211 protein-coding genes and 7 pseudogenes are annotated in these 219622 nt (G+C 67.7%); 127 read left to right on the forward strand and 91 right to left on the reverse strand.

Translation table 11 applies throughout. The features are described 5' to 3' along the window. Positions 1-153: 153 nt before the first annotated feature. Positions 154-447, forward strand: coding sequence for a DUF1330 domain-containing protein (locus ON33_RS35445; RefSeq protein WP_040863692.1), 294 nt, complete (start codon positions 154-156; stop codon positions 445-447). A 63-nt stretch (positions 448-510) separates the two neighbouring features. On the opposite strand, the gene ON33_RS42110 is transcribed toward ON33_RS35445, so the two are convergent. Next, positions 511-654 (reverse strand): hypothetical protein, encoded by a 144-nt coding sequence (locus tag ON33_RS42110; protein WP_157184912.1) that lies wholly within the window; start codon positions 652-654, stop codon positions 511-513. A gap of 217 nt (positions 655-871) precedes the next feature. Between ON33_RS42110 and ON33_RS35450 the strand changes: the two genes are divergently transcribed. Further along, positions 872-1231 (forward strand): recombinase family protein, encoded by a 360-nt coding sequence (locus tag ON33_RS35450; RefSeq protein ID WP_505792646.1) that lies wholly within the window; start codon positions 872-874, stop codon positions 1229-1231. A 308-nt stretch (positions 1232-1539) separates the two neighbouring features. On the opposite strand, the gene ON33_RS35455 is transcribed toward ON33_RS35450, so the two are convergent. Further along, positions 1540-1875, reverse strand: coding sequence for a hypothetical protein (locus tag ON33_RS35455; RefSeq protein ID WP_040863552.1), 336 nt, complete (start codon positions 1873-1875; stop codon positions 1540-1542). A gap of 339 nt (positions 1876-2214) precedes the next feature. Next, a pseudogene (locus ON33_RS35460) lies at positions 2215-3168 on the reverse strand (SDR family NAD(P)-dependent oxidoreductase). 63 nt (positions 3169-3231) lie between these two features. On the opposite strand from ON33_RS35460, the gene ON33_RS35465 reads away from it, so the two are divergent. Together ON33_RS35465 and ON33_RS35470 are read left to right on the forward strand one after the other, a co-directional pair. Beyond that, positions 3232-3720: a TY-Chap domain-containing protein gene (locus tag ON33_RS35465; protein ID WP_040863553.1), complete on the forward strand. Its 489-nt coding sequence runs from the start codon at positions 3232-3234 to the stop codon at positions 3718-3720. 234 nt (positions 3721-3954) lie between these two features. Further along, positions 3955-5136: pseudogene (locus tag ON33_RS35470) on the forward strand (IS256 family transposase). Positions 5137-5441: 305 nt separating this feature from the next. On the opposite strand, the gene ON33_RS35475 reads toward ON33_RS35470, so the two are convergent. Further along, the gene (locus ON33_RS35475) at positions 5442-6977 is read right to left on the reverse strand and encodes an acyl-CoA synthetase (RefSeq protein WP_051153375.1); all 1536 of its coding nucleotides are present in this window, start codon (positions 6975-6977) and stop codon (positions 5442-5444) included. 183 nt (positions 6978-7160) lie between these two features. On the opposite strand from ON33_RS35475, the gene ON33_RS35480 reads away from it, so the two are divergent. Both ON33_RS35480 and ON33_RS35485 read left to right on the forward strand, forming a co-directional pair. Beyond that, the gene (locus tag ON33_RS35480) at positions 7161-8135 is read left to right on the forward strand and encodes a PDR/VanB family oxidoreductase (protein WP_040863554.1); all 975 of its coding nucleotides are present in this window, start codon (positions 7161-7163) and stop codon (positions 8133-8135) included. A gap of 37 nt (positions 8136-8172) precedes the next feature. After that, on the forward strand, positions 8173-9585 hold the full coding sequence (locus ON33_RS35485; RefSeq protein WP_040863555.1) for an aldehyde dehydrogenase family protein: 1413 nt from the start codon (positions 8173-8175) through the stop codon (positions 9583-9585). Here the strand turns inward: ON33_RS35485 and ON33_RS35490 are convergent. After that, a complete protein-coding gene (locus ON33_RS35490; protein ID WP_063711158.1) occupies positions 9543-10160 on the reverse strand; it encodes a TetR/AcrR family transcriptional regulator in 618 nt (205 codons plus the stop codon). The genes ON33_RS35485 and ON33_RS35490 overlap by 43 nt on opposite strands. A gap of 168 nt (positions 10161-10328) precedes the next feature. Here ON33_RS35490 and ON33_RS35495 point away from each other — a divergent pair, with 168 nt between their 5' ends. Both ON33_RS35495 and ON33_RS35500 read left to right on the forward strand, forming a co-directional pair. After that, positions 10329-11162 (forward strand): SDR family oxidoreductase, encoded by an 834-nt coding sequence (locus ON33_RS35495; protein WP_040863556.1) that lies wholly within the window; start codon positions 10329-10331, stop codon positions 11160-11162. Next, positions 11162-12205, forward strand: coding sequence for an LLM class F420-dependent oxidoreductase (locus ON33_RS35500; protein ID WP_040863557.1), 1044 nt, complete (start codon positions 11162-11164; stop codon positions 12203-12205). The genes ON33_RS35495 and ON33_RS35500 overlap by 1 nt, the downstream gene beginning before the upstream one ends. A 96-nt stretch (positions 12206-12301) precedes the next feature. On the opposite strand, the gene ON33_RS35505 is transcribed toward ON33_RS35500, so the two are convergent. The 7 genes from ON33_RS35505 to ON33_RS35535 form a co-directional block, all read right to left on the reverse strand. Beyond that, complete coding sequence (locus ON33_RS35505) at positions 12302-13573, reverse strand: cytochrome P450 (RefSeq protein WP_040863558.1); 1272 nt, start codon at positions 13571-13573, stop codon at positions 12302-12304. A 5-nt stretch (positions 13574-13578) separates the two neighbouring features. Continuing rightward, complete coding sequence (locus tag ON33_RS35510) at positions 13579-15570, reverse strand: DUF7064 domain-containing protein (RefSeq protein ID WP_040863559.1); 1992 nt, start codon at positions 15568-15570, stop codon at positions 13579-13581. A gap of 238 nt (positions 15571-15808) precedes the next feature. Continuing rightward, positions 15809-15994, reverse strand: a complete 186-nt coding sequence (locus tag ON33_RS39190; RefSeq protein ID WP_245551162.1) for a ferredoxin — start codon at positions 15992-15994, stop codon at positions 15809-15811. A gap of 21 nt (positions 15995-16015) precedes the next feature. After that, positions 16016-16417, reverse strand: a complete 402-nt coding sequence (locus tag ON33_RS35520) for an SCP2 sterol-binding domain-containing protein (RefSeq protein WP_040863561.1) — start codon at positions 16415-16417, stop codon at positions 16016-16018. Between the two features lie 202 nt (positions 16418-16619). Beyond that, a complete protein-coding gene (locus ON33_RS35525) occupies positions 16620-17246 on the reverse strand; it encodes a hypothetical protein (protein ID WP_157184914.1) in 627 nt (208 codons plus the stop codon). A 112-nt stretch (positions 17247-17358) separates the two neighbouring features. Further along, positions 17359-17589, reverse strand: coding sequence for a hypothetical protein (locus tag ON33_RS35530; RefSeq protein ID WP_040863563.1), 231 nt, complete (start codon positions 17587-17589; stop codon positions 17359-17361). A 488-nt stretch (positions 17590-18077) separates the two neighbouring features. Beyond that, a complete protein-coding gene (locus ON33_RS35535) occupies positions 18078-18311 on the reverse strand; it encodes a hypothetical protein (RefSeq protein ID WP_040863564.1) in 234 nt (77 codons plus the stop codon). Positions 18312-18520: 209 nt separating this feature from the next. On the opposite strand from ON33_RS35535, the gene ON33_RS35540 reads away from it, so the two are divergent. Beyond that, entirely contained in the window at positions 18521-19207 is a 687-nt protein-coding gene (locus ON33_RS35540; protein WP_245551129.1) for a lysophospholipid acyltransferase family protein, read from the forward strand. A 155-nt stretch (positions 19208-19362) separates the two neighbouring features. Here ON33_RS35540 and ON33_RS35545 read toward each other — a convergent pair whose 3' ends face one another. Beyond that, positions 19363-19752, reverse strand: a complete 390-nt coding sequence (locus ON33_RS35545) for a RidA family protein (RefSeq protein ID WP_040863566.1) — start codon at positions 19750-19752, stop codon at positions 19363-19365. 303 nt (positions 19753-20055) lie between these two features. Between ON33_RS35545 and ON33_RS35550 the strand changes: the two genes are divergently transcribed. Then, positions 20056-20514: an SRPBCC family protein gene (locus ON33_RS35550; protein WP_040863567.1), complete on the forward strand. Its 459-nt coding sequence runs from the start codon at positions 20056-20058 to the stop codon at positions 20512-20514. A 13-nt stretch (positions 20515-20527) separates the two neighbouring features. Here ON33_RS35550 and ON33_RS35555 read toward each other — a convergent pair whose 3' ends face one another. From ON33_RS35555 to ON33_RS35575, 5 genes are all read right to left on the reverse strand, one after another. Beyond that, positions 20528-20713, reverse strand: coding sequence for a hypothetical protein (locus ON33_RS35555; protein WP_040863568.1), 186 nt, complete (start codon positions 20711-20713; stop codon positions 20528-20530). 192 nt (positions 20714-20905) lie between these two features. Beyond that, entirely contained in the window at positions 20906-22750 is a 1845-nt protein-coding gene (locus ON33_RS35560) for an AMP-binding protein (protein WP_218001562.1), read from the reverse strand. Between the two features lie 119 nt (positions 22751-22869). Next, the gene (locus tag ON33_RS35565; RefSeq protein ID WP_245551131.1) at positions 22870-24321 is read right to left on the reverse strand and encodes an ABC1 kinase family protein; all 1452 of its coding nucleotides are present in this window, start codon (positions 24319-24321) and stop codon (positions 22870-22872) included. A 146-nt stretch (positions 24322-24467) separates the two neighbouring features. Further along, entirely contained in the window at positions 24468-25274 is an 807-nt protein-coding gene (locus ON33_RS35570; protein ID WP_085996895.1) for an amino acid-binding protein, read from the reverse strand. 153 nt (positions 25275-25427) lie between these two features. After that, positions 25428-25763: a TfoX/Sxy family protein gene (locus ON33_RS35575; RefSeq protein WP_040863569.1), complete on the reverse strand. Its 336-nt coding sequence runs from the start codon at positions 25761-25763 to the stop codon at positions 25428-25430. A gap of 115 nt (positions 25764-25878) precedes the next feature. On the opposite strand from ON33_RS35575, the gene ON33_RS35580 reads away from it, so the two are divergent. Further along, a complete protein-coding gene (locus ON33_RS35580; protein WP_040863570.1) occupies positions 25879-26967 on the forward strand; it encodes a glutamate--cysteine ligase in 1089 nt (362 codons plus the stop codon). Between the two features lie 35 nt (positions 26968-27002). Here the strand turns inward: ON33_RS35580 and ON33_RS35585 are convergent, their stop codons facing one another. The 4 genes from ON33_RS35585 to ON33_RS35600 all read right to left on the reverse strand — a co-directional run bounded on the left by ON33_RS35585 (position 27003) and on the right by ON33_RS35600 (position 30415). Further along, positions 27003-27539 (reverse strand): DUF4333 domain-containing protein, encoded by a 537-nt coding sequence (locus tag ON33_RS35585; RefSeq protein ID WP_083869555.1) that lies wholly within the window; start codon positions 27537-27539, stop codon positions 27003-27005. A gap of 163 nt (positions 27540-27702) precedes the next feature. Then, positions 27703-28329, reverse strand: coding sequence for an MBL fold metallo-hydrolase (locus tag ON33_RS35590; protein WP_373281087.1), 627 nt, complete (start codon positions 28327-28329; stop codon positions 27703-27705). Continuing rightward, entirely contained in the window at positions 28329-29414 is a 1086-nt protein-coding gene (locus tag ON33_RS35595; protein WP_040863573.1) for an S-(hydroxymethyl)mycothiol dehydrogenase, read from the reverse strand. Before ON33_RS35595 ends, ON33_RS35590 begins: the two co-directional genes overlap by 1 nt. Positions 29415-29536: 122 nt before the next feature. After that, positions 29537-30415, reverse strand: coding sequence for a LysR family transcriptional regulator ArgP (locus tag ON33_RS35600; RefSeq protein WP_040863574.1), 879 nt, complete (start codon positions 30413-30415; stop codon positions 29537-29539). A 73-nt stretch (positions 30416-30488) separates the two neighbouring features. Here ON33_RS35600 and ON33_RS35605 point away from each other — a divergent pair, with 73 nt between their 5' ends. Next, positions 30489-31106: a LysE/ArgO family amino acid transporter gene (locus ON33_RS35605; protein WP_245551132.1), complete on the forward strand. Its 618-nt coding sequence runs from the start codon at positions 30489-30491 to the stop codon at positions 31104-31106. A 74-nt stretch (positions 31107-31180) separates the two neighbouring features. Beyond that, a complete protein-coding gene (locus ON33_RS35610; RefSeq protein WP_245551133.1) occupies positions 31181-31606 on the forward strand; it encodes an ester cyclase in 426 nt (141 codons plus the stop codon). A 10-nt stretch (positions 31607-31616) separates the two neighbouring features. Here the strand turns inward: ON33_RS35610 and ON33_RS42645 are convergent, their stop codons facing one another. The 3 genes from ON33_RS42645 to ON33_RS35625 form a co-directional block, all read right to left on the reverse strand. After that, a complete protein-coding gene (locus ON33_RS42645) occupies positions 31617-32417 on the reverse strand; it encodes a hypothetical protein (RefSeq protein WP_051153377.1) in 801 nt (266 codons plus the stop codon). Between the two features lie 83 nt (positions 32418-32500). Then, positions 32501-33511, reverse strand: a complete 1011-nt coding sequence (locus ON33_RS35620; protein WP_040863576.1) for a Gfo/Idh/MocA family protein — start codon at positions 33509-33511, stop codon at positions 32501-32503. A 14-nt stretch (positions 33512-33525) separates the two neighbouring features. Continuing rightward, complete coding sequence (locus ON33_RS35625; protein ID WP_040863577.1) at positions 33526-34530, reverse strand: LacI family DNA-binding transcriptional regulator; 1005 nt, start codon at positions 34528-34530, stop codon at positions 33526-33528. 252 nt (positions 34531-34782) lie between these two features. On the opposite strand from ON33_RS35625, the gene ON33_RS35630 reads away from it, so the two are divergent. The 17 genes and pseudogenes from ON33_RS35630 to ON33_RS35710 all read left to right on the forward strand — a co-directional run bounded on the left by ON33_RS35630 (position 34783) and on the right by ON33_RS35710 (position 55397). Then, positions 34783-35688, forward strand: coding sequence for a TIM barrel protein (locus tag ON33_RS35630; protein ID WP_040863578.1), 906 nt, complete (start codon positions 34783-34785; stop codon positions 35686-35688). Between the two features lie 16 nt (positions 35689-35704). Beyond that, positions 35705-36718, forward strand: coding sequence for a sugar ABC transporter substrate-binding protein (locus tag ON33_RS35635; protein ID WP_051153378.1), 1014 nt, complete (start codon positions 35705-35707; stop codon positions 36716-36718). 20 nt (positions 36719-36738) lie between these two features. Next, the gene (locus tag ON33_RS35640) at positions 36739-37791 is read left to right on the forward strand and encodes an ABC transporter permease (RefSeq protein ID WP_040863702.1); all 1053 of its coding nucleotides are present in this window, start codon (positions 36739-36741) and stop codon (positions 37789-37791) included. Further along, positions 37788-38591 carry an ATP-binding cassette domain-containing protein gene (locus ON33_RS35645; protein WP_174391599.1) on the forward strand — a complete coding sequence of 268 codons (804 nt, stop codon included), beginning with the start codon at positions 37788-37790 and terminating at the stop codon, positions 38589-38591. Before ON33_RS35640 ends, ON33_RS35645 begins: the two co-directional genes overlap by 4 nt. Further along, the gene (gene iolC, locus ON33_RS35650; RefSeq protein WP_040863579.1) at positions 38588-39526 is read left to right on the forward strand and encodes a 5-dehydro-2-deoxygluconokinase; all 939 of its coding nucleotides are present in this window, start codon (positions 38588-38590) and stop codon (positions 39524-39526) included. Before ON33_RS35645 ends, iolC begins: the two co-directional genes overlap by 4 nt. Next, on the forward strand, positions 39517-40410 hold the full coding sequence (locus ON33_RS35655; RefSeq protein ID WP_040863580.1) for a Cgl0159 family (beta/alpha)8-fold protein: 894 nt from the start codon (positions 39517-39519) through the stop codon (positions 40408-40410). Before iolC ends, ON33_RS35655 begins: the two co-directional genes overlap by 10 nt. Then, positions 40407-41297 carry a 5-deoxy-glucuronate isomerase gene (gene iolB / locus ON33_RS35660; RefSeq protein ID WP_040863581.1) on the forward strand — a complete coding sequence of 297 codons (891 nt, stop codon included), beginning with the start codon at positions 40407-40409 and terminating at the stop codon, positions 41295-41297. The genes ON33_RS35655 and iolB overlap by 4 nt, the downstream gene beginning before the upstream one ends. Further along, positions 41294-43159 (forward strand): 3D-(3,5/4)-trihydroxycyclohexane-1,2-dione acylhydrolase (decyclizing), encoded by a 1866-nt coding sequence (gene iolD / locus ON33_RS35665; RefSeq protein WP_174391600.1) that lies wholly within the window; start codon positions 41294-41296, stop codon positions 43157-43159. Before iolB ends, iolD begins: the two co-directional genes overlap by 4 nt. 172 nt (positions 43160-43331) lie before the next feature. Further along, positions 43332-44834, forward strand: a complete 1503-nt coding sequence (locus ON33_RS35670) for a hypothetical protein (protein ID WP_040863705.1) — start codon at positions 43332-43334, stop codon at positions 44832-44834. A gap of 284 nt (positions 44835-45118) precedes the next feature. Further along, a pseudogene (locus tag ON33_RS44195) lies at positions 45119-45337 on the forward strand (ParB-like protein); the annotation flags it as partial. Between the two features lie 222 nt (positions 45338-45559). After that, complete coding sequence (locus ON33_RS35675) at positions 45560-47518, forward strand: MFS transporter (RefSeq protein WP_040863706.1); 1959 nt, start codon at positions 45560-45562, stop codon at positions 47516-47518. Positions 47519-47533: 15 nt separating this feature from the next. Continuing rightward, positions 47534-48454, forward strand: a complete 921-nt coding sequence (locus ON33_RS35680) for a winged helix-turn-helix transcriptional regulator (RefSeq protein WP_245551135.1) — start codon at positions 47534-47536, stop codon at positions 48452-48454. Between the two features lie 69 nt (positions 48455-48523). Next, positions 48524-49984 (forward strand): carotenoid oxygenase family protein, encoded by a 1461-nt coding sequence (locus tag ON33_RS35685; RefSeq protein ID WP_040863583.1) that lies wholly within the window; start codon positions 48524-48526, stop codon positions 49982-49984. Positions 49985-49998: 14 nt separating this feature from the next. Beyond that, complete coding sequence (locus tag ON33_RS40355; RefSeq protein ID WP_157184915.1) at positions 49999-51198, forward strand: LLM class flavin-dependent oxidoreductase; 1200 nt, start codon at positions 49999-50001, stop codon at positions 51196-51198. Next, positions 51191-52375 (forward strand): thiolase family protein, encoded by a 1185-nt coding sequence (locus tag ON33_RS35700; RefSeq protein ID WP_040863584.1) that lies wholly within the window; start codon positions 51191-51193, stop codon positions 52373-52375. Before ON33_RS40355 ends, ON33_RS35700 begins: the two co-directional genes overlap by 8 nt. A gap of 48 nt (positions 52376-52423) precedes the next feature. Next, the gene (locus ON33_RS35705; protein ID WP_083869556.1) at positions 52424-54148 is read left to right on the forward strand and encodes a class I adenylate-forming enzyme family protein; all 1725 of its coding nucleotides are present in this window, start codon (positions 52424-52426) and stop codon (positions 54146-54148) included. A gap of 25 nt (positions 54149-54173) precedes the next feature. Next, positions 54174-55397 (forward strand): acetyl-CoA acetyltransferase, encoded by a 1224-nt coding sequence (locus ON33_RS35710; RefSeq protein ID WP_083869557.1) that lies wholly within the window; start codon positions 54174-54176, stop codon positions 55395-55397. 7 nt (positions 55398-55404) lie between these two features. Here the strand turns inward: ON33_RS35710 and ilvD are convergent, their stop codons facing one another. Next, the gene (ilvD, locus tag ON33_RS35715) at positions 55405-57258 is read right to left on the reverse strand and encodes a dihydroxy-acid dehydratase (protein ID WP_174391601.1); all 1854 of its coding nucleotides are present in this window, start codon (positions 57256-57258) and stop codon (positions 55405-55407) included. 113 nt (positions 57259-57371) lie between these two features. On the opposite strand from ilvD, the gene ON33_RS44200 reads away from it, so the two are divergent. Next, entirely contained in the window at positions 57372-57959 is a 588-nt protein-coding gene (locus ON33_RS44200) for a TetR/AcrR family transcriptional regulator (protein WP_040863586.1), read from the forward strand. A 27-nt stretch (positions 57960-57986) separates the two neighbouring features. Here ON33_RS44200 and ON33_RS35725 read toward each other — a convergent pair whose 3' ends face one another. Together ON33_RS35725 and ON33_RS35730 are read right to left on the reverse strand one after the other, a co-directional pair. Further along, positions 57987-58334 (reverse strand): hypothetical protein, encoded by a 348-nt coding sequence (locus tag ON33_RS35725; RefSeq protein WP_040863587.1) that lies wholly within the window; start codon positions 58332-58334, stop codon positions 57987-57989. A gap of 135 nt (positions 58335-58469) precedes the next feature. Then, a pseudogene (locus ON33_RS35730) lies at positions 58470-59225 on the reverse strand (Sir2 family NAD-dependent protein deacetylase); the annotation flags it as partial. 72 nt (positions 59226-59297) lie between these two features. Here ON33_RS35730 and ON33_RS35735 point away from each other — a divergent pair. From ON33_RS35735 to ON33_RS35765, 10 genes are all read left to right on the forward strand, one after another. Further along, the gene (locus tag ON33_RS35735; RefSeq protein WP_051153380.1) at positions 59298-60815 is read left to right on the forward strand and encodes a recombinase family protein; all 1518 of its coding nucleotides are present in this window, start codon (positions 59298-59300) and stop codon (positions 60813-60815) included. A gap of 646 nt (positions 60816-61461) precedes the next feature. Next, positions 61462-61638 (forward strand): hypothetical protein, encoded by a 177-nt coding sequence (locus ON33_RS42115; protein ID WP_157184916.1) that lies wholly within the window; start codon positions 61462-61464, stop codon positions 61636-61638. Positions 61639-61640: 2 nt separating this feature from the next. Continuing rightward, positions 61641-62735, forward strand: a complete 1095-nt coding sequence (locus ON33_RS35740) for a hypothetical protein (RefSeq protein ID WP_040863588.1) — start codon at positions 61641-61643, stop codon at positions 62733-62735. 352 nt (positions 62736-63087) lie between these two features. Beyond that, on the forward strand, positions 63088-63270 hold the full coding sequence (locus tag ON33_RS42120) for a hypothetical protein (RefSeq protein WP_157184917.1): 183 nt from the start codon (positions 63088-63090) through the stop codon (positions 63268-63270). Further along, complete coding sequence (locus ON33_RS35745; RefSeq protein ID WP_040863589.1) at positions 63257-63553, forward strand: hypothetical protein; 297 nt, start codon at positions 63257-63259, stop codon at positions 63551-63553. The genes ON33_RS42120 and ON33_RS35745 overlap by 14 nt, the downstream gene beginning before the upstream one ends. A gap of 106 nt (positions 63554-63659) precedes the next feature. Continuing rightward, a complete protein-coding gene (locus tag ON33_RS35750; protein ID WP_051153381.1) occupies positions 63660-64382 on the forward strand; it encodes an HK97 family phage prohead protease in 723 nt (240 codons plus the stop codon). 30 nt (positions 64383-64412) lie between these two features. Continuing rightward, positions 64413-65807 carry a phage major capsid protein gene (locus ON33_RS35755; protein WP_051153382.1) on the forward strand — a complete coding sequence of 465 codons (1395 nt, stop codon included), beginning with the start codon at positions 64413-64415 and terminating at the stop codon, positions 65805-65807. 179 nt (positions 65808-65986) lie between these two features. Continuing rightward, positions 65987-66127 carry a hypothetical protein gene (locus ON33_RS42125; protein WP_157184918.1) on the forward strand — a complete coding sequence of 47 codons (141 nt, stop codon included), beginning with the start codon at positions 65987-65989 and terminating at the stop codon, positions 66125-66127. Between the two features lie 1412 nt (positions 66128-67539). After that, positions 67540-68415, forward strand: a complete 876-nt coding sequence (locus ON33_RS35760; RefSeq protein ID WP_040863590.1) for a helix-turn-helix domain-containing protein — start codon at positions 67540-67542, stop codon at positions 68413-68415. Further along, positions 68412-68618 (forward strand): DUF397 domain-containing protein, encoded by a 207-nt coding sequence (locus tag ON33_RS35765; RefSeq protein ID WP_040863591.1) that lies wholly within the window; start codon positions 68412-68414, stop codon positions 68616-68618. The genes ON33_RS35760 and ON33_RS35765 overlap by 4 nt, the downstream gene beginning before the upstream one ends. A gap of 83 nt (positions 68619-68701) precedes the next feature. Here the strand turns inward: ON33_RS35765 and ON33_RS35770 are convergent, their stop codons facing one another. Further along, positions 68702-68908 carry a hypothetical protein gene (locus ON33_RS35770; protein WP_040863592.1) on the reverse strand — a complete coding sequence of 69 codons (207 nt, stop codon included), beginning with the start codon at positions 68906-68908 and terminating at the stop codon, positions 68702-68704. A 297-nt stretch (positions 68909-69205) separates the two neighbouring features. Here ON33_RS35770 and ON33_RS35775 point away from each other — a divergent pair, with 297 nt between their 5' ends. Then, positions 69206-69997, forward strand: a complete 792-nt coding sequence (locus ON33_RS35775; RefSeq protein ID WP_040863715.1) for an SDR family oxidoreductase — start codon at positions 69206-69208, stop codon at positions 69995-69997. A 24-nt stretch (positions 69998-70021) separates the two neighbouring features. Here the strand turns inward: ON33_RS35775 and ON33_RS35780 are convergent, their stop codons facing one another. After that, on the reverse strand, positions 70022-71023 hold the full coding sequence (locus tag ON33_RS35780) for a 1-aminocyclopropane-1-carboxylate deaminase/D-cysteine desulfhydrase (protein WP_040863593.1): 1002 nt from the start codon (positions 71021-71023) through the stop codon (positions 70022-70024). Positions 71024-71133: 110 nt separating this feature from the next. Between ON33_RS35780 and ON33_RS35785 the strand changes: the two genes are divergently transcribed. Together ON33_RS35785 and ON33_RS35790 are read left to right on the forward strand one after the other, a co-directional pair. Next, positions 71134-71997 carry an SDR family oxidoreductase gene (locus ON33_RS35785; RefSeq protein ID WP_040863594.1) on the forward strand — a complete coding sequence of 288 codons (864 nt, stop codon included), beginning with the start codon at positions 71134-71136 and terminating at the stop codon, positions 71995-71997. A 21-nt stretch (positions 71998-72018) separates the two neighbouring features. Then, positions 72019-73323, forward strand: a complete 1305-nt coding sequence (locus tag ON33_RS35790; protein WP_040863595.1) for a phytoene desaturase family protein — start codon at positions 72019-72021, stop codon at positions 73321-73323. A 95-nt stretch (positions 73324-73418) separates the two neighbouring features. Here the strand turns inward: ON33_RS35790 and ON33_RS35795 are convergent, their stop codons facing one another. After that, positions 73419-74084, reverse strand: a complete 666-nt coding sequence (locus ON33_RS35795) for a TetR/AcrR family transcriptional regulator (RefSeq protein ID WP_040863596.1) — start codon at positions 74082-74084, stop codon at positions 73419-73421. 70 nt (positions 74085-74154) lie between these two features. Between ON33_RS35795 and ON33_RS35800 the strand changes: the two genes are divergently transcribed. Beyond that, positions 74155-75573 (forward strand): cytochrome P450, encoded by a 1419-nt coding sequence (locus ON33_RS35800; RefSeq protein ID WP_040863597.1) that lies wholly within the window; start codon positions 74155-74157, stop codon positions 75571-75573. Positions 75574-75593: 20 nt separating this feature from the next. Here the strand turns inward: ON33_RS35800 and ON33_RS35805 are convergent, their stop codons facing one another. Then, a complete protein-coding gene (locus tag ON33_RS35805; RefSeq protein WP_157184919.1) occupies positions 75594-76598 on the reverse strand; it encodes a TY-Chap domain-containing protein in 1005 nt (334 codons plus the stop codon). Positions 76599-76722: 124 nt separating this feature from the next. On the opposite strand from ON33_RS35805, the gene ON33_RS35810 reads away from it, so the two are divergent. Further along, positions 76723-77514, forward strand: coding sequence for a phosphatidylethanolamine N-methyltransferase family domain-containing protein (locus tag ON33_RS35810; RefSeq protein WP_040863599.1), 792 nt, complete (start codon positions 76723-76725; stop codon positions 77512-77514). On the opposite strand, the gene ON33_RS35815 is transcribed toward ON33_RS35810, so the two are convergent. From ON33_RS35815 to ON33_RS35830, 4 genes are all read right to left on the reverse strand, one after another. After that, complete coding sequence (locus ON33_RS35815) at positions 77507-78793, reverse strand: sensor domain-containing diguanylate cyclase (protein WP_040863600.1); 1287 nt, start codon at positions 78791-78793, stop codon at positions 77507-77509. The genes ON33_RS35810 and ON33_RS35815 overlap by 8 nt on opposite strands. Positions 78794-78827: 34 nt before the next feature. Then, positions 78828-79637: an SAM-dependent methyltransferase gene (locus ON33_RS35820; protein ID WP_040863601.1), complete on the reverse strand. Its 810-nt coding sequence runs from the start codon at positions 79635-79637 to the stop codon at positions 78828-78830. 170 nt (positions 79638-79807) lie between these two features. Further along, a complete protein-coding gene (locus ON33_RS35825) occupies positions 79808-80587 on the reverse strand; it encodes a M50 family metallopeptidase (RefSeq protein ID WP_040863602.1) in 780 nt (259 codons plus the stop codon). Between the two features lie 323 nt (positions 80588-80910). After that, positions 80911-81372 (reverse strand): response regulator transcription factor, encoded by a 462-nt coding sequence (locus tag ON33_RS35830; protein WP_040863603.1) that lies wholly within the window; start codon positions 81370-81372, stop codon positions 80911-80913. Positions 81373-81885: 513 nt separating this feature from the next. Between ON33_RS35830 and ON33_RS35835 the strand changes: the two genes are divergently transcribed. Next, positions 81886-82077 carry a LysR family transcriptional regulator gene (locus ON33_RS35835; protein ID WP_040863604.1) on the forward strand — a complete coding sequence of 64 codons (192 nt, stop codon included), beginning with the start codon at positions 81886-81888 and terminating at the stop codon, positions 82075-82077. A gap of 140 nt (positions 82078-82217) precedes the next feature. On the opposite strand, the gene ON33_RS35840 is transcribed toward ON33_RS35835, so the two are convergent. From ON33_RS35840 to ON33_RS40360, 6 genes are all read right to left on the reverse strand, one after another. Next, positions 82218-82826, reverse strand: a complete 609-nt coding sequence (locus ON33_RS35840; protein WP_040863605.1) for an NUDIX hydrolase — start codon at positions 82824-82826, stop codon at positions 82218-82220. A gap of 72 nt (positions 82827-82898) precedes the next feature. After that, on the reverse strand, positions 82899-84071 hold the full coding sequence (locus tag ON33_RS35845) for a thiolase family protein (protein WP_040863606.1): 1173 nt from the start codon (positions 84069-84071) through the stop codon (positions 82899-82901). After that, on the reverse strand, positions 84071-85135 hold the full coding sequence (locus tag ON33_RS35850; protein WP_157184921.1) for an isochorismate synthase: 1065 nt from the start codon (positions 85133-85135) through the stop codon (positions 84071-84073). Before ON33_RS35850 ends, ON33_RS35845 begins: the two co-directional genes overlap by 1 nt. Positions 85136-85160: 25 nt before the next feature. Beyond that, positions 85161-85385, reverse strand: a complete 225-nt coding sequence (locus ON33_RS35855) for a hypothetical protein (RefSeq protein WP_040863608.1) — start codon at positions 85383-85385, stop codon at positions 85161-85163. A 405-nt stretch (positions 85386-85790) separates the two neighbouring features. Beyond that, positions 85791-86399 (reverse strand): Rv1733c family protein, encoded by a 609-nt coding sequence (locus ON33_RS35860; protein WP_040863609.1) that lies wholly within the window; start codon positions 86397-86399, stop codon positions 85791-85793. Positions 86400-86425: 26 nt separating this feature from the next. Then, the gene (locus ON33_RS40360) at positions 86426-86569 is read right to left on the reverse strand and encodes a hypothetical protein (protein WP_218001564.1); all 144 of its coding nucleotides are present in this window, start codon (positions 86567-86569) and stop codon (positions 86426-86428) included. Positions 86570-86789: 220 nt separating this feature from the next. On the opposite strand from ON33_RS40360, the gene ON33_RS44205 reads away from it, so the two are divergent. The 5 genes from ON33_RS44205 (at position 86790) to ON33_RS35890 (ending at position 92738) form a co-directional block, all read left to right on the forward strand. Beyond that, complete coding sequence (locus ON33_RS44205) at positions 86790-87191, forward strand: STAS domain-containing protein (RefSeq protein ID WP_083869563.1); 402 nt, start codon at positions 86790-86792, stop codon at positions 87189-87191. Positions 87192-87260: 69 nt separating this feature from the next. Continuing rightward, positions 87261-87944 (forward strand): PAS and ANTAR domain-containing protein, encoded by a 684-nt coding sequence (locus tag ON33_RS35875; protein ID WP_040863610.1) that lies wholly within the window; start codon positions 87261-87263, stop codon positions 87942-87944. Positions 87945-88023: 79 nt separating this feature from the next. After that, the gene (locus ON33_RS35880) at positions 88024-88539 is read left to right on the forward strand and encodes an ATP-binding protein (RefSeq protein WP_051153384.1); all 516 of its coding nucleotides are present in this window, start codon (positions 88024-88026) and stop codon (positions 88537-88539) included. An 86-nt stretch (positions 88540-88625) separates the two neighbouring features. Then, on the forward strand, positions 88626-90518 hold the full coding sequence (locus tag ON33_RS35885; protein WP_040863719.1) for a potassium transporter Kup: 1893 nt from the start codon (positions 88626-88628) through the stop codon (positions 90516-90518). A gap of 114 nt (positions 90519-90632) precedes the next feature. Beyond that, complete coding sequence (locus ON33_RS35890; RefSeq protein ID WP_040863611.1) at positions 90633-92738, forward strand: catalase; 2106 nt, start codon at positions 90633-90635, stop codon at positions 92736-92738. A gap of 156 nt (positions 92739-92894) precedes the next feature. Here ON33_RS35890 and ON33_RS44210 read toward each other — a convergent pair whose 3' ends face one another. Together ON33_RS44210 and ON33_RS35895 are read right to left on the reverse strand one after the other, a co-directional pair. Further along, positions 92895-93017 (reverse strand): hypothetical protein, encoded by a 123-nt coding sequence (locus ON33_RS44210; protein WP_281033271.1) that lies wholly within the window; start codon positions 93015-93017, stop codon positions 92895-92897. A 438-nt stretch (positions 93018-93455) separates the two neighbouring features. Further along, positions 93456-94973: an FAD-dependent oxidoreductase gene (locus ON33_RS35895; RefSeq protein ID WP_040863612.1), complete on the reverse strand. Its 1518-nt coding sequence runs from the start codon at positions 94971-94973 to the stop codon at positions 93456-93458. Between the two features lie 101 nt (positions 94974-95074). On the opposite strand from ON33_RS35895, the gene ON33_RS35900 reads away from it, so the two are divergent. After that, positions 95075-96055: an SDR family oxidoreductase gene (locus tag ON33_RS35900; protein ID WP_051153415.1), complete on the forward strand. Its 981-nt coding sequence runs from the start codon at positions 95075-95077 to the stop codon at positions 96053-96055. Here ON33_RS35900 and ON33_RS35905 read toward each other — a convergent pair. Together ON33_RS35905 and ON33_RS35910 are read right to left on the reverse strand one after the other, a co-directional pair. Beyond that, positions 96029-97138: an enolase C-terminal domain-like protein gene (locus ON33_RS35905; protein WP_040863613.1), complete on the reverse strand. Its 1110-nt coding sequence runs from the start codon at positions 97136-97138 to the stop codon at positions 96029-96031. The genes ON33_RS35900 and ON33_RS35905 overlap by 27 nt on opposite strands. Continuing rightward, positions 97135-100029, reverse strand: a complete 2895-nt coding sequence (locus ON33_RS35910) for an FAD-binding and (Fe-S)-binding domain-containing protein (protein ID WP_051153385.1) — start codon at positions 100027-100029, stop codon at positions 97135-97137. Before ON33_RS35910 ends, ON33_RS35905 begins: the two co-directional genes overlap by 4 nt. Before the next feature lie 157 nt (positions 100030-100186). Between ON33_RS35910 and ON33_RS35915 the strand changes: the two genes are divergently transcribed. Then, the gene (locus tag ON33_RS35915) at positions 100187-101980 is read left to right on the forward strand and encodes a thiamine pyrophosphate-requiring protein (RefSeq protein ID WP_040863614.1); all 1794 of its coding nucleotides are present in this window, start codon (positions 100187-100189) and stop codon (positions 101978-101980) included. Positions 101981-102087: 107 nt separating this feature from the next. Then, complete coding sequence (gene mbp1, locus ON33_RS35920; RefSeq protein WP_040863615.1) at positions 102088-102333, forward strand: microaggregate-binding protein 1; 246 nt, start codon at positions 102088-102090, stop codon at positions 102331-102333. Between the two features lie 41 nt (positions 102334-102374). Here the strand turns inward: mbp1 and ON33_RS35925 are convergent, their stop codons facing one another. Next, entirely contained in the window at positions 102375-103607 is a 1233-nt protein-coding gene (locus ON33_RS35925) for a glutamate--cysteine ligase 2 (RefSeq protein WP_063711162.1), read from the reverse strand. Positions 103608-103798: 191 nt separating this feature from the next. Here ON33_RS35925 and ON33_RS35930 point away from each other — a divergent pair, with 191 nt between their 5' ends. Continuing rightward, on the forward strand, positions 103799-103984 hold the full coding sequence (locus ON33_RS35930) for a hypothetical protein (RefSeq protein WP_174391602.1): 186 nt from the start codon (positions 103799-103801) through the stop codon (positions 103982-103984). A gap of 121 nt (positions 103985-104105) precedes the next feature. Here ON33_RS35930 and ON33_RS42460 read toward each other — a convergent pair whose 3' ends face one another. After that, positions 104106-104261: a hypothetical protein gene (locus ON33_RS42460; protein WP_085996898.1), complete on the reverse strand. Its 156-nt coding sequence runs from the start codon at positions 104259-104261 to the stop codon at positions 104106-104108. A 145-nt stretch (positions 104262-104406) separates the two neighbouring features. On the opposite strand from ON33_RS42460, the gene ON33_RS35935 reads away from it, so the two are divergent. Both ON33_RS35935 and ON33_RS35940 read left to right on the forward strand, forming a co-directional pair. Beyond that, complete coding sequence (locus tag ON33_RS35935; protein ID WP_040863616.1) at positions 104407-104874, forward strand: DUF6328 family protein; 468 nt, start codon at positions 104407-104409, stop codon at positions 104872-104874. 97 nt (positions 104875-104971) lie between these two features. Further along, positions 104972-105742 carry an RNA polymerase sigma factor SigF gene (locus ON33_RS35940; RefSeq protein WP_040863617.1) on the forward strand — a complete coding sequence of 257 codons (771 nt, stop codon included), beginning with the start codon at positions 104972-104974 and terminating at the stop codon, positions 105740-105742. A gap of 21 nt (positions 105743-105763) precedes the next feature. On the opposite strand, the gene ON33_RS42610 is transcribed toward ON33_RS35940, so the two are convergent. From ON33_RS42610 to ON33_RS35965, 6 genes and pseudogenes are all read right to left on the reverse strand, one after another. Beyond that, the gene (locus ON33_RS42610) at positions 105764-106189 is read right to left on the reverse strand and encodes a hypothetical protein (protein ID WP_040863618.1); all 426 of its coding nucleotides are present in this window, start codon (positions 106187-106189) and stop codon (positions 105764-105766) included. 13 nt (positions 106190-106202) lie between these two features. Next, the gene (locus ON33_RS35950; RefSeq protein ID WP_040863619.1) at positions 106203-107228 is read right to left on the reverse strand and encodes a DoxX family membrane protein; all 1026 of its coding nucleotides are present in this window, start codon (positions 107226-107228) and stop codon (positions 106203-106205) included. A 187-nt stretch (positions 107229-107415) separates the two neighbouring features. Next, a pseudogene (locus ON33_RS44605) lies at positions 107416-107751 on the reverse strand (hypothetical protein); the annotation flags it as partial. After that, entirely contained in the window at positions 107699-108436 is a 738-nt protein-coding gene (locus tag ON33_RS43795) for a heavy-metal-associated domain-containing protein (RefSeq protein WP_040863620.1), read from the reverse strand. The pseudogene ON33_RS44605 and the gene ON33_RS43795, both read right to left, overlap by 53 nt. A gap of 23 nt (positions 108437-108459) precedes the next feature. Continuing rightward, positions 108460-110409 (reverse strand): aconitate hydratase, encoded by a 1950-nt coding sequence (locus ON33_RS35960; RefSeq protein ID WP_040863621.1) that lies wholly within the window; start codon positions 110407-110409, stop codon positions 108460-108462. A 14-nt stretch (positions 110410-110423) separates the two neighbouring features. After that, positions 110424-110708, reverse strand: a complete 285-nt coding sequence (locus ON33_RS35965; RefSeq protein ID WP_245551141.1) for an iron-sulfur cluster assembly accessory protein — start codon at positions 110706-110708, stop codon at positions 110424-110426. A gap of 140 nt (positions 110709-110848) precedes the next feature. Here ON33_RS35965 and ON33_RS35970 point away from each other — a divergent pair, with 140 nt between their 5' ends. After that, the gene (locus ON33_RS35970; protein WP_040863623.1) at positions 110849-111082 is read left to right on the forward strand and encodes an HAD family hydrolase; all 234 of its coding nucleotides are present in this window, start codon (positions 110849-110851) and stop codon (positions 111080-111082) included. 278 nt (positions 111083-111360) lie between these two features. Beyond that, positions 111361-111615: a hypothetical protein gene (locus ON33_RS35975; protein WP_040863624.1), complete on the forward strand. Its 255-nt coding sequence runs from the start codon at positions 111361-111363 to the stop codon at positions 111613-111615. 395 nt (positions 111616-112010) lie between these two features. Here ON33_RS35975 and ON33_RS35980 read toward each other — a convergent pair whose 3' ends face one another. From ON33_RS35980 to ON33_RS35990, 3 genes are all read right to left on the reverse strand, one after another. After that, complete coding sequence (locus ON33_RS35980) at positions 112011-112517, reverse strand: flavin reductase family protein (RefSeq protein ID WP_040863625.1); 507 nt, start codon at positions 112515-112517, stop codon at positions 112011-112013. A gap of 104 nt (positions 112518-112621) precedes the next feature. Further along, on the reverse strand, positions 112622-113218 hold the full coding sequence (locus ON33_RS35985) for a transglutaminase-like domain-containing protein (RefSeq protein ID WP_040863626.1): 597 nt from the start codon (positions 113216-113218) through the stop codon (positions 112622-112624). 69 nt (positions 113219-113287) lie between these two features. Further along, positions 113288-113572 (reverse strand): hypothetical protein, encoded by a 285-nt coding sequence (locus ON33_RS35990; RefSeq protein WP_040863627.1) that lies wholly within the window; start codon positions 113570-113572, stop codon positions 113288-113290. A 326-nt stretch (positions 113573-113898) separates the two neighbouring features. On the opposite strand from ON33_RS35990, the gene ON33_RS35995 reads away from it, so the two are divergent. The 7 genes from ON33_RS35995 to ON33_RS36025 all read left to right on the forward strand — a co-directional run bounded on the left by ON33_RS35995 (position 113899) and on the right by ON33_RS36025 (position 121053). Further along, a complete protein-coding gene (locus ON33_RS35995; protein WP_040863628.1) occupies positions 113899-114465 on the forward strand; it encodes a type 1 glutamine amidotransferase domain-containing protein in 567 nt (188 codons plus the stop codon). A gap of 74 nt (positions 114466-114539) precedes the next feature. Beyond that, a complete protein-coding gene (locus tag ON33_RS36000; RefSeq protein ID WP_063711164.1) occupies positions 114540-116345 on the forward strand; it encodes a glycoside hydrolase family 15 protein in 1806 nt (601 codons plus the stop codon). Between the two features lie 193 nt (positions 116346-116538). Next, complete coding sequence (locus tag ON33_RS36005; RefSeq protein ID WP_169336881.1) at positions 116539-116958, forward strand: hypothetical protein; 420 nt, start codon at positions 116539-116541, stop codon at positions 116956-116958. 47 nt (positions 116959-117005) lie between these two features. Then, a complete protein-coding gene (locus ON33_RS36010) occupies positions 117006-117509 on the forward strand; it encodes a nitroreductase family protein (RefSeq protein WP_040863630.1) in 504 nt (167 codons plus the stop codon). Between the two features lie 198 nt (positions 117510-117707). Then, the gene (locus ON33_RS36015) at positions 117708-118748 is read left to right on the forward strand and encodes an alpha/beta hydrolase (RefSeq protein WP_051153386.1); all 1041 of its coding nucleotides are present in this window, start codon (positions 117708-117710) and stop codon (positions 118746-118748) included. A 241-nt stretch (positions 118749-118989) separates the two neighbouring features. Beyond that, on the forward strand, positions 118990-119400 hold the full coding sequence (locus ON33_RS36020) for a DUF6153 family protein (RefSeq protein WP_245551143.1): 411 nt from the start codon (positions 118990-118992) through the stop codon (positions 119398-119400). Positions 119401-119496: 96 nt separating this feature from the next. Next, positions 119497-121053 (forward strand): multicopper oxidase family protein, encoded by a 1557-nt coding sequence (locus ON33_RS36025; protein WP_040863632.1) that lies wholly within the window; start codon positions 119497-119499, stop codon positions 121051-121053. An 81-nt stretch (positions 121054-121134) separates the two neighbouring features. On the opposite strand, the gene ON33_RS36030 is transcribed toward ON33_RS36025, so the two are convergent. Continuing rightward, a complete protein-coding gene (locus ON33_RS36030; RefSeq protein ID WP_040863633.1) occupies positions 121135-121560 on the reverse strand; it encodes an SRPBCC family protein in 426 nt (141 codons plus the stop codon). 698 nt (positions 121561-122258) lie between these two features. Between ON33_RS36030 and ON33_RS36040 the strand changes: the two genes are divergently transcribed. The 7 genes from ON33_RS36040 to ON33_RS36070 are packed head-to-tail and all read left to right on the forward strand — an operon-like array spanning position 122259 to position 129154. Further along, positions 122259-123149: an alpha/beta fold hydrolase gene (locus ON33_RS36040; RefSeq protein ID WP_051153387.1), complete on the forward strand. Its 891-nt coding sequence runs from the start codon at positions 122259-122261 to the stop codon at positions 123147-123149. A 9-nt stretch (positions 123150-123158) separates the two neighbouring features. Then, positions 123159-124571: a class I adenylate-forming enzyme family protein gene (locus tag ON33_RS36045; protein ID WP_040863635.1), complete on the forward strand. Its 1413-nt coding sequence runs from the start codon at positions 123159-123161 to the stop codon at positions 124569-124571. Further along, the gene (locus ON33_RS36050; RefSeq protein WP_040863636.1) at positions 124561-124815 is read left to right on the forward strand and encodes an acyl carrier protein; all 255 of its coding nucleotides are present in this window, start codon (positions 124561-124563) and stop codon (positions 124813-124815) included. The genes ON33_RS36045 and ON33_RS36050 overlap by 11 nt, the downstream gene beginning before the upstream one ends. Then, positions 124808-125572 carry a class II aldolase/adducin family protein gene (locus tag ON33_RS36055; RefSeq protein WP_051153388.1) on the forward strand — a complete coding sequence of 255 codons (765 nt, stop codon included), beginning with the start codon at positions 124808-124810 and terminating at the stop codon, positions 125570-125572. Before ON33_RS36050 ends, ON33_RS36055 begins: the two co-directional genes overlap by 8 nt. Then, positions 125569-126894, forward strand: coding sequence for a nitroreductase family protein (locus tag ON33_RS36060; RefSeq protein ID WP_040863637.1), 1326 nt, complete (start codon positions 125569-125571; stop codon positions 126892-126894). The genes ON33_RS36055 and ON33_RS36060 overlap by 4 nt, the downstream gene beginning before the upstream one ends. Positions 126895-126898: 4 nt before the next feature. Further along, positions 126899-128008: an acyl-CoA dehydrogenase family protein gene (locus ON33_RS36065; RefSeq protein ID WP_051153389.1), complete on the forward strand. Its 1110-nt coding sequence runs from the start codon at positions 126899-126901 to the stop codon at positions 128006-128008. Positions 128009-128020: 12 nt separating this feature from the next. Next, positions 128021-129154, forward strand: a complete 1134-nt coding sequence (locus ON33_RS36070) for an LLM class flavin-dependent oxidoreductase (protein WP_051153390.1) — start codon at positions 128021-128023, stop codon at positions 129152-129154. Positions 129155-129290: 136 nt separating this feature from the next. Here the strand turns inward: ON33_RS36070 and ON33_RS36075 are convergent, their stop codons facing one another. Continuing rightward, positions 129291-130877, reverse strand: a complete 1587-nt coding sequence (locus tag ON33_RS36075) for an aldehyde dehydrogenase family protein (RefSeq protein ID WP_083869566.1) — start codon at positions 130875-130877, stop codon at positions 129291-129293. A gap of 256 nt (positions 130878-131133) precedes the next feature. On the opposite strand from ON33_RS36075, the gene ON33_RS38910 reads away from it, so the two are divergent. Beyond that, positions 131134-132366 carry a PucR family transcriptional regulator gene (locus ON33_RS38910; RefSeq protein ID WP_157184922.1) on the forward strand — a complete coding sequence of 411 codons (1233 nt, stop codon included), beginning with the start codon at positions 131134-131136 and terminating at the stop codon, positions 132364-132366. A gap of 4 nt (positions 132367-132370) precedes the next feature. On the opposite strand, the gene ON33_RS36085 is transcribed toward ON33_RS38910, so the two are convergent. Beyond that, a complete protein-coding gene (locus ON33_RS36085; protein ID WP_040863732.1) occupies positions 132371-134326 on the reverse strand; it encodes a GMC family oxidoreductase N-terminal domain-containing protein in 1956 nt (651 codons plus the stop codon). A 296-nt stretch (positions 134327-134622) separates the two neighbouring features. Here ON33_RS36085 and ON33_RS36090 point away from each other — a divergent pair, with 296 nt between their 5' ends. The 7 genes from ON33_RS36090 (at position 134623) to ON33_RS38915 (ending at position 141947) form a co-directional block, all read left to right on the forward strand. Further along, positions 134623-135750, forward strand: coding sequence for an acyl-CoA dehydrogenase family protein (locus ON33_RS36090; protein ID WP_218001566.1), 1128 nt, complete (start codon positions 134623-134625; stop codon positions 135748-135750). A gap of 35 nt (positions 135751-135785) precedes the next feature. Beyond that, on the forward strand, positions 135786-136874 hold the full coding sequence (locus tag ON33_RS36095) for an acyl-CoA dehydrogenase family protein (protein WP_157184923.1): 1089 nt from the start codon (positions 135786-135788) through the stop codon (positions 136872-136874). 22 nt (positions 136875-136896) lie between these two features. Next, positions 136897-137973 (forward strand): CaiB/BaiF CoA transferase family protein, encoded by a 1077-nt coding sequence (locus tag ON33_RS36100; protein ID WP_040863638.1) that lies wholly within the window; start codon positions 136897-136899, stop codon positions 137971-137973. Positions 137974-138014: 41 nt separating this feature from the next. Beyond that, positions 138015-138992, forward strand: coding sequence for an NADPH:quinone oxidoreductase family protein (locus ON33_RS36105; RefSeq protein ID WP_040863639.1), 978 nt, complete (start codon positions 138015-138017; stop codon positions 138990-138992). A gap of 18 nt (positions 138993-139010) precedes the next feature. Continuing rightward, positions 139011-140486 carry an MFS transporter gene (locus tag ON33_RS36110; protein WP_051153394.1) on the forward strand — a complete coding sequence of 492 codons (1476 nt, stop codon included), beginning with the start codon at positions 139011-139013 and terminating at the stop codon, positions 140484-140486. Next, positions 140483-141181 carry a dihydrodipicolinate reductase C-terminal domain-containing protein gene (locus tag ON33_RS36115; RefSeq protein ID WP_040863640.1) on the forward strand — a complete coding sequence of 233 codons (699 nt, stop codon included), beginning with the start codon at positions 140483-140485 and terminating at the stop codon, positions 141179-141181. The genes ON33_RS36110 and ON33_RS36115 overlap by 4 nt, the downstream gene beginning before the upstream one ends. Positions 141182-141353: 172 nt before the next feature. Continuing rightward, positions 141354-141947 (forward strand): Rv1733c family protein, encoded by a 594-nt coding sequence (locus ON33_RS38915; protein ID WP_444543770.1) that lies wholly within the window; start codon positions 141354-141356, stop codon positions 141945-141947. Positions 141948-141970: 23 nt separating this feature from the next. Here ON33_RS38915 and ON33_RS36125 read toward each other — a convergent pair whose 3' ends face one another. From ON33_RS36125 to ON33_RS36130, 3 genes are all read right to left on the reverse strand, one after another. Then, positions 141971-142888 carry a 2-hydroxyacid dehydrogenase gene (locus ON33_RS36125; RefSeq protein WP_040863641.1) on the reverse strand — a complete coding sequence of 306 codons (918 nt, stop codon included), beginning with the start codon at positions 142886-142888 and terminating at the stop codon, positions 141971-141973. A gap of 43 nt (positions 142889-142931) precedes the next feature. Next, positions 142932-143084, reverse strand: a complete 153-nt coding sequence (locus ON33_RS42470; RefSeq protein WP_085996899.1) for a hypothetical protein — start codon at positions 143082-143084, stop codon at positions 142932-142934. A gap of 101 nt (positions 143085-143185) precedes the next feature. Continuing rightward, entirely contained in the window at positions 143186-144331 is a 1146-nt protein-coding gene (locus tag ON33_RS36130) for an acyl-CoA dehydrogenase family protein (RefSeq protein WP_040863642.1), read from the reverse strand. Positions 144332-144354: 23 nt separating this feature from the next. Between ON33_RS36130 and ON33_RS36135 the strand changes: the two genes are divergently transcribed. Next, entirely contained in the window at positions 144355-145119 is a 765-nt protein-coding gene (locus ON33_RS36135; protein ID WP_245551146.1) for a TetR/AcrR family transcriptional regulator, read from the forward strand. 16 nt (positions 145120-145135) lie between these two features. On the opposite strand, the gene ON33_RS38920 is transcribed toward ON33_RS36135, so the two are convergent. Both ON33_RS38920 and ON33_RS43800 read right to left on the reverse strand, forming a co-directional pair. Then, positions 145136-145705: a LapA family protein gene (locus ON33_RS38920; RefSeq protein WP_157184925.1), complete on the reverse strand. Its 570-nt coding sequence runs from the start codon at positions 145703-145705 to the stop codon at positions 145136-145138. A 692-nt stretch (positions 145706-146397) separates the two neighbouring features. Continuing rightward, positions 146398-146636 (reverse strand): annotated as a pseudogene (locus ON33_RS43800) (SDR family NAD(P)-dependent oxidoreductase); the annotation flags it as partial. On the opposite strand from ON33_RS43800, the pseudogene ON33_RS44610 reads away from it, so the two are divergent. Continuing rightward, positions 146520-147063, forward strand: a pseudogene (locus tag ON33_RS44610) (hypothetical protein). The pseudogenes ON33_RS43800 and ON33_RS44610 sit on opposite strands and share 117 nt — an antisense overlap. Before the next feature lie 11 nt (positions 147064-147074). On the opposite strand, the gene ON33_RS36150 reads toward ON33_RS44610, so the two are convergent. After that, the gene (locus ON33_RS36150; RefSeq protein WP_157184926.1) at positions 147075-148262 is read right to left on the reverse strand and encodes a PucR family transcriptional regulator; all 1188 of its coding nucleotides are present in this window, start codon (positions 148260-148262) and stop codon (positions 147075-147077) included. 127 nt (positions 148263-148389) lie between these two features. Between ON33_RS36150 and ON33_RS36155 the strand changes: the two genes are divergently transcribed. The 3 genes from ON33_RS36155 (at position 148390) to ON33_RS36165 (ending at position 152331) form a co-directional block, all read left to right on the forward strand. Further along, entirely contained in the window at positions 148390-149616 is a 1227-nt protein-coding gene (locus tag ON33_RS36155; RefSeq protein WP_083869569.1) for a phosphotransferase family protein, read from the forward strand. Between the two features lie 300 nt (positions 149617-149916). Continuing rightward, positions 149917-150888 (forward strand): non-homologous end-joining DNA ligase, encoded by a 972-nt coding sequence (gene ligD, locus ON33_RS36160; RefSeq protein ID WP_040863645.1) that lies wholly within the window; start codon positions 149917-149919, stop codon positions 150886-150888. Positions 150889-150984: 96 nt separating this feature from the next. Further along, entirely contained in the window at positions 150985-152331 is a 1347-nt protein-coding gene (locus tag ON33_RS36165; RefSeq protein ID WP_040863646.1) for a hypothetical protein, read from the forward strand. A 2-nt stretch (positions 152332-152333) separates the two neighbouring features. Here ON33_RS36165 and ON33_RS36170 read toward each other — a convergent pair whose 3' ends face one another. Then, positions 152334-153179 carry a hypothetical protein gene (locus ON33_RS36170; protein WP_040863647.1) on the reverse strand — a complete coding sequence of 282 codons (846 nt, stop codon included), beginning with the start codon at positions 153177-153179 and terminating at the stop codon, positions 152334-152336. Positions 153180-153389: 210 nt separating this feature from the next. On the opposite strand from ON33_RS36170, the gene ON33_RS36175 reads away from it, so the two are divergent. The 4 genes from ON33_RS36175 (at position 153390) to ON33_RS36190 (ending at position 158570) form a co-directional block, all read left to right on the forward strand. After that, positions 153390-153803, forward strand: coding sequence for a pyridoxamine 5'-phosphate oxidase family protein (locus ON33_RS36175; protein ID WP_040863648.1), 414 nt, complete (start codon positions 153390-153392; stop codon positions 153801-153803). A gap of 174 nt (positions 153804-153977) precedes the next feature. After that, positions 153978-155390, forward strand: a complete 1413-nt coding sequence (locus tag ON33_RS36180) for an amino acid permease (protein ID WP_083869571.1) — start codon at positions 153978-153980, stop codon at positions 155388-155390. A 182-nt stretch (positions 155391-155572) separates the two neighbouring features. After that, entirely contained in the window at positions 155573-157108 is a 1536-nt protein-coding gene (locus tag ON33_RS36185) for an LCP family protein (RefSeq protein ID WP_040863649.1), read from the forward strand. Positions 157109-157178: 70 nt separating this feature from the next. After that, complete coding sequence (locus ON33_RS36190; protein WP_040863650.1) at positions 157179-158570, forward strand: hydroxysqualene dehydroxylase; 1392 nt, start codon at positions 157179-157181, stop codon at positions 158568-158570. 49 nt (positions 158571-158619) lie between these two features. Here the strand turns inward: ON33_RS36190 and ON33_RS36195 are convergent, their stop codons facing one another. Next, positions 158620-158970: a hypothetical protein gene (locus ON33_RS36195; RefSeq protein WP_040863651.1), complete on the reverse strand. Its 351-nt coding sequence runs from the start codon at positions 158968-158970 to the stop codon at positions 158620-158622. A gap of 360 nt (positions 158971-159330) precedes the next feature. On the opposite strand from ON33_RS36195, the gene ON33_RS36200 reads away from it, so the two are divergent. Continuing rightward, complete coding sequence (locus ON33_RS36200) at positions 159331-159513, forward strand: hypothetical protein (RefSeq protein WP_040863652.1); 183 nt, start codon at positions 159331-159333, stop codon at positions 159511-159513. Positions 159514-160065: 552 nt separating this feature from the next. Here the strand turns inward: ON33_RS36200 and ON33_RS36205 are convergent. From ON33_RS36205 to ON33_RS36215, 3 genes are all read right to left on the reverse strand, one after another. Beyond that, the gene (locus ON33_RS36205; RefSeq protein WP_218001567.1) at positions 160066-160269 is read right to left on the reverse strand and encodes a DUF5988 family protein; all 204 of its coding nucleotides are present in this window, start codon (positions 160267-160269) and stop codon (positions 160066-160068) included. Positions 160270-160426: 157 nt separating this feature from the next. After that, positions 160427-161068 (reverse strand): LysE family translocator, encoded by a 642-nt coding sequence (locus ON33_RS36210; RefSeq protein ID WP_040863653.1) that lies wholly within the window; start codon positions 161066-161068, stop codon positions 160427-160429. A 137-nt stretch (positions 161069-161205) separates the two neighbouring features. Beyond that, positions 161206-161961, reverse strand: coding sequence for an SDR family oxidoreductase (locus ON33_RS36215; RefSeq protein ID WP_040863654.1), 756 nt, complete (start codon positions 161959-161961; stop codon positions 161206-161208). A gap of 59 nt (positions 161962-162020) precedes the next feature. Here ON33_RS36215 and ON33_RS36220 point away from each other — a divergent pair, with 59 nt between their 5' ends. Both ON33_RS36220 and ON33_RS36225 read left to right on the forward strand, forming a co-directional pair. Continuing rightward, positions 162021-162389: a winged helix-turn-helix transcriptional regulator gene (locus ON33_RS36220; protein WP_051153398.1), complete on the forward strand. Its 369-nt coding sequence runs from the start codon at positions 162021-162023 to the stop codon at positions 162387-162389. Beyond that, positions 162386-163090: a polysaccharide deacetylase family protein gene (locus ON33_RS36225; protein ID WP_040863656.1), complete on the forward strand. Its 705-nt coding sequence runs from the start codon at positions 162386-162388 to the stop codon at positions 163088-163090. Before ON33_RS36220 ends, ON33_RS36225 begins: the two co-directional genes overlap by 4 nt. A gap of 3 nt (positions 163091-163093) precedes the next feature. Here the strand turns inward: ON33_RS36225 and ON33_RS36230 are convergent, their stop codons facing one another. Then, positions 163094-165100, reverse strand: coding sequence for an APC family permease (locus ON33_RS36230; protein ID WP_040863657.1), 2007 nt, complete (start codon positions 165098-165100; stop codon positions 163094-163096). Between the two features lie 174 nt (positions 165101-165274). Here ON33_RS36230 and ON33_RS36235 point away from each other — a divergent pair, with 174 nt between their 5' ends. Beyond that, entirely contained in the window at positions 165275-166051 is a 777-nt protein-coding gene (locus tag ON33_RS36235; protein WP_040863658.1) for a GntR family transcriptional regulator, read from the forward strand. A gap of 79 nt (positions 166052-166130) precedes the next feature. On the opposite strand, the gene ON33_RS36240 is transcribed toward ON33_RS36235, so the two are convergent. Together ON33_RS36240 and ON33_RS36245 are read right to left on the reverse strand one after the other, a co-directional pair. After that, positions 166131-166424 (reverse strand): hypothetical protein, encoded by a 294-nt coding sequence (locus tag ON33_RS36240; RefSeq protein WP_051153399.1) that lies wholly within the window; start codon positions 166422-166424, stop codon positions 166131-166133. A 135-nt stretch (positions 166425-166559) separates the two neighbouring features. Next, positions 166560-166742 carry a hypothetical protein gene (locus ON33_RS36245; protein WP_040863743.1) on the reverse strand — a complete coding sequence of 61 codons (183 nt, stop codon included), beginning with the start codon at positions 166740-166742 and terminating at the stop codon, positions 166560-166562. Between the two features lie 438 nt (positions 166743-167180). Here ON33_RS36245 and ON33_RS36250 point away from each other — a divergent pair, with 438 nt between their 5' ends. Together ON33_RS36250 and ON33_RS36255 are read left to right on the forward strand one after the other, a co-directional pair. Continuing rightward, a complete protein-coding gene (locus tag ON33_RS36250; RefSeq protein WP_040863659.1) occupies positions 167181-167411 on the forward strand; it encodes a DUF397 domain-containing protein in 231 nt (76 codons plus the stop codon). Positions 167412-167497: 86 nt separating this feature from the next. After that, positions 167498-168385: a Sco1979 family transcriptional regulator gene (locus tag ON33_RS36255; RefSeq protein WP_040863660.1), complete on the forward strand. Its 888-nt coding sequence runs from the start codon at positions 167498-167500 to the stop codon at positions 168383-168385. Positions 168386-168479: 94 nt separating this feature from the next. Here the strand turns inward: ON33_RS36255 and ON33_RS36260 are convergent, their stop codons facing one another. The 3 genes from ON33_RS36260 to ON33_RS36270 form a co-directional block, all read right to left on the reverse strand. After that, positions 168480-168728 (reverse strand): hypothetical protein, encoded by a 249-nt coding sequence (locus tag ON33_RS36260; protein ID WP_033089065.1) that lies wholly within the window; start codon positions 168726-168728, stop codon positions 168480-168482. A 354-nt stretch (positions 168729-169082) separates the two neighbouring features. After that, the gene (locus ON33_RS36265; RefSeq protein ID WP_051153400.1) at positions 169083-169328 is read right to left on the reverse strand and encodes a hypothetical protein; all 246 of its coding nucleotides are present in this window, start codon (positions 169326-169328) and stop codon (positions 169083-169085) included. A 69-nt stretch (positions 169329-169397) separates the two neighbouring features. Further along, positions 169398-169985 carry a hypothetical protein gene (locus ON33_RS36270; RefSeq protein ID WP_040863661.1) on the reverse strand — a complete coding sequence of 196 codons (588 nt, stop codon included), beginning with the start codon at positions 169983-169985 and terminating at the stop codon, positions 169398-169400. Between the two features lie 143 nt (positions 169986-170128). Here ON33_RS36270 and ON33_RS36275 point away from each other — a divergent pair, with 143 nt between their 5' ends. Together ON33_RS36275 and ON33_RS36280 are read left to right on the forward strand one after the other, a co-directional pair. Next, positions 170129-170962 carry an acyl-CoA thioesterase domain-containing protein gene (locus tag ON33_RS36275; RefSeq protein ID WP_051153419.1) on the forward strand — a complete coding sequence of 278 codons (834 nt, stop codon included), beginning with the start codon at positions 170129-170131 and terminating at the stop codon, positions 170960-170962. A gap of 185 nt (positions 170963-171147) precedes the next feature. After that, positions 171148-172518 (forward strand): lipase family protein, encoded by a 1371-nt coding sequence (locus ON33_RS36280; protein ID WP_083869573.1) that lies wholly within the window; start codon positions 171148-171150, stop codon positions 172516-172518. 58 nt (positions 172519-172576) lie between these two features. On the opposite strand, the gene ON33_RS36285 is transcribed toward ON33_RS36280, so the two are convergent. Continuing rightward, positions 172577-174127: an acyl-CoA carboxylase subunit beta gene (locus ON33_RS36285; protein WP_040863662.1), complete on the reverse strand. Its 1551-nt coding sequence runs from the start codon at positions 174125-174127 to the stop codon at positions 172577-172579. 181 nt (positions 174128-174308) lie between these two features. On the opposite strand from ON33_RS36285, the gene ON33_RS36290 reads away from it, so the two are divergent. The 4 genes from ON33_RS36290 (at position 174309) to ON33_RS36305 (ending at position 177497) form a co-directional block, all read left to right on the forward strand. Beyond that, positions 174309-175676, forward strand: coding sequence for an ABC1 kinase family protein (locus tag ON33_RS36290; RefSeq protein WP_040863663.1), 1368 nt, complete (start codon positions 174309-174311; stop codon positions 175674-175676). 161 nt (positions 175677-175837) lie between these two features. Further along, the gene (locus ON33_RS36295; RefSeq protein ID WP_157184927.1) at positions 175838-176017 is read left to right on the forward strand and encodes a hypothetical protein; all 180 of its coding nucleotides are present in this window, start codon (positions 175838-175840) and stop codon (positions 176015-176017) included. 91 nt (positions 176018-176108) lie between these two features. After that, positions 176109-176459 (forward strand): hypothetical protein, encoded by a 351-nt coding sequence (locus ON33_RS36300; protein WP_040863665.1) that lies wholly within the window; start codon positions 176109-176111, stop codon positions 176457-176459. A 606-nt stretch (positions 176460-177065) separates the two neighbouring features. Beyond that, a complete protein-coding gene (locus ON33_RS36305) occupies positions 177066-177497 on the forward strand; it encodes a hypothetical protein (RefSeq protein WP_040863666.1) in 432 nt (143 codons plus the stop codon). A 55-nt stretch (positions 177498-177552) separates the two neighbouring features. Here the strand turns inward: ON33_RS36305 and ON33_RS36310 are convergent, their stop codons facing one another. The 5 genes from ON33_RS36310 to ON33_RS36330 form a co-directional block, all read right to left on the reverse strand. Beyond that, positions 177553-180564, reverse strand: coding sequence for an alpha-mannosidase (locus tag ON33_RS36310; protein ID WP_040863667.1), 3012 nt, complete (start codon positions 180562-180564; stop codon positions 177553-177555). An 87-nt stretch (positions 180565-180651) separates the two neighbouring features. Continuing rightward, the gene (locus tag ON33_RS36315) at positions 180652-181539 is read right to left on the reverse strand and encodes a DUF4231 domain-containing protein (RefSeq protein WP_040863668.1); all 888 of its coding nucleotides are present in this window, start codon (positions 181537-181539) and stop codon (positions 180652-180654) included. Next, positions 181536-185840: an nSTAND1 domain-containing NTPase gene (locus ON33_RS36320; RefSeq protein ID WP_040863669.1), complete on the reverse strand. Its 4305-nt coding sequence runs from the start codon at positions 185838-185840 to the stop codon at positions 181536-181538. The genes ON33_RS36315 and ON33_RS36320 overlap by 4 nt, the downstream gene beginning before the upstream one ends. A 160-nt stretch (positions 185841-186000) precedes the next feature. Beyond that, a complete protein-coding gene (locus tag ON33_RS36325) occupies positions 186001-186687 on the reverse strand; it encodes a respiratory nitrate reductase subunit gamma (RefSeq protein ID WP_040863670.1) in 687 nt (228 codons plus the stop codon). Positions 186688-186780: 93 nt separating this feature from the next. Continuing rightward, a complete protein-coding gene (locus ON33_RS36330; RefSeq protein WP_040863671.1) occupies positions 186781-187260 on the reverse strand; it encodes a pyridoxamine 5'-phosphate oxidase family protein in 480 nt (159 codons plus the stop codon). Positions 187261-187384: 124 nt separating this feature from the next. Here ON33_RS36330 and ON33_RS36335 point away from each other — a divergent pair, with 124 nt between their 5' ends. Then, entirely contained in the window at positions 187385-189334 is a 1950-nt protein-coding gene (locus ON33_RS36335; RefSeq protein ID WP_040863672.1) for a GMC family oxidoreductase, read from the forward strand. On the opposite strand, the gene ON33_RS36340 is transcribed toward ON33_RS36335, so the two are convergent. Further along, on the reverse strand, positions 189331-189984 hold the full coding sequence (locus ON33_RS36340) for a TetR/AcrR family transcriptional regulator (protein ID WP_245551158.1): 654 nt from the start codon (positions 189982-189984) through the stop codon (positions 189331-189333). The genes ON33_RS36335 and ON33_RS36340 overlap by 4 nt on opposite strands. A 108-nt stretch (positions 189985-190092) precedes the next feature. On the opposite strand from ON33_RS36340, the gene ON33_RS36345 reads away from it, so the two are divergent. From ON33_RS36345 to ON33_RS38935, 18 genes are all read left to right on the forward strand, one after another. Next, on the forward strand, positions 190093-191331 hold the full coding sequence (locus ON33_RS36345; protein ID WP_040863673.1) for an alkane 1-monooxygenase: 1239 nt from the start codon (positions 190093-190095) through the stop codon (positions 191329-191331). Beyond that, entirely contained in the window at positions 191331-191516 is a 186-nt protein-coding gene (locus ON33_RS36350) for a rubredoxin (protein WP_040863674.1), read from the forward strand. The genes ON33_RS36345 and ON33_RS36350 overlap by 1 nt, the downstream gene beginning before the upstream one ends. After that, a complete protein-coding gene (locus tag ON33_RS36355) occupies positions 191513-191698 on the forward strand; it encodes a rubredoxin (protein WP_040863675.1) in 186 nt (61 codons plus the stop codon). The genes ON33_RS36350 and ON33_RS36355 overlap by 4 nt, the downstream gene beginning before the upstream one ends. Next, on the forward strand, positions 191695-192924 hold the full coding sequence (locus ON33_RS36360; RefSeq protein WP_040863676.1) for an NAD(P)/FAD-dependent oxidoreductase: 1230 nt from the start codon (positions 191695-191697) through the stop codon (positions 192922-192924). Before ON33_RS36355 ends, ON33_RS36360 begins: the two co-directional genes overlap by 4 nt. 299 nt (positions 192925-193223) lie before the next feature. Further along, positions 193224-194054: an MlaE family ABC transporter permease gene (locus ON33_RS36365; RefSeq protein WP_083869575.1), complete on the forward strand. Its 831-nt coding sequence runs from the start codon at positions 193224-193226 to the stop codon at positions 194052-194054. Continuing rightward, positions 194054-194923 carry an MlaE family ABC transporter permease gene (locus tag ON33_RS36370; protein ID WP_040863677.1) on the forward strand — a complete coding sequence of 290 codons (870 nt, stop codon included), beginning with the start codon at positions 194054-194056 and terminating at the stop codon, positions 194921-194923. The genes ON33_RS36365 and ON33_RS36370 overlap by 1 nt, the downstream gene beginning before the upstream one ends. 3 nt (positions 194924-194926) lie before the next feature. Then, the gene (locus ON33_RS36375; RefSeq protein WP_040863678.1) at positions 194927-195955 is read left to right on the forward strand and encodes an MlaD family protein; all 1029 of its coding nucleotides are present in this window, start codon (positions 194927-194929) and stop codon (positions 195953-195955) included. Beyond that, positions 195952-196959, forward strand: a complete 1008-nt coding sequence (locus ON33_RS36380) for an MCE family protein (RefSeq protein WP_040863679.1) — start codon at positions 195952-195954, stop codon at positions 196957-196959. The genes ON33_RS36375 and ON33_RS36380 overlap by 4 nt, the downstream gene beginning before the upstream one ends. Further along, entirely contained in the window at positions 196959-197972 is a 1014-nt protein-coding gene (locus ON33_RS36385; protein ID WP_051153403.1) for an MlaD family protein, read from the forward strand. The genes ON33_RS36380 and ON33_RS36385 overlap by 1 nt, the downstream gene beginning before the upstream one ends. After that, entirely contained in the window at positions 197973-198902 is a 930-nt protein-coding gene (locus tag ON33_RS36390) for an MCE family protein (RefSeq protein WP_051153404.1), read from the forward strand. An 11-nt stretch (positions 198903-198913) separates the two neighbouring features. Continuing rightward, positions 198914-199921, forward strand: a complete 1008-nt coding sequence (locus ON33_RS36395) for an MlaD family protein (protein ID WP_051153405.1) — start codon at positions 198914-198916, stop codon at positions 199919-199921. After that, positions 199922-200872, forward strand: a complete 951-nt coding sequence (locus ON33_RS36400) for an MlaD family protein (RefSeq protein ID WP_040863681.1) — start codon at positions 199922-199924, stop codon at positions 200870-200872. A gap of 14 nt (positions 200873-200886) precedes the next feature. Further along, on the forward strand, positions 200887-201516 hold the full coding sequence (locus tag ON33_RS43805; protein ID WP_051153406.1) for a hypothetical protein: 630 nt from the start codon (positions 200887-200889) through the stop codon (positions 201514-201516). A gap of 62 nt (positions 201517-201578) precedes the next feature. After that, positions 201579-202160 (forward strand): TetR/AcrR family transcriptional regulator, encoded by a 582-nt coding sequence (locus ON33_RS43810; protein ID WP_281033275.1) that lies wholly within the window; start codon positions 201579-201581, stop codon positions 202158-202160. Beyond that, a complete protein-coding gene (locus ON33_RS42135; RefSeq protein WP_051153408.1) occupies positions 202157-202795 on the forward strand; it encodes a TetR/AcrR family transcriptional regulator in 639 nt (212 codons plus the stop codon). Before ON33_RS43810 ends, ON33_RS42135 begins: the two co-directional genes overlap by 4 nt. A gap of 63 nt (positions 202796-202858) precedes the next feature. Beyond that, entirely contained in the window at positions 202859-203575 is a 717-nt protein-coding gene (locus tag ON33_RS42140) for a DUF2334 domain-containing protein (protein WP_040863682.1), read from the forward strand. Then, on the forward strand, positions 203572-204186 hold the full coding sequence (locus ON33_RS42145; protein WP_051153409.1) for a class I SAM-dependent methyltransferase: 615 nt from the start codon (positions 203572-203574) through the stop codon (positions 204184-204186). The genes ON33_RS42140 and ON33_RS42145 overlap by 4 nt, the downstream gene beginning before the upstream one ends. Beyond that, the gene (locus tag ON33_RS38935) at positions 204183-205700 is read left to right on the forward strand and encodes a glycosyltransferase (RefSeq protein ID WP_051153410.1); all 1518 of its coding nucleotides are present in this window, start codon (positions 204183-204185) and stop codon (positions 205698-205700) included. Before ON33_RS42145 ends, ON33_RS38935 begins: the two co-directional genes overlap by 4 nt. An 81-nt stretch (positions 205701-205781) precedes the next feature. On the opposite strand, the gene ON33_RS36435 is transcribed toward ON33_RS38935, so the two are convergent. Beyond that, on the reverse strand, positions 205782-207368 hold the full coding sequence (locus ON33_RS36435; protein ID WP_040863683.1) for an ArnT family glycosyltransferase: 1587 nt from the start codon (positions 207366-207368) through the stop codon (positions 205782-205784). 273 nt (positions 207369-207641) lie between these two features. Between ON33_RS36435 and ON33_RS36440 the strand changes: the two genes are divergently transcribed. Continuing rightward, positions 207642-208655 (forward strand): zinc-binding alcohol dehydrogenase family protein, encoded by a 1014-nt coding sequence (locus tag ON33_RS36440; protein WP_040863756.1) that lies wholly within the window; start codon positions 207642-207644, stop codon positions 208653-208655. Here ON33_RS36440 and ON33_RS36445 read toward each other — a convergent pair. Further along, positions 208639-209496: a cyclopropane mycolic acid synthase family methyltransferase gene (locus tag ON33_RS36445; RefSeq protein ID WP_040863684.1), complete on the reverse strand. Its 858-nt coding sequence runs from the start codon at positions 209494-209496 to the stop codon at positions 208639-208641. The genes ON33_RS36440 and ON33_RS36445 overlap by 17 nt on opposite strands. 222 nt (positions 209497-209718) lie before the next feature. Between ON33_RS36445 and ON33_RS36450 the strand changes: the two genes are divergently transcribed. Further along, the gene (locus ON33_RS36450) at positions 209719-210621 is read left to right on the forward strand and encodes an expansin EXLX1 family cellulose-binding protein (protein ID WP_281033272.1); all 903 of its coding nucleotides are present in this window, start codon (positions 209719-209721) and stop codon (positions 210619-210621) included. Between the two features lie 83 nt (positions 210622-210704). Then, positions 210705-211628 carry an alpha/beta fold hydrolase gene (locus ON33_RS36455; RefSeq protein ID WP_063711168.1) on the forward strand — a complete coding sequence of 308 codons (924 nt, stop codon included), beginning with the start codon at positions 210705-210707 and terminating at the stop codon, positions 211626-211628. A gap of 16 nt (positions 211629-211644) precedes the next feature. Here ON33_RS36455 and ON33_RS36460 read toward each other — a convergent pair whose 3' ends face one another. Next, complete coding sequence (locus ON33_RS36460; protein WP_040863685.1) at positions 211645-213045, reverse strand: WS/DGAT/MGAT family O-acyltransferase; 1401 nt, start codon at positions 213043-213045, stop codon at positions 211645-211647. A gap of 268 nt (positions 213046-213313) precedes the next feature. On the opposite strand from ON33_RS36460, the gene ON33_RS36465 reads away from it, so the two are divergent. Then, positions 213314-213964, forward strand: a complete 651-nt coding sequence (locus ON33_RS36465) for a cutinase family protein (protein WP_051153413.1) — start codon at positions 213314-213316, stop codon at positions 213962-213964. A gap of 208 nt (positions 213965-214172) precedes the next feature. On the opposite strand, the gene ON33_RS36470 is transcribed toward ON33_RS36465, so the two are convergent. Next, entirely contained in the window at positions 214173-216221 is a 2049-nt protein-coding gene (locus ON33_RS36470; protein WP_040863687.1) for an SDR family oxidoreductase, read from the reverse strand. Between the two features lie 768 nt (positions 216222-216989). On the opposite strand from ON33_RS36470, the gene ON33_RS36475 reads away from it, so the two are divergent. Continuing rightward, on the forward strand, positions 216990-217370 hold the full coding sequence (locus ON33_RS36475; RefSeq protein ID WP_157184928.1) for a hypothetical protein: 381 nt from the start codon (positions 216990-216992) through the stop codon (positions 217368-217370). Here ON33_RS36475 and ON33_RS36480 read toward each other — a convergent pair. From ON33_RS36480 to ON33_RS36490, 3 genes are all read right to left on the reverse strand, one after another. Then, positions 217360-217617, reverse strand: coding sequence for a hypothetical protein (locus tag ON33_RS36480; RefSeq protein ID WP_157184929.1), 258 nt, complete (start codon positions 217615-217617; stop codon positions 217360-217362). The genes ON33_RS36475 and ON33_RS36480 overlap by 11 nt on opposite strands. Before the next feature lie 244 nt (positions 217618-217861). Further along, positions 217862-218773, reverse strand: coding sequence for an ADP-ribosylglycohydrolase family protein (locus tag ON33_RS36485; protein ID WP_040863690.1), 912 nt, complete (start codon positions 218771-218773; stop codon positions 217862-217864). Positions 218774-218875: 102 nt separating this feature from the next. After that, the coding region (locus tag ON33_RS36490) for a DNA-directed RNA polymerase subunit beta (protein WP_040863691.1) at positions 218876-219622 on the reverse strand (747 nt) is incomplete at its 5' end.

Here is a 219622-nt window from a genome sequence, read left to right on the forward strand (position 1 = left end):
AGCCTATCCCGTCCCGGTCTTTCCCTCGACCACACATCAAGCCCTAACCTGCGCATATGACGATTCAACTGACCGCGGTACCCGTCGCCGGGATCGATCGATCTGAGTGTCAATTCGAAGTCGGACGTGTCCGGCCGAACACAGGAGGTTTCCATGGCTAAGGGCTACTGGGTCAGTGTCTACCCCGCCATTTCCGACCCTGAGAGGCTGACTGCCTACAACAAGCTGGCCCGTCCGGCTGTCCACGCTGGGGGCGGGCGCGTCCTGTCCCGTGGCGGTCGAGTCGTCGCCCACGAGGCCGGAATCACGCAACGCGTCGTTCTGATCGAGTTCGACAGCTTTGAACAGGCCGTCGCGGCATACGAGAGCGAGGCATACCAGAAGGCGCTGGTGGCCCTCCCCGACGGCGTCGAGCGCGACTTCCGCATCATCGAAGGCATCGACTGACCGGCGGGCCCAGCCATCGCTGAGCATCCGTCACCTGATACGCACACGGTGCTGAACGACGACTCACGAGACGAGTTCGAAGCCATGCCCCCGTCTCAGTTCGTCGTCGACGTCCTCGACGGCCTGATCCCTGTCGGGCGGATCGAAGAAGCGACGCGAGGTCCGGGCCAGCTGGACTGTCTCGCTGACCTCGTCGACGAAACTCACTCTCGCCCGAAGCGAACCGCTTCTCACACGACAGATCGGTCCAGCGAACACAAGGCTTCGATGACCAGGGGCGCATCCTGCATCCATCTGCCGTGTGCCCCGTCGGGGCTACTCAGAGTACTGATATACAGTTTGAAGAACCGCAGTTCAAGACCTCTTTCGAGGGGTTTCGATCTGCGGTTTCGCTGTTGTTGAAGTAGCCCAGGGGCGCGCCTGGCTGCGCCAGGACGGCGCACTGCTCACCGACCCGCTCACCGGCATCCACGACCCGAACGGCATGGGCGCCATGTTCTTCGCCGTCCTGGCCGCCGCAGCCCAGATCGAACGCAACTACATCCGCGAGAAGACTCTCGAAGGCCAAGCCACCGCCGCGGCGAAAGGCAACCACGGCGGACGCCCCAAGGTCATCGACGAAGACATGCCGACGTTCGCGCAGGCGCTTAAGGACAAGGGCGTCCCCGTGCCCGAGATCGCCAAGAAGATCACGATCAAGACCGGCAAGAACGCCGGGCGACATCCCTCTGTCGCCTCGCTGTACCGCGCCTTCGCCGACGCCGAACCGGACAAGCACGGGTAACCGGCGGGAACGCCCGCCGTCAACGGCGTCCATGACGTCGGTCAATGCTCAACGCCAACCACTGTTCCATTGCTCCCCGAGGCCGTCGTCATGATCAATCACGACCCCTGAGTCGGGAATCACCAGCCGAAACGCTTAGCGCGACTTTCCGCGTCACTGGACCCCATGTGCCGACATGCCGGTGTGACGCCGTGCCGTCCGAGATTGCTGGAGCGGCTGCGTTCGGCGTCGAAACCTCTGCAGCGGCAATGCCGTTTGCAAACGCTCTATGCCGATGACCGAGCGGCTTTTGTTGCCCGAAGACCTATTCAGCTACGTGTAAACCATCGGTGCTCGATTGCCTGACGAGCCATCGTCCAGGCGGTTTCGAATTCCTCAGCCGTCATTTCGTCGAGGGCACTTCCCTCGACGTCCCAATCGTCGGCGCTGCTCTCCGCGAGGACACCGTATTTGCCTTCATATGCCTGAACTGCAGCAATGCCCCCGTGGTCTCGTGCATGCATTACCTCCGCGAGCGACGCGGCCGTGACCGGACCACCGTCAGCACCTCGAAGATCGACCTGCCGGTTCGGCCGGCCATCGTCATCGAGTTCGATCAGGAGCCAGATGTCCTCGTCCGCGTAGTAGTCGCGAATCCACCTCATCCGACCAGTATTACGGCTATCGGCCACTACCGAGGAAACGTACGGACATGCCGCATACCGCGCTGACCGAACCGGCCAGCGCGGGGCATCGGAAGATCAAGTGGCCGTGCCGATCCGAGGTCGGCGGAACGTCCGCAACTGCCGAATTGAGTGCCTTTCGATGGTTCGTCCCCTGGCCGTTCGGGTGAGGATTACCAAGACGGCGAGGATGCCGGTCGGGGTGAGTCGGCCCGGACGGCTCCATATCGAGCCCGGGCGGTGAAGTCGCTTTCGGCGCGGTGCACCACAACCCGACCGACGCAACCGGTGCCGGGTCCGGCCCCTCGGATTCGCCCGTACCTACCGGAAGGCATCCACCCCGGTCAGTTCAGCAGAAACAGCCCACAACCGGGCGGCTTGTTCGGGGTCGACGGCATACGGTTTGACCCCGGTACGCCGGTCTCCGGTTGCCAGTTCGGCTACATCGCAGTCTTCACAATAGAGCCCACCCAGGGCGTCGAGTTTGTCGTTCGTCGCGGCCCAGAGTTGTGTTGCCGCACCCTGCTCCGGAGTCTTGAAATCGATAAAAGCACCCGCCTTTGCCTGCGCGACCAACTCGTCGGTATCGAGATGCCGCGCGAGATTAGTGGCGATACTGCCAGGATGAACCGAAAAAGCGTGCACTCCTTGGCTTTCGGCGAGGCAGTCGAGGTGCACCGCGAACAGGCTGTTGGCGGTCTTGGCCTGGCCGTAGGCTTGCCACTTGTCGTATCCGTGCTCGAAATGCAGATCGTCCCAGTGGATTCCGGCGGCGAAGTGCCCCCGCGATGAAACCGATACGATCCGTCCTCCGGAGGCGATCGCTGGCCAGAGCCGGTTGACAAGCGCGTAGTGTCCGAGGTGGTTGATGGCGAACTGTGCCTCCCATCCCGGTCCGACACGGGTTTCCGGGCATGCCATGACACCGGCATTTCCGACGAGGATGTCGACGGCCCGCCCGGTGGCCAGGAATCGCTAGGTGAAGGCGGCGACACTGTCGAGATCGGCGAGGTCCATTTCGTCGACCTCCACCCTGTCGAGGTCTCGAACCGCGTCGGCGGCCTGCTCAGGCCGCCGCGCCGGCACCATCACCCGAACTCCGGCATCGGACAACGCCTTTGTTGTTTGCAGCCCGATGCCCGAATATCCGCCCGTGACGATGGCCGTGCGTCCCGTCAGATCGATACCCTCGAGCACCTCCGCCGCCGTACTCGTCGCGACGAACCCGGAGCCGATCACCCGCTGACCGGAGCCTGTACTGCTGGTCGATGTCATGCGTTCCCCTCCAAAAAGCGCGTTCCGCGCCACCCGACCGCGAATACTAGAACCCGTTCTACCATGCTTCTGGCCGCGTACAGTGCGGGCCCACTCGCGCGAGCATCGGTCGCCGCTCACGCCTACCTGACCCTCCAGGCGACCGGAAACAGATACGCCCAAATTGTCACCTCGCCCGGCGAAATGTTGCGAGGCAGATCCAACCGCTACCTGGACCCGCCATACCGAATGTCCGCGGAACAGGAAGCCCTCATGCGCGCCCGCGGCTGGTCGAAACCGCCGGACAACGGCACGGTGAATTGGGCAAAGGACCTCTACCCGCCTTCGTCCTCCGACGACTACACCAACCTGGACGCTGTCATCCATGTCCTGTCGGCAACCCTGTCCGTCCCCGCCCCCACCGATCTGCAAGTCCAAGCCTGGCGAGACGGCCTCTCCCAAGTCTTCCCGGTCGAAGTGCTGGGCCTGACCCGCGTCCCCCGGCCCTACCAATCGATCCGACTCGCTCGCATGCCACGAAGGAAGCAGCCCAAGCTACTCGGTATTGCGTGAAGGTTCTTGCGTCGCGCCCGGATCCGGCGCACGCCGTAGCCGCTACCGGTTGCGTCCAATAGCGTGGTGTAGCAGCAGCGATCGGTTGTTGAGTCTGTCGTAATCCCCGGACAGCAGGGTGGCCACCGCGTGATCCTTCAGAAGACCTACCAAGTCGCTCCGAAGGAAGAAGACCACGCGATGACCAGTCTCCAGCCTATCGACCCTGCCAAGCCCTTCGCCGAATAATTGGCGATGGCCGGCGCGGACCTGCTGCGCGCCATGGTGTCGAGTTTCGTGCAGACCCTGATGAGCGCCGAGGCCGACGCCGCCTGCGGCGCCGGCTACGGCGAACGCAGCGACGAGCGCGTCAACCACCGCAACGGCTACCGCCACCGCGACTTCGACGCCCGCGTCGGCACGATCGACGTGGCGATCCCGAAACTACGGTCCGGCAGCTATTTCCCGGATTGGCTGCTCGAACGCCGCAAACGCGCCGAACGGGCCCTGACCTCGGTGGTCGCCACCTGCTATCTGCTCGGCGTCTGGACGAGGCGGATGGAGAAACTCGTCGAATCCTTGGGCATCACAAGCCTTTCCAAGTCGTAGGTGTCGATGATGGCCCGCGATCTCGACGCTCAGGTCGAGGCGTTCCGCACCCGCCCACTCGACCAAGGCCCATATACGTTCGTCGCCGCGGACGCGCTGGTGCTGAAGGTCCGCGAGAACGGGCGTGTTGTGAACGTTCACTGCCTGATCGCCACCGGTGTCAACGCCGACGGCTACCGCGAAATCCTCGGCGTCCAAGTGACTTCCGGTGAAGACGGGGCCGGTTGGCTGGCGTTCTTCCGCGACCTGGTCGCGCGCGGCCTGTCCGGCGTCGTACTGGTCACCTCCGACGCCCATGCCGGGCTCGTCGCGGCGATCGGGGCGACGCTGCCGGGCGCGAGCTGGCAGCGTTGCCGCACCCACTACACCGTGAACCTGATGAGCGTCTGCCCGAAATCGTCCTGGCCGTGGGTGCGCACTCTGTTGCATTCGGTGTTCGATCAAGCAGACACTGAATCGGTTGCCGCCCAATATGATCGGATGCTCGGCGCCCTGGCAGAGAAGCTGCCGAAGGTCGCCGACCACCTCGACACAGCCCGCGCGGACCTGCTGGCGTTCACCGCGTTCCCGAAACAGATCTGGCGACAGATTTGGAGCAACAATCCGCAGGAACGGCTGAACAAAGAGATCCGCCGTCGCACCGACGTCGTCGGGATCTTCCCCGACCGCGGCTCGATCATCCGCCTGGTCGGCGCCGTGCTCGCCGGCCAGCACGACGAATGGATCGAAGACCGCCGCTACCTCGGCCTGGACGTTGTGGCCCGCTCCCGCGGGCTCACCTCCGCCGACGAACAGGACGACACCGCACCAGCAGAACTCACCGCCTGACCGAACACCGGATCATGCGGTGACCACCCGAGTTACACCACGCCCTGGGACTTGACCCCCGTCGGCCAGATCGCCGCCGAGTTCGGTGTCACCCGACCCACCGGGCTGTATCGCAGCGTCCGAGCCGAGGACGGCACCATCTGGCTGATTCCGGCTCCGGGCGAGGCTGAGGGATGCCTCGTGGATGTCGTCGCGGGTCGACTGGCCACCCTTTCACTCTGTTAGGAGTCCGAAAGCCGATGCGCGAGATCCGGCAGATCGGCGCGGTCTCCGATGGGGGTGGCGGCCTCGAGGTGGACGACCGTTCAACGACCGCTCTCCGCGTAGCGCTGCTGGAGCATGCGCTTGACCAGTTTGCCGGTGGGCGTGCGCGGTAAGTCGTCGACAAAGTCCAGCGTCCTGGGGACCTTGTAATGGGCGATGCGTTCGCGGACATGCGCGATGAGTTCGTCCGCGAGGGCGGGTGTGGCGTCGACACCCTCCTTGAGCTGGACGACGGCTTTGACCTGTTCACCCATCTCCGGATGCGGGATGCCGATCACCGCGACGTCGAAAACGGCCGGATGCAGGGTGAGGATGTTCTCGGTTTCCTGCGGGTAGATGTTGACGCCGCCGCTGATGATCATGAAGGATTTGCGGTCGGTCAGGTACAGGTAGCCGTCCTCAACGAAACCGATATCCCCGACGGTTGTCCAATTGTCGTGCTCGGGATGCTCGGCGGCGCGGGTCTTCTCCGGGTCCTTGTGATACTCGAACGGCCTGACCTCACGTTCGAAATAGACGGTGCCGACTTCGCCGTCGGGCAGCTCCGCGCCGTTGTCGTCGCAGATGTGCACCGGCCCGAACATGCTGCGGCCCACCGATCCCGGCCGCTCGAGCCATTCGGCCGACGTGATGAGAGTCAGGCCGTTGGCCTCGGTCGAGGAGTAGTACTCCACCAGGATCGGTCCCCACCAGTCGATCATCTGCCGCTTGACGTCGGGCGGACACGGGGCTGCCGCGTGGACCGCCAGCCGCAGACTGGAGGTGTCGTAGGAGTCTCGGAGGTCTCCGAGTTGGAGCAGCCGCACGAACATCGTCGGCACCATCTGGGTGACCGTGACCTTGTAGTCCTGGATCGCGCGCAAGGCGCCTTTGGCGTCGAACTTCTCCATGAGGACGACGGTGCCGCCGTGGGCATGGGTCGCCCCGCACCAGCGCAGCGGCGCGGCGTGGTAGATCGGCGCAGGCGATAGGTAGACATCGTCAGGGCCGAAGCCGAAGGCCGCTCCGGCCAGCATCGTCAGCGGGTCACCCGGCTCGTCGACCTGGATCGGAAGCAGCGGCGGTTTGACGCCCTTGGGACGCCCGGTCGTACCGGAGGAATACAGCATGTCGCTACCGCGTGGCTGGTCGCGCAACCGGTTCATGCCCGCACCGGCGAGAAGCTCCTCGTAGTCGGCGTACCCCTGGGCCGAGCCGCCGAAGACGAAACGGTGCTCGATCTGCGGGAGCCGGTCCAGAACGCGCTCCGCCAACAGGACGACACCAGCCGAGGCGATGAGAACCTTGGCATCGCTGTCGGTGGCGATGAAAGCCACCTCGTCGACGCTCAGATGATGATTGATCGCGGTGAGATAGATGCCCGATCGAAGCGCGGCCCAGTAGATCTCCAGACATTCGGGCGCGTTGTCGCTGAGCATTCCGACCACGTCACCCTGCCGCAGACCGAGTTCGTACAGCGCGTACGCGAGCTGCGCGCTCCGTGTCTCGAGCTCGGCATAGGTCAGCGTTCGACCCGTTTCGGCCGTGATTACGGCCGGCTTGGCCGGGTAGATGGCTGCGTGGACGCCTGGGTACATGCGGACTACTTCCTCCGGTGAGTTTCAGGACCGACGAGGCAAACCCGTCAATTGCGTTCGCGGTTGCGGTCGGACCCTCCGACGTCAGATGTAATATGACTTATATTATCTTCGGGTCCCGGCGCGGATTCCGCAAGGTCCGATCGGCCTGACACAACCAGGGTTACGACTGAAGGAGGTTCCATGACGGCGATCGTTTCCGGTGGGACAAATACCGGGGCACCAACCGGCGAGGTGCGAATCATGCGAGTCGCGGCACGTGCTCAGATCGCCGAGAGCGTAGTCGAGCTGGTTCTCGAATACGAAGCCGACCTGCCGGTGTGGACGCCAGGGGCGCACATCGATCTCGTGCTCGGCCCCCATGTGCGCCAATACTCGCTGTGCGGTTCGCCCGAGGATCGGCACAGCTTCACTGTGGCGATCCTGCGTGAGGCCGAGGGCCGCGGAGGATCCGTCCTGGCATGTGACAACCTGGCGGTCGGCGACGCGGTCGAGGTCCAGGGCCCGCGCAACCACTTCCCGCTAACCGATGCTTCGAGGTACGTATTCGTCGCAGGCGGCATCGGCATCACCCCGCTCGTGCCGATGGTGCGGCAGGCGGCCGCCGAGAACGCCGACTGGCGCCTGCTCTACGGGGGCCGCACGCTGCGGTCGATGGCCTATGCCCGGGACCTCGCCGACGAGTTTCCGGATCGGGTTCGCCTGTGGCCGCAGGACACATGCGGACTGCTCGACCTCCGTTCGGAATTCGCCACCGTAGATACCGGCACGCTGATCTATTGCTGCGGTCCGGAAGCCCTATTGGCTGCGATCGAGGTTGCTACGGCGCACTGGCCCGCCTGCAGTCTCAGGACGGAGCGGTTCGCACCCAAAAACCGAGTCGATGTGCAGGACAACGAGTTCCAGGTGGTCTTCGCACGCTCCGGGATCACCGAGACGGTGCCCGCGGGAACCAGCATCCTCGATGTAGCGACGAAGGCCGGCATCTTCGTGCCGCGGTCCTGCAGCGAGGGTGTCTGCGGTACATGCGAGACGCAGCTCCGCGACGGCGAGCCCGATCACCGCGACTCCGTGCTGTCAGAGGAAGACCACGCCGAAGGCGCCTTCCTGCCGTGCGTCTCCCGATCCAAATCAGCTCGTCTCGTCCTCGACCTCTGATCGGCCGCCCCGGCCGTACCCGACCCGAAAGACTCCGATGTCGACCCACACTCACCACAACCCGCACACACCCGCTCGCGATGTCACACCCGAAGCGGCGGTCGCACGACTACAGGCGACCTTCACTTCCGGGAAGACCCGGCCGCTGCGCTGGCGACTGGAACAGCTGACGGCTCTGGAGCGTCTCCTGACGTCCGGGGAGGCCCAGATCGCAGCAGCCCTCGCCTCGGATCTCGGCAGGCCCCCGACTGACACCTTTCTCGGGGATATCGCCCCCACTGCCGCCGAGGCGAGGTACGCGCGCAAGCGCCTGAGGTCATGGACGAAGCCGGCCCGCGTCCATCTTCCGCTTGCCCAGTTCCCCGGGCGAGCATGGTACGAGTACGAGCCCCTCGGCGTCACCTTCCTCATCGCGCCGTGGAACTACCCGATCTACCTGGCACTCGGACCTCTGGTCGCCGCCATCGCGGCGGGTAACTGCGCGGTGATCAAGCCCTCGGAACACGCACCGGAGACGGCGCGAGTGCTGGTGGAACTGGTGGCAGAGCACCTGGATCCCGACGCGTTCGCGGTGCTCGAAGGCGGGCCGGACGTCACGCGGGACGTCCTGGCACAGGGAGTGGACCTCGCTTTCTTCACCGGGGGACCCGAGGTCGGAAAAGCCGTGATGGCCGCCGCGGCTCCCTATCTCACGCCGGTCGTTCTCGAACTCGGAGGCAAATGCCCGGTCGTGGTGGCCGAGGATGCGAATCTGCAAGTCGCCGCGCGCCGTATCGCGTGGACGAAGCTCATGAACTCGGGTCAGACCTGCGTCGCGCCGGACTACCTCTTGGTCGCGGACTCGGTGCTCGCCGATTTCGAGCGCGAGCTGGCGACGGCGGTGAGGGACATGAGCCCGAACGGCGACGGCGGCAAGCAACTGCCGATCGTGAATTCGCGCCACGCCGCCCGATTGCAGGGTCTGCTCGACGGTCACGGCGGCCGCATTCTCCAGGGCGGCCGTATCGATGCCGAACATGCCCGAGCGGACCTGACGATCATCGAGTCGCCCGACCTGGGATCGGCTTTGATGACCGAAGAGATCTTCGGTCCGCTGCTTCCGATCGTCCCGATCTCGTCGTTCGACGCCGCGCTGGCATATATTCGTCGCGGCCCGAAGCCGCTGGCGGCCTACGTATTCACCGAGTCCGGTGCGCTGCGCCGCCGTTTTCGCACCGCCGTCTCGGCGGGCGCGGTGGTCGCCAACCACATCGCGATGCACGTGTTAACACCCGCGCTGCCCTTTGGTGGCGTGGGCAACTCTGGTATGGGGGCTTACCACGGCAAATGGGGTTTCGAGACCTTCAGCCACCGGAAAGCGAATCTCGATCGGCCGACCACTATCGACCCGCGAATCGTCTATCCGCCTTACGGCAGGCTGGCGGAGCGCTTGCTCCGACGGATCTTCTGATCGGTCTCAGGCGCCGGATCCCGCGCGAGCGATTCCAGTCGCGCCATGACGACGCGCTCCAACTCGTCGAAGACAACGTTGAAGTCCTTGGTCGTGACAGGCGATCGCCACTGCTGCAGTCCTACCAGCAAGGTGATCGCCATGATAGCCAGGCGGTGGGCCTCGGCGCGGGTGCGGACGGCCGGCCGCAGCAGCTCGGTCACCGCTTTCAGACGCCGTTCGTCCACGCGCTTCTGCGCGTCAGCGACGACGGGGTTGGTGTGGGCCCAGGACCGGATTGCCGCCTCGGCCGCATGGGGAAGTGTCGCCGAGAGCTTCTTCATGGTGCGGATTCGAGCGACCGGATCCTCCGGCACGTTCGACAACGCGACGATCCGGTCGGTCTGAGACTGTTCCCAATAGGCGAGGAACTCGGTGACGAACCCGTCGAAAGAACCGAAATAGCCGTAGAACGAGCCTGTGGTGACCTGGAGGGCGCGGCACATCTCGTTGATCTTCAACCGTCCCGCTCCGTCGGTGCCGAGAATCCGCAGGGCGGTATCGAAGTAGTCCTCGCGGGTGACGAGCTGGCGCATATGCCCTTTCCCTTGAACGGCCGGTCGAGAAAATCCGAGTGAAGTGTAGGCGCCGTTATGTTCGATGTGAGGCACCGGCCGGGCCCGGAGGACGCACGGGACTATCCATAGCCAATGTAATGTAACTTATAGTTCATTTGTTGCAGTAGCACGATGTGGAGGAATCTCATGCCCACCAGCCATAGTCTGCGCAGCAAGCGCGTCGTCATCACCGGAGCGGGGCGAGGCATCGGCCTAGCCACCGCGCACGTGTTCCTCACCCGAGGCGCGCGGGTCGTGATCGGCGACATCGATCTGGACGCGGCCGAAGCGAGTGCCGAGCGCCTCGGGGCCGGCACGATCGCGCTGCCTCTGGATGTCACCGATGTCGCCTCGTTCGACACCTTCGTCGGAAAGGCGGAAAGTAGCCTCGGCGGCATCGACGTCCTCGTCAACAATGCCGGGGTAATGCCCATCGGGCCGTTCCTGGAGTTGTCGGCTCAGACCGAAGCGCGGTCGTTGCAGATCAATGTCCTCGGCGTGCTCACCGGTATGCGGCTGGCGCTGCGGCGGTTCGTCGCGCAGGGACACGGTCATCTGGTCAACGTTGCCTCCACCGCCGGCTTGGCCCCGATCCCGGGCGGGGTCACCTACTGTGCGGAGAAGGCTGCGATCATCCACGCGACCGAAGCGGCCCGGGTCGAGTTCGGTTCCGACCGGATCCGTTTCAGCTGCGTCATGCCGGCTTTCACCAACACTGAGCTGGTGTCGGGAACGGCGGGCCTGAAGCTGATTCGCAACGTCGAGCCGTCCGAGGTCGCCGAGGCGATTGCGGAAGCGGTCGAGACAGGGCGCAAGGACGTGTTCGTGCCCCGTGTCCTCGGCCCGCTGCTGAAAACGCAGCCGCTCCTCGGTCGCCACATCCGCGACGTGTTCAACCGGCGGACAGGCGCCTACGACACCTTCCTGACGATCGATCACTCAGCGCGCGCCGCCTACGACGCCCGGGTCGAGAACTCCTGATGCGCGTCGGACTGATCATCGATTACTCGGGCGGGTTCGAGGAAGCCGCTGAATTACTGCCGGCCTACGAGCAGGCAGGTCTCGGTCTCGTCAGTGTCGCTGAAGCCTATTCGTTCGACGCCGTAAGCATGGTTGGCTACCTGGCGGCACGCAGCAGCACGATTGAACTGTGCACTTCTATCCTGCAACTGTTCTCCCGGACTCCGACGCTGACAGCGATGACCGCCGCGGGCCTCGATAAGGTCTCGAAGGGCCGATTCACACTCGGGATCGGCGCCTCAGGTCCGCAGGTCGTGGAGGGCTTTCACGGCGTGCCCTATGACGCGCCGCTGGGACGCACACGCGAGATCGTCGAAATCTGCCGTCGCGTCTGGGCCCGCGAGGTGGTTCGGTTCGAAGGACGCCACTACCGGATTCCGCTACCCCCCGGTGCGGGAGGAACCGGTCTGGGGAAGCCGTTGAAGCTGATCAACCATCCGGTGCGGGCGCGCATCCCGGTGTCGGTGGCCGCCTTGGGACCGAAGAACGTAGCCTTGGCCGCAGAGATCGCGGAGTCCTGGCAACCGTTGTTCTTTCACCCGGGTTACAGTGACAAGGTGTGGGGCGATGCACTACGGGCCGGCTTCGCAGAGCGCGACCCAGCCCTGGGCCCCTTGGATGTGATGCTCCAGGTCCCGTTCTTCGTGGGCAATGCCACCACCGGCGTGCTGGGCGCGGTGCGGGCGCAGCTCGCACTCTACATAGGTGGCATGGGCGCACCGGAAAAGAACTTCTACAACCAGCTCACCCGGCGCTATGGCTTCGATGCGGCGGCCCAGAAAATTTCGAGCCTGTACCTGGCGGGCAGGAAGTCCGAGGCGGCTGCCGCAGTTCCGGAAGAGCTGGTGCGTGCGGTGTCACTGATCGGCACGCCGGGCGAGATCGCCACACAGGTCGCCAAGTTCTCCGCCGCGGGCGTGACTACACTGCTGGTGAATCCGCTGGCGGGCTCGCCCGAAGCGAAGGTCGACCAGGTGCGCCAACTGTGTGAGATGACGGGCTGAGCCGCTTCGATGCGGCCGTCTCCGTAGCGAACGACAACGGCGGGCCGGGACAATCATCGTCCCGGCCCGCCGTTGCCCCGTCAGTGTGCGGTCGTGTCAGTGCGCGATGGGGCATCCGGTGCTCGCGCGCATGCCTTTCACCGCCCCTGCGAAGTTACCGACCAACAGTTCCGGCTCGCCGAGTTCGAGGTTCGGGATCCGGTGGAACAGCTGATCGAACATGTGCCTCAGCATCTTGCGGGCCAGGAAGCTGCCGAGGCAGAAGTGCGGGCCTCCGCCGCCGAACCCTACGTGGCCGTTGGGGTTTCGGCTGATGTCGAATTGCCACGGGTTGTCGAAGACCGTCTCGTCCCGGTTCCCGGATGAATAGAACATCACGACCCAGTCGCCCTTGCGGATCTGCTGCCCGCCCAGCACCGTGTCGCGGGTCGCCGTGCGCCGGAAGGTCATCACAGGGGTGACCCAGCGAACGACTTCCTCCACGGCGGCGTCGATGCGTCCTTCGAAGTCCTCCATGAGGTAGGCAAGCTGGTCGCGATTCTCGAGGAAGACCTTGGTCCCGAGGCTGATGGTCGACCGCGTGGTGTCGTTGCCGGCGAAGGACATCAGCACGAACATCGACGCCAGTTCGTCCTCGGTGAGGGGTCGGCCATCCACCTCCGCCTGGACCAGGTTGGTCCAGACGTCGTCCCGTGGACACTGCTTGGTCATCTCCGCGAACTGCAGGCCAAGCGTCAGGTTCCCGACCAGCGCTTCGCTCATGACTTCGCCGGGCTCGCGGCCCTGGGTGATATCCGGGTCGTTCCAGCCGGCCAGCACGTCGGCATGGTGTGCGGCCTCGTCCCGGTACTCCGGCGGCAATCCCGCGATGTCGTAGAAGGTGTTCATCGGCATCTGCTTGGACACATGCTCGACGAAGTCGCCCTCCCTCACCACCAGGAAGTCGTCGACGATCGTGATTGCCCGATCCCGGATACGATCCTCGATCTTGGTGACCTGGCGAGGAGTGAACGCCGAGCTCATCAGCTTCCGCAGCCGCTGATGACGCTCGCCGTCCATCGCCAGGAACGACGACGCCGCCTCGAGCACGTCGCTGGGAATGTCCTCGAGTTGGACGCCCTCACCCGAGCAATAGGTCTCGGCATCCATCGAGACCTGCCGGATCAAGTCGTGGGTGACCACCGCCCAGTAACCGGGAATTTCCGGTACCGCGATGACACTGTCCACCGGCGGCTGCCAGCTCACCGGACTACGACGCCGAAGATCGGCGAAGGACTTGTCCCGCTCTTGTGGCGATAGCGCCCAGAACGCGCGACTGGACACGTTCACCGGATCGAACTCGCGCTCTCCGTTCACATTCGGTTCCATCGAACTTACGCTCCTTGCTCTTGGTTGATGTTCCACTCGATCCAGCCGACGCCCTCGATGCCGTCGCAGGTCCGGACCTTTGCCATGGCTCGTGGGAAGTACGCCACCCGGCCGTCGGGAGCGAGCATCCGCAACGCCCCCCACGCGATGGGTTCGATAGCGAGGGACTGCGGACCGGGTGCGGCCGCCATGGTCGCCTCGGTGATGAGCCCGTTGTCTGCGATGTCCTGTTCGGTGGTGCCCCCGGTGAGCTCGGTGACTTGCCCGTTCTTCTGGACGTAACCGACCGCGAACCCGGGCAGTTGCGGGATCGTCACCGCGTGGGTGTGGGTGCCGTCCTGCAGGTGGAAGGCGTTCCACATCCAGTCGTTGGCCCACCAGTCGCGGGAACCCCAGGAGTGGTCGCGCTGGCCCACCGCGTCGAGCCGGAAGGTCTCGTCGCCGACTCGGACACTGCCGGTGACGCGGCAAGGGATCTCGTAGCGCGTGGAGGCGCGCCAGGCGTAGGGCACCCCTTCGGTGGTCCAGGTGAGGTCGAACTCGACATCGATCGGGTCGCCGGCCTCGCCGCGCAGCGGCGCAGAGTGGTCGTCGAACGATTCGCCGCGGCCGCGGACAACGACACGATAGGACCGCAGCGGCTCGTCGCAGCCGAGTTCGACGCGGTATCCCGGCCCCTCGACGATCTGCCGTTCCCCGTCGCCGGCCGGCATTGGCGCGTGCGCGTCCACGAGCATGACAGCCGGGCGGCCGGCTCGGACGACGGACACGGTGACCAGCGATTCGTCCTGATTGGGGAGTCGGCCGAGACGGGCGTAGACACCGGTGTCGGCATTGTCGGTGACGGCGTCGAAGTACCAGCTCTCGTTCCACAGCGGTTCGCTGCCGGTGCTGTGCGGACGCTCGTCGGCGGCATCCGGCTGCAGCGGCGCCGGGGCGCTGCCCTGATCGGGCAGCAGTTCCAGCGCGCCGAGATCGGAGATCTGGCGGCAGACCCGCTCGAGCAGTGCCATGAACATGTCGTCACCGCGGTCGGTGCGGACCACGACCATGGCCGGAACGATGATCATCGCCAGCGCCCAGAAGGTTTGGCGCCGGTACTCTTCCCAGCATTGTTCCCAGGTGAAATTGGTGACGCCCTGGGCCATCAGCTCGTCGTAGTAGGTGCGCACTATGTCGTGTTCGTGCTCCTTGCGCACGTCCGGCTCCAGCGCGCCGCCGAGGAAGTAGGCAGCATCGAGCATCACCGGTCCCCAGGTCATGGTCTGCCAATCCACGACCGTGCATCGGTCGCCGGCGAAAAGCAGGTTGTCGAGCCGGAAATCGCCGTGGACGAGCCCGAGCGGGGGGCGCCGGTCGGCCGTATGCGCGTCGGCGACCGCGACGTACGCGCCACAGATCGCGGCCTGCTCGGCACTGATCCGATCGGCGTACCGGTCGAGGAAGCCCGGCAGCAGCGCCGCCATCAACGTCTGGTTGATGGGCGTCTCGAGATTGAGGTAGTCGGCCGTTCCGACCGCGACGTCGTTGAAAACGGGCGCGTGCAGACGAGCGAGTTCCCGCACCGCGGTATGTGCCGTTGCCGGGGCGCATCCGGCGATCTGGTCACCTGCTGCCGCGTCCGCGATGTCCTCCAAGACCAGGGTGAACCATCCTTCGGCCTGGTCGTAGACCGCCAGGTGACATCTGGGAAGAGAGCCACCGAGACGTCCACCGAGCTCCCGGTAGAAAGCGATCTCACGGAAATAGGCACCCATACCGACACCGGTCGCCCTGCTGCCGTCGTCGTCGGAGGCGACCTTGACGACCACGGAACCACCGCCGGCATCGTGGGTGAACTCGACGCGGTAGTTCTGGCTCATCTGGCCGGTGCCGATCCGCTCGACTCCGGTGATGTCCGCGGAGTCCAGAGCGAGGACCCCCGCCAGCCAGTCGCCGGTGATTCCCTCCGGCGTCTTGATCAGCAACCCGGTGTCGGTCACAGGCAGTTGGGGCATGTATGTGTTCCTTGACTACTAGTTCATGTGTGCACTTCCGCCGAGTGCGTGTCGGAATTCCGAGTCGCCCGTCGAGGGTTCGATCGGCACCTCGCCGCGTACATGTTCCGGCCCCGCGTGGGGACCTGGTCACGTTGTGCCGGTCGGGGACTGCGGGGCCGAACATTCGACTGTCATCGACCGGGTTCGGCTGTGGCGGACAGAGCGGGGTCACCCGCCCGGGATGCTGATCCGCGAATCAGTCGTCGGCGATCGATAGCGATCCGGTCGGGCACGACCGGACACAGCGCTCGATCTGCTCGCGCCGCGACTCGTCGAATTCGGCCGCGAGAATAATCAGCTCCCCCTGATGACCGACCTCAAATCGAGCGGGGTCCGCAGCCTCGCAGGCGCCCATACCCATGCAGGTCGCTCGATTAACCACGATCTTCAACGCTGTTCTCCCTCAGACGAGAAGGTCATTGCGTCCGGCCTCCTTCAGCGAGGCGATATAGACGGGGAACATGCGCTTGCTCAACGGGGCGAGCTTGAGCAGGCTCGCGATATTGCCCTCGACCACGATCGAACGCCGCGCCATCGCGAGAGGCAAGTTGACTTTGCCCTGCCAGAAGGCGCTGCCAGTGTCGGCAGTCATGCGCATCGTCGCATGCGGCGCCGGTTGCCCCTCGCCGCCGCCGACGGTCTGACCGACCATATCCACCACAAGATCGGCATCAGGTTCGGTGAACGCGAAACGAAGTACCAACCCGGTATTGCGCAGCTTCGGACCGATCTCAGGATCGGCGAACGCAGCGGAGAACACCCCACCGATGAAACGCTCGACTTCCGCACTGTTCTGAAAGGCCATCCGGCCTCAACCTCCTCGTTCGTTGAGACGTACTATAAGTTACCTTACATTAGGCGGGCGGCGGGATCGACAAGATTGCGGACTCCTCGTAATCACCAGCTCCCATTCCGCGACCGATGGCGTCGCAGCGGCTCCCTGACCGGTGGCCGAGCCTGCCCGACCACGCAGACGCCCCCCGCGGCTCGCCACGCCGCTGCGTGGATCAGTCGATGCCGTAGCGTGCGGTGATGGCGTCGACACGGTCGAGCAAATCGTCGAGCTCGTCGAAGACCTCCTTGCTACGCCAGCGGGCGGCGATCCCGCGTTCGAACCAGCTGTCGTCCAGCTCGGGGCCGGTCCCGGGCGCGGGGGGCGCGAACAGGTGGCCGGTGGCGATATCGCAGGTCGTCCCAGTGTTCGGCGGATCAACTCCATGTTCACCCTGCGCGTCATCCCATGTACGAGCTGACGCTGTACGCGATCGAGCCGAGCGGGATCCTGCGCCGCTATCAACTCCGAGACAACGACCGCACTCGTCGAACCTCCCAAGGTGACACCCGTCGGCGATGTCGTGGGGACCGGCTGGCAGAACTTCACCGAAGTGTTCGGCGCGCAGGACGTCGTCGTCTACGCCTTCTCCACCGACGGCGCCGTCGACTGGTACCGCGAAGACAACGTCGCCGAGAGACCCGCAGGATGGACGGGTCCTCAGCGAGTGAAGCCGCCGGACGCGTTGATCCATCCCGGCGAGGACCGTCGCCACGTCAACGGCGGAAACGGAACGTTCTACACGGTCGACACCTACAACAACCCCTGCCTCCCTTCGTGTACCAGTCGCAGTCGCTTTCATTCGCGTCCCACCTGGACGTCGGGGACGGCAACGGGACGTTCGGCAACACCACGAGCGTCGTCAAGAAATGGCCGGACTACCCGACCGTGTTCGGCGGTGGCTCCGGCGTGTTCTACCGCATCGATAGTGCGGGAGACCTGTACTGGCACCGACACTTGTCCTGGTCTGTGACAAACTGCTCAAGATGAGCGACACGCTCTCCGAGTTCACGGATCGCTTGCTCTTCTTTGCTCTCTTTCCCGAAGTTCAGGATCCCGTCGACGATGTTGTACGCCGTAGAGACGTAGTCGCCGTAAGGGAGGGCTTCAGCGATCGTCAGGTAGACATCGTCACCTTCAGGCATGGCCACACTCCTTCGATACGCCGGTCGGCCGAATAGGGAGTGAACAAGCTGTCTGATTGCGCGTCAGATTGGGGTTCCCAACACACTCACATGAATGGGTTGCGCTAGTACAGCCACATGACCCACCTCGGGATCTCGGGCTGAGCCGCTATCACATGCTCGGCGAATCCGAATCGCGCCGTAGAGCTTTCGGGATTCTCTCGCGAACCTCTCCGTTACACGCTCGACTGTGCGGCGTCGTCGAGGCCGGAGCCCACTCCTTCGACGCCTCCCGATCAAGCATAGCAAGTAACTATAAGCAACGGAGTCTGGCGAGGGCTTGGGTCGCGGGCGTCGGCCCACGAATCATGGTTCCCTGCAGGGTGTCCCGCGTCCTTCGCTGCCGCGATCGCCGTACCGGACATCGGCCGCGACGCTGCACCACGCAGGCCGGAGGTCGAATCGGATTCCAGGGGAACGGTTTTCATCTTCATTTCCCCGACCGGTGATCACGTCGGAGCGACGCAGAACGGCTCGCACGAGGCGGGCGAGGTCGGCACCGGCGTCTGCGGATCGTCGAAGTGCGCGTTACACACCAACAGCATGATCGCGATGGCGAATCCGAGCACCGCGGCGGAGGCGGCCGCCACGATTCCCCAGTTGAGTCTCGGGAAGGTGATGACCTTGGTACCGTCCTCCAGGGAGAGGAAGATAACCGCCGCATTCGCCGGCGATCGGGACAATTGGGACAAAACGGTGTTACGCCACCAGTTTCCAGTCATGGCAGAACTCGGCTCTTTGCTGAATTCCTTTGCGATTCTGCTGTGAGTACAGCAATCTCCAGGCTACGCCCGAAATATCGCTATAGCAATCTGCTATGACCTGCCTCGATTCGGCTTCTGAGTAGTTCTGCGGTGGCGCGCACACTGCCGCCCGGTAAAGATGAAAACCATTGCCGGACGGTCCATGTGGGAGAACGATGAATACCGAAGCGCGACGCCCCAAAGGGCTGGGCAAGCGAGCCTGGGTGGCAACGCACCTCGTCCGACGCATTCTCCGCACGCTGGCATGGTCGAACTTCGTCCACGTCACCGTGATCGGCCGCGACCGGATCCCGAAGACCGGCCCCGTCATCATCGCGAGCAACCACATCTCCATGCTCGACGCGGTTTTCCTGTGGGGCGCGCTCCGCCGCCGTGCCATCGCCATTGCCATGGCCGAACTGTGGTCGTGGCCAGTTGTCGGCCGGCTTGTCCGTCGGCTGGGCCAGATTCCGGTGATTCGCCGCGATCCCGACTCCGGGCGCAATGCCATAGCACAGGCCGAGCAAATCCTCCATCACGGCGGGGTTCTCATCATCTATCCGGAAGGCCGCCTGGTCCCGCCCGGTGACCACGAGCCCTACAAACCCGGCGTGGCCAATCTCGCGCTGGCGACCGGCGTGCCCATCATTCCGGTGGGCACCACCGGCACCGACAAAGTCCTCCCCATGCGCCGCGCTGCCGAAGGCCGTATGTTCAATCGCCGCCACCCGGTGACGATCCACTTCGGTGCCCCGATCGACCTCGCCGATTTCGATGATTTCGAGAAACTCCTGGACCACCTCCGCCGGCAAATCGAAGCCCTGCAAACGCATTGACCGACGGCTTCGGCTGTGGCGAGGGTCCGGTCGGCATGTGGGACCCGGCCTCGCGACGCGCCGAACTCCATATCGAAGTCCAAGCCGAGGTAGCGGCCCCCCGTCCCCACGCCGGATGATCCGATCGATTCCTGAATCCGGCTGTGCGGGAAGGGCTAGGGGAGGATTGCGTCGGCCTCTATTTCGACCAGTAGCGACGGGTCGATGAGCTGGGAGATTTCGACCATCGTGGCGGCGGGCCGGATGTCGGCGAAAACCTCGCCGTGCGCCTTGCCTACTTCTTCCCAGCGCGAGATGTCGGTGACGAAGATTCTGGTGCGGATGACGTTTTCGAGGCAGGCGCCGACTTCTTCCAGAGCGGCGGCTATGCGACGAAGGGCTTCACGGGTTTGTTCGGCGATATCGTCGCCACCGACGGGAGGGCCGTCAGGGGTCGCGGCGGTGGTGCCCGCCACCGCGATCCATTGGCCGGCGCGAACCGCGCGCGAATAGCCGACGATCGGCTCCCACTGGGCACCTGAGGAAACAAGCTGACGACCGGTCATCGTCCTATTCTGCACAAGGCTGGACGGTAGGCAGCGTGCAGGCGCGGCTGCCTCAGCGGTCGGGCAGAACATGGCGCAGGGTCTCCAATGTGCGGGGCCGAAACCGTGGTCGGAAGGCCGCGTCAGCAGCGCGCACCCAATCCATCAGGGCCGCAAGCCGTTCCGGATGCAGCGGGCCGCCGGCGGGGTACCGATGGGCGTGAGCAGCGTGGCGATCCTCGCCTGGCACCCGCCGACCGTGGCTGACACGGCACGGGCCGGATCGCGGTAGCGGCCGGCCCGGCGGGGTGGTTCGATCGGGGCATGAAAGACGGTGCAGAGTCCGGGCGAGTGGTGTCGGCGGGTCGTGAGGTGGCTGCCGGGGCGAAGCGGATCTTCGAATTGATCGCCGATCCGGCCCAGCAGCCCCGCTGGGACGGCAACGACAATCTCGCGCGGGCGGAGACCGGGCAGCGGGTGGGGGCGGTCGGTGACGTCTTCGAGATGACGCTCACCCAGGGGGCGGTCCGCGAGAACCGGATCGTCGAATTCGAGGAGGGACGGCGGATCGCCTGGCTGCCTTCGGAGCCCGGGGCGCAGCCGCCCGGGCACCTGTGGCGGTGGGAGCTGGAACCGTTGGACGACAACCGGACCCGCGTGACGCACACCTACGACTGGACGAATCTCGCCGATGAGAAGCGCCTGGTCCGGGCGCGGGCCACCACCTCGGAGATGCTGCGCGGATCCGTGGATCGGCTGGCCGCACTGGCCGAGGAGGAGTGATCGGCCGGGCTCCTCAGCAGGCCGCTTCCTGAAGTTCGCGCACCGGGGCGCCGAATCCGAGCCGCAGCTTGCCGCGCCGTCCCTGCCGGTTGGCGACCTCCTCGGCGTACCGCTGCAATTCCGCGCCGGGCGCGAAGAACCGCGACCATGGCGATCGCGGCTGGAACGAGAAGTTGTACACCGGCGACGGAATGTCCATGGCTACAACGAGATGGGTGTTGGCCAGCCAGGTCCACCTACCTTCGGGTACTTGTCGACGAGGACGAAGTTCTCGATCCCGGTCCGCCGCAGTGCGACACCCGCGCCGATACCGCCCACACCCGCGCCGACGATCATCGCCGGGTAGCCGGGCAGGGGCTGGGAACCATTGGCAGCGCTCGTGACTGAGACGTCATGTCCCGGAGGGATCGGATTCGAGAGCGGCCCCGGGCTCCGCCGCCGCGCGCGCCCGCGCGATGACCTCCGGAAGCTGTTGCCGCCGTAGCTTGCCCGCGGTCGTGCGCGGCAGTTCGGGTACGAACACGATGTCGCGCGGCACCTTGTAGCCGGCCAGCGTCGCCTTGACGTGCCGTTGCAGGGTTCGCGCCCCCGCCCGCGCCCCGGCCCGCAGCACCACGGCCGCCGCCAGTCGCTGCCCGAAATCGTCGTCGGGCACCCCGACGGCTCCCGCGTCGGCCACCGCCGGATGCGCCAGTAGCGCCTCCTCGACCTCCTGCGGGAAGACGTTCTCGCCGCCGGAGACGATCATGTCGTCGGAGCGGCCGTCCACGAACAACCGGCCCTCGGCATCGACATGCCCGAGATCGCCGGAGTCCATGTGCTCTCCGACCATCTCCTTGGTCCGGCCGTCGCTGTAACCGGTGAACATGGTCGGATTCCGGTTGACGATGCGCCCGGTGACACCGGCGGGCAGCTGCCGGCCCTCGGCGTCGACGATGCGAATGTCCACGATCCCGGTCAGCGGCCGGCCCACGGTTCCGGGCGCGGCCCGCAGATCCGCGGGCGTGGCGAAGGTGCCCACGCCGGTCTCGGTGGAGGCGTAGGCGTTGAACAGCACGTCCCCGAAATCGTCCATGAAAGCGGTGGCCAGCCAGGGCGGCAGGGGAGCCGCGCCGCACATCACCATGCGCAGGCTCTCGATGTGATGGCCGCGGCGCACTGCCGCCGGAAGATCCATGACGCGCTTCAGCATGGTCGGCACCAGGCAGGCGATCTGCACACCGTGCCGCTCGATATCGGCGAGCAGGGTTTCGGCGTCGAACCGGTCGTGGACGAGGGCCGTCGACCCGAGCAGGAACGCCGCCGCGATCGCCAGGAACCCGTAGGTGTGATGCAGCGGCGGCGCGATCACCATGGGCCGGCCCAGGCGCGGAATCGGCTCGATCCGGGCCAGATCACCGAGTGCGAGCACCATACGCGGGCTCAGCCCACTCAGCCCGGAGGCAGCGCCGAGTATGCGGGGCGCGCCTTTGGGTACTCCGGTGGTGCCGCCGGTGAGCAGAATGAGCGAGCCACCGCCCGCGGCTTCGCGCACCGGCGGCCCGCCCGCGGCGACCAGTTCCGCGACGGTCGGCAGGCCGTCGGCGCTGCCCCGCACCACCACCCGGCGGCCCTGGTACCCGGAATTGTCGATCGCGGCGTGGAATTCGCCGTCGTAGAGCAGAAACTCCACGCGTTCCCGGTTGAGCACCTCACCGATCTGCGGCCCGGCGAACCCGTAGTTCAACGGCACCAGATCCGCCGAGAGTCGCGCCGCCGCATAGGTCGCGACCACGAATCCGCGGTGATTACGGCACAGCACCCCCACCCGCTGTCCGCGCCGCACGTTCCAGCGCTCCCGCAATGCCGCCGCAAGGCGCTGCACCTGCCGGTCCAGCTCGGCAGCGGTGACCGGGCCGTCGTCATCGATCAGGGCGGGCCGATCCGGGAACCGCGCGGCGAAGACCGACAGCGCCGTGGCCAGGCCGACCCCGCCACGCAGTGCCCTGGCCAGCTGGGGAATCCGGGTGGGCGGCACCAGGTTCAGCGCGCCACTGGCCGGAATCCACCCGGCCACTGTCACCGCGTCGTCGAGCAGATGGGCGGCCCGCTCGACCCGCCCGATCGGCCCCGCCCAGTCGACCGGCCGGTTGTTCCAGTTCCCGGCGATACCGCCTGGTCCCGCTCCGATTACGACCACCTCGTGGTCCGGAGCCGAAAGCTCAGGTGGGCGGATGTCTTTGGATGCACTGGTCACGATAGGACCTTCCGGGCGGACTCCGGCGCTACATCGCGCCAGACTCCAGGGTAGTTCTGTCTGGGACAGTGATCAAGTCCCTGGTGGCGACGGTGTTCCCGCCGTCCGCCCGGACCGGCTCAGCCCGCCGCGAACCCGGCGGCCCCCGCGCCCGCCCGGCGCAACCGCGCGGCCTCGAAATCGACCGGCTGCCCGGCATGCGCCCGATGGCGCTCCATGACCGCGCTCAATTCCGGTGACCAGCGCAGGATTTCGGCGCGCATCGGCCCGGTCGTCCCCAGCTGTGCCACCAGACCCAGCAGCGTCACCAGCCCGCGCTGGAAGGGCGTCAGATACGCGGGTATCCCGAGCTGCCGATACGCATTGCTCAGCTTCGGGCTCATGGTGTCGCGCGTGCGGCCGCGCAGCCACTCGGTATCGACCCGGGAGACCTCGTGCCGCAGCAGTTCGGTGAACGGCAGCAGCTTCTCCGCCAGCCCCGCGCTGTCCAGACCGCGCTGCCCGTCGGTGAACCCGTGTCGCCGCGTGACCACCTCCAATTCGGCCGGACCGCCATTGATCAGCGCGTCCGCCAGGTCGTGCACCAGCGCCGGGAACTGGGCCGGCGGCCACACGGGGCAGGCCCCGAAATCCACCACACCCAGGCGGCCGTCCGGCAGCACCCGGAAATTGCCCGGGTGTGGATCCCCGTACAGCAGCCCCGCACGCGGCGCCGACGACCAGAAGAACCGCACCGCCAGTATACCCACCCGGTCACGCTCGGCCTGCGCGCCCGCGGTGATCAAGTGGGACAGCGGAATTCCGTCCAGCCACTCGCTCACGATCACATCGCCGCGCTGCGCCACCACCCGCGGCACCCGGAAATCCGGATCGCCGGCGTACGCCTCCGCGAAGCGTCGTTGATTCTGCGCCTCGGCCGTGAAATCCAGTTCCATGCGCAGGCATTCGGCCAGCTCGTCCACCACCGCGCGCCCATCGGTGTGCGGCGCGAAAACCGGTGTCAGCCAAGCCAGTCCGCGCAGTCGCTGTAGATCGCTGTCGACCGCCGCCCGGGCGCCCGGGTACATGACCTTCACCGCCACCGCCCGGCCGTCGTGCCAGATCGCGCGATGCACCTGGCCGATGGTGGCCGAGGCGGCCCGGCGATCGTCGAACTCCCGGAAATTCTCGCGCCAATCCGGGCCGAAGGACTCCGCCAGCACGGTGTGCACGGTGCGCGGCAACATCGGCGGCGCGGCATCCTGCAGCCGGGCCAGCGCGATGCGATAGGGCTCGGCGAGCTCGGGCGGCAGTGCCAGCTCGTAGATGCCCAGCACCTGGCCCAGCTTGGCGGCGCAGCCCTTCAATTCGCCCAGCACCTCGGCCATGTGCTCGGCGGTGCGCAGCTGGATCTCGCGATCGATCTCGCCGGCCGGGCGGCCCAGCGCCCGCTTGCCGGCCCCGGCCGCCTGCCGTCCGGCGAAGGCCAGCGGCACCGTGGCCAGCTTGGCGGTGCGAATCGCCTTGCGGGTGGGCGGATTCCCGCCGACGTCCGCATCCCCCCGCCGCGCACCACTTCGCCGCACACTCATCGATCAACCAACCCCTACCGCGCGTTTGGATCGAATGCGCATCACGGAGTCTGCCACGAAGTGAAACTAAGCGGTACGAAATTCTGTACGCCTCGGTACGGCATCCTGAATAGTGGGATCGGCGAAGCGAATCCGCTGGTGACGGGTCAGGGCTGGCGGACCGTGACCACGGCCAGATCGGTGAGCCGGTGCGCCCGGGCCACCTCGGCGGGCGTGAACGGCTCCCCGGTGCGCAGGAAGGTCATGGCCTTCAGCTGTTCGGGCGGGCCGATCTCCAGCAGCGTGCCGCCAGGGGTACGACCCGGGTCCGGATCCGGAACATATTGCGCGCCCAGCAGTTCCGCGATCGCCAGCGGCAGTTCCGCGGGATCGGCCGCCACCCGCGCGGCCAGTTCCAGCGCCCGTGTCTGGCCGTCGACCAGGGTGAGCGCCGACGCGGGCCAGATGCCCACGGCCACCCCGCCCGCGCGGGCGATGGCCTGCGTCAGCCGCTGCGGGCCGATCTCGGCCGGTGTCGAGACCACCAGCTCGTCGAGCACCCCGTTCTCCAGATGATGCACGTGTACGGCGAGAATGTTGGCCCGCCGGTCGGCCAGCCGCTTGGCCAGCAGTTCCAGCCGACCGGGCTTGTCGTCCAAGCGAACCCGGATGCGCCAGAGCCGCTCGGCGCTGTCGAGACGGTGGCGGTGCCGCAGTTCCGGCGCGTGCAGCCAGCGGCCGAGATAGCGCATGGCGCCGGGTTCGACCACCCAGATGACGAGGATGGTGGCGACGACGGCCAGCACGGAAACCGTTGCCAGATAAGGCAGTTCGAGGTGGATGACCAGCGCGTGCAGCGCGAGCTCGACCGGGAGGACCGCGGCGAGCTTGGCCAGCGCCAGGCGGGTACGTGTCGGATGGGGCAGTCGACCGCAGACTTCGCAGGCCAGCGCATGGATCTCGGTTTGCCTCATGTTCACCACAGTGCTCGATACAGATTTCCTGCACGGTGGCGCGGTGTAAAGAAGGGGTGACGGAACCCGACAATCCCTTTGCGGCAGCGGGTCATTCGGTGAAACGGGCCACAGACGCCCCGGAGCTGTGCTCCGGCGCACATCGATAGCCTGCTATTTCGGCGGCAATGTCCTGGCGAACGCGACCCCGCGCCGCACCCACTCGTCGAGGGCGTCGTCATCGGCGACGGTCGCGGTGGTGACGCGCAGCCATCCGTTCATCTGCTTGCCGCCCATCTCCATCGGCTCGACCGACCCGGCGCGCAGCAGGTCCCCGGAGGTGTCCGGGTCGGTGCGCACCATCAGCCCGCCCTTGCCGCTGGCCGCGACGGCCATATTGCCGCCCACCAGAAACGCCAGGCCGCCGAACATCTTCTTCTCGACCACATCGACCAGTTCGGGCCCGAGCGCGTCCCGGATCCGGTCGGCCAGTTCCTCGTCGTATGCCATACCCGCATTGTGTCCCTCCGGACCGACAGTTCGGGGTGCGCACGCGCCGGTGGGGCACTCCGGAGAGACCATTCCGGCAGGTGTCGGCGGGTCTCCGGTGAGGTACACATGATTGGTGGAAGCCCCGCCGACAGTGGGTGTCGAAGAGGAATTTCTCCTCGTGGATCCGCGCAGTGGTACGCCGGTCGGCAGAAATGCCGACGTCGCCCGGAGCGCAGCGGATTCCGGCATGGACCTGCAATTGGAAATCATGCGGTGCCAGGTGGAGACCAGCACCCGCGTGCACACGAATACCGGTGATCTGCTTCGGGAACTGCGGGAATTGCGGCGCGGCGCCGCGGCCTGCGCGGAGAAGAACGACGCGCTGCTGCTCGCCGCGGCGGTCCCGCCGACCATTCCCGACGAATACTCCATCACCGCCATCCCGCGCTATCACCGGATCGCCGAGAGCTTCGGCCGGCTGGCGCACGAACAGGGCCTGTGCGGCTGCCACGTGCACGTGGCGGTCCCGGACCGGGCCGCCGCGCTGCAGGTGAGCAACTTCCTGCGCCCCTGGCTGCCCCTGCTGCTGGCGCTGACCGCCAACTCGGCGATCTACCGCGGCGCCGAGACCGGCTACCACAGCTGGCGCAATATCCTGTGGCGGCGCTGGCCCAGCGCCGGCCCACCGCCGCACTTCGGCTCGGTCGGGGAGTTCGAGACGGCCGTGGAGTCCATGCTGTCGCTGGGCGTCATCCTGGACCGCAAGATGATCTACTGGGATGTGCGGCCCTCCAGCACCTTTCCGACGGTGGAGGTGCGGGTCAGCGATGTGCCCGCCACCGTCGAGGAGTCGGCGCTGCTGGCCTGCCTGGTACGCGCCTCCGCGATGACCGCCCGCACAACCGATTCCGTGCCGCGGGTGGCGGAAGACACGCTGCGCGCGGCCTATTGGAAGGCGGCGCACGAGGGTATCGATGGCACCGCCATCGATCCTTTCGACGGGCGCACGCTACCGGTGGGGGACCTGCTGACCCGGCTCATCGACCAGATCCGGCCCGCCCTGGAAGAGCTGGACGACCTCGCCTTCGTGACGGACACCGTGGCCGCGCTCCTGGTGCGCGGCAACGGGGCACGCCGTCAGCTCAACGCTTTCCGAAACCGCGGCGAGCTCGCCGACGTGGTCGGTGAGCTGGCCGAGGCCACGCTCTATTCGTGCCGATGACCCCTGGGGTACAGCGGAATCCGGAACTGCCGGGATTACGGCATCGGCTTGTCGTCGAGATTCATGTCGTAGTTGACCTTGCTGCCCTCGACGTTCGTGGTCTTGGCCGTGACGCCCCAGCGGGTGCCGGTGGTCTCGGTGACGACGCAGCGGATGGTCGAGCCGGTCGCGCCGCGCAGCAGGCCGTTGCAGGTGGCGGACTGCGGGGCGGAGCCCACCTTCTCCTGGTAGGCATTGGAGACGCTGGCGGCCACGTCGTCGGGACTGACATACATGTCGCTGAAGTTCAGGTCGTAGTAGACGTCCTTGCCGTCCACCTTGGTGACCTTCGCGGCGATGGCCCAGGTCTGCCCGTCGGCCGCGGTCGCGGTGCAGGTCTGGGTGGCATCCACCTTGGCGGGCAGACTTCCGTCGCAGGTCACGGTTTTCGCGTCCTCATGCGACTTGTCCTTGTAGAAGCTGGTGGCCTTCGCCTGGACGTCACTCTTGCTCACCGAGTCCGAACTGGACGAGCATCCCACGGCGAGGAGGGGCACGAACGATAAGGCCAGAGCGGCTGTCAGTTTTCTCATGGACAATTCTGGGGGCGGCTTGACCAGGAAAATCTTGAAAATGAGATTGCAGAACCGGCGATTCCGGCGTGTCTGGGAATGCCACGCCGAAGTGGGGGATGGATTAGGGATCTTGACAGGTGATCGGTCCGGTAGGTCGCCGGACCGATCCTGTCACGAAGCCTCAGTTCGCGCGGGCGCGCCACTCCTCGAGCTGCGGGGACTCCGCACCGATGGTGGTGGACTCGCCGTGCCCGGTGTGCACCAGCGTCTCCGGCGGCAGCGTGAGCAGCCGATCGGCGATCGACTCGACAATGGTGCCGTAGTCCGAGTAGGACCGCCCGGTCGCGCCCGGACCGCCTTGAAACAGGGTGTCGCCGGTGAACACCGCGCCCAGATCGGGCGAGTAGAAGCAGACCGAGCCCGGCGCGTGCCCGGGGGTGTGCAGCACGTGCAACTCGGTCCCGCCGACCTCGATCACCTGCTTGTCCGCCAGCTCGCCGTCGGGGCTGGTCCCCGGGTGGGTGAGCTGCCACAGCACCAGGTCGTCCGGATGCATGAGCACGGGAGCGCCGGTGGCCCTGGACAATTCGGGTGCGACGCGGATGTGGTCGTCGTGCGCGTGAGTGAGCAGGATGGCCTTCACCTTGCGGGTGCCGATGGCATCCAGGATGACCTCTACACTGTGGGGCGCGTCGATGACGACGCACTCCAGGTCGTCGCCCACCACCCAGACGTTGTTGTCGACGTCGAAGGTCTCGCCGTCCAGACTGAAGGTGCCGATGGTGACGGCGTGGTCGATGTGTGCCATCAGAACACCACCACCGAGCGCAGCACGTCACCGTGGTGCATCTTGGTGAAGGCCGCCTCCACCTCGTCCAGCGCGATGGTCTCGGAGACGAACCCGTCCAAATCCAGCCGGCCCTGCTTGTAGAGCTCGACCAGGTAGGGGAAGTCCCGCGCGGGCAGGCAGTCGCCATACCACGAGGACTTCAACGAGCCACCGCGCGAGAAGAAGTCGATGAGTGGCATCTCGAGGGTCATGTCCGGCGTCGGCACGCCGACCAGCACCACGGTGCCGGCCAGATCGCGCGCGTAGAACGCCTGCTTCCAGGTCTCCGGACGGCCCACCGCATCGATCACCACATCGGCGCCGAAGCCGTCGGTGAGTTCCTGAACCCGTTGCACCGCATCCTCTTTGGCGGCGTTGACGGTGTGGGTGGCCCCGAATCCGGTGGCCCACTCCAGCTTCCGCTCGTCGATGTCGACGGCGATGACGGTGGTCGCGCCGGCCAGCTTCGCGCCCGCGATGGCCGCGTTGCCGACACCGCCGCAGCCGATGACGGCGACCGAGTCACCGCGGCTCACATTGCCGGTGTTGATGGCCGCGCCCAGCCCGGCCATGACACCGCAGCCCAGCAGCCCCGCCGCGGCGGGGGAGACGCTCGGATCGACCTTGGTGCACTGCCCGGCGTGCACCAGGGTCTTCTCGGCGAACGCGCCGATGCCCAGGGCCGGGGTCAGCGGAGTTCCGTCGGTGAGCGTCATGGGCTGGGCCGCATTGAAGGTCGAGAAGCAGTACCAGGGCTTCCCCTTGCGGCAGGCGCGACACGAGCCGCACACCGCCCGCCAATTCAGGATGACGAAATCACCGGGCTCCACATCGGTGACGCCGTCGCCCACCGATTCCACGACGCCGGCGGCCTCGTGCCCGAGTAGGAAGGGGAATTCATCGTTGATTCCGCCCTCGCGGTAATGCAGATCGGTGTGGCACACCCCACAGGCCTGCACCCGCACCACGGCCTCTCCTGGACCCGGGTCCGGGATCACGATGTCGGTGACTTCCACCGGGGCGTTCTTCGAGCGTGCGACGACGCCCCGCACAGTTTGGGACAACGAAATTCCTTCCTGGCTAACCGCAATGCCTTCGACTATGGCACCCGACCCCGCCCACGTCATCTATTACCCCGGGTGACGGAAAATGAATCTCCTTGTGGCCGATCACAACCTGTGGCCGTTCACAACAGCGATTTCCCGGCCGCTTCGGCGATCGTAGCGGCGACCAGGGTCAGTGCCGGTGAATCGAGCCGCCATTGCTGCCAGTAGAGCGGGACGTCCACGAATACCTTCTCGTCCAGTGAGACCAGCCCGTCCTCGGGCCTGATCATGAGATCGGGGATCATGCCCCAGCTCATGCCGGCGCGCACCGCGTCATTGAATCCGGCCGAGGACGGGATGTAATGCCGGGGCGGATCCACCGGTTTGCGGGAGTAGTGCCGCATGAGCCGGAACTGCAGATCGTCCTTGCGGTCGAACAGCACCACGGGTGCGTGTGCGAACGACTTCGCATTCGCGCCGTCCGGGAACCAGGCGCGGGCGAACTCCGGATGGGCCATGGGCCGGTAGCGCATGGCCCCCAATCGCCGCACCGTGCAGCCCTGGACGGGTGCGGCGGTCGAGGTGATGGCGGCCATGACGGTGCCGTCGCGCAGTAGCCGCGTGGTGTGTTCCTCGTCCTCGCGATGGATGTCGAACGACACCCCGGCGGCGGCGCGGCCGAGCGCGGGGATGACCCAGGTCTGCAGCGAATCGGCATTGACGGCAATGGGAATGACCACCCGCCCGGCGTCCGGCTGGTGCACATCGCCGAGTTCGCGGGCGGTGTCGCCGGTGAGCAGCTGGATCTGGCGGGCCAGCCGCAGCACGGTCAGCCCCGATTCGGTGGGCTGCACCGGTTTGGTGCGCTGTACCAGGATGCGGCCCGCGGCGTCCTCCAGCGCCTTGATGCGCTGGCTGATTGCCGAAGGTGTCACGCTGAGCCTGCGGGCGGCGGCGTCGAAGGTGCCCTCGCTGATGACGGCGTCGAGTGCGCGCAGTTGGTCGAGCTGCAGGTCCATAGTAAGAAATCGTAATGGTGCCTCAGAATCTTTAGCTGGCTTGGTGCTGGACGGGTGTCTTACTTTCGATCCTGTGAACGCATCATCGGCGGCCCTGGCGGCCATCTCAGGACTCGGATTCGGGCTGTCCCTCATCGTGGCGATCGGCGCGCAGAACGCCTTCGTGCTGCGTCAGGGGATCCGGCGCGAGCACGTCCTGCCGGTGGTCGCGGTGTGCGTCGGCTCCGATGTGATCCTCATGACCCTGGGCGTCACGGGCTTCGGGGCGATCGTGAATTCGACGCCGATGGTCATGACCGTCGCCAAGTACGCGGGCGCGGCCTTCCTGCTGGGGTATGCCGCCCTGGCCGCCAAGCGCGCGTTCTCCGCCTCCGGCCTGTCCGCGGGCGGGGGCGCGCCCATCGCGCTGGGCGCGGCCGTGGCCACCTGCCTGGCCGTCACCTGGCTCAACCCGCACGCGTATCTGGACACGGTCGTGCTGCTGGGCTCCTTCGCCAATACCTATGCCACCCCGGACCGCTGGTTCCTCACCGCGGGAGCCATCGCGGGCAGCCTGATCTGGTTCGTCTCGCTCGGTTTCGGCGCTCGGTTGCTGGCCCCGGTCTTCGCGAAGCCGCAGGCGTGGCGGGTGCTGGATTCGGTGATCGCCCTCGTCATGACCGGTCTCGCTGCCGGTTTGCTGGTGAGCTGACCCGGACCGTCGGCGGTGACAGCGGTCACATCGGCGACCTGTCACGCGCCGGCGCGGGCCGGTGTCTCATGGGTATGCAGCAAGAACAGAACAAGGCGACCTTCAAACTCCTGCACGACGTGGTGGGAACCGGTGATACGGAACTGATCTCGAAGACCATTCACGAGATCACGCAGCCGGACGCCATTCTCAATGTTCCGTTCCCGGTCGATCAGCCGGGCGCGGCGGGGCTCGAACAGATCATGCGCGCCTTCGTCGCCGGCTATCCCGACATCGAGCTCGAGGTCGTGGACATGATCGCCGAGGGCGACAAGGTGGTCGGCCGGACCGTTGTCACCGGCACCAATGACGGCGCGTTCCTGGGCCGCCCCGCGACCGGGAAAGCCGTGCGGTACAACGAGATCTTCATCATGCGCTTCACCGACGGCCGGATCGCCGAGGTGTGGGGCGTGGCCGACACCCTCACCCAGCTGATTCAGCTGGGTGTCGTCACCCTGTAGGAAATCGGGCTCAGGACACGGCTTTCCACGCGCCGATGTAGTTGCCGTTGTTGTTTCCGTTGGTGGGCAGGCAGTAGACGGCCCGGCCACTGGCGGACTTGGCCACCACGTCCTTTCTGAGGTTGCAGATCTGGCCGGGCTCGTGCGTTCCGCCGGCCAGCGGGCCCGGGCTGTCCCAGGCGTAGGTCGGTGTGGTCGATCCGGCGCGGCGCGAGCACAGCAGCTGGGTGCCGTTCGGGGCGTAGCTGAAGGTCCCGGCTTCGGTCGCGTTGCACGGGAAGCCGAGCGAGGGCGTGCTGACCGGCAGCCAGCGGAGCGTGCCGTCTCCGGCCGCGTTGCAGGTCAGGACCGATCCGTCGGCGGTGACCGCGGTCTGCCCGGCCTGGGTGCAGCTCCCGCTGACCGCGGCCGTGGTGGTGGTGGTCGTCGTCGTGGTCGTCGTCGTGGTCGTGGTGGTGGTTTCGGGCGCCGTGGTCACCTCGGCCGCCTGCGCCGTTGTCGTGGCCGGCGCGGAGGTGGTGGTCGTGAGCACGATGCGCGTCGGCGGGGGGCCCTTCGCGGCGTTCGGGGCCGCGTCCCAGCTGCCGTGGCCGGACAGCAGCAGGCCGCCGATGGCCAGCAGGGCCACGACGATCGTGGCCGTGAGGCCGATGATCACGTAGCGGCTGGTCTGCGAACCGGGCGGCCGGCCGCCTCCGGGCCCGGCCTGCTGCCCGTCGTGGTCGTCGCGTACCGCGTCGAACACGACGGTGTCCTGCGTCCACAGCTCGTCCTGCGGATGATAGCCCGGTGGTATCGAATTGCCGTTCATCCCAATAGCTCTCGTTCGGGTCCCGCTGTCATTACCGGGCACCCCGGAGGATAAACGGCGATCCTGCCGCGCGGTAGCCGGATTTATCGGCGAATGTCGGAGAGCCGGACGGGCTTGCCCAGATGCCGGGAAAGCTCGCAGGCCTCGGCGATGTAGAAGGCCTCCAGGGCGTCGGCGGGCGGACACGGATTGGCCAGCCGGCCCGTGATCACGCCCAGGAAAGTGGCCAGTTCCTGGGTGTACGCGCCGTGGAAGCGGTCCATGAAGCCGGGGTAGGCGGGCAGGGCCGCGGGCGGCTGGCCGGGTTCCACCGAGTGCAGCGGGGCGCGCTCGTCGAGCCCGACGATGGCATTACCCTTGGAGCCCAGCACTTCCAGGCGCACGTCGTAGCCCGCGCCGTTGTAGCGGCTGAGCGACACATTGGCCAGGGAGCCGTCGTCGAGGCGCAGCACCACGGCGGCGGTGTCGACATCGCCCGCTTCGGCGAAGAAGTGTTCCCCGCGATTGGATCCGGTGGCGTAGACCTCCACCACCTCGCGGCCGCTGACCCAGCGGATGATGTCGAAGTCGTGGACGCCGCAGTCGCGGAACAGCCCGCCCGAGCGCGGAATGTAGTCGGCGGGCGGCGGCGCCGGGTCGAGGGTGGTGGCGCGCAGCGTGTGGATCCAGCCCAGGTCGCCGGCCGCGATGGCGGCGCGGGCGGCCCGGTAGCCGGCGTCGAAGCGGCGCTGGAAGCCGATCTGGACCGGGACGTCCGAGCGCTCCACACGCTCGACCACCTGCAGGGTGCCGAGAATGTCGGGGGCGATGGGCTTTTCGCAGAAGACCGGGATGCCGCGGTCGACGGCAGCGGTGATGAGAGCCGGGTGCGAGTCGGTGGCGGTGGTGATCACCAGGCCGTCGATGCCGGCGGCGAACAGTGCCTCGAGGTCGGGCGCGAATTCCACCTCGAGCTTGTCGGCGGTGGCGCGGGCGCGGTCGGTGTCGACGTCGGTGACGATGACGGCGCCCACACCCGGTAGGGCCCTGAGGGTTTCGGCGTGGGAGGTACCGATGCGGCCGGTGCCGGCGAGGCCCACTGTGATCGGGGACATGGCGATGGCTCCTGTCAGTCGCGGGGTAGGGCGGTGGTCGAGCGGACGACCAGGGACGGCTCCAGGCGGCTGCGCACCGGTTCGGTGCGGTCGGCGCGCAGCCGTTCGGTGAGGGCTTCCACGGCCAGCCGGCCGATGCTGTTGCGCGGCTGATCGATGGTGGTGAGTGCGACGTGCCGCAGCGCCGCGAGCGAGGTGTTGTCGTAGCCGACCACCGAGACGTCCTCGGGCACCCGCAGTCCCGCCTGCTCGAGCGCGGCCATCGCGCCCACGGCGTTGAAATCGTTGCCGCACACCAGTGCGGTGGGAAAAGTGCTGGGGGAGAAGATGTTCAGCAGGGTGCGGACCGCGGCGGCGCCCGCCTCGTCGGTGTGCTCGCTGGGGATCACCACGGGTTCGAGGTGGTGGCGGGTCATGGCGGCGGTGTAGCCCTTGCGGCGCGGCGGGGCCGCGAAGGCCGCGCCGCCGTCGAGGTGCACGATGCGCCGATGGCCCAGGGCGACAAGGTGATCCACGGCCAGGGCCGCCCCGAGCTCGCCGTCGTCGTTGACGGTGTCGACGGCCGGGCTGGTGGAGGTGCGCGAGACCAGCACGACCGGGCAGCGGGCGGCCGCGTCACGAATGGCGGAGGCGGGCAGTACCGGGGAGAGCAGGATGACCCCGCCCGGGCGGAATCCGAGCAGGCTCTCCAGTGCCCCGCGTTCCCGGGTGGCGCTGCGCCGGCCGGTATTGAGGACGAGTTCGAGCCCGGCTCGCTGCGCCGCCTCGTCCATGCCCTCGACCACGTCGGCGAAGAAGGGATTGCGCAGGTCGGACACCATGACGCCGACGATGTTGGAGGTGCGGCTGGCCAGTGACCGGGCCATGGCGTGCGGTTGGTAGCCGAGTTCGGCGGCGGCGGTGAGCACCGCGCGGCGGCGGTGTTCGCTGACCTTGGGGGAGTTCCGCATGACCAGCGAGACCAGCGCCCGGGAGACGCCGGCCCGGGCGGCGACGTCCTCCATGGTCGGTCTGGTCATGGTCGCCTCCCGTCGGAATCGATGTGTGTCGCACGCTACAGCGTTGCCGTGGACCGAGGCAATGGAGCGCTCTAATCGGATATTCTGGTCAGCGGTTCACGGCTCCATTTCGCCTGGAAGGCAGTGTTTTCCGTGGCTGCATGCTACTTTCCAGCGCATGTCGGACCCTTGACATGATAGTGAGCCAGGTTACATTGTTGGAGCGCTCCAACGAGCCTCCACGATGGCCAACGACGGGTCTGGGAAGTGCCGATGACCGAACCGCTCCATCCATTGCGTATCGCCGCCGCGCCGATCTCCTGGGGAGTCTGCGAAGTTCCCGGCTGGGGGCATGTCCTCGAACCGGACACCGTCCTGGCCGAGATGGCGAGCCTCGGCCTCACCGCCACCGAGTTCGGCCCACCCGGGTACCTGCCCGAGGACCCGGTCGAGCTACGAAAGACCCTGAGCGCCTACGGTATCGAGCCGATCGGCGGTTTCCTCGCGCTGGCGCTGCACCACGAACCCGACCGGGCCCTGGTCGCCGCCCGCACCGCCGCCGTGCGGTTCGCGGCGGCGGACGCCGAGATCCTGGTGCTGGCCGCCGCCACCGGGCAGCACGGATACGACACCCGGACGCCCCTCGGCGACGACGAATGGAAGACCCTCGTGCACACCGCCGCCGCGATTCGCGAGATCGCCGCCGAGCACGGTCTGCGCGCGGTCCTGCACCCGCACGTGGGCACCCACGTGGAGACGGCCGCCGAGGTCGAGCGTTTCCTCGCCGACTCCGAGCTGGATCTGTGCCTGGACACCGGGCATCTGCTCATCGGCGGCACCGACCCGGTCGAGCTGGCGCGCCGTCACGCGGATCGGCTCGGGCACATCCACCTCAAGGATGTCCGCGCGCGCCTGGCCGCCGAAGTGCGCAGCGGCAGTGCCGAATACAGCGAGGCCGTCCGGCGAGGGCTCTACGTTCCGCTGGGTACCGGGGATGTCGATATCGCGGCCCTGGTCCGCGAAGCGCACGCCGGGGGATACCGGGGCTGGTACGTGATCGAGCAGGACACCGCCTTGCGTCCCGGCGCGACGGCGGAGGTCCCGACGGCCGCTGCCCGGCAAAGTCTGCGGCACCTGGCCGAGATCGGCGCCGGCGTCGCCTCGGCCCGGATGCAGTGAGGAGGTGACGACGACGATGTCCGCAATCTCCCGATCGCGCCGAGTCCTTCTCGGCCGCCGCCCGCGCCGGCTGCGCCTGTTGCCCTGGTTCGCGGCGGCGGCGGTGCTCGCGGCCTGCAGCGGCCCCGGCGCCGATGTCACCGGACCCGCCCAGGCCCCGGCCGCGGTGGGCACCCTGAAGTCGGTGGCCGTGGTGACCCACGGTTCACCCGGCGACGCCTTCTGGAACGTGGTCAAGAACGGCGCGGAAGCCGCCGGGAGGGATCTCGGGGTCCGGGTCGAGTACAACTCCTCGGGCGATCCGACCCAGCAGGCCAAGCTCATCGACAATGCGGTGGCCCAGGGCGTGGACGGGCTGGTGGTGTCCATGGCCAATCCGGACGCGCTGAAGCCGTCGGTCGAGAAGGCCGTGGCCGCCGGGATTCCGGTGGTGACCATCAATTCCGGCGAGGCCGAGAGTGGCCGGTTCGGGGCCATCGGCCATGTCGGCCAGAGTGAGCGCATGGCCGGTGAGTCCGCGGGCAAGCGGCTGGCCGACGCCGGAAAACACAAGATGCTGTGCGTGATTCACGAGGCCGGGAATGTGGGCGCGAACGAACGCTGCGGCGGCGCCACCCAGGGCTTCGGGGCCGCGACCACGCTGCAGGTGGACATCAACAACCCGACCGATGTGCAGTCGCGCATCAAGGGCGCGCTGGAGGCCGATCGCGCCATCGACGCGGTGCTGACGCTGAACTCGCAGATCGCCGCCCGCGCGGTGGACGCGGTGCGCGAGTCCGCCTCGAAGGCGACGGTCGCCACCTTCGACCTGAATTCCGATGTGGTGAGCGCGATCCGGGCCGGGACCCTGTCGTTCGCGGTGGATCAGCAGCAATACGAGCAGGGCTATCTCCCGGTGGTGATGCTGAAGCTCTACAAGTCGAACCTGAACACCGTGGGCGGCGGCCATCCGGCGCAGACCGGTCCGGCGTTCGTGGACAAGGGCAATGTCGATGCCGTCGCCGCACTGGTCGGCCAGGGCACACGGTGAACGGGCCGGGAGACGTGGAAATGACTACTACGACAACGACATCCGAGGTCCCCGTGGCCGCGCCGCCGGACCGGTCGGCCATTCCGAACCGGCTGGTGACCCGACCCGGGGCGGGCGCGCTGCTGGGCGCGGTGGTGGTCTTCGTGTTCTTCAGCCTGGTCACCGCGAAATTCCTGCAGCCACTGGGCATCTCGACCTGGCTGGACGACGCCTCCACGCTCGGCATCATGGCGGTGGCGGTGGCCCTGCTCATGATCGGCGGCGAGTTCGATCTGTCCACCGGCGTGATGACCGCCTCCACGGCGCTCATCACCGCGCTGCTGGCGGTGCACGCGGGCTGGAATGTGTGGTTCGCGCTGGTGGTTTCGCTGGCGTTCGCGCTCGCGGTGGGTGCGCTCAACGGCTGGGTGGTGATGCGCACCGGGCTGCCCAGTTTCATCGTCACCCTGGGCACGTTCCTGGCGTTGCAGGGCCTCAACCTCGGGGTGACGCGCTGGGCCACCGGCACCGTGCAGGTGTCCGGGGTGCGCGGCGCGGACGGATATCAGTCCGCCGGTTGGGTTTTCGCCGCCACCACCAAGATCGGCAATGCCGGTATCCAGGCGTCGGTGGTGTGGTGGATCGTGGTCACCGCCGTCGCGGCGCTGGTGCTGGCGCGGACGCGGTTCGGCAACTGGATCTTCGCGGTCGGCGGCTCGCTGCCCACCGCCCGCGCGGTGGGCGTGCCGGCCACCCGCACCAAGATCCTGCTGTTCATGACCACCGCGTTCGCCGGGTGGATCGTGGGCGCGTGCAATCTGATGCGGTTCGCCGGCGTGCAGGCCAATCAGGGTGTGGGACTGGAGTTCCAGTACATCATCGCCGCGGTGATCGGCGGTTGCCTGCTGACCGGCGGGTTCGGTTCGGTGGTCGGCGCGGCCATCGGGGCGCTCATCTTCGGCATGGCGCGGCAGGGCATCGTGCTGGCGGGCTGGAACAGCGACTGGTTCATGCTGTTCCTCGGCGTGCTGCTGTTCTCGGCCGTGCTGGTCAACAACGCATTCAAGAAGCGGGCGGAAAGGGTACGCCGATGACCGCGACGGACAACGACAGCGCGGTGCCGCTCATCGAAACGATCGGCATCGGAAAGAGTTACGGCGGCGTGGTGGCGCTGCGCGACGTGTCGACGGCGGTGAGAGCCGGTGAGGTCACCTGCGTGCTGGGCGACAATGGCGCGGGCAAGTCGACCCTGATCAAGATCCTGGCCGGCGTGCACCAGCACGACAGCGGAGAGCTGCGTATCGAGGGCGAGCCGACACGGTTGTCCTCACCGCGTGCGACGCTGGACCTCGGTATCGCCACGGTGTACCAGGATCTGGCAGTGGTGCCGCTGATGAGCGTGTGGCGCAACTTCGTGCTCGGTTCCGAGCCCGTCAAACGCTTCGGCCCACTCGAACTGCTGGACCGCAGGCAAGCGCAGGACATCGCCCGGAAAGGGCTGGCGGACATGGGGATCGACATTCCCGATCTGGAACAGCCGGTGGGCACGCTCTCCGGCGGTCAGCGCCAGTGCGTGGCGATCGCCCGTGCCGTGCACTACGGGGCCAAGGTGCTGATCCTCGACGAACCGACCGCGGCGCTGGGCGTGAAACAGGCCGGCGTGGTGCTGCGGTATGTCGTACAGGCCCGGGATCGCGGGCTGGGCGTTGTGCTGATCACCCACAATCCGCATCACGCCTACCCGGTCGGTGACCGCTTCCTGCTGCTCGAGCGCGGGTCGGTGCTCGGCAGCTACGAGAAGTCCGAGATCGACCTCACCGAGCTGACCCGGCAGATGGCGGGCGGCGCGGAACTCGAGGCACTGCAACACGAATTGGAGCGGGTGGAGTCGTGACCGAGCTGGAGGTGCTGACGATCGGCCGGGTCGGCGTCGACCTCTATCCGCAGCAGAGCGGGGTGCCGCTCGCCGAGGTGTCGACCTTCGCGAAATTCCTCGGCGGCACGGCCACCAATGTGGCGGTGGCGGCGGCGCGGCTGGGCCGTCGCACCGCGGTGCTGACGAAGGTAGGGCCGGACGGGTTCGGGGATTTCGTGCGGAATGCCCTGGCCGGTTTCGGGGTATCGCCCCGGTATGTGGGGACGGCGCCGGGATTGCAGACGCCGGTGGTGTTCTGCGAACTGAATCCGCCCGCCGACCCGCCGCTGCTGTTCTACCGCGCGCCGATCGCACCGGACCTCACGCTCACGGAGGGCGAGATCCCTTGGGAAGTCGTCGATTCCGTGCCGCTGCTGTGGGTGACCGGGACCGGGGTGAGCGCCGAGCCCGGCCGCACCACCCAGCGGGCGATCCTGGCCCGCCGGGCCCGGCGCGGGCACACCGTGCTGGATCTGGACTACCGGCCCATGTTCTGGCCCGACGCGGCGACCGCGCGCGCCGAGATCGGCTGGATGGTCGATCACGTGAATGTGGTGGTGGGCAATCGAACCGAGGTGGAGGTGGCGGTCGGCACCGCCGATCCCGACCTCGCCGCGGATCGGCTGCTGGCCCGCGGGGTCCGGCTGGCCGTGGTCAAACGCGGTGCGGAGGGGGTGCTCATCGCCACCGCCGCCGAGCGCTGGACGGTGCCGCCGTGCCGGGTGGAGGTGCGGTGCGGGCTGGGCGCGGGCGACGGATTCGGCGGCGCGCTCATTCACGGGCTGTTGTCCGGGTGGTCGCCGCATCGCCTGGCCGCCTACGCCAATGCCGCCGGCGCGCTGGTGGCGTCCCGGCTGGCCTGCGCCGACGCCATGCCGACCGATGCCGAGATCGAGGAGATGCTATGCACCTGACCGATGCGCGCTGGGACGAACTGCTCCAAACCCGCGCCACGGATCCCGAGGCCGTCCGGCGCGCGTACGCCGACCGGCGTCGCCGCCCGAATCTGCTGTCGGACCGGGGAACCCTGTTCCTGGTGGCGGCCGATCACCCGGCCCGCGGCGCGCTCGGCGTCGGCGCGGATCGCACCGCCATGGCCGATCGGCGCACCCTGCTGGAACGGCTGCTCATCGCGCTGGACAACCCGGCCGTCGACGGCGTGCTCGGCTCGCCCGACATCGTGGAGGAACTGCTCCTGCTGGATGCGGTGCACGAGAAGATCGTCATCGGCTCCATGAACCGCGGCGGCCTGGCCGGCGCCGACTGGGAGATAGACGACCGTTTCACCGGGTACGACGCCGAATCCCTGGTGAAGTTCCGCCTCGACGGCGGGAAAATGCTACTGCGCCTGGTCGATTCGGATCCAGGCACCATACCGACCTTGGAAGCTTGCGCCCGCGCGGTCTCCGAACTGGCCGAGCACGGGCTGATGGCCATGGTCGAACCGCTGCCCTACGCCCGCGACGCCTCCGGCACGCTCACCATGCACAAGGACGCCGCCGCGCTGCAACGCGCCATCACGGTCGCCTCGGGACTGGGTGTCACCTCCGCCTACACCTGGCTGAAAATCCCTGCCCCCGAGGATGTCTCGGTTCTCGACGCCACCACCCTGCCGGTCGTCGTCCTCGGCGGCGCGCCCTCCGGTGATCCGGAATCCGATCTGGCCTCCTGGGGTTCGGCCCTGCGCCACGATGTCGCGCGCGGCCTGGTGGTGGGCCGCAGCCTGCTCTACCCGCCCGACGGGAATGTGGCCGGCGCGGTGCACGCGGCCGCCCAGGTGCTGGAGGCGGCGCGATGAAGCATCTGCATCGCCCGGCAGGTGTGCTGGCCGACTCGACCGATCCCGTACTGCTGACCCCCGAGGACGCGGGCTGGACCTATACCGGGTTGCGGGTGCTGCGGCTGTCGGCGGGGGAGCGGCGGGTGGTGCGCACGGGTGAATTCGAGGCGTTCGTGCTGCCGCTGGCCGGGTCCTGCGCCGTGCGGGTCGATGGGCTGGTGTTCGAACTTGCCGGGCGGGCTTCGGTTTTCAGCCGGGTCACCGACTTCGCCTATGTGCCACGCGATGCGGAAGTGGAGCTGTCGACGGTGGCGGGCATCGAGGTCGCGCTGCCGATGGCGCGGTGCGGAAACCGCCTGACGCCGAAATATGGTCCGGCCGAGCAGGTTCCGGTTGAGGTGCGCGGGGCGGGACGAGCGACGCGGCAGGTCACCAACTTCGGGACGCCGGGAGCCTGGCAGCACGCCGACAAGCTGAACGCGTGCGAACTCCTCACCCCCGACGGGAACTGGTCCTCGTATCCGCCGCACAAGCACGACGAGGCCTCCGAATGTGAGGTCGTCAACGAGGAGATCTACTACTTCCGCATCGCCGGACGCGACGGAATCACCCCGGGCCCCGAGGGTTTCGGCATGCACCGCACCTACACCCTCGACGGATCCCTGGACGAGAACGTGGCGGTCCGGGACGGGGATGTGTTCCTGGTGCCGCACGGCTATCACGGTCCGTGCATCGCCGCGCCCGGGTATCCCATGTACTACCTGAACGTGCTGGCCGGACCCGCGCCCGAGCGTTCCATGGCCTTCTGCGACGACCCCGCGCACGCCTGGGTGCGGGCGGGATGGGCGAGCGAGGCGGCGGATCCGCGGTGCCCGGTCACCTCCCACGAAGGACGGCTCGCATGATGCTCACCACCGCGCAGGCCCTGGTGACCTGGCTGGTCGCGCAGCGCTCGGAAACCCTCGAGGGCGGCGAAGTCCCGCTGTTCCCCGCGGCTTTCGGCATCTTCGGGCACGGCAATGTGCTGGGCCTCGGCACCGCGCTCGCCGAGCATCGGGACGCGCTGCCGCTGTGGCGCGGGCACACCGAGGAGGGCATGGCGCTGGCGGCCGTCGGGCTGGCCAAGGCCACGCAGCGGCGGCAGGTCGGCATCGCCACCTCCTCGATCGGGCCGGGCGCGCTGAACATGGTGACCGCCGCCGGTGTGGCACACGCGAATCGGCTGCCCGTGCTCCTGCTGCCCGGCGACACGTTCGTCAGCCGCGCGCCCGATCCGGTACTGCAGCAGGTCGAGCACTTCGGCGACCCGACCGTCACGGTCAACGACGCATTCCGGGCGGTGAGCCGCTATTTCGACCGGATCACCCGGCCCGAGCAGCTGCTGGCGACGCTGCCGCAGGTGGCGCGGATCCTCACCGACCCGGCCGAGGCCGGGCCCGTGGTGCTGGCTCTGCCGCAGGACGTCCAGGCCGAGACCTGCGACTTTCCCGATGCGCTGTTCGAACCGGTCGTGCATCGTGTACCGCGCCCGCGGCCGGATCGGCGCGGTGTCACCGAGGCCGCCCGCGTCCTGCGCGCCGCGCAACGTCCCCTGCTCGTCCTCGGTGGTGGCGTCCGGTTTTCCGGGGCGGGCGGGCAGGCGCTGGAATTCGCTGAGCACCACGGGATTCCGGTGACAGAGACCACCGCGGGGCGCACGCTGGTCCCGCACGAGCATCCGTTGTACGCGGGACCGCTGGGCATCACCGGCGCGGCGTCGGCCAATACCCTCGCCGCGGCCGCGGATGTGGTGCTGGCGGTCGGCACCCGCCTGCAGGACTTCACCACCGCGTCCTGGACGGTCTTCGCGCCGGAAGTCCGTCTGGTCCATATCAATACCGCCCGCTTCGACGCTGTGAAGCACGGCGCGCTTGCGGTGGTCGGCGACGCCGATGCGGCGTTGCGAGACCTGGAACCCGAACTGGCCCAGTGGCTTGCCGACCCGGATTGGACGGCCCGGGCGGCCGCGGTCCGCGCGGACTGGGACGCGCACATCGACAAACTCCGCGCGCCGACGCCGGGGACACCCAGCTACGCGCAGATCGTCGGCGCCGTGAACGAGCTCAGCGATGCCGCCGACTACGTCATGACAGCATCCGGCGGGCTGCCCGGTGAGCTGGTGGGCGGCTGGCGCGCGGCCGGGGGCGTGCCGACCATGGACGTCGAATACGGCTTCTCCTGCATGGGATACGAGCTGGCCGGCGCCTGGGGCGCGGCGCTGGCCCGGGCGCAGTCCGGCGGCGCCGCATCGGAGGGCCTGGTCACCACGCTGCTCGGGGACGGCTCCTACCTGATGCTCAACTCCGAGCTCTACTCCGCCGCCTTCGCCGGGCACCCGCTGGTCGCGGTGGTGTGCGACAACGACGGATACGCGGTCATCGCGCGACTGCAGGAGGGACAAGGGGCCGAGCCTTTCAACAACTTCTACGCCGATTGCCGCACCACCCACGCCACTCCGCCCCGGGTCGACTTCGCCGCCCACGCGCGGGCGCTGGGTTGTGCGGTGTTCACCGCGAGCGAACTCGGCGACTTCCGTGCGGCGTACGCGAGCGCCCGCGATGCCGCCCGGAGCGAGCGGCGGCCCGCCGTCGTGGTGGTCCGCACCCGGCCGTCGACCTGGACCGAGGCCGGGGCCTGGTGGGAAGTCGGTGTGCCGCCGCATCTCTCGGGCCGCGCCGAATTCGACCGGGTGAAACCGGGTCAGCTGCGCTACACGCATCCCGCGTAATCCGGCGCCCCCGGTGGCGGGTCAGGGTAAATCGGGGCATACCGCCGGAGGGGTGACCCGCGCGCCGAATCTATGGCAGACTCGGCGCGAATACGCGTCGGCCGATGGGCGACCGGCGGTGTCGATCGAACCGCACGCGGTGTGCACGGGGTACGGGAGTTTGAAGGTCGCAATGGATCTCAGCGCCATCGAGCGGCAGGTGGCCGCGGATCGCGGGGCCGCGCGCGACCGCACGCCCGAAACCGAACTGGCCCTGGCCACCTCGCTGTGTGAGCTGGCCCGCGCGCTCATGGCCACCAAGAACGACCCGGAACAGCGGGATCGGTCGGCCTCGGCCCTGGAGCCCGCGCAGGAGGCGGTGCTCATCCGGCTGCGCTGGCTCACCGCCGGCCACGTCACCGCGCCCTTCGCCGCCGAGGTGACCGAGGCGCTGCGGCTGTTCGAGCAGGCCGCCCGCACCATCGGGCACCGGGAGCTGGCCACCTCCACCATTCGCAATGCCTGCCAGGCGTATCGGCATGTGGCGCAGAACTATCCGCTGGCGGCGGGCGCGTCGGCGGACGCGCTGTCCAAGTGCAGCGTGTGGCTGTGCCGGCTGGACCCCAAGGCCGCGGTCGCCGCGGGGGAGGACGCGGTGCGCATCCGCGCCGGGCTCTTCGCCGCCGACCCGGATCAGGCCAACCGCTACCTCGCCTCGCTGAACACGCTGCTGCGCACCCTCATGGTTGGCCGCCAGCGCAAGCAGGCGCTGGCCATGTACCGCGAGTGCTACGCGGGCGTCACCAGCTCGGCCATGACGCAGCGGCTGCGCGAGATCCGGGTCGAGGACATCGGATTCACCAGCAAGACCGTCACGGCCCTGCGCAAACTCGAATGCGCCACCCTCGAACGCGCGGGTTACCTGACCCAGCAGCAGATTCTCTATCAGACGGCCGGTGACCTCGCGACCATCGAGGAGATCAACTGGCAGCTGGCGCTGGTCGGCCTCAAACCGCTCGCCGCGGGCGCGCTGCCGGACCAGCCCTCCAAGCCGGTGGAAATCAGCACCTCCTTCGGCGCGCTGAGCGTGCGCTGCTCCTCGCGCAATGCGGTGACGCTGATCCGCGCGGCCATTCTCGCCGCGTACACCGCCGACGGCGCGCAGCCCGTGCCCAGTTCGGCCTATCTCGGGGTCGACGAAAAGCACTGGAGCACACCTGAACCCGAACCCAACCGCGCCGAGCGCCTCGGCGAGGACGTGATCCTGATCGAGAAGGCGTCCGAGCACTGGGTCTCGGTGAAGAGCCTCAACTGGGAGGTGGCCCCCGTCGGCCGGCATCCGCTGGCGCTGCGACTGTCCCGGGAATGGCCGGTGGTCAGCGTGACCACGACCGAGCAGATGTCCTACGAACTGTGCTGGTACGAGGGCGGCGCGGCCACCCAGTACGCCGCTCTCGGGCTCCCGGCCGCCCAGACGCCGCTCGAAAAGCCGCTGGCCCCCTTGGATTTCAAGGCGCTGTCCGACTACGGCGCGGACTACGCCTCCGAAACCCAGGTCCGTTCGGCCTTCGGCAACACCACCATGTTCACCAAGCTCACCTGCCTGCCCGGCAGCGGCATCCGTCAGGCCGCCGAGGCCGGACCGCTCGCGTCGTACGGCTCGAACATCCTGTATTTCCGCAGCGTCGACGAATAGGCGTCGCGCTCCTCGCTTCTCTCCGCCGGGTATCCCCACGAGGTATCCGGCGGAGCCTTTTCGCGTGCGGAGCACCAGCCGTCAAGGACTGGAACGTGTTCAAAATTCGGTCATGAGCGGATTCGTGAACGGTAGGTCGATCCCGCCTTCCGTGCAGTGCGCGAGGTCTTCGAAGCGAGCTTCGCCGACGGGCAGAACGCGGGTCGCCGTGATCGTGGACGGGCGCACCGTCGTCGATCTATGGGGCGTCGCCGACGCGTGGGCCGACCGCCCGCCACCACACCCTGACCTCGTCCCACGAGACCCCCGACGGCAGCGCCGACCCCGGTCCCCTGCGCATGCTCAGCAATCTGAGCGCCCTGCCGCGTGGAAGGTTCTGCGACAGCATGCGGCAGAACGACTGGGTCTGGCCGCGCGACGTCAACGGCAACCCGATCAAGGAGCACCAGCTCCCGAAGTCGGTGAGCCTGGCGAACTTCGCCGACGACAAGTACCGCTGCCTCATGTCGGTCGCTGACCCCACGTCGAACGGCTCGATCGGGGAGTTGCCGGCGCCGAAATCGTCCGGACACCGCGCCGAGAGCTCCCCGATCTTGTTTGCTGCATCGGTAACCGTGATTCAAGTCACTCCTGACAGCTACCCTGTTTTCACCCGGCCGCTCGTGCTGCGTCGCGAAGGGCATTTCGACTGCGCGAAACGCCGTGGAGAGAAAGGCGTCTCGAACATGAGTAGCACTCCGACCGCGGTCACCCCGGCCGCGGAATTCCCCCCGCCGACGCTGGTGACCGGCCTGTGGCAGCGCAAATTGCCGCACTATCCGGACACGCCCGCTCGTGCCTGGTATCTGTTCGTCGTGGTGATCACCTCGGTCTCCCTCTACTACCAGCAGATCGTGGCGGGTGCGGTGGGCAATCAGCTGATCGCCTACTTCCATCTGACCTTCCGGTATTTCGTCGGCATCTTCATCGTGGGAGCCGCGTTCGGCGCGGTGGCCTCGGTGGTGACCGGCCTGCTGGACCGGTGGGGGCGAGCCAACATCGTCGCCTACGGGATGGCGATCTGTTCGTTGCTCACGCTCTTCGCGGTGCCTGCCTGCACCACCAAAGTGGAGTATCTGATCACCTACAGCCTGGTCAGCATTGTGGAAGGCGCGGTGCTGGTCGCGACTCCCGCATTGGTGCGCGACTTCTCGCCGCAGCTGGACCGTGCCTCGGCCATGGGATTCTGGACGCTCGGCCCGGTACTGGGCGCGCTCCTGACCACTGAGATCGCCAACCACACCCTCGACGCCCACCCCGACTGGCAGTACGCCTACCGGCTGTGCGGCGTGATCAGCGTGGTGATCGCGGTGCTGGCGCTGGTAGGGCTGCGTGAACTCAGCCCGGCGCTGCGCGATCAGATCATGGTGTCGCTACGCGACCGCGCGCTCATCGAGGCACGAGCGCGCGGCTTGGACGTGAGTGGGCTGGAACGGCATCAGTGGCGGCAGATGATGCACATCGAGGTCGTGGGCTCGGCCTTCGCGATCTCGGTGTTCCTGTCGTTCTTCTACACCATCATCTCGTTCCTTGCGGTGTACATGGCGACCAACTTCGGGTTCAGCTCCGCGCAGGCCAACGGGCTCGGCAACTGGTACTGGATCGCGAGCGCGATCGCCTTGGTGGCCACCGGCATCGTGTCCGACCGGCTGAAGGTGCGAAAACCGTTCATGATCTTCGGCGCGCTCGTCAGCATCGTGGGTATCTTCACCTTCCTGGGGTACACCGACAAACCCGGCACCGACTACTACACCTTCGCGGCGGTGCTGACCCTGATCGCCCTGGGCAGCGGCATCGTCTACTCCACCTGGATGGCCGGTTTCACCGAGACCGTGGAGAAGCGAAATCCCGCGGCCACGGCAGTGGGACTGGCGGTGTGGGGTGGCCTGCTGCGCACGGTCGTCACCCTGGTGCTCTTCGGCTTGCTGGTGGTGGTGACCGCGGCGGGCACGCTGGTGAACTACGGTCCACGATTGCAGACGATTTCGACCAAGTATCGCGACGAGATCGCCACCATCCAGAAGGTCGGCGAGGACACGCTGACCGCGCTGGGCAAGAATCCGAACGATCAAGCGGCACAGGTGAACGCGCTGGTCAAGCTGACCGGAGCCGCGGCCTCGGATGTGCAGACCGCGCTGTCCGTGAACGCCGAATACCCGGACGAACTGGCCACCCTGCAAGCGATCGATACGCAGCTGCTGGTCAAGCTGATGACGAACCCCAACGACCAGCAGGCCGCGGCCACCGCCGTCGGGCAGGTCGCGAAGAAGTTCAATATTCCGCCGGATCAGGCCGCCGCCCGGATCGCGGCCGCCGAGAAGGTACCGGTCGACCAGCTGGCCGTGGTCTCCCAGGTCGGTCCGCAACTCGCGGCGGCGAGCGCGCAGCTCAAAGCGGTGAGCGCGATACCGGCCGACGACCTCGCGTACCTGTCCGCGCACGGCAAGGATGTGCAGCAGGCCCAGGCGGATTCGGCCAAGCAGTGGAAGCGCTGGTGGTGGATCTGCCTGATCGCACAGGTGGTGTTCCTGCCGTTCGTATTCCTCATGTCCGGGCACTGGAGCCCGAAGAAGGCTGCGGAGGAGGCGGCCCAGCACGATCAGGCCGTCCGGCGCGAGCTGGAAGAACTGGCGGAACAGCCATAAAGTACAGTTATTGAAGTGACGTCGCCGAACTCCGTAGCCGCGACCTTCGATCTGCTCGGCGATCGACTGACGCTGACGATCCTGCGGCACGCCTTCGTCGACCGCGCCCGCCGGTTCACCCAGTGGGCCGATCGCACCGCAGCGCCGCCCGCCGTGCTCACCGCCCGGCTGGCGGCGCTCGTCGATGCCGGGGTCCTGGCGCGCACGCCGCGGCCCGGATCGGCGGACCGCTACGAATACCGGCTCACCGGCCTCGGTTTGGCGACCTGGGAGATCCTGGTCTGCGTCTGGGCCTGGCAACGGGAGTGGACGTCGGAATGGGCACTGCTGCCGGAGTTCACGCACACCGAGTGCGGGCATCGCGGTCCGCCGGTCGTCATGTGCCGGAGCTGCGGACGCGACGTCTCCGCCCACGACACCGAGGTGGAACTGGATCGGGATGCGCTGTGGCAGCTCACCTCCGGCCGCCGGCGCTCGGCGCGGTCGGCCGGACTCGCCCGCGTCGACGCGCGATTCGACGAGATCATGGAGGCCATCGGCGACCGGTGGAGCGCGGCCGTCACCGGGCTGGCCCTGGCCGGGGTGCGGCGGTTCTCGGATTTCCGTGCGGCACTGGACATGTCGCCGACGACCCTCACCGAGCGGCTGTCCCGCCTGGTGGACGCGGGCATCCTGCTGCGGCCCGAGGCGGGCGGGCGCGACTATCGGCTGACCCCGCGCGGGCGGGCGCTGTTCGGGGTTTTCGCGTTCCTGCTGGCCTGGTCGCAGCGCGCGCATCCGGAGACCCCGGAGCCCGGTCTGCGCATCCGGCACAAGGAGTGCGGCGCGGTGCTGGATCCGGCGCTGCGCTGCCGGGGCTGCGCGGCCGTACTCGGCCGGCGCGACGTGCGTTTCGAGCCGCCGGCCTGGCGCCCGGCTCTTGACAGTCTCCACTGAGACGCGTATCACTTCATTAACTGTAGTGAATCTCGCCGGGCGTCGATGCCCGGTTGCTGGAGGCTTCGCATGCCGCTCAACGAAGAACTCATCGCGCCCGCCGCCGAGGCGCTCACCAACCCGTACCTGGAAGGTCCGTACGCGCCCTGCGCGCAGGAGACCACGGCCACGAATCTGACTGTGCTGCACGGGGAACTGCCCGCCGACCTCGACGGCGTCTACGTGCGCAACGGCCCCAATCCGCAGTTCGCCCCGCTCGGCCGCTACCACTGGTTCGACGGTGACGGCATGCTGCACGCGGTCCACTTCGAGGACGGCCGGGCCACCTACCGCAATCGCTTCATCCGCACAGGCGAGTTCGACGCCGAGCGCGCGGCGGGCACCGCGCTGTGGCGCGGCGTCATCGAACCCTGGGACCACAATCCGCCCGGCGATCGTCGCGAACGCAATTCGGCCAATACCGACGTCATCTACCACCACGGCAATCTGCTGGCCCTGTGGTACCGGGCGGGCAAGCCCTACGCGCTCGACCCGATCAGCCTGGAGACCCGCGGCGTCGACACCTTCCACGGCACCCTGCGCGGCGAGGTGTCCGCGCACGCCAAGGTCGACGAGCGCACCGAGGAACTGCTCTTCTTCGATTACGGCATCCACTCGCCGTACCTGCGCTACGGGGTGGCGGATCCGGACGGCACGGTCACCCATTTCACCGGGCTGGAACTGCCCGGGCCGCGCCTGCCACACGATATGGCGATCACCGAGAACCATTCGATCCTCATGGATCTGCCGCTCTACAACGATCCGCGCGCGGCTGCGGCCGGCCGTTTCAAGATCTTCTTCGACCGCACGCTCCCCAGCCGGTTCGCGGTGCTGCCGCGGTACGGCGAAGGGGCGCAGGCGAAGTGGTTCGAGGCCGAATCCGGCTACATCTACCACACCGTCAACTCGTGGGAGGAAGGCGAGGAGATCGTCCTGGTGGTTTGCCGGGTCTCGGAACCGAGCCCGGTGTCCGACCGCGCCCACCCCCTGGCTCAGTTGCTGGCCTACCTGCGGCCGGAGGCCAAGCTGCACAGGTACCGCTTCAACCTCCGCACGGGCGCCACCACCGAGGAGGCCATGGACGACGTCAACACCGAGTTCCCCGCCATCGACCAGGGCAGCACCGGCCGCCCGGGCCGCTACTCGTATCAGATGCGGCTGTCGGTCGACCGCACCCTGATCTTCGACGCCGTCATCAAATACGACTATCGCACCGGCGCGAAGCAGACCGCGCCCTTCGGCGACGGCATCTACGGCAGCGAGCTCACCGTGGTCCCGCGCCCCGGCGGCACCGCCGAGGACGACGCCTGGCTGACCATGTTCGCCCACAACAACCACACCGGACTCGGCGAGGTGTGGATCTACGATGCCGCGGACCTCACCGCCGGCCCCGTGTGCCGCCTCGGCCTGCCCGTTCGCGTCCCGCTCGGATTTCACGCCACCTGGGTCAGCGGTGACCGGATGCGTGCCGCCGCCCGCCCCCTATCCTGAAAAAGGTTGCCCGCGTGCCCCTTCCGCATCTGAGCGTCAGCCTCCCGTACTGGCAGGATCGCGAACCTCTCGACGCCCTGCTGGTGGCGGAGGCCGCCGACCGGCTCGGCTTCCACCGTCTCTGGATCGGCGAGATGGCGACCTTCGACGCCTTCGCCCTGGCGACCGCCATCGGCCGGGGCCCGGGCCGGATTCCGCTGTGCCTGGGCCCGCTGGCCGTCGGCGTCCGCACCCCGGCGACCATCGCCATGGGGACGGCCACCGTGGCCGCCCTCACCGGCCGCCCGGTCGACGTCGCCCTCGGCACCTCAAGCACGGTGGTGGTCCGGGACTGGCACGGCCGCCGAAGGCACCGCACCGCACGGCATCTGGAGGAAACGACCCGTATCGTCCGGGCCCTGCTGGCCGGTGAGAAGGTCGAGTACGACGGCCTGATCGAACGTATGCGAGGGTTCCGTCTCCGCCTGCCCGCCCTGCGTCCGGCCCCGGCCCGCAGTGTCCACGGATCGGACACGGTCCCCGAAATCGGTTGGCCCGGTGTGGGATCCCTGAACGGGCGGGTGTCCTCGAACGGGCACGGTCCGGAAGACGGGTCCGGCGACGGTCCGCCGGCCGGTGGCGAGCTCGTGCTGGCGGCGTTCGGCGAGCGGGCACTGCAGGTTGCCGCGCGCTGCGCCGACCGGGTGGTGCTCAATCTGGTCACCCCGGCCCAGGTCGCGCGATGTGTCACCGCGATAGGGGAATTCGCGGCGCGGGCGGGCCGGACACCGCCACCGGTCTCCGTGTGGGTGATCGCCGCCGCCGATCCCGGCCCGGACATGTACGCGACCGTCCGGCAGGGCGTGGTCGGTTATCTCCGCGCTCCCGGGTACGACGCCATGTTCACCGAGGCCGGATTCGGGGACGTGGTCCGGCTCGCGCACAGCGGCGTCCATCCGCGCGAGGTGCTCGCCGCCGTCCCCGACGAATTGCCCGCGGCCGTCGGCATTCTCGGCGATGCCCGCACCCTGGCCGCCCGCCTCGGCGAGTACGGGGACGCGGGCGCCGACGAGGTGGTCATCGTGCCGGTGACGACGGCCGGCGACCCGGCCGGTTTCCGGACCCTCGACGCGCTCAGCGGGATTTGTCCGAGTTCGGGCCCCGGTGTGCCGGAGACTGACGGGGACGAGTCCGACCCGGACTCGGCGGAGCAGCGGAGGCATGTCGATGAGTGAAGCGTTCGTCTATGACGCGGTGCGGTTGCCGCGAGGGCGGGTGCGCAAGGGTGGGGGCACGCTGGCGGAGATCCCGCCGTACGAATTGTTCGGGCAGTTGCTGGCGGCGCTGGAGGACCGGGGATGTCCGCCGGCAGCGGTCGACGACGTGCTCGTGGGGGTGAGCACCGCGGTAGGGGAGCAGGGCGGCAATGTCGCCCGGGCCTCGCTGCTGTGGGCGGGCTGGCCGGATTCCGTACCGGGAGCGGTGGTTTCGCGGCTGTGCTGTTCCGGACTGGACGCGGTGGAGGGCGCCGCCGCACGGGTCGCGGCCGGGTACGCCGACGTGATCGTCGCGGGCGGTGTGGAGTCCATGTCGAGGGTGCCGATGCTGAGCGATCAGCCCGCCATCGCCGTGGACCCGGATCTGGGGGAGCGGACCGGCTTCGTCACCATCGGGGTGTCGGCGGATCTGACCGCGGCCGAATACGGCATCACCCGGCCGGAACTGGACGCGTTCGCGGTGCGGTCGCATCGGAAGGCCAGTGGCGCAGCCTCGTCGGATTCGGTGATCCCGGTCCGCAAGGGCGGCACCGTGCTCCTCGCTGCCGACGAGGGCGCGCGGCCGGATGCGTGCGCGTCGGCCTTCGCCGCCCTGCCTACCCTGTTCGGCGCCGACCCCTCCTGGGAGCGGGTGGCCCGGCGCATGCCGCAGGCGCGGCATCCGCTCGGCGGGCTGCACACCATCGCGACCGCGCCGCAATTGGCCGACGGGGCTTCGGCTCTGGTGCTGGGCAATCGGCGTGCCGAGCGCATGCTCGGGCGGCCGCCGGTAGCGCAGATCGTGGGCACGGCGCAGACTGCGGTTCGTTCACCGCTGCTGACCGCGCCGACCAGCGCGGCCCGGGTGGCGCTGCAACGAGCCGGCGTCTCGCCCGCACAACTCGACGTGATCGAGGTGAACGAATCCTTCGCCGTCACACCGCTGGTGCTCATGCGTGAGCTGGGCCTGGACGCGGCCCGGGTGAATCCGTCCGGCGGCGCGGTCGCGGTCGGGCATCCGCTCGGGGCGACCGGCGGCATCCTCATCGCCCAGGCGCTCGACGGACTGCGCCGCCGCGACGGCGAGCACGCGCTCGTCACCATCCCCGCGGCACTCGGGCTCGGCTCGGCCGTGGTGCTGCGCCGCCTGAGCTGACCCACTGCCCGCCCCGTCACCGGACCAACTCACCACCAGGGAACTCCGATGGTCGAAATATCCTCCTCCGCAACCACGTCTCCCACCCATCCGGTGGCGGCCTGCCATCCGGCGGACACCGTGCACACCTACCTCGAACGCGGCTGGTGGCAGCCCGAGACGATTCCCGACGTCTTCCGCTACCGCGTCACCGAGGCCCCCGACGCGCCGGCCATCACCGATCCGGCCAATCTGGCCGACCTGACCGGTGCGCGGCCCCGTACGTTGACCTGGCGTGAACTCGACGATCATGTCACCGATATCGCGGCGGTCCTGCTGGACAACGGGATTCGCCAGGGCGCCACCGTCGCGATCCAGCTGCCCAACTCGGTCGCCCTGACCGCCGTCTATCTCGCTCTGTGGCGGTTGGGCGCGGTGGCGACACCCATGCCGGCGTCCTTCCGCCGGCACGAACTGTCCGGCATCCTGGCCGCGACCGACGCCGACGCCGTCATCACCGTGGGGGCGCTGGGAGATCGGGAACTTGCCACGGAGGCGCTGGCCGTCACCGGCGCGCAGCGCACCGTATTCGCATTCGGGCCAGGGGTTCCGGGGGCGGCGATCGCGCTCGACGGTCCGGTCGGCCCGGGCGCCCGCAATCGGGTGCGCGACTACGTCTCGACGCTCCCGGTGACCGTCAACGATCGCATCACCATCTGCTGGACCAGTGGCACCGAGGCCGCGCCCAAGGGCATTCCGCGCTGTCACGGCGACTGGCTGGCAGTAGCGGGCGGCGTCCAGGACGGGCTCGGCATGACACCGGATTCGGTGGTGCTCAACCCCTTTCCCATGGTGAACATGGCCGGATTCGCGGGCTCGTTCCTGCCGTGGCTGCTGGCGGGCGGGCATCTGGTCCAGCATCACCCGCTGGATCTGCCGGTGTTCTTCCGCCAGATCGCCGAGCACCGGGTCACCCACACGAGCATGCCACCGGCCCTGCTCACCATGCTGTTGCAGAATGACCAACTGCGCGCCCGCGCCGACCTGTCCTCGCTGCGCACCGTCGGCTCGGGCGGTGCGCCGCTGCCGCCGCCGGTGGTGCGGCGCTGGCAGGAGGACCTGGGCATTCAGGTGATCAATTTCTTCGGATCCAATGAGGGCGTGAGCCTGCTGGGCGCGCCCGCCGACATTCCCGATCCCACATTGCGCGCCCAGCACCTGCCCTATTACGGTTCGGCCGGGGTGCGCTGGTCCACCCGGCTGGCGGACCGGACGGCGGTGAAGCTGGTCGATGTCCGCACCGGGGAGACGGTCACCGAGATCGGCGGGCGGGGCGAATTGCGCCTGCGCGGCCCGGCCGTGTTCGGCGGCTACCTGCCCGGCACCGCCACCGCCGAGCCCTTCGACGATGACGGATTCCTCTGCAGCGGTGACGTTTTCGAACTGTGCGGGGACGGCGGCCGATATCTGCGGTTCGTCGACCGGGTGAAGGAGATCATCATCCGGGGCGGTATGAATATCGCGCCCGCCGAGATCGAGGGCCTGCTCATCGACCATCCGGCCATCGCCGACGTCGCCGTGGTCGGCTACCCGGACCCGGTGCTCGGCGAGAAATGCTGTGCCGTGGTCGTTCCCGCACCCGGCGCCACCGTGGCCCTCCCCGATCTGATCGCGCACCTGCAGGCTCGCGAGGTCGCCTCGTTCAAACTGCCCGAGCGCCTGGAGATCACCGACGCGCTCCCGCGCAATCCGGTCGGCAAACTGCTGCGCCGTGAACTACGCGCCCGGCTCTGATTCCCTTCGATCGCAGGAGGACCCCGTGTCCGTGCATATTCTGGGCGGCGCCCAGACCGATTTCGCCGTCAACTGGCATCGCCTCGGCCTCGGATTCGACGCCCTGATCCGGGCCGTCCTGGACGAGACCCTCGCCGCCGTCCACCTCGACGCCACCGCCGTGGGGGTGATCCATGTCGGCAATGCCTTCGGTCAGTTGTTCACCGGCCAGGGCCATCTCGGCGGCATGCCCGCCACCATCCATCCCGAGCTGTGGGGCGTCCCGTCGTCCCGGCACGAAGCCGCCTGCGCGTCCGGCAGCATGGCAGCCCTCGCCGCCATGGCCGATCTCGAATCCGGCCGCTACGACTGCGCGCTCGTGCTCGGCGCGGAACTGGAGAAGACCGTCCCAGGCGGGCAGGCTGCGGCCTACATGGGCGCGGCGGCCTGGGCGGGCCACGAGGCGCAGGACACCGACCTGGTCTGGCCGACCCAGTTCGCCGCGATCGCGGCCGAATACGACCGCCGCTACGGGCTCGACCCCGCCCACCTGCGCGCCATCAGCGCGCTCAATATTGCCAATGCCCGCTCGAATCCGCGTGCCCAGACCCGGAATTGGGACTACACCGAGGCGAGCTTCACCGACGACGACACCGCGAACCCGCCCGTGACGGGCGTGCTGCGCCGCCAGGACTGCAGCCAGATGACCGACGGCGCGGCCGCCGTCGTTCTCGTCTCGGATCGATTCCTGCAGCAGCACAGCGCCATTCGCGCCGACGCCACCGCGCTGATCTCGGGATGGGGCCACCGTACCGTCGGCCTCCCGCTGGCCACGAAGTTCCGGGCCTCCGCCGCCGAACCCTACGTCTTCCCGCACCTGCGCACCGCGGTCCTCGACGCGCTGTCGCGCGCCGGCCTCGCCGACATCCACCAGCTCGGCGGCGTCGAGGTCCACGACTGCTTCTCCATGTCGGAGTACGTGGCCATCGACCACCTCGGCTTGACCGCGCCCGGCGAGAGCTGGAAGGCCGTGGAATCCGGCGAGATCGGCCGCACCGGCAGCCTGCCGATCAATCCCAGTGGTGGGCTCATCGGCATCGGGCATCCGGTCGGCGCGACCGGTGTGCGCATGCTGCTCGACGCGTACAAGCAGGTCACCGGTCAGGCGGGCGAATGCCAGCTGCCCGGCGTCGACCGGTACGGGACGGTGAACATCGGCGGCAGCACCACCACCGTCGCGAGTTTCATCGTCGAATCCGTCGCCGGCTGATCGGGCCTCAGTAGTTGAGCTTCGAGGTGTCGCGCACGGCCCCGCGGTCGGCCGAGGTGGCCAGCAGTGCATAGGTTTTCAGCGCCGGTGACACCTGACGGTCGCGATGCCGGGGCCGGTAGCCGCCGTTCGCTTCCAATTCCGTGCGGCGCGTGGCCAATTCGGCGTCGGCCACGTGCAGCGTGAGGGTTCGCGACGGGATGTCGATGGTGATGGAATCGCCGTCCTCGACCAGCGCCAGCGGGCCGCCCGCCGCGGCCTCGGGAGAGATGTGGCCGATGGAGCAACCGGAGGAACCGCCCGAGAAGCGGCCGTCGGTGATCAGCGCGCATTCCCGGGCCAGGCCCAGGCCCTTGAGATACGACGTCGGATACAGCATTTCCTGCATGCCCGGCCCGCCGCGAGGACCCTCGTAACGGATGACGAGCACATCGCCCGACTCGATGCGACCGGACAGGATCGCCTCGACCGCGTCCTCCTGCGACTCCACCACCACGGCCGGGCCGGTGAAGGTGTGCATGTCCGCGGCCACGCCGGCGGACTTCACCACCGCACCGTCGGGCGACAGATTGCCGCGCAGCACCGCCAGGCCGCCGTCCCGTGAATGCGCGTGGGCCGCATCCCGAATGCAGCCCTCCGCCGCGTCCAGGTCGAGGGTGTGCCAGCGCTCGGATTGGGAGAAGGCACTCGACGACCGTTTCCCGCCCGGCGCCGCGTGGAACATCTCCACCGCCGCGGGCGCCGGCCGGCCGCCGCGCACATCCCAGTCCGCCAGCCACGCGCCGAGCGAATCCGCGTGCACCGCGTGCACGTCGCGATGCAGCAGCCCCGCCCGGTCCAGCTCGCCCAGCAGCGCCGGGATACCGCCCGCGCGGTGCACGTCCTCGATCAGATAGTCGCCGTTGGGTGCCACCTTGCACAGGCACGGCACCTGCAACGACATCTTCTCGATATCGGTGAGCGTGTAGTCCAGCCCGGCCTCCTGCGCGGCCGCCAGCAGATGCAGCACCGTATTGGTGGACCCGCCCATGGCCAGATCCAGGGCCATCGCATTGTCGAAGGCATTGCGGGAGGCGATGTTCCGGGGCAGCACCGCGGCGTCGTCCTCGTCGTAGTAGCGGCGGGCCAGCTCCATCACCGTATGCCCCGCGGCCCGGTACAGCCCAGCCCGGGCGGTATGGGTGGCCAGCGTGGTGCCATTGCCGGGCAGCGACAGGCCCAGCGCCTCGGTCAGGCAGTTCATGGAGTTGGCGGTGAACATTCCCGCGCACGAACCGCAGGTCGGGCAGGCGTTTTCCTCGATGCGCTCCAGATCCGCGTCCGACACGTCAGGGGAGACCGCCTCGGCCATGGTGACGATGAGGTCGAGCCGGCTGCGGACCGTGCCGTCGACCAGCGCCGCGGTGCCGCCCTCCATCGGGCCGCCGGAAACGAACACCGTCGGGATGTTCAGCCGCAGCGCGGCCATGAGCATGCCGGGAGTGATCTTGTCGCAGTTGGAGATGCACACCAGCGCGTCGGCGCAGTGCGCATTGACCATGTACTCGATCGAATCCGCGATCAGATCCCGCGACGGCAGTGAGTAGAGCATGCCGCCGTGCCCCATGGCGATGCCGTCATCGACCGCGATGGTGTTGAACTCCCGGGCGATGCCGCCCGCCGCGCGCACCGCCTCGGACACCATGCGGCCGACCGGCTGGAGATGGGTGTGACCCGGCACGAACTCGGTGAAGCTGTTGGCGATCGCGACGACCGGCTTGCGGCCGATATCGGCCGAGGGGACGCCGCTGGCCCGCATGAGGGCGCGGGCCCCGGCCATGTTCCGTCCGTGCGTGACCGTGCGGGAGCGCAATGCGGGCACGACGCCACCTCCTCCTGAAACTCCAACCATGTGGTTGCAACCTTGTGGTTGGAGTTTGTCACAGCCGTGAGCCCAACCGCAACCGTGTGGTTGGAGATGGTTGGATGGACCCCATGGCGTGGGATACCGAGAGGACCAGACGACTGCTGCTCGAGGCGGCGGTACTCGAGTTCGCCGAGCGCGGACCCGACGGCGCCCGGGTGAACGCCATCGCGGCCCGCGCCGGTATCAACAAGGAACGCATCTACCAGTACTTCGGCGACAAACGCGGCCTGTTCGAGGCTGTGCTCACCGACCAGCTGGAGCAACTCGCCGCGGCCAGCCCCCTCACCGCCGACAAGGCCGGCGACCTGGCCGAATACGCCGGCCACGTCTTCGACTTCCACCGCACCCACCCACAGTTCCTGCGGCTCATGTACTGGGAGGGGTTGCAGCCGCAGGACGGTCAGCTGCCCGCCGAGTCCGCCCGCGCCTCGCACTACGCCGACAAGGTCGCCGCGCTGGCCGCCGCCCAGCAGTCCGGGACCCTTCCCAGCGATGTCGCCCCCGGCTACCTGCTCTACGCGGTCGCCGCCCTCGCCGCCTGGTGGTTCGCGGCTCCCCAGGTGGTCCGGATGATCCTCGGCCCCGACACCGACGACCCGGACGCTCTGCGTGCAGCCCTGGTCACCCTGGTCCGCCGCCTCGAGGTGCGGGACTAGCGGGCCGCCGCGGCGACCCGCTCCCGATCAGCTCTGGGCCGGGGGTTCGGTGGTCTGGCCATTCTCGGCCGGCCGAGCGGCATCCGCCGTGCGCTGCGCCTTGATGTCGGCCTGCCACTTCTCGAAGTCGGCGCGCATCACGTCGATCTGATGTTCGAGGGCTTCGCGGGTGTCCGACCACCACTTCTGTGCGGACTCCCGCAGGTCCGCCGTGGTCTTCTCGAACTCGCTGCCCTCACGCTCGAAGGCGGCCTGCAACTCCTCCCGTCGCGCTTGCATCGTGGCCTGGCTCTTCTCCCGTGCGGCGGCGGACGATTCTTCGAAGCGCTTGACCTGGGCCGCGAGATCCATCAGCGATTCCGACAACGGTTTCATACTCTTGTCCTCTCGAATTGCGTTATCCGCGTGCGGATTCGGCCTTTGGCCTGAATCAAGCTTGGCCTCCGCCGACGACCTGTCCAAGGGCAGAACGTCCCCGGAATTCCTGCCACTCGGCATCGGGTATCCGAATCAGCCGGGTGCGAGGGTGTCCGCGAGGGTGGTGAGGACGGGAGCGCAACCGGTGTCGAGGGTGAGGGTGGCGAGGTCGTGGGCGCGGGTGCGGCCGCGGTTGAGGATGATGACCGGGCGGCCGGATCTGGCGGTGCGGCGGGCGAAGCGGAGGCCCGACATGACCGTCAGGGAGGAGCCGACGACCAGGAGGGCGTCGGCGGCGTCGACCACGTCGAAGGCGGCGGCGACGCGGGGTTTGGGGACGGACTCGCCGAAGTAGACGATGTCCGGTTTGAGGAGGCCGCCGCAGGTCAGGCAGTCGACCATGCGGAAGGACGCGGTGTCGGCGACGATCGCGTCGGCGTCGGGCGCCACCTCGAGGCCGTCGACGGGATGCGATTCGGCGAAGCCGGGATTGGCGGCCTCGAGACGATCCGCGAGGGCCATACGGGAGGTGAGAGTGTCGCAGGCCAGGCAGCGGACCCGCGCGTAGACGCCGTGCAGGTCGATCACCCGGCGATGACCCGCCTTGGTGTGCAGCAGGTCCACGTTCTGGGTGAGCAGCCCGGTGACGAGGCCCGCGCGTTCCAGCCGGGCCAGCGCGTGATGCGACGGATTCGGGCGGGCGGCGTCCATGCGCCGCCAGCCCACATGATTGCGGGCCCAATAGCGTTGGCGGAACACGGGATCGCCGACGAACTGCTGATAGGTCATCGGCGTCCGGGCCGGCGCGCCGGGACTGCGGTAGTCGGGGATGCCGCTGTCGGTGGAGATGCATCAAGGGGACTATGTCCCCTAAGCTGGATGACAGCAACGCCACCGCTGAAGCGCCTGAAGGATGGACCGATGAACACACAGCTCAGAGCCGTTATCTACGCCCGAGTCAGTCAGGACAAGTCGGGTGTGGGGCGCTCGGTGGAACAGCAGGTAGCCGAGTGCAAGGCTCAGGTCAGCGCCAACGGGTGGGCCCAGGGACCGGTGATCACCGACAACGACATCAGCGCTAGCCAGTACTCGAAAACCAAGAAGCGCCCCGGCTATCAGGAACTGCTGGGGGAGCTACGGCCCGGGGATGTTCTCGTGGTCTGGGAACAGTCAAGGGCCGCAAGGAGACTCAGCGAATTCGCCGCACTGCGTGACCTCTGCGCCGACCGTGGGGTTCTGCTGTGCTCCGGCGGGGAAGTCCTCGACCTGACCCAACCATCGGCCCGTCTCAGTTCTGGAGTCAAAGCCGTTGTGGCAGAACATGAGTCGGACCAGACGAGGGAGCGCGTACGACGGTCTGTCAGGGCTCGCGCAGCGGCGGGTGAACCTCACTCCGTCCTGCCCTTCGGCTACCGCAAGATCTACGCCCCGGACGGCTCGAGCCACTGGGAGGCGGACCCGATTGCAGCGCCCCTCATCCGTGAACTGACGGACGGACTCCTGACCGGCAAGACGCTCTATGCCATCTCCAAGGACTGGAACGCCCGGGGGATCGCCAAACCGGGCCGCAGGATCGCCGCAGACGCCGGAAAGCCCTGGGAGCCGCGCCTACTGCGCCAGATGATCGAAAATCCGGCCTACGCGGCGCTGAGGGTGCTCAACGGTCAGGTTGTCGGCAAGGGGAACTGGCCAGCGCTGATCACCGAGGACGAGCACCAACGCATCAAGGCCCTGTTCGCCGATCCCGCCCGCAAGTCGCCCCGGGGCTCCGAAGTCGTGCACCTTTTGACGGGCATTGCGGTCTGCTGGAAGTGCGAGGGTCCAGTTCGGTATATCAGGACAGCGGAGCGATACAACCGAGGTGATCAATACCGTTGCGAGCGCGCTCATGTATCCCGGCAAGCCGACGACACCGACAAGCACGTCATATCCGAAGTCCTGAAGATCGTCGAACACTGGAAAGCTGACACGCTACTGTTCGATCTGCGAGTAGCAGAGGATGAGACCGGGGAAGCAGTCGGATATGAATGGGCGCACAACGACGGCAGCGACTACAGCCGATACCGCGCCGAAGCGAGCGCCCTCAAACAACGACTGACCGAATTCGAGGATGCGGCGCTCGCTGGTGACCTCCCCATGGCCGCTCTGGTGAAGGCGAACAAGGAACTGACACCCCAAATCGAGGCGCTCGAGGAAAAGGCGCGTGGTGAGCTTCTGAGCCCTATTCTCGCGGCCATGGCGTCAGCGCCCGAAATCATCTGGGAGAACATGACACTTCTGGAGCAACGGGACCTTATCCGCAGATCTGCAAGAGTTACTATCCTCCCGGCCAAGAAGGGTGCGCGGAAATTCGATCCCGGGTCCGTCCGGGTGGAGTCCATTCTCCCCGACCGGTCAGCGCTCACCGGGGCCATCCTGCGGGGTGTGAAGACTTCCTGACCAGAGTGGTGACGTCAACAACGTGGCTGGTCAGGGAATTACTGGGATCGCAGGAAATTCTCTGACCAGCCACTTCCTGCGATCCCAGAAGGTGGCTGACCATCTCCCCCAGGGGAGACCACCGGTTAAAGGTAAGTTAAGGAAAGTTAAGGTAAGTCCGAAGGACTTCGTCCTTAATCTTTCAACTGATAGAAGAAGATTCTTTAGGTACCCCCCACCGGACCGGATCGGGATATCGCGCCGGGGCGCTCACCCGACCGACCGGCGGGGACCCCGTTGTTCGGGCTACCCAGTGTGCGGCGCTCCCTGGACAGCCCCACCCTTCGCGCACAGATAGCGATTCCTGCCCGATCATTAGGCCGTGGCGCTCCACGGGGGCCTTCTGGGATGAACGGGTGCCCAGAGGGTTCGGAGCCGCCGCAGACCCGTAGGGGCACAAGCACGCGCATAGTCGATTCGGATGTGTCAGGCCCTGAAAGTGATTTAGGTCACTGCGTGGAGTGATCCAGAACACCGAAACGCCGAGAAAATCCCCGTTTCCCCAGGTGGGAACGCACGCTTTGGTGTCGTAAGTTATGAATTACCCCAGAGGTCGGGTGTATCAATTATGTCGTCCAAGGAATGGCCTTGGATCTAACGCAAGAACGTGAACGGACAACTGAAGATGCCCTACCTGACACCCGGCGCGACTGATAGGTACGACGCACGAAACTACAGCGAAGACGAACGATTCAAACTGGCTCAGATCTACCTGGACCGCGCCAAGAAGGATTGTGAACGCAAGCGGAACATCGCCTCCGCCACCACCGAGCAGGACAACTAAATATGACCTACGGAACCAACCTACAGGCCGAATTCTTCACAGAACTTCCCCAGCTTCAACTGCGCTCGACTGAGGACGGCCGCTCGGCGCTACTGCTTCTGCTCGAACTCCGAACCTGGAGTGCTCACGCCCGCACAGACGGTCACGTGCCCTCCTACGCGCTCCCTCTGGCCACACTGGCTCCGAACCGAGATGGCGCGCTCGAATTGCTCGCAGACGCCGGGCTCCTCGAAGTCGTGGAAGACGGCATCCAGATCGATTGGTCGGGGCAGAAGACGAAGGACGAGCGCGACGCCCAGAACGCTCAGTGGCGGCAGAGGGACAAGCACAAGCGCGGCGATCACAGCATCTGCCCGATGACATGGACGTGCCGAAAGGCCAAAACCAACTCTGCCGCAACAACTCCCGTCGCCGAGACGAGCGCCCCGAAGAAGGCCGGGAAGCCAAAGCCAACGGCTACGCCCAGCGCGCCGGTCACTCCGGAAATCCCTACTGCCGCAGCACCTTCGGGCTACATCGATCCTGACCGTGACCTGTGTGACGACGATGGCAACCTGATCAGTCCCGAGGTGGCCAAGGCGTACGTGGCCCAGCAGGTCAGGCTGACCAAGGCCGCTGTTGCGGGGATCACCGCCAAGGCCACGACATCTGGTGTCGAATTCCGTTGCGGCGCAGACATTTACGCAATCGATCAGCGTGGGTTGCGTGATCGGACCGACCTCGAGATGAGCTACCGCGCGGCAGCTCGCGATGCCACCTACGCGCTTTTCGAGGCCATCAACGACCGGTCTGCATCCAGGGGCTGGAAGCTCGAAGAGGACGAACTGATCGGCAGCGGGGATGCCTGGTGGCCGATGGTCTTCAAGTCCGTCTGGGGAGAACTCGACCGGGATAGCCGTGACGGTTTACAGGCCATCATTGACGGGCTCGCCCCGCAGTTCGAACACCTGGCCCTGGTTGCACTGGCCCAAGACATGCTCGGACTCCAGGAGTACGGGTACCTGTCCGATTACTCCGACCTGGTTACGCCCTACGTTCTCGACGCCATGCCCCCCGGCGTGAAAGAAGCCGTCACTGGCGCGGTAGCCCGGATGTGACAAGCAAGGCCCCGGAAACACACCTGCGAGCTTCCGGGGCCTTGCTTCGAGGGTCTGCCTAGGCAGGGACCTTTACCGCAGCGCGACGGCCGCCACGAGACGCGTAGCGCCACTCGCTCTCGCCATCACGCCCGATGACTTCCCTGATACCCCTGAGCTCGAATTGCCGATAAGTCCTACCTCGGACAACCAGCTCCCCCTGGTATTCGCACACAATCGCGTCGGGCACTACACAGTCGAGCAGCGGATTTCGATCCAACATCAAAGCGCTCCTGCGGGTTGCGGGAATGGTCTTCTGTCATTCGATTTTACACGGTAAAGCTCGTTTCAGAAGCATCGAAGGGAAGTCTCCATGGCAATCGAGTGGATCACACTCCGGGAAGCAAACGCACGCAGAAGGCGCACACGAGCACGCAAAAAAGCTCGCGAAGACCAGCGCCTCACCAACGAACTCATGGGCATCGAACAGCCCGAAGACAAACCGAAGCGCTCGAGCGCCGAAGGCACAGGAAGGATCAATTATGACCAGCGATGAACTCAGCACCCAGAAGGTGAAACAGCTGCTGCATTTCGCTGTGGCGCACCTCGAGGACGACGACCTGGAACGGCGCATAGCTCAGGGTGACTGCATTCGCGTCCATATCGAGGGCGGGGAAGGGCTCACTTTCACGTGGGGTTACGACCCGAATACCGGCGAACCCCTGCCCCTGATCTACGCACAGCGTGAAGCCCTGCTCGACGACGGTACCGAATTACCCGAACCTGAGCGGGTGGACGACATTCCCGATTTCCTGCCAGACGACATCGACGAACTGTAGTGCGTAATCCCCGGCGCTATGAGCTATTCTGAACACAAGACCACATATGCGGGCCGCGAGAGCACCCAGAAATGCCGGTCGAGAACAGAACCTGATAGCGCCGGGGATGAACGTCCTCACGAACATTCAGAACATCGCCAGGAACAACCCTGGCCGAACTGAAGGCGCTTCTATGGCCCCTGTTACCCACTTCCGGAACCGCACTCTCGACACGGCATTCGAGGCTCGCGCATTCGATGACCCGTCCACCGAAGACGACGGATTCAACATCTCCGGCTATGCCGCCATCTGGAATTCTCCGACGATCATTCGTGAGGCTGGCGCGAGTTTTCTCGAGTCCATTTCCCCGGGCGCATTCCGCAAGACACTCCAAGAACGCGGCTCCAAAGTCGCAATGCAATGGTCGCATGGCAAAGACCCGAAGGTCGGACAGCTTCCTATCGGCGTCTGGAAGTCACTCCAAGAGGATGAGCGCGGGCTCAAAGTGCAGGGCCGCCTGTTGCAGACACCCGAAGGTGATGCGGTACGTCAGGCCATTGCGGCTGGCGCTGTCTCGAGCATGAGTTTCTCGTTCCAGGTCGTACAGGAGAGCTGGCGCGATCGGGCTACCGGCAAAACCCTCACCGGCGATTCCGTCTGGCGCGCGCTGAGCAATTCCAGCTCTGACGGAGAACCTTCGCTGAAGCGTGAAATCAAGGCCGTCCGACTGATGGAAGCCGGGCCTGTCCTGTTTCCCGCGTACGCCGCTACCTCGGTCGGTGTCCGCTCGGAATCGGCCGGCCTCGACCTACAGCGCCGTCTGCGCCTGGCCCTCGCATCGCTCGACTAACCCAACTAACACCAATTCAAGGAATTCAACATGAGCAAGACACTCGCAGAGTACAAGGCAGAACTCGCCATCATGCGCAGCGAAGCCACCGAGCTTTCCACCCGCGCTGACCTGAGCGCTGAGGATGCCGACCGGGGCGAATATCTCGTGACCGCGATCGAGCAGCACCGCGCCGCTATCGCCGGTATCGAGGGGCGCATGAGCAACCTTCGCGACGCGGCCGAGAGTGGCCATATCGAGCGCGGAACCCCGTTCACCGATGATCGGCGCGGCAACTCTCAGACCGACATGGCCATGCGTTCTATCGACGCGGCGAACAAGTCGGGCAAGCTCGCCGCTGGCGGTGCGGAAACCGTCGAGGCACTCGTGAAGACCGGCACCGGGCAGGATCGGAACTGGGCCCAGCGTTGGGCTATCGCGGCTGGATCTCCCGCGTACGAACGGGCCTTCGGGAAGCTGCTCGCCGACCCGGAGCGTGGGCACATGCTGTTCGATGAGCAGGAGGCCGCGGCGTTCCGTGCGGTCGAATCGCTGAAGACCGAGCAGCGCGCTATGGGCATCGCTTCGGGCGCTACCGGTGGTTTCATGGTCCCGCTCGTTCTCGACCCTTCCGTGATTCTCACCAACAGCGGCAGTGTGAACCCGCTGCGGCAGATCGCCCGTGTTGTGCAGACGGTCGGTTCACAGTGGCGCGGTGTGACTTCGGCCGGTGTGACCGCTGAGTGGACCGCAGAAGCCACGGAATTCGCCGACGCGAGCCCAACCCTGGCAAGCCCCAATATCCCTGTCTACAAGGGCGATGCGTTCGTACCGTTCTCGTTCGAACTGGCGATGGATGGAGCGGAGTTCATCGGGGAACTGACCGAACTTCTCGTGGACGCGGCAGAACAGCTCAACGCTCAGGCGTACACGGTCGGTACCGGCAGCGGTCAGCCCACGGGCATTGTTACGGCGCTGGCCAATGCTGGTGGCTCGACCATCGTTACCGGCAGCGGTACCCATGTGCTGGCGAAGGCCGACCTGTTCGCACTCCAGAACGCATTGCCGCCCCGCTCCCAGTCGAAGGCTGCCTGGAACGCCAATCTGACGACCATCAATTCCGTGCGCCAGTTCGAGACGACCAACGGTGCTCTGGAATTCCCGGAAGCGCGCAATAACCCGCCGATGCTTCTGGGCCGTTCACTGCACGAGAACAGCGCCATGTCCGGAATCAACGCTGTCGCGCACAACTACATTGCCATCTACGGCGATTTCAAACAGTTCGTGATCGTGGATCGAATCGGCAGCACGCTGGAAATGGTTCCGCATCTGTTCGGGGCCAACCGTCGCCCGAACGGTCAGCGTGGCGCGATTCTCTGGTACCGCACTGGTTCCGATATCACCAACGCCAATGCGTTCCGGATGCTCGACGTACCCGGCGTGTAACATCAATAGCGGATCATTCGGGATGGTCCGGAGTGCCCTTCAGTCGCTCCGGTAACCAACCTTGCACCCGAGTGATCCGCTCCTCACCAAACAGGAGCGCTACGCCAGAGATGCGCGGACAACGGCGTGTTCGTACCTCGGTAGCGCTCCTGTTTGCATTTCCAATGGAGCAACCCACGATGACCAACTCGACCCGTTCTATCCCGCTGTACCGTCTGGTCGCACTGCGCGAATATGCACTACGTTCTGGCAACGTCTCAGCCTTGGCGCTGCTCGATAGATTGATTACTCAGAGAAACGCAGAACACCGCACGCTGTAGCAGCACACACGAGCGCATGACTGAGCGTCTATCCACACCACTGAACGCTCAGTCATAGCAGCACCCATGCGCGCCTGCACCCATAGACAAACGAAAACGAAACTCGAGCAAACAAAGCGCGTTTTGCAATCGACTTTTGCGCAGTTTTGGCCAAAAGGAACAGCTCGGTTTCTCGGTGACAATCCTTCTCTTCTATTCGTGAGATGTGGAAGGAATTCGCGCACCGACGTTCTTCCTGTGAACCCGCGTATCGGCGATCCGAAGAACGGTTAGAAATCGAAGCGCGCGCATTCGCGACATGGACGAGAGAAGACGAAACTCGAGCAATCGACGCGCGCCGGTAGAAACCGACTTTTGCGCAATCCGGGCCAAAGGGAACGGCTCGGTATCGCAGTGGCAATCCATTCACGTGGCAGCCGGGGATGTTCGCAGTTTTCTATTGTCGCGGCGGCTTGTGAAGGGGTGGGGAAGCAATCCATCATAGCGATTGCCAAAGGGTTGCCATGGTTGCCCGGCATTGCTACAGGGGGGTGGGTCTTCGGTAGGTCTCGATGACGCAGGAAGACCCGGGTCCCCTTTTTTCTCTCTCCACTACCAAAATGTGCATAACCGCAGTTCAGAGGCCATTTTTGTTGGCCTCGTCAGGTCATTTTTGGTAACTTTTTGATATACCTGGGTGACCTGCGAGGGCTGGCGGTCCGGAATGAGGGCATTTCGAGGCGTTCTGGTGTTTCGCTAAAGGATTGCTGGTGCTACCAGATGTTCCATGCGCCCCTGATTGAGGTGCTGTTGTGGGAGCTTCTGAGCGTGCGGGACTCCCGTTCGAGCCGAGGTGTCACCTTGTCAAAATACCGTTTGGCGGAACATGTTTCGTCGCACGATGCATGAATCTCTTGCCCTCGCTTGGCAGCTTCCAGGTTCATGATCGGGTAGTCCGGCGGCTCATGAGAGATGTGCGTACTCATCGCAACCCCAGTTCTTGCCTTGCTGCTATGCGCGCCTGATTGATCAAGGCGGTTGCCTGCCGCTTCTTGGGACATGCCAGCAGAGTGCAGCAGTTGTGCACACGAAGTACGTCCCGTGCGTAGGCCAGGGTCATAAAGCTGATGGCCTCGTGGTTCTCGATGGGTATCGCCCACACCATGGCTGGCTTCTTCCGGTTGTGTTATCGGCGTTGACGTTTGGGTCCCCCGATGAGCGGTACCGACCGGACTTGCGAAGGGGGGACACAACTCCGAACAAGATCCGTCCTGTCGGAGCTGTCCGGCCTTCTCGTCCACCGGGGGTAAGACAAGTACACGCGCTGTCGTCTGGTTCTGGAAGTTCCAGGTTGGCCAGCCAAGCAAAAAGTGCCAGACTTTCATATTGGGTACTTCCAGATTCCAGTTCTCCTTCGATAGCGAGGCTAAGAAATGTCTGGTTCCACGCTTCCGGCCAGGGCGCTCGGCAGACTCCTGGCGGGACATCGCGAGCGTGCGGGGATGACCAAATATGCAGCGGGACAACTAGTTGACACGTCTCAGCAGACCGTTGCTCGGATCGAGTACGGCCAGAAGAGCAAGGTTTCCCTGCTCTGGGTCAACGTGTGGTCCGACGCCTACAAGGTCAGCGACGACGATCGGAAGCTGATGCTCGGACTGGCCCGGGAACTCGCAACGTCTCAGAAGAATTGGTGGCGGGCCTACGCCGACGAGATGAAGCCGCACTTCGATTACTACCTTGGCCTGGAAGACTCCGCGCGGGCCTTGTCGGTCTGGCGAACGAACCTGCTTCCGGGTCTGCTCCAGACGCCCGAGTACCGCCGTGCGATCGCCTGGACCGAATCCCCGGAGATGCCGACAGACCAGGTAGAGAAGCGCGTAGAGATGGCCGTCCGTCGTCAAACCCGTTTGGATGACCCGGATTTCGCGGTGGATGTCATTGTCTCGAAGACGGTTCTCCTGGAGCAGATCGGCGGGGCGGCTGTGATGGTCGAACAGCTGAAGCGACTGGCGGATATCTCGCAGCAACCGAACGTGTCCATCCGCGTCGTGCCTTTCGACGCACGCAGACACCTTGGCTCACGGGTGGGTTCGTTTGCCATGCTGGAGTTTCCGAAGCTGCCAGCAACACAGCAGACAGAGCCCCCGGTGATCTACATTGAGAGCTACACCGGTGATCTCTACCTGGAACAAGACGAAGACGTGATGCAGTATCGAGACGCTTTCGCCGAAATCGGCCGGGTAGCGTTGGACCGGGACACAACACGGCAGCTACTGCTGTCAATCGCGAAGGAGTATGAAGCGTGAGTATCGACCTGTCCGGAGCACGCTGGTTCAAGAGCACCTACAGCGGGTCGAATGCGGATTGCGTGGAAGCGGCACACCTGAGCGGGGGCAGGGTTGCAGTCAGGGACTCGAAGCTGGGAGAGACGAGCCCGGTTCTGGCGTTTGCGCCGGAAGACTGGGACGCCTTCAATGCGGCCGTGAAGGCTGGCAAGTTCGACCGGTAGGTACCGCAGAGCAGAACCCCCGCAGATCTTGATATTGCGGGGGTTCTTTTATGTGGTAGACACGGCCATGTCATATCGCCAGGTCAGGCTTCGTCGGCGCTGTCCTGCTCAGGGGCTTCGTGACGGTAGGTACCGCCTGAGTACGGGTGTGCGGCGATGAAGGCTCGGAGTCGCTCGCGGATGTGCGGTGGCATGGGGCCTAGCTGCTCGAGGGCGCGGGAGATGTCGATCGAGTCGTATATCTCGCGGTTGATCTGAACGCCGGTCCTGGATTTCCGATGGCTGGTCATCGGCCCATCCTCCTCCGCTCAGTGCCTTTTCGGGTCGTTCGTCGGCAGATAGACCCCTATCGACTACCCACCTCGGTGGAGATGCCCGCGCCGGTGAGCACCGCCACCCGGCGGCCGGAGACCAGGTCCAGCAGGCGCTCGAGCTGCTGCGCGGAACCGGATTCGGGCATGCGGCCAGCCTACGACCTGCCCGTGCTGTGCCGCCGGTCACGTCGTGTCACACCGGCCGGCCCTGCGTCGTCATCAGGGCAGGACGCCACCACAGCGGCGGCGCGACGAACGAAGGAGATGGTCATCATGGCGCAGACGGTTCTGGTCACCGGCGGCACCGGCACCCTGGGCAGCCTGGTCACCCCGCTGCTGCGGGAGGCCGGCGTGACCCTGCGCGTGCTGAGCCGCACCGCCCGCGAGGCGCGGGACGGCATCGAATACGTGGCCGGCGACCTGCAGACCGGCGCCGGCATCGCCGAGGCGGTCGCCGGCGTCGACACCGTGCTGCACCTGGCCGGCAGCACCAAGGGCGACGGCGAGAAGGCGCGCATCCTCGTCGACGCCATCCACGCCGCCGGGGTCGTGCCGCATCTGATCTACATCTCGGTCGTCGGCGCGGAGCGCGTGCCGGTCGAGAGCGCCCTCGACCGCCAGGTGATGGCCTATATGGCCGCCAAGCGCGAAGCCGAACTGGTGGTGGAGAATTCGGGCCTGCCGTGGACCACCCTGCGCGCCACCCAGTTCCACGACCTGCTCTTCACCATGGTGTCGGCGTTGGGCAGGATGCCGCTGGTGCCGGTCTTCGACTTCCGTTTCCAGCCCATCGAAACCGCCGAGGTGGCAGCGCGATTGGTGGAGCTGACGCTGGGTGAGCCCGCGGGCCTGGTCGACGAGATCGGCGGCCCGCGCATCTACACCATGAAGGAGCTGGAGCGCAGCTATCTGGAGGCTACCGGCCGCCGCCGTCCGGTCTTCACGTTGAAGGCCCCCGGCAAGGCGGCCCGCGTCTACGCGGCGGGCGGCAATCTCACCCCGGAGCACGCCGTGGGCGCCCGGACCTGGGAGGAGTTCCTGGCCGCCAAGCTCGCGGCCGCCTGAGGGGCCGGCGTCCGGAAACCGGTGTCAGCGCGGTCCGTTGGTATTGAGATACACCACCGGACCGTCGCCGAACCGGCCGTGCGCGTTCATGTCCAGCAGCGCGGCCATCGCCTTGGCGGTGTACACCGGCTCCAGCCGCATGTGCTCCCGGTCCGCCGAGAGTGCCTGTGCCGTAGCGGCTTCCGGCATCGGATAGCCGTATCCCGGCCCAAGGTAGTCGGTGACGATATCCAGATTGTCGGTGGGGGAGAGGTGCTCGGGCAGTCGCGCGCCCCGGGCGCGCAACAGCCGTTCGGCGCGGCCCGCCAGCTTGGCGAGCGTCGGTTCGTCCAGGCGCAGTGTGTCGTTCACGACCACCCCCACCACCCGGGTGCGCAGTCCCGCCAGCCGCAGTCCGAGTGAGAGGCCCGCCGCCGTCCCGCCCGACCCGACCGGGATGACGATGTGGCCCGGCTCCGGAAGTTCCCCGTTGTGGACCTGATCGGCCAATTCCAGTGCGGCCTCGACATATCCAAGCGCACCCACCGGCGACGACCCGCCTGCGGTCAGGAAGTACGGCGGTCGCAGGCCGGTGAAATGCCGGGCCAGCAGATACGGCGCACTCAGGATCGTGCGCGCCTTCGTGCGCGTGAAGTGCAGCTCGGCTCCGGAGGCCCGCAGCCGCTCGAGCTGCGCCCGCACATGGTCGTCCATCGGCTGATCCACCAGTGCCAGAACGGTTTTCACCCCATGCTCGCGCCCGTACAGCGCGGTCGCCAGACCCCAGTTGGTGCCCAGCCCGCCCACCGTCACGATGGTGGTCCGCCGCTGCCGCAGCGCGTCGGGCAGCAGCCATTCCAGCTTGCGCACCTTGTTGCCGCCCCAGCCGCCGTCGCCGAAGGTGCTGTCGTCCTTGAGCCAGATGTCCGCGCCGACCGTGTCGAGCGCGTCGAGTCGCCGCACCGGTGTGGGGGCCGTTCCCAGCCGCACATGTGGCAGGGCCCCGGTGAGTTCGGGGTGCAGGCGGTGCAGGTAGGGCGTCACCATTCCAACCTATCGACTGTCCAGTTCTGCGACGAGTGTGGCGGGCAGCACACGGGCCCGGCAAACCGTCCTGCTACGTTTCGAAAAGCTATTAGATACGGCAAGGAGAACTCATGCCTGGTGTAACCGATCGCGTCGTCATTGTCACCGGAGCCGGTGGCGGCCTGGGCCGGGAATACGCGCTGTTGCTCGCCCGCGAGGGCGCCCTCGTGGTGGTCAACGACCTCGGCGGCGCGCGTGACGGGTCCGGCTCCGGCCACAGCATGGCCGACGCCGTGGTCGAGGAGATCCGCGCGGCCGGCGGCACCGCGGTCGCCAACTACGACAGCGTCGCCACCGAGGAGGGCGCGAAGGCCCTCGTCCAGACCGCGATCGACAGCTTCGGCGCGGTGCACGGCATCGTCAACAACGCGGGCATCCTGCGCGACATGAGCTTCGCCAAGATGACCTCCGAGGCCTTCGAGGCCGTGCAGCGGGTCCACCTGTTCGGCTCGTTCCACGTCACCCACGCCGCCTGGCCGCACTTCCGCGAGCAGGGTTTCGGTCGCGTCGTCATGATCACCTCCACCTCCGGGCTGTACGGCAACTTCGGCCAGGCCAATTACGGTGCGGCCAAGCTCGGCCTGGTCGGCATGATGAACACCCTCGCCATCGAGGGCCGCAAGTACGACATCACCGTCAATGCCGTGGCGCCCATCGCCGCCACCCGCATGACCGCCGACATCGCATCGGAGGCCATGCTCGAGAAGCTGCCGCCCGCCCAGGTCGCCCCCGTCGTCGGCCACCTGATGAGTGAGGACTGCACCGATTCCGGCATGGTGCTGGTGGTCGGCGGCGGCTCGGTGCAGCGGGTCCAGCTCTTCGCCAACAAGTCCGTCTTCTTCAGTGAGGTCCCGACGGTGGATCAGGTGCGGGAGAATTGGAGCCGTATTACCGATATGTCCGACGCTCAGCCCGGGGTGAACCCAGCGGGCTGAGCCTGCTCTAGGGGGCTCGCCATGAGCGAGAACACGTGGGACGCACTGGTTGTCGGAGCCGGAGCGGGCGGGCTGTGCGCGGCCGCCCGGCTCTCGCACCACGGCTTCCGCACCCTGGTCGTCGAACGCCTGGATCGGATCGGCGGCCGAGCCTCCACCACTGAGATCGACGGCTTCACCGTCAATACCGGCGCGGTCGTCGTCGAACTCGGTGGCCTCACCGAACAGACCTTCGGGGAGGTGGGCGCGAAATTCGAAGTGCGCCCGGCGGATCCGCCGATCCTGTACCGGATCAACGGCCGCGACGTGGATGTCGCCGGCGGTGGCTGGGGACTGCTCATCTCCCAGCTCACCCGGCAGGGCGCCAAGCTGCTCACCGGCGCGGCCCGCACCGAGGGCGGGCCGCCCGACCGGGAACTGTCCACCGCCGACTGGGTGCGGCGGTACACGAAAAACGATGCGGTACAAGGCATCTTCCGGAATATGTGCGGCTCGATCTTCGCCGTCGGCTCGGAGGAGCTGCCGGCGCGGGTGTTCCTCACCTACATCACCGGCAAGTCCGCGTTCAAGAAGCTCGGCTTCTGTCCCGAGGGCACCATCGGCCTCTGGAAAGCCCTGGCCGAGGTCGTGGAACGCAATGGGGGACAGGTGCGTCTGGGCAGCGAGGTGCAGCAGCTGCTCGTCGAGGGCGATCGCGTCACCGGGGCCCGCATCCGCCACGACGGCGAAATCTCCGACGTCTCCTGCGCTTTCGCAATCAGCGACATCGGGCCCTCGGCCACCTTGGATCTCGTTGGCCCCGAGCACTTCCCGTCCGACTATGTCGGCTCGGTGCTGCAACGCGATCTGCCGTGCGCCATGATCTCGGTGAACTTCGCCAGCCGGGAACCGCTCATCGACGCGCCCGGCCTGCTCAGCTTCGCCCGCACCCGGCGGCTGTGCTATGTCGCCAATTTCACCGCCACCTGTCCGGAGATGGCGCCGGAGGGCTGGCACCTCTACGTCGGCACCGGGCTCCCCAAGCCCTCGGTGGGCGACTTCGACGCCGAGGCCGAAACCGCCCTCGTACTCCAGGATCTGCGCGAGGAGATTCCCGGCTTCGACACCGCCCGCATCCTGTCCATCGCGGTCACCCGGGACGACTGGCCACCGCAGCGCGCGGTCGCCGGCTACGACCTGCCCCACGACACCCCGATCGCGAATCTCTGGAATGTCGGCGACGCGGTCAAGGAGTACGCCAACGGCGGCATCACCGCCTGCATGGAAACCGCCAAGATCGTCGTCGATGAAATCATCGCCAGCGGCGTGGGCCGATCCGAAATGTGACAACGGATTTCGCGGCGATGGGGCAACTCGCAGGGTACCCCCAGGATCGGTTCGGAGCTGACCGGCGGCACGCAGGCGAGGCCGGCAACGGCTCCTCAGTCCGGCGCTGAAGTCTCGGGGAGGCGCAGCTGCATGCCGGGTAGCCGATCGACCATGGCCACCACGTAATCCGCGAGGATTCCGATCAGGACGGGTCGATCCACCTTCAGCCCGCCGTCGAGCCACACCAGGATCAGCTCGGCGGCGCCGCCGGTGATGAGCTGGGCCAGGGCGGTCAGGGCGGTGTCGTCGCCCTCGGGGATGTCGAGCAGCATCCGCGTCTGCTCGATGAGCAGTTCGGCGACCCGGCGCATGCCCTCGAACCGGCGGCGCATGAGCAGCTCGCTGCCGTAGGCCTGCGCGAAGGCGATGTTCGCCCGGCGCGGATCGTCGGTGACCGCGATGATGAGCGCCGCCACCCCGGCCCGCATCTTCTCCTCCGGCCCGCCGGGGGTCTCGGTCATGGCCGTGCGGGCGGCGTCGAGGGCCGCGCCCTGCACCTCGTCCAGCAGCGCGGAGGCCAAAGCGTCAAGGTCGGTGAAGGATTCGTAGAAGAAGCGCGGCCCCACCTTCGCCTGCTCGCACACCCCGCGCACGGTGAGCGCGGCCAGCCCCTGCGTGCCGACGATCTCGAGCGCCGCGTCCAGCAGTCGTCGCCGTCGCTGCTCGCGGCGCTCATCGGTCGTGGTGCCGCGATAGGTCCCGTTGAAAGCTCGCGTCACCCTGACAGCTTGGCACAGATATCGGGAAACGACCGTTTACGGAAACAATCGTTTCCGCTACCGTTGAGGAATGGCTGTACGAAAGGCCGTGCTGAACCATCGCATTCAGGGCCGCGCCGCCGGGGTCCTGAAGCGCTACCCTTCCGCGCCGCGGGCGCTGGCGACACCGCCGCCGGGGAGCGGGCTCGAGCCGGTGATGGGTGATTTCGGCCCGCCCGGCATCGGCCACGTGCTGAGCACCCTGGCCGATCCCCTCACCTTCAGCCGCGATCGCATGCGCCGCTATGGCCCCGTGCAGTGGATGGGCGTCTTCGGTCGGCAGGTGGTCGGCATCGGCAGTCCGGCCGCCGTGGAGGAGGTGCTGCTGGACCGCAAGCACGTGCTGTCCGCGCAGCAGGGCTGGGAATTCCTCATCGGACCGTTCTTCCGCGGCGGAATCCTGCTGCGCGACTTCGACGATCACGCGTACCACCGCCGCATCCTGCAGCAGGCCTTCACCCGTCCGCGGCTCATCGGCTACCTCAATCTCACCACCCCGCGCATCGTGCGCGGCGTCGACTCCTGGCTGCCCGCCCCCGATTTCCCGCTCTACGACCACGTCAAGCGCATGCTGCTGGAACAGGCCACCGTGGTCTTCGCGGGCGCGGAACTCGGCACCGAGGGCAACCGCCTCGCGCAGGCCTTCGAGGCCGCGGTGTACGGCGGCAAGGCCATCATCCGCACCAATCTGCCCGGCGGCGTGTGGAATCGGGGCCTGCGCGGGCGCAAACTGCTCGAGGACTACTTCCGCCGGGAGCTGCCCGCCAAGCGCGCCGGCGACGGTGAGGACCTGTTCAGCGTGCTCTGCCACGCCGAGACCGAGGACGGCGAATCCTTCACGGACGCCGACATCGTCGACCACATGATCTTCGTGATGATGGCGGCTCACGACACCAGCACCCTCGCCATCTCCATGCTGGCCTACGAACTGGCCCGGCACCCGGAGTGGCAGGAGCGGCTGCGCAAGGAATCCGAGGCGCTCGGCAAGCCCACCCTCGACTACGCCGATCTGGATCGGCTGCCCGCCCTGGAGATGGCCTTCCGCGAGACCCTGCGCATGTACGCGCCGGTCGGGCAGATGGTGCGAGAAACGCTGGCGGACACCGATATCGCCGGGTACTTCATCCCCAAGGGCACGCTGATCATGGTCGGGTCGTACTCGATGATGCGCAACGAGGAGTACTGGCACGATCCGGATGTCTTCGATCCGGAACGCTTCGATCCCGCACGCGCCGAGGACAAGTCGCACCGCTTCGCCTGGCCGCCCTTCGGCGGTGGCGCGCACAAGTGCATCGGCCGGTACTTCGGCGGCATGACCGTCAAGGCCACCATGCACCGCATGCTGCTGAACTACCGCTGGAGTGTGCCGGACGGCTACGAGGTGCCTCTCGTCGCCGGCACCGGCCCCACCCCCGCGGACGGCCTGCCGATCCACCTGCGCCGGCTCTGATCACCCGGCCGCGTGGCGGCTCACCGCACGTCGCGCGGAATCCCGAGTTCGATGTCCAAATAGCGCAATTCGGGATCGCGGCGGCGGCCGTTGCGGAACGCCCGGAACACCAGATCCTGCGGGTGCCCGACGGTGAACACCTCGGTGAAGGTGGCCACCGTCCGCCGCGGCGCGCCCTCCAGGCTGGGATTGAACCCGGCCTTGGCCAGTGGTCCCTCCCAGATGAGCGCCGCGCCGCCGGGCACGCTGTGCGGGGCGAAACTCCAGCCCAGTTCGCGCATGCGCCGGTCGAACTCGCCCGAGCCCAGCCCGGCCACGTCCCAGCCGCTGGCCTCGTTGAAAAGCTGCCTGCCGTGCAGGAATTGGACGAAGCACGGGTCCGGACCGGGGTGGGGGGTACTGAGGTTGATCACCCCGTCCCACGGCAGCGTGGTCAGCGCCCAGCTCAGCCGCGCCTCGAAATCGGCCCAGTCCGTACACGCCACCGGCGCCTCGCGCTCGCTGGGGCGATCGGCGGGCAGGCCGTAGCTGCCGCTGCCGGGCGCGTCCATGCTCCAGGTGGCGAAACGCAGCCGGTCCCCGTCCATGTCGAGGCCGTCGCGCAGTACCGACACCACTGATTCGGCGACGCCGCGCCGATGATCCACCGACTCACCGCGCTGCCATCCGGTGCTCCACTCGCGCGCCAATCGCGGCTGCTGGTGCACCCGCTGCATGGCCCGCCACTGCGGATCCGGTGCGGTGGCATCGGATTCCGAGGGCAACGGCACCGGATCCCAGGTGCCGTCGGGCTGGGCGCGCAGCACCGTCAGCAGCGCCTCGGCGTCGGCGGCGTCGTCGGGGACCGCCACGAGCACTTCGATCTCGGTGCCCTGCTGCGCGAAATGGACACGGCGGCCGGTGAGTTCGTCACGAATCTGAATGAAGCGCGGGTTCCATCCCAGCCCGGATTCGTCGGCGTCCTCGTCCTCCTCGAGAAAGAACGGCATCCATTTGAGTAGTACATCCCATCCCTGTGAACCCACCTTGCCTCCCTCCGGGTTCTCGCCAACCTACCCGCCGGTCATCTCTCGTGCCCGCCATTGGGTATCGGTCGGCATGCGCACTATGGTAGAACCTGTTCTAGTTTTTTCATCTGAAGGACCACGAATGAACTGGTACACCGGCAATACCGTCTATGACACCGTGCTGACGATCGCTTTCGCGTTCGCCGCTTTCGTGCTGATCGGCGGCCTCTTCGGACAGAGCCCCTACGGCCGTTTCGCCACCGCCAAACTCGGACTCAATCTCAATCCGAAACTCGGCTGGTGGCTGATGGAGATCCCGGCCACCGTGGTCTTCGCGATCGCGTACCTGAGCGGTCCGCGCCGCTTCGAGCCGACTTCCCTGGTGCTGGCGGCCATCTGGATTCTGCACTACGGCAACCGCGGCTGGTTCTTCCCCCTCTCCATTCGCCAAGTGCCCGGCAAGACCAGCAGTTTCAATGTTTCGGTGCTGGGCATGGGCATGTTCGTGACCGCGATGCACGGCTACCTCAATGGTGCGCTCTTCAGCCACGATTATCTCGGGCAGTACGGCACCGACTGGCTGACCGATCCGCGCTTCATCATCGGAACGATCATCTATCTTTGCGGATTCGCGCTGCTGGTGAGCTCGGAGGGCATCGTCCGGAATCTTCGCGACAAGAACAACCCGGGCGCAACGGAATACAAGATTCCGTACGGTTTGGGATTCCGATTCGTCACCAGCCCGACCTATCTCGGCGAACTGGTCGCCTGGGCCGGGTTCGCCATCCTCACCTGGGCGCTGCCCGGCGTGGTCATCTTCTTGATCACCTTCGGCAACCTGGTGCCGCGCGCCTTCGCCACCCACACCTGGTACCGGGAGAAGTTCGAGGATTATCCGGCGCAGCGAAAAGCGCTGGTGCCGTTCGTCATCTAGCGTCGCCGAGCGCGCCGTGGCGTATCGCCTTGTCGCGGTACATGGCCACGTCCACGGCGTGCATGAGCTCGTCGATGGCGGTGGAATCGGTGTCCACCAGTGCGGTGCCGATGCTCGCGCCCACGTGCACCAGCATCCCCGCCACATCGAAGGGATCCTGCAGCGCGGCCAGCAGTTTCTCCGCCACGATGTCCAATTCGTACCGACCTGAGCAGTTTTCGACCAGCACGATGAACTCGTCGCCGCCCAGCCGGGCGGCCACCCCGCTCGGCGGCAGCGCCTGGCGCAGTCGCTGGCCCACCTCGCACAGCACCCGGTCGCCGGCGGTGTGGCCGCGGCGGTCGTTGATCTCCTTGAAGTCGTCCAGATCCAGGTAGCAGACCCCGACCTGGCCGGTGGCCGCGGCAAGGCGGTCGAAGAAGAGCAGTCGGTTGGGCAGTCCGGTCAGCGAATCGTGGTGCGCGTCGTACCAGAGCTGATCGGCCAGTTGTTTACGGTCGGTGACATCGACCGTGACGCCCACCAGGAAACGCGGATTGCCCTCGCTGTCGCGCACCACCGTCATGGACAGGTCGACGGTGGTGTGCGCGCCGTCGGGCTTGGTGTGGTCGCTCTCGAAGCGGAAGCGGTCGATGTCCCCGCTCAGCAGCCGCTGGAACAGTCCGTACGCGTCACCGATGTTCACGGGCCCGAGAATGTCGGCCACCGAGCGTCCCGGCATCTCCTCGGCGGGCACGCCCAGGGTCTCGGCCATGGCGTTGTTGACGTCCACCACCAGTCCGGTGTGAATGTCGATGGTGCCGATGCCCACCGACGCGCCCTCGAAGATGGCCTGGAACCTGGCCTCCGACAGCTGCCGCTTCGACTCGGCCTCCCGGGCCGCGGTCATGGCCGCGCTGAGCGTCTTCTCCTGTTCGGCGAGCGCCGCGTTGCGCAGCCCGGCGGTGAACTCGGCCGCGAACTCCGCGGCGAGTTCGATGGCGCGGTCACGGACCGGCCCGTAATCCGCGCAGGCGGGGTCGGGGCAGGCGTCCATGACCAGGTCCTTGCACAGCACCAGCACCGAGCGGTGCACGGCCAGCGGATCGCGATAGTTGGCGGCCACCAGCGCGGCCGCGGCCTCACGCCCCACCGATATGTCCCCCGTGCCGCGGACGGCCGCGATCAGCCGGTCACCGAAACTGTCGAGCAAATCCTCCACCTGGGCCCGGGTCAGCGTCGGCGCGACCGCGCCGTCCAAGACGTCGGCCCATCGGACCGCCAACTCGTGTGCTCCCACCGCTAACCCCCTGCCCCTGCCACGTCGAAACCACTCAGGCCTTGCGGCCCACACCCGCCAGTCCGAGTGACCGGCCCGGCGCCTCGTGCTGGTCACGGTCGGATTCCGGCCGCCACAGCGGCAATTCCACCACACCGGGCTCGATCGGCTCCCACTTGCCGAACAGCGCGGCGATCTCGTCGCGGGTGCGGAACTGCAGTCCTATCCTGCTGACATTGTGCGAGTTCTCGACCAGCTTGGCCGCGTCGTCCGGGCGGGTGGCCGAGGTGAGATGCGAAATCGCGACATAGCTACCGGTGGGCATGGTGTCGTGGAGGGCGTTGACCTTGTCGATGGGTGAATAGTCGTCGCTCATCAGGTGCAGGACCGCGATGAGAAGAACGCCGACCGGTTGGTCGAAATCAATGATGCCGGTCTGCCGCGACTGCGCCAGCAGCGCCTCGGGCTCGCGCAGATCGGCCTCGATCGCGGCCGCCCGGTCGTTGCCCTGCAGGATCGCGCGAGCATGCGCCACGGCCACCGGATCGATATCGGCGTAGAGCACCCGGCACTCCGGATCGATCGCCTGTGCCACCTCGTGCACATTGCCCGCGGTCGGGATGCCGGAGCCGATGTCGAGGAACTGCCGCACGCCCGAATCCACCAGGAAGCGCACCGCGCGCCGCAGGAAGGCCCGATTGCTCAACGCCAGCCGCGGTAGGTCGGGGACCAGCGACTTGCCCGCCTCGGCGGCCTGCCGGTCCACCTCGAAGTTGTGCGAGCCGCCCAGCAGCGCGTCGTACATGCGCGCGGGGCTGGGCCGGTTCATGTCCACGCCCTCCGGGGCCCATGCCGGTCGTTCCATCCCGAATCCCTCCTTGCCGCAACGATCGAGCGCCCGCCGGCGTTGCGGGCGGGCCAAGATCCGGGCAAATCCGGTGTTCGGGATCACCCGGACGGTGTAAGGCGAATGTTAGCCCTCGTTCACCAGAAACCTTGCAGCGATACCACTCTCGCTCTGAGGTGGGAGAATGCTCACCCGGCGGTTGACGCGGCGCACGTGCTGTGCGTGAGCGGGGGCACGCAGACCCCGGTCACGTCGGCGAGCAGCAGGCGGGCGCCGAAGACCAGCGAGCACAGCGCAATCGCACCGAAGGCCAGCACCCACAGCAGACCCGGGATCTTGGTCAGGTAGGCCAGCTGGTCGGCGTCGGAGCCGGGCTCGTGCGCGCGATTGCGCTGCAGCTCGATCACCGGCCGCACGGCCGCCAGCAGCAGGAACCAGGCCGCCAGATACGCCAGCGACGCCTGAGTGGTGTCGGTGCCGAACCAGGACACCGCGAACACCAGGCCGCCGGTCATCAGGATCGAGAGCAGGCCGTACCAGTTGCGCACCTTCAGCAGCAGCACCACCAGCAGCGCGATGGTCAGCCACAGCATGAGCGTGATGCGATGCGCGCCCAGCAGCGCCGCGTAGGCCAGCCCCAGCAGCGCCGGTGCGGGATAGCCGGCCGCGGTCGTCAGGATCATGCCGAGCCCGTACGGTTTCCCGCTCGACACCGTGAGTCCCGAAGCGTCCGAATGCAATCGGATGCCGTTCAGCCGGCGTCCGGTGAGCAGCGCCGTGAACGCGTGCCCGCCCTCGTGGGCGATGGTCACCGCATTGCGCAGAATCCGCCACGTCGGCCGGAACGCCACCAGTAGCAGCGCCACCACGCCGGTTCCGACCACCAGCTGCCACGGCGGGGGAGTCTGGGTCGTGGACAGCCGATCCAGCACCGAGCTGCCGTGTTGCACGAATTCCGCTGTATTCACCGCCGCACCCTATCGACTCCGGCCGGGAGCGACCACCGGTCGCGATCGGGTGACCGGTCTTCCTCGGCGTGGAGCGGCCGGGGCGCAAGCGAGTTCAGTTAACGAAGATGTCAGGTCCCGGACGGCGGATATCAACGTGCACAACCGTTTCGGTGACTACGCTGCAGAGCGGCAGTGACACCGGGTGCCCGTCCGGTACTGCCCGGGTGAGTCTCGTCGGTATCCCGAGACAGGGTCCCCGAACAGCCGATGCCGCCGGAATCCCATCCCCTGCTCCGGCGGCATCGCCGGCCGAGGTGTCGCGGTGATCGCGGGCCGCGGTGTCAGGCCGCGGCGTAGGGCCTCGGATCGGGCGTGGTTTCGTGCTTGGCGTCGGTGTTCGCGCCCGGCTCCCGGCGCGCCCGCAGTTGGAAGGCGATGCGGTCCAGGAGTTCGCGCGTGTGCACCGGCAGCAGCAGGCATTCCGACGCGCCCCCGAGCAGGATGGATTCCAGGGCTTCGGGATCGTGATCGGTGCTGAGCACGATGATGGGCGCGCCCGTCCGCGTGCGCAGCTCGCGGCACAGGTCGGCCACTTCGATGTCGGGCACCGCCCGGTCCAGCAGGATCACGTCGGGACTCAGGCGATCCTGTGTGCGCAGGGCCTGCTGACCGCTGGCGGTCTGGAAGGTGTGGTAGCCCGCCGCCGCGAGTACCAGCACCGTCATCTCCGCGACGGCCGGATTGCTCTCGACAACCAGGATTTTCGCCGGCGAAGTGGTTCGCTCACCCTGTGGTGAACGCACGTGAGCCGTTGTAGTCGATTTCGGGACACTGTTCATGATCTGCGGTCCTCCGCTCGGCGGGATCCCCCGACCCATGCCGTCATCCGTCGCGCGAAACTTCACCGCTTGGGCGTCTGTTCCGACTTTGCCCGTGTGCAACCGACGGAACCCGACGCTATCTCGTTGCCCGTCCGTTATGCCAGGAAAATGTAAAATTTGCCGGACATTCGCTGGAATCTTCTTATCGCTGCAGTAGTTCGTTCACCTATGAGACATCTGTTGTTTGCCGTTCCGTTGAATTCGTGACCTGGCACATCAGTGATCTCCGGAAGCGGATCGCCCGCTCAGGGCCGGTGCTACCGCCTCATCGGCTCCAGTCGGCGGATCACGGCCGTTCATGGCCTTAGCGGACCAATTGCGGGCCGTGCGTGAGGCGGCCGTTTTCCGCGCACGGTGGAGTAACTGCCCGGCGGCCCGCTCGGGAGTCGCGACGCGGCCACGGCAGCACAGCGGCGAGATCACATCGTGCGTGGTATGCGTGAACGTGACGCGTCCCTGACCGCGCTGCGGATGTTCCGGGAGGTGGCCGAGCGGGGCACGCTCACCGCGGCGGCGACCGCGCTGGGATACACGCAGTCGGCGGTGTCGCGGCAGATCGCGTCGCTCGAGCGCGGCGGCGGTCGTGGGTCCAGCTCTCGCAGCGGCGGCACGATGGGGTGCGGCTGACGGCGGCCGGGCCCTGCCGGGCCGCGGCGGTCCCACCGAGACCCGGCGCCTGCTGCCGGCCCGCCTGCACACACCGGTGCCCGAGCCCGCGGCTCGCCGCGCGGCCGCCCTCCGCACGGCCGCGCTCGGCTGAACCGCCCTTATCGGTGGGTCCAATCGGGCTGCTGCAGATCGGCGACCCGGGTCTCGCGCCCGAGCAGGACGACGTCGCGGAACTGCAACAGGATCGCGCCCGTCGGCGCGTGAATGGTCATCGCGTCGCCGAGTCGGAGTTGCAGGAGGCGGGTCCCGTCGTGCCCCTCCACCCAGTGCGGTGTGTCCTCGGCCGTGAGCCGGTCCAGGGCGACGTAGTGGACCGCGTGCACCTCGTGGTTGGGGGTGAGCATGCCCGGGTCGTCGAGGGCCACGACGATCGGAGTGATCGCGAATCCGGAGGCTGCCGGGAAGTCGTCGAGCCGGCCCAGCACCTCGTCCTGCGACACGGTCAGGCCGATCTCCTCGCGCAGTTCCCGCAACCCGGCCGCGACGGCGGTCTCGTCGCCGTCGACCCGTCCGCCCGGGATCGCCCACTGCCCCGCATTGCGCCCGCGATACGCCCGCTTGATCACGATCACGCAGGGTTTCCCGTCGTGCTCGAGCACGCACAACACCACTGTCGCGCGCCGCACGCCGGGCGTCTCGGGAACCGTTCGAAAGCTGAAGTCGCGCAGCCGTACCGCGGCGAGGTCCCGGAAATTCCGCACACTCATCCCTCGATCGTGACACTACCGATCATCGTGTGCTCGACCCGGACCGATGGCCGGGCGCCGGAACGCGATCGGTCAGAGGGCCTCGAGGATCATGGCATTGGCCTGCCCGCCGGATTCGCACATGGTCTGCAGGCCGTAGCGTGCGCCGCGGCGGTGGAGGGCGTGGACCAGGGTGGCGGTGAGGCGGACGCCGCTGGCCCCGAGCGGGTGGCCCAGGGAGATGGCGCCGCCGTGGACGTTGACGCGGGAGAGATCGGCTCCCGTTTTCTGCGCCCAGGCCAGGACGACGCTGGCGTAGGCCTCGTTGATCTCGAAGAGGTCGATGTCGTCCAGTCTCAAACCTGTTTGCTCGAGCGCCTTCTCGGTGGCGGGGACGACGGCGGTCAGCATGAGGAACGGGTCGTCGCCGACGGCGATGTGGCTGCGGATGCGGGCCAGCGGGGTGAGGCCGAGCCGCTTCGCGTGTTCGCTGGTGGTAACGAGGACGGCGGCGCTGCCGTCGCCGAGCTGGCTGGCATTGCCCGCGGTGATGTGCCACTGGATCTCGGGGAAGCGGCGGGCGATGGCCTCGTTCTGGAACGAGGAAGTCAGGGCGCCGAGTCTCTTTGCGGTGGTGTCGAATCGGATGTTCTCGTCGTGGGCCAGGCCGTTGATGGGCGCGGTCAGTTCGGTGTCGAAGTGGCCGGCGGTGGCGGCGTCGGCGGCCCGGCGATGACTCTCCAGCGCGTAGTCGTCGAGCTGGGTGCGGCCGAATCCCCAACGCGCGGTGATGAGTTCGGCGCTGATGCCCTGCCAGGGCACGCCTTGCGGATACCGTTCCAGGAAGGCCGCGCCGGTGAGGTTGTCGGTGTCGAGGAGACTGGTGCCCATCGGGATCCGGCTCACCGACTCGACGCCCGCCGCGATCACCAGATCGCAGTCGCCGGCGATCACGGCGTGTGCCGCGAAGCGCAGCGCCTGCTGGCTGGCGCTGCACTGCCGGTCGATGGTGCTGGCGGGCACCGATTCCGGGAAGCCGGCGGCCAGCGCGGCCCGGCGGGTCACATTGGCGGCCTGTTCGCCGACCTGGCTGACCACGCCGCCGATGACCTCGTCGATGAGGGCGGGGTCGATGCCCGCCCGGTCCACGACGGCGCGCAGGCTGTGCGCCATCAGGTCCACCGGGTGCACGCCGTCGAGCGCGCCGCCGGGTTTGCCACGTCCGATCGGGGTGCGGACGGCCGCTACGATCACCGCGTCGCGCATCAATGGATCCCGAGGACGCGGCGCATGGTCGCGAGTTTGGCGGAGGTCTCGGCGAACTCGATGTCGATGCGGCTGCGCGAGATGACCCCGCCTCCGGCGCGCAGCGTGAGATCGCTGCGGTGCGAATCGAGCTCGAATCCGCGCAATACCATGTGGAATTCGCAGTCGCCGTCGCTGTCGAGCCAGCCGACCAAGCCGCCGTAGTATTCGCGCGGCGACTCGTAGCCGGCGATCAGGCGCAGCGCGTCGGCCTGCGGTACCCCGCAGACGGCGGGGGAGGGGTGCAGGGCGGCGACGAGGTCGGCGACCGGCGTCTCGGGGTCGAGCAGGTGGGCGGTGATCGGAGTTCCCAAGTGCCACAGGTCCGGAGCGCTCACCAGCTCGGGCTTGTCGGGGCAGTCGAGGTCCGGGCAGTAGGGCGCCAGGCCCTTCACCATGAAGTCGACCAGGTGTCGATGCTCGGCGAGGTACCTCTCGTCGAAGAGGGCGGCGCGGGCGCGGGCCTTGTCCTCGCAGACCGGCAGGCGGGTGTCCTGCGGGATGGTGCCGGCCAGCGGCGTCATGGTGAGGGTGGCACCGGACTTGCGCAGGAACAGTTCCGGGCTCGCGCCCATCGTGTACACGCCCGGGTGGTCGAGGTGTTCGACGAAGTAGCTCTGCGCGTTCGGGTACAGCGCGACGATCCGTTCGAACAGCACCATCGGGTCGACGACGCCGTCGTAGAAGTAGCGTTCGGACCGCGCGACGACGATCTTCTCGAGTTCGGCATCGGGGGATCGCAGCAGGGCCAGGGCGTCGTCGATCAGCCGCAGGTAGTCGGCGATCGCGGCGTCGTTGAAATCGATATCGCAGCGGAAGTCGGTCTTCAGGCGGGGCGTGGGAACGGCCTTGGGCCGCACCGCTGTTCGCCAGCCCAGGTACAGCGACGGGATCGCGATGTCGCCGTCGAAGGGAATCGACCCGGCGACGATGTTCCCGTATGTCCCCTCCCGGACCGAGACCTCGGCCTCGGAGAGGTTCCGATAACAGATGAGCGGGCCATCCACGCCCACTCGGCCGTTCACCCCGCTGAGGCGGAATCGCACTGGTTCACGCAATGGTCTGTTCCGATCCGGTTGTCAGCCGTTCGAGCACGGCGCGGCGGGACCGCCGCAGCGCCACGAAGGCCGACGACCGCTGGTCCAGCCGGACGCGGAGCTTGATCTCACCGGCTCGCGCCCGTCGCGCGAGCTCGAATCCCAACGGTCCGTTGCGCGAACCGGCGCAATAGGCAGACCATTCCACGCCATTGCGGATGAGTTCGTCGATAACCACCGAAGAAATTACCGATGGCATGGATGATCGAATGGAAGAACTGCTCACAGAGAAACTACTCCGACGCTTTCACGGCTACTGGTCATCCGACCGGCAACGTTGGAGCGACATTATCGCCAGGGCGTGACGCTGTCAATTTCGCTGGCGTGTCCCAAGATTCTTGCAGCTCATGGTGTTTCGCCGTGTCGGCACGCCTCGCTTATACCGGAGGGTGGCGGAATCGGCCAGTGCCCTTGCTCACTATCAGCAAATTCTATTGGACAGACTTGTCTGTCAACGAGATCGGTGCTTCTCGTTACCGCGTGGCAGACCCGTCGTAACCGGTGCGTCAAAATACGAGGTCGCGTGTGGGATTTGGCGATTCGCCCGAAGGTGTGCATTTCCGCCGGCCGCGGGTGGCCCGAGTCAGGACGGGTTGTTGTGCCCGATCCCCGGGGACAGGTCCCGCCATTCGCGGGCCCACTCGGCGTTGTGCCGGTGTGTCATAGCGCGGTCGGCGCACCATACGAGAGCGATTGCGCCGCAGCAGGTTGCGATCACCGTGAGGACGCCGACGTCGAGGCCCTGGACGACTGCGTCGAACCCGTGACGCGGCGCCGTGGTGGCGTGGCCGCCGGCATCCAGCCACTGGGTGACGGTGTCGCCGCGCTTCGCCGAGTCCGGGACGGTCACCACGGCGATATCACTGCGGCCGTGGATATTCCACGCCACGGTGGCCTGTGGCGGCGCGGAGGCCACCACCCCCTGGCCGACCGGAACCGCGAGCCGGAAGGGATCGGTCACGATCGTGGCCGTCACGCCGGTCTTGGCTGCGTTCTCGGCGCGAATGTGCGCGCCGCTGGCGGCGGCCGCCGACATACCGACGAAGACCGCCACCGGAATGGATGCCAGGGCCGCGAGTACCGCGAAGAGCCGCCAGGCGGCCTGGACCCGGTCGGAGGCGCGCATCAGCCGGTTCCGGTTCCAGGGAGCGGACCGGTGAATCCGAAGTCGCAGCGGCACCACGCGCGCCATGGTCGTTCGCCTCCTGCCCCGGTGGTTCAGGCGCGCCCGAGCGCGTGCGCGAGCTGAGCCGTGGACATGCCGGAGCGTCCTTCGATGTTGCGCTGCTCGGCCTCATTGTAGAGCTGATCTCGCATGATGCCCCTGGGAGCCCGGTTCTCGTCGGTCCATGCTCTGGGCATGACTCCTCCTGTTCGCTCGGTGCGGCGATACCCGGTGACCGGGTCGTGAAACCGGGCGGGGGTGGCCGTCGCGGCGGGCCGGTGGCAGACTGAGGACAGGTTGAGACTCCAGCCGATCCCGGTCCCGTATGCCTCCATACAGTTGCGGCTGCCGTCGTGGCCAAGCTCGCATGCTCTGTCGACGCGGCGGAATCGGACACCCCCCTCGGGAGGTCGCGCCATGTCAACGGTGTCACTCGTACGTCCTGTGGCGAACGAGATTCCGGCTCGCCGATCACGATTCACTCATGACGCGGACAGCCGGCCGGCGGACTGGACCGGGTTACACGATTGCCTGGTCATCCAAGTCACGGGCGAACTCGACGTCAACGGATTGCCCGCGTTCCGTACCGCTTTGAACGCCGCTGTCGATGCCGGACCGCCCGTGGTCGTGGTCGACCTGCGCCGCGCGCGATTCCTGAGCGTCCGCAATGCGGTGGTGCTGCTCGATTTCGTGCAGCGCGCCGACCGCGACGACATCGGAATCGTGATGCCGGCCGCGCCCCGTCAGATCGAACGGGTGCTCGACGTGACCGGTGTCCGGAACCTGGTCCATCGGGATCGCGTTCCGTCGGGCAACTGATCGGAACAGGCGCGCGACCGCCGCATCGAGTGGCTTCCCCGAGCCGCTGACGCAGCGGATAATTCGGCTGTGACACAAGGCGGAGAGGTCCCTCCCGACCACGCGCAGATCCTCGGACAGGTGATGGGCGTGGGCCGCTCGCAGACCGTCGGCAGCTTCCGCTTCTGGTTCGGCGACCAGCGGTGGGAGTGGTCCGACGAGGTCGCGCTGATGCACGGATATCAGCCGGGTTCGGTGCTGCCGACCACCGATCTACTGCTGTCGCACAAGCATCCCGACGATCGGGCCCAGGTCGCCAGTACGATCGCGCGCTCGGTGGACAACGCTCTGCCGTTCTCGAGCCGGCACCGCATCATCGACACCGCCGGGACCGTGCACGACGTGATCGTGGTGGGTGATCAGATGCTCGACGCCGACGACCAGGTCGTCGGGTCGGCCGGCTACTACATCGACGTGACCGCCGTGCTCGCCGAACACCGGCAGGAGGCCCTCGACGACAGTCTGCCCGAGCTGTACGCCGCGCGCGCCGTGATCGAGCAGGCCAAGGGGGCGATCATGCTGGTCTACGGTGTCAGCGCCGAGACGGCGTTCCGAGTGCTGACCTGGCGGTCGCAGGAGACGAACACGAAGCTGCGCGCCCTGGCCGCGCAACTGATGGAAGACCTGCAATCGCTGGCCGATTCGGCGATGCCGATCCGCACTCATTTCGACCACCTGCTCCTGACCGCCCATGAGCGAGTTCCCGAACGATGAAGCCCGCCTGGTTTCCCCGCGGCCACACGGGGTACGCGAAGAAGGAATCGGGCGAAGATCGCTGACGAGGTGGTGAGGTATGAGTGAATCGCCACAGCAGAACGGGGCCGACTACGGAACAGCCCGCACCGATCCGCGGAACAACGGGAAGGGGCGCCTGATCACCGAGAGCTCCGTGGTGCAGTCGCGGCCGCTGTCCGGTCGGGTGGCGCTGCGCGTTCCGGCCGACGCCGAGCAGCTGGGGATGCTGCGCGCCCTCACCGAGACCGTCATGCTCACAGCGGATTTCACGATCGACGTGGTGATCGACGTGCGGGTGGCGCTGGACGAGGTGGCCACCACCCTGATCGCCGGCGCCGTCCCGGACGCCTCGATCGACTGCGAATTCCTATTCGACGAACAGCGGGTACGGGTGCGGGTCGCGGCGGTGACCCATTCCGATGGCGGCGTGCTGGAACACAGCTTCGGCTGGCAGGTCGTCGAGATGCTGACCGAGTCGATCGCGGTCCGCAGCGACGACTTCGACCCCGCCCGGAACGGATACCGGGTGGTCGTGGAGTTCACCCGTACCCGGGGTGACAGCGACGAGGGTTAGCCGTGTCCCAGCGCCACGACTCGACGGTCTCGGATGACCAGGGGTCAGCCGGGCAGTCCGGCGCGGCGGCGGGAGACGGTGCGAGCGTGCGTGATGCGGTGCGTCCGGGTCTGGTGATCGGGGCGCTCGGGGTGGTGTTCGGAGACATCGGGACCAGTCCGATCTATACCCTGCGGACGGCGTTCGATCCCTCGGATCCACATCCCGTCCCGGTCGCACCCGGGAATGTGTACGGCGTTGTGTCGCTGGTGTTCTGGTCGGTGCTGATCATCGTGACGGTCACCTATGTGCTGCTGGCCATGCGCGCCGACAACGACGGTGAGGGCGGCATCATGGCGCTGATCACGCTGGTTCGGCGGTGGGCGACAGGCGGGCGGCGGCTGGCGGCGATATTGTCGGCGCTCGGCATCTTCGGCGCCGCACTGTTCTTCGGCGACAGCATGATCACCCCGGCCATCTCGGTGCTGTCCGCGGTGGAGGGGATCGAGGTGGTGGAACCGCCGCTGGCGAAGGCCGTCGTGCCGATCACAGCGCTGATCATCGTGCTGCTGTTTCTCTTTCAGCATCGCGGGACGGCGTCGGTGGGCCGGTTGTTCGGCCCGGTGATGGTGGCGTGGTTCCTGGCGATCGGGGCATGCGGCATCGGTGGGATCCGGGAGCAGCCGGCGATCCTGAAGGCGTTGTGGCCGGGCTACGCGCTCGGCTTCCTCGCGGGACACTTCGCCATCGCCTTCTTCGCGCTGGCCGCCATCGTGCTGGTGGTCACCGGCGCGGAGGCGCTGTACGCGGATCTGGGGCACTTCGGGCGCCGATCCATCACCACCGCTTGGCTTTTCCTGGTGCTGCCCGCCTGCGTGCTCAGCTACTTCGGACAGGCCGCCCTGGTACTCGGAACCCGCGGGCACGTCGTGAGCCCGTTCTTCCTCCTGGTTCCGAGCTGGGGCCGGCTGCCCATGGTCGCGCTCGCCACCGCGGCGACGGTGATCGCCTCGCAGGCGGTGATCACGGGCGCGTACTCGGTGGCGTCCCAGGCCGCGCGGATCGGCTACCTGCCGCGGTTGCGCATCGCCCACACCTCGGAGTCGACGCCCGGGCAGATCTACGTACCGTGGATCAACTGGCTGCTGCTGGTCTCGGTGCTCACGCTGGTCTTCGCCTTCCGCAGTTCGACCGCGCTGGCCTTCGCGTTCGGCATGGCGGTCACGTGCACGATCACCATCACGACCCTGCTGCTCGGCTACGTCGCGCACGCGAAATGGCGACTGCCGCGGTGGCTCGTCGTCGTGGTCTGGACGCCGCTGCTCACGGTGGACCTGCTGTTCGTCGCGGCCAATCTCACCAAGCTGGTGCGCGGCGCCTGGCTGCCGCTGCTGATCGGGCTCGCCGCGTTCCTGGTCATGACGACCTGGCAGCGCGGGCGCGAGGTGGTCGCGGACGAGCGCGGCCGGCTGGAGGGGTCGCTGCGCGAGTTCGTCGACGAGCTGTGGCATGACGCGTCGCGGTTGACGATCGTCGACGGGACGGCGGTATTCCTCAACCGTGGCAAGGACACCGTGCCGCTGGCCCTGCGTGCCAATGTCGAGCACAACAGCGTCCGCCATCGCCAGACCGTCATCGTGTCGGTCGACACCGAGCCGGTGCCCCGGGCCGCGCCGGACGACCGCGTGCGGCTCGACCACCTCGGCTACCGCGACGACGGGATCATCCACGTGACCGTGCGGGTCGGCTATATGGAGACCCCCGATATCCCGGCGGCGCTGGCCGGGCTGAACCCGGACGACACCGAGGGCGAGCTCGATCTGGACCAGGCGTCGTACTTCCTGTCCGAGGTCGAGCTGCGGGCAGCCGAGAAGCCCGTGATGTCCCATTGGCGCACAAGGCTTTTCATCGCCATCAGCTACATCTCCGCCGACGTGGCCGACTATTTCCGGCTGCCCCGCCACCGGACGGTGATCCTCGGCGAGCGGATCGAGGTGTGACGCCCGTGCGCCCGCTGAAACGCGCCACGGCCGCGCGGGTGTGAAGCGCCGTTGCCGGGGTATGGCGGCAGTACGGAGACATCCGAAATCCCGGCAATCGGAGGAGGCCGCCACATGGAGGGTGTATCGAACGACAAACAGCGGCAATTGGACCTGTACCGAGTCGCCCGCGAGCAGGGGGACCTCACCACCCAGCAGGGCGTGCGGGTCGACGGCACGGACGATGCGGTGAAGGTGGGCGATCGCGGGCCGACACTGCTGGAGGATTTCCATGCGCGGGAAAAGATTACGCATTTCGATCACGAGCGCATCCCCGAGCGGGTGGTGCACGCGCGCGGGGCGGGGGCCTACGGGCACTTCCGGCCCTATTCGGCATGGCTGGGCCGGTTCACGGCGGCGCGTTTCCTGACCGATCCGACGGTGGAGACCCCCGTGTTCGTCCGGTTCTCGACGGTCGCGGGGTCGCGCGGGTCGGCCGATACGGTGCGGGACGTGCGCGGGTTCGCGACCAAGTTCTATACGACGGAGGGCAATTACGATCTGGTCGGCAACAACGTCCCGGTCTTCTTCATCCAGGACGGCATCAAGTTCCCCGATTTCGTGCACGCGGTGAAACCCGAGCCGCACAACGAGATTCCGCAGGCCGCCTCCGCGCACGACACCCTGTGGGACTTCGTGGCGCTGCAGCCGGAGACGCTGCACGCCATCATGTGGCTGATGTCGGATCGGGCGCTGCCGCGCAGTTACCGCATGATGCAGGGCTTCGGGGTGCACACCTTCCGGCTGGTCAGCGCCGAGGGGCAGGGCATCTTCGTGAAGTTCCACTGGAAGCCGAAACTCGGCGTGCACTCGCTGCTGTGGGACGAATGTCAGCAGATCGCCGGGCACGATCCGGACTTCCACCGGCGCGACCTGTGGGACAACATCGACGCCGGACGGTTCCCGGAATGGGAGCTGGGTGTGCAGCTGATCCCCGAGCACCGCGAGTTCGACTTCGATTTCGACCTGCTGGACGCGACGAAACTGATTCCCGAGGAACAGATTCCGGTGCGGCCGGTCGGGTGCATGGTGCTCGACCGCAATCCGGACAACTTCTTCGCCGAGACCGAGCAGGTGGCCTTCCACACCGCGAACCTGGTCCCCGGCATCGACTTCACCGACGATCCGCTGCTGCAGCTGCGCAACTTCTCCTATCTCGATACGCAGCTGATCCGGCTGGGCGGGCCGAACTTCGCGCAACTGCCGATCAACCGGCCGGTCGCCGATGTCCGGAACCATCAGCAGGACGGCTACGGGCAGCACACGATTCCCCAGGGCCAGGCCGCCTACACGAAGAACGCCATCGGCGGCGGCTGCCCGGCCTTGGCCGAGGAGGGCGCCTTCCGGCACTATCCCGAACCGCTGTACGGCTCTCCGGTCCGGGACCGCGGTGCGCGGTTCCGCGAGTACTACCGGCAGCCCCGGATGTTCTGGCACAGCATGTCCGAACCGGAGGCCGACCATATCGTGGCCGCCTTCGCCTTCGAACTCGGCAAGGTGACCCGGCCGGTCATCCGGACCCGGGTGCTCGAACATCTCGCGCGGGTCGATCCGGATCTGGCGGTCCGCGTCGCCGCCGAAGTCGGCATGCCCGCCCCGGCGGTGCAGGACGGCGCGGCCGAGGCCATGATGTCACCGGCGCTGTCGCAGCTGAGCATGTCGGGCACCGGCATCGCCACTCGCAAGATCGGGGTGCTGATCGCCGACGGCGTTGATTCGGAGGGCTTGCGCCGAGTCCGCGAACAGCTGACGGGCCGCGGCGCGCTGCTGGAAACCCTTGCGGCACACGGCGGATTCGTGCGCGCCCAGGGCGCGGACGGAGAGACCGTCACCGTCGACCGCTCCCTGGTGACCGTGTCCTCGGTGTTGTACGACGGTGTCCTCGTCGCCGGCGGCCCGGCGGCGGCGGATGCGCTGGGCAGCGACGGCCCTGCGGTCCATTTCGTCCTCGAGGCATTCAAACACGCCAAGCCGATCGGCGGATTCGGGGCGGGAGCGGACCTGTTGCGGGTCGTCGGACTCACCCCCGAACTCCCGCAGTCCGAACTTGTCGAGAGCAACGGGGTCGTCGTCACGCCGGCGTCCGGCAGTGACATACCGGCCCGGTTCGCCGACATGTTCGCGGAACTTCTTGCCCAGCACCGGGTCTGGCGGCGGGCAACGCACGCCGTCCCGGCCTGACCAAAAGACCGCCACGGTCCGATGACCCCGATCCTGCCCTATTCGGGCCGTGGCACCCCGGGTCGCGCGGGCTGTCCACCGCGCGGCCCCCTTTCGGGCGCTCCGTTTCAGGTCAGGATTCAGGTCAGTGGGTTGCGCTGGATCAGGGCCGGTAAGTCAACCGCCGGTTGCCGTCCGGTGTGCCACCAGTAGCTCGGCGGACTGTTCGACAGCCGTTTCCACGGCGGTGTGGCCGGTGGGTCCGAGACCGTTGCGGAGTTCGCCGTAGACAATCAGCACACCGATCACCCTGCCGTCTCGCCAGACCGGCTCGCAGCACTGAGCGCACCCCTAGCGGCTTGATCTCGAACGCGTAGTCGGCCCAGTGCTTTTCGAGGGTGATATCGGCGACCAGGATCGGGTGCTCGGAACGCGCGGCGGCCCGGCAGGGGCTGAGCCGACACAGCATCGGCGCCTCTTCGACCAGCTTCGCCCGCGGGCTGGACCAATCGAGCGCGGTGAGTTCGCCATGATCGTAGGCGGTGATCCCGACCATCGGCCGCCCCGACAGCGCCCGCGAGACCAGTGCCGCGACGCTCTTCAGCGGCTGATCGGCCCGTGGGTCCGGGCCGGTCGACTCCTGCCGTGAAGTGCTCACCTGGAGGGGAGGGTTCCCGGGCCTGTCGGCGCGGAAACGTGGGGTGCGGAGACTTCAGGGGATGTCGGCCGGCGGGCCCGCTAGAGGTCCGTCGGTCCGGTGCTGGGCGGCGACAGGGGGGACAAATGGCGGGTGGCGGGTCCTTCGAGGCGGGTGCCGTCGGCGGCGAAGCGGGAGCCGTGCAGCGGGCAGTCCCAGGATCTCTCGGCCGGATTCCAGCGCAGGATGCCGCCCAGATGCGGGCAGATGGCGGAGACGGTGGTGGTCGTGCCGTCGACGGTGCAGGTGGCGGCCGGGCCGGTGAAGCGGCGCTCGACGCGTCCGGTGCCCTCCGGGGCGCGGATCGGGTCGCCGCCGGTGCGGGCCATGTGCCACCAGCCCGCGCAGAATTCCAGTGCGACGGCGGTATTCGCGCGCACGGCCGCTGGAAGTGACCGCACCTCGCCCGGCCGCCAAGTGGTGAAGGCGTCGGCCCAGTCCGGTCGTTTGCCGGTGATCCGACCCACCAGGACCTGGGCCGCGGCGATGGCGTTGGTGAAGCCCCACTTGGCGTAACCGGTGGCGAACAGGATTCCGTCGCGGCCGGGAAGCAGCGGGCCGGCGTACGGGAGTTCACCGACCGGCCGGTAGTCCTGGGCGGACCAACTGGTCACGGGTGTCGCCGACGGGAACCAGCGTTCGGTCCAGTCGTGCAGGTCGGCGATCCGGTCGTCGGTGTGGTCCGCGCGCCCGACCACGTGGCCGTTGCCGCCGACCAGCAGGACGTCGCCCTCGGGATCGGGAACCGTACGGACCGACCGGGTGGGTTCGCCGGCGGTGATGTACATATCGCGGGACAGCGACCGCGGCAGCCGGTATGCGGTGAGATACGACCGCAGCGGCACCAGCCGGGTGAAGAACCCGCCGCGGTCCAGGATCGGCGTCCCCGTGGCGAGGACGACGCTGCCCGCCCGTACCGGGCCGTGCTCGGTCTCGATGACGTGGTCGCCGGTCGCGGCGCCGCGCACGCCGTACACGAGACTGGATTCGTAGATGGGCACCGCGTGCGATTCCACGTCGGCGGCGAGCACGGCCAGCAACGACATCGGATTCAGCTGCGCCTGTGCCGCGAGCCGCACGCCACCCAGGGCCGGGAAAGGCGCGTCGATCCGGTCGTTGAACTCGACCGGCATTCCCGCCTCCCGCAGTACCCCGAATTCCCTTCGGGCGAGCGCCAGTTCGCGCTCGGACTGGGCATAGGTGTAGGCGTCGCCGGACTGATAGTCGATGGCGTGCCCACCGCAGTACTCCAGGAGCCACTGCTGCCCCGCGAGATTGGCGTCGAGATAGGTGCGCAGCATGCCCGCGCCGTGGCGATGCCGGATCCGCTGCCCCCGGACACCCTGCAGCAGGCTCACTTTGGCATTGCTGGCGCCCGTGGTGCCGTCACCGATGCGCCGTCCCTCCAGGACCGCGACCTCGACGCCGTTCTCGGCCAGCAGCAGCGCCGTCACCAGGCCGGTGAGGCCGCCGCCGACGACCACCACGTCGAAACGCCCTCCCGGGGTCACTCGCAGACGGGCAGGGGTCGGGTTCTCGATCTTCCAGACTGGGGTCATGGTGTTGCTATAGCCCGCCGTCGGGGGTCGAAACGGCTGTCTCGGGGGCTTCGAAACGCGGCAGGGCGGTTAGTGCGGGGATGGGGTGGTATCCGGCGGGCATGAAGGCGGATGCGAGGAAGGAACCGAAGGTCGTCGTCATCACCGGAGCGAGCGCGGGGATCGGGCGGGCCGCAGCGCGGATATTCGGCGCGCAGGGGGCGTCGGTCGCGCTGCTGGCGCGGGGCCGGGCCGGGCTGGAGGCCGCCGCCGCGGACGTGTGCGCCGCGGGCGGGCGGGCGCTGGCGATTCCGGTCGATGTCGCGGAGCACACCGCGGTGGATGCCGCCGCGAGCCGGATCGAGGCGGAGCTGGGACCCATTGACGTGTGGGTGAATTCGGCCTTCACCTCGGTATTCGCGCCGTTCCGGGAGATCGATCCGCTGGAGTTCCGGCGGGTCACCGAGGTGACCTATCTCGGTTCGGTGCACGGGACGCGGGCGGCGCTGGCGCGCATGCTGCCGCGGAACCGGGGTGCGATCGTGCAGGTCGGGTCGGCCCTGGGGGAGCGGTCGATTCCCCTGCAGTCCGCGTACTGCGGAGCCAAGCACGCGGTGAACGGATTCGTGGAGGCCGTGCGGGTAGAACTGCTGCACGAGCACAGCAATGTGCACATCACCATCGTGCAGGCGCCGGCGGTGAACACTCCGCAGTTCTCGTGGGTGCTGTCGCGGCTGCCGCGCACACCGCAGCCGGTGCCGCCGATCTACCAGCCGGAGGTGGTCGCGCGCACGATCGCCTTCGCGGCCGAACATCCACGGCACAAACAGTATTGGGTGGGCGCGAGCACCGTCGGCACCGTGCTCGCGCAGCGGCTGGCCCCGGCGCTGCTGGACCGGTATCTGGCCCGCACCGGCTTCGACAGCCAGCAGACCGACGCCCCCGCCCCGGCGCGGGCGGACAATCTGTGGACGCCGCTGGACGAGGGCGACGGCCACGACTACGGCGCGCACGGCGTGTTCGACGGTCGGGCTCACCCGCGCAGCCCGCAGTCGTGGCTCACCCGGCGGGTGCTGTCACTCGGCGGATTCGGCAGGGCGTGAGATCCGGTACGGCGCGGCGGATTCCGACAGCCGCATGCCGTGGCCGTACGGTTCGGCGTCCTGCCCGCGCGGCGCGATCCGGCCCTCGACGACCGTCGGCGTCCCGGTGAGGAGCAGCGGTTCGAGCCGCGCGTGATCGATGAACCATTCGATATGCCGCAGCCTCGGCACCGCCGCGGCGATGCCCGCGTGCAGGGCGGGAGCGCAATGTGCCGAGACGTCACGGTGATTGGCCGCGGCGACGGCGGCGGCGCGCAGGAATCCGGTGTAGCCGCCGCAGCGGGTGATGTCGAGTTGCAGGCAGTCGACGACATCGATCAGGCGTTCGGCCTCGTACTCACTGTAGATGTACTCGCCCGCCGTGACGTCGCAGCGGACGGCGTCGCGGACCGTGCGCAGCCCGGGGATGTCATCGCTGGTGACTGGTTCCTCGAACCAGACGACACCGAGCCGGTCGAGTTCCGCGCCGATCCGGCAGGCCTCGCCGGGCGTGTACGCGCCGTTCGCGTCGACCATGACGGCGGTCCGACCTCCGAGGAGTTTGCGCACCAGTGTGATTCGTTCGACATCGCGCTCGGCGTCGACGCCGATCTTGATCTTCACTGCCGTGCAGCCCGCGGCCTTCCAGCCGATGACCTGATCGGTGAGCTGGTCGTCGGTGAGATCGACGAACCCGCCCGAACCGTAGACGGCCGTGGCCCGGCCCGCCGAGCCGAGCACGGTGTCCAGGGCGGTTTCCATCAGGCGGGCCTTGAGGTCCCACAGGGCGATGTCCACGGCGCTGAGCGCATGCCCCACGACTCCCGGCGTGCCGAAGTTGCGGCACGCGCGCCGCAGCCGCAGCCAGGTGTCGGTGACATCATCGGGTGAGGTGCCGCGCAGCAACGACGCCAGATGATGTTCGACGACCGTCGCGGCCGCGGGGGAGCTGTAGGTCCAGCCCAGCCCGCGTTCGTGCCCGGCCCGGATCGACACGGCGACGGCGGTGGTCGCGTCCCAGGTCAGCGTCCCGTCCGTCTCGGGCTGCGGGGTGGGGAATCGATAGGTCTCGACGGTGATGTCGTCGATGAGCGGGGTACTCACAGGGATTCGCCTCGGATCGCGGCCGCGAGCAACTCGGCGGCATGATGGGGTCGCGCCTCGGGCAGGAGATCACGGATCTGGGTGCGGCAGCTGAACCCGTCCGCCACGACGGCCGTCTCGGGTGAACGCGCCCGCAATGCGGGCAGCAGGGCGTCCTCGGCACAGGCGACCGAGACCTCGTAGTGGCCTTTCTCGAAGCCGAAATTGCCTGCGAGACCGCAGCATCCGGCGTCCAGGACATCCACCTGGGCGCCGGTGGCGGCGAGCAGCTCACGATCCCGGTCGAAGTGGAGAATGGCGTGCTGATGGCAATGCGGCTGCACCACAGCGGATCCGCCGACCAGCGGGGGCGACCACTCGGGGGCCCGTTCGGCGAGCAGCTCGGCCAACGTGCGGGTCTGCCCGGCGAGGCGGTGGGCGTCCTCGTCGCCGTGCAGCAGCTCGGGAAGGTCCGATCGGAATACCGCCGCGCAGCTGGGCTCGAGCACGACGACCGGAATCCCCTCGCGCAGTACGGGTTCCAGAATGCCAAGGGTGCGCTTCAGGATCCGGCGGGCGGTCGGCAGCTGACCGGTGGATATCCAGGTCAGGCCGCAGCACACGGTGCGGGCCGGGATCTCGACCTGAAATCCCGCGGCGGTGAGCACCTCGGCCGCGGCCTGCGCGATGCCGGGCTCGAAGTTGTTGGTGAACGTATCCGGCCACAGCAGCACCCGGCCGTGTGGAGCAGGGGCGAAACCGTCCGCACCGGTGAATGTCTCGGTGAACCGGGCACGGGCGAACCGGGGGAATTGCCGCCGCGGATCCACCCCGCCGGCGCGCGCGATGACACGCCGCAGTCCGGGCGTGTGGGTCAGCGCGTTGACGACCGGCGCGGCGGAAGTGGCGAGCCTGGCCCACAGCGGAATCCAGCCCATCGAGTAGTGAGCCATCGGCCGCAGCCGGCGATGGTAGTGATGAGACAGGAACTCCGCCTTGTAGGTCGCCATGTCCACGTCGACCGGGCAGTCGCTGCGACAACCCTTGCAGGCCAGGCACAGATCGAGGGCATCGCGCACCTCGGTCGAACGCCAGCCCTCCGTGATGACATCACCCTCGAGCATCTCGAACAGCAGGCGGGCGCGGCCACGGGTCGAATGCTCCTCCTCCCGGGTGGCCCGGTAGCTGGGGCACATGACGCCACCGCTCTCACCGCGGCATTTGCCGACGCCGACACAGCGATTGGCGGCATGGCTGAACCGGAAGCCGTCCGCGGGGAACGCGAAGTGCGTCGCGGGTTCCCACGGCCGGTAGGCCGCCCCCTGGCGCAGATCGCCATCCAGGGGGCGGGGCTGGACGATCTTGCCCGGATTCATCCGGTTACGCGGATCGAACAGGTGTTTCAGCTCGCCGAACGCGTTGATCACCCTTTCGCCGAACATGATTCGCAGCAGTTCGGCGCGCGACTGTCCGTCACCGTGCTCACCCGACAGTGAACCGCCGTAATGCACCACCAGATGCGCGCTCTGCGTGACGAATTCGCGGTAGCGGGCGATACCGTCGGCGGTGCGCAGATCGAAGGGGATGCGGGTGTGCACGCAGCCCTGGCCGAAATGACCGTAGAGCGAGCTGGATTCGTAGTCGAACCGCTGCAGCAGCCGCTCGAAGTCGCGCAGATAGTCGCCGAGCCGGTGGGGCGGCACCGCGGCGTCCTCCCAGCCCTCGTGCGTCTCGCGGCCGCCGGGCGGATAGGCGGTGGCGCCCAGTCCGGCTTCCCGTGCAGACCACAACTCGGCTTCACGCTCGGGCTCGTCGACCAGGGTGGCGCTCGCGCCGGAGTGGCGCTGGACGGTGCGCATAATCTCCCTGGCCGCGCTATCGGCCGCGTCCTGGGTGTCACCGTCGAATTGCGCCATCAGCCAGGCGTTCCCGTCCGGCAGCTGCTGGATCGCGTGCGCGGCGAGATGCCGGCTGTGCTCGAGCTGGACGAGCCGGCCGTCCAGCCCCTCCAGCGCGGCCGGGTGATGCCGCAGTACTGCGGGCACCGCGTCGGCGGCGGTGAACACATCCGGGAAGCCCAGCACCACGAGCGCTTTCGCGGCGGGGACCGGGACCAGGTCGAGCTCGGCACGCAGCACGGTCACCAGGGTGCTCTCACTGCCGACCAGCAGTTTGGCGGCGTCGCAACCGTGCTCGGGAAGCAGCGAATCGAGGTTGTAGCCCGATACCCGGCGCGGGATGTCGGGATACGAGCTGCGGATATCGTCCGCATAGCGCTCGGCCAGGCCGCGCAACGCGTCTCGCAGCGGGTCGGTGAGGCCCGCCATCCCGGGACCGACCCACATGCGTGTGCCGTCGTAGGTCAGCACCTCCAGCCTGCGCACCGAATCGGCCATCTTGCCGTACGCCTGCGCGGTGGAACCGCACGAGTTGTTGCCGATCATCCCGCCGATTGTGCAGCTGACATGGGTCGACGGCTTCGGTCCGACCATGAGGTCGTAGGGGCGCAGCTCGGTGTTGAGGGCGTCCAGGGCGATGCCCGGCTCGACCACCACGGTCCGCGCCTGCGCGTCCAGGCTCGTGACCCCGTGGCAGTACTTGGTCCAGTCCAGAACGACCGCGGCATTGCAGCACTGGCCCGCCAGACTGGTGCCGCCGCCCCGGGACAGGACGGGCATATCGTGCTCGCGACACACCGCTAACGCGGCCACGGCATCGTCGGGCGTGCGGGGGACGACCACGCCCAGCGGCAGGGCCCGGTAGTTGGAGGCGTCGGTGGAGTACGCCGCCCGAGATCCCGGGTCGAAGCGCACCTCCCCGGCGACCGCGCGCGTCAGGTCGGCGGCGACGGCATCGAGGGGTAGCCGGGCGCGTTGCCCGGGTCGTAGCTGGTGATCGGCTCCGGCCGTCATCGGCGCGCCTCCATCCGGTGGTCACATGCTGCGGTCTTCGGCTCTCCTGTCGCGCGGATACCCGCTTCGCCCGCGTAATCACCTGCCGATTGGGGCGCGGGTGCGCGGGTACTCGGGCGCTGTTCGAAGAGATCCGGCAACAGGGACAGGAGGCGCCATGACCCGGCAAGTGAGTGATCATGTCGTGGAGCGGCTGCGGGAATGGGGTGTCGAGCAGGTCTTCGGCTATCCCGGCGACGGGATCAACGGCCTCATCGCGGCCTTCGGTCGCGCCGACGGAAAGCCGGCCTTCATCCAGGCCCGTCACGAGGAGATGGCCGCCTTCGAGGCGACCGGGTACGCGAAGTTCAGCGGCAATGTGGGGGTGTGCACGGCGACCTCGGGTCCCGGCGCGATCCATCTGCTGAACGGGCTGTACGACGCGAAACTGGACCATGTGCCCGTGGTGGCGATCGTAGGCCAGACCGCGCGCAGCGCCATGGGCGGCAGCTATCAGCAGGAAGTCGATCTGCAGAGCCTGTTCAAGGACGTGGCCTCGGACTACCTGGTCGAGGTGAACGTGTCGAGCCAGTTGCCCAACGCGCTCGACCGCGCCTTCCGCACCGCGCGCACCCGGCGCGCGCCGACCACGGTGATCATTCCCTCCGATCTGCAGGAGGAGAAGTACGAAGCGCCCGAACACGAATTCAAGCAGGTGCCGTCCAGCGCACCGGGCACCATGGCGCCGCCGAAGGTGGTTCCGCCCCGCTCCGATATCGAGCGTGCGGCCGAAATCCTCAATGCCGGAACCAGAGTCGCGATCCTGGCCGGACAGGGGGCGCGCGGCTGCGCCACCGAACTCACCCGCATCGCCGAGCTGACCGGAGCCGGAGTGGCCAAGGCACTGCTCGGCAAGGACGTGCTCTCCGACGAGCTGCCGTTCGTGACCGGGTCGATCGGCCTGCTCGGCACCCGGCCCAGCTACGAACTGATGCGCGACTGCGACACCCTGCTCATCGTGGGCTCGAATTTCCCTTACGCCCAGTTCCTTCCGGACTTCGGACAGGCCCGCGCCGTCCAGATCGATATCGACGGCACCATGATCGGCATGCGCTACCCGACCGAGGTCAACCTGGTCGGCGACGCCAAAGCCACACTGGCCGAGCTGATTCCGATGCTGGCGCCGAATCCGGACCGGGCCTGGACGATCGACATCCAGGAGAGCGTCGCCCGCTGGTGGCAGACGATCGAGAACCAGTCCATGCTCGACGCCGACCCGGTCAATCCGATGCGGGTGGCCTGGGAGCTGTCGCAGCGACTGCCCGAGAACGCCATCCTCACCTCCGATTCCGGCTCCGCGGCCAACTGGTACGCGCGCTGCCTGCGCTTCAGCGGCCGCATGCGCGGATCGCTGTCGGGCACGCTGGCCACCATGGGGCCCGGGGTGCCGTACGCGATCGGCGCCAAGTTCGCCTGCCCCGACCGGCCGGTCATCGCCCTGGTGGGCGACGGGGCGATGCAGATGAACGGGCTCGCGGAGCTGATGACCGTCCAGCGGTATCAGGATCGCTGGGAGGACCCGCGCCTGATCGTGTGCGTCTTCCACAACAACGACCTCAACCAGGTCACCTGGGAACTGCGCGCCATGGGCGGCGAGCCGAAATTCGAAGAGTCGCAAACGATTCCGGACATCTCCTACGCCGACGTCGCCCGTTGCATGGGTCTGTCCGCCGTCGCGGTCGACCGCCCCGACGAGATCGGCCCCGCCTGGGACACCGCCCTGTCCGCGGATCGGCCGGTGCTGCTGGACTTCCGCACCGACCCGGAGGTTCCACCCATCCCGCCGCACGCCACCTGGGAGCAGATGAAGGACACCGCCGAAGCCATCCTCCGCGGCGACCCCGGCGGCTGGCACCTCATCGTCCAGGGCGCCAAGACCAAGGCCCAGGAGCTGCGCCCCGCTCGTCACTGACCGGGATACGCCGGTATCGAAACAATATGGCGGACAAACTGTTTCAGGCTCGGAGACCGGGGTAGGTCTCCGGATGTCCCTGCAATCGGTATACGGAGGTATATCCCATGTCAGAGCACGAGAAGAGCGGAGCTCGCGAGGGCGTCGAAGGCGCGGTCGAGGGCGTCAAGGGCGCCGCGAAGGAAGCCGCGGGCAAGGTCTTCGGCAACGAGGGGCTGCGCGAGGAGGGCCGCGCTCAGCAGGACAAGGCCGAAGCTCAGCGCGACGCCGCCAAGCGGGAGGCCCAGGCCGAGAAGGATCGTGCCCGGGCCCAGGCCGAGGAACTGCGTCAGCGGGCGCAGCAGAATCGATGATGGCCCACGTCGTGCGAGTGGCGTAGACGGGGCGGCGACGCCTAGATCACGCCGTCTCTAGCGGTATCCGCACCGAAATCCCCTGGCTCACAACTGAACAGGCCGGGGGATTTCCGGTGCGGACGGCCTTCGGTGATATTCCCTTCCCGGGAATACAGGTCGGCCGGATGCCGGTGGCAGCCCTCCAGGGTGGCATTCGCCAACTCGGTGACGACATCACCGACGTCTCGACGCAGGCGGAAGGCCTCGAGCTGGCGGCATGCGCCGTTGCCGCGGGCGAGAACGGCCTGGATGGCGCTGGTGACGAAGTCGCGGTCGCCCAATTCCTCGAGTGCCGGCCCGATGTGATCGACGAGTTCCGCGAGGCGCGCTTGAACCGGGATGACACTGCCGTCCACGGGGTGGATGCCATTGCCGTTGATGCCGGTACGCGCGGCCTTCCAGTACGCCGCGCGCAGTATCTCGTGCTGGACCGGGAATGCGATGACCCCTTGCTCCAATGACATTCGCGCGGTCATCACCGTGGCTCGCACCAGGGTGGCGAGCAGGCCGGTCTCCTCGACCGTGGCGGGGATGTCGCTGACCCTGATTTCGACGGTGGGATACCTCATGGACGGCCGGACGTCCCAGTACACCATCGTTTCGTCGAGAATGTTGCCGCTCGAAACCATCATGTCGACCATGGCGTCGTAATCCTTCGTCGACGCGAAATAGGGCGGAGGTCCGGCGCTGGGCCAGCGTTGCCACAGAATGTTCCGCCAACTGGCGAACCCGCTGTCGACGCTGCGGTAGATCGCGGAATTCGCGGTCAGTGCCAGGAACAGCGGCAACCAGGGGCGCACGTGGTTGCTGACCTGGACGGCGGTCTCCCTATCCGGAATCGCGACGTGCACGTGGCAGCCGCACAGCCCCTGCTCGCGGGCGAGCAAGCCGAATTCCGCGGCGATGCGCCGATAGCGTGGCGTGTCGGTCACCGGGAATTCGCGTGGCACCGTCGGTGGAATCGCCACCGCGAGCAGCCGTGCGCCGTGCTCCTCCGCGCAGGACGCCACACCGAGACGCAGATCGCGCAATTCCTGGATCAACTCGGCAGTGCTGGAATGTACGCGGGTATTCGTCTCCACCTGGCATCGGGTGAGTTCCAGCTTCAGTCCGATTCCACACTCGGCCGCGGTCCTGGCGACCTCGGCGTTCTTCGCGGCAGGCGCACCTGTCGCGCTGTCCGCGAGCAGAAACTCTTCCTCGACGCCGACAGTCGGCTGGGCCGCGTCCATTGCCATGAGGTTACTCCCGGGTCCCGCGTTCCCGTCCGGAGCACCGGGGAAATGGCCTCGTTAGGTCCGTATTCGGTGGGGTATCCGCCCAGCAGGAGAGAAGGAGATGCGAAGTGAGAACGTATGAGAATGACCGTTTTCTGTGGCGTGGCGGACGACGCACGCGCGCCGGCGGCCTGGTGCTGGTACTGGTGCTCGCGTGGCTGATCATCGGTGCCGTGGCCGCGGGACAACGGCACTACTACGACAGCGCGCCGACCAACTGCGCCAGCGCCGGAACAATCGCGGTGACCATTGTCGCGGGTCCGCTGAACTACCTCGGCGTGAACCCGAAGATCGGCAATTGCCATGTCGAGGTGCCGCAGCCCAGTCAATGAGTGACCGAGGACGCGCGGTGGCGCTTGCCGATCTGCGGTCCGAAACCGAAATCCCCTGGCCCGCAAGAGAACAGGCCAGGGGATTTCTGATTGTGCGAGTGAATCAACCAAATCGAGCGAATCACCAATAGTGGGAACGTCCGCCGATCGGGCGACCGGCCATGCCGAGCAGCCAGGCCACCGCGCCGATGATCATCAGAATGACACCGATGGTCGTCAGGATCGGGATACCGAAAACAATTCCCAAGATCAGCAGGATGACACCCAGGATGATCATGATAGTTCCTTCGTGCGGGCGATTGTGACAGTGACGCAATTCCCGGTGTGCCGGTGCTCAAACGTGGGCCACCGACTATTCGGGCGCATTTGAAATACGTTCTGTCGCAGCGCTTGATCACGGCGGTCGCGGGTACTCGGGGCAAATGAGGAGCGGCCGGAACGAAACCCCTACCGAACGGCTGGACCGCAATTGGAACAGCTTGATGCAGGAGTTGCGTGTGGTGCAGACGGGTGTGCAGTTGCTGACCGGATTCCTGCTGACGCTGCCGTTCCAGAACCGGTTCACGACCCTGTCCGATCCGCTCCGCATGGTGTATCTGGTGGTCGTCGCCGCCTCGATCGGCGCCACCATCTGCCTGATAGCGCCGGTCGCCGCGCATCGGATGCTGTTCCGCCGGCACCGGATCGAGAATGTCGTGACCGCCGCTCATCGGTACGCCATAGTGGGCCTCGGATTGCTCGGCGTCGCGCTCACCGGGGTGGCGGTGCTGATTTTCGCCACCGTCAGCGGCACCTGGGCCGGCATTGTCGCAGGAATTGTCTTCGGCACGCTGTTCGCTGCGGTCTGGATGCTGCATCCGTGGCACCAGCATCGCGGCAACAGCGCTTGACCTGGTAATTCGCGGCCAATTGTGGGAAATATGTTCGATAGTGGCCGGACTGGGTACCCCATATTCATGCATTTCAGCCGAATATGGGGTGATTCCGATGACGGGTGACAGCTACGACGATATAGAACCGCTGCTCAAGCAATTGGCGGTCGCCGTGGAAACCGGCGCTCCCGATCGAAATGCCCTGCGAGAGGAAGCGATAGATCGCTGCCTGCCGCTGGCCGACCACATCGCACGCAAATTCTCCGGCCGCGGCGAGGCGTTCGAGGACCTGCTCCAGGTCGCGCGCCTCGGCCTGGTCCAATCCATCGACCGTTTCGACGTCTCGCGGGGCTCCCGTTTCCTGTCCTTCGCGGTCCCGACCATCATGGGTGAGGTTCGCCGCTACTTCCGTGACAGCACCTGGGCGGTGCGGGTGCCGCGACGGGTCAAGGAGACCCAGGTCCGGCTCGGCGTCGCCATCGAAGCGCTCGCCCAGCGCCTGGGGCGGATGCCGAAGGCTCGCGAGCTGGCCGCCGAACTGGAGGTGGACGAGGGCGAGCTGACGCAGGCGTTGCTGGCCGCCAACGCCTACCAGAGCAGCTCTTTGGAGGCGGCGTGTCCCGATGACGGGGAGAACGCTCCGCTGGCGATGCTGGACGCGCTGGGGGCCGAAGAGACGGGCTACGAACACGTGGACCAGCTCCTCGCGGTCCGCCCGCTCATCGCCGAACTCCCGGACCGGGAACGCCGGGTGCTGACGATGCGGTTCTTCGAGTCGATGACCCAGAACCAGATCGCGGAACGGCTCGGCGTCTCACAGATGCAGGTATCGCGCATCCTGTCCAAGACCCTCGCCCGGCTCCGCGAGGATTCCCTCGCGAACTGAGTTCAGCAACGCGAACCGAGTTCAGAAGCCGACCAATCCCGATGCCAGATCAGGGAATTGGATGGCCCGCACGGCCGCGTCACGGACGTCGGGGCAGGTCGCGGTGGTGGTCTGATCGATGACGGACCGATTGCGCATCACCGCGATGTTCACGCCGTTGTTGCGCAGCGCCCAATCCTGCACGGTGGCATTGAATTTCAGCCGCGCTTCGGTGGGGCCGTCGGCGCGCCACCTGTCGACCTCGGGCCGCATCATGTCGCAGAGCTGTTTGGCGGCATCGGCGGTGATGAGCGGTCCGGACGACTGCCCGGAGGGTTGCGGACCGCCGGTTCCCGGAACGCCCGGTGCGGTGCTGTTCGAGCAGCCGGCGGCGACGGCCATCGCCGTCGCCGCCGCGCACAGCCACAACCCCGTCCGAGCTGGGCGGGATATGTGCTGGGACTTCATGATCGGACTCCTGTCACCGTCCGCGGGCGGTGGCGTCGCGGGCCGCGTCCGCCGCCTGCCCGCCTCGTTCCCGCGCGACATGCGCGAAGCGGCCGCCCTGTTCCCGGGCGCTGGTGACCAGCTGTCCGCTCTGTTCCCGCGCGGTGTCGGCGAACTGCGCGCCGTGCTCACGGACGATGTCCGCCAGCTGCTCACCGTGTTCGCGGGCGCTCTCGGCGAGGCTGCCGCCATGCTCACGCGCGGCCTCGAGGAGCTGTCCGCCGCGATCGGCGGCGGTGCGGCCCCAATGGGCGCCCTTCTCGCGGGTGGTCTCCGCGAGCTGCTCACCGCGATGCTGGGCGACATCCGCGAGACGCTCGCCCCGATCACGTACTGCGGTCACTAGTTCGGGTCCGTGCTCGCGCGCGACATCCGCGAGGCGCTCGCCCCGATCACGTACTGCGGTCACTAGTTCGGGTCCGTGCTCGCGCGCGGCATCGGCGAGGCGCTCGCCGCGCGCACGCAGCGACGCGGCCAGCTCCGGCCCATGCTCCTTCGCGGCATCGGCGAGCTGGACGACCCGATCGTGCGCCGGGCCGCTGTCCGACTGGAGCTTGTCGAGGGCACGGCGGCCACGCCAGCCGAGCGAGGGCTTGCCCTGTCGATCGGTGGAGGCGATGAGCAGACCGCCGAGCAGACTCACATCCTTCAGCAGCGCAGTGCGTTTCGCCGCGCGCCGCTCGGGGTCCTCCTCGGTCCAGAAGCCCTGTTCGGACAGCGCCGTGGGGACGACGGTCGCGGCGAGTACCGCGGTGGACAGGCGCGGCAGTTTCCCGAAGGCCAGCAGCACGCCACCGCCGATGCGGACCGCAGCATTGATCCGGACCACGCGCGCCGCGTTTTCGGGCAGGTACTTCGACAGCTGCGCCGGCAGCTTCTGCTCGCCCTTCTGCAGCACCGCGGAAGCGGACTTGACCCGGGAGTCCGGATTGGTGAGTGTGTCGATTCCGTCGGCGACGAAGGCGGTCGCCAGCATGGGGTGGGCAATGCGCCGCAGCATGGTGGATTCCTTTCCAGCAGGTGGCCTCACGTGGGCAATACGTTGTCGCTGTTCCCGGCGGGCCCGCGGTCAAACGCACTGATCGCGGTCGCGAGACCCGCCGCGCCGGCTGCCGTCGCCCAGCCCAGGGGCCGAGCGGGCGGCAGCCGAAGTAGGTACAGATGCCCGGCGTCATCACGACGGTGACCAGGACGGCGCCGCTGGCGGCCGTGGTGAACCAGACCAGCGGGCTGTGCCGGGCGGCCAGCAGGGTCTGGCCCAACTGCGTGCCGATCAGGGCGACGAGCCCGATCGTGCAGGCGCGTCGCGCGCTCCCAGTGTACCGGCCGACCAGCCACGCGCCGGTCGCTCCCGCAGCCGTGGTGGCACCTCGGGACAGGATGGCGCGCTGCAGTTCGGCGCCCAGATCGGCGGGTGGCCGGGCCGCCAGCCGCGCTCCCAATGTCTCTGCGCGGCTGGAGCTTTCGGCATCATCCTCGGCCGCCGGGTCGGGTGAGAGCGCGACGGCCATGGCCGGGAACATGTCGGTGAGCAGGTTGACCAGCAGGAATTGCCGGGTCCCCGCCCACACCCTCACCGGCCGCCTGCCCCAGGGCATTCGCCGTCGTCACCAGCAGGTCGGTGCGCGCGAGCCCGAGGCGCTGCTCCAGCACCGCCCGCAGGCGCGGCTGGGTGTCGAGGATGGCGGCGGTGGCCTGGAAGAACTGCACGGGCGCCCGCCGGGGAGTCACCGCGCCTGCGACCGCCAGGCCCAGGGCCAGGGTGTCGCCGGCGAGCGAAATGGCCGCGGACAGGGCCGGTTCCAGGTCTCCGGGATACGGCGTGGAGGGATCCCAGGGCCGGTCCGCGACCCCGAAGTCGTCCTCGATCTCCGCCACCGCCGCCACCAGATCCCCGAGCTCGGCGTCGGTGGTGATGACGACCTGCCCGGTGAGCGAGTTCGTTCGCACGTGCCGGACTCCGGGGACAGCGCCCAGCGAGTCGCGCAGTGCCGCAGTCAGTTTCGGGCTGTGCCCGGTACCGAGGCCGTGTACCTCCACGAACACCCGATCGCCCACCCGCGCCACCCGGCGGTCACGGTGCAGGCTGGGATCGAGCAGCGTCCCGAGATCGTGGCGCAGCTGTGCGCCGATCTCGGCGGCGGTTCCCAGGCCCCGGGTGAGCCCCCGTGCCGTATCGGTGGTGAGGCCGATCAGGCGGGATAGCACGGCCCGCCTCCCTTCCGAGTCGGTTACGCACGTTGCGCCAGGCGGGGTATCAGGCCGCCGGCCAGGACGTCCTGGACCTGTCGCGGCGAAAGATGGTGCCGGACGGTGAAAGTGGTTTCCTTGCTCATATCGAGCACCTCCAGCGTCGTCCGGCGCGCGAGGTCGTCCAGCTCGTCGATCTGCAGGAAGTCGTCGCGGTCGATGCGGTCGTAGTCGGCGGGATCCTCGAATTCGAGGGCCAGGACACCGAAGTTGGCGAGATTCTGCCAGTGGATGCGGGCGAAGGATTTGGCGATGACCGCGCGTAGCCCGAGATAGCGCGGCGTGATCGCCGCATGCTCCCGTGAGGAACCCTGACCGTAGTTCTCACCGCCGACGACGATGTGACCCGATTCGGAAACCTGTTGTGCCCGTTGCGGATAGGTCTCATCGATCGGGGTGAAGGTGAACATCGCCAGCTTCGGGATATTGGACCGGAAAGGCAGCGCCCGGGCTCCCGCGGGCGAGATCTCATCGGTGGAGACATCGTCGCCGACCTTCAGCAGCACCGGCGCCTCGATCCGGTCGGGCAGCGGTGTCAGGCGCGGCAGGCTGGAGATATTGGGACCCTTCACCGGCCGTATCTGCCGGGCCTGGTCCGGATCCAGCGGGGCGACCAGCATCCGGGTGTTGATCGCCGCGCGCGCGGGCAGGTCGAGCTTCGGATAGGCCATGTGCACGGTGCGCGCCCACTCCCGCGGATCGGTGATCACACCGGTCAGCGCCGACGCCGCGGCGGTTTCCGGGGAGCACAGCCACACCGCGTCCTCCTTGGTGCCCGAGCGGCCGGGGAAGTTGCGCGGCATGGTGCGCAGCGAATTGCGGCCCACCGCGGGCGCCTGGCCCATGCCGATGCAGCCCAGGCATCCGGCCTGGTGGATCCGCGCCCCGGCGGCCACCAGATCGGTGAGCGCGCCCATCGCGGTCAGATCGGTGAGGATCTCCCGCGAGGTCGGGTTCACATCGAAGCTGACCTGCGGCGCGGTCTGCCGCCCGGCCACCATGGCCGCCGCTATCGCGAAATCGCGCAGTCCGGGATTGGCGCTGGAGCCGATCACCACCTGCGCGATATCGGTGCCCGCGACCTCGCGGACCGGAACCACATTCCCGGGTGAGGACGGCTTCGCGATGAGCGGCTCCAGAGTGGACAGGTCGATCGAATTCTCGAGGTCGTAGGTGGCGTCGGTGTCCGCGGCCAGCTCGACCCAGTCGTCCTCCCGCCCCTCCTCCCGGAGGAACTCGTGCACGGCCGAATCGCTCGGGAATACCGTTGTGGTGGCGCCGAGTTCGGCGCCCATGTTCGCGATCACGTGCCGGTCCATCGCCGACAGGCCCGACAGCCCCGGTCCGTGATACTCGATGATGCGGTTGACCCCGCCGCTCACGCCGTGGCGGCGCAGCATTTCCAGGATCACGTCCTTGGCCGAACACCACTGCGGCAGTTCGCCTTCCAGACGGACGCCCCACACCTCCGGCATCCGGAGGTGCAGGGGTTCGCCCGAAATCGCGAGCGCCACTTCCAATCCGCCCACCCCGATGGCCAGCATGCCCAGCGCACCGGCCGCCGGCGTATGCGAATCGGAACCCGCCAGGCTCTTGCCCGGTATGCCGAACCGCTGCATGTGCGTCGGGTGCGAGACGCCGTTGCCCGCCTTGGAGAACCACAGGCCGAAGCGCTGGGCGGCCGTGCGGAGATAGTCGTGGTCCTCGGCGTTCTTCTCATCGGTCTGCAGCAGATTGTGATCGATGTACTGAACGCTCACCTCGGTGCGCGCGCGCTCCAGACCGAGGGCCTCGAGTTCCTGCATCACCAGGGTGCCGGTGGCGTCCTGGGTCAGCGTCTGGTCGATCCTGATCGCGATCTCCGCACCCGGTGTCATCGCACCGGACACCAGGTGCGATTCGATCAGTTTTCGAGCCAGGTTGGCTGACATCGCCGGAACCGTGTCTAGGGAGTGGTGGCCTGAGGTCCGACCACGAAGGTGGCGTTGCCGTTGGTGTCGAGACCAGCGTCGAGAATCTTGTCGTCGAAGAATGCGGCGGACTTGGGGTCCATGAAGATGCGCGCGCCCTCGGCGCTCAGCACCTCGTCGTCCTGGGCCGGCCCGTCGGCGACGGCCAGTTGGAAGCTCTCGGCGTCGTCGGGAGTGGAAATGCGCAGGCCGGCGTCCTGTGGGGCGCCGTCCCCGGAGGTGATGTCGCGGACCGCCTCGACGGCAGTGGGGGTGAGCATCAGCATTGTTTTGCCTTCCGCTGTCGTGAGCGCCGGCCGGATTGCCGGCAGTGGTTCGAGTAACCGCTCGATTCACCGCGAAACATCGCGCGGCGGGCGGAATCGGGTTTGCCCCGGTCCGTGGCGGGTACCGCGGCGGCATGAATCACGATGGCCGGAACAGCGGGGACCGCCTGGGGCTGCCGGATGCGATCAGTGCGGTGCTGTTCGACATGGACGGCGTGCTGACCGACACCGCGGGCGTGCACGAACAGGCGTGGAAGAACACCTTCGACGACACCCAGGAACAGCGGTGCGGTTCCGGATTTCAGCCCTTCTCCGAGCGGGACTACGACCCCAACCCGCCGGCAGCCCGGGCCGCGGCTGCGGAATAGGTTCCGGCGGCACGGGCGGCGTGAGCGGATCCGGCGGCGTCGGGATCGGCGGACCGGGTGCGGGGAAGGGCACGGGCGGTCCGGGTTCCGGTATGGGCTGTCCCGGTTCCACCGGCGGGATCGGTTCCGGCGGTGGAATCGGCGGAACCGGCAGCGCGGACGATGCAACGCCGAGATGGGCATGCAGAAGTTCCATATCGCCTGCTTACCCGGTGCGGGCGAGGGTAAGCGGCTAGCGGGGAGACGAAACGAACATCCCAGTGGAAGGGACCGTCGCCATGGGTAAGACAAGCGAATCCGGCATCGTCACCGGCACCCGCGACAAGGACTACAACCTGATCTGGTTCGTCGAGGCGTCACTGGACAACGCACTGCGGCTCGACACTTTCATCGCCGATGCCGAACGCGACGCGGACACCGAACTGGCCGATTTCTTCCGGCGCGCCCAGACCGAGAGCCGCACCGGCGGCGAGCTGGGCAAACGACTGCTGGCCGCCCGTCTGCAGGGCTCGGACATCCCGATCGCTCCCTAGCCGCCGGCCGAAGATCGGTGGGCCACCGGTTGACCCGGGTCGGTATCCGCACCTTTCATCGACGCTGGAACGGACTCCTGTCCGACTGTGTGACAGGGCATTCCACGGTCTCGTCGGCCGACGTCACGATCGGGTGAACGCGCTTCGCATACCTTCCGCATCGCCGGGTATCGCGAAGGCGAACGGCCTCGCGATTTCAGGAGGTGATGATCGTGATGTACCAGCTGATGATGGAGATCATCCGTCGGATGTGGGACATGATGACCCCGAACATGCCGAGGTGATGAGATCGATCGAGCGACTGGACAGCGCTGGTCCCCCCGGAACCGGGGACTGCCTGTCCAGTCGCTTGTCCGGGGAGTTGTCCCAGCGGCTCGGCAGGGACGACCGCGGTGTCAGGGCTGATTGCCGGGCACGAGGTCGGCGACGGCGGCGTACCGCAGCGGGGGGATGCCCGGCGTGGGCGCCCGGGCCGCGGTGGGGGCGAGCAGGAAGCCGACGTGGTCGCCGAAATCGGTCCGGTTCAGGATCTCGCCGATGAACCAGCCGGCCGTCGCCGTCAGGATCGGCAGGGAGTGTGGTCCTTCCTGCCAGTCGCTGTGCTCGAACTTGTCGAGATCGAACCCGGTCTCGGAGCCGAAGAGCTGCGCCAGCGCGAGCGACTCGTCCGAGAGCAGATGGACCGCCAGGTGGTCTGCCCGGGACGCGACGCCGTAGGTGTGGTTCCGTTTCGACAGGCAGGCGACGAATCGCCGCGGTTCGATGCTGACCTGTGCGGAGAACCCGACCAGGCAGCCTGCGCGCTGCCCGTCGGCGATGGTGGTGACGATCCACATCGGCGCGTTGGAGGCGGCGACGGTGAGATCGAACGCGCTGTCGGGATCGTCGACCTTGCCTGTCACGGCGCACCTCCCCGCTTCGAACCCGTCGAGACGTAGTCCATGAGCCCGTTTCAGCCTACACAGACTGGTTGGTTTGTATGTCGTGTGAGGGGGACGATGTCGCGTCAGGCAAACCCCGACGGCAACCCGTCGTCGTACTCCGCGAGGATGTCGGTGGCCCGCCGCAGGACATCGACCACGACATCCGCCGGCGAGACGTACAGCTGCGGATAATCGACCTCGCCCAGCCCCGGGTCGACCGGAAACGCGAGTCGTTCTGGGCCCAGCGAGAATTCGGCCGCGACGTCCTCGCGGTTCCCGCGCGGATCCTGCCGATGCCAGGCGTCCTCGAGATGAACCGCCACCAGCCCGTGCAGCACGTGCCCATCACCGTGGGTGAGTCGCTGATAGCACAGCGCGGTGGGGATGCCCTGCCCCCGCAGCACCGCGGCGAGCAGGTGGGACTTCGCATAGCAGAGGCCCACTCGCTGCTCGAGCACCTCCGAGGCCCGCAAGGTCACCCGGGAGTCCCGCGCGTCGTAGGAATGCGCGACCTCGTCCCGCACCCACTCGAACGCCCTACGGGCGCAGTCGATGTCATCGCCGGACCGTGACCGGATCTCTCGGGCGAGCGCCCGCACCGCCGGGTGATCGACCTCGACGATCGGATCGGCGGCGAGGTAGGCGGAAGGAGGGAGCGGCGACACGGGCGCGAAGGACACCAACGAACCCTAGTGCGTGGCCCGGGCGTGTCGTGACACCCGTGCACCGTCGGCGGCGCGAGGAGACGGCTACCCGCCCACGGGCGAGTTGTCGGTGACCGACACCACGGACTCGACGAACGGGAGCGACGCGACGTCCCCGGCGGCGTCGGCCGCGATATCGATCACCAGCGGGCCGGGATAGGCGCCGTAAACGACCATCCCACCCAGCTCCCTGAGCAGCCGGCGGAAGTTCGTGGCGCCGTCGTCGGTCGCTGGACACGACTCGCAGAAACGCACTCGGTAAACGCCTTCGTCGACCATGACAGCCTCCTGGACGATGGTGAATCGGACCGCCGCGAGCGGTTTGCCCATTCTTTGCCCCATTAAACAGCGCTGTTCAATGCGGTTCCACGCTGCCCCGCCGGATGGGGATTGGGACCGGGTGTGCGGGGTATGGCCAAGGATGCCCAGACCGGATGGTCTGGCAGTGCACTACTTCCGGGCAGCAGTCGTGGTCCGTGCGACGCACCGTCAACGGCGACGGTTCCGCAACGGCGAGGTAGGCGAGCGAATCGCGACAGCAGCGGCGGGGAGGCGGCGCATCGCCGCCTGAGCGGAACCGCTACGACGTACCGGCAGTGACTCGATCCTGTTGCGCGGCAAGGCATTGCCACGGGCCAGACGAGAGGAGAACTCCGATGTCAGCAGAACTCGAAGGCGCGCGCGTCCTGATCGTCACCTCCAATACGGGGGTGGAGCGGGATGAACTCCTGATACCCCGAGATCAGCTGCGTGCCCGTGGCGCCCACGTGATCCACGCGGCCGCGGAAGAGATCGATGTGCACACCTATCGGCACGACCTCATCCCGTCCGAACCGGTACGGCCGGACATCGCACTCGGCGATGTGGATGCCGGCGCGTTCGACGTGCTGGTGATTCCGGGTGGCACGGTCAATGCCGACAAACTCCGGACCGACGCCAAGGCAATAGAACTCGTCCGGTCGGCGATAGCGGCCGACCGCCCGATCGCGGCCATCTGTCACGGCCCGTGGCTGCTGGTCGAGGCCGCCGTGGTGGCCGGCAAGACGCTGACCTCGTATCCGTCCCTGCGCACCGACCTGATCAATGCCGGCGCGGTCTGGATCGACGAGTCGGTCGTCCGCAGCGACGCCGAAGGCTGGACGTTGATCACCTCCCGCAATCCCGACGATCTCCCCGATTTCGTCGACGCCATCGCCGCGGAACTGACCGTGCGAACGTCGTGAGGCAACGCCCCCCGCGCTCGCCGGCGACCAGTCGTGCAGCGATTACTCGCGCAATCACGTGGTAACCGGTCAGCGTGGAAGCGACCTGGGTCGAGCAGCCGCATGTGCTGCGTGAATACGCGTTCGTCGCCGACGGTGAGCGGGGCGCGCTGATCGGTCCGCGCGGTGACATCGCGTGGTTGTGCGCACCCCAGTGGGACGGCGCGCCGGTATTCGACACGCTGATCGGGGGCGCGAGCGTGTACTCGGTGACCCCGGACGAGCGCTTCGTGTGGGGCGGCTATTACGACTCCGGCAGCCTGATCTGGAACTCCCGCTGGGTTACCGACTCGGCGGTCATCGAATGCCGCGAGGCGCTGGCCTTTCCTGGAGACGTGCACCGCGCGGTGCTGCTGCGCCGGATCCGCGCGGTGCACGGTGAAGCCCGGGTCATGGTGGAGTTGAACCCGGTTCACGAGTTCGGAACTGCTCCGCTCCGCGACGTCCGGCGCGCCGGAGCGGCCTGGGAGGCATGGTGCGGCCGGCTGCGAGTGCGGTGGAGTGGGGCGGCCGAAGCGGTGTTCGACGAGAACCCGCGCTGCCCGGGCTGGCGGCTGCTGGTTCGAGTGCCGCCCGGTCGGTATCACGACCTGGTGCTCGAGCTGTCGGACACCGGCTTGCCCGACACGGTGCCGGATCCGGAAACCTGCTGGACGGCAACCGAATCCGGATGGAAGCGGGAGACCCCCGCACTGCGCGCGAATGCCGCTCCCCGCGACGCGTCCCACGCGTATGCCGTTCTGCGCGGTATGACCAGTGCCGGCGGCGGCATGGTCGCCGCGGCCACCACGGGATTGCCGGAACGGGCCGAGCGGGGCGCCAACTACGACTATCGATACGTCTGGATCCGCGACCAGTGCCTGGCCGGGCAGTCGGCCGCCGCGTCCGGAGCGCTGCCGCTGCTCGATTCGGCTGTCCGCTTCACCGCCGAACGGCTGCTCGCCGACGGCCCCGCCCTGATGCCCGCGTACACGCTCCGAGGCGATGCGGTGCCGGCCGGCCGCGACGTCGACCTGCCGGGCTACCCGGGCGGCAAGGCGGTCGTCGGCAATCGGGTGCGGGACCAGTTCCAGCTCGACGTCTTCGGTGAGGCACTGCTGGCCTTCGCGGCCGCCGCCCGCCACGACCACCTGCCCGCCGATTATCGCCGAGCGGTCACGCTCGCAGTGGAAGCCATTGCCGCGCGCCGTGATCGCCCCGATGCCGGCATCTGGGAAATCGACGATGAGCACTGGACGCACTCACGACTGATCTGCGCGGCCGGATTGCGCGCGGTGGCCGAACACCCCGCCACCGGGGCTGACCCCGCGGCCTGCACTCACCTGGCAGACACGCTGGTGTCGGAGGCGGCCCGTACCAGCCTGCACCCCACCGGACACTGGCAACGGTCGCCACAGCATCCGGAAGTGGACGCCGCTCTGTTACTACCGATCATCCGGGGCGCCCTTCCGCCCGGCGATCCACGCGATCGAGCCACGGTCGCCGCGATCGCACGCGATTTGTCCAGCGACTTCTACGTGTACCGCTACCGCGAAGGATCGACCCCACTGGGCGGCAACGAGGGCGCGTTCCTGCTGTGCGGATTCGCCATGGCGATCGCGACAGCCGACCTCGGCCGACCCGTCCTGGCCGCCCGCTATTTCGAACGCAACCGCGCTGCCTGCGGCACCCCGGGCCTGTTTGCCGAGGAATTCGACGTCACCCAGCGCCAGCTTCGCGGCAACCTCCCGCAGGCATTCGTCCACGCGCTGCTGCTGGAGGCAGCCGATCATCCAGCTCTGCAACGAGAATGGGCAGAACTCGAAGGCGATGCACCGAACTCGGCTGTTGTCCGTGCATGATCCAGACCGAACCAAACGTTTGGTCTGTTTGTGTCCGATTGTGTGGACTCGGGGTCGGTGAAGGTCCCCGGGGTGGCCGATGGTTGGTGGTTGTGCTGTCGATTTGTCCCGTATCTGAGTATCAGCCGATAGCTTGGGGTTCGCTGATGTAAGCAGCATTGCTTGCTGCGAGGTAGGAAAGGGCAGGTTCCTCGTGGATGCGAATGATCTTGGGGCTCGGTTGAATCTGGTGTTCGAGATGTGGGAGCGGCGGCACGGACGTCCGCTGTCCGATCAGATGGTCGCCGAATGGCTCACCGCCGCAGGCTATCCCGTCACCGCTGACTATCTGGGCAGCCTGCGCCGCAGCCCATCCGGCGGCGCGCCCGCGGTGCTGCGGCGGGGATTGGCGGAGGTGTTCGATGTCGATCCGAGCTTCTTCGCCGTCAACCCGGTGCTGTCCCACGCCGCCGATGACGGTGTTGTCGCGGAATTCGAGAATCGGTCGCTGCGACGGCTCGCCCGGCTCGCGCAGGGCATGCCGTTACGCACCCTGCTCTACCTCGATGGGCTCGCGGAGACGCTGCGCCGGGCCGAACACCTCCCCGACCCGGCGCACACCGCCTGGATCTGAGACCGGCCGTTCTGTCCGGACCGCGGGGATGGCTATAGGGTTGCCGCGTGGATGAGGCGATCCGGGGACTGCGGGCGGTGCGACATTTCCGGGCCGATCCCGTCGGGGTCTCCGTGGTCGAGCGAATCGTCGATACGGCCCGCTGGACCGGTTCCGCGCGCAACCGTCAACCCTGGCGCTTCGTCGCCGCCACCGATCCGGATGCGCGGCGCGCGCTGTCCCGACTCGGCGGCTATGCCGTCCACCTCGCTGCGGCGCCCCTGGTACTGGTTCTGGCCTCTCGGGACAACGGCTTCGCCGACACCGAATTCGACATGGGCCGCCTGACTCAGTCCGTGTGCCTGGCCGCCGCCGAGCAGGGGCTCGGAAGCTGCCCGACCACGTTGTTTCCCGCCGAGAACGTTTCTCGCGCAGCCGAATTGCTCCGGCTCGGCCCGGGTTGGCTGCCACGGCACGCCATTGCCCTCGGGTACCCAGCACTCCTGGCCGGCGCGCCGAACGCGATTCCGAGCGGGCGTCTTTCGGTCGCCGAACTGCTGAGCTGGATCTAGCCGACTCGTGCCGCGACGGCACGGTGATCGTGGCGCCGGGCCTTCCGAAGCCTCACATCGCCGGTCCCTCCGGATTGGAGTGGATCACAAGATTCGCACAGAGTGTGGCTGCCGGCGGTGCCGACGGAGTTGACTTCGCCGCACGGCGGCGAGTTCGGGCGGAACTGTCGCTGGTGACGACCGGCGCTGGAGGGCTCCATGACACTTGCGTCCGAACGGCGAATTCGCCTCCGCCACCGGGTACTGCGGGGTGTGGCGCACCTGCTGGCCGTGGCGGCGCTGTGTGCCACGAGCGCTGTCGCAGGGGCCGATCCCGCACCCGGATCGGAGAATTCCGATCGCTCCTACCTCGCGCGGGTCGAAACGGTCACACCCGTGGTCCAGGACCTGTTCGTCCATTCGGGCTCGATGCGCACCACTATCCGGGTCCGGGTGCTGCGGGCCGCCGATCCCGGGAGGCCCGCCCCCGCGCTGTATCTGCTCAATGGCGCGAACGGGGGAGTGGGCGGAAGCTGGTACGACGAAACCGATGTCGCGCAGTTCTTCGCCGGCAAGCAGGTCAATGTGGTGATCCCGATCGGCGGCGCGGGCAGCTACTTCGCCGACTGGCGAGCCGACGATCCGGTGCTCGGGCGGGTGCGGTGGTCCACGTTCCTGACCAGAGAACTGCCGCCCATCGTGGACGGCGCGCTGAACGGGTCCGGCGCCGATGCGATCGCGGGGATTTCCATGGCGGGCACCTCGGTGTTCCAGCTCGGTGAGAGCGCGCCGGGGCTCTATCGGGCGATCGGGTCCTACAGCGGCTGCGTGCAGACCAGTGATCCGCAGGGTCAGGCGTACGTCAGCGCGGTCGTCGGCCGATGGGGTGGCAACGTCGCCAATATGTGGGGGCCGCCGGGCGATCCCGAATGGCGGGAACAGGATCCGTACCTGCAGGCCGACCGGCTACGCGGCACCGCGGTGTACGTTTCGGCGGGCAATGGGATACCCGGTCCGCTCGACACGCCCGACGCGCTGCACGGCGACCTGCTCCAGCTGACCTGGCAGTTGCTCTTCGGCAGCCCGCTCGAGGTGCTCGCCGACGGCTGCACTCACCGCCTGCGGGATCGGTTGCAGCAGCTCGGGATTCCCGCCACCTTCGACTTCAGATCGACGGGAACGCACTCGTGGGGGTACTGGCAGGAGGATCTGCACAAGTCCTGGCCGATGTTCGAAGCCGCCCTGAACCGCTCGAATTGATCCGCCCCATGGCGAGTGGCCCTCGGGCTCACAGCCGCGACGCCCAGAGGCGCCGCGCGTGCGGTGCGGGGCCGTCAGGAAGGTCCGGCGCGGGAAACGGTCGGCGTAGGCGGCAACGATCGGCGCGACCGTCACAGGGGGTATATGCAAGTGTCGGTTCCGTGCGGCGGGCCACCGTGTGCGTGAACCGTGGCTGATACCCCCAGGGGGTGATGTGCCGTGCGGGGCTATGATGGCTGACGTGGCTGATCAGCGCCTTGCACCGGGAGCGACCGGATACGTCCGGCTGCTCGGAGTGCTGGTGCTGCTGGTCGGAATCGCCGCCATGCATGCGGGCGTGTTCTCGGCCCACTCCGGTGCCGCGGGTTCCGAGATGTCCTCGGCGATGGTCGCGATGCCCTCCGGTCCGCAGCCGGCACACGACGGCGGGACGCACGGCGCCCACCCCGGCGGCCACGGGCTCACCCACGCCTGCGAGTTCTTCGTGCTCTCCACTGTGACGATCGCGATCGGCCTCGTCCTGCTGCTCTGGGCCGGAGACCGGCCGCGTGACGCCCACCCGCCTCATTCCCAGACCGGGCGGATCCATCGAGCCCGTCCACCGCCGTGGACCATTCTCACCCTGGCCGAACTGTCGATTCTGCGGATCTGACAGGTCCGCCGCGCCCTCTCGGGTCGCGGCCGACTTCGTGATCCCGGCCGCCGCCGGCGCGCGGCGTGCCCCCCATTCGACGAACCAGGAAAAGCCATGTCCTCCAATCGTTTTCCCCTCGCCTTACCGCTGAACCGGCGCGGATTCCTAGCGCTCGGAGCGGGCGCCGCGGCGGCCGCGACACTGGCCGCGTGCACGAAGAACACCACGGCCGCATCGACTCTCGTGCAGCCCGACTCCGACGCCGTCCGGGTCGCGGAGGCCGCGCGCCGCACCGCCGGGGCCACCGTCCGCGACGTGACGCTGCGCGCCGAACCGACCACCGTCGACCTCGGTGGCGTGCAGGTGCCGACCTGGGCGTTCGGGGGCGCGGTGCCCGGACCCGAAATCCGCATCACCAAAGGCGATGTCGTACGCGCCCAGGTCACGAACGCGCTGCCCGCTCCGGCGACGGTGCACTGGCACGGTATCGCGCTGCGCAACGATATGGACGGCGTCCCCGGCGTCACCCAGCCGGCGATCGCGGCCGGAAGCAGCTTCGGCTACGAGTTCACCGCGCCGGACCCCGGCACCTACTTCTTCCATCCGCACGTCGGGGTGCAACTCGACCGGGGCCTGTACGCGCCGCTCATCGTCGAGGATCCCGCCGACGGCCGCGACTACGACACCGAAGCGATTGTGGTGCTCGACGATTGGCTCGACGGCGTCAATGGCCGCGACCCGGACAAGGAGCTGCAAGCCCTGCGCGACAAGGGCATGACGGGCATGAACATGGGCGGCATGCCGGGCATGAACCACGCCGGAATGACCATGGGCTCCGGAATGTCCACGCCCGCAGACCCGAACGCGCCACTCGGCTCCGACACCGGCGACGTCACCTACCCGTACTTCCTGATCAACGGCCGGTTGGGCAGCGACCCCGCCGTCTTCACCGCGCGACCGGGTCAGCGCATGCGGCTGCGGATCATCAATGCCGCCGCGGACGCCGCGTTCCGGATCGCCCTCGGCGGGCACCAGATGCGGGTCACGCACACGGACGGCTTCCCGGTCCAGCCGATCACGACAGCGAGCCTGCTCATCGGCATGGGCGAACGCTACGACGTCGTCGTCGAACTGGCGGACGGCGCCTTCCCGCTGATCGCCGCCGCAGAAGGCAGGACCGGCCGCGGCTTCGCGCTCATCCGCACCGGCGGCGGCACCCCACCCCCGGTCGACGTGCAACCGGCCGAACTCGCCGTCGCGCCATTGACGGCCGACCGCCTCACCGCCGCCGAACCGGTTCGCCTGCAAGCGAAGCGGCCCGACCGGACCCTCGACGTCACCCTCGGCTCCGACATGAGGAAGTACATCTGGACCCTCAACGGCAAGGCCTACCCCGACCACACCGCGCTCGATGTGACCCAGGGCCAGCGGATCCGCTTGCGCTTCCGCAACCAGACCATGATGTTCCACCCCATGCACCTGCACGGCCACACCTTCCAGCTCGTCAACCGAGCCGGATCCGGCCCCCGTAAGGACACGTCGATCGTGCTGCCCATGCAAACAGTCGAAGTCGACTTCGACGCCGACAACCCCGGCCAGTGGATGCTGCACTGCCACAACGCCTACCACGGCGAAGCGGGAATGATGAGCATCCTCTCCTACGTGCGTTGACCGTGTCCCGGCCCCTGCGCCGCCGTAGCGGCGGGGCAGGGGCCGGCGTTGCCCGCCAGTACTCGGTCCGGAACGGACCGATCAGGCCTTGCTGAGTCGGTCGGCCAGGACTGTGGCGCGTGCCAGTTGGACCTTGCGGGCCTGGCCGGAGGCGAAGGCCATGAGGCCGAAGGGGGTCCGGAGGCGGAGTTCGTCTTCGATGTGGGTCCCTTGCGGGGTGGTGGTGAGGTCGAAGCGGTAGGCCATGTGCACCCCACCAGGGCTGTCGACCTCACCCCAGACGGCCTTGCCGGGCGCCCCGAGAAGGGACACTCGGATGCGGTTGTCGTATTTCAGGCCGAGGAGCCGGAACCGTTCGACCGCCACGTAGGAGTCGTCCCGCACGTCCTCGACGGCCACGACCAGCGGCGACAGGCCGATGTAGTTCTCGGGCCGAATCAGATGCTCATAGACCGCTTCCACGGGCGCGGGGACGGTGAACGCGTTACGGAGAATCTTGTCCGGCATTCCCGAACCTTAGCGGTCAGGCTGACGGTGGGCTCGGCGACCACGGGCTGATCCCGGCATGATCTGAAAATGGCTGCTCGGCAGCAGGTTTCGACTCGCCACGGTCACGGTCAACTCCCGCTGTCCCCGAACCGGTTTCGAATCACGACCCGCTCCGACCTCTCCTCGGCGCGGAGCATCACCATTGCCCGGGTCAAAGTCGGAGCGAACAGCTCGTCCTCACCCCGCTCGATCATCCGCTCGACCGCGGCATTGATCTCCCTCGCCGCGGCTACGAGAGCCTGCGCCGAATGCCGATACGAACTGGTAGGAATCCGCCCCGGCTCCCGAGACGGATTCATCCTCCCCAGCAGATCGACCGCCCGCAGCAGATAGTGCGCCAGCTCTTTCTCCGCAGCCGTCAATCCAGGTAGACGCTCAGGTGTTGAAGCCACCGCGATCGATCCCTTCGGCGTTCTCGATACCCCAGCGCGACGATACGCTCACCGATCGGTACCGCCCACCGCTGTGCCAGGTCCGCTGACGTTGGTCCTTCGGTCCTGAATCGATTGTCGCCAAAGGGATTTGTTCTGCATGTTCTTGTGGGAATGGATAAGTCGTCCAAGGATGTTCGGGTGGGGTTGGGTGGGATGGACATTGGAGTGAGGGGGGAACTTGCTTAGTGTTCGGTGGCAGCTGGGTTGTCTGGATACCTGGATGTGGGAAAGCAAGGAATCGTTTTGAATGAGATCATGAGTGCTGAGAAAGTTGATGAGCTGGATTTCGGGTATGGGTCCGGCAATCGGCTGGAGATGGCTGATGGGGCGGTGCTGTACTACGAGCAGTACGGGGCCGAATCGGGGCGGGACCTGGTGTTTCTGAACAACTACTTCATTGTTGCGCCGCTGTGGAAGAATTTCAGCGCGGAGTTGGCGAAGCAGTATCGGGTGGTGGCCTACGATCTGCGTAATCAGGGGGAATCTACCGCGTACGAAGAGGTTTCGTACGACTCGCATCTCGAGGACTTGCGGACACTGATCACCGAGCTCGGGGTCGAACGTCCGATCCTGGTCGCGACTTCGGACTCCACCCTGCTGGCCAGGGAGTTCGCGCTGCGTTACCCCGAGATGGTCGGGGGTCTGGCCTTGTTCGGGCCGGTGTTCAACGCGGTCGGGGGTCGTCGCCGTAAGAGGCTCATGCAATCCTGGCGGACCGGGCTCACCGAAGTGGGATTCACCTATCTGTACGACATCGTCTATCCGCTCATCTATTCGCACTACACCACCGAATACGGTGGCAGCGCGGCCTATCTCGCGCTGAAAGAGCGGTATATGACGCACTGCCGGCACGAGCAGCTCATCGCCAACTTGAGTGCCGCGCTGACCGTGGACGACGATCCCGCCCGCCTGCGCGAACTGCGGTGCCCGGTATTGCTGGCGGCGGGTGAACACGATTTCCAGGCCACTCCGCCGATGCTGCGCGAGCTCGCCGAACTTATTCCGGATGCGCGCGTGGAAACGATTCCCACGGCGGGGCACGCCGTATTCTTCGAGACGACAGCCGAATTCGAGGCGACGATCGCCCGATTCGTCGAGTCGATCCGAGACTGAACGCCTTCCATGGATCCGATCAGTGATCTGCTGCAGCGCGCGGCGGAGAAACACGGTGCTCGGATTGCGCTGTCCGACGGCGGCGACCAGAGCTGCACCTACGAGCAGCTGCCTCCCGCGGTGAGTGCCGCCGCGGCATGGTTGCGCCGCGAGATCCCGCGGGGACCATGCCTACTGCTGCCCGGGAACTCCGTCGACGACGTGGTCCTGATTCTCGGAGCCCTGGTCTCGGGGTTGGTGCCGATGATCGGCGACCGGGCCTGGAGCGACCACGAGGTCTCCGAAATCATCCGGTGCACAGGCGCGTCGGCCCTGGTCAGCGCCGACGCCACCGCCGACCGGCGCACTTTCGACAACGGCGAGGCGCGCGGCGTCGACCGGGTATCACCGTCCGCGGACACCGCCGACCTGAGCGGAGTACGATTCGGCCGATTCACCTCCGGAAGCTCTGGAACGCCCCGGTGTCTCGGCTTTCCGATCGACGCGATGCTCAACTCGGGCGAGGCCTGGCGCAGCGCCGCCGGCCTCACCGACGCGGACACCGTCGTGTGCCTGGCCTCCCTGAACAACGGTCTGGCCTTCAATACCTCACTGCTGCCGGTATTTCAGGCGGGAGCGCGTTTGGTATTGCCGAAGGTCAGGATGATTCCGTCCTCTTTGTCCAACGCCATCGCCTCCCTGTCGCCCACTGTGCTGGTGGCGTTCCCTTTCGTCTACGAATCCCTGATGGCCCGAAACCCGGTCCGATTCCGCACGATTCGACTCGCGGTGAGCTCAGCAGCCAGATTGCGGCCCGACACCGCCGAGCAGTGGCTCGATACGCAGGGAACCGGGATCTGCAACTACTACGGGCTGGCCGAGGTCGGCCCGGTGACCTTCAACAACGGCCGCGTCGACGCCTCACTGGGCCGCGCGCTGCCGGGCGTCGAGATCGAAGCCGAGGGGACGCAGGCGCATCCGGCGCGACTGCGGGTCCGTACACGCTCGATGGCCCTGCGCTACCTGGACGATCGGCAACCGGAATTCGCCGAGCGCATCGACGCCGACGGCTTCTTCCGTACCCAGGACAACGGCTACCTGGTCGACGGTGACCTGTTCGTCGCCGGTCGCGTGGACCAGATCGTGAACCTGGCCGGCCGCAAGATCGACCCTGGCGAAGTCGCACTGGTACTGCGCGCCCACCCGGCGGTGACCGAGGTGCTGGTGCGTGGTGAGGACACGGAGTCCGGTCCGGTCCTGTGCGCCTATGTCGAATCGGCGACGGCCTCGCGGCAGGAGCTCGTCGATCACTGCCGGAAGACACTCGCCCAGTTCAAGATTCCGCAGCACTGGTCGATTCGGCCCGCGCTGCCACGATCGTCGGCCGGCAAGGTGCTGGCCGGCCGTCTGAGCATGAAAGGGATGGCCACACATGACGCCTGAGGAAGTACTGGAGAGCCTGATCGCGATCGTTGCCGAGGAGGGCCAGGTCGAGCCCGCGCAGATCGGCTTCGGTCCGGGGTCGCTGCGAGATCTCGGGTTGAGCTCCCTGACGCATCTGCGCATCCTCGTCGCCATCGAGGACGCGTTCGGCATCGAATGGGACGACAATGTGGACGAGACGATCCTCAGTGATTTGCACGCCATGCGCGATCACCTGGTCGGACTGCTCGGCGCCCATGCCTGAGCCGGTCGATCGTCAGCCGTGCACGCCCGCTGAACGGACCCTCGCGCGAAACCTGGCGCTCGGCAGCCGCCGTCTCTCGGCCGCGGGACACGACGATTTCAACCAGGGCCAGATCTCGGCCCGGCTGCCGCGCTCGAGCCGGTTTCTCATCAAGAGCGCACTGTGCGGCTTCAGTGAGGCCAGGCCCGGGGACATGATCTTCGCCGATGTCGACCACGAGCGGCCGGCCGATCCCATGGCGCCACCGGAACTGCCATTGCATCAGGCGATCTACGCGGCCCGTCCGGATGTGGGCGCGATCGTGCACAGCCACGCCCCGAACACGCTCGTGTTCGGGGCCCTGGAGGCCGAACTGCGGGCGGTGTCGCACGACGCCGCCCCGTTCGTCCAGCGCTGTCCGCGATTCACCCTGACCAGCAACACCATTCTGGACTTCGAGACCGGCGCCGCCGTAGCCGCCGAACTCGGCGGCAACGACGCGGTGTTGCTGCGCAATCACGGCGGAGTCATCGCGGGGCGCACCCTGCGGCATGCCGTGGTGGCCGCACAGCTGCTGGAACGCGCCTGTGACCTCCAACTGCGCGCGATGGCCGCGGGAGTGCCGTTCTCGCACTCCTCCCCAGCCGACATCGAAGCCAAACGCGCCTTCATCTACAGCGATACCGCGGTCAAGAGCTACTGGGACTATTGCGTGCGGGAGATCCGCGTGACCATGCCCGAAGTCGCGAGCTGGGACGATCCGGCGGACGCCGGATGATCCGGCTCGAACAGGTCCTCGCGCGCCAGCACCTCACCGCCTCCACGTCACGAGTCCGCCCGCGCTTCAAGGAAATCGGTTCGGTGTGCGTGCGCGGACCCCTCCTCGATCACGACCGCGAAGCCGGATTGTGCCAGGTGCAGGCGGTGCTGGAAGCCGCCTACGGATACCGCGCGGTGGAGGGTGGCCGGCTGCGCCGCCACGCGCCCTCGGCGGGCGGGCTCTACCCGACCGAAGTGCTGTGCGTGGCATGGTGTTCGAGCGGCTGGACGGTACTCGGCTACGACTTCCGGGTCGGCCGATTCCGGGAGTTCCCCGCCGACGCCGATGCGCTGGCCGCACAGTGCGGGCTGGTGCCCGGCCGGGCCGCACTGGTGCTGACCAGCACACTCTGGCGGACGGTGCAGCGCTACGGCTATCGCGGCTACCGCTACTGCCTGTTGGACGCCGGGGTCGTGATGGGAAATCTCGCGGCGGTCGCCAGTGCCACGGAATTCGAGATATCCGCACTGCCGCAATACCTTTCGGATCGCATTGGAACGATGCTCGAGCTACCCGAGTGTGAAATCGTCGTCGGCGCAGTCGTTTTCGATTGCCTCGCCGGATCCGGCGGGCTCGCGGTGCGGTCGCCGGGCACGCGAGAACCGCGCATCCCACTGGAGAGCGCTCCACGCATGGCCGCCGAGCTGGAACGCAGTATCCGGCTCGATCGAACGCTGCGCTCACCCGGCTCGCCGAGCGGCGCGGTGACACTGATCAGCCGGTTCCCGTGTGCTGCGGGCGAAACCATCGAACTGCTCTGGGCGCGCAGGTCCGCGCGGGGATTCCGGCGTGGGTTCGTGGACCCGGACCGATTCGCGGCTCTGCGCGAAAACGTGGCGACCCTGATCTCCGCCTGGCCGGGAGCGCCCGGCCTGCGCCTGGGCTACCTGGTCCGCGATCAACGGCTGCTGCCCGCCGGGCTGGAAGACCGCTCGATGACCCGACTGCTCGATGCCGATTCCGAAGCGATCACTCGCTTGTTCGGAAACCAGCCGCTGCTGGCGGACTCGGATCTGTTCCTGATCGTCGGCCTTCCCCGCGCAGGGGGATCCGAGCGCCCGGCGAACTTCCGCCCCGAACTGCTGCACTGCGGGGTCCTGGCCTCGGGCGTCGGCCTGATCGCCACCGCGACCGGCTCGGCGCACACCATCGTCGGCGGTTTCGACGACCCTGCCCTCGCGTCCCTCTTCGACCAGTCGATGCTGCCCGTGATGGCCATCGCGTTCGGCGGCCCTTCCGCACGGGACACCAAGAACGACACCGGACCGGAAAGGGAGTGACAGGATGCACACCGATCCTGCCGACGACCGTATCGACGCCGTATTGTCCACGCTTACAGCGGAATCGGTTGCCACGTACGAACGTGCGGGCGAACACCCCGGTGAGCTGTTCCGCGGACTGCTGGGCACCGGCCTGGCAGATCTCGTGGTCTCACCCGATCCTCACCCGGGCGATCGCTGGCGCTTCTGCGATCGCATCGCGCGGATCTGCCGGCACTGGGTCGGTCTGGGGGAGTCCATCCACTACCAGGTGCTGGCCACCTGCGGCCTGGCCGCCGGCGGCACCCCGGCCCAGCGGGAGCGCTATCTCGACGCCATGAAGGCCGGGACGGTGATCGCCGCGAACTGCTTCAACGAGGAGCGCGCCGGATCGGATCTGGCGGCCATGACGACCACCGCGCAGCGGGTGCCCGAAGGATTCGTCCTGACCGGCACCAAACAGTGGATCGGGCACGCGCAGATCGCCGACATCCTGTTCGTCTACGCCAGAACCGGAAAGGGCGGGCTGGGTGGCATCACCTGCTTCCTGGTCGAAACCGGCAACCCCGGCGTCACCATCACCCCGCGCCCGAAAACCGCCGGTGCGTCCAGCCTTCCGTCCGGCGACATCGACTTCGACTCGGTGGTGCTGTCACCGGACTCGGTGGTCGGCCGGATCAACCGGGGCATGGTCGCCGGATCCCAGCTGTTCGGCCAGGGCCGCCTCGGCGTGGCCGCCTGTGCGCTCGGGCTCGCACGTGCGGCGCTGGAACGGGCGTTGGAGTACGGCAACACGCACGAGCAGTTCGGCCGCCCCATCGCGGACTTCCAGGGCATCGCCTTCCCGATCGCGGAAGCCAGCACCGAGATCGCGGCCGCGCGGGCCCTGTTGCGGGAAGCGTGCGACGCCGTCCAGCACCGGGACCGTGCCGCCGAACTGCTGGCCGCGCAAGCGAAATTGAAGGCCGCGGCCGCGGCCCGGCAAGCCACCGACCTGGCCATCCGCACGCTGGCCTCGCGCACCTTCGACGAGCGCGAGGCGGTGCTGCGGTGGTCGGCGGAAGCGCACCTGCTCGAAATCGTGCAGGGCACACCGGAAATTCAGAAACTCGCCATCATGTCTCACCTGGGTTAGGACGAATCGCCCATGCTGCCAACCTCGTTCGGTTGTTTCCTCCCGCCGTTCCACCACCCCGCCGCGGATCCCTGGCACGCACTGCACGACGACATCGAATTGTGCCTGCTCGCCGAAGAACTCGGATTCGACGAACTCTGGATCGGTGAACATCACTCGGGCGGATGGGCCACCCTGAGCTCACCCGACCTGCTGCTCGCCGCGATCGCCCGGGAGACCCGGCGAATCCGGCTGGGAACCGGGGTCGTTCCGCTCCCGCTGCATCACCCGCTGCAGGTGGCGCAGCGTGCCCTGCTGCTCGATCACCTCAGCCGCGGCCGGACGATGCTGGGCTGCGGGCCGGGCGCGCTGGTTCAGGATTTCGAGATGCTCGGAGTCGATCCGCTCACCGCCAGAGCGCATTTCTCCGCCGCCCTGGACACCGTCGCCGCGCTGTTGCGCGGGGAGCTGGTGGACGTCCGGACGCCGTGGTTCACCGCCGCCGAGGCGCATCTGCAGTTGCGGCCGTATCGCGACCCGGTCGAGCTGGTCTGCGCGTCCTCACTCGGTGACGCCGCGATAACCGAACTGACCGGTGTGGACGCGGCCCCGCTCGTGCACCTCGCCCAGCCCTGGGGCGTGGTCCGGGCGGGCGGGGACAACGACCCGGTCGGCGCCCTCGCCGATCGAGTCGCTACCTGGCGTGCACGCTCGCCCCGGCCGATCCGGCTCAGCGTCTTCGTCCACGTCTCGGATTCGCGCGCGGCGGGTGTCGCCGAGGTCCTGCCGGGCTGGCTGGATCAGCGGCTGGGCATGTACCGGGACACCCTGGGCATGCCGATTCCCAAGTCGGAGGCCACGAATCGCGCCGCGCTGGAATGGCTGATCGACACTGGAAGCTACATCGTCGGACCGCCGGACGACTGTGCCGCGCAGCTGCGGAGTCTCGCCGACCGGCTGGGCGGGCTGGACAATGTCACGGTCTTCGTCCCGGGCTGGTTGCCGAAACCCGCGGTGCGACAGAGCCTCACCGCATTCGCCCGGGAGGTCGTCCCCGCGCTGCGCGGCGCCCATGCCGGCGTGGACCAGGCCCAGCGGACCGCCCGGGCGCAGGCCGGGCGGCGGGCGGAGGTACGGGCCGCGATGGCCGCGACTCCGGTCGCCTGAGTCGCCGCCATCGGGTGGAGGGGATTCCGCCAAGAAACTACTCACCCGACGACGGCGACCCGGAAATCGCCTGTGTATCACCGCACAGGCGACCGCGGGCCGCGCGGGCCCGCAGCCTTCGACGCCGAATCCGGCGTCAGCTCTTGCCGGCTCCGCCGAGACCGAAGCGGCGCAGACCCCGTGCGGACAGGGCGCGCATGGCGGACTCCATGATCCCGAAGTTGCCGGGGGAGTACGGGAACCAGAGAAGTTCCTTCTTCTGGGTGGGCAGCGCCGGGGCGGTGATGGCCTTCTGACGGCAGTACTTGCGCACTCCGTTGGCGCCGCCCCAGCGGTACCCGGTGCCGGACTTCCCCCAGCCGCCGTGCGGGATGGTGAAGTTGAACAGGTTGATCACCGAGTCGTTGATATTGACCGCGCCCACATTCAGCCGGCGAGCGATGCGCTGAGCCCGGGCCCGATCGCGGGTCCAGACCGTGGCAGACAATCCGAAGACGGAGTCATTGGCCAGCGCGATGGCCTCGGCCTCGCCGGCGACCTTCATCACCGGAATGGTAGGTCCGAAGGTCTCCTCGGTGATGCAGGACATGGTGTGGTCGACGTCCACCAGAACGGTGGGCTCGAAGAAGGTGCCGACACCGGTGGCCCGGCCGCCGGTGAGCGCCTTGGCTCCCGCCGAAATCGCCTCGTTCACATGGCGTTCCACGATTCCGAGCTGAGTTTCGTTGGCGAGCGCGCCGACATCGAATCGGCAGTCGCGGTCATCCTGGCCCAGCCGCAGTTCCTTCACGTGCGCGACGAGCTTGTCGACGAAGGCGTCGTAGACGGCGGCCTCCACGTAGACCCGCTCGATGGAGATGCACAGCTGGCCGGCATTGACCAAGGCGCCGTAGGCGATTCCGTACGCGGCCCGGTCGAGATCGGCGTCGGCGAGCACGATGGCGGGATCCTTGCCGCCGAGTTCGAGGCTGTAGGGCAGCATCCGCTCGGCACACGCCACACCGATCTTCTGCCCGGTCGGCACGGAACCGGTGAACTGCACGTAGTCGACATTGTCGATGACCGCCCGGCCGGTGTCACCGCGGCCGGACACCACCGCGAACACCGGCGGCGCGCCGATCTCGGCCCAGCCGCGCTCCAGCACCAGCGGCGTCAGCGGGGTGACCTCGGAGGGCTTGTGCAGCACCGCCGCACCGGCGGCGAGCGCGGGCACCAGATCCGCGATGCCCATACCGAGCGGAAAGTTCCACGGGGTGATCACACCGACCACCGGATACGGCTGGTACACCGTGGTCAGGCGCTTGACGCGCATGAGCGGCGTATGCGGCGCCGGATGCTGGTCGGCGAGGAACTTGCCCGCGTGGCGGGCCCAGTAGCCGAGCTGGTCGACCGCGAAGGCGATCTCGACGCGGGCGTCGATGCGGGGTTTGGCGGACTCGGATTGAATGGCATCCGCCAACTCCTCGGCGTGGTCGAGCACCCAGTCCTGAAGTGCCAGTAGCCATTTGCGGCGGCCATCCGCCCCGATGGCCTCCCACTCCGGCTGCGCGCGCCGCAATGCGTCGGCCGTCGCGCCGACCTGCTCGGCCGAGGCGATCGCCACGGTGCCGGCGACCTCCCCGGTGGCGGGGTTCCGTACCTCGATGATGCTGTCCGAGTCTCGCTGGCCGGAGCTGAGGCTGCTCTCGTGCGAGTTCTGCGGCGCGGCTTGAGTATTCGTCACGTCTGCTCCTGTACGCGGCGGTCCGAACGATCGGCCCGGCGACGATCGCCGCGCCGATCCGGATGGTGGCACGGGAACGGGCGATCGGGACTGGACGAATCCGACGAACGCGGGCTCGGCGATTTGTGCAGACGATCCGATCGGCAAGGTCGGCGCGCCGCCGAGACCGGCGCCGAATTTCGATCGAATTCCATGGTGTGATGGCGGGTGCCGTCACATACTCTGGGTAGTCGTCTCACCCTGGGGGTTGCCGAACGTGTCCGTTGTAAGCCAGACCGCAGAAGCGTGGCTGCATCGCCTGATCTCCGAGCTGCTGGAGGGAACCCGCCTAGAAGCGATGGTCGACTACACCGACCTCCATATCCTGCGGGATGTGCCCGAACTCGATACCCACAAGCTGCGCTCCCGGCTGCACGTGAGTTCGGCCGCACTGGGCCGGACCATGCTGCCGACCCTCGTCACCGCCGTCACGCCCCACGAGTTGCCCGATGAAGCCCACGCCCTCGCCGAGTCGATCGCTCGCAGCGACCTCGACCTGACAGTGCTGCTGCGGGTCTACCGGTCCGGTCAGCAGGCCATGATCCGGACGTTCTCCGAACACGTCCGATCCGCCGGGCTGGACATCGCCACCACCGCCGAGCTGTCCATGCACCTGGCCGCCCGGGTGACGGACTGGGCGGGTGTGGCGGTCGAGAATCTCACCGGCACTTTCGCTTCCGAGCAGCGGCTGGACCAGCCCAGCAGCGTGGCCCGGCGCCGTCAGACGGTCCGGGCCCTCATTGCCGGAGCCCGGGTCGATCCGGGCGTGGCCGACATGCGCCTGGGATACCGGCTCGACGACTCACATCTCGCCTTCATCCTCTGGCAGGACGACGGCGACGAGCCGATGAGTCTGGAGCGGAGCGCCAGACAGATAGCGGCGCAACTCGACTCGCGTGGCGTGTGCACGGTCCCGGGCGGTGATCGCACGGTCTGGGGGTGGGCCCGTACCGCCCGCTGGCCCGGGATCGAGACGTCGGCGGTGATCGCCGGGAGCCCGGTACGTGTGGCCTTCGGCCTGCCGGCCGCCGGAACCGCGGGTTTCCGGCGCAGTCATCTCGAAGCGCTGGCGGCGCAGCGGATGCTGCGCCGGGCGGCCAGGCCAGGACACGTGGTGTTCTACGACTCCGTCGAGCTGGAGCACCTGATCAGCCAGGACGACGCGGCCATGGGGGCCTTCGTCGAACGCGAACTCGCGCGGATCTGCGGAAGCGACGCGAACTCGGTCCGCCTGCGCGAGACGCTGGGCTGCTATCTCGAATCCATGTGCAGCATCGAATCGACCGCCCGCGAACTGGGCGTGCACCGCAATACGATTCGGTACCGCCTGGAGCGCATCGAACAGCTGCTCGGACATTCCATCGAGAGCCGGCGGCTCAAACTCGAAGTCGCGCTGAAATGTTCGGAGACGCTCGGAACCCGCGGCATCGCGCTGGAGAGTGACAAGTAGCCCCCTACCTGCCGAGTCGACCGGCCAATCGGGTGGCGTTCATATGAGCGATGGCCTCGATGGACACCATCGGATTGACGCCCGACGCGGTCGGGAAACAGGAACCGTCCGCCACGACGACGTTCGGCACGTCCCAGGTCGCGCCGTCGGGGTCGGTGGCCGAGGAGTCCGGGGAACCGCCCATCCGGGCCGACCCCATGATGTGCAGCGCTCCCATCGCGCACCGACCCGGTGCGTAGCCCGTCCGATGAGTGTCTTCGAGGAAAGCGGCCCGGGTTTCGGGCCGCAGCGGGTCGTAGGTGGTCGAGTTCTGGTGCCCGGTGAAGATCTGCCGGGCGCCCGCCGCCTCGAGAATCCGGGTCGCGCCCTCGATGCCGGCCCTGACGTGGGCAGTGTCGTGCGCGGAAAGCCGGTATCGGACAACGGGATTACCCTTCCGGTCGACACCGACCGTGCCGTGATCGCGATCGCGGGTGATGATGCCGACCGGGACCGAATGCGCGAACCGCGACATGATCGCGCGATGCGCGGCGCTGCCGGTCCAGCGGGTGAAACCCACCGTCATGGCCGGTGTCATGGGCCCGGTTTCGTAGATCACCCCGTATCCGGCCCCGTCCAGGTCGCGGTGCTCGGCGGAATAGCGGGTCTGCATCCCGCCCTCCCACCCCCTGATCTCCTCGCCGAATACCCCGAAAACGGCGGTGGCGGGGTGCAATCGCAGGTACCTGCCGATGTTCTCGTTCCGCAGGCCCGACCGCCGCAGCAGCGCCGGGGTCTGCACGGCGCCGGCCGCGGCCACCACCGCGCGGGCGCGGATCCGAATTCGGTGTCCGCCGTTCGTGATCCCGGTGACGCCGGTCGCGTGGCCGTGTCGGAGCTCGATCTCGCGGACCTCGGTTCCGGTCAGCAATCGCGCGCCGGCCTGCGCGGCATCGTCGAGCCAGGTCTTGACCACCGACTGCTTGGCGCCGAGACGGCAGCCCAAACCGCATCTGCCGCACTCGATTCCGGCGTCGCAGTGCCGGACATTGCGAGGCAGCTCATCGACATGCCAGCCGAGGGCCCGGAGTCCGCGCTCGAGGACGGTGTCGCGGGCGGACGGCGGCGAATGGTCGACGTTCACCCCGATCCGGGCCGAGACGAGATCCAGCGCCCGCGAGTATTCCGCCGAGGCGAACTGGGTGGCGCCCAGCCCGGCCCATTCCGTGCGCACATCGTCGGGCGTGCGCAGCGAGGTCGACCAATTGACGACGGTCCCGCCGCCCACGCAGGTTCCGGCGACGAGCGCCAGTTGCCCTTCGGCCGTCCGCGCCGGGCCCGGGGCGTACAGGTTCAGCAGACCGTCGATCTCGGGCCGGCCGAAGTCCGCGTCGTCGTAGTACTCGCCGCGCTCGACGACCATCACATCCAGCCCGGCCTCCGCGAGGACGCCGGCGGCGACGCCGCCGCCCGCGCCGGAGCCGACGACCACCACGTCGCAGTCGAAATCCGTGTCGCGCGCGGGGCGCAGCGGAACCAGCCTCGGCGCGGGCGCGTCCGGCCGCGGGCCGGGAGCGGGCGGGAATCCGATCGACTCCCAATACGGGTGCTGCCCAGCGGGATTCGGTGCGGCGTAGTAGCCGGTCAGGGCAGCGGTCTTCAGCGCTTGGAAGACACCGCGGACCGGTTCGAACCGTGATTCGGCCAGCCTCAGCAGAAGCCGTTCCCGCTCCTGCTGTGTCGAGTCCGAGAAGCGCCGTGGGCCGTTGCCGGTCAGCATGGAGAAGGCGCGGGTGTCCCAGATGTCGAGCAGCCGAAGGAAGGTGCGCTGTTCGGCCGTGCTGGGATTGCGGGCGAGCAATCGCACGACCGTGTCGGGCGCATCCATGTCGGATGCGCTCGGTAGCTGCGCGCCGTCACCCGGCGTGAACGCATCGCAGATGAGTCCCAGCACATATCGCTGATGGGAGGTCGGTTGCATGGGCACCTCTTTGTGCGGGTGGAGGTCTGGATATCGCCGGCGGCATTCGCGGGCGAGCGATTCGAATCCAGGGGATCGCCGGTGCTTCCGGCCGATGAAAGTTCTCACGGACACAAGTCGTTAGTCAACACACCGATCCCGTTCGGGGGCGGGCTTGTTCGGCTCGGCCTCGGTTTCTGGATATCTGGCACAAGGTGCGCCGCCACGGATTGGGCGAGACGGCCATGGGGCGGCGTCGGATTCTCGGATAGCTTCCACGGCGACCGATGAATCACCTGCGTCCAATAGGTTGTTTCGTGCGTGAATTGAATAGTTTGATCGACGATCTGATTACCCGGGTACCGCCGGAATCGACGCCGGGACAAGAATTCCTCGAGGCCCAGTTCGATGCCGGACTGGCCTGGGTGCACCACCCGCGCGGGCTCGGCGGTCTCGAACTTCCGGAGTCGCTGCAGCACGAGGTGGACGAGCGGTTGGCCGCGGCCGGCGTGCCGCCCCGATCGGGCCGGCAGCACATGATCGGGGTCGGGATGGTCTCGCCCACCCTCGTCCGATTCGCCGGAGCCGCGAACGCGCGAGCCTGGTTGCGGGCCATATGGTCCGGTGCCGAACTGTGGTGTGAACTCCTGAGCGAGCTCGGTGCCGGATCCGATCTCGCCGGAGTGCAGACGCGCGCCGAGCGGGTCGGCGATCACTGGGAGATCACCGGCGAGAAGGTGTGGACTTCGCTGGCACACACGGCCAGCTGGGGATTGCTGCTGGCCCGCACCGATGTCGAGGCGAGCGATCGGTCCGGGCTGACGTGCTTCGTGTGCGATGTGACCGCACCCGGCGTGCACATCGAGCCGATTCGCCAGGTTACCGGCCAGGCCGAATTCAACCGTGTGACTTTCGATCGCGCCGTGATCCCGGACGGTCACCGTCTGGGCGAGGTGGGCGCGGGATGGCGGGTCGTGCAGCACACGCTCTCCAGTGACCGCGCGACCATCGGCGTCATCGCGGACAGTGATGGCGCGGGGACCGCGACCCATCTCGTCGAACTGTGGAAGTCGGATGCGGGATACCGGAGACGGGCGATCTTCGACGATGTGGTCGATCTGTGGATCGAGTCCCAGGCCGCGCGCTTGGCGGTGCGTTCCGCGCAGCGCGAGCTGGCCGCGGGTGGTATGGGATTGAGCGGCATCGCCGCGAAGATCGCCGTCTCCCGCTCCTGGCAGCGTATCGCCAGTATCGAAATGGAAATGCTCGGACCCCTCGGCTTGCGTTACGACGATTGGAAATTCCGGCGGCCCGATCTCGATGCCGAGGATTCCCGACCGGCCGCCTACCGCTATCTCAGGTCACGCGGTTATTCGATCGAGGGCGGAACGTCGGAAGTCTTGTTGAACACCATCGCGCAGCGCGTGCTCGGCATGCCCAAGTAGCTGACAGTGCTTTTCGATCCTGTTTGGAGTTGATCATGACGAGTGGCGTGGCCGCCGCAATTGTCAGCCGACCGGTCGATACCGCGGATTCCCTCACCGAGGTTTTCGCGAAACTGGCTGTACCGGAATACCTCCCCCGACTTCTCGAAACAATGGAATCGCCGTCGGGCGTGGATGAAGAGCTGTGGGGGCCGCTCGTCGCACGCGATCTGGAGCCTTACTTCGCGGATGCCGCTGCCGGGGAAGTAGCCGCGATGCTCGAAGCCTGCGGCGCTTCCCTGGCCCCGGTTCCCATACTGGGACACCATCTTCTCGGTCGGCGGCTGCTGGGCGAACTCGGCTGCCGGGTGACCGCGGATCGGACGCTCGGCGACGGTCACACCGTGGCCTTGGCGGTACCCATCACCGAAGTTCTCTGGCGCACAGCTGATTCGGGCTTCACCGTGCGGTCAGGCAGGCTGCACGGGACGGTCGAGTACGTGGTGGACGCCCAGTCCGCCCAGTGCCTGCTGGTTCCGGCCGAAGGCTCCCTCTACCTGGTGGATGCCGGCGGACCGGGCGTCGACACCACCCAGCTGACCACGCTGGACATATCCCGGAGACTGTCCGCGATCACCATCGACGGGGTGCGGGGACGGCTGCTGTCGTACGACGCCACGCCGGCCATCCGGGCGACCCTGACCATGGCGCTTGCCGCGCTCGCCGCCCAACAGGTCGGCACCGCGCAGCGCGCGCTGGCCACCACCGTCGAGCATCTGAACAACCGCCGGCAATTCGGGCAGGTCCTGGGCAGCCTGCCGAGTCTGCAACACCGGGTCGCGGAAATCTGGGTGCGGGCGACCCTCGCCCGCGCCGCCGCGCACCAAGCCGTCGACCGGGCGCTCGCCCGGGCCGACGACGCCGAACTCGCGGCCTGCACGGCCTTCGCCCTCTGCTCCCGCACCGCCGTCCTGGCCGCCGAGGAGAGCGTGCAGTTGCACGGCGCCCGCGGCCTGCGCTGGGACTACCTACCCGGGCTGCTGCTCAAGCGGGCCCGCACCACGGCCGCCTACCTCGGCGGCGTCAGCGCCGTGCGCGAACGCGCGGCGCTGCTGGCCGGGATCACGCTCCCGGACCAGTCGTGACATCGAAAGCCGAAGAAAGAGAATGCGAATGGGTCCCCTGACCGGATTGAAGGTCCTCGAGCTGGGTGGGCTCGGTCCGAGCCCGCACGCCGCCATGGTGCTGGGCGACCTCGGCGCCGAGGTCGTCCGGGTGCGCCGTCCGGGTGCGCTCGCGCTGCCCGCCGAGGAGGACGACCTGGTGCTGCGCGGCCGCACGGTCATCGACCTGGACATCAAGAACGACCCGGAATCGTTGCGGCGCCTCATCGGTGCGGCCGATGTCCTCATCGAGGGCTATCGGCCCGGGGTGTGCGAGAAGCTCGGGATCGGACCGGAGGTGTGCCTGGCCTCGAATCCCGGCCTGATCTACGCGCGCGTCACCGGCTGGGGGCAGGACGGCCCCCGAGCGCAGCAGGCCGGCCACGACATCAACTTCCTGGCGGCCACCGGGCTGTTGCACGCGATCGGCGCGCCCGACCGTCCGCCGCTGCCGCCGCTGAACCTGCTGGCGGACTACGCGGGTGGGTCCCTCTATGCCGTAATCGGGATTCTGGCAGCGCTTTTCGAGCGCGCCCGGTCCGGGATGGGACAGGTGGTGGACGCCGCCGTCGTTGACGGTCTGACATCGCTGTCGCAGTACGCCTGGTCGCTGCGCAACGCCGGAATGCTCGGCGACCGGCGCGGCTCGAATCTGCTCGACGGCGCCGCACCGTTCTATCGCAGCTATCGGACGGCCGACGGACAGTACATGGCGGTCGGTGCGCTCGAGCCCCACTTCTTCGCCCTGCTGCTCGACCGACTCGGACTCGCGGACGCTGATCTGCCACCGCAATTGGACGCGGCGCGGTGGCCGGTGCTGCACGAGGCGTTGGAGCGGGCCTTCGCCGGGAAGACCCGGGCGGAATGGGTCGAGGTCTTCGACGGACTCGATGCCTGCGTGAGCCCGGTGCTGACCTGGACCGAGGCGCTCGAGGACGAGCATCTGGCCAAGCGGGCCTCGTTCGTGTCCGTCGACGGAGTGCCGCAGGCAGCGGTGGCGCCGCGATTCTCACGGACATCGACCGGTACGCCGACACCGCCACGGCGGCAGCCGACGCCGGTGTCGGAACTTTCCTGGTGACAACCGATTTCACAGCCTTCACGGAACGAGGACGAACGAGCATGCGGGCAATCGCACTGAACGCCTTCAACGGACCCGAATCTTTCGAGGTCATCGACGCACCGGAGCCCGACCCGGCGGGACGGGTCGTCATCGATGTCCACGGCGGCGGGATCGCCTACCCCGAGTTGCTGATCTCGCGGAACCTCTACCAGTACAAGCCACAGCTGCCGTTCATCGCCGGCAGCGAGCTGTCCGGCGTCGTCCGCCACGCGCCGCCCGAGAGCGGCCTGCGGCCCGGCCAGGCGGTCGCCGCGGTCTCCATTACCGGCGGAAGCTGGGCCGAGACGGTCAGCCTGCCGGCCGAATTCGTGGTGCCGCTGCCGGATTCGATCCCGCTGACCGCGGGCGCGGGGCTGCTGTTCAACGATCTCACCGTGCATTTCGCGCTCGTCCTGCGCGGCCGGCTCGCCACCGGGGAGACCGTCCTGGTGCACGGCGCGGCCGGCGGCGTCGGCTCGTCCGCTGTCCGGATGGCCAAGGCGCTCGGCGCGGGGCGGGTCATCGGCGTGGTGAGCACCGAGGCGAAGCGGCAGTTCGCGCTCGAGGCGGGCGCGGATATCGTTGTCCTGGAGACGGAGTGGCCCGACGCCGTCCGTGCCGCCGGCGGGCGCGTGGACGTCGTGCTGGATCCGGTGGGCGGCCGGCGGATGCTGGACAGCCTGCGGCTGCTGGCGTCGGGCGGACGGTACCTGGTCATCGGATTCACCGCCGGCGACATCCCCGAGGTGAAGGTGAATCGCCTGCTGCTCAACAACCTCGACGTCGTGGGCGTCACCTGGGGCGGCAGCTTGATGAGCTCGCAGGGGCTCGTCCAGGAGCAGTGGAAACAGCTGGAGCCGTTGTACGCGAGCGGCGCCATCGCGCCGCCGGCGGTCACCGTCTACGCCGCCCACGCGGTGGCGCGGGCGGCGTCGAGCATCGAAGGCCGCAATGTCACCGGCAAGGCCGTCGTGCTGCTCGCCGCGTCGGCCGCCTGAGACCGGAATCGGGGAAATATGAAGCTCGAACAGGATTCGGTCCGGACCACGACCGCTTCCGGCAGTGATCGCCGCTGGTGGGCCTTGCTGGTCATGGTTCTGGCAGAACTCATCGTCAGCGTCGACTCCACCATCGTCACCATCTCGCTGCCGCTCGCGCAGAGTGATCTGCACATCCGGGATCACGACAAGCAGTGGGCGATCACCGCGTACACGCTGCTGCTGGGCGGCACGCTGCTGCTCGGCGGTCGCCTTGCCGACTATCTCGGCAGACGCCGAGTCTTCATCGCCGGGCTGCTGGGCTTCGCCGTGGCGTCCGCGCTGGCAGGCATGGCGCACACCGGTTTTCAACTGTTCCTCGCCCGCGGTCTGCAAGGGGCATGCGCCGCGTTGATGGCGCCGGCCGCGCTGTCACTGCTATCGGTCACCTTCACCGAGCCGAAGGAGAGGGCCAAAGCCTTCTCGGTGTTCGGCAGCGTGGCGGGCGCGGGCGCGGTCCTCGGTCTGCTCGTCGGCGGCATGCTCACCGAGCATGCGTCGTGGCGCTGGTGCATGCTCATCAACACCCCGGTCGCATTGATCGGAGTAGCCGGGGCCCTGGCATTCGTCCGGCCCGATCCCGCTCAACCGCGCCGGGACGGCTACGACGTGCTGGGCGCGGTCCTCGCCACGGTCGGATTGTCGATCCTGGTATACGGATTCAGTAGAGCCGCCGACTGGGGCTGGTCCGATCGCGGCACCGTGTCGCTGCTCGCCGCAGGCGCCTTCCTGCTGGTGATGTTCATCGTGGTCGAGCACCGGGTCGCCGCGCCGCTGCTGCCCCTGCGGATCCCCGCCGAAAGCACCAGGGGCGGTTCGTATCTGACCATGCTGACCTTGCCGATCGCGATGTACGCCATGTTCCTGTTCGTGAGCTACTTCTTCCAGCAGGCGCTGGGCTATTCGCCCATGCAGGCCGGTCTCGCGTTCCTGCCGTTCCCGATCGGGCTGGCCGTGTCCGCCGGGATTGCCGGACAGGCGATTCCGCGATTCGGGCCGCGACCGGTCATGGTCTGCGGCGGCGCCATCGGCTGTGCGGGCTACCTGCTGCTCGCACAGATCCATCCCGGAGCCGGCTACTGGACGGTCGGGCTGCCGCTGGCGGTGATCGCGCTCGGCATGGGGCCGATATACGTGGCGGTACAGGCCACCGCCCTGTATCGGGTCGCGCCCGAGGACACCGGCGTCGCCAGTGGCCTCATCAACGCGTCGCAGCAGGTCGGTGGCTCGATCGGCACCTCACTGCTGGCAACGGTCGCGGTGCAGGCCGCCCGGCGGTATGCCGGTGACCACCCGAACGCCGATCATCTCGCCGAGCAGGCGGCCATCCACAGCTACAGTGTCGTCTTCTATTGCGGCGCAGCGATATTCGCGGTAACGACCATCGTCATGGCGGTGCTGATCCGTGCTCGCGCGAGCGAACTGGTATCCGGCACTCCCGGAGCCATCGCTTGATCAGCGGAGGCATCGGCATCGTCGGCGTCACCGGCCGCCTCGGCTCCGCGATAGCCGAGACGTGCCGGCGCACGTCGACACCGATCGTGACCACCGCGTCCACAGCGGGCTGGCGGATCGGTGATGGTCGTCCCGAGGTCGTCATCGACGCCAGCCGGGCCTCCGCACTGCCGGACACGCTCGACTATTGCGACGCCAACGGCAGCGCGTTGCTGTACTGCGTGTCGAACCCGCCCGAGCGAGAACTGCGCGAGCTGCGCCGGGCGAGCGAGCGGATCCCGGTGGCCATGGCGGCGAATCTCAGTCCGCTGCACTGGATTCAAGCCCGCGCCGCGGCCACGGCCGCCCACCTCGCCGCCGCCATCGGCTACGACGTCGAGACCACCGTGATCGACCGACACCCCGCTACGAAACAGGACGCCCCCTCCGCGACCGCCCGCCTCCTGCTCGAACAGGCCGGTGGCGCCGGGATGGTCATTTCCGAGCGATACGGCCTGCCGGTCAGCGATCACCGGCTGTTGTTCACCGGTCAGTCCGAAACACTCGAACTGACCCACTCCGTCCGCGACCTCCACCCCGCAGCGGAAGGCGCCCTCCGCCTGGCCGCCCGTCTGACCACCCTCTCACCCGGCTGGTACACCGCCGACCAGCTCTACGCGCAACTGGCTGCCCACCTTCGCAGTTCGCACGTCTGAGCACGCCACACGGCCGGCCGCCGGAACTCGATCCCATTCGAATCCGGCGGCCGCGTGAAGCGGCCACGACGCGCTGACCTTGACGTTCGGCTGGTTGGTGGCGTATCGAATGGGGTACAGCTACCGATGTAGTCCGTACGACGACGCGTGGAGAGAGGCGGTCCAGGTGTCGATGCGTCCTTCGTTGCCGACTCGGCTCTGGCGGGTGCGGCCGTGGAACCCGAATCCGCTACTGCGTGTCTCGGATCGGGCCGAAGTCTTGTTGCGGGCGGTGGCCGTGGTGGTCATGGCCGCGGCGGTGCCGATGGCGGGGGCTGTGGGGAGCGTCAGCTATACCGGAGCGCAGGATCGGATCGCGGCGCAGGACGCGGGGAAGGTCCGGGTGACGGCTACCGAGACCGCGGACGCCGTGCGCGTGCCGGAATCGGATCATTACGCGGGCACGCAGGTGCGTTATCAGGCGCCGGTGCAGTGGAGCAGCGACGGCAAGACCGAGACCGCCACCGTGGACGTGCCCGGACCGCAGGTCGCCGGGGCCACGGTGACAATGTGGATCAAGAACGGGCAGCCGACGCTGGCGCCCGCGCGACCGGGAGCCGCGGCCGCCGAAGGGATCGGGACCGGGCTCGCGGTCCTGGTCGAAACCTGGTGTGCGGCCGCCGCGACCGTGTGGTTCACGGGCACGGTGTTCGACGCCCGGCGGTATTCGCGGTGGGAGCGCGAGTGGCGCGGCATCAATCGGCCGATCGGCAAGGACACCCTGTAGGGAGTGGGATCGGCTGCGCCGGTTCAGTATTCGCCGACGACCAGATTCTGTGGCGGCTCACCCGCCAGATAGCGCGCGATCTCCGCGGTCGCGATGGCCCAGCCGCGCTGCAGGTTTCCGCTGCTGCTGCCGCCGACGTGCGGGGTCAGCAGTAGGCCGGGCGCGTCCCACAGCGGGTGGTCCGCGGGCAGCGGTTCGGGGTCGGTGACATCGAGAATGGCGCGCAGCCGGCCGGATTGCAGTTCGGCGAGCAGGTCGTCGGTGCGCACCACCGGGCCGCGGGCGGCATTGACGAGAATCGCGCGGTCGGGCATACGGGCCAGGAAGGAGGCGTCGACCATGCCGATGGTGGCCGAGGTGACCGGGACCATGAGCACGACGGCGTCGAAATGCGGGAGTAGATCAGGAATTTCGGCGACGCCGTGCACGCCCTCCCTGGCCGTCGTGCCGACCAGCTCGACGGTGGTGTCGAAGGGTAGCAGCATGCGCTGCAACTCCGTCCCCAGATCACCCGCGCCGATGATCAGGATTCGCTTGCCGTGCAAGGTATCCGTGCGGTGCTGGATCCAGCGATGCTCGCGCTGGGCGACCGAGAATTCGATGAATTCCCGGTACATGGTGAGCAATCCGGTGATCGTCCACTCCGCGGTGCTCGCGCCGTGCGCACCCCGGCCGGTCGAGATCCGCACCTGATCCGGCAGCACGCCCACCCATGCCTCGGCCCCCGCGGTCAGCAGCTGCACCAGCCGCAGCTTCGGCAGCGACCGCGCCAGCGCCATACTGTCCGACCGGCTCGCCAGGAACGCGGGCACCAGCACCTCCGCCTCGTCCGCCCCCGCGGGCAGCGGCTCGCCGAGGGTGTAGCGCAGCGGCCGCGCCCCCTCGAGCCGGGAGACCGCCGCGAAACCATGATCGTCGGGCACCAGCACCGTCACCGTCATGTCAGCGACGCTAGCCGACCGGGCGGAACCCGGTCGGTCGCGGTCAGTATCGGGGATGGGCGAGGTACCGGGCGGGCGCGCCCAGCAGCCAGCGGATCAGGGCCACGGTCAGCACGATGATCCCGACGGCGGTGAGCGCCGGGGTGGCGATGAGCCAGCCCGCGTCGAGCAACGCGAGGCCGAGCACGGCGAGCATTCGATCGTCCTCTGCGGACCGGAGTCCTGTTCGGCGGCAGTCGGATATAGGAGGCTATGCCCGTTCATCCGGAGCTCAAACCCCCGAAACCTGTTGTCCGGTCACAGGGTCCGGGCGATGATCTCCTTCATGATCTCGTTGGTGCCAGCGTAGATCTTCTGGACCCGGGCATCGACCCACATGCGTGAGATCGGGTATTCGGTCATGTACCCGTATCCGCCGAACAGTTGCAGACACTCGTCCGCCACGGCCATCGCGCGGTCGCTGACCCACCACTTGGCCATGGCGACGGTCTGAATGTCCAACTCGCCCTTCAGATGCCGGGTGAGGCAGTCGTCGACGAACACGCGGGCGACGCGGGTCTCGGTGGCCACCTCGGCGAGGGTGAACTTGGTGTTCTGGAACGCGAAGATCGGCTTCCCGAAGGCCTGCCGGTCCTTGGTGTAGGCGATGGTCTGCTCGAGCGCCGACTCCATCCCGGCCACCCCGCTCACCGCGATGATCAGCCGTTCCTGCGGCAGCTGCTGCATCAGCTGAATGAACCCCTGCCCCTCCTGCGGGCCGAGCAGATTGCTCACCGGCACCCGGACATCCTCGAAGAACAGTTCGGAGGTGTCCTGACCCTTCTGGCCGATCTTGTTCAGCGCCCGGCCACGACGGAATCCGGGGCGGTCGGCTTCGACCAGGATCAGCGAAATGCCTTGCGCTTTCGCCGCGGTGTCGGTCTTGGCCACGACGATGATCAGACCGGCCTGCTGGCCATTGGTGATGAAGGTCTTCGCGCCGTTGATCACGTACTCGTCGCCCTCGCGCAGCGCGCGGGTCTTGACGTTCTGCAGATCCGATCCGGTGCCCGGTTCGGTCATCGCGATGGCGCCGACCACTTCTCCGCTGGCCATCTTCGGCAGCCACCGCTGCTTCTGCTCCTCGGTGCCGTAGGCCAGCAGATAGTGCGCGACGATCCCGCTGTGCAGGCTCGCTCCCCAGGACGAGTCGCCGCATCGAGCCTGCTCTTCGATGACCACGGCCTCGTGCGCGAAGGTGCCGCCCCCGCCGCCGTAGATCTCGGGGATCGACATGCACAGCAGGCCCAGCTCGCCGGCCTTGGTCCACACCTCACGGTCGACCTGATGCTGCTCGGCGAACCGTTCGGCGTGGGGCGCCAATTCCTTCTCGCAGAAGGAACGGGCCAGCTCCCGTAGTGCGTCGAGGTCGTCATCGAGCCAGCTGGAGCGGTAGGCGGACATCGTCGTTCTCCCAAATCGCCATCATGGGTACACCATGTACCCGTTTCGGGTACATGGTGTACCAGGACGGCTGTGGCCGCAAGACCTCCGGCCGATACGCTGATCGGGTGGTCGACATGGACGGAAAGGCGGACAGCCTGCGCGCGCGCCGCGCCGCGAGCCGGAGCAACCGCGGCGAGCAGCGCCGCGGCGAGATCATCGCGGCCGCCATCGAGGCCATCGAGGACCGCGGGCCCACCGCGAGCACCGGCGATTTCGCCACCCGCGCCGGACTCAACCGCGCCCACATCTACCGGCACTTCGCCAGCAAGGAAGAGCTGGACCGCGAGATCACCCTCGCGCTGTACCGCGAGCACAAGGCGCGCATCCGGGCGGGCATCCGCGTGCACGCCACGCCGCTGGACGCCATCCGCGGCCCGATCGTGCACCACGTCACCTGGGCCCACGAGCACCCGAATCTGTTCCGTTTCCTGGTCAGCCGCCGCTACGCCCGCACCGAGGACGAACCCCGCACCGAGCAGAGCGGTTTCGCCTTCGAGATCGCCTCGGCCGGCCGGCGCTACATCCCGGCGTTCTACGAACACCGGGATGCCGCAGACGGTTTCATCGTCGCCGTGCACGGCCTGATCGACGCGTCCATCCAGTGGTGGCTGGACCATCCCCACGAGACCCGCGACGAACTCATCGACCGCCTCGTCGCCCAGATATGGTTGCTGCTCCGCCAACGGCTCGAGGAGGTCGGCGTCGACCTCGACGATGCCGCCGACACGGTGACGCCCGGCAGGTAGCCGCCGGCTCCGAGCGCTACTTGGCGGCGGGCTCGGTTTTCGCCGGCGCCCCCGGTCGGTGGATCAAACGGGTGAACGACCAATTCGGCTTCGATATCCCGTGTTTCGGCGCGGTGTCTGTCTTGGCCAAGGGGACGACCGGCTTCCGGGGCTTCACCCCACCGGCGAGTTTGACCGCCGGCGCCGGTTTCGTGAGTTCCTTTCGCGCCGCGGCCATCTCGCGCCGCGACTGCCGCAGCTCGCGGCGCGCCACCGCGCCGCGCCGCGACGTGGTCCAGATTCCGGCCGCCATGAGAAGGAATCCCGCCGTGCCGATCGCGCCGATCAGGATCCCGTAGGCGAACAGCAGCCCTGTGGACCCGTGATACGTGTGGTCGAAGACAGTGAAGCCGGCGGGAAGCGCATGTGTGCTACCGCTGTTGGCCTGGATCCCGGCCACACCCACGGTCACAGCACCCAGGAGAGCGATGAGTCCGATGATTGTGAACATATGGGGGCTATGCCCGTTCATCCGCAGGTGAAACCCCGGACCGGTGGGTTGTCCGGCGAGCCCCGTCGATGTCCGCCCGGTCGGCAGGACGATCAACAATCGAGCATCGGTCCATCCTCTCGGATTCGGATCGACTCGTCGGCGATGCATCGCTACCTCATCGCCGTGTCCCCGGCCGCCGGTCCACAGCTCTGCCGCCAGATGCAGGCCACCGAGCTGATATCCCGGAGCCTCTTGTGCGGCAGGGACATCGACGGTCCGGTCGTCGAGTATCCGGCGATCGACTGTTGTCGTATCGCTTGTCGGCTGTTGACCCAGAGGTCCCGCTCGGCGTCGTAGATGTGGCCCATCAATGCGTTTACGCGGTCGGGTATCTCGCCGGCGAAGGCGAGGAACGTCTCGATCTCATCGGCCGGAACGGTTCGCGGCGAGGATCTCGGCGATGGCCGCGTTCAGAATTCGGGACTGTCCCAATCCGTAGGCGCGGAGCAGCGCCGAGAGCGGAACTCCGCGTCGTGCCAGCCCGTTGCGCGTAGACGAACGCGCTGGGCGGCGGGCTCACGGTGGCCGGGGCGATGTCGTTGGCCGGCACATGCTGCACGGTGGCGACATTGCGCGGTCAGCCGCGCTGCGGTTCCGATGATCGGCCCGGCAGGCGGCCCCGACGCCGACGAGTGATCGCGAACCCGGAGTCATGTCGTCGCTGTCGCCTCAGCCGAGGGCGCCGCACCGGTCGAGGTCCATGTCGAAGGCCCCAACGCATACACCTTGACCGGCGACCTGATGGCCAGGTCGTCGAAATGGATCTTGCCGCGGAAGCGGTGCGCGAGGCTTGCCACTGTGACCACCCGGGATTCGGGGTCTGCAGTAACAGATCGAGCACCGATCCGGTCAGGGCGAAGTGCCCGCGATGGTTTGTGCCGAACTGCAATTCGAATCCGTCCCGGGTGTTCTGGCGTGGCGGGTACATGAGTCCGGCGTTGTTGATCAGGAGATCGATCCCCGGACGCGCGGCCCGCAGCAATCGCCGGTGGAGGAACGGACCGATCGGCTCGCGGCCGCCCCGAGTTGTTCGCTGCGGGACCACACCGCGTTCTCCGATCTGGTGAGCGCGCAGGCGGGCGTACTCGAGCACAATGTGTCGGTCGACGTGGTCGTGCGACACAAGCGCTCCAGCCTCGAAAACCTCACCGTCCTCGCCGATCGTGTTCGCCAGGCGGTGCCCGAACTCGGTGACAAGGCGCTGACGATCTGCCTGATGGGCGTGGCCGTGGTCGCTGTACGCCCACGCCCGGCCGTCGGCGAGCACGCTCGCGACCTACGACGCCGACCCCGGCCTGGCCGCCCTGCGCATCGACGTGGGCGCCGCGCTCGAGGAATCCCTGGCGACGTTGATGACCGGTGTTCTGCACCGCCCCGGCGGCTCGAATTCTCTTCCGCGCGAATCGAAATGACGACTCGGGCGTTATGGCCCGATGTCCGATTCACTGTTCCGGCGATACGTGAGCAGCCACCAGGCCACGATCAGGTCGTCGGTGCGGTCGAGGTTCAGGCCGGTTATCTCGGCGAAGCGCAGCAACCGGTTTCGGACGGTATTGCGGTGCAGGTAGAGCTTGGCGGAGGTCTCGTCGACGCGGCGGTCGCACTCGAGGTACGCCTCGACCGTGGCCGCGACCTCGGCGCCGGCACTGTGACGCAGCAGCGGCGCAAGGTGTTTCGCGGCGAGCGCCTCCACCGCCTCGTCGGGATACGCGAGCAGCGGTAGCGGCCCCAAGGTCGCCAGATCGACCAGCCCGGTGCGATCGGTGCGGGCGGCGAGGTCGAGGGCCTGGCGCGCGCGGCGATAGGACATCGGAGCCTCGGTCAGCGGCACCGAGGGCCCCAGGGCCACCGTCCCCGCCGGGGGCGGGTCGTCCGGGGTGTGGGGGAGCAAGGCGACCAGGTGGCGGTCGATGACCGTGTCGACGACCGGCATTTTCGCGGTCGATCCGCGTGCGCGCAGGTAGGCGAGCAGTTCCGAGGCGGCTCTGGTCTCGTCCCAGGCGACATAGGCGACGTGGTATCGGTGATCCGGGTCCAGCCGGTGGTTCGCGGCCTCGGCGGTGATCGCCGCCGGGGACAGGCTGCCGTCGACGAGACGACGCAGGAAGTCCGCGCGCCGGGTGGCGCCGGCGATGGCCCGGTCCTGCAGGACCATGTGCACCGCGGTGGCCGAGGCGGTTGCCCACTCCCACATGAGGTCCTGCATGGCGTCGATCTCGGTGGCCGGTATCCCGGCGGCGACCGCGCGTGCACGGACAATGGCGAATATCCGGCGTGCCCCGATCTGGATGCTGTGCGCGACGAGCTCGAGCGGGATCTGCTGGTCGGCCCAGACGCGGGCGAGGTCGGCCAGTTCGTCGAAACTCGATTCCGCCAGGTCGGCGTTCAGGTGACGGACCGCGATCTGGAGTACGGCACGCGTGTTCTGCTCGATCGAGCCGGGGTCGACCTGGTCGTAGACGGGAATGCTGGCTCGGTACAGGCGGGTGAGCTCCGCCGAGATCTGGCGCAGTTCCGGATCGGCCGCGGAGATCAGCGTCGCGATCCGGGCCGCGGTTTCTCTCCGGCCCGGCTCGAGCGGCACAGCCGGCCGGCCGGCGTTCATCGTCATCGCGGGTTCCTCATGAGCTCACTCCTGTGCATATGCACACCAAGGGGGGTCCTCGTGCCCATTCTCTGGATGTTCTGACCCATTCAGAATGGCATATGCACATCCAGCCAGAGGAAATCGAGGAGTCATGGACTTTGTGCCGAGCCCTCGCGCTGCCGATCTCGTCGAGCGCGTTCGCCATTTCGTCGATCACGAGATCCTCCCCGTCGAGCCCGGGCATCACCGGGAGTTCGCCGACGGGCCCGACGAGGTGCACCTGGACCCCCGCGCGGCGAACTGCCGCGCCATCTCCTCCGAGGCCCGGCAGGTGCGGTCCGAGGACGCCTTCGACGTGAACGCGCTGGCCGCCTGGTCTCGCACTCATCTCGGCGACGAAACGTTGAGCGGTATCCCCGCCGTGCGTCAGTTCTCCGGTGGCGCTTCGAATCTGACGTACCTGCTGGAGTACCCGGACCGTGACCTCATTCTGCGGCGGCCCCCGGCCGGGCGGCACGGCGAAGGTGCGCACGACATGGCCCGGGAGTATCGCGTGCAGACCGCACTCGGGCCGGTGTTCGACTACGCGCCGTCGACCGTCGCGCTGTGCCAGGACCCCGAAATCCTCGGGGCCCCTTTCTATCTGATGGAGCGACTCGACGGCGTCATCCCCCGCAAGGAGTTTCCCCAGGACCTGAGGCTCACCATGCCGCAGGTCGGCGAGCTGTGCACGAACGTCCTCGACGTACTGGTCGATCTGCACGTGATCGATCCCGAGGCGGCGGGGTTGAGCTGGATGTCGAAGGGGCCCGGTTACGTCGCCCGCCAGGTCACCGGCTGGTCGAAGCGCTACCGCCGGGCCAGAACCTGGAATGTCGGCTCGTTCGAATCGGTGATGTCGTGGCTGGCCGCCAATCAGCCGCCCGATCGCGGGGCCGTGCTCATCCACAACGACTTTCGCTTCGACAACATCGTCCTCGACCACTCCGATCCGACCCGGCCCATCGGGCTGCTCGACTGGGAGATGGCCACCATCGGGGATCCGCTGATGGATCTCGGCAGCGCGCTCGCGTACTGGGTACAGCAGGACGACGGCCCCGCGTTCAAGTTCTTCCGCCGCCAGCCCACCCACACCCCGGGCATGCTGACGCGCCGCGAGGTCGTCGAATACTACAGCCGGCGAACGGGAATCGGTCTCACCGATCGCGAATGGGCCTTCTACGAGGTCTTCGGCCTGTTCCGGCTGGCGGTCATCTGCCAGCAGATCTACTTCCGGTACCACCACAAGCAGACCACCAACCCGGCGTTCCGGTTCTTCGGGCTCGCCGTCATCCTGCTGGAACACCGCTGCCGCAGGATCATTCGCGGGAGCAGGTGACACGTCGACTCCCTCGAGCTGTCCGGCCCACGCCCGCCACCCCGACTCCGATACGGATCCCGGACGATGCCGCGCATCCTGCCGCACCTGAGCTGGTGGCATGTACCCCCTCGCTTCATGTACAGCGAGGTCCGCGATGCCATCCGCCCGGGGTCGTCTCGGCCACGTAGACGGACGCCCGGCACGTGAACCGTAACGAACCGGTCGTGCCCGGCGCGGCGCTGGGACGGGCTGGCGATCGAGTAGCAAACTTCCGGACATGTCTCCTTCGCCCGGTTACTGGCGCGGGTAGCGCCGAGGATGGCCGCGTCCGTCCGCCGTGGTCCCGCGCCCATGCTGGCGACCGGGGGGTCGCCGCCGGGCGGGCCCGGGTGGGCGATCGAGATGAAGTGGGACGGGGTCCGCATCATCGCGGTGTGCGAGGGCGGGGAATGCAGTTTGTTCAGCCGCAACGGGAATGACGTCAGTGCGGCGTACCCGGAGATCATCGCGGGCTTGAAAGTGCTGTCCGGCAAGGGATCTCTGATCTTGGACGGTGAGATCGTGGCGCCGGATCGGGACGGGGCGCCGTCGTTCGGGCTGTTGCAGCGGCGCATGCATGTGGCGCAGCCGGGGGAGCGCTTGGTGGCCGAGGTGCCGGTGCGGTACTTCGTCTTCGACGTGCTGCGCGTGGCGGGGGTCGACGTCACGGGGGAGACATATCTGCAACGCCGGACGCGACTGCTGGAGCTGGAACCGGCCGAGCCGCTGTCGGTGCCGCCGCACTGGCTCGATGCGGATGCGGAGCAGTTGCTGGAGGTGGCGCGGGAGCATCGGATCGAGGGGATCGTGTCCAAACGGACGGATTCGGTGTACCTGCCGGGGCGGCGGTCGCCGGCCTGGATCAAGACGCCGCTGCGGCAGAACACCGAAGTGGTGGTGGCGGGCTGGACGCCGGGGGCGGGCGGATTCGGCGCGACATTCGGATCGCTGGTCATGGGCGCGCACGATGAGACGGGGCGGTTGGTCTACATCGGCAATGTCGGCACCGGATTCACCCTGGCCGCCCGTCGCGCACTGCGGCACGCGCTCGACGAGATCACCGTCCCCGCAAGCCCTTTCGATCCGCCCCCGCCCGAATCCGCTGCGGGCGGCTGGCGCTGGGTCGAACCCATCCTGGTCGCGGACGTGGAGTACCGCGAATTCTCCGGTGAGCGACTGCGCCAGCCCAGCTGGAAGGGGTTGCGTACCGACAAGCCCCCGGCGCTGGTGGAAGTGCCGCCCGGGCGCTGAGGCCGCCTTGCGCCTGCACAGCACCCACCCGGCATAGACTTGTCGCCACGCCATAGCCATTTCGCTCGACCATTGCAGGATCGAGGCTGAAATCCCGTGGAGGCCGCCGAACCGGAACGCCCGCCGGGCAAGAACGAGCGCGAGGAACTCACGCGACTGCGCCGAGAACTCGCGGCGCCGCGTGGCGGCTCGGACGGCGGCGACCCGGTAACGGGACCGGAAGAGAAGCCACCCAGCGCACGTCGCCGCGCCCTGCGCTGGACGGCCACGGCCGCGCTGCTGATCCTCGTCGCCGTGCTGGCCATCGGTTCGGTGCTCGCTCGATTCGCCCACGGTGAATTGCTCGACACCGACCGCTACGTCCAGACCGTCGAACCACTCGGAACCAACCCGACACTGCAGAGCGAGCTGGCCGACCGGATCACCGACGCGATCATGGCGCGCGTCGACGTCCAGAACATCACCGCCCAGGCCCTGGCGGCCATCGCCGAATCCAACTCCCGGGTGCCGTCGGCTGTGGTCGGAGTGGCTCCGCTGGTCGGCAAGGAAGCGCGCGACTTCGTCCGGGACACAACGCAATCGGTGCTGGCCTCCGGCCAATTCCGGGGCTTGTGGATCGAAGCGAACCGGCAGGCGCACCAGGGCGTCGCTGCCGTGCTGAGGGATCGCGCTCATGCCGCGGTGGGCATGAGCGCGGACGGCACCGTGAGCGTGTCCATCGGCCCGATCATCGACCAGGTCCGGACCGCCTTGATCGCACGAGGATTCACCTTCGCCGACCGGGTGCCCGCCATCGACCGGTCCTTCGTGTTGTTCCGCTCGCCGGAGCTCGTCGAGGCGCGGGGATGGGTGTCGGTCCTCGACCGCGTCGCCCCGGTGCTGCCGTGGATCACGGTGCTCGTCGCGGCCTGCGCGGTGTGGGTCGCACCGCATGGCGCCCGCAGACGAGCCACCTTCTGGGTGGGTGTGGCGCTGGCCTTGGCGATGGCCCTGCTCGCGGTGGCCCTCGGCGTCGCCCGATCGGCCTACCTGGACGCCGTTCCCGCCGAGGTGATGTCCACGCCGACGGCCGCGGTGGTGATCGATGTCTTTCTCGTGCCGTTGCGGACCACCGTACGGGCGTTGTTCGCGGTCGCCGTGCTGATCGTGTTCCTCGGGGTGCTCAGCGGGCCGTCGAGATCCGCGGTCGCCGTGCGTGCCGGGTACTACCGCGCTGTCACCGCACTGCGGTCACAGCGCACCGATCGGGAACCGAATGCCGTCGAATCCGCCGTGGCCCGATTCCGTGGCCCGTTGCGCGGCGGCATCGTCGCCCTCGCCGTGATCGTCCTCATCGCCTGGCGGTATCCGACGGGCCTGGTCGTCGCCGGGATAGTCCTGGCGGCACTCGCGGCACTGTTCATCGTGGAGCTGGCGGCCACCGGGGACCGGGCGCATCCCTGAGGTCAGGTGCCGCCGACGGGTTCCGGACCGCGCAGATAGCGCCCGACCGCGGACTCGTCCAACGCGAACGCCCGGATGACCGCGGCCGCGCCCACGATCACCACCGACATCACGAAAAGCCAACTGACAGAGGTGAAAGCGAGCCCCCACGGCCCGAAGTGGTGCTCCGCGTTCGCCGCGATCCGGGGCAGCACGATCCGGGCGCCGATATGGACCGCGGTCAAACCGATCGCCGTCAGGAGCCCGCTGGCCCAGACCACCCGCCCGCTCAGCGCGCCCTTGGTCAGCAGGAACGGCGCATACGCCCACACCAGCGTCCACACCGCGATCTCACCGAGCGCCGCGAGGGGCTGCCCCGCGTACCGGATATCGGTCAGATCCCGGGTCTGCTCGACCAGCGCTGCCGACAGCGCCACCGCCAGCAGCGCGGTGAACCACCGCCAGGCATCGCGCGGTCCCATCGACGGCACCCGCCACACCGCCCCGTACACGCGGCCGAGTGCGCGCGCGAACGAGGTGCCGCTGAGGATCACCATCAGCAACCCGACCACACCGAACCCGGTCAGTGACGACTCCGGAACCTCGGCCGCATCCCCGACCGCCACCGCCCGCGGATCGAAACCGAACTGGTCGCGGATGGTGCCGGTGGTCGGATGCCAGCCGGTGAACGCCGACGCGGCGATAATTACGGGCAGCACCGAGGTGAAGATCTGCGCCGCCAGCGCCAGCGACCGGTCGACGAGCTCGATCTCGATCAGGGTCTCGGCCACCCGCCACAGGGTCCGGCCCGCGGGCGTCGCGCGCATCCAGTCCCTGACCTTCGTGGAGGCCTGTCGAATCAGCGACATTCGAATGCCTCCCTCAGCTCGACTTCCCGACCGGTCACCAGGGACTCCGATCTATGAAACCAAGAACCCGGTCGGTTCTGTGGCTCCGCGCTCAGCGAGTTCCGTGGCCGGCCCTCGGCCGGCCCGGATCGAGCATCCGCCCCGCGAACGAACCATGTGATGCGGCAACGCAATTGGCGAAATCGCAGGCGATCGACCACAATCGAAGGAATGGGCAGCGTTGGAGCACGAAGACTGCGCGAGCTCTCGGCTGCCGAGTCACTGAAACGGCTGGCCGGCGCGCAATACGGGCGAATTGTGTACTCGCGCCGCGGACTTCCGATCATCCGGCCGGTCAATCACATCGTCGAAGAGGACGTCGTGGTGGTGCGCGCGCATCTGGGCGCCAGCCTGCTGCGCGGTGACGGCCAGGTGGTGGCATACGAGGCCGACTCCTTCGACGAGCACACCCGGCAGGGCTGGAGCGTGATCGTCAGCGGGGTCGCCCGCGTGGTCATGGACCCCGAGCAGGTGCAGCGCTACGAGACCCTGCTCGATCCCTGGATCAATATGCCGATGGACCATGTCATCCGCATCGAGGCCGAGATCGTCACCGGCCTCGAGTTGATCGACGAGGCCGGCTAGACACGCGCCCCCGGCTGTGCCACGCGCCGCGGCGACTGTGACCTCCGATACCACTCCGGTAGCGTGGCACGCCGTTGGACCGAGCCCGGCAAACCGCCGGCAGGCTCGGCGCGGCCGGCGGTTCCCGATCACGAACGGCGGGTTCCGGCCGCACGCACGTGAGAGGAACCACATTTGACAGCCTCGGAAAGGCAGCTGCCGGCCACCGGTAGCGCATCCACGGACGACGAGGGCTACTCCCGCGGCTTGTCGCCGCGCACCATCCAGATGATCGCCATCGGCGGCGCGATCGGCACCGGCCTGTTCTACGGCGCGGGCGGCGCGATCCAGAAGGCCGGGCCGGCACTCATCCTCTGCTACTTGGCCGCCGGCCTCGCCATCTTCGTGATCATGCGAGCCCTGGGCGAACTCCTCACCTACCGCCCGGTCACCGGCAGCTTCGCCGAATACGCCAATGAATTCCTCGGCCGCTTCGCGGGTTTCGCCACCGGCTGGACGTACTGGGCGGTCTGGGTGGCCACCTGCATGGCCGAGATCACCGTGGCCGGCAAGTACGTGCAGTACTGGTTCAACATCCCGCAGTGGGTGACCGCGCTGGTGGTGCTGGGCATCATGTTCGTCGCCAACCTGGTGTCGGTGCGGCTGTTCGGCGAGGGCGAATTCTGGTTCTCCGCCATCAAGGTGACCGCCATCGTGTCCATGATCGTGATCGGCGTCGGCGTGCTGATCTTCCACTTCGGCCATGCCACCAACCCGACCGTCACGAATCTGTGGAACGACGGCGGCGTGTTCCCCAACGGTTTCGGGCAGGCGCTGCTGGCCCTGCAGATCGTGGTATTCGCCTATGTCGGTGTGGAATTGGTGGGAGTCACCGCCGGTGAGGCGCGCGACCCGAAGCACACGCTGCGCAAGGCCATCAACAGCCTGCCCCTGCGCATCGGCCTGTTCTACGTCGGCGCGCTCGTGATCATCATGTCGGTGTCGAGCTGGCGCACCTTCCACGCGGGCCGCAGCCCGTTCGTGGAGATCTTCGAGCAGATCGGCATCCCGGGCGCGGCCGGCATCATCAACTTCGTGCTGCTGACCGCGGCCCTGTCGTCCTGCAACTCCGGCATCTACTCGACCGGGCGCATGCTGCGCAGCCTGGCGCAGCGCGAAGAGGCCCCGGCCGCCCTGGGCTCGCTCAGCAGCCGATCGGTGCCCGCGGCCGGTATCGCGGTGTCGGCGGCGGTCATGGTGATCGGTGTCGCGGTGAACTACTTCTCGCCGGACAAGGCATTCGGCTACATCACGTCGGTGTCCACCATGGGCATCATCTTCGTGTGGGGCGTCATCCTGGTCTGCCACCTGCTCTACCGCCTGCGCGTCAAGGCGGGTGTGCTGCCCGCCAGCGACTACCGCCTGCCCGGCGCGCCCGTCACCACGGTGCTCGCCCTGGGCTTCCTGGCCCTGGTCGTGGTGCTGCTGTTCTTCACCGAGGACGGTCGCAGCGCCCTCGTGGTCGGCCTGGTCTGGGGCGCCCTCGTCTGCGCCGGCTACCCGCTGCTCAGCCGCAAGTACTCTCGGGAAGCCCTTCAGAACAGCTAACCTCGGTGGGCATGACGCACGCTCGAGATCGCCGGGGGAGGCAATCGGCTGCGTACGACCCCGACACGGTGCCGCTACGCCCGAGTAGACGCAGCCGATCCAGACCCCGCCCGCCCGCCGCCCGCCGCCCCCGTGAACGCCCCGAGCGAACACGCCGGGCGCTGGCTGCCGGGCGGGTGGCAATGGCCCTGCTGGCGGTCGCGGCGCTGACCGCCACCGGCGCGGCCTGGCGCAGATACCATCAGGAATTGAGCGGGCTGACCATCTCCGGCGTGACCCCGGACGGCCCCAAATCGAGTGGCAAGACACAGAACATCCTCGTCATGGGCCTGGACAGCCGCCTCGACGAGCACGGCAATCCACTGCCCCAGGACATGTACGACGCGTTGCACGCGGGGGACGACAGCGAGGGCGGTTTCAACTCGAATGTGCTGATCCTGGTGCACATTCCGGGCGACGGTTCCAAATCCACCGCCATCTCCATTCCCCGCGACGACTACGTCACCCTCGATCCCGCCTCCTGCGCCACCTCCCCGTGCAAGGGAAAGATCAAGCAGGCCTACGGATTCGCCTACGCGCGGGCCAAGGACAAGCTCACCGCCGCCGGGATCAAGGACCCCCTCGACCTCGATCGGAAATCCCGCGACGCGGGCCGGCTGGCCGAGAGCAATACGGTCGGCAAGTTCCTCGGCAATGTGCCCGTCGACCATTTCGTCGAGATCACCCTGGCCGCCTTCTTTCAGATCGCCGAGGCCGAACAGCCGATCACGGTGTGCCTCAACGAGGACACCTCCGACAGCTTCTCCGGCGCCAATTTCAAGAAGGGCAAGCAGCAGATCGACGCCTCGCAGGCCATGGCCTTCGTGCGCCAGCGCCGCGATCCCGACCAGCCGCTGTTCACCGACCTCGACCGCACCCGCCGCCAGCAGGCGTTCATCGTGTCACTGGCCCGGCAGCTGCAGGACGGCGGCACGCTGAGCAGCACCAGCAAGCTGCGCGCGCTGCTGGACATCGCCAAGCAGAACACCGCCATCGACAGCGGCCTGGACCCGCTGTCGTTCGCGCAGCGCGCCTCCGCCCTGCTCGACGACGGGCTGTCGCTGTACACGCTGCCGGTCAAGGACTTCGGTACCGACGACGCGGGGGAGTCCATCAATATCGTCGACCCGGACGAGATCAAGGGCATCGTGAAAAACCTGCTGTCCCCGGGCGATTCCGGCGCCACCACGACCACCACGCCCGCGCCGGCCACCACCGCCGCAATCCCGGACGCCGCCGGGATCGTGCTCAACGTCGTCAACAGCTCCGGCGAGAACGGCCTGGCAGCCAAGGTCGAACAAGCCCTGGCCGCACAGGGTTTCACCCAGGGCACCGCCACCACCGGCGCCGCCCGCGACACCACCACCCTCACCTACGGTGCGGGCGCCGAATCCGCGGCCACCGCCCTCGCCGCCCAACTCGGACTCACCGCGACCGAATCGACGGCCGTGGCAGCCCAGGCCGTCCGGCTCACCCTCGGCAGCGACGCCCGCACCGGCCCCCTCGCGAATCTGCCCATCGACCAGGCCGATCCGACCACCTCCGCCACCCGCACCAAGACCCCGGCCACGTCCACCACCCCGCCCGCCCCGGTCTCGGCCACCGCCCCCGGCTCCAACGCGCCCGAGGCCACCGACCTGTCGCAGATGGACACCGGCGGCATTCCCTGTGTGAGGTAACCGAATTCGCGCGTGCCCCGGGCGCGGCGGGCGTAGCTTTCTTGGTGCAGGCCAGTTTCGAGGGGCGAACATGAACGATCCGCGACGCTATGTGATCATCGGCGGCGGGCTGGCGGGCATGGCGTCCGCGGTCTGGCTGGCCGAGGCCGGCAAACAGGTCACGCTCCTGGAACGGCGCGGGCGGCTCGGCGGGCGCACCCACGCACTGGAGGTCGCTCCGCTGCGCGACATTCCCGACAACGGGCAGCATGTGATCGCCAGCGGCTACGTGCATCTGTTCCGATACCTGACCAGTGTCGGCACCCGTCAGTACGTGACCTTTCCGCAGCAGGGCGTGCTGCGCTGGCCCGGCGGGCGCACCGCGACCATGGGCACCACCGGTTTTCCCGCGCTGCGCGCCCTGTTCGGCGCCCACCCCGACGCGACCACCCGCGATCGGCTGCGCGCTGCGACCGCCACGGTCCGGATGGGCTGGCAGTGCCTGCGGCAGCCCGGCGACCTCGCCGACCTCACCACCGACCAGTGGTTCCGGCGGCTCGGCATGCCCGACACCGCGCGGGAGGCGCTGTGGGACTGGCTGGCGCTCGGCATCGCCGCCGAACCGGTGCGGCAGGAGTCGGCCAAGGTGTTCGCCGACGTACTGGCCACCGGAATCCGGCTGGGCGTCCGGCATTTGCGGCCCGTCAGTATCGGCTATCCCACCACCGACCTCGACACCCTTTTCGTCTCCGGCGCGCAGCGGGTGTTCGACCGGCACGGGGTGGAGGTGCGCTACCGGGCGGTGGCCCGGCGCATCCGCATCGAGGACGGCGCGGTCACCGGCGTCGTACTGGCCGACGGCGAGGTACAGCCCGCCGACGCGGTGGTGTGCGCGGTGCCCAACTCCTACATCGGCGGCCTGCTCGACGAACTGCCCGAACACGACCGGATCTATTCGGCCGCCGACAAACTCGGCTACACGCCGATCGTCAGCACCAACCCGTACCTGGACCGCCCGCTCGGCACCAAGGCCGCCATGGAGGCGCTCATCGGCGGCGCGGGCGTCATCGACGAGGTGTTCGACCGGCAGCGCATGCACGGGCGCGGCACCCTCGACGGCTGGCTGTACTGCCTGACCACCAGCGGCGCCTACGAGCAGATCCACAAACCGCACCATGCGGTGGTGGACGAGCAGATGGCGCTGCTGCGGCGCTACTACCCGGATGCCGCGGATGCGAAAGTGCTGCACGCGCAGGTGGTTCCGATGCCGCGGGCGACCTTCTCACAGGTGGTCGGCACCGATGGGCTGCGGCCTGAACAGCGCACGTCGGTGCCGACGCTGGTGCTGGCGGGGGATTGGACCCGAACCGACTGGTCGGCCACGATGGAGAGTGCGGCCCAGAGCGCGGCCAAGGCCGTCGAGTTACTGCTCGCCCTGCCCTCCGCCCGGCAGATCGAGGACCGTTCGGGCAGTCGCCGTTGACCCCCTCCGCCGAACTCGCCCGCAGCCCGATCCGACAGCGCCCGACCCTCTAGCCCTGCGTCTCGGCAATGCTCAGGTATACGACCATGATCGTGAACAGGAACCACGCCGCCCCCTGCCAGATCGGCCACGCCCGTTCCGCCCGCCACGCCCGGAACGCGATCACCAACGCCCCGATTCCCCCGAACAGCAGAATCCCACCCGGCACCAGGCCCACCACGACCCGTGAGGTCCCGTCACACAGACTCGACCCGGCATTCAGACACGCAGGCCGAGCAGCCGCCCACACCAGCGAGATCACCGCCGCGACCGCGGTCCCACCCAGCACGCCCAGCACATAGGTGGTCGCATGCCGCAACATCGACGGATCGTTCCACCGCTTCTCCACGTCGTTCACCATGACCCCACCTCCTGACACGCCGGACCTCGCCGATACCACCATCGTCGTCCTACCCGCCGCCCCTCGCCACGTCGAGCCCACAGCATGAGGCCCCACCGGTGTCGTAGCGATCACACGCGAGCAGGCCACCACAGGACAGATACTGGCCCTGCGCGCGGAACCGGCACACAACGCCTGAACCGTCGATCACCGCGCGCCGCATCAGCCCGGGGTCCGAGATGGTCCCTGCCCGTTGATCTTCCACGCCTCCGCGCCGAGACCGTGACCTGACGTGGAGGTGATCCAAGTCACCGGTGGCCGCTATCAGGGATTCGGGGGCTGCCTCGTTCAGGGAGCATGCGAACCAGACAGGAGCGAACCATGCAGCACCGCATCGTCGTCCTCGGGGCCGGATACGCCGGAGCCTTCTCCGCCGGAGGTTACCCGCGCCACCCGCAGCGGCTGACCACGGCGTGCCCGGCGCCGCCGAGCATGCCTTCCACGTGGCCGCGCCAGCAATGGCAGCGGCAGGAGCACGGTGCCCCACTGATCGAATCGTGGTAACCGCCTGCCCGACACCCGATCTCACGTTGATCGTCAACTCCCGTCGCATTCGGCAAGCCGATGATCGGGAAGCATGGTTGCGAATCCGATTCGCGGACAACACCTCTGCGCCGCCTGCGGAGCGGATCCCGGGCGTGTGGAAACCGCACCGATGACCGAGAAGCTCCGGGCCCACTTCGTCGCAGCGGCCGTCGGCGCCTTCCCGGCGGTCTGCACACCGGCATCCAACCAGGCGGGACTATCGTCTACCGGCTTTGAGTAATCGTGGGTGCTATCCGGGTAGCCCGCCTCGGACTGCGCATCATGCGGCAGATCAGCGTGTGGCTGGGTATTGGCAGATGTCGAAGTTGATCCGCTCCGAACACGCACAACCATGAAGGAATTGGCGAGATTCCGGCGATTTGCAGCCAGTAGGGCGCGATTGCACCGGCTCTATTCCAGACTCGGCGTGATGGCACGCTCAACCGGCTTCGGACGGCCACGGCCATTTGATCTTCCGCCGCTCCGCCCCGCGCTGGCCGGGTCGGTCAACGCGGTACGTGGCGGTTGTCTCTACTCCGCAAACTCGGTTCGTTCGAACCACTCGTATACAGGCAGTCGGCCTTCGGCGGTATCTGTGAACCTTGGGGTGGTTTTGTAATGTTCGTAGCCGGCGCGACGCTCGATCTTCACCTCGAAACCGGGCGGCGTGATCGGGACGATTCGCGTGGGCATGTCATCTGGTCCACCTTCGATGAAACACTTCGCCGACATCATGCGCTCCTTTCGTTGATTGACGAGCTGAGCGGAATTCTATCGATCAGTTAATGGCGAGAGTGCCGCAACGGAGTACTACGGATACGCACTCTGCATTCGGTAAGAGCGGGCGATAGGAATCGCTGACACGTCGAACGGCTGGTGGTGGGCCGGAGGTTCAGCGGGCGTCGGCAGCGAGGCCGAGGCCCAGGGCTACGAGGACGGCAGCCAGGGCGCGTTCGATGCGGCGGCGAATTCCGGTGCGGCGCAGCCAGGTTCCGGCGCGGTCGGCGGCGAGGACGACGCCGACGCACCAGGCGGTGTCGATGGCCAGTTGGATGACGGCCAGGATCACGACCGTGGGCAGGACCGGGCCGGCCGAGGGTAGGAATTGGGGGAGGATCGTGAGGCCGAAGACGGCGGCCTTCGGGTTGGCGGCGATGGAGATCAGCGATGCGCGGAACGCGGCGGCGGGGGTGCGGCCGCCTGGCAGAGCCGCGGTGAGGGCGGCGCCGAAGGCGTCGTCGCCCCGGGATCCGCGCCAGGCTTGAATGCCGAGCCACACCAGCACGACCGCTCCGAGCACGTGGATGCTGACATTGAGCACGCGGTTGGCCACCAGCAGCGTCGACAATCCCGCGCCGCCCGCCAGCGTCCACCCAACGATGCCGATCTCATTTCCCGCCACCGCCGCCAACCCGGCGGCCCGGCCGTCCCGGACCGAGCGCTGCAGGAACAGCGCGGTGGCCGGGCCGGGGAGCGCGGCCAGAATCAGGCAGGCGAGTGTGAAGGCGGGAAGCACCTCGATCCAATGCGGCATCCGTCGATGCTGACACCACCCACCCGGCCCGGCCAAGCGGTTTGCCCGGACCGGACCGACTTGGCACCCTTGGGCAAGACTCGGCTCCGGACGCCGTCGCCTCGGCCGGCGATGGTCGGCCCGGTGGGTGGTCGGGACTACCTGACCGCGTCGGACAGGTAGTCCCGACCGCCGACATACAGGGTGTGGCCGAGAGGAGCCTCGAGGGTGGTGGCATCGGCGACGGTGGTGGCGAATTCCGCGACGGTGGGCAGGTCGCCCTGGTCGCGCCGGGCGGTGACGGCGTCGGGGTCGCGGCGTTCGAGCAGGCGCACGATGATGGTGCCGTCGATCATGTCGCCGGAGACGACGGTGAAACCGATACCGCGGGCGGCGAATTCGCCGGTCATGGCCCGCAGCGCGTCCTCGCCGGCGCGCTTGCTGGCGGCGATGGGCTCGTAGCCGGGCGGGACTTCACGGGTGGGGGAGAAATGGGCTTGATGACTGGTGACGAACACGATGCGGCCGCCCGCGGGCAGGTGCGGTAGCGCCAGCCCGGTCAGCCGGGTCTGCGCGTCACGGTTGAGGAGCATGGCGTAGCCGGGCCCGGCATCGCGTTCCAGACCGCCGGAGGCATTGAGTACCAGCACATCCAGGCGGCCGAACTCGCCCGCCACCGTCTCGATGAGGCTTCGTGCGCCGTCCGCGTCGGCGATGTCCGCGCCCGCGACCGAGGCGCTGCCGCCCGCGGCGGCGATCTCGGCGGCCAGGTTCTCCGCGCGTTTGCGCTTCTCCCGGTAGTTGATCACCACGTGGTCGCCGCGAGCCGCCAGCACCCGCGCGGTTTCCGCGCCGATGCCGCGGGACGCTCCCGTGATCAGAACGATGCGCCGCCGGGTATCCGTTGTCGCCATCCGCGACCTCCATCCACTGTGTTGCTTCTAATCCAGAAGCACTACATTGGTACTTCGAAATGAGAAGCGCAAGTCAGCCACCCCCTGCCAACAGCCGTGCCGACGCCTCGGCGACCCCGCTGCTGGACGCCATGGACCTGCTCGGTCAGCGCTGGATGCTGCGCGTGATCTGGGAACTCGAGCCCGGCCCGCTCGGCTTTCTGGAACTGCGTCGCCGCATGGGCAATTGCTCGTCGAGCATGCTGTCGGTGCGACTGCAGCGGCTGGTGGAATCCGGTGTGGTGGACAAGAAGCCGGACAAGTCCTACGAATTGACCATTGCCGGAGTGGAATTGGGCTACGCCCTGGAACGAGTGTGGCGGTGGTCGGAGCGCTGGGCGGGTAGCCTCGAGCGGGCAGGGGGCGAGGACGAGCTAGGAACGGGATGAAACGCAGGCTGCTCATCGGCGGCGCGCTCACACTGGTGGTGCTGGCCCTGATCTCCGTCGGGCTGTACACCCTGATGAACTCGCGCACCTTCCAGGTGGCCGGCCGCATCGTCCCGCGCGTCGACACCACCGACAAGATCGTCGCCCTCACCCTCGACGACGGCCCCAGCGAGCGCACCCCCGATATCCTGAAAACCCTTGCCGAAGTAGGTATTCCGGCCACCTTCTACCTCATCGGCAGTGAACTGGCCGCCCACCCCGACCTGGGCCGCGCCATCGCCGCCGCCGGCAACGAGATCGGCAATCACACCTACAATCACCAGCGTATGGTCTTCGTGACCCCCGGTTTCGTGCGCGACGAGGTGGAACGCACCGACGCCGAGATCGCGAAAACCGGCTACCGGGGCCCGATCACGTTCCGCCCGCCGAACGGCAAGAAACTCTTCGCTCTGCCGTGGTACCTGTCCCGCCACGACCGCACCACCGTCACCTGGGATGTCGAGCCCGACTCCGGCAAGTCGCCGAACACCGATCAGATCGTCGCCGAGACCCTGTCGAAGGTGCACCCGGGCTCGATCATCCTGCTGCACACCATGTACGCGACCGGCGCGCCCTCCCTGGCCGCGATTCCCCGCATCGCCCGGGCGCTGCAGGACCAGGGCTACACCTTCGTCACGGTGTCCCAGCTGCTCGCGCGCTGACCTTCAGGCCGCGCCCCCGGACCCGGTGATCCCGCGCCGCACCTCGCCGGCCGTGTGCGCCTCGCGCGGCACGGCTCGCGCCCGCGAGGAGTGCAGCTGCCACGGCACGCTCGTCACCATCACGCCCGGCTCGAACAGCAGTCGCGCCTTGAGCCGCAGCGAACTCTGGTTGTGCAGCAGGTTCTCCCACCAGCGTCCGACCACGTACTCGGGGATGAACACGCTCACCACATCCCGGGGCCGCGACTTACGCTGGCGTTTGATCTCTTCCAGCACCGGCCGGGTGATCTCGCGGTACGGCGATTCGATGACCTTCAGCGGAATCCCGACGTGGTAGGTCTCCCAGTCCTGGGCGAGGTGGCGAGTGTCGGCGTCGTCCACGTTCACGGTCACCGCGGTCAGCGTGTCGGGCCGGGTGGCGCGCGCGAACTGCACGGCCCGCTGGGTCGCCTTGTGCCATCCCGACACCAGCACCAGCGCGTGCACCCGTCCCGGCAGCGTCTCCAGATCGTCCGGGTCGATCTCCAGCTCCACCCGCACCGACGAATAGTGCCGGTGGATCAGCCACATCCCCACCACCAGGATCGGCATGGCGATGACCACCAGGTACGCACCGTGGGTGAACTTGGTGATCATGACGACCACCAGCACCACGCCCGTGAAGCAGGCGCCGAACGCATTGATGAGGCGGGCCCGGTGAATTCGCAGCCGCTCACTCCGGCTCTCGCCGGTCCGCAGCTCCCGATTCCAATGCCGGACCATGCCCGCCTGGCACAGCGTGAACGAGGTGAACACGCCCATGATGTAGAGCTGGATGAGCCGCGTCGTGGATCCGTCGAAGGCATAGATCAGCGTGCCGGCCACCACCGCCAGCAGGATGATGCCATTGGAGAAGGCCAGCCGGTCGCCGCGGGTATGCAACTGCCGCGGCATGTAGCGGCGTTGCGCCAGGATCGAATTCAGCAGCGGGAAGCCGTTGTAGGCGGTGTTGGCGGCCAGAATCAGGATCAGGGCCGTGGTCACCATCAGGTAGTAGAAGGCGATGCTGTGCCCGCCGAAGACCGCCGCCGAGATCTGCGCGATGACCGTCTTCTGCGCGTCGGTGTGGCAGTCGCCCTCGAATCCGATGAGGTCGCAGGTGTTTTCGACCATCCGGGTCTTGGTGATCATGGCCAGCGCCGTCACCCCGGAGAACATGGCGATGGCGATGACGCCCATGGCGGTCATGGTGCGGGCGGCGTTGAGCGCCTTGGGTTTCCGGAACGCGGGCACCCCGTTCGAGATGGCCTCCGCGCCGGTCAGCGCGGTACATCCGGAGGAGAACGCCCGCAGCAGCAGGAACGCCACGCCCGCGGTGGACAGCCCGACCTGTTCGGCGTGGATCTGATAGTGGGCGCTCTCGGCCACCGGCGTGTGCCCGAGCAGTGTCTGACCCAGCCCGACCACGATGAGCGCGAACACGCCGAGAACGAATCCATAGGTGGGAATAGCGAAGGCTCGCCCGGATTCCCGCACACCGCGCAGATTCATGGCGGTCAGGAAGACGATGAATGCGAGATTGACGGTTACCCGGTACGGATTCAGATCCGGAATGGCGGAAATGATGTTGTCCACTCCGGCTGCCACGGATACCGCGACCGTCATGACGTAATCGACCAGCAGCGCCGCCGCCACGACCAGGCCGGGCAGCGCCCCGAGGTTTTCGGCCACCACCTCGTAGGAGCCGCCGCCGGACGGATACGCCTGCACGACCTGCCGATACGACAGCGCGACCACCGCCAGCAGCACCACGACGCCCCCGGCCACGACCGGGGTGAGATGGAGGTAGGCCAGCCCGCCCAGGGTCAGGATGAGCAGGATCTCCTGCGTGGCGTAGGCGACCGACGACAGCGGGTCACTGGCGAAAATGGGCAGTGCGAGTCGTTTGGGCAGCAGGGTCTCCCCGAGCCGATCGCTGCGAAACGGGCGTCCGAGCACGAGTCGTTTGGCTACGTCGATCGGTGAAACCACGTTCGGAGCCTAGGGCGGAAAACCGGATGAGTCGGAACCCCATGCCGTAGGGATTTCGTAAAGATACTGAGCGGTCCGGTGCTTTCCCTTGCAGGTTCCGAGACTTGTGCGGTTGATCGAACAACCACCTAGACTGTCTGGGACGTGGTCGAGGTTTTATGGAGAGGTGACACGATGGGAGACCGGACGGTCGTCGCCGACGTTGCCGACGAGTTGGCACGCCGTGTGGCATCCGGGGAGTACGAGCCCGGTGGTCTGATGCCGTCCGTCCGGCAGGTCGCCGACGAATTCGACCTGAATCGTGCGACGGCGCAATTGATTCTGGGCCGGCTCGAATCCTACGGATTCGTGGACGCGTACCGCGGCAAGGGATTCGTCATCCGGGACGTGCGCGCCGAGGGTGGCGTGGATGTGTACCGCCGGCTGTTCCGGCTGTCCATGCCGGACCCGGACATGGCCGCGGACATGTTCGGCAATATCGTCGACGAGGAGCGCGGCATCGCGCTCGAGGCGCTGCTCGCCTACACCGGCGGCGAACGCGCCATCGATCCGGCGGTCCTCAAGGACGAGATCGACGAACTGGAAACCCTTGCGCGCGGCGCGGACCCGGATCCGCATCGCATGCTGAGCATCGAGCTGGGGCTGTTGCGCCGGCTGCTCACCGCGCTCGGGCACACGGTGCAGCGCGCGGTGCTCAACTCCATCGGCGAGATGGTGCTGGAGGTGCCGGAGGCGGTGCAGGCCTACTTCGCGGTCTCGCCGGACCTGCACGTGCTGGTGTGGCGGGCGCTGGTCGCGGTGTGGGAGTCCGACAGCGGGCCGAGTCAGGCGCAGCTGGCGCTGTTCGAGGATCTGTTCGGCATGTACCACCGGAAGGTGGTGGCGCGCTTCGAGGAACTGGTCGGGGCGGCCGGGGCCGAATCCGCCGACGTGGTGGCCGCGACGGCCTGAAGAGACTGGACCGATCCGATCACGCCCGTTTCAAATCCGACGGGTCGGTTTCGTCTCAGACAACCCCGCTTGGCAGAAATTATTGCCCGATCACGGCATTCATGATGGTGCCCGCGCTCGTCGCGATGATCCCGCCGACGAGCGCGCCGGCCACCTGCTTGGGCGCCTGCACGCCGCCGCCGCTCCACTTCTCCCAGGCGAAGCGGCCACCCGCATAGGTGATGGCCAGCACCCCTGAGAGCAGGACGAACCAGGTGAAGTACCGGACCAGCCGCATCAGCTTGTCCGCCACCGGCGGGGTCTCGGGGGTCGGATTGGAGATCTGCGCGTGCTGAAGCTGCGTCAACAGCTCGTGGGCGGCAATAAGAAACATCTCGGCGCTCTTCCGCGTGATGGCATGTCCATCTCCGGAGTACCCGCCGGACGTGGTGCCGCGCAAGGGAAGTCGTGCTCTGAAAGGTCATCGGGTGTGGACGCGCGAAAGCAATAGTGCGCGCGCCCGGTACATTCAGTCCACGTCGTTGTCCGCGGACAGATAGGCTACGGCCGCCAGATACTGTCGGCACGCGAAGTGCTGATCGTGCGCGCGCAGGATGGCGCGGGCCTGGCGATAGGTGAGGGTGCGCGGTTCGACCGCGCAATCGTTGGGAATTTCGTTCCGAGCTGCCACATCGGTGGAACGGACGAGCATCTGCGTCATGGGATGCCTCTGGCCGATTAGGGGATGATCCACCGAGTTTAGGATCCCGGATCGTACAGATGCAAGCACATCTGCACGCTCGAATCCGGTTTCCCCGGCTGAGGCCCGGATCCCCGCCGGCTCCAATCCCGCTGTCGGCCGCGAACTCTGGCGTCACGTGACTATTCGGACATCGAGTTTCCGGGAGCAATCGGACGAACGGGATCGGCGAGCCGGTATTGTCCGAAATCCTTCGCAACTTTGCTTGGCCTTTCGGTGAACCAAGATCAAACCTGTTGTGTTGCAAAGGATGTGCTCTTCCGAGGCCATCGATGCCGGGCAATCTGCGTGCTATCGTCGTGCTTGCGGTTGCAACTGTAAGTACACCTGATCGAACATTTGCAAGTACTGGGACCACCGTCTGCGGGCGGTACTGGCAAGGAGTCTGAAATGACGGACATCTCGGCAACCCCGATCGATCGCTCGAACCTGTTGTGGCGCAAGAGCACATTCAGCAATCCCAGTGGGAACTGCGTGGAGATGGCCCCCATGTCCGATGGACAGGTGGCCGTGCGCAACTCCCGCGACCCCGAGGGCTCGCTGATCGTGTACACGCGACCGGAGATCGACGCGTTCCTGCGCGGCGCGAAGAGTGGAGAATTCGACGACCTCGCGCGCTGAGCGGTAGCATTGGCAATCGGCGCGGTGGTTCGCGACAGACGGTTGTGAGTCCACTGACGGCAAACCCGAGCATCGGAGTGGACCCCATGATCGCAGAACCCGTTGCCCACGATCGGGCGGATTCCGCTGTCGCCGAACGTGGCCCGACCGCACTGCGCATCGCGGTCGGTAGCCAGCTACGGAAGCTGAGGGAACAGAGCGGTATTACACGTGAGGCCGCGGGTGATCACATCCGCGGCTCTCACGCGAAGATCAGTCGTCTGGAACTCGGTCGGACCGGATTCAAGGAGCGCGATATCCGGGATCTGTTGGCGCTGTACGGCGTTGACGATCCCGGCGAGCGCGAGCAGTTCCTCGAACTGGTTCGCAAGGCCAACCAGCCGGGATGGTGGCATCGCTACAGCGATCTGCTGCCGCCCTGGTTCGAAACCTATCTGGGCCTCGAGCACGCGGCGAAATCCATTCGTACCTATGAGGGGCAGCTGGTCCCGGGTCTGCTGCAGACCCCGGACTACGCTCGCTCGGTCGTCGCTCTCGGGCACGACGCGGATGGAGAGCGCCGCGTCTCGCTGCGCCGGCGTCGCCAGGAGCTACTCACCCGCGACGGCGCGCCGAGCTTCTGGGCCGTCCTGGACGAGGCGGTGCTGCACCGCCCCGTCGGCGGTCCTGGCGTGCTTCGCGGTCAGATCGAGCACCTCATCGATATGTCCAAATTGCCCAATGTGACCATCCAGGTGCTGCCTTACGCGGCGGGTGGCCATGCGGCTGCGGGAAGTTCGTTCACCATGCTCCGCTTCGCCGAGTCCGAACTCCCCGACATCGTCTATCTCGAGCAGTTGACGAGCGCGCTGTATCTGGACCGCCGACAGGATCTGGAGCTCTACCGTCAGGTCATGGACCAGCTGAGTGTGCAGGCGGAGCCGCCGGAGCGCTCGCGCAAGGAGCTGGCGCGGATCGCGTCCGAGCTCGACTGAAAGTCCGTACATACGGATAAGGGGCCCCTTACGGGGCCCCTATCAGCGTGCCGCCGACCTTGACGAGTGGGCCTGCGGCACGGCCGGATTCGGATTACTGCCTGATGAAACTGGAGGCGATACGCCAGAACGCCTCCGGCTGCATGGTGTGCAGATCCCAGTCGTTCACCATGGCATGCGCCGTGGTGACGATCCGCTCGATGTCGAAGTCATACCGAGTGGCCGCTCCGGTGGATTCGACCTGGCGGATGACGAAAGCGGTTGCCGTCTCACGTGAATAGGTTTGCTCCGGCTGACTTCTGTCGGCAAACCCGAGTCGGCTGAGGTTGATTGGCTGGTTCATTCGAACGCCCCTGACGCCAGGCCGACGGCTAACCGTGGGCGAAGAATCGCCGGTGATTCACCGCTCGGCTCTCTGGTTGTCCCCTTATTAGTGCCTTGCACGACGAGTCTATGACCGTGCATTGCGCAGATGCAAGTACATCTGCAACATCGAATTCCCAGCGCCAGAGTAGTTTTCGGGATGCTATGAGTTTGCGAAACCAGGGTTGGCAAAAGGTTGCTTTCGGCCCCGAGCAGGGCTTTTCCAGTACTTCCGATCGAAAGTTCCGGAGGGAATGGACTGTTCCGCTTTATCCAGGAATTTGCGGAAGATCAAACTTGGCCCTGACGGGCGCAAACACGGCCGGCGAAGCGCTCAAACTCGCTCCTGACGGGCCGCGTCCCGGCGCATCGCGGCTTTGATCCGGCGGTGCTCGATGACCATCAGGCCGATTCCGAAACGCAGGCACACCGCGCCGGCGAGCCCGAACAGGGCGCTCCAGCTGAGTGCGCCGTAACCGGCGGTGGTCAAAGTCAAAGCGATCGCGACGATTCCGGTCGCGGCCAGAATCGGTCCGGGGAGATTGTGGGTCTCGTCGTAGGCGGGCGGAGTGACAGGCATCGAGGCTGTCCTTTCTCCGGGTGATGCGGTGGCGATAACAACCGGGATACCCGGGCCGGTGTGGGTGAATCACACCGCGGGGGACCCGCGTTCGCTACGGCCGTCGGTGATCCCCAGATCGTCCAGCAGGCCGAGAAACGCGCGCGCATAGGGTGAGCCCGCCGTTTCGCGCCGCACCCGCTCCCAGTCGACCTGGGCACGCAATTCCCGCGCGATGTTCAGCAGCCGGGTGAAATCCACCCGCTGCGGATCGGACACGGTGAGTTCGTCCACCAGGAAGTCGGCGACCGTCACCACGGGCGCGGCGATCGAGCCGATGGGCAGTCGCTCGGCCCGTGCCAGCAGCGCGTCGGTGACGGGACGATAGTTGGGCCGAAAGACCAGGTCGACGCGAATGTCGCGGTCGTACAGTGTGGTCCGCTCGGTGTCGGCCGTCTTCAGCGGCGGTCGCAGTCCGGCGGCGGCCAGCAGGCTCAGCCCGCGTGTCACGTCCGCGGGCCGCAGCAGTACGTCGACCTCGGACTGCGGGCCGGTGACCGGTCCGCCGCGGGCGTACACCGCGCAGTCGCCGGTGACGGCACAGGGAATGTCGTTGTCCTGCAGGACGTGGACGGTGCGCGTGAGGGTGCCGAGCAGCCGGTCGATGGAACGGACCATAGTGATGGCGTACCCGTGATCTCGCGGGCTAATCCGGAACGTGCCGTGCCCATCCAGCGGGCCCTGGATTGAAGCGGTTTCCTCGCGTGTGTTAGGTCTGAGAAGTAGTGGATCGATCAACCTGAGTGGACGGAGCCGGTGTCGTGGTGGATGTGCCCGCGTATTTCGACGAGGTGGACGGCGGGTTCTTCCCGACGTCGTTCGCGGCCAGCCAGTGGTCCTCGGCGCAGGTGGTCGGCCCGGCCCTGACCGGCCTGCTGGCGCGCGAGCTCGAGCGCGGGCATGCCACCGACGGGTTCGTGCCGGTGCGGCTGACCGTGGACCTGTTCAGCGCGGCGCGCTTCGAGCACGCCACCACCCCGAGCGTGCGGGTGCGCGACGGCCGGCGGATCCGGGTCGCGGACGTGAGCGTGGTGCAGGGCGGCACGGTGGCCGCGCGCGCCACCGCGGTGCTGCTGCAGCCGGCCGAGCAGCCGCCGGGGGAGCTGTGGCGGCGCGAGCGGGAGCCGGAGCCGCCGTCGCTGGAGATCGCGCCGCCCTCGCCGCTGCCGCAGATACCGCTGTTCCACAGCGGGGAAAACTCGCCGGCGTGGAGCTCGGTGCCCACCGAGCACGAGAACAACCTCCGGAAACGCACCTGGCAGAACCCGATTCGGGTGGTGACGGGCGAGGAGCTGACCCCGTTCGTGCGGGTCGGCGTGGTGGCCGAGGCCGCCAGCATGATGACCAACTGGGGTGACAAGGGCATCGGGTTCATCAATACCGATATGACGCTGGGGCTTTCCCGTCAGCCGGTGGGCACCGAGATCGGTGTGGAGGCCGACAGCCACTTCAGCGAGCGCGGCCTGGCGGTCGGCGTCGCCACCCTGTTCGACCGGATCGGCTCCTTCGGCAGCTGCATGGTGACCTCGGTGTCCAATGCCGGACGGCAGATCAGCACCGCGCAGCTGGACATGGTGATGCGCCGGCGGATGTGAAACGGCAATTTCCGGGCACGGCACGGTCTCGATGTTGCGTCGAAGCGACGAGTCCGGAGTGCGGATCAGACTGTCCCAGTAGGCTCGGGCGCGCGAGAGACGAGGAGCTGCCCGGTTCGCCCGACAATTTCTGATCCGTAGGGGTTTTTGTGCTGTGTCGCCTGCGAAATATTGTTGGTGCCTTGATGATCGGGTGGTGCACGATCCTCGGCTACGGCGCCGCACCGGGATTCGCACAACCACCCGACAACGGAGCGCCCACGATCCCGCCCGGAATCGCCTTGCCCTCACTGCCCGAGATCCAACAGTGGATCGACGAGGTGATCCCCGCACCGGCCCTGAGCCCGGCTCCGGCGAACTCACCCTTGGTCGACACTCCGGACCTGACACCGGAATTGGCGGCGCTGCGGGCCGCGGCCATGCCCGCCGCCATCGGTGACTCCTTCGTCGACGCCTGGCCCGACGGGCTCGACGGTGTTGACCCGGGCGGCATCGTCGCGGTCCGCGATGTAACCGCCACGGCCGCACCCACACTGATCGTGCCGGTGCGGCAGGTCCTGCAACTGAAATACCGCACCAACGACTCTCACGACGAGGCCTCCTACGGCATTGTCAGTCTGGTGCTGCCGGTGGGTGATTGGACCGGGCCGGGCGAGCGGCCGGTGGTGGTCAACAACCTGCCCATCGACGCGCTGGGCCGCGACTGCAACCCCAGTTACACGCTCGCACACGGCTTCTCCCGGGTCTCCAACTTCACCGGGTATATCCTGCCCACCACCCAGCTGGCGCTGCTGCGCGGCTACGCGGTGCTGATCACCGACCACGAGGGCCCGCGCATGGCCTATGCCGAGCCCATCGTGGCCGGGCACGCCATCCTCGACGCCATTCGCGCGGTGCGCAATCAGCTCCCGGATGAGCTGGGCGACAGCAGGTTCGGCATGATCGGCTACTCCGGCGGGGCCATCGCCACCAACGGCGCGGTGAAGCTCATGTCCGAGTACGCCCCTGAGCTCTCCGAGGTGGTGGTCGGCGCGGCCCTGGGCGGCGTGCCCGCCGATTTCAGCCTGCTGGCGCACTCCATGAACGCCAATCTGGCCTCGGGGGTGTTCCTGGCCGCGGTCTTCGGCATCGGCCGCGAGCGGCCCGAAATCCTGGCCCGCATGAACCATCTGGCGCAGTGGGCGGCGGTGTCGGTGATCAACAGCCAGTGCAGTGAGGTGTTCGCGGTGCCGGGCGTGCTGCAGCTGCCCATCGACATCGCGGCCAATATCCCGGACCCGCTGAACAGCGATCTGGCCCACGAGATCTACCGCGTCACCCGCATGGACGGAAAGAAATCGCCTGTGCCGCTGTTCATCTACAACGGCGAGCAGGAATTCTGGGTGCCCGCGGTGGGCGCGAAGAACCTCTACGAGGAGCAGTGCTCGCTCGGGGTGCCGGCGGTCTACCGCAGCGTCTTCGGCGAGCACTTCGTCGCCGCGGCCACCGGCTATCCCGAATCCCTCACCTGGCTCGACGCACGACTGCAGGGCATACCCGCGCCCGACGAATGCTGAACGCGGCCAACCCCTTCCACGGCCTCGCGGCGGTGAAAGGGGTTCCGGGGAAAGTCCCTTACATCGGGAACAGGTTGTGCTTGCGCGGGTTGTGCTTGCGAACCGCGTTCTTGTCGCGGAGCAGGCGCAGCGCCTTGCGGATCTCGAGGCGGGTCGAGGAGGGCTCGATGACCGCGTCGATGTAGCCGCGCTCCGCGGCCACCCACGGGTTGTCGATGAGCGCGTTGTAGAAGTCCACCATCTGCTGGCGCACGGTGTCGCGCTGTTCCGGCGGGGTGGCGGCGAGGGTCTTCTTACCGGTGACGGTGACCATGCCGTCCGCGCCGATGACCGCGATGCGGGCGGTCGGCCACGCCAGGTTGATGTCGGCGCCCAGCTGCTTGCAGCCCATGACCGCGTAGCCGCCGCCGTAGGCCTTGCGGGTCACGATGGTGATGATCGGGACCGTGGCCTCGATGAGCGCGCGGAACATGCGGCCGCCGCGCTTGATGACGCCGAGCCGCTCCTCCTCGACGCCCGGCAACACGCCCGGGGTGTCGACGACATAGACGAGCGGGATGTTGAAGGCGTCGCAGAGCCGGATGAAGTACGCGCCCTTGTCCGAACAGGCCGCGTCCAGCGCGCCGCCCAGCACCATCGGCTGGTTGGCGACGACGCCGACCGGGCGGCCGTCCACGCGGGCGAAGCCGGTGATGAGGTTCTGCGCGGCGCCCGCACCGACCTCGAGGAACGCGCCGTCGTCGAAGAGCCGCAGCAGCACCTCGTGCATGTCGTAGCCCTGGCGGTCGGAGTCCGGGATGATCCGGTCCAGCTCCCGATCGGAGTCGGTGATCTCCGGTTCGAGGCCCGGGTTGATGATCGGCGGCTGCTCCAGGCAGCTGGTCGGCATGTAGCTGAGGTATTCGCGCGCCCACTGCAGCGCGGCGGCCTCGGAGTCGGCGACATGGTGCAGCAGGCCGTTGCGGGACTGCACGGCCGCGCCGCCCAGTTCGTCGGCGCTGATCTCCTCGCCGGTGATGCCCTTGATGACCTCGGGCCCGGTGACGAACATGTACGACTTGTCGGTCGCGACGAGCACGTCCATATTGACCGGGCCGTACACCGAACCGGCCGCGCACTTGCCGAACATGACCGCGACCATCGGCACGTAACCCGACAGGTCCTCCTGCAGCCGGCACATGGTGGCGTACCAGGCCAGCGAGGTCACGCCCTCCTGGATGCGCGCGCCACCCGAGTCGTTGATGACGACGACCGGGCAGGCGTTGTTGTACGCGAATTCCATGGCGACGCGGACGCGGCGGCCGAAGCTCTCACCGACCGAGCCACCCTGCACCGTCGACTCGTGGGAGATGACCACGACCGGGCGGCCGTCGATGGTGCCGCGACCGGTGACCACACCGTCGCCGTAGAGCGCGTTGGGCTGACCGGGCGAGCGCATGAGCGCGCCCATCTCGACAAAGCTGCCCTGGTCCAGCAGCATGTTGACCCGTTTTCGGGCGCTGGCAACGCCTTTGGCAAGACGCTTCTGGATGCCCTTCTCGCCGGTGGGCTCTTCGGCGATCTCCAGGAGCTTGCGCAGTTCCGCCAGCTTTTCCGCTGTACCCGTCATTACCTCGGTCTTGCCTTTCCGCCGACATCGGAGCGGGCTCGATCGCGCCCGTTTCGAGCCGGATCGCGGCTCGACCGCCCACGGTACCGTGCACTGCCGACCGCGAACCAATAAACGTGTCGGTAACCTATGCCGTGTTGTTAGCAAGGTCGGCGATACACTGCGGCCCGTGAGTTCACCTATGACTGTGCGAGCGGGGACGCCCGAGGTGATTCGGCCCGACCTCGACACCTTCGGGTTCTCGGAGTGGCGGCGGACCTCCATGGTCGGTGCCGTACTGGGTGGTTCGGTCGTGAGCAGCGTGCTGCGCCGCGGCCTGCGTCCCGCCAAGCGCAAGCGCGCCGCGGCCGAGGGCGTGGTGAACGGCTTCGAGACGCTGGGCCCGATGTTCGTGAAACTGGGCCAGCTCATCGCGTCCTCGCCGGGCGCGTTCCCGCGCGAGCTGGCCGACGCCTGCCTGCGCTGCCTCGATGACGTCCCGCCCTTCCCGGCCGCGGACGCCCGCGCCATCATCGAGGCCGATCTGGGCAAGCCGATCGCGGAGCTGTTCCGCGAATTCGACGACGAACCGCTGTCGGCGGCCTCCATCGCGCAGGTACACGCGTGCGTGCTGGCCGACGGCCGACCCGCGGTGGTGAAGGTGCAGCGGCCCGAGATCGCCCGGCGCATGATCGTTGATCTGCGCGCGGCCATGCGGCTGGCGCGCGCGCTGGAGAAGCGGTCGGAGAACGCCCGCGTCGCCAATGCCCAGGCGGTGGTGCGGGACCTGTACGAGGCGACCGTCGCCGAACTGAACTTCCTCATCGAGGCCGACAATCAGACCCAGGCCCGCGACCATCTGACGGCCTTCGGCGACAACACCAATGTGGCCGTGCCCGAGGTGTATTGGGAGTACTGCGCGCCGCGGGTGCTGTGCATGGAACGCATGCGCGGCATGCCGTTGGACCGCTTCGACGACATCCGCGCGGCGCATCCGGAACCGGAGCTGCTGATCCGTCGCCTGGTGAAGGCGTGGATGGAATCGGTTGCGGTGCACGGTCTCTTCCACGGTGACGTGCACGCCGGCAACCTGTGGCTGCTCGACGACGGCCGGGTTGCCATGCTCGATTTCGGCATCGTCGGACGCATGGAGACCGAGTGGCGCGAGTTCGTGCGGGCCCTGTTCTTCGCCAGCTCCATCGACAACGACTTCCGTCCGGTCGCGCGCGCCCTGCGCAAACTGGACCTGGTCTCCGACGACAGCGGCGACGACGCCACCATCGGCCGCCAGCTGGCCGTGGCCCTGGGCCCGGTGCTCTCGGGTAGCCTCGACCGGCTCGACCTGGGTGTGGTCTCGGCCCGCCTGCTCGAATTCGGCAAGCGCCGCGGCGCGTCGGGTCCGCAACAGCTGGTCATGATGGGCAAGCAGCTCGGCTACTTCGAGCGCTACGCGGTGGCACTGGCTCCCGGCTGGAAGCTGGGCCGCGACCTGTACCTGTTCCGCAATATCTTCCCCGCCGAGGTGGCCGCCAAGGTCGCCGAGGACGGCCTCACCCTTCCCGCCGACTGACAGCGTTCCGCGCTGACGGCCATGTTGCCGTCAGCGCGCGCTGTCGGCATCCGGTCAGCGGCGACCGTCATCGTTCTTCTCGTAGCCGGAAATACCAGCTCCGGCACGCCGACCTGATCACCAGCTACCCGGACAAGGCCCGCGACCGGGCCGAGCGCATGATGCGGGCGGCGTCGGTGCAGGCGCACGCGCAGGCCGCCGAGCGGTTCGGACCACAGCGGCTGACCAACGAGGAGATCGAGCAGCGGCGCGCGGAGGCGAAGGCGCGGGCCGGCAAGCTGCGGGCGGATCTGCCCGCACATGGCGCCCGGCCGGCCGCCGAACTGGGCGGGAAAGCCTGAGAGAAGAGCCAGGAAACGCTCAGGCTACGACCAGATTCGCCCGGCACTGTGGAGAACGGAAACAGTGTCGGGCGAGCGCGTGAGGTGCGGAATGGTCGAAATCGAGGTCACCGGAACCACTGTGACGCTGCACGTCACCGGCGCTCACCGTCTGCTCGCGCTGCGGGAGCACGTCAGCTTCGATCTGTCCCAGGTCACCGCCCTCGCGCCGGCGCCGGTGGATCTGCGTCCGCCGTGGGTGCGGGCGCCGGGCACGTTCTTCCCGGGCGTGATCGCCGCGGGCATCTTCCGCGGCAAGGGCCGCAAGGAATTCTGGGATACGCGCTTCGACGGTCAGGGCGTGCTGATCGATCTGGCGGGGTCGGAGATCACCCGCCTGGTCGTGGATGTCGCCGATCCGCAGCTCGTGTTGCGGCAGCTGTCCTCGGCGATCGCGGCCTGATTCGGGCGGCCGCGGCTGTGTGTATGCCGCTCGTGCCGCAAGCCTGTTCGCGTGGCGACGGCACGAGACGGGAGATGGACGGGGGACGTGGGAATTGGCAGTAGGTCGGATGGAACTGTCAGGGAGTGTTGCAGAGGAATCCACCGGCGGGAGGCGGGACCGGAACGATCCTTTCCGGTGCCACCGCCGCCGGGCCGTTGCCGGCGGGGCCGTGGGGAGCTCCGGGACTCGCGGGTGGCGTACCGATATCGCCCGAACCCCACGCCGCGGAGGGGTTCAGGGTGAATACGGTTGCACAAACGAACGCACCGACAAGCAGGCCGATGGCTTTCTTTCGTGTCATGGAATATGACGCTACAACCAGCTCAACGCAATTCGTGGCAAGCAACGTCGTCTCGGAATGTCGCGGACCTGCCGATCGTATGTACTGGGCTTTGAATTGAGCTGCGGCACAAGCAGACTAATTGGTCGGATTAATTCGCTCCCGGATTATCGGGCTATGGGCTGCTTCAGTGCACGTTTCGATCACGAACGGGCGTGTCTGCGGTGGATTCGTCCGATTCTGTTGTTCCCTGCCAGTCGGAGGACCGACCGGGAGGAAATCGAATGACTGTAGGGCCGGGTTCCAGGATCGCCATCACGGCGGCGCTCACGCTGGCGGTTTCCGCCGCGGTGATCGGCGCGGCGCCCGTCGGGGCGGCCGCGGGATCGTGCGGAGCGAGCCTCGGGGACTATCGCGGGGAGTTCGTCGCGGCGGAGGATCCCTCGAATGTGCTGAGTTTCGACGGTGCGGGCGGCATCGCATTTCGCAGTTCTCGCTTCGGGATCGGCGAGGGCATCTATACCGTCATTCCCACCGGCGGATTCTCGGCCACTTTGCGCCTGACGGACAGCGGCGAGGATGTCGCGCGACCGGGTAATGAGCGGGCGATGGTGAAGAGTACGGCGTTCGTCTGCCCGACGCCCGGTCCCACCGTCGGGAATTTCAGTTCCCTGGATCAGAGCGGCCGGCGATTCAACTATGTGCGGTCGAGCTGAACGAACCACGTCCGCTGTGGGACACGGGTTTTCGGAGTTCGGTACGCGAATGGCGTCACGGGCGGCCGAATCGGAGAGTGACGAGCTGGAAAGGCCGCAGGCGCAATCGAATTCCCCGGTCCTCCGGTGTCGCGCTCGGCTCGTCGGGTAGCGGTCGCTCCAGCAGATCGCAGCACTGGAAGCCGGTGTTCTCGAATTCGGGGGTCAGCCGCGCCGAGGCGCGGCCGCCGCCGGCCTCGTAGACGCGCACGATCACATCACCCGACCCGTCGTCGGCGAGTTTGACGGCGCTGGTCACGACGTCGTCGTTGTCGACGGTGACCAGCGGGGCGACGGGTTCGGCGACCCCGGGTGTGAAGGGCGGCAGATTGATGCGGTAGCCCGCCCGGACCGCGTCGGTGATCGAGGCGCCGGGAACCAGGGCGTGCCGGAAACGGTGGGTGCCGTGGTCGGTGTCTGGGTCGGGGAATCGCGGCGCCCGCAGCAGCGAGGCGCGCACGGTGACGGTGGCGCCCCCGTCCGGACGGACCGTGCGGGTGAGGTCGTGGCCGTAGGTGGAGTCGTTGACCAGGGCGACGCCCCAGCCGGGTTCGGCCAGCTGGATGAAACGGTGATTGCACGCCTCGAATTTGGCGTACTCCCAACTGGTGTTGGTGTGGGTGGGGCGGAAGAGGTGGCCGAACTGGGTTTCGGACGCGTACCGGTCGGCGTGGATATCCAGGGGGAACGCGAGCTTGAGGAATTTCTCCGTCTCGTGCCAGTCGACGGAGGTGGCGATCTCCAGGGCCGGGTCGCCCGCTCTCAGGGTGAGGGTCTGCTCGACCGTCGAGGACCCGAAGGATCGTCCGAGGCGGACCGCGACCGAGGCCGGTGAATCCGTCTCCGCCGCAAGGAAGTCGACGTCGATCAGATCGGTGACGGTATTGCGGTAGAACCGGTCGACATCCCACGCGTCCCAGGAGTTCGGGTAATCCTGGTGCAGCTGCAGCAGATTCGCCGTCGCACCCGGTGGCAGGGTTTCGCGATCATTCCGAATGTCGTACATCGACACCAGCAGCCCGCGGGCATCGACCTCGGCCAGCACCAGGCCGTTCTCCAGCTCGAACCCGCCGCCGGCCCGCTCGGTCACCGTGCAGTTCCGGCCCGTCTCCTCGACCGCCGCGCCGCCGGCGGGTATCCCGCGCCAGGCGTGTGGGGCCGGATTGAAGATATTGGGCCCGGACCGTTCACCGCCGAGCGCCCATTGCGCGCGCTCGATGATCGCCGACAGCTCGGCGGCGACCTCGGTGTAGGCGCGCTCGGCCTCCCGATGCACCCACGCGATCGAGGATCCGGGCAGGATGTCGTGGAACTGGTGCAACAGCACGGTCTTCCAGAGCCGGTCCAGTTCGGCGGCGGGGTACTCGGCCCCGACCCGGACAGCCGCGGTGGCCGCCCACAGCTCGGCTTCGCGCAGCAGATGTTCACTGCGCCGATTGCCCTGCTTGGTCCTGGCCTGGCTGGTCAGGGTCGCGCGATGCAGCTCCAGGTACAGCTCGCCGACCCACACCGCCGGGTTCGGGTATTCGGCCTGGGCCGCGGCGAAGAAGTCGGCGGGCCGCTCCCAGCGGACCGTCGGCGAACCCTCCAGATCACGCATGCGGGCCGCTTTGGCGATCATCTCGCGGGTGGTCCCGCCGCCGCCGTCGCCCCATCCGGTCGGTGCGAGCGACCGGGTGGCCCGGCCCTTCTCCTTGAAATTCCGTGCCGCGTGGGCGATCTCGCGGCCCTGCATCGAGCAGTTGTAGGTGTCGATGGGCGGGAAGTGGGTGAAGATGCGGGTCCCGTCGATGCCTTCCCACAGGAAGGTGTGGTGCGGGAACTGGTTGGTCTGACTCCACGAGATCTTCTGCGTCAGCAGCCATTTGGAGCCCGCCGCCTTGATGATCTGGGGCAGCCCGGCGGCGAAGCCGAAGGTGTCGGGCAGCCAGGCCTCCTTGTTGTCGATGCCGAACTCTTCGAGGAAGAACCGCTTGCCGTGCACGAACTGCCGCGCCATGGCCTCCGAGCCCGGCATATTGGTGTCGGATTCGACCCACATGCCGCCGGTCGGCACGAACCGCCCTTCGGCGACCGCCGCCTTGACCCGCGCGTATACCTCGGGCCGATGCTGCTTGAGGAAATCGTATTGTGCCGCCTGGGACATGGTGAAGATGAAGTCGGGGTCGTCGTCGAGCAGGGCGGTCATATTGGCGGCGGTACGCGCGACCTTGCGCACGGTTTCGCGCAGCGGCCACAGCCAGGCCGTGTCGATGTGGGCGTGCCCGACCGCAGAGATCCGGTGCGCCGAGGCGGTGGCGGGCCGCGCGAGCACCTCGGCCAGGCAGGCGCGGGCGGCGCTCGCGCCCGCGTTCACGTGCTGGAGGTCGAGGGCGTCGAGGGCGCGTTCGATGGCCCGCACGATGTCGTAGCGCCGCGCGGGATCCTCCGGCATCTCGTGCATGAGCTCCCCGAGCACCTCGAGATCCTGCACCAGCTGCCAGACCTCCTCGTCGAACACCACGAGATCCATCCGGCCCAAACGGTATCGGGGCTCGTGCCCGGCGGTCTCCCGATCGCCCAGCCCGGTCGGCCCGAAGAACGGGATGACCGGATTCGCCGCCGCCTCCACGTGCAGCAGCACCTGCTCACCGCCGGTCGCCGGGGCCGCCACCCGCACCCACTGATTGCGGGGATGCAATCCCTTCACCGGTGATCCGTCGGGGAGATACACCAGGCCCTCGCACTGGAATCCGGTCATGCCCTGGTCGAATCCGAGATCGATGATGGCCTCGACCGTCCGGCCGGCCCAGCTCTGCGGCACGGTGCCCTCGACCGTCAGCCAGCTGGTGCCCCACGGCGCTCCCCAGCGGGCGCCCGGTGCGGTCGGGGTTCGCGGCGCGGCCAGCCCTTCCGCGACCGGCACCGGTTCGCCCGGCGCTGCCCAGATCGAGACCTGTAGTGGTACCGATTCGGGATGGACTGCGGGGACGATGCGGCCGAGCACGCGCCCGAGCCTGTCCTCGATCAACCGGCGGTCATCGTGCATGACGGTGGCTCCCTCGAACGTGGGTCGGGACCGGCAAACCGTGTTGCGCCCGACTCTATCGGCCGCGGGGCCTGCCTGCCGGGATGATCAGGAGCGGGCGTTGGTGCTTTCGGTCCACTTCGCCATCCACGCGGTGTTCTCGGTGGCGATGACGGATTCGCAGGCGGAGACGAACGCGGGCCAGTCGCAGAGCCCTCCCGCGGCCCAGTCGTCGGCGAGGTTGCGGAGGCGGTGAGCGGCCGCGAGATAGGTCATGGCCAGGTAGTCGTAGCGCTGCGCGGTCAGGTAGGCGGCGATGTTCGCGGTGGCGGTCGTGAGGACCGCCACCCACGGAGCCAGAGCGGTGGGGCCGGAGGCCGGGGCCAGGGCTGCCGCGGCGGCGACCAGCGCGGTCGCCATACCCAGAGCGATCGCGAATCTGCGCCAGCGTGCCGTGCGCTGTGTGTACCGGCGGGCCATCGGCCGGTAGTAGTCGTCGATCTGCCCCTGAATTCGTTGCCGGACATACGCTTCCGGCGTCAGGGTGGCCGGCGGCGGGGTAATCGGCATCGCATCGGTATCGACAGAGGGCAGCAGATCGGCCACGGCGGCGACGATGTCGGCGACCTCGTGGCGTAGCGCATTCACATCGGTCCGGGCGCCCGCCCGGAATTCGAAGATCAACCGCTTGATGCCCTCCGACGTCGCGCGCGCCCGCGTCCACGCTCGCACGGCATCAGGCGTGAGGTACTGGATTCCGACGAAGGCCGCCAGAGCGAGACACACCGCGCCGACCGCCGCGATCCCGGTCCGTGCCGCGCCACCCGAATGCAGCACGGTCGTGGTCGCGGTCGTGCACAGCGCACCGATGGTGGTAGCCGCGAACGCGGTGATCCGCGCCTGATCGAGCCGGTGCTTCAGCCGGCAGGCCGTCCGGGACCAGCGCAGCCGATGGGCCCAGAGTTCCGCGACGACCCGGTCGTCTGCCGCGCTCATGAGTCCGAGTCCGGTGCGATCGGCAGGCCGGGGCAGGCCTTGCGGTACGGGATACCGGGCGACACCCACTCGTTCCACTCCTTGTGGCTCATGTTCGCGCTGAGCTTGTCGCACAACCGATCCGGCCAGACGGCTGGTCCGGGCCAGGTGTGGATGACCGCGTGGTCGTCTACGCCGAGCGGTGAGCCGATGGTCGCGAGCTGGTGGTCGTCAGGGCTGACGGCCAGCGCTTGGATGGCGTCGGCAGTGCCGATCATCGGTTTGCCGACCGGAAGGCCGGAGTTACCATCCCAGATTCGAACTGACTTACCGGCCCCCGCGATCACGTATCGGCCATCGGTACTGAACGATACGGCGTTGATAGCTCCCAGAGGATCTGTCATCGAGTCACTGATCAGCTTCCGTGAGTCGGTGTCGAACAGCCGGATGGAGTCGTAGCTCGCGGAGGCGATGCGCCGTCCGTCGGGGCTGAACGCGAGGACTGTCGACTTGCTGGTGTCGGAGAACGGATCCCCGATCTGACGATGGGACTGCGAATCCCAGATCTCGAGTTCGGCAGATCCACCGTTGGTGACGATGTGTTGGCTGTCTGGGCTGAACGCCGCGGCGCTGACCATCGAGTGCTCGTCGATCGGAGTGCCGAGACGTTGCCCGGTGCTCGGATCCCAGAGCATCACACTGAAGTCGAGCCCGAAGGTGGGCGATGTCGGGTCATAGGCGCGGAAACCCTCGGTCGAAAAGTTCTTCGGCACCAGGCCACCGACCGTGGCCAGCTGGGTTCCGTCTGGACTCAGCACCGATGTGGTCACCACCTTCTGCGCGTCGATCTCCCATTCAGCGACAGGCGCACCGGTTTTCGCGTCGAACGTTGCGAGCGTGTAGAAGAGGATCAGGTCATCGATAGTTACCGGTTCCCGATCGGTCGGCCTCCTGTAACCCATCTCCAGGGCAAGAATACGGTCACCATCGGGGCTGAACACTGCATTGGCAGGTAGAAAGGGGTCAGTCGAGATGCTCGTGACGACGGCTCCCGTGGCCGCGTCCCAGATGCGAATAACGCCGGGCATACTCGAACCGGGATCGTTCCGGGCGCCGGCGGATATCAAGCGGGTGCCGTCCGCGCTGTAGTGGACCGACATCACCGCGGTGTCGTCCGCCGCGATCACCGTGCCAAGCGTTGCGGCGGAATTGGCGTTCCACACTCGGACGGTCTCATCGCCGCCCGACAGCACCCCGTGCCCGTCGGCGGTGAAGCCGACACCCTTCACACCGCTGTGATGCCCCGTCAAAGGGGTGCCGACCGGCTGCCGGGACGCGACGTCCCACAGGCGAATCATGCCGTCCGAGCTGCCGGATGCGACAGTGCGCCCATCTGCACTGAATGCGATGGCTCCCAGGGCTTCGTCGTGACCGCTGAGCACCGCTCCGGCCGGCTGCAGGGTTGTCGCGTCCCAGAAGTGCACTAGTTTGTCCGAGCCGCCGGAAGCGATCAGGCCGCCGCCCGGAGCGACCACGACGGCAAACGCGGACTGGTCCTCCTGGTCTGGGGCTTTCGCGACCACCGCACCGGATTCGGCGTCCCAGAGTTCGATTCCGGAATTGGTGGCGGCGACGACCCGGTTTCCTCCGGGCAGGAAGGCGATCTGAAAGGCCATATCGGTCTTCGGTATTGTGCGAACCTGTTGTCCCGCAATGACATCCCATATCTGGATCGCGCCTGGGAACATGCAGGCGGCCACACGTTGTCCATCCCCGCTGAATGCCACCGACAAGACCGCCGCACGTCCTGTCTGGAAGGGACCGGCAATATGCGAACCGGTCTGCGCATCCCAAACCTGGACCGTTCCGTCATTGCCTGCGGAGGCGAGCCGGGTGCTGTCCGCGCTGTATGCCAGGCTGGTCACGGCACTCCTGTTATTCGAGTCGAATGGAGTGCCTGTAGTTCGGCCGGTGACTCCGTCCCGCAGTTGTACCCTTCCCGCGCTCGCCGACGCCGCATGTCGCCCGTCGGGGCTGACGGCAAATGCTGTGACGGAATCCTGTGCGGGCGTGTCGAATACCTTCACCTGGGCGGATGTCGTCGCCAGCGCGTCGAGGACCGCGCCGTCGTCGGGATGCGACCCGATCTGGCGCGCGGCGAGGATCTGTTGGATGGCTCGGGTGTCACCGCCCGGCCGGACCCCGGCGAGCATGGCCTGTCCTTCGGAGACTAGGCGCAGCGCGGTCGCTTCGTGGAGCCGCCGATCGGCCTCGTTCTGCGCCAATGTGGTTCGGACCGCGAAGAATCCGGCGACCAGCGCCGCTATGACGGTGAGTGCCAGTACCGCCCGCAGGATATGGGACCGGCGGCGGAGTCCGTCGGCGTAGGCACGCGCGTCGCTCAGTTCCTTTTCGTGCCGACGCTGTTCGGCGGCCATCTCGGCATCCTGCCGCTGCCGGGAAGCCGTGAGGAATTCGCGCGCACAGGCCAGTCGATTGGCGAATGCCGGTGTGGCCGCCACTTTTTCGGCCTCGCCGAGCCGGGCGCCCGACATCAGCCAGGCGGGGTCGCGTCCGCTGCTCTCCCATTCGGTGGCGGCCCGGTCGAGGCCGTCGGCGGTCCGCAGATCGGTGGCCTCCTCGCGCAGCCATTGGGCGAGTACGGGCCATTCGCTCAGCAGGCTTTCCAGCGCGACCTCGACGGTGGTCTCGCCGCCGCGCTCGTCCTGGACCACCAGTCGGTGGTCGACGAACGCGGCGATGAGCGGGCGGCTGGTGGCGGGCAGGTCGGCGAGGCGGGCGATGCGGCGCAGCGGCTGGTCGTTGTCGGGGGCGATGGTGGCGAGCCAGGGTACGAAGGCCGCACGCAACTCGGCCAGTTGCTGCTGCCGCTGCGAGTCGTCCTGGGCGAGAATCGAATCGATCTCCGACTCGACCACGTGCGCCATCCCGCCCATCGCCGTGTAGTCGGCGACGGTCAGTTCGCCGTCGGCGGCGTAGTCGAGGAACAGCCGCCACAGGGTCAGGGACAACAGCGGCAGCGGGTTCGCGCTGTCCGCGCAGTCGGCGAGCAGTCGTTCCACGAGGTCCTCGCGCACCGTGAGCGGACTGCCGGCCGCGGTCGCGCGCTGTGCCGGGCCCTGGACGACCTCGGCGAACCGGGCGGGTTGCAGGGGCCGCAGCTCGTCGAACACCACGCTCTTCACGGCCGCCAAGGCCGGTGAGGTCTGCAGCGGCTCGTAGCGGTCGGCCCGAATGGTCAGGGCGGCAATGATATCCAGGCCGTCGGCGACCAGCCGGGCGAGAATCGACTGGAACATCCCGGCCTCGGGTCCGGCCTCGCCGCCGAACAGTTCCTCGGCCTGATCCACCGGGAGCACGATCGTCGGCGGCACGGTGTCGCTCGACTCGGCCGGCCCGTCCGTCGCGGCGGTCTGAGCCTCACGCAGCCAGGTGGTGACCTGCCCGGGATCGGAGGCGCAGGCCGCCTTGACCGCGCCGAGGGTCGGTTGCGTGAGACCCAGCCGCTGACGCACCGCGAAGACCGAGGCGGCCAGGCCGACCGGACCGGTGACCGCGGCCCGTTCGGGCCGGACGATGTCGAGCACCAGGAAATGCCGGTCGTCCCGGCTCAGGCGGGGGAGTAGTCCCGCCCGCAGGAACGAGGACTTGCCCGTGCCCGACGGGCCGAGGATGACGAACAGATTCTCGACGCGGGAGGTCCGCATGCCGCGCATCATGTCCAGCCCGCGCACGATCTGCGCATCCCGGCCGAAGTACACGGCCGCGTCGATCGCCTCGAACGGCTCCCACCCCCGATAGGGCGCGCGCCGGGGATCATTCGACGGTGGCCATTCGAAATATTCGGCCCCGATGCCCGCTTCCCGCAAACCCCGCCACAGCCGCCGCAGTCCCTCGGTCGCGAATTCGACGGGCGGTCCCCCGGTCACGGCGATGGTAGTCGTCGGGCCGGCGGGGAACAGATCGCATTGCTGCCAGTCCCGGGTGGATTCGCGGCTCACGAGCGGCTCCAGGCGGGCGGCGAATATGCGTTTGTTCAGGTTCTCCGCGGTCCGGATCTCGGTGCGGCATTCGGGCGACGAATCCCAGTGCTCCGACATCAGGCAGATCACGGCCTCACACCGGGAAGCGGCGCGGACCAGCGCGTCTTTCCAACGGACCCCGGGCGCGATCCCCGTGTCGGGGTCCAGGTCGAGGAAGATCTCGTCGGCAAGATCGGGATTCTGCGCGACGAGCCAGGCCTTCAGCGCGATAGCCTGCCGGTTGTCCCGGCTGGAATGGCTGAGGAAGATGCGCGCCATTCCCTGAGTGTCGCCACCTTCGGCGGCCGCGTCATGAGTACCGCATTACTCGGACCCAAGGTGATATCCCGCGTATATACGAAACTCGGCGACCCCGAGGGTGTGAAATCGCCGCCCGGAAGAATGCGGCTACCTCCCGGAAATCGCGATGCCGACCTGATCAGACCGTCGGCGCGGACCGATAGGGGACGGCGGCGACCTGGCGGGCGACGCGCAGCAGGGGGACGATGAGGATGCCGGCCAGGCGGGTATAGGGCCACACCGCGATGATCAGCACCACGATCAGTCCGCGCACCTGATAGAGGAGCGGGGCGTGGTCCATGACCGCCGATTCCGGATGCAGGGCGATCACTGAGCGCGCCCACGTGAAAAGTGTTTCGGCGGTGCGGTATCGGCTGTCGGTGGAGCCGCCGTCGAAGGTCACCAGGACCGCCGACAGGAGCGCCGCCGCCAGCAGCGGCAGGGTGAGGCGATCCACCGGCGTGACCCGATGCCGGACATCGGCGGAGATCAGCGGCGGAATCAGGATGAGCGCGACCCCTGTGATCGTGACGGGCACCGCCACGATCTGAATCGCGGCCAGCATCAGCTGGATTCCGTGGTCGGGTCGCGAATGCGGCCCGGACGCAACCATTTCCACGACCCGCACCACGAACACGATCGGGAACCCGGTGCGCACCGCCGCGATTCCGGCCCGCTGCGCGCGATCGAGGTGCGGTCCGTACAGGTACCCGCGGAACCCGTCCCGCCGATACCGCCACACATGTCCGGCCACGCACGACACGAGGGCGGCGTAGGGCAGCGCCACCCACAGCGCGATCATCATGCCCACATCCCACAGAGTCATTTGCCGTACTTGCTCGACGAGCAACCTTCGCACGCCCGACGCCTGCAGAGAAGTGTCGATTCGTGCCAACTCGGTGTTCCAGCGCGACCCCGGTTACGGCCAGAGGTGAGACATCATGTACGGGTATCGAACTGGCCGGTAGTCGGTGAAGGTGATGTCCCGGACATGGCTGAAATCCGACCACAGCAACCGGCCGCCCGGGAGCCGCACGGGAAGACGCACCCGCCTGCGGACCTGCCGTAACTCCGCCTCGGAGGCGGGGCGTTTCGCGCTCACGGTGCCGTAGAGGCGGATCCCGGGCGGGGCCGGGAAGCGAGCGGTCAGCAGGGACCGGAACCAGAACAGCGGACCGCTGTCGACGGCCATCAGGCACACCCGGGAATCGGTGTCCAGATTGCAGGCCAGCGCCTCGGTGTACTGATCGAAATAGAACCCGGTCGCGGTGTCGCGCAGGAAGACCGTCCCGATGGGCGTGACATGCGGTGAACCGTCGGCGTCCACCGAGGCGATGGCGCAGTGCCCGGCGCGGGATACGGTGTCGCGGACGCGATCCCAGTTCTGTTCGAGTGTCACGGTTGATCCTGACCGGTTCGGGCGGGTGGGGCGATTCGAGGGTAACGGGATTCCGGTGAGACAAGTGAGGGCGGCGTGCCGCAATTGCCGGGACAGCGGCGGGGGCGTGGCGCATGATGGCGGCATGGCTTCAGACGCGGCGCGGCGTGCGGTACTCGGAATAATTTGTGACAGCTTTGCGCCGGGGGACGGGGGTGATCTGCCGGCGGCCTCCGCACTGGGCGTGGTCGACACCGTGACCGAACTGCTCGGGCGCAATCCGCGGGCGGCGGAACGGCGGCAGTTCGAACTGCTCATGCGAGTGTGGGATTCACGCCTGTTCGGTGCGCTCAATGGCGCGGGCTGGCGGAAATTCTCGCAACTGAGCCCCGAGGACCGGGAGCGCTGGCTGCTCGGCATGGCCAATTCGCGGCTCGAACAGAAGCGGGCGCTGTTCCAGGCGTTGAAGGGCGCGGCGGTCACCTCCTACTACCTGACGCCGGGGCCCACCGGGATCAACCCGGTGTGGGATCGGATCGGGATTCCGCCCGCGTTCGGTCCGGTCGAGGGCGCGCGGCGTGGGCTCAGCCCGCAGCGGCCCGATGCCGACACCACCGTGAGGTGCGATGTGGTCGTCATCGGGTCGGGCGCGGGCGGCGGAACCGCCGCGGCGGTGCTGGCCCGGGCCGGGCTCGACGTGGTGGTGCTCGAACGCGGCGAGTACTACGACGATCCGGACTTCGGCATGGGGGAGAAGGAGGGCCTGCTGAAGTTGTACGCCCCCGGCCCGGCCGCCACCGCCGAAGGCCAGCTCGGACTCGTCGCGGGTACCGCACTGGGCGGCGGCACGGTGGTCAACTGGACCACCTCCTTCCGCACCCCGGACGATGTCCGCGAGGAATGGGCCGGACTGGGCGCACGGCAGTTCGCGGAGCAGGAATACACCGACTCTCTCGATGCGGTGGTGTCGCGTCTCGGGGTCACCATGGACCACTCGCCCGCTTCGCACCGTGACGAGATCCTCGAGCGCGGCCTGCGCAAGCTGGACTGGCACGTCGAGCCGCTGCCCCGCAATGTGACCAACTGTGATGCCGGAATCGAATGCGGGCGTTGCGGTTTCGGCTGCCGCATTGGCGCCAAGCAGTCGGTGGTCAAGACCTGGCTGGCGGACGCGGCCGAGGCGGGAGCGCGCCTGTTCGTCGGCACCGACGTCCGGCGCATCGTCGTCGAGAACGGCAGCGCCACCGGCGTGGAAGCGGTGACGGCGGACGGCCGTTCGGTGTGGGTGCGCGCCCGCGCGGTCGTGGTCGCGGCCGGGGCCGTCCAGACCCCCGCCCTGCTGCGCCGCTCCGGGCTGGGCAACCGCGCCATCGGCGACTTCCTCCGATTGCACCCGGCCACAGCGGTTTTCGGCGTCTTCGACGAGGACATTCGCCCGTGGGAGGGCGGTCTGCAGACCCGCTACTCCGAGCAGGACCACGATCTCGACGGCAACGGCTACGGTGTCATCTACGAGACCGGCCCGATGACCCCGGGCATGTCGGTGGGCTTCCAGGCGTGGACCGGCGCGGCCGCCCATCGCGACCGCATGCTGAAACTGGCCAATACCGTGGCCGTGGGCGTGATCACCCGCGATCGCGACCACGGCTCGGTCGAGACCGACCGCAAGGGCGAAGCGGTGGTGCGCTACCGCCTCTCCGCCCGCGACGCCGCCCACATGCACACCGGAATCGTCAATGCCGCAAGCATTCTGGAGGCGGCGGGCGCCCAACGGATCTTCTCCGGTCACCAGGCCGGCGTCGCCTACGAGCCCGGCGTACAGGGCTCGCACGAGGAGTTCACCGCGCAGGCCGCCGCGGCCGGGTACGCGCCGGGCCGCTGCTCGATGGGCGCGCTGCACATCATGGGCTCGGCTCGCATGGGCGGCTCACCCGCGGATTCGGCCACCAATCCCGACGGCGTCACCTGGGACGTCCCGAATATCGTGGTGGCCGACGGCTCCTGCTTCCCGACCGCCTCCGGCGTGAACCCGATGGTCAGCATCGAGGCCATCGCCCACATGAACGCCACCCGGCTGGCCGCGCGCCTGACCTAGCTGGATCCGCCCGACCCGGACCGATCCGACTGCGCGGCAGACTGTTCCAGTGCCGCGCCGAAGGCGCCGACGATCACCCGGCGGATCTGGCCGACGGCCCGGTCGATCGGGCCCGTCGGCTGGAACAGATGGCTCAGGGCGAGCCGCACCAGGACCTCCGACATCGAGGTCAGCTCGATATCGCTCATGTCGTCGAGGCCGTACTGCGTGCGCAGCGCGCCCGAGACCGCGGTGATCGCGCGACCCAGCACCGGTTCGGTCTCGGTCATCAGCACCGGCAGCAGGGCGGTGTCGGTCTCCGACCGTCCGGCCAGCACCGCCTTGAGCAGGGTGTTGTCGGCGCCCGTCCGCAGCGTGTAGTCGACCGCCTGCGTCATGCCGGCCGCCACGTCCGCGGGATGCGCGGCCAGGCTCTCGGCGATGCCGACCAGGAAGATGTCGACCTCCTGCTGGATCACCACTTCGGCCAGCTCGTGCTTGTTGGCGAACTCCTTGTAGAGCACCGGCCGACTCACGCCGACCTCCTTGGCCAGCCGCGACATGTTCACCGCACCCCAGCCCTCGGTGATGACTATCCGCCGGCCCGCGTCGACGATCCGCTCGCGCAGCAACTGCCGCATCTCTGTCTGGAAGTTCGGCGCTTCAACCACGTCCCGATGGTACATGAGCTCAACTTTCGTCCCGTCATTGACAGACTGGATTACAGTGTATCTAATGAATACAGATCTTCGGAAAGTGTAAACGCAAGGAGTACGGCAATGACGACGTCTCGTTCTCGAGTTGGGCGCGGCCGGGAGCCCGAGGCTTCGGCCCGCCCCGAGTGGCGTGACCGCAAGCGGTATCTGTGGTTGGTCGGTCTCGTCCCCCCGACCGCCCTGTTCCTGGCGCTGGCGCTGGTGTGGGCGTTCAACCAACTCGGCTGGTCGGTCGTCGCCCCGGTGTGGTGGTGGATCGGCCCGCTGCTGTTGTACGGGCTGCTGCCGGTGCTGGACCGCTTCTTCGGCCCGGACGGTCAGAACCCGCCCGACGAGGTGATGGAGTACCTGGAGAACGACAAGTACTACCGGTACTGCGTCTACGCCTACATTCCCTTCCAGCTGCTGAGCCTGACCGTCGCCTGCTACCTGTGGACCGCGAGCGACCTGTCCTGGCTGGGCATCGACGGCGGCCTGGGGGTCGTCTCCAAGATCGGCCTGACGCTGAGCATGGGCGTCATGGGCGGCGTCGGGATCAACACCGCGCACGAACTCGGCCACAAGAAGGACGAGCTGGAGCGCTGGCTGTCGAAGATCACGCTCGCCCAGACCTTCTACGGCCACTTCTACATCGAGCACAACCGCGGCCACCATGTGCGGGTGGCCACGCCCGAGGATCCGGCCAGCGCCCGCTTCGCCGAGACCTTCTGGGCCTTCCTGCCGCGCAGCGTGTGGGGCAGCCTGCGGTCGTCGTGGGAACTGGAGGCCAAGCGGCTGGAGCGACTCGGCAAGAGCCCGTGGACGATTCGGAACGACGTGCTCAACGCCTGGCTGATGTCGGTGGTGCTGTGGGGCGTGCTGGCCGCGGTGTTCGGCCCGGCGGTGCTGCCCTGGCTGGTGATCCAGGCGATCTACGGCTTCACCCTGCTGGAAACGGTCAACTACCTCGAGCACTACGGCCTCCTGCGGCAGAAGACCGCCGGCGGCCGGTACGAGCGCTGCACCCCGGAGCACAGCTGGAACTCCGACCACATCGTCACGAACATCTTCCTGTACCACCTGCAGCGGCACAGCGACCATCACGCGAACCCCACCCGCCGGTATCAGACGCTGCGCAGTATGGACGGCGCGCCGAACCTGCCCAGCGGCTACGCGAGCATGATCTCGCTGGCCTACTTCCCGCCACTGTGGCGGCGGGTGATGGATCACCGTGTGCTGGAACACTATTCGGGCGATGCCGGCAAGATGAACATCCAGCCCCGCAAGCGGGAGCGCGTCCTGGCGAAGTACGGGGTCGCGTGATGGCTTCCTACCGTTGCCCGGTCTGCGATTACGTCTACGACGAGGCGAAAGGCGCGCCGCGCGAAGGCTTCCCGGCCGGCACCCCCTGGTCCGCCGTCCCCGACGACTGGTGCTGCCCCGACTGCGGGGTGCGCGAGAAGCTCGATTTCGAACCCACCTCCACCTCGACAGGACACCACTCATGAGCACCGACTACAAACTCTTCCGCTGTCTGCAGTGCGGCTTCGAATACGACGAGGCCCTGGGCTGGCCCGAGGACGGCATCGTCGCCGGCACCCGCTGGGACGACATCCCCGACGACTGGTCCTGCCCGGATTGCGGTGCGGCCAAGAGCGATTTCGAGATGGTCGAGGTCAGCCGCGCGTGAGCGGTCGCACCGTCATCGTGGGTGCGGGCGTCGCGGGCGCGACCGCCGCCCGCACCCTGCGTACCGAGGGCTACACCGGTGAGATCGTCCTGATCGGTGCGGAACCCGCAGCGCCGTACCGCCGCCCGATGGTGTCGAAGGAATTGCTGGCCGGCACCGTCGAGGATCGTCGAACCCTGTTGCAGCCCGCCGAATTCTGGCAGGCCCACGACATCGATCTGCGCGTCGGCACCGAGGTCGAGTCCATTGCCCCCGAACCCGGGCTGGTCCGGCTCGCCGACGGCACCGCCGTCGGCTACGACACCCTGCTGCTCGCCACCGGCGCGCGCCCGCGCCCGCTGCCCGGCACGGCCGACGCGCCCGGTATCCATACCGTGCGGCACCGGGCGGATGCCGCGGCGTTGCGGGAGGCGATCCAGCGTGATGGGTCCCTGTTGATCATCGGCGCGGGCCTGATCGGCTGCGAGGTCGCCGCCACCGCACGGGGACTCGGGGCCGAGGTGACGGTGCTCGATGCCGGGGCCGCGCCGCTGGAGCGGGTCGCGCCCGCAGTGGTGGGCGACTACGTCCGGAAGCTGCACGCGGACAACGGCGTTGCCATCCGGACCGATGTCCGGCTGACCCAGCTGGCCCGCGACGGCGCGGAGGTCGTCGCGGTGGCCGACGATGACCGCACCTGGATCGCGGGCACGGTGCTGGTGGCGATCGGATCTGTCCCGGACACTCGGCTCGCCGAGGCCGCCGGCCTGGCCGTGGCCGATGGCATTCGGGTCGACGAGGGCTACCGGACATCAGCGCCCGGGGTGTACGCGGCCGGTGACGCGGTCAGCCGATTCGATCCCGGGACGGGGGAGTATCGGCGCGAGGAGCATTGGAACAGCGCGCAGGCGCAAGGGGCCGCCGCCGCCCGCTCGATGCTCGGGCTGCCCGCCGCGGTCGCCGAGGTGCCGTGGGGCTGGTCGCTGCAGTACGGCAGGAACGTGCAGTTCGCGGGCGTGATTCAGGCCGGCGATGACCTGGTCGTGCGGGGTCGTGTCCAGGACGGCGACGCGACTGTGCTCGCGCTCCGCGAGGGTCGTCCGACGGGCGTGGTGGCCATTGCCCGCCCGGCCGAGTTCCGGGCCGCCCGGGACCTGATCGCCCGGGGCGGGCCGGTGGACCCCGCCGCCTGCGTCGACGAATCCCGGCCGCTGGCCGAGGCGCTCGTACTGTCCGGACAGTCGTGAGGGCGGACGCCCGCAGTTGAGCTAACAGCCCGCAAAATCCGAAATGCCGCTGGACCATTCGAATGGTTCGGCGGCATTTCGCATTTGCCGACCCATTGCTGAAACCTGCTGGTAGAGCGTGCTATCCGCGCGGCGCGCGCATCATTCCCTTGCTCACGGACCCCTGTCAAGAGCGTGGCGATTTCCGTGAAGACTGACACGTCAGTCCGAAATGTGTATTACTGTCTCGGTCAGTCCGCGCCGGTCAGCAGAGGGACCGGTCGGCATCGACCAGCAGTGGGGCTGTGGGGTGGTGAACATTGGTCGACAAGGCTGTTCGGGGGCCGGAGCCGTTGATACGGCAGGCAATCGAATTCGTGCTCTCGGGGCTGCGGACATTCGGGCGCACCATTCAGCTGGCGATCGCGGCGTTCCGGTTCCTGATCGGCGATATCGTTACGCTGCGGCATCCGTGGCGTGACACGCTACAGCAGGGTTGGTTCATCGTCAGCGTGACCGCGATTCCCGCTGTGCTGGTGTCGGTTCCGTTCGGCGTCATCGTCGCGGTGCAGGTGGGGAGCCTGACCCAGCAGGTAGGCGCGAGTTCGGTCTCCGGCGCGGCCGGCGGCCTGGGCGTGATCCGGCAGGGCGCGCCCATGGTGACCGCGCTGCTGCTCGGCGGCGCGGCCGGATCGGCCATCGCCTCGGACCTCGGCGCGCGCACCATCCGCGACGAGGTGGATGCCTTGCGCGTCATGGGAATCGACCCGGTGCGCCGGCTGGTCGCGCCGCGGCTGGCGGCCATGATCGCGCTCACGCCGCTGCTGTGCATGCTGATCATCTTCATGGGCGTGTTCACCGGGTACGTGATCGCCGTCGGCTTCCAGGGCGTGACGCCCGGCTCCTACCTGTCGGCCTTCGCGGCCTTCGCCAAGATGACCGACCTGTGGGTGGCCATCGTGAAGTCGATCGTCTTCGGGGTCATCGTGCTCGTGGTGTCCTGCCAGCGCGGACTCGAGGCCGGCGCCGGTCCGCGCGGGGTGGCCAATGCCGTGAACGCGGCGGTGGTGATCGGCGTGATCGCCGCCTTCGGCGTGAATCTGGTGATCACCCAGCTGGTGTCGATGTTCGTCCCGACGCAGGTGGGCTGATGACACAGGTACCAGCCCGATACACGCCGCTCGGGACGGCGGGCCGGGTGATCGGCGCGAGCGCGCACGCGCCCATGTCGGTCCTCGAATCCCTGGGCCACCAGGCGACTTTCGTCTACGACGTGCTCGCCGCCATCCCGCACACCCTGCGGATCTACCGGCGTCAGACCATGCTCATCCTGTCCGACATCACCTGGGGTTCCGGGGCGATCATCGTCGGCGGCGGCACCGTCGCCGTGCTCGCCTTCCTCGGCATCGCGGTCGGCGGCTCCATCGGCGTGGAGGGTTTCACCGCGCTGAACATGGTCGGCATGGGCCCGCTCACCGGGTTCGTCTCCGCCTACGCCAATACTCGCGAGATGGCGCCCATGGTGGCGGCCATCGGCTTCGCGGCACAGGCGGGTTGCCGCATGACCGCCGAGATCGGGGCGATGCGCATCTCCGAGGAGATCGATGCGCTCGAGGCCATCGGCATCCGGCCGATGCCGTTCGTGGTGACCACCCGTGTGATCGCCGGCGTGATCACGATCGTGCCGCTGCACCTGCTCACGCTCATCCTGTCGTACCTGTCCTGCGCGACCGTGGTGAACGTGCTGCACGGGCAGTCATCGGGCACCTACTACCACTATTTCGACGCCTTCCTGCAGCCCGGCGACGTGCTGGCTTCGCTGGTCAAAGCGACGATCTTCGTGGTCGTCATCATTCTCATCCACGGCTACCAGGGCTTCTACGCCTCGGGCGGCCCGGAGGGTGTGGGCCGGGCCTCCGGTCGCGCCATCCGCGCCAGCCTGGTGCTGGTGGTCATTCTGGACATGATCCTCACGATCGTGATCTGGGGCCTGGATGTCGGCATCCGGATTTCGGGGTGAAACATGGCCGTGTTCAAGGACTATTCCGGCCGTAGCGCCGGTCCCTGGATGTTGCGGGCGCGGGGGCTGGTGGTCGCCATCGTCCTCGTCACCGTGACGATTGTCGTGAGTTCCTATGCGCGGGGCGCTTTCTCGGATCGCTTCGAGGTCACCGTCGATGCCGCGACACTGGGTGAGGGCCTGGCTCCGGGCGCGGAGGTGAAGTTCCGCGGCTATGCCATCGGCACCGTCGAGAAGGTCGAGACCGTCGGCTACGGGCATCAGCGCATCGATCTCGCGATCGAGCGCCGCCAGGCCGGCGCGCTCACCGACGACGTCAGTGCGCGCTTCACCTCGTCGAACGTATTCGGTTCCAGCGCCATCGAATTGGTGCCGGGCACCGGCGGCCGGAAGCTGCGCGAGCACACGGTGTTGCAGATCGGGGCGAACGCCACCAACGCGACCGTGGCCGGGGTTTTCCGCCGCGCCGCGCGCCTCACCCAGGTGCTGGATTCGGCGTCGGTGCACCGGCTGTTCGACCTGCTGCTCGACAATGCCTCGAGTATGGGCCCGGTGCTGCAGTCGTTCTTCGCGACCGCGAAGCTGCTGGCCGACGGGCAGCAGAACACCCTGGCCCACTACCTGCGCATCGGCGGCGACATGACCGGGGCGTTCCGGGACCTGACTCCCTCGGCCGGGCACGCCATCCTGGCCGTGCTCGAACAGAGCGCCTACTTCGGCGATCCGGAGAACCGCGCGCGCACCAACAAGGCCACCAATGGCGTGAACGACGCGGTGCTGGTGGGGCTGTCGAACCTGCTGCAGCAGAACAATCCGGATCTGACGAAGATCCTCGACAGCATTCTGGACCTGGCGGTGCCGATCAGCGTGTCGATCGGCTCGGTGGCCCCGGCCTACAACCGTGTCCCGATTCTGCTGCAGGCCATGGACGGCGCGTTCCCCGTGGTGGACGACCACGTCCGGCTGCAGCTCGACCTGATCGTGAAAACCATGCCGTACCTGGCCGATTCGCTGGCGGGAGGGGCGAAATGAGCGACATCACCAAGTCCGCCCTCAAACTCACCGTATTCCTGGTGATCGTGGCCGCCTGCACCACGTTCATCGTGACGGCGCTGCGCACCCCGATTCCCGGCGACAAGGTCTCCTATGACGCCGTGTTCACCGATGTCTCCGGGCTTTTCGCCGGCGACTCGGTGCGCATGTCGGGCGTCGCCGTCGGCAAGGTGGAGTCGGTGTCGCTGGACGGCACCAAGGCCCGCGTGCATTTCACGGTGGATCGGACGCGGCCGGTGTACGACAACACCAAGGCCGCGGTGCGGTACCAGAATCTCATCGGCCAGCGGTATGTCGAGTTGCTCACCGACGGGCAGCGAGGTACGAAACTTGTTGCGGGAGCGATGATTCCGGTGGAGCGGACCATCCCGAGCTTCGACGTGTCCAAGCTGTTCAACGGCTTCAAGCCGATGTTCGACACGCTGGATCCGGCGCAGCTCAACCAGTTCGGCACCAATCTGCTGCGGGTCATCCAGGGTGACGGCTCGGGCATCGGCCCGGTGCTGTCGGATCTGGACACGCTCACCAAGCACGCCCGCAACAGCGAGGCGGTGATCGTGCTGCTCATCAGGAACCTGGGCGTGGTCGCCGATTCGCTCGGCGGCAAGTCTCAGGCGGTCGGGGATCTGGTGCGGCAGCTCTCGGGCATCCTGCACCAGTTCACGGCCAAGACCCAGACCATGCTGAGCGCGGTCGACACCGCCGAAGGCGTGCTGGGGCCGATGGTGCCGATCCTGGAGGAGGGCCGCGACGCCTACGACACCGGCTACGGCCCGGTCGACGGACTGCTGCGGCGGCTGGTGCCGCAGACCGATCAGCTGACCCAGATCCTGGCTCTCACACCGCAATTGGTGGCCGGGCTCAACCAGTCGGTGCCCGGTCAGGGCTATCGGCCGCGCATCACGTGCTCGCACGGTGAGGCCGCGCTGCCGGCCGTGGCCGGGGTCATCCTGTCCACTCAGAAACTGGTGGTGTGCAACTGATGAGAGCATTCATCGCCTATGCCGGCGAGCTGATTCGCGACGTACTCGCCGGGCGCGGGGACCAGAACACCCAGTTGCGCTGGGGTGTGGCCGGAGTCGTGGTATGCGTCATCGCGCTGGGCATCGCCGGTGCGCTGTACGTGATCCCGTTCGGACAGCGCACCTACGTCGCCGACTTCAAGATCTCCGGTGGCGCGCGCTCCGGCGACGAGGTGCGGGTGGCGGGCATCAACGTCGGCAAGGTCCGGGCCGTGGACCTGGTCGGCGACCACGTCGAGGTCAGCTTCACGGTGAATCACGATGTGCGGGTGGGAGATCGGTCCGCGGTCGAGGTCAAGATGCTGACCCCGATCGGCGGCCACTACCTGGCGCTGTCCCCGACCGGGGACAAGGATCTGGCGTCGAAGCACATTCCGCCGGAGCGCACGGCCACCCCTTTCGAACTGAGTGCCATCCTCGACAAGGGCACGCCGGTATTCGGCAAGATCGACGCCGGGACCATGCGCGACACCATCGGGCAGCTGAATTCGGCGCTGGCGCAACAGCCGGACGCGCTGCGCGGGGTCATCGGCAACGCGAACGAGCTGACCGGGCTGCTCGGCGAGCGCACCGGCCAGCTCAACAGCGCGCTCACCGTGTCCGACGAATACATCGCCGCCGTCGCCGGCGACAAGGCGTTGCTGGCCGATTTCGTGAAACAGCTGGGCACGGTGGCCGACCAGCTGGGCAATCGCAAGGACGACATCGTCAGCATGTTCAACCTGTTGAAGCGGCTGCTGGTCGTCCTGCACCGGCCGATCATGGCCTACGGCGACAGCATCGAGCCGTCGGTCACGCAGTTCGAACAGCTGGTCTCCAAGCTGACCGCGGACCCGGATCGGATCGACACCGTCATCAACGGCATGCGCGATGTCATCGACCGGCTCAACGGGATGCTGGGCACCCAGATCAAGGTCGATCAACCGGCCGCCGGAATCCGGCTGTGCATTCCCTACGAAGGCAAGGCGTGCTGAATGAATTGGGGCAGAGCAGCACTCGTCGCCGGGGTGGCCGTGGCGGTGGTCGCCGCCGGCGTGACCGGGGTGTCGTGGGCGACTACGAAACGCGATCCGAAACAGAGCGTGTGCGCGGAATTCACCGACACCGTCGGCCTGTACAAGGGCAACAGCGTGACCATGCTCGGTGTCGAGGTCGGTACCGTGTCCAAGATCGAGGCCTTGGGCGACCGCATGCGGGTCACCATGAGTGTCGAGGATTCGGTGAAACTCCCCGCCGATATCCAGGCCGTCACCATGTCGAGTTCCATTGTGACGGACCGGCATGTGGAACTGACCAAGCCGTACACCGGCGGAACCCGCTTCGACACCTCGAGATGCATTCCCCTGGACAAGACCAAGACGCCGATCGGCATCAGCGAGGCGCTCGACGCCATCGGCAAGCTGGCCGGTGATCTGACCGGAGGCGGCGGTACCGGCGGCAAACCGGACACGCTGCTCGACGACACCTTGACCGCGGCGAACGATGCCATCGACGGGACCGGGCAGCAGTGGAATCAATTGCTGCAGCGGCTGTCCGCGGTGATCGGTGACCCCACGCAGAAGGACGCCGTCTTCCGCCGGCTGGTCGACAATCTGGACCAGCTCACCACCATGTTCGTGACCAACTGGCCGGACATGGCGCGGATGCTGAACAATCTGCGCGCCGGGCTCCAGCTGATCGGGGAGTTCTCGGCCGAATTCTCCGGCGCGGTCGATATCGCGGTGGAATTCCTGCCCGTGATCGCCCGCAATGCCGGCAAATACGATCAGCAGGTCTACGGCCTGCTCGATGCGGTACTGCCGCAGCTGCACACCGTCATCCAGCAGCACGAGGGCGATATCGATTCGCTGCTCAGCGCCCTGCCGCCGCTCGCCGCCCAGCTCCCGCAGGCGGGTGCGAAATGAGGCGACGGCTCATGAGACGCACCGCGATCCGGCTCGCGCCCCTCCTCACGGCGGCCACACTGGTCCTGACCGGCTGCGGGGTGAAGGCCACCGATATCCCCATTCCCGGCACCTATCCGTCCGGCGACACCTACACCGTGCGCATCGAATTCGGTTCGGTGCTGAACCTGCCCGACCGGGCCAAGGTGGTCGCCGACGGCGTCGAGGTCGGCATGCTCGACCACATCGATCTGATCGGTACCACCGTGGTGGCGACGGTGAAACTGCACAGCGACGCCAAACTGCCGAAGAACACCACCGCGGAATTGCGGCAGTCCACGATCCTGGGCGATATCCATATCGCGCTGGAGGCGCCCGAGAACGCGGACACCTCGTTCCTCGCCAATGGCGATGTGATCCCGATGGCGCAGACCATTCCCGCCACGAACGTGGAGGACATTCTGCGGGCGCTGTCGAACATCATCACCGGCGGGCGCTGGTCCGATATTCAGAAGCTGGTCACCGACGTGAACGCGGCGTTCCCGTCGGACCCGGCCGAATTGGACCGCATCAACGCGGCAGGGCGGGCGGCGCTGCACGACATGGCCTCGCACACCGACGATCTGAACCGGATCCTCACCTCGGCGCAGCAGATCACCGCCAAGCTGGAATCCGGTCGCGGGGCCGTGGATCGGATCCTCACCCTCGGGCCCGACCGGGCCGCCGGCCTGTCGGATGTGTTGCTGGCCGTGGTCAATCTGATCATCAGCGGGGGCCCGCTGGCCAAGAACGCCGGCGATCTGCTGCTGCCGCACGTCGGCGACTTCCGGTCGATCGTCTCGGTTCTCGCGCCCACCGCGGTCACGGCCGGATACGCCGACCTGACGCTGTCCGCCGACCTCGACGCCTTCCATACGCTGCTGAAGGAGAAGATCATTCCCTTCCTCAGCGCCCCGAATGTGAAGGTGGGGAACGTTTCCGCCGATGCGCAGGCCGACCAGCTGATCACCACACTGCGCTCGATCGGGATGGTGCCCTAGATGAAACTCTCACTCTCCGGGCCGGTTTCACTGGTCATGCTGCTGGTGCTCACCCTGGTCTGCGGCAGCTACATGGCCGTTGGGGTGCTCGATCTGGATCCGCGCCGCCAGCACAACACCGTCACCGTGCTGCTGGACAGCTCCGGCGGCCTGATGAAGACCTCCGAGGTGACGCTGCGCGGCCTGCCGATCGGCAAGGTGCGCGATATCGGTGCTACCGGACGCGGACTGGCCGTCACCCTCGAATACGACGCGAGGTACCGGATTCCCGTGGACAGCGTCGTGCAGATCGCCAACTTGTCGGCGGCGGGGGAGCAGTTTCTCGACTTCCGGCCGAGCGGCACCCAAGGTCCGTACCTGCACGACGGCAGTGTGGTGCCGAACCGGCAGGTCAGGATCGCGACCACGGTCGGCGACGCGCTCGCGAAGCTGGACGCGCTGACCGCGCAACTGGATCCGGCGAAACTGCAGAACCTCGCCACCACGGTCGCCGCCGGATTCGAGGGCCGCGACGCCGATGTCGCCAATCTGACCAAGGCGCTGGTCGATACCGCGAACCTGTTGCGGGACAAGCACGATGCCATCGCGCGGCTGTACTCGAACGTGCAGAACCTCGGCGACAAGTTCGACGGCCGCGCCCCCACTCTCAGCGCGGCCGCGGGTGACATCGACAGCGCGCTGCCGGAGCTGCTGCACATCATCGCCGCCTTTCAGAACTACTCCTACATCGGCGAGAAGATCTTCGACGATCCGATCGGGCCGCTGGTCACCAAGATCAATGACTACCTGCAGCTGATCGGCCCCGATTTGAGCCACATCGCCACCGTGCTCGAACCCGCGACCAGCGTGATCAAACCACTGCGCGTCGACGCCGGCTCGATCGTGGACCTGCTGTCCACGGTGTTCCCCGGCGACGGCGCCGCCCATGTGGCCATCGACATTCCTCGCTAGAGAGAAGGCAATTCGTGACCGAGAACGAGAACACCGCGCACAACGACGAGACCACACCGGTCGCCGAGCCGGAGCGGGTAACCGAACCCGCCCCCGAGACCGCCGAGACCCCCGCGAGCTTCCGCGAGCGCGCCTATCCGGTGATGACCGCCGCCGCGGTGGTGCTCGCGGTGGTGGCTGTGGTCCTCGGCGTGTTCTGGCACAACTCGTCCGGCGACTACCAGGCCCTGAAGAACAGCCAGGCCGACCGCGACCGCGCCGCGCAAATCGCCGAGGACTACACCCTGCGCTCGCTGACCTACGACTACCGCAACCTGCCCGCCTTCTTCGACGGCGTCGAGCGCGGCGCCTCGGATACGTTGCGCGACAGGTACACTCAGGTTCACGACACCCTCGCCAAGATCATGACCGACGCTCAGGTGGTGGCCACCGGCGCCGTGGTCGGCACCTCGGTGGAGGCCAAGGACAACGACCAGTACATCGTCACCGTCTACGCCACCCAGAAGACCCGGAACGTGCAGCAGCCCGATCCGGCCACGGTGCCGAACCTGCTGGTGCTGACCGTGGCCAAGGGCGGTGGCGACTGGGTCGTCACCGACTACGGTCCCAAGGATCTCGGCCAGAAGGGCGGGGCCGCGAAATAACCTCGCGACGCATCGGACGGCCACCCCAGCCCGAACTCCCCCCACGGCGGCGCCGGCAGATCATCGAGGCCGCCTTCGAAGTCTTCACCGCCAACGGCTACCAGGCCACCGCCATCTCCGAGGTGGCCGCCCGGGCCGGCATCGGGCAGGGCACCGTCTACCGCTACTTCGGCAGCAAGCGCGAAATCCTGGACCACGTCATCGATCTCGGCGTCGAGAAGGTGACCGACGCCATGGAACTCGACACCGTCCTCGGTACCGCGGGCCAGGTCGGCGAACTGGTCGCGGCGGTGCGGGCGGCCTTGAACCGGCTCTGGAACCTGCTCGAGCGGGAACCGCGGGTGCTGCGGCTGCTGGTGGTCGAGGCCGGGGCCATCGATCCGGAACTCGCGCACCGGCTGCTCGGGCTGGAGGCGCTGACCGCCTCGCTCATCGCGGGGGAACTGACGCGCGGCAGGGAGGAAGGGTGGATCCGTTCCGATATCGACCCGGACGTGCTGGGGCACATGATCCTCACCATGGTCGGCCCGTCGATCATGCGGGAACTGCTGGGCGCGGGAGATCTCGGCATCCGGGAACGCAGCATGAGCGCGGTGTGCGAACTCCTCGACCGGACCCTGCGCCCCCGGAGCGTTCGGCCGTGACAGCCGGACCGACCGAGCGCGGCCGCGGGCCCCGCAGCGAGCGTCGGCGGGCCGAATTGGTCGGCGCGGCCTACGAATTGGTGCTCACCCACGGCTTCCGCGGTATCGGGGTGGACGACATCGCCACCGCCGCCGGCGTCAGCCACGGCACCTTCTACAACTACTTCGCCAACAAACGCGACATCCTCGACGCCGTCATCGACCACTGCTTCGCGCTCATCCGCGTCCGCCTGCTGGGGCCGGAGCGAAACGACATCCCCGCCACCCTCGACGACTTCTGCGACCGCTACGCCCGGGTCGTCGACCGCTGCTACGACCTGGTCGCCACCGAGCGCGGACTGGTGAATTTCTTTCTGCTGGAAGCTTCTTCGATCGACGACCGTGTCCTGGACCGCTGCCTGCACCACGCCCGCGCCTACGGCGCGCAATCGCGGAACGTGGTGGTGCGCGGCATCGCCCACGGGTACCTGGACCCGTCGCTCGATCCGGAGATCGCGGGGGAGGTGCTGCTCTCGATCCTGGTCTCGGCGCTGCTGTCGGCCCTGCGCACCGGATCCGACGGGCTCACCCAGGACCGGGTGCGCGATCAGCTGGTCTCCTTTCTGCGGACCGCGCTCGCCGGTGACCTGGCGTGAACGCGGTTGACCAGGGGCATCCGTGGGCGGTGCTATGTTCGCCGGGTGGGGAGGAGATCGACTGTGGCCTTCGAGATGACCCGGCTGTTCCATATCGCCGTGCACGATGTCGCGCCCGTCTGGGCTACCGAGATCGACGAGATCTTCGGGGCGCTGGGCCCGCTGGTCGGGGCGCGCGTCGCGGCGGGGCTGGTGCCGTGCTGGCACGGCGAACCGCTGCGGGCGGGGGATGACGCGCTGGTCGGCGGGCGGGCCGAGGAACTGCTGCTGCACGGATGGGAGCATCGGCGCGCCGGCGGGCGAGGCCCGATCTCGCTGCTGACCGGTGGGGCCGACGAGTTCTCGGGTCTGGCGCGGGCGGAGGCCCGCCGGCGGCTCGAGCGCGGACGGGACCTCCTCGAGACGGTGTTCGCGCGGCCGATCGACGGATTCCTGCCTCCGGCATACCAATTCGGGGCAGTCGATCCGGCACTGCTGGCGGAAATCGGCTTTCGATACCGGGTGGGATGGGCGCGGGCCGCGGACGTGCGGGGGACATCCGTGCGGCTGGCCACGCGGAGCTGGGATGTGTCGCCGGTGGCGGCGCTGTCCGCGCTCGGCGCGGGCGCGGGCCGGCTGGCCGAGATGCGGCGAAACACGGTGCCCGCCATCGTGATCCATCCCCTGGACGTGCGACGCGGGCTACTGCCCAGGGCGGTGACGACGGTGCGCTCGATGCTCGACAGGGGCAGACGGCCCGCGCTGGTGCGGGAGCTGCTCGCAGCGGAGCGGGTGGCGTGAAGGCGCGGCTCGAGCAGGCGGCGACCGAGCGCGCCGCGCGGATCGCCGATCGGATCGCACCGTATCTGCCGGTGACCGGGCGGGTGCTCGACGTCGGCTCCGGGACCGGGCACATCGCGGACCTGCTTTGCAAGGTCACCGGGCTCGCCGTCGTCGAAACCGATGTCGTGGACATGCATGTCGTCGGGCCGGGGCCGGTGCTGTGCGCGGACGGCGTGCTGCCGTTTCCCGGCGACGACTTCGACACGGCACTGGTCCTGCACGTGCTGCAGTTCCCCGCCGACCCCGCGGCTGTGCTCGCCGAGACGGCCCGGGTGGCGTCGCGCGTGATCGTGCTCCAGTCCACCTCCGGCGGTCGGCTGGGCCGCGCTTCGCTGGTGGTGCGCGGATTCTTCCTCGGCCGCCTGGCATTTCAGCTGTCGCGGCTCGTCGGCTTCGTGGACTCCGGCATGGCGGCCGGTGTCGCCCTGCACGTGCGGCGCGTGCTGTCCCGCGATGACGTCCGGGCGGCGGCCCGGGCGGCCGGACTGCGGGAGGTCGCCTTCGAACCGGACCGCTGGCCGGTGCCGTTCGGCGGGCGCGACCTGTTCGTCTTCGACCGCGCGCGATGACGCTGTCGGTCATCGTCCCCGCCCGCAATGAGGAAGCGGCGCTGGGCGAGACGTTGCGCGCCCTGCTCGACGCGGCCGCCGCCGTGGGCCCGGAGCACGACATCGACATCCTCGTCGTGGACAGCGCCAGCATCGACGGCACCGCCGCGCTGGCCCGCTCGCTCGGCGTTCGCGTCGTCGAATCCGCGCTGCCCGGAGCCGCCCGCGCACGCAATCTCGGTGCGCGGCACGCTCACGGCGAGCTGCTGGTCTTCGTCGACGCCGACACCCACGTCCCGGCCGACGCCCTCGCCCGGGTGCTCGCCCACCACCGCAACGGTGCCGACGGCGGCCTGACCCGTCTCGCCGGCCTCGACGGCGGCCTGCGCGCCCGCCTGTGGTGGCTGTTCTGGGATCACGTGCGCCTGCTGCCGCTCGCACGCGCGAAGGCCATGTCCGCCTTCATGTTCTGCACTCGCGAGGCCTTCGACGCCTTCGGCCCGTTCGACGAACAGGTCCAGATCTCAGAGGAATGGCCGGTGCTGTCGGGCCTGTGGCGGGCCCGGCGCACCCGCTTCGTCCACGATCGCGAGCTGACCGTCCGCTCCTCCAGCCGCCGCATGCAACTCCAGCGCTTCGGCTACACGCGCACCTTCGCGAAATATGTCTGGGCCGTTCTCCATCCGAGCGGCCGCGCCCACTACACCGACACCGTCCGCGCACCTGTCGGCGAATTCCGGCTCGGCCCGCGACCTTCGGCCATCTCGCTCGCGCTCGCGCGTGCGGTTTCCGCTGCCCCGATGCACACCCTGCGCCTGCGGACGATCGACGGCGCGACCTGGGTCGAAAAGCGCCGCCGCCCAGGACTTCTGATCCTCCTGCCACTCTGGAACTGCTGGCTGACGCTCTTCGGGGAACCGGTGCGTGTCCTGTCGGGACCCGCCTGGCACGAGCGCGAACGCGCAATGCACCACGCCCGCACGGGATTCGACACCGTGCGATCGATCCCGGGATCACTGCTGGTCCCGCTGCTTCCCGGCGTCCCGGCCGACGACCTGCTCCGCACCGGCAGCACAGATCCCGCTCTGGTGATCACCACCGCCGCCCGGGCGCTCCGAACCCTGCACGCCGCCGGCGAATCCCACGGCGACGCCATCCTCCGCAATGTCCTCGTCGACCCGGCGACCCGAACCGCCCACTGGATCGACTTCGAAACCCGCCACGCTGCCGCCGTCCCCCCGGCCCACCGCCGCGCCGACGACCTCTGGACCCTGGCCCGTTCCACGGCCCACTGCCTCGGCCCCGGCCACCTCGATACCATCGCCACGGCCATGGCCGCAGCAGGTCTCGACCCCGCCACCCGCCGTGCCCTGCTGGCCGAGGCATCGGACCCCGCGAAATCGACGACCGTGCTCGCCCTGGCCCGCGCGCCACTGACCGGCGCTGCCCTGGACGCACTGCGCCGCACCATCGTCCGGCGTCTGAGCCCGGTCACCCCCGAGCGTCAGCAGCCCCACGACCGCTGGTCGGCATAGCCACTGTCGGTCTCGCCCGCTCGGCCGGAAAACAGTGCGGCCGCGGCATCGAATGCCGCGGCCGCACTGAGACTGTGCTCGTCAGATGCCGTTGGGGAAGGTGAGGGTCATCAGACCCGGCCAGACCTCGGCCCACGGACGCAGCGGCTCACGGCAGACATAGACGGTGATCAGGCGCTCCAGACCGGGCAGACCGTTCGGCTCGTCGATTCGGGTCACCTGGGTGGTGGAGGCGAACTTGGACAGGAACTCCTTGTCGCCGACACCGTCCACCGACAGGTAGACGATGGTGCGGGCCGAGTCCGAGGGCGGGCCGAAATAGCCGAAGCCGCGGTTGGGGCTGTACACCGGGGGCAGGTTGTACGCGCGGCCGAATTCCTCCAGCGCGCTGGCCTGGACATACGCGGTCGCGACCACGGCGGTGTCGCGGCGTTCGGATTCGGGCAGTCCGGCCACCGCGTCCGCGACCGCCTTGGTGAAGGTCTCGTAGCCGGCCGGGCCGGTCAGCGACTCGCGCTGCCAGTACTGGGCCTGGTCGGTGATCGGGCGATCGATCCCGGTGAAGTCCCGGGCCCACGCCCAGCTGTACGGCACCGGGATCGCGCACATCCACAGGGTGAACATGACGGCCGACACCACCGCCACGGCGTTCACGGCCTTGCGCACCTGTCGCCGCGCCTCGACCGTGCTCAGCGCGAACGCGCCCGCGCCGATCAGGGCCGGCCAGAAGCCCGCGACATAGTAGGAACGGCCGTTCTCCACGAGCACGATCACCAGCAGCCCCACGCCCGCGACCAGGGCGAAACGGTAGGGCCGCAACGACTCCAGCCGCACCAGGCCCCACAGGCCCAGGATGCTGAGCAGGCCGCCGAGCAGGCCGCACTGGACGGCGATCTCCACCGCGCAGATGAGCGGTCCGGTATGGGCCGCGTACTGCTCCTGGGCGATGATCGCGGTCATCTTGGATTCCACCCAGTCGTGGTCCATCTGCCACAGGATGCCGGGGATCATGGCGGCCGTGAGGATCAGCGTGCCGACGTAGAGGGCGGGTCGGCGCAGCATCTCGCGCGGACCGGCCACCAGCACGCCGAGCCCGAGCAGCGCCCACACACCCGGCATCATCCATTTGGCCTGGAAGGCCAACGCGGCGCACACACCGGCGACGATCAGCAGCCAGTCCTGCCGGGTCCGCACCCAGCGAATCAGCAACCAGATGATCGTTGCCTGCAGGGGAATGTCGAAGGTCAGCGTGATCAGCTGCATCTGGTTGAACGCCAGCGGCGAGACCGCGTAGGCCGTGGCGGCGAGCACCTGATACCGCGTCCCCGCCCCCAGCTCCCGCGCCGTAGCGGCCGCCACCACCGCGGCGGCCGCCATCAGCAACAACGCCGGAATCCGCAGCGCCAGCACCGAACCCGGCGCGATCACATCCATGAGGTGCGCGACGAACGGCGCCAGCGGCCCCTGATCCGGATATGCCCACGCCAGCCGCCGGCCGGCCGCCAGGAAGTACAGCTCATCGCCGAAATAGTTGATTCGCGCCGCGGGCACGCCGAGCACAATGGCGAAGCCGAGGGACACGGCGAGCACGCCGCGCCAGGCGAACGGCGCCGGTTCGGCCGCCGGTTCGGCGGCCTTCACCTCGGGCGCCGCGTCGATCGTTGACATCCATCCCCTCCCGGGCCACGCAAAGACGCCCGGCACAAACCGCATTTCGGCAATGCCGGGCGTCGATCAGGCTGCAGAATAACTGGTTTCGGGCGAATCGGTCACCCAATCGTTTCCGGGGCTTGCTCGACGGCTACCGGTCGCCCACGATGCGCCTGCTGGAACCTCGGGTCGCCGGCCCGGACGGCGGGCCCTGCCCGGGTCCGAAATCGAGGTCGGCGCGTGCGAGGTCTCCGGCCGTGAGACGGGGAGGAGACTAGGGGGATGGCAACCATGAGAGCTTGGCAGGTCGAGCACCCGGGTCCGATCGACGAGCGGCCGCTGCGCCTCGATCGGGTCCCGATCCCGGCGCCGGGTGCCGGAGAGTTGCTGGTGCGGGTCCTGGCCTGCGGAGTGTGCCGCACCGATCTCCATGTCGCCGAGGGCGATCTCGCGGTCCACCGGGCCCGGGTGGTGCCCGGGCACGAGGTCGTCGGCGTGGTCGTCGAAGCCGGGGACGGGGTGGACGCCGAGATCCAGGTCGGGGATCGGGTCGGGATCGCCTGGCTACGCCACACCTGCGGGGTGTGCCGGTTCTGCCGCCGCGGTGATGAGAATCTGTGCCCCGAATCGCGCTACACCGGCTGGGACGCCGACGGCGGCTATGCCGAATACACGACCGTCCCAGCGGATTACGCGCTGCCGCTGCCCGGCGGCTACGCGGATGCCGAACTCGCGCCCCTGTTGTGCGCCGGCATCATCGGGTATCGGGCGTTGCGGCGTGCGGCGCTGCCCGAGGGCGGGCGGCTGGGCATCTACGGTTTCGGCGGCAGCGCCCATCTCGCGGCGCAGGTGGCGCTCGCGCAGGGCGCGGAAGTCCACGTGATGACCCGCGACAAGCAGGCACAAGACCTCGCGTTGGAACTGGGCGCGGCCTCCGCGCAGGGCGCCGCCGACGCACCGCCCGAACCCCTCGATTCGGCGATTCTCTTCGCGCCCGTGGGCGATCTGGTGCTGCCCGCCCTGGCGGCACTCGATCGCGGCGGCGTGCTGTCGATCGCCGGAATCCACCTCAGTGATATCCCGCCGCTCAACTATCAGCGACATCTGTTCCAGGAGCGGGAGATTCGTTCCGTCACCGCCAATACGCGCCGCGACGCCAGGGAATTCCTCGCCTTCGCGGGCGAGCATCGCCTCGAGGTGACCATCCACCCCTACCCGCTCGAGCGCGCCGATCAGGCGCTCGCGGATCTGTCCCACGGCCGATTCGCGGGCGCGGCCGTCCTGACGCCTACTTCTGAAGGGTGAACTGCTTGACGTCCAGGTGGCCCGCCCGGAAGCGGTCCGCGCACCCGGTGAGGTACCGCATGTACCGCTGGTAGACCTCCTCGGAGGTGATCCGGACCGCCTCGGCGTGATGCGCCTCCAGTCCCGCCGCCCACAGGTCCAGAGTCTTGGCGTAATGCGGTCGCAGTGACTGGATCCGCGCGGTCCGGAAGCCCACCGCCTCCGCTTCCCGCGGGACCGTATCGGGTTGCGGCAGTTGGCCGCCGGGGAAGATCTCGCGCTTGACGAAGATGTGGAACAGCGCGTCCTCACGGGTCACCGGGATCTCCGCGGCGCGCAACTCGGCCAGGGTCCGCCCGATGATGGTGTGCAGCAGCATGCGCCCGTCCGCGGGCAGCATCCGATGGCATCGGGTGAAGAATTCCGCGTATCGCGCCTTGCGGAAGTGCTCGAACGCCCCGATGCTGACGATCCGGTCGGCGGTGCCCTCGAATTCCTCCCAACCCTGCAGCCGCACCTCGGCTTCGGAGATGCCGAGCTCGCGAAGCCGGGTCTGCACCGACTCGAACTGGTTGCGGCTCAGGGTCAGTCCGATCACCCGTACGCCGTGGGTGAGCACCGCCCGGATCATGGTCGACCCCCAGCCGCAGCCGATATCGAGCAGTGTCATGCCGGGTTCGAGTCCCAGCTTTCCGAGGGCCAGATCGATCTTGGCCAGTTGCGCTTCCTCGAGGGTCATGCCCGTGCGGTCGAAATACGCGCAGCTGTAGGTCATGCTCGGGTCGAGGAACAGGGCGTAGAAGGCGTCGGACAGGTCGTAGTGGGATTGCACCTGCCGGTAGAAGGGTGCGAGCTGGGCCATGACGGAATCTCTCCTGAGGCGAGCGGGCATCCGGAGATGCGGGATATCCGGGCATACGAAATGCTGTGGCCTGCGGTTCTAACTCCATGACACACCGCCAACACGCCGCGCTCTTCCCTCGGGCTTGCCCATTCGAGCCCGGCGTAACGGCATCGGCTGCTTTCCTGATGAGAGTGCAGCATCGCGTCAGCAAACATATCACGGGAGGTTTGGGCACCGGCCATGCACCGCACGGGGCACGAAGAGGTCCATTCTGGCAAGCCATGGTTGTGGACGATTGTGGCGGGAGCAGTGGTGGTAGGGCTGGCGACGTGGTGGATCAGGCCCCAATCCTCGGGCTGTGGTGCAGCGTCACCCACGGCGACCGTCGTCACGCTTCCCGCTGCCGCGGCATTGACTTCAGTTAATTCGCGGCAGATTCAGACTCAGGAGTCGCAACCGGCCCCGGAACCGGGCGAGGCCCGGTTTTACGCCTTCAATCAGGGTGTGGCGTGCTCGCTGCCGGATCTGCCGATGGACGGCTACTACGTCGGAGTCCCGAGCGATCGGTACGACGGTTCCGCCCCGTGCGGCTCCTATGTCGACATCGACGGCCCGCTGGGCAGCGTCCGCGCCCAGGTCGTGGACCGCTGCCCCGGCTGCGGCCCGGACCAATACGATTTGAGCCGTGCGGCTTTCGAGGTCATCGCCGAGGCCACCGACGGTGTCGCGCCGATTCGGATCAATCAGGTGCGCGACCCCGATCCGGCGCCCGAACTCTTCTACCGGGTCCAGCCCGGTTCCTCGCCCAGCTGGATCGGAATCCTGTTCTCCGGCACCGGGAATCCCATCCGGGAGGTCGCGCTGCGCCCCGATTCGGGCGGTGACTACCGGCCGCTGCGCCGCGGCAACGACAACTACTGGAACATCTCCGGTCTGGGTCCAGGCCCCTTCACGGCCGAAGTGGTCGACGTCTACGGTCACGCAGCCTTCGTCTCGGGTGTCACGCTCGAGCCGGGACAGGTGCGCCGCACCGGAATTCACCTCTACGAGATCGCCGCCGACCCGTCCGTCACCCCGCCTCCGCCGACGGTTCCGGTGGTCGCGACCACGGTCGTCGTCGCCCCGGCCCCGTGTAAGCCGTAACCCGCCGACCCCTGTCAATATGGCATCATCAAGTGGAACGTGTTCCATTTCGACCGCCGAGACGGTGTGCCGGGAGGCCTTCGATGACGAACCCCAGCTTGGATCTGACCACGCCCGCCGCGGCGCCCCGCCGAGGCCGGCGGCTCTCACCGCGCATCTCCCGGCTCACCGAGGTGCCGCAGGGTGCGATGGTGGAGTTGTCCGGCCGGGGCTCGACCTACGTGGTGGACCTGCCGGGGCCGGCCGCGGATTCCCCGACCGTGCTGCTGCTGCACGGCATGGCCACCACCGCCATGCTCAACTGGTTCCCGTGCCTGCGGGAACTCAACGAGCGCTACCGCGTGATCCTGTTCGATCAGCGCTGGCACGGTCACGGAATCCGTTCCGAGCGTTTCGATCTCGACGATCTGGCCGATGACGTCGTCGCCGTCGCCGATGCGGTGGGTGTCGAACGCCCCATTCTCGCAGGCTATTCCATGGGCGGCGTGGTCGCGCAGCTGACCGCGCACCGCCACCCGGACCGCGTGGGCGGGCTGGTGCTGGCCGCCACCACCTACCGCTTCCAGGAGAAGTGGCGCGAGCGCGCCTTCCATCGCGGCTGGTCGGCCACCGCCACGCTGTTGTCCGAATGGTCTTTCCGCCGTGCCGAACTGCGCCGCGACAGACTGCCGACCCTGCCGGAATCCTCGTGGCCGGTGGGCCGCATGGATCGCTGGGCCATGGCGGAGCTGCGGGCCACCAGCGGGTGGGCGCTCGCACAGGCGCTCGCGGTGCTGGGGCGTTTCGATGCGTCGGAATGGCTGCCGACTCTGAAAGTGCCGACGGCGGTGGTGATCACCACGCGGGATCGGGCACTGCCCGTCTTCCGTCAGCTGGAGATGGCGAAGGCGATTCCGGGGGCGGAGATCTTTCTCGCCAAGGCCGGTCACGCGGCCTGCGCACTCGAGGCGGACGTCTTTGTCCCGGTGTTCCTCGAGGCCGTTCAATCGGTGGTGGATCGGGTCTAGCGGATTCGGCCCGGGGTCAGCCCTTTTCGCGTGCCGCCTTGAGCAGCGCGGTGATCACCTCGGGGACGGCGTCGGCGATGGTGTCCACATCCGGCACCAGTTCCTTGCAGGCGATGAATCCGAAATCCAGGTGCCCGTTGTTGGAGATCACGGTGGCGGTGAGCCCGGCGCCGTGGAACACCGGCCCGAACGGATACATCGAGGCCACCCGGACTCCCAGGAAGTACATGGGGAAGTTGGGCCCGGGCACGTTCGACACCACCAGGTTGTGCACCACCGGGTGGTGCTCGGCCAGCTTCAGCGAGGAGTACGCCCGCGCGGCCAGCTGAAAGGTGTTGGGCGGCGCGTACTTCGCCCAATCCTGGAGGAAATCGGCGCCGATCAGATTGTGCTCCTCCTTGGCCCCCCGATTGTCCTCGGCGATGGCCAGCACCCGTGCCACCGGATCCTCGATCTCGGTGTAGAGCCGCGCGAAGATGGTCGACACCTTGTTGGTGCCCTCCTCGTGGCGTGAGGTCTCGTGGGTGGACACCGGAACCGAGGCCATGAGCGAGGTTTCGGGCAGTTCGTCGTGCAGCTCGAGGTAGCTGCGCAGCGCGCCGCCCACCACGGCCAGCACCACATCGTTGACCTTCACGCCGAAGGCGCTCTTTATCTCCTTGATATCCGACAGCTCGGTCTGCACGAAGGAGATGGCGCGATGCGGGGTGATTGCCCGATTGAACGGCGTGCGCGGCGCGGTGAAGGGCAAAGGCATGCCGCGGCTGCCGTTTCCGCGCCGCCGCTGCACCAGACCGCCCAGGATGCCGACGGTCTTGGGTACCATGCCGACCATGCCGAGCCGGCCCGGGATCTTCAGCAGCGCCTCGCCGGCCAGCTGCAGATCATTGGGTTCCGCTTCGGCGGCGGGGATCTCGGCGGGAGGGGTGTAGGACACCCCGGGTTGCATATCGCACAGGTGCATCATCATGTTGGTGCCGGTGATGCCGTCCACGATGGCGTGATGGTACTTCGAGACGACCGCCACCCTGCCGTGCGGCAGGCCCTCGACCACCCACATCTCCCACAGCGGCCGGTCGCGGTCGAGGGGGCGTCCGGCGATGTCGGCGGCCAGTTCCGCCAGCCCGCGGTCGCCGGCGCCGGCGGGCAGCGCGAGCCGGCGCACGTGATAGTCCAGATCGAAGTTCGAATCCCGCACCCACACCGGGTGATCGAGGTTGAGCGGCACCGCGTGCAGCCGCCGGGTCATGGCCGGAATGAGGTGCAGCCGCCGCCCGAGTTCGGCCTTGAAGGCCTCGTGCTCGTAGCTGACCCCGTCGGCGGCGGGGTCGAGTATCAGCATTGCGCAGACGTGCAGGAGTTGGGTGTCCGTTTCGAGATAGAGGAAGCTCGCGTCGAGCCCGGTAAGTCGTTCCATACCAACACACTATGAGAACTAGTTCCATTTTGCGTGGGGTTCGCGGTGTACTCCGGATCCGGTCCGTGGCCGATTTGTTGCCCCAAAGTAGCACGTAGATAACAAGTTTCATGATGAAACGTTTGGGTACCAATCAGGTGTCTCTCCAGTAGAATTCGTTGCCACCCTCCTGGACTCTTCCTACCGTGGGTCACATGGCCCGGTGATCGGTCTCTAGTCAATGACAAGAGTCACTGGGCTTCTCACAACGACGTGAGAGGTGAGGACAATGGGCGACCGGAAGGTACAGCTGCCTGGAAAATGGCGTACGGCTTGGGGTCTCGCGATCATGCTCACGATCGCGACCGTGTTCGTTCCACAATCGAAGGCCCACGCGGACGAGGGATGCGCCGCCGTGGACGTCGTAGTGGCAAGGGGCACAGGCGAACCCGGGTGGCTCGGCGACGAGATCGGCGATCCGCTCTACGGCATGCTGCAGGATCGGTTGCCCGTCTCGATCAGTTCGTACCGCGTGAGCTACCCCGCGGACTACTCGTTCGACGTGGGCGCGGGGAGCGCGGATCTGGTGGGGCACCTGGCCGCTGCTGCCGCCGCCTGCCCGGACCAGGAGTTCGTCCTGGTCGGCTACTCGCAGGGCGCCGCCGTCGTGCACGCCGCCCTGGGCACCGCCGTGGTGTCCTGGTACCCGGGCCGGGTCCAGCTGCCGGACTACCTCGTCGAGCGGATCGCCGCGGTCCTGCTGTTCGGCGACCCCGCGCGCGGACTGGGCTGGAATGTGCCCGGCGCGTACCTGTCCCGCACCGCTGACTGGTGCACCGGCGGCGATCCCATCTGCGGCTCCGGCGTCGACGCCAACGCGCACGTCGCCTACGGCAGCGATCTGGTGGACGCGGCGAACTTCGCCGCCGGCCACCTCTGACCCCGGGGAGGGGAAAGGGCCCGGCTCCCGGACGGTCTCGTGGACTTGCTGACGAGACCCCGGAGCGGGGTCCGGGTATCCGCGGTTCGAGGGGCGTCAGGTGCCACGGCATCTGGGGCCTCACCCACCACCGGACCGCGGATACCGAATCACGTTCGGCCCGGTGTGCTGTTCCACACCGGGCCGAACTGTGTTGCAGGACAAGCCTTTACCAGTGCAAGCCCGGAATGCGGTTGGTGATGCGCGCGGCCGGGGCGGGTAGGCCCATGAGCGGCTGCACGATCGGGGCCAGCGCCAGCAGCGGGCTGCGTGATTCCGGCTTCTCCGTGGCGGTCTCGGCGCTGACCGTGGCGGTTTCGGCACTCGGCGGGGCGACCGGCGCAGGCCTGCGCGCCGCCTTCGACTCACCGAACATCCGGAAACCCTGGTGCAGAATGGCGCGCTTCACCGAGGGCATGACCGTGTCGACGAACTGGGCGAAGGTGCCGATGGGGGTGTCGATGCGGCTGGGCCGGTGCTCGAGCGCGCGCACCACGATGCCGGCGGCCTGATCCGGGCTGTGCACCGGGATCGACCTGTACAGGTCGGTCGGCGCGATCATGGCGGTGCGCACCAGCGGCATGCGCACCGAGGTGAACGTGATGCCGGCATCGGCGTTCTCGACCGCGGCGATCTCGCTGAAGTTGTCCAGCGCCGACTTGCTGGCCACGTATGCCGCGAAGCGCGGCACCTTGGTCTGCACGGCGATCGAGGAGATGTTCACGAAGTGCCCGAAGCGGCGCTCCCGCATGGACGGCAGCAGCGCCAGGATCAGCCGCACCGCGCCGAAGTAGTTGACCGCCATGGTCCGCTCGAAATCGTGCATGCGATCGGTGGAGTTGAGCACCGAGCGGCGGATCGAGCGGCCCGCGTTGTTCACCACATAGTCGACATGCCCGTGGTCGGCCAGCACCTGCTTGACCAGCAGCTCCACCGACTTCTCATCGGTGATGTCGCAGATGTAGGCCTGCGCCGCACCGCTTTCCGCGCGTACCTCGGCGGCCGCCGCGTTCAGGTCCTCCTCGGTGCGCGCCACCATGAGCACGGTCGCGCCGCGCTTGGCCACCGCGTGCGCGGTCGCCAGTCCGATGCCGGTGGACGCGCCCGTGATCAGCACGATGCGGCCCGCGAGGCAATCGCCCTCGATGCGGCGGGCGCGATCGGGATCCAGGTTGGCGCGCCAGTACTTCCACAGGGTCTCCGCGTAGTCCTCGAACGCGGGGACCTCGATGCCGCTGCCGCGCAGCTGGGCCCGGGTGGAGTCGGAGACGAAGGTGGACTCGAAGGAGGTGTGCGGTGCCACCTCGGCGGGAATGCCGAAGCGTTCCAGCAGGAAGTCCCGCACCGTGGGCACGCCCGGAATGCCACCCAGGGCGTTGAGCGCGGCGTGCGAGCCCGGCACGGTGCCGATCGCGGTGGGCGCGCCGGCCGCGCGGGCCAGCGCGTTGTAGATCTCGGTGAACGGCTGCGGTTCCGGGTTGGTGAGGTGGAAGGTGCGGCCGATGAGCCCGGGCTTGCCGATCAGCTCGACCATGGCGTCGACCACGTAGTCCACCGGAACGATATTGGTGGCGCCCAGATCCGGGATCGGCATGGGCAGCTCCGAGGGCAGCGCCGCCAGCCCCGCGATGGCGGGGAAGAAGTAGTACGGACCGTCGATCTTGTCCATCTCGCCGGTGCGGGAATCGCCGACCACGATGGCCGGGCGGTACACCCGCCAGCGCAGGCCCGCGGCCTCGCGCACCATCTTCTCCGCCTCGAACTTGGTGCGGTGGTAGGGGGAGTGCAGGCCCTGGCCGAGGTCGAAGTCGTCCTCGAAGAACTTGCCCTTGTGATCGCCCGCGACCGCTACCGAGGACACATGATGCAGGACCGCGCCGAGTTCCAGAGCCAGGTCGATGACCGAGCGGGTGCCCTGCACGTTCGCGGCATAGGTGACCTCGGCGTCGGCGGTCATGTCGTAGACCGCGCCGAGGTGGATGACGTGATCGGCCCGGGGCGCCTCGTCCTGCAACCCCAGTCCCGGCGCGGCCAGGTCTCCGACCAGCGGAAGCACCCGGTCCGCCGCTCCCCATCCGGTCGCCAGCTCGCGCAGTTTGGCCACCGAGGCCTCACGCGTCAGTGCATGGACCACGGCCTCCGGGTCGCGCTCCAGCAGCGCGGCGACAACGCGCCGGCCCAGAAATCCAGTTCCGCCCGTGACGATGTACGAGACCATCGTCCCCTCCTTAAATACGAACCTGTTGGTATCCAACGATGTTCGTCCGACATGCGTCGGTGGATGCGGACGGTGATTGATTGGCCCCCTAGCAGAATGTCGGGCCGAGGTAGGAACACCTTCGTGCCTAACTAGTGAGTAACTTTACGGATTCCAGGTTGGGCGTTCAACCGGAACCGCTGTTTCAGCGCTGTGGGAATGGTCACCTCCGAGCTATTCGAGTCTGTATGTGTAACAAAGGGTTTGATGTAACTTATCGGCCCACTTGGCAATTCATTCGCAACTGGTCAAATGTCCTGAGCGTGCGCTCACTTGCTCGATCGCTTCCTGTTTGCCCGATCCGGCCGGCCGAATTCGTGGCGAACTCGATGCCTTTTCGGTCACCATGTGCTCGGAGCCGATTGGCAACGGGGGACGGATCGGAGCGCCCGTGACTACTCGCGCCGCCTTGCGAAGGCGGTACGGGCATTGCCAGTCGAATGCCAGTGCCGTGGTGCAGGCTGTGCCGTTCTGACTCGCACCGACAACGAGAGGACTATCGAGTAGTGAGCACCATCGTGGTCTCGTACGGACTGCAGGCCCGTGAGGACAGTGTCTGGTTCCCGGCGTTCCGCGCGGAGCTGAGTGATCTGGGGCATCAGGTCGTCATCCCGAATCTGCCGGATATCGATACGCCGCAATGTGATCCGTGGCGCGAGGCCTTGGCGGCGGCCGCGGCGGGCAACCCCCCCGGAGGACACCGTGCTGGGCGGGCACAGTTTCGGCGCGGTGAACGTACTGCGTGTGCTCGAAGCTCACGACGTGAGCGTGGGAACTTTCGCGGGCGTCGTGCTCGTCTCGGCCTCCGCCCACGAGGTCGGCTACGACCTGCTCGCCGGATTCTTCGAAGGCGGCTTCGACTGGAACCGAATCCGCGCCGCCGCCACCGGGTTCCGGGTCCTGCAGGCCATCGACGACCCGGTCAACGCACCGGATCCGCTCGAGCACGTCGGTATCCTGGTCCGCGAACTCGGCGCGGTCGCCATGGTTCTCCCCGACGGCGGCCACCTCGCCGCCTATCCCGAGCGCCACATGGAACTGCCCGAGGCGGTCCGCCTGGTTCAGGAATGCCTGGCCGCACTCCGGCCCGCGGCACCGCTCATTCGTTGACGCAGCGGACGTCGCCGTCTGCGGTCTGATTCACGATCGTGAAGGGCGGGCAGCGGCGGAGGTTTCCCCACTCGCCGGCGATGCACGAGTCGTACTCGTGCGGGTCGTCGGTCGGCACCCGGGTCCCGGTGTGGCATCCCTGGTCCGCCGGGTCGGCTCCGGCCGGGCCGGCCCCGATGGCCACGGTGGGAGCGCTCAGGGCGAGACCGGTGACAACGATCCCGACTGCCACTCGACTGCGCTTCATCGGCCCTCCTGATCTCGGCGTTCGCCGGGGACTCGACCGATCCACACCCCAGCGTGGTCCCCGGCATCTGATTGGGACGGCGAGTGAGCACCGCTCGCCACGAAACTCGGAACAAGTATGACGATCGGTCTACCTGGGAGGGAATCCGACAATCATCACACTTGCCGCGACCGGGGCCCGAGTACCGCGCCGCCATGATTGCGGTCACACATCACGGCGCGGATCAGGGCGGGCGGACGGGTCGTTACGTTTCTTCGACGGCCCAGGTGGGCAGCGGTTCGCGCGCCGCGAGCCACTGCCGGGGGATGCCCCGGACCGGGCCGTGGTCGCCGATGCCTGTGTGCGCCGCCACAATTCCGCCGACGATCGCGGCGGTGGTGTCCGCGTCGCCGCCCGCCGCCACACAGGCGGTGACGGCCGCGGGGTAGTCGCGCAGGTGGGTGGCGGCGGCCCAGAGTGTGAACGGCACGGTGTCCTGGGCGGTGACCTGGGAACCGTTGCCGAGTTCGTACGCCGCCTCGGCAACGGTGCGGCCCAGCAGTTTTCGAGCGCGGCGCACGCCGTCGGCGGTGCGCCCGTCGACCAGATAGGGTTCGACGGCATCGAGTAATTCGGCTGGGGCACAGCCTTTTCCACACGTGGCCGCGGCATGGCTCGCGGCGACGGCGACGGCCATGGCGCCGATGATGGCCTCCGCGTGCCGGTGCGTCACCTCGGCCGAGAACGCGGCCTGTGCCGCCACCCGGTCCAGCTCGCCGGGCAAGGCGGCTCCCAGCGGGGCGACGCGCATGGCGGCCCCGTTGCCCCAGGATCCGCGCCCGTCGAACAGCGCGCCGGCGGCCTCCGCCCACGGACGGCCCTCACGAATCCGATGCAGCAGCGCCACCGTGCCTCCGCTGTATCCCCGGTAGGGCTCGCACCGATCGGCGAAGGCCGCGGCCAGCGCGTCTCGATCGATGCGGCCCCGGTTGCGGATCTCCACGAACACCGAGCAGGCCATTTCGGTGTCATCGGTCCATTCCCACGGCGCGGCCGGTGGCCGGCCGGCGATCAGGTCGGGCAGGGAACGCCCGGGCACAAAGAACTGCGCCCCCAACGCATCTCCGACGGACAGCCCTTCGAGACTGTCGCGGGCAGTATTCGTTTGAAAAGACATACGGCGGCCATAGTGCCAACCGCGTCGAGGCCCTGCAAAGCCGGACCGGCGAATGTGCCGCGTCCCACGGGGAGCTGGGAAAGCGGCACATTGCCGAGTCATTCAGCCGGTCAGGTCGGTGATGGTCGCGGATTCGTTGTGGGTGACGGTGATTCCGAGATTGGTGGCGGCACGGTCGAAGTCGTCATCGGGCTGCCGGAGTTCGATGGCGGAACCCGCGGAGAGGACTTCGACATTGAGGCAGAGGGATTGGAGTTCCTTGAGCAGCACCTTGAAGGATTCGGGAACACCCGGTTCGGGAATGTTCTCGCCCTTGACGATCGCCTCGTACACCTTCACGCGGCCGACCACGTCGTCGGACTTGATGGTGAGGAGCTCCTGCAGGGTGTAGGCCGCGCCGTACGCCTGCATGGCCCAACATTCCATTTCACCGAAGCGCTGACCACCGAACTGCGCCTTACCGCCGAGGGGCTGCTGCGTGATCATCGAGTACGGGCCTGTCGAACGCGCGTGGATCTTGTCGTCGACCAGGTGGTGCAGCTTGAGGATGTACATGTAGCCCACCGCGATCGGGTACGGGAACGGTTCGCCGGTACGGCCGTCGAAGAGCGTCGCCTTGCCGTCCTCGCCGACCATGACCTCGCCGTCGCGGTTCGGCAGGGTCGAGCCGAGTAGTCCGGTCAGCTCCTCGGTGCGAGCACCGTCGAACACCGGGGTGGCGAGGTTGGTATCCGGTTGCGCGGACAGCAGTTCCGCGGGCAGGCGTTGGGCCCAGTCGGGGCGGGCGCCGTCGGTGAGCCGAATGTTCCAGCCCGCCTTGCCGACCCACCCGAGGTGGGTTTCGAGGAT

The organism is Nocardia niigatensis NBRC 100131, assembly GCF_000308655.1.
GTDB classification, from domain to species: Bacteria; Actinomycetota; Actinomycetes; order Mycobacteriales; family Mycobacteriaceae; genus Nocardia; species Nocardia niigatensis.

Bases quoted from the DNA above. Each gene is read 5' to 3' on its own strand.
- ON33_RS36320 (WP_040863669.1), bottom strand. From the start codon at position 185,840: ATGGCGCGCATCTTCCTCAGCCATTCCAGCCGGGACAACCGGCAGGCT.
- ON33_RS35910 (WP_051153385.1), bottom strand. From the start codon at position 100,029: ATGACGGCCGGAGCCGATCACCAGCTACGACCCGGGCAACGCGCCCGG.
- ON33_RS36170 (WP_040863647.1), bottom strand. From the start codon at position 153,179: ATGTCGCTGATTCGACAGGCCTCCACGAAGGTCAGGGACTGGATGCGC.
- ON33_RS35495 (WP_040863556.1), top strand. From the start codon at position 10,329: ATGCCCACCAGCCATAGTCTGCGCAGCAAGCGCGTCGTCATCACCGGA.
- ON33_RS40360 (WP_218001564.1), bottom strand. From the start codon at position 86,569: ATGCCCAGAGCATGGACCGACGAGAACCGGGCTCCCAGGGGCATCATG.
- ON33_RS35755 (WP_051153382.1), top strand. From the start codon at position 64,413: ATGAGCAAGACACTCGCAGAGTACAAGGCAGAACTCGCCATCATGCGC.
- ON33_RS36435 (WP_040863683.1), bottom strand. From the start codon at position 207,368: ATGTCAACGATCGACGCGGCGCCCGAGGTGAAGGCCGCCGAACCGGCG.
- ON33_RS35880 (WP_051153384.1), top strand. From the start codon at position 88,024: ATGAGTGAATCGCCACAGCAGAACGGGGCCGACTACGGAACAGCCCGC.
- ON33_RS36250 (WP_040863659.1), top strand. From the start codon at position 167,181: ATGACGGACATCTCGGCAACCCCGATCGATCGCTCGAACCTGTTGTGG.
- ON33_RS35475 (WP_051153375.1), bottom strand. From the start codon at position 6,977: ATGTACCCAGGCGTCCACGCAGCCATCTACCCGGCCAAGCCGGCCGTA.
- ON33_RS35705 (WP_083869556.1), top strand. From the start codon at position 52,424: ATGGTCGAAATATCCTCCTCCGCAACCACGTCTCCCACCCATCCGGTG.
- ON33_RS35555 (WP_040863568.1), bottom strand. From the start codon at position 20,713: ATGGACATTCCGTCGCCGGTGTACAACTTCTCGTTCCAGCCGCGATCG.
- ON33_RS36400 (WP_040863681.1), top strand. From the start codon at position 199,922: ATGAAACTCTCACTCTCCGGGCCGGTTTCACTGGTCATGCTGCTGGTG.
- ON33_RS36485 (WP_040863690.1), bottom strand. From the start codon at position 218,773: ATGTCTTTTCAAACGAATACTGCCCGCGACAGTCTCGAAGGGCTGTCC.
- ON33_RS36390 (WP_051153404.1), top strand. From the start codon at position 197,973: ATGAATTGGGGCAGAGCAGCACTCGTCGCCGGGGTGGCCGTGGCGGTG.
- ON33_RS35845 (WP_040863606.1), bottom strand. From the start codon at position 84,071: ATGCGCGACGCGGTGATCGTAGCGGCCGTCCGCACCCCGATCGGACGT.
- ON33_RS35575 (WP_040863569.1), bottom strand. From the start codon at position 25,763: ATGGCATACGACGAGGAACTGGCCGACCGGATCCGGGACGCGCTCGGG.
- ON33_RS35995 (WP_040863628.1), top strand. From the start codon at position 113,899: ATGTCAGCAGAACTCGAAGGCGCGCGCGTCCTGATCGTCACCTCCAAT.
- ON33_RS35585 (WP_083869555.1), bottom strand. From the start codon at position 27,539: ATGAGAAAACTGACAGCCGCTCTGGCCTTATCGTTCGTGCCCCTCCTC.
- ON33_RS35950 (WP_040863619.1), bottom strand. From the start codon at position 107,228: ATGCTGCGGCGCATTGCCCACCCCATGCTGGCGACCGCCTTCGTCGCC.
- ON33_RS35810 (WP_040863599.1), top strand. From the start codon at position 76,723: ATGAACTGGTACACCGGCAATACCGTCTATGACACCGTGCTGACGATC.
- ON33_RS36110 (WP_051153394.1), top strand. From the start codon at position 139,011: ATGAAGCTCGAACAGGATTCGGTCCGGACCACGACCGCTTCCGGCAGT.
- ON33_RS36045 (WP_040863635.1), top strand. From the start codon at position 123,159: ATGGATCCGATCAGTGATCTGCTGCAGCGCGCGGCGGAGAAACACGGT.
- ON33_RS36305 (WP_040863666.1), top strand. From the start codon at position 177,066: ATGACTGTAGGGCCGGGTTCCAGGATCGCCATCACGGCGGCGCTCACG.
- ON33_RS35745 (WP_040863589.1), top strand. From the start codon at position 63,257: ATGACCAGCGATGAACTCAGCACCCAGAAGGTGAAACAGCTGCTGCAT.
- ON33_RS35960 (WP_040863621.1), bottom strand. From the start codon at position 110,409: ATGTCAGCCAACCTGGCTCGAAAACTGATCGAATCGCACCTGGTGTCC.
- ON33_RS36030 (WP_040863633.1), bottom strand. From the start codon at position 121,560: ATGCCGGACAAGATTCTCCGTAACGCGTTCACCGTCCCCGCGCCCGTG.
- ON33_RS36335 (WP_040863672.1), top strand. From the start codon at position 187,385: ATGGCTTCAGACGCGGCGCGGCGTGCGGTACTCGGAATAATTTGTGAC.
- ON33_RS35625 (WP_040863577.1), bottom strand. From the start codon at position 34,530: ATGACCAGACCGACCATGGAGGACGTCGCCGCCCGGGCCGGCGTCTCC.
- ON33_RS42125 (WP_157184918.1), top strand. From the start codon at position 65,987: ATGACCAACTCGACCCGTTCTATCCCGCTGTACCGTCTGGTCGCACTG.
- ON33_RS36255 (WP_040863660.1), top strand. From the start codon at position 167,498: ATGATCGCAGAACCCGTTGCCCACGATCGGGCGGATTCCGCTGTCGCC.
- ON33_RS36155 (WP_083869569.1), top strand. From the start codon at position 148,390: ATGGACTTTGTGCCGAGCCCTCGCGCTGCCGATCTCGTCGAGCGCGTT.
- ON33_RS35785 (WP_040863594.1), top strand. From the start codon at position 71,134: ATGCCTGGTGTAACCGATCGCGTCGTCATTGTCACCGGAGCCGGTGGC.
- ON33_RS36290 (WP_040863663.1), top strand. From the start codon at position 174,309: ATGACTGTGCGAGCGGGGACGCCCGAGGTGATTCGGCCCGACCTCGAC.
- ON33_RS36300 (WP_040863665.1), top strand. From the start codon at position 176,109: ATGGTCGAAATCGAGGTCACCGGAACCACTGTGACGCTGCACGTCACC.
- ON33_RS36205 (WP_218001567.1), bottom strand. From the start codon at position 160,269: ATGATGTCGGCGAAGTGTTTCATCGAAGGTGGACCAGATGACATGCCC.
- ON33_RS36315 (WP_040863668.1), bottom strand. From the start codon at position 181,539: ATGAGCGCGGCAGACGACCGGGTCGTCGCGGAACTCTGGGCCCATCGG.
- ON33_RS35525 (WP_157184914.1), bottom strand. From the start codon at position 17,246: ATGAAAGCGACTGCGACTGGTACACGAAGGGAGGCAGGGGTTGTTGTA.
- ON33_RS35895 (WP_040863612.1), bottom strand. From the start codon at position 94,973: ATGACCCCAGTCTGGAAGATCGAGAACCCGACCCCTGCCCGTCTGCGA.
- ON33_RS35600 (WP_040863574.1), bottom strand. From the start codon at position 30,415: ATGGACCTGCAGCTCGACCAACTGCGCGCACTCGACGCCGTCATCAGC.
- ON33_RS36190 (WP_040863650.1), top strand. From the start codon at position 157,179: ATGAACGATCCGCGACGCTATGTGATCATCGGCGGCGGGCTGGCGGGC.
- ON33_RS35565 (WP_245551131.1), bottom strand. From the start codon at position 24,321: ATGAGTGTGCGGCGAAGTGGTGCGCGGCGGGGGGATGCGGACGTCGGC.
- ON33_RS36130 (WP_040863642.1), bottom strand. From the start codon at position 144,331: ATGTCCGCCTACCGCTCCAGCTGGCTCGATGACGACCTCGACGCACTA.
- ON33_RS36355 (WP_040863675.1), top strand. From the start codon at position 191,513: ATGAGCACCGACTACAAACTCTTCCGCTGTCTGCAGTGCGGCTTCGAA.
- ON33_RS36025 (WP_040863632.1), top strand. From the start codon at position 119,497: ATGTCCTCCAATCGTTTTCCCCTCGCCTTACCGCTGAACCGGCGCGGA.
- ON33_RS35820 (WP_040863601.1), bottom strand. From the start codon at position 79,637: ATGGAACGACCGGCATGGGCCCCGGAGGGCGTGGACATGAACCGGCCC.
- ON33_RS36455 (WP_063711168.1), top strand. From the start codon at position 210,705: ATGACGAACCCCAGCTTGGATCTGACCACGCCCGCCGCGGCGCCCCGC.
- ON33_RS35790 (WP_040863595.1), top strand. From the start codon at position 72,019: ATGAGCGAGAACACGTGGGACGCACTGGTTGTCGGAGCCGGAGCGGGC.
- ON33_RS35610 (WP_245551133.1), top strand. From the start codon at position 31,181: ATGCAGCAAGAACAGAACAAGGCGACCTTCAAACTCCTGCACGACGTG.
- ON33_RS36245 (WP_040863743.1), bottom strand. From the start codon at position 166,742: ATGCTCGTCCGTTCCACCGATGTGGCAGCTCGGAACGAAATTCCCAAC.
- ON33_RS36200 (WP_040863652.1), top strand. From the start codon at position 159,331: ATGCAGCACCGCATCGTCGTCCTCGGGGCCGGATACGCCGGAGCCTTC.
- iolD (WP_174391600.1), top strand. From the start codon at position 41,294: ATGATGCTCACCACCGCGCAGGCCCTGGTGACCTGGCTGGTCGCGCAG.
- ON33_RS35770 (WP_040863592.1), bottom strand. From the start codon at position 68,908: ATGACCAGCCATCGGAAATCCAGGACCGGCGTTCAGATCAACCGCGAG.
- ON33_RS42470 (WP_085996899.1), bottom strand. From the start codon at position 143,084: ATGCTCGCCGTGCTCGGCCTCGCGTTGCTCGACGCGGGCTGGCTCATC.
- ON33_RS36460 (WP_040863685.1), bottom strand. From the start codon at position 213,045: ATGGAACGACTTACCGGGCTCGACGCGAGCTTCCTCTATCTCGAAACG.
- ON33_RS36440 (WP_040863756.1), top strand. From the start codon at position 207,642: ATGAGAGCTTGGCAGGTCGAGCACCCGGGTCCGATCGACGAGCGGCCG.
- ON33_RS36150 (WP_157184926.1), bottom strand. From the start codon at position 148,262: ATGACGATGAACGCCGGCCGGCCGGCTGTGCCGCTCGAGCCGGGCCGG.
- ON33_RS35935 (WP_040863616.1), top strand. From the start codon at position 104,407: ATGAGGAGCGGCCGGAACGAAACCCCTACCGAACGGCTGGACCGCAAT.
- ON33_RS35500 (WP_040863557.1), top strand. From the start codon at position 11,162: ATGCGCGTCGGACTGATCATCGATTACTCGGGCGGGTTCGAGGAAGCC.
- ON33_RS36450 (WP_281033272.1), top strand. From the start codon at position 209,719: ATGCACCGCACGGGGCACGAAGAGGTCCATTCTGGCAAGCCATGGTTG.
- iolB (WP_040863581.1), top strand. From the start codon at position 40,407: ATGAAGCATCTGCATCGCCCGGCAGGTGTGCTGGCCGACTCGACCGAT.
- ON33_RS35480 (WP_040863554.1), top strand. From the start codon at position 7,161: ATGACGGCGATCGTTTCCGGTGGGACAAATACCGGGGCACCAACCGGC.
- ON33_RS36210 (WP_040863653.1), bottom strand. From the start codon at position 161,068: ATGCCGCATTGGATCGAGGTGCTTCCCGCCTTCACACTCGCCTGCCTG.
- ON33_RS36385 (WP_051153403.1), top strand. From the start codon at position 196,959: ATGAGAGCATTCATCGCCTATGCCGGCGAGCTGATTCGCGACGTACTC.
- ON33_RS36465 (WP_051153413.1), top strand. From the start codon at position 213,314: ATGGGCGACCGGAAGGTACAGCTGCCTGGAAAATGGCGTACGGCTTGG.
- ON33_RS35760 (WP_040863590.1), top strand. From the start codon at position 67,540: ATGTCTGGTTCCACGCTTCCGGCCAGGGCGCTCGGCAGACTCCTGGCG.
- ON33_RS35700 (WP_040863584.1), top strand. From the start codon at position 51,191: ATGAGTGAAGCGTTCGTCTATGACGCGGTGCGGTTGCCGCGAGGGCGG.
- ON33_RS35465 (WP_040863553.1), top strand. From the start codon at position 3,232: ATGCTTCTGGCCGCGTACAGTGCGGGCCCACTCGCGCGAGCATCGGTC.
- ON33_RS36215 (WP_040863654.1), bottom strand. From the start codon at position 161,961: ATGGCGACAACGGATACCCGGCGGCGCATCGTTCTGATCACGGGAGCG.
- ON33_RS35670 (WP_040863705.1), top strand. From the start codon at position 43,332: ATGGATCTCAGCGCCATCGAGCGGCAGGTGGCCGCGGATCGCGGGGCC.
- ON33_RS35965 (WP_245551141.1), bottom strand. From the start codon at position 110,708: ATGCTCACCCCCACTGCCGTCGAGGCGGTCCGCGACATCACCTCCGGG.
- ON33_RS35835 (WP_040863604.1), top strand. From the start codon at position 81,886: ATGCGTGAACGTGACGCGTCCCTGACCGCGCTGCGGATGTTCCGGGAG.
- ON33_RS35590 (WP_373281087.1), bottom strand. From the start codon at position 28,329: ATGGCACACATCGACCACGCCGTCACCATCGGCACCTTCAGTCTGGAC.
- ON33_RS36060 (WP_040863637.1), top strand. From the start codon at position 125,569: ATGATCCGGCTCGAACAGGTCCTCGCGCGCCAGCACCTCACCGCCTCC.
- ON33_RS35735 (WP_051153380.1), top strand. From the start codon at position 59,298: ATGAACACACAGCTCAGAGCCGTTATCTACGCCCGAGTCAGTCAGGAC.
- ON33_RS35445 (WP_040863692.1), top strand. From the start codon at position 154: ATGGCTAAGGGCTACTGGGTCAGTGTCTACCCCGCCATTTCCGACCCT.
- ON33_RS36310 (WP_040863667.1), bottom strand. From the start codon at position 180,564: ATGCACGATGACCGCCGGTTGATCGAGGACAGGCTCGGGCGCGTGCTC.
- ON33_RS35530 (WP_040863563.1), bottom strand. From the start codon at position 17,589: ATGCCTGAAGGTGACGATGTCTACCTGACGATCGCTGAAGCCCTCCCT.
- ON33_RS35970 (WP_040863623.1), top strand. From the start codon at position 110,849: ATGAATCACGATGGCCGGAACAGCGGGGACCGCCTGGGGCTGCCGGAT.
- ON33_RS36015 (WP_051153386.1), top strand. From the start codon at position 117,708: ATGACACTTGCGTCCGAACGGCGAATTCGCCTCCGCCACCGGGTACTG.
- ON33_RS36260 (WP_033089065.1), bottom strand. From the start codon at position 168,728: ATGAACCAGCCAATCAACCTCAGCCGACTCGGGTTTGCCGACAGAAGT.
- ON33_RS42120 (WP_157184917.1), top strand. From the start codon at position 63,088: ATGGCAATCGAGTGGATCACACTCCGGGAAGCAAACGCACGCAGAAGG.
- ON33_RS38915 (WP_444543770.1), top strand. From the start codon at position 141,354: ATGCGTCCTTCGTTGCCGACTCGGCTCTGGCGGGTGCGGCCGTGGAAC.
- ON33_RS35900 (WP_051153415.1), top strand. From the start codon at position 95,075: ATGAAGGCGGATGCGAGGAAGGAACCGAAGGTCGTCGTCATCACCGGA.
- ON33_RS35990 (WP_040863627.1), bottom strand. From the start codon at position 113,572: ATGGGCAAACCGCTCGCGGCGGTCCGATTCACCATCGTCCAGGAGGCT.
- ON33_RS36285 (WP_040863662.1), bottom strand. From the start codon at position 174,127: ATGACGGGTACAGCGGAAAAGCTGGCGGAACTGCGCAAGCTCCTGGAG.
- ON33_RS35975 (WP_040863624.1), top strand. From the start codon at position 111,361: ATGGGTAAGACAAGCGAATCCGGCATCGTCACCGGCACCCGCGACAAG.
- ON33_RS35775 (WP_040863715.1), top strand. From the start codon at position 69,206: ATGGCGCAGACGGTTCTGGTCACCGGCGGCACCGGCACCCTGGGCAGC.
- ON33_RS36095 (WP_157184923.1), top strand. From the start codon at position 135,786: ATGACGAGTGGCGTGGCCGCCGCAATTGTCAGCCGACCGGTCGATACC.
- ON33_RS36480 (WP_157184929.1), bottom strand. From the start codon at position 217,617: ATGAAGCGCAGTCGAGTGGCAGTCGGGATCGTTGTCACCGGTCTCGCC.
- ON33_RS35630 (WP_040863578.1), top strand. From the start codon at position 34,783: ATGACCGAACCGCTCCATCCATTGCGTATCGCCGCCGCGCCGATCTCC.
- ON33_RS42460 (WP_085996898.1), bottom strand. From the start codon at position 104,261: ATGATCATCCTGGGTGTCATCCTGCTGATCTTGGGAATTGTTTTCGGT.
- ON33_RS36235 (WP_040863658.1), top strand. From the start codon at position 165,275: ATGGGAGACCGGACGGTCGTCGCCGACGTTGCCGACGAGTTGGCACGC.
- mbp1 (WP_040863615.1), top strand. From the start codon at position 102,088: ATGTCAGAGCACGAGAAGAGCGGAGCTCGCGAGGGCGTCGAAGGCGCG.
- ON33_RS36445 (WP_040863684.1), bottom strand. From the start codon at position 209,496: ATGGCCCAGCTCGCACCCTTCTACCGGCAGGTGCAATCCCACTACGAC.
- ON33_RS36380 (WP_040863679.1), top strand. From the start codon at position 195,952: ATGAGCGACATCACCAAGTCCGCCCTCAAACTCACCGTATTCCTGGTG.
- ON33_RS44205 (WP_083869563.1), top strand. From the start codon at position 86,790: ATGTCAACGGTGTCACTCGTACGTCCTGTGGCGAACGAGATTCCGGCT.
- ON33_RS36055 (WP_051153388.1), top strand. From the start codon at position 124,808: ATGCCTGAGCCGGTCGATCGTCAGCCGTGCACGCCCGCTGAACGGACC.
- ON33_RS35675 (WP_040863706.1), top strand. From the start codon at position 45,560: ATGAGTAGCACTCCGACCGCGGTCACCCCGGCCGCGGAATTCCCCCCG.
- ON33_RS35570 (WP_085996895.1), bottom strand. From the start codon at position 25,274: ATGAGGCAAACCGAGATCCATGCGCTGGCCTGCGAAGTCTGCGGTCGA.
- ON33_RS35505 (WP_040863558.1), bottom strand. From the start codon at position 13,573: ATGGAACCGAATGTGAACGGAGAGCGCGAGTTCGATCCGGTGAACGTG.
- ON33_RS36395 (WP_051153405.1), top strand. From the start codon at position 198,914: ATGAGACGCACCGCGATCCGGCTCGCGCCCCTCCTCACGGCGGCCACA.
- ON33_RS35620 (WP_040863576.1), bottom strand. From the start codon at position 33,511: ATGTCCCCGATCACAGTGGGCCTCGCCGGCACCGGCCGCATCGGTACC.
- ON33_RS35940 (WP_040863617.1), top strand. From the start codon at position 104,972: ATGACGGGTGACAGCTACGACGATATAGAACCGCTGCTCAAGCAATTG.
- ON33_RS35635 (WP_051153378.1), top strand. From the start codon at position 35,705: ATGTCCGCAATCTCCCGATCGCGCCGAGTCCTTCTCGGCCGCCGCCCG.
- ON33_RS36185 (WP_040863649.1), top strand. From the start codon at position 155,573: ATGGCCCTGCTGGCGGTCGCGGCGCTGACCGCCACCGGCGCGGCCTGG.
- ON33_RS36325 (WP_040863670.1), bottom strand. From the start codon at position 186,687: ATGACTCTGTGGGATGTGGGCATGATGATCGCGCTGTGGGTGGCGCTG.
- ON33_RS42645 (WP_051153377.1), bottom strand. From the start codon at position 32,417: ATGAACGGCAATTCGATACCACCGGGCTATCATCCGCAGGACGAGCTG.
- ON33_RS35780 (WP_040863593.1), bottom strand. From the start codon at position 71,023: ATGGTGACGCCCTACCTGCACCGCCTGCACCCCGAACTCACCGGGGCC.
- ON33_RS35685 (WP_040863583.1), top strand. From the start codon at position 48,524: ATGCCGCTCAACGAAGAACTCATCGCGCCCGCCGCCGAGGCGCTCACC.
- ON33_RS36280 (WP_083869573.1), top strand. From the start codon at position 171,148: ATGATCGGGTGGTGCACGATCCTCGGCTACGGCGCCGCACCGGGATTC.
- ON33_RS35455 (WP_040863552.1), bottom strand. From the start codon at position 1,875: ATGAGGTGGATTCGCGACTACTACGCGGACGAGGACATCTGGCTCCTG.
- ligD (WP_040863645.1), top strand. From the start codon at position 149,917: ATGGCCGCGTCCGTCCGCCGTGGTCCCGCGCCCATGCTGGCGACCGGG.
- ON33_RS35490 (WP_063711158.1), bottom strand. From the start codon at position 10,160: ATGCGCCAGCTCGTCACCCGCGAGGACTACTTCGATACCGCCCTGCGG.
- ON33_RS35750 (WP_051153381.1), top strand. From the start codon at position 63,660: ATGAACGTCCTCACGAACATTCAGAACATCGCCAGGAACAACCCTGGC.
- ON33_RS35860 (WP_040863609.1), bottom strand. From the start codon at position 86,399: ATGGCGCGCGTGGTGCCGCTGCGACTTCGGATTCACCGGTCCGCTCCC.
- ON33_RS42610 (WP_040863618.1), bottom strand. From the start codon at position 106,189: ATGAAGTCCCAGCACATATCCCGCCCAGCTCGGACGGGGTTGTGGCTG.
- ON33_RS36345 (WP_040863673.1), top strand. From the start codon at position 190,093: ATGACGACGTCTCGTTCTCGAGTTGGGCGCGGCCGGGAGCCCGAGGCT.
- ON33_RS36125 (WP_040863641.1), bottom strand. From the start codon at position 142,888: ATGACGGTGACGGTGCTGGTGCCCGACGATCATGGTTTCGCGGCGGTC.
- ON33_RS35915 (WP_040863614.1), top strand. From the start codon at position 100,187: ATGACCCGGCAAGTGAGTGATCATGTCGTGGAGCGGCTGCGGGAATGG.
- ON33_RS36240 (WP_051153399.1), bottom strand. From the start codon at position 166,424: ATGTTTCTTATTGCCGCCCACGAGCTGTTGACGCAGCTTCAGCACGCG.
- ON33_RS36265 (WP_051153400.1), bottom strand. From the start codon at position 169,328: ATGCCTGTCACTCCGCCCGCCTACGACGAGACCCACAATCTCCCCGGA.
- ON33_RS36470 (WP_040863687.1), bottom strand. From the start codon at position 216,221: ATGGTCTCGTACATCGTCACGGGCGGAACTGGATTTCTGGGCCGGCGC.
- ON33_RS36070 (WP_051153390.1), top strand. From the start codon at position 128,021: ATGCTGCCAACCTCGTTCGGTTGTTTCCTCCCGCCGTTCCACCACCCC.
- ON33_RS38935 (WP_051153410.1), top strand. From the start codon at position 204,183: ATGACGCTGTCGGTCATCGTCCCCGCCCGCAATGAGGAAGCGGCGCTG.
- ON33_RS35545 (WP_040863566.1), bottom strand. From the start codon at position 19,752: ATGACCGGTCGTCAGCTTGTTTCCTCAGGTGCCCAGTGGGAGCCGATC.
- ON33_RS36100 (WP_040863638.1), top strand. From the start codon at position 136,897: ATGCGAATGGGTCCCCTGACCGGATTGAAGGTCCTCGAGCTGGGTGGG.
- ON33_RS35655 (WP_040863580.1), top strand. From the start codon at position 39,517: ATGCACCTGACCGATGCGCGCTGGGACGAACTGCTCCAAACCCGCGCC.
- ON33_RS36375 (WP_040863678.1), top strand. From the start codon at position 194,927: ATGGCCGTGTTCAAGGACTATTCCGGCCGTAGCGCCGGTCCCTGGATG.
- ON33_RS36105 (WP_040863639.1), top strand. From the start codon at position 138,015: ATGCGGGCAATCGCACTGAACGCCTTCAACGGACCCGAATCTTTCGAG.
- ON33_RS35640 (WP_040863702.1), top strand. From the start codon at position 36,739: ATGACTACTACGACAACGACATCCGAGGTCCCCGTGGCCGCGCCGCCG.
- ON33_RS36225 (WP_040863656.1), top strand. From the start codon at position 162,386: ATGAAACGCAGGCTGCTCATCGGCGGCGCGCTCACACTGGTGGTGCTG.
- ON33_RS36135 (WP_245551146.1), top strand. From the start codon at position 144,355: ATGGGTACACCATGTACCCGTTTCGGGTACATGGTGTACCAGGACGGC.
- ON33_RS36050 (WP_040863636.1), top strand. From the start codon at position 124,561: ATGACGCCTGAGGAAGTACTGGAGAGCCTGATCGCGATCGTTGCCGAG.
- ON33_RS44200 (WP_040863586.1), top strand. From the start codon at position 57,372: ATGGCGTGGGATACCGAGAGGACCAGACGACTGCTGCTCGAGGCGGCG.
- ON33_RS36065 (WP_051153389.1), top strand. From the start codon at position 126,899: ATGCACACCGATCCTGCCGACGACCGTATCGACGCCGTATTGTCCACG.
- ON33_RS36295 (WP_157184927.1), top strand. From the start codon at position 175,838: ATGCGGGCGGCGTCGGTGCAGGCGCACGCGCAGGCCGCCGAGCGGTTC.
- ON33_RS35520 (WP_040863561.1), bottom strand. From the start codon at position 16,417: ATGGCCTTTCAGAACAGTGCGGAAGTCGAGCGTTTCATCGGTGGGGTG.
- ON33_RS36175 (WP_040863648.1), top strand. From the start codon at position 153,390: ATGGGCAGCGTTGGAGCACGAAGACTGCGCGAGCTCTCGGCTGCCGAG.
- ON33_RS36220 (WP_051153398.1), top strand. From the start codon at position 162,021: ATGAGAAGCGCAAGTCAGCCACCCCCTGCCAACAGCCGTGCCGACGCC.
- ON33_RS35725 (WP_040863587.1), bottom strand. From the start codon at position 58,334: ATGAAACCGTTGTCGGAATCGCTGATGGATCTCGCGGCCCAGGTCAAG.
- ON33_RS35485 (WP_040863555.1), top strand. From the start codon at position 8,173: ATGTCGACCCACACTCACCACAACCCGCACACACCCGCTCGCGATGTC.
- ON33_RS36195 (WP_040863651.1), bottom strand. From the start codon at position 158,970: ATGGTGAACGACGTGGAGAAGCGGTGGAACGATCCGTCGATGTTGCGG.
- ON33_RS35740 (WP_040863588.1), top strand. From the start codon at position 61,641: ATGACCTACGGAACCAACCTACAGGCCGAATTCTTCACAGAACTTCCC.
- ON33_RS35925 (WP_063711162.1), bottom strand. From the start codon at position 103,607: ATGGACGCGGCCCAGCCGACTGTCGGCGTCGAGGAAGAGTTTCTGCTC.
- ON33_RS35800 (WP_040863597.1), top strand. From the start codon at position 74,155: ATGGCTGTACGAAAGGCCGTGCTGAACCATCGCATTCAGGGCCGCGCC.
- ON33_RS36085 (WP_040863732.1), bottom strand. From the start codon at position 134,326: ATGCAACCGACCTCCCATCAGCGATATGTGCTGGGACTCATCTGCGAT.
- ON33_RS35550 (WP_040863567.1), top strand. From the start codon at position 20,056: ATGAAAGACGGTGCAGAGTCCGGGCGAGTGGTGTCGGCGGGTCGTGAG.
- ON33_RS35645 (WP_174391599.1), top strand. From the start codon at position 37,788: ATGACCGCGACGGACAACGACAGCGCGGTGCCGCTCATCGAAACGATC.
- ON33_RS36350 (WP_040863674.1), top strand. From the start codon at position 191,331: ATGGCTTCCTACCGTTGCCCGGTCTGCGATTACGTCTACGACGAGGCG.
- ON33_RS36270 (WP_040863661.1), bottom strand. From the start codon at position 169,985: ATGGTCCGTTCCATCGACCGGCTGCTCGGCACCCTCACGCGCACCGTC.
- ON33_RS35510 (WP_040863559.1), bottom strand. From the start codon at position 15,570: ATGCCCCAACTGCCTGTGACCGACACCGGGTTGCTGATCAAGACGCCG.
- ON33_RS35890 (WP_040863611.1), top strand. From the start codon at position 90,633: ATGGAGGGTGTATCGAACGACAAACAGCGGCAATTGGACCTGTACCGA.
- ON33_RS35840 (WP_040863605.1), bottom strand. From the start codon at position 82,826: ATGAGTGTGCGGAATTTCCGGGACCTCGCCGCGGTACGGCTGCGCGAC.
- ON33_RS36370 (WP_040863677.1), top strand. From the start codon at position 194,054: ATGACACAGGTACCAGCCCGATACACGCCGCTCGGGACGGCGGGCCGG.